Consider the following 227,849-nt stretch of genomic DNA (forward strand, 5'->3'; position numbering starts at 1 on the left):
AGCGATTCCCCTCCAGGAATCCGTTCGTGTTTCTTGCTGCTCACACGTCCTCGGTGTCCGCATCCGCAGCGGTGAGGCCGTCGTAGAACTCGTACATCGCCGCCTGCTCGATGATGGCGCTGCCTCGCTGCCCGTCCTCCAGGCCCGCCTGCTTGCGAGCCTCTCGCCACGGTGCTTCCCGATGAGTGAGTTCACTGAGCCAGCGCGCCGACTTGTCGCCGTAGGCGTCGAGCACGATACGGATGGTCTCATGTTCGCCTTCGGTCAAGGCCGAAGGATCACCACCGAGCGTGTCATCGTCGTTCAGACTGAAGCGACCACGATGAGCGCGATATAACTCGGAGACGACAGGGCCGTTGGCCCAGGCCTCGATCCGTTCATCGAACAGTGGTTCCTCGTCCCACACCAGGTGCCACGCCTGGCTGTAGTAGACGAGTTTCTGCAGCTTCATCGCCGTCATCGGCCCACGTTCCCGCAGGATGTAGGTCGCAACGTCTTTGGCCGTGGCCACGATCCCCTCCTTCGACGGCTACCCCAGGACATGTGTGGATCACCCACCGCACTGACCGGTAGGTTGCCACTTGTGACCGAAGACCATGCCTCGAAATTTCCTCACGGTGAGTTCAAGCTCAGCATCACACAGGCGATGGCTGATCAGCTGGAGGCCGCGTTGAACCGGCTTACCCCCGCTGCCTTGACCACCGAGTACTTGAAGGAACTTGAGGTACGCGGGGGTGTCTATGAGCTGTACTTGCGTGGAGAACGTGTCTATGTGGGGAAGGCGAGCGATGATCTCCCCGGCCGACTGAGCCAGCATCGTCGCAAGGTGTCAGGTCGCGCGGGCATCGAGCTCGCCGACATGGGTTTCAAGTGCCTGTACGTAGACGAGGATCTGGAGGCCGCCGCGCCAGAAAGGTTGCTGATCAAGGAGTACAAGAAGACTGGGTCCGCCCCCTGGAACACGAACGGCTTCGGAAGCAAGGACCCGGGAGTCGAGCGGGACACTACGATGGTCAAGGCCAAGCACTTCGACGCGTTATACCCAGCTGACCTGGACTTGACGATCCAATCCTTGGAGCCGGGCTTATATCCGATCAAGAAGTACTTGCAAGCGGTCAAGGATGAGCTTCCGTTCAACTTGCGCTTCCCCCGAGAGAAAAAGCCATATATACAGGAAGACGGTAGTCAGCCGTCCGTGGAGGTGCCTGAACGAGCCCTTCCCGCCCGAGAGTTGATCCGCATGGCGATAGAAGCGCTACCGGAAGGCTGGCAGGCTACCGCGCTACCCGGATACGTGATCTTGTATCGCGAAGATCGCGACTATAAAAGCGCTCGCGTGTTCTGGCGCAAGCATGGCGGAGAGACAATCGAACTCCTCGGCCAGAACCAACTCGACCTCCAAGGTGAAGTCGAGGAGGACTCCAACGAAGAGTAAATCGGCCGCTCACTCCGCGCGGCCAAGTGACCGCCACGTGATGCGGCGAACTTGTCGGCGTGTCGTACGCGCGTTCGAACCAGGACCGCGGTATAGTCCGCTCGTGTTCACGAAAGCCGCCATTCAGACGACCTTGCCCGTGTCGAGCCAGCCCGAGCTCGGGACCAGTATCGAGCTGTTCACCGGTGGTGGTGGCTTAGCTTTGGCGATGCATGACGCGGGGTTTCGTCATCTGATCGCGGTGGAATCGGATCGCCGCGCGTGCGCCACGCTGCGCGCCAACGTCGCTGAGCCGTTCGACCCCGGCTCGCGACAGGCGCAGGCACTGAACTCCTACTGGCCCTTGATCGAGGGCGATATCCATGAGGTGGACTTCACGCGTTGGCGTGGCGAAGTCGACGTAGTGGCAGGCGGTGTTCCCTGTCAGCCGTGGTCGCTCGGTGGCGCCCACAAGGGCTATGACGACAAGCGCAACCTTTGGCCCGAACTGTTCCGCGTCGTGCGCGAGACCCGACCGCGCGCGGTCGTCGCTGAGAACGTCAAAGGGCTACTACGCCCCTCCTTCAAGCCCTACTACGATTACATCCTCAACGAGCTGCGCGCGCCGTTTGAGAAGCGTATCGAGGGTGAGGACTGGCGCGACCACGACAAACGTCTCCGCGAGGCTCTAGCCAAGGACAACGTCGACCCGACCGAGCGCTACGACGTGGAACCCTTCCTCGTCAACGCCGCCGACTATGGCGTGCCACAGATCCGGTGGCGTGTGTTCGTCGTGGCATTTCGCCGTGACCTGGGACTGAAAGGATGGCAGTTCCCCGCCACCACGCACTCGGAGTCCGCACTGCTGCGAGCGCAAGTCAACGGCGAGTACTGGGACGAGCACAAGGTCTTCAAGAAGAACCGCTATACGCCGGAACTCTCGGCTCAAGTGCTCGAAGAGGCGGAGAACATTCCGAGGTGGCGGACACTACGCGACGCGCTCACGAAACAACCCGAGCTGGGCGAGCCAGTATACGAGAAGATCGAACATGAGGAAAACAGATTCTTGCACCACTACGCCTGGCCGGGCGCGCGCGAGTACCCCGGCCATACCCCCAACTTACTGGACAGACCAGCCAAGACGATCAAAGCGGGTGTGCATGGCGTACCAGGAGGTGAAACCGTGCTACGCAAACCCGACGGTTCTATTCGGTATATGACCGTGCGCGAGGCCGCGCGCGTGATGACTTTCCCGGACAATTGGGAGATCGCGGGACCACGAGGGGAGAAGATGCGCCAGCTCGGTAACGCGGTCCCCGTCGAACTCGGACACGTCGCGGCCAACGCGGTCGCCGAATCGCTGAAGCCACACCTGCGCTCACGTGCCGCCTCATGAATCCACATCCGCTGTGGAGGGAGTCCAAACCGCCCGATGTGGCGTGGAAGGCACCCAAGGGGCTCACTCAGATCGAACGCGCGGCAGAGCAAGACAACGCGGCCGAAGGCCGAGACGCGCGCGAAATCCGTCTGCCCGATGACCGCCGGGTACACGCCTCCATCGCCTTACGCGTGCTACGTCAAGGCCGCCGCATTTACGCCTACTTGCGCTGGTCAGTCAGCGGGAAGACACACGAGCGCTATGTCGGCGAGGTCTTCCAGGACAGTCGACAGGCCAACCTCGCCGAGGCGTGGCACACTGTGCGGCAAGGAAACCTGCTCGACATGGAAGCCTCTTCCAACACCATTGCCCAAGAAACGGTTACTGATTCCTGGGCGTCCAGCCCCGCCTCCCGGGCGATCATGCGAGCGAATAAGAGACGGGACACACGCCCGGAAAAAGCGCTCCGCTCAGCGGTCCACGCCCTAGGTTTGCGCTACCGCGTGGACACTCGTCCCATCAAGGACGTCCGCCGCACCGCCGACCTCGTTTTTCCCAGGCAGAGAGTCGCGGTCTTTCTGGATGGGTGCTTCTGGCATGGATGCGAGCGGCATCACCGCCCGGCGAAGGGGGCCACGGCTGAATTCTGGAACACCAAGATCGCGGACAATCGCCGGCGGGACGCCAACACCGACCAGCGACTTAAAGAGGCGGGGTGGGAGACCGTACGAGTATGGGAACACGAGGACCCGGCGGTCGCGGCGCGACGCATAGAGGAGCGAGTCAAAGCCAACCGCGTTCAATAGCGAAGCGATCGTTTCCGTATTATCCTTGATCTTCTCCGGCATCTTCATCGGCGTCGGGGCGATTCGCCTGTTCCGCTGTGCCGAGATCACTAATGCGTAGTCGCCTGTTCAGGCATTAGTGTAGGAAAGCCTGACCCGACCGATGTGGGGCATGATTGAGCGCCCTACGTACTGCTGTACGGCACCGGGCACGCGCTGTCACAGACCACCGCGGTTCCCACATGGGTTCACACGATAGGGGAACAGGCACGGCGCTTCGGCGCCACGTCACTACCGTGTTGAGTGATGGCGGCGCAGGAGTCGGACACGGCCGGCGAGATGCCGTGGCACATGATTTGCGACCAGGCCGCAGGGCCGGTGGCTGTATTCGACCTGCAAGCGCGCTATTGGTACGTCAACCCGGCGCTGTGCCACATGCTCGGTTACAGCCGGGAGTATCTGCTTCAGTGCAGTGCATCGGACATCACGCACCCGGATGACCACCCTCTTGATGAGGCCACCATCAGCGAGTTGATCGAGGGGCCCGCGGATGATACCGATGTCGAGAAGCGCCTGGTGCGCGCCGACGGCAGCTTGCTCTGGGTGCTTATCAGCGGTGCTGTGATCCGGGACTCCAGCGATACGCCACGCTTCTTCCTCTCGCAGATTCACGACATCACCGGCCGCCGCTGGACCGAGTTGCTCTGGCGCCGGACACTGGCCAACGCCCCGATCGGCATGGCTCTGATCGATCTGGACGGGCGTTGGACGGAAGTCAACGAGAGATTATGCGAGCTGGTCGGTTACAGCCGGGAAGCCATGCTGACGATGCGCTTCGCCGACCTGACCTACCCCGGCGACGACAAGCGCGAGGAAGCAGTGCTGGCCGACCTGCTGGCAGGCCGCGAGAATGCGACGAACCTGGAGATGCGCTACCGGCACAAGGACGGGCATCCGATTTGGATGCTGATCCGCATCAGTGTCCTGCCGGGGGCGAACGACCAGCCCATCGCCCTGATCAGTCAGTACGAGGCGATCGGCGACGAGCGGATGGGAAATGCTCACCTGGCGCACATGGCACTGCATGATCCGCTGACCGGCCTGGCCAATCGTGCTCTGCTTTTCGATCGGCTCAAGCAGGAACTCGCGGAAATCCCCGGCATGGGAGGGGTTCTGGCGGTGCTGCTGGCCGATATGGATGGACTGAAACGGGTCAACGACACCTACGGGCACAGTGTGGGCGATCAGTTCCTGACCATCGCAGCCGACGAGTTGCTGAACACGGTGCGCTCGGGCAGCACCGTGGCACGTCTCGGCGGGGACGAATTCGTCGTGCTCAGTCGGGTGGACGACCGGCAGGGAGCCGAAAGACTTCGCGACAGAGTGGTCGAGCACCTGCAGACCGAAATCATCGTCTCCGGTCACCACGTCAGCGTGCGTGCCAGTGTCGGGCTCGCCATGACCCAGAACCCGAACTCCTCGGCGGAGGCCTTGCTGCACAGCGCCGACCGGGACATGTACAAGCGCAAGCGAGGCATCCGGATCTGACCGGGGGCGGCTGAGCGCCGCACTGACACACGGCCGAGAGGTCCTGTGGGGCACTGGCGGCGAGAGGCCGGTTTCCGGCCTGTGCGTATGACGGTGGACCTCTACGGTAAGAGGGTGCGTATGTACGGAGGAAAGTGGTGCATGTGGACGGTAGGAGGGTCGATATGCAGGAAAAAACGGATGTCGTCGACGAAATCCCGATGCGCTGGCTCGAGCGGGGCGAAGGCACCCCGGTGGTGTTCGTCCACGGCATCCCCACCTCGGCGGAGCTGTGGCGCCATGTCCTGCCCCGGGTGAGAAATGGGCGTTGCCTCGCCTGGGAGATGCCCGGCTACGGTGCGAGTATCCCGGCGGGCAACGACCGCGACATTTCCGTTGCTCGCCAGGCCGACTACCTGAGCGCCTGGCTGGATCACCTCGACATCGAGCGCGCCGTGCTGGTGGGGCACGATCTCGGCGGGGGCGTGGTGCAGATTTTCGCGGCGCAGCACCCCGATCGGGCTGCAGGGATGGTGCTGACCAATGCCATCGGCTACGACTCCTGGCCGATTCCCAGTGTCCAGGCCATACAGCGAACCGCACCCGCGCTGCGCTGGTTCCCCGATGTGGTGATGTACCCGCAGTTCGTGGCGATGCTGCGGCGCGGCCATGACAACGCCCGAATCGCGGGGGAGTCGATCGGGCTGCACTGGCGCCACTATGCGACTCACGGTGCGGCGCGATCGATGGCCCGTCAGGCAAGCGCGCTGGCCGTGCAGGACACGCTTGCCGTGGTGGATCGATTGCCGCAGTTGGACCTGCCCAGCCGGGTGATCTGGGGTGCCTCCGATGTGTTCCAGAAGGTCGAGTACGGCGAGCGGTTCGCCCGTGACCTGGGCACCACCCTGCAGCGTATCGAGGGCGGGAGACACTTCACCCCCGAAGACCATCCCGAGCCCATCGCCACTGCGGTCGACGAACTCACCGGGTAGTCCGGACCGGAGGTACTGTTCGCCTCCTCGCCGAGTGGGCCGCCCGACCGGTCCGTATGCTCCCAGCGGTGGCAGCATGGCCGTGGCTCGTCATGTCGGGGTCGGCCCCTGGACCGGACCGCGCATCGCTGCGCGAGCCACTGCTGCGCGAGCCGTTCGAGATCGCTCATGTGGGAGGTGCGCCGTGACGGCGTTGACGAACTGGGCGGAGCAGTTGGAAGCGTGGGCGATTCCGCAGCGGGTGCTGGAGCAGGCCACGGACTCGCCGTGGGTGTTGCCGCGGCAGGTGTTCGCCCACCGCGCCGACCGGCGGATCGCCGAACCGGACGGCGCCTCGCATCGGGAGGCGGCCTCGGTGCTGGAGCGCCCGGGCACCGTGCTCGACATCGGTGCCGGAGCGGGTGCGTCGAGCCTGCCGCTGTCCGGTCGCTGCCCGGTCACCGAGGTCACGGCCGTCGAGGAGGACGCCCGGCTGCTGGAGGGGTTCCGTGAGCGAGCCGACCGGCTCGACCTGCCGGTGCGGACGGTGCGCGGGTGGTGGCCCGAGGTTGCCGAGGAGGTGGGGGCAGCGGATCTCGTGGTGGCCGGGAACGTGCTGTACAACATCGCGGACCTTGCGCCGTTCGTGTCCGCGCTGACCGACCACGCCCGTCGACGTGTCGTGACCGACATGACGAGTCACCACCCGCTGACCGCGCTCAACCCGTTGTGGCAACGATTCCACGGCATCACTCGTCCGTCCGGCCCCACCGCGCACGACTGCATCGCAGCTCTCACCGAAATGGGCATCCGCCCCGAGGTCACCCACTGGAGCCGTCCGGTCGAGGGCGACCATGCCACCTTTGCCGACCTCGTCGAGGTCACTCGTCGTCGGCTGTGCCTGCCCGCTTCGGCCACGGCCGAGCTGGAATCCGCCTTGCGGGAACTCGATGTCGATCCCGCTGCCCCACCCGATCTCGGCACCGCGGGGCGCGACATGGTGACGCTGAGCTGGCAGGGCACTGCGGATTCCCGGCACTGAGGTGGTCGGTCGGGCAAGTTTGCGCAGGTGGTTGCCGAACCGGATCGGCTGCACCTACCCGGCTCGGCCGAATCTACCCGGCCGACCGGCCGTCGACCCAGGTCTGAGGCACGATCACGTGCAGCGCGTTGCGTGCGACAGAAAGGTCCTGCGGGGTGTTGGCGACGAGTTCCCCGTCGATGTTGACCGGCAGCCTCGGTTCGGTTTCCACCTGAATCCGCCGGGTGCGGAAGAGACTCGCCTGATCGGTGTGCAACAGCGTGCCGTTGCGGAAGCCTCGCGCCACGGTGGCGAGTTCGCGGAGATTGCCGTGCCGGAGCACCGAGACGTCCAGGGTGCTGTCGTCGATGCCGGAGTCGTGCGCCGCGATCTGCCCGCCGCCGTAGTAGCGACCGTTGGCCACCGAGATCTGCAGCAGACTCCGGTATTCCTGTGGCGCGTGATCCCCATCGGGGAAGGTCAGACGTGCGGCGAAGGGCTTGTGATCGAACCAGGCCCTGGCGGTGGCCACCGGGTAGGCCAGGGAGCCGATGCGTTTTTTCAACGTGGGCGACATCGCCTTCGCCACGCTCGCGCCGAGCCCGATCGAGGCGCGGTTGGCGTAGTAGTTGTGCCCGGACAGGCCGAGGTCGATGTCGACGATCTTGCCGTGGGCGATGGTCCGGCAGGCTTGCTCCAGGTCGGTGGGCACGTGCAGGGTGCGCGCGAAGTCGTTGGCCGTGCCCAGCGGCAGCAGGCCCAACGGCACTTCCCGGTGGGCGAGCATGTCCACGACCGAACTGATGGTGCCGTCTCCGCCGCCGACGATGACGAGGTCGTTGCCCTCGTCCACGGCCGCACCGACCGTCTCCGGCAGGCGTGCCGGATCCTGCAGCGGATAGGCCGAGCCGATCGGCAGCCCGAGCCCGCGCAACATGTCCAGAGCCCGGGTGTAGGCCTTGCTGCCGGTGCGTGAGCGGGTGTTGATCACCAGGGCCGCCCGGGTGATGGGACCGTCGTCAGCGATCGGTGCCTCCTTCAACGGTGCGACACGGACACCGTCGAGTCTAGCCACGGTGCCGACCGTTCCCTTCAGCGTTTGCGTTTGTGCTGGGACTTGGCGCCTGGTCGACCGTTGCGTGCGACCCCGGCGAGCGGGTGTACGGAAGCACTCCGCGCGTGCTGCTGCATCGGTTCGGCGGCCAGTGCCCGCAGCTCGGTGAGTCCGAGGATAGCCGGGTGCCCGGAATCCACGGCAGCGGAGAGCATGCCGGCTGCATCGGTGGGCGTGGCCTCCGCAAGCAGCGTCTCCCGAAGGGAGTCGGGGCCCGCCACCTCGAGCGTGTGGGTCAATTGCTCCGTCAGGCCCAGTAGCTGTTCCCGCTCGGTCAGATCCTCCTGCTCGAGCTGCCCGTCCGTCATCAGGGCGGAGGTCGCCAGGGGGCCGATCGACTCGTCGGAGCGTAGCCGGTGCAGCAGCGCTGTACCGTCCGGTCGGGCATCGACCAGCACGTCGAGCATGGCCGCGGCCCGGCTCCGGAACGGGCAGTCGCGTACCGCATCGATCAGTTGCTCCGGCCCGGTGTCCCCGCGCAGTGACAGCCAGTGCTCGATCTCCTGCCTGCCGGTCTCCGGCCCGTACTGCTCGGCGACGGTGGCGAGCAACTGTGCGGGGGTGGCTCCGGCCAACTCGCCGACCCGGGGTGCGCAGCGTCCTTGGGCGAGCATCCACGTTCGGACCCGCTGGGCACCCAGCGGAGTGAGCCGGGCGAGGTCGATGGGACCGTTCTCGGGTGCCAGGGAGGTGCGCAGTCGCTCCCGCGCCTCCTCGGGAAAGGTCTCCGCATCGCCTGCCACGACGGCGACCTTCGCAGCGGCATTCTCGTCGAGATCGGTGAGAAACAACGGATCGGCGACCCCGGTGGTCAGTTCGACAGCTCCGATGTCGGCCAGCACCTGCAGGATTCGCCATACGTCCCGCTCGGTACTTTGGCGCAGGAACTCCTGTTCCGAATGCTCGACCTCGCTGTCTTCGAGAGCCTGCCGGAAACCGCTCCAGAGACTTTCGTGCAAGCGGATCACGGGCATGCGTTCGGGCATGCCATACAGCGTGCGCAGGAAATCCGGCACGATCTCACGGAAGAACGTGTGCAGTATGCTCTCGTGGCCGCGCCAGGGTGGCGGAAGGATCTCGTCGTGCAGATCGACGGCGACATCCACGGCCCTGTTCCACAACGCCAGGCCGTCCCGCAGGAGCGGTTCGGCTTTGGCGATGGGCACCAGTCGATTCTTGACCACGCGTACGAGCCGAGCCTTCTTCGCCCACGTGACGATCAGGTTCAGCCCGGTCAGCTCCGCGCTGCTCTTGGTGCGAAACGTCCTCCCGGCGATGACGGGATCGAGCACATCGCCGGTTTCCAGCTCCGTGACCAGTTCGCGCGCGTCGGCGAGCTTGAGCTGCCCGGTCCGGGTCAGCGAACGGCCGTCGCCGAGCCATTCGACCAGCGCGCGTAGCTGCCGTATGAGAACGGTGTTCTCCGCTGCATCGGCGAGTTCGCTCTCCGGTGGGAGAGTCACGGGCGGCGTCAGGGGTGCCCGCTCCCACGTCGCGTCGTCACCCTGGAGATGCCGGGTGACTACCTGGTCGAGGACGTCGCTGTCGTAGTCGACCGCGCCTTGCCGCGTGCCCTCGATGAACTCCTGCATCGCGGCATCGTCCTCGACGTCGACACCGGCGTCGATCGCCGTCATCATCCAGAACTTCGCGAGGCCGAAGTTCCGCTTGTCCGACATGGTCTGCCGGAACTCGGTGCCGATGGCGTCGATCGCCGCTTCGGTAGCGACCAGGAAGTCGCCGGTCGGATCGGCCAGTTCGGTGTGGTGCAGGTAACGAAGCAGTGTGCGCAGGGTTTCCGGCGCGTCGGCCACGTCCTCGGCCGTGGCGGTTACCTTTCTCGGCATCCAGGTCAGCAGGAACTCGCGGACGAGCTCGGCGGTCCAGAATCCGAGTCGGCCGTCGACGTGGTCGTGTCGGTAATCCAGCGCGGTGGCCAGGGAGAACGGGTCGGCGATCAGCTGCTGCTGCTCGGCCCACGCCTGGCAGCGACGAACCAGCAGCTCCTTGGCCGCCTCGAACTCATCGGTTTCGTGGGGTTCGAAATGGGTGCGCATGGGATTGGACCCCGATCCGGAAACGGTAGTGCCGAGGCTCAATCTAGTAGACGCATGGTCGACAGCCGATGTCTACCCGTACCGGGTCGTCCGACTACCCGGTGTCACCGAGACGTGGAGCTCTCGCGCGGATGGGCGAAGCGATCCTTCTGGGTGAGCATGGCGTGGTCGGCGACCTCGAGTGCGCGGGTCACGTCGTGCATGTCGGTCAACTCGGCCCACCCGATGCTGATCGACACCGGAGTGCCGGTGACCAGCGCCTCCCATTCCTCATCGGCAACCGCGGTGGCGAGTCGGCCGCCGACATCGTGCGCGGTGGCCAGATCGGTGTGCGGCAGCGCGATGATGAATTCGTCCCCGCCGTAGCGGGCCACGAAGTCTCCGCTGCGGACGGTCCGGGCGAGTACCGCCGCCGCGCGCTGCAGCACCAGGTCACCCCCCAGATGCCCGTGCACCGTGTTGACCGCCTTGAAATCGTCGAGATCGATGATGCCGACGGCGGTGCGGATGTTCCGCTCGGCGAAGTGGGCGACCCACCGGTCGAAGTGCCGCCGATTGGGCAGGCCCGTCAGGGGGTCGGTGAGTGCTTCCGAGGCATACTGCTCGACCGTACGGCGCAGGCTTTCGTGGTCCAGTTGCATCCGCGTGCCGTCGATCAGCCGCTCGCGGAGAAGATCGGTGGTCTCGGTCGCCGATCGCATCGCCTGCCGATCCGCCGCCAGGGCCGCGCGATGGTCACCCACTGCCGTCTGGGCCATCGCGCGCAGCCGGAAGATCTCCGCGGCGCCCAGTGTGTAGGGGTGGGGGTTGCGGTCGGCGAGTCGGCGCAGGGCTTCCCGGGGGCGCCCTTCGGCGATCGCGAGGCAGGCTCCACCGAGCATCCGCAGGTCGTCGATCTCCCAGCCTGCTATATCGGTGTCGAGGAGTTCCGGCAGCGGCGTGACGTCCTCGCCGAGTGCGGCCAGCCGGGCAGCCGCGTACCCGTAGTAGTACTGCTCGGCGCAGCGAAGTTCGGACGGGGTGGTACGCCGTGACCAGGTGTCCAGGACCTCTCGCAGCAGGCGAGTGCAGCCTTCGGTGTCCCCGCAGTGGTCCAGGGAGACCGCTCGGCGCACGGCGACCTCGGGGAGGGCATGGTCGCCGGTGGACAGGCCGAGGGTCTGCCCGATCAGGTAGCCGCGTTCGGCGACTTCCATCGCCTGCACGTGAAACCCGGCATAGGAGAACGACACCGCGAGGTTGTGCCAGGCTTCGACGGCTTCCACCCCCGGGTACCGGACCCGGTCGAGTTCGCGCCGCCCCTGTACCAGGTGCCGCACGCAGCGTTCTATGGAGCTCTGCGCGGCGACAAAGGCAGCCAGCGCCTGTACACCGCCGAGCAGGGCGTGCTCGTGCGTTCCGTCCAGAACTTCGAAGGCCTGGTCCAGCAGCGCGGGGCACTCGTCGAGTCGGCCGAGGTTGAGCGAGCCGCCGAGCCGGAGCATCAAGGCGATGCCCACGATCCGTGGCTCCTGTGCCCGGGCCGTTACGGCGGTGGCGAGATCGATGACTCCCTCGTCGTCGCCGTCACGGCTTCGTCGCCGGATCTCGTCAAAGGCGGCTTCGTAGCCGTCCGCCTGGGTCCCCGCGTCGTCCATCACTCCTCCGCGACGATCCGCTGCACTGGGCAACGATACTGTCACCATCCGAACGTGCACGTGCGAGCACGTACAGCATGAGCCGTCTTCCAGAGTCGCCGACACGGGAACGTGTGGCAAGAAGAAGTTTCACTTCCATGATGTCCGCCGGAAAGGACCAGGACAGTCGGCTGTGACGCCGACCGGTGACGCCGGAGCAGGGCACCCGGAATGGAAAACTCCCCGGGCACCGGAACCGGCCACACGGCCGGCTCCGGTGCCCGGGGAGTCGAGGACAGCCCGGTGGAGCCGGTTACGACTTCATCGGCGCGTCGGTGGGGGTCTTCTCGATGTAGGCGACCGCGCGCTGGGCGGGCAGTCGCACCGCCATCGCGTAGTAGTAGACCAGCACGCTCCAGATGGCGATGACGATGGCGCCGAGGCCGATGCCGATCGGACCGTCACCGCCATTGAGGACGAGTCCCGGATCGGCCGCGCTGCTCGGGTCCATCTCGCCGAGGTAGCTGATGATCAGCATGCCCGCGAGCCAGATCGGGAACCAGGAACCCGACTTGAAGTCGATCGGCGGCGTGCTGTGCTTGGTCGTCATGTGGTACACGACGTAGACGATGTAGCCGACCAGCAGCCCGATGAGCATCTTCTCGTTGATCGACCAGGTCGACCAGAACACCAGCAGGTTCGAGAAGAAGAACGCCAGGATCGGAATCGTGTCGCCGCCGGGCAGCTTGAACGGCCGCTCCTGGTCGGGAATCTGGCGGCGCAGCGCGCCGACGACCAGGGCGCCTGGTGCGAAGGACACGGCGAAGGCCGAGGTGATGAAGCCGATGAACTGTGCCCAGCCCGGGAAGGGCAGGAAGAAGAAGCAGCCCACGACGAACATCAGCAGGATGGAGATGTACGGAATACCGCGGTTGTTGAGCCTGGTCAGCGACTGCGGGGCATTGTCGTTGCGGGCGTTGGCATACGACAGCCGCGTGGTCACACCGGCGTAGATCAGGCCGGTGTCGGCGGGGGAGATGATCGCGTCGATCCGCAGCAGCCAGGCCATCCAGACCACACCGAGCGCCAGAGACAGACCAGCGAGCGGGCCCGCGGTCTCGGCGAACTCCAGGCTCGACCAGCCGTCGCCGAGCACCGTGGCAGGCAACCCGGTGATGAAGGCGATCTGCAGCAGGACGTAGATGACCGCCGTGAGCAGTACCGACCCGATCAGCGCGAATGGCACGTTGCGCTGCGGGTTGTCGGTCTCACCCGCGAACTCGACACCGTTGCGGAAGCCGAGGTAGGAGAAGGCGATGCCTGCGGCGGGAATGGCAGTGAAGATCGCGCCATAGCCGCCGGGGGCGAAGCCGCCGAAGTCGGTGATGTTGCCGGGATTGAACGACACGGCGAAGAACACGACGATCACCAGCGCGATGACCGCGAGCTTCCACCACACCAGCGCGTTGTTCAGCTTGGCGAACAGGTGCACGCCGAGCACGTTGATGGCGCTGTAGAGCGCCATCAGTCCGATGGCGGGTATCCAGCCGAAGCCGCTGACGACCCACTCACCTTCGACCTGCTCCATCAGCCACGGGATGTACGGGTCGGTGTACTGCAGCGTGGCCAGCACCTCGATCGGGGTGACGGCCGCGGCGGCCAGCCAGCTGATCCAGCCCGAGCTGAAGCTGGCGAAAGAGCCGAAGGAGTAGTGTGGGAAGCGGATGATGCCGCCGACCACAGGAAACATCACGGCGAGCTCGGCATAGACGAAGCCGATGACCATGATCATGACTGCGCCGACGATCCAGGAAAGGATCGCGGCGGGTCCGGCGATCTGCGAGGCGTAGAGAGCACCGAACAGCCAGCCGGAACCGATGATCGCTCCGACACCGGTAAACAGCAGACTGATCTTGTTGACGTCTCTGCGTACTCCCGTATCAAGCTGCACATGAGCTCGCGTCGGAGGCGCAGTTGGTGTCGCCATCTGTTCGCCCTTTCCTGTCCATTGTGATTCGTGTTACTGCGGTGTCAGGACTCTCGTCGATGCGGAGGGTGACGTCAACACGAATCGGCGAACTGCTCGAGTCTTTGCGATAACATTCGTGCACATGGGCACTCATGGTGACGAAACACGGACTCCGCGTGACTCGAGAGTCACGTTCGGGTCACGGTGACATGGCGGATGATCATTGCGGCAAGCGGGCTGACGTGCACCGAAGCCGCTCGCCGAAATCCCGACAAGGTCTCCGGTGAGCATTATCACCATTCCCGGGGTTCCCGTCCACTATTCGTCGTCGGTGCTTTTCGGGTTTTGCGGGAAAACCGGCATTCCCGTGTGTCACCGGGACATTCGATGCCGTGCACGGCGACGCGGAAGCTCCGTTATGCCGCAGGGTTACGTGGCAGGCCGTCGGAGACCGTCGAAGGCGATTTTGGTGACGGCGTCGGCGATCTCGTTCTTGCTCAGCCCGTGGCGCGGCCGATACCACTCGATCAGCGAGTTGACCATGCCGAACAGCAGCCTGCTGGTCAGTGCCGGGTCCACGTCCAAGCGCAGACTGCCCTCGCGCTCGGCCTCGGCGACGAGTTCGCCGACGTGATGGTCGAACTCGCGTCGTCGCGCCAGCGCCTGGCGCTCGACCTTGCTGTTGCCACGCACCCGCAGCAGCAGGGTGACGAACGGCAGCTCGTCGACGAGCACTTCCACACTCCGCCACACGACATGGTGCAACCGGTCGATGGCCGGACCCGTCACCGACTCCGGCTCGTCCATGACCGCGAACAAGGCGTCCAGGGCACGGTCGACGCTGAGCCGCAGCAGCTCCTGCTTGCTCGGCACGTGATAGTAGATCGCCGACTTGGTGATGCCGAGCCGCTTGGCCAGGTCCTCCATGCTCGTGCCGTCATAGCCACGCTCGTGGAAGACCTTGACCGCGGTGTGCAGCAGCGAGTCGAGGTCGTATCCCGGCCTGCCCCGCTGGGTGTTCCCGCGCTGAGAATTTCCGCGCTGAGAATTTCCCCGCTGGGCGCTCTTGGCCGCGCTGTCCGTCATGGTTTCCAGTTTCGCAGTGCCAGGCGAGGAGATTCCCGCAGGTCAGCCGTCGCGGTTGTCGATGACCCGCTGTAGCTTGCCGACCGAGCGTTCCAGCGTGCCGGGGTCGACGATGGTGACCTCCGCCGTGACACCGACCGCTTCCTTGATCGCCCTGACCAGCATGTGAGGTGCCGACTCCCGTTGCTCGGGGGTGGTGACTTCGTCCGCCTCGATCCGCACGGTCAGATGGTCCATCCGATCGTGGCGTGAGACCACGAGCTGGAAGTGCGGCGAGAGCCCCTCGGCACGCAACACCAGCTCCTCGATCTGGGTGGGAAAGACGTTGACGCCCCGCAGGATGAGCATGTCGTCGCTGCGACCGGTCACCTTCTGCATCCGACGCATCCCCGGGCGGGCCGTGCCGGGGAGGAGTTGTGTCAGGTCGCGGGTGCGGTACCGGATGATCGGCAGTGCTTCCTTGGTCAGCGAGGTGAACACCAACTCGCCCGATTCGCCGTCCGGCAGGGCCTCGCCGGTGACAGGGTCGATGACCTCCGGGTAGAAGTGATCCTCCCAGATGTGCGGGCCGTCCTTGGTCTCGACGCACTCGCTGGCGATACCGGGTCCCATCACCTCGGACAGGCCGTAGATGTCCACCGCATCGATGCCGACGGCCTGCTCGATCTCGGTGCGCATTTCGGCGGTCCACGGTTCGGCGCCGAAGATCCCGATGCGCAGTGAGGTCGAACGAGGGTCGATGCCCTGCCTGTGGAACTCGTCGATCAGCGTGAGCATGTAGGACGGGGTGATCATGATGATCTCGGGCTCGAAGTCCCGGATGATCTGCACTTGGCGTGCGGTCATGCCGCCCGATGCGGGGATGACGGTGCAGCCCAGCCGTTCGGCACCGTAGTGCGCGCCCAGCCCACCGGTGAACAAGCCGTAGCCATAGGACACGTGGACCTTGTGGCCGGGACGGCCACCGGCGGCACGGATGGAGCGGGCCACCACATCGGCCCACACGTCGAGGTCGCCCTCGGTGTAGCCCACGACGGTGGGCAGGCCGGTCGTACCGCTGGAGGCGTGGATGCGCCGAACTTGTTCCTGCGGGACGGCGAACATGCCGAACGGGTAGTTATCCCGCAGGTCGTGCTTGGTGGTCAACGGGAACTTCCGCAGGTCCGACAGGCTGTGGCAGTCCCCGGGGTGCACCCCCGCCGCGTCGAACTTCTCCCGATAGAACGGGACGTTGTCATAGGCGTGCCGGAGTGTCCCCTGCAGACGCTCCAGTTGCAGGTCGGCGAGCGCGTCCTTGCCGAGCCGTTCCGTGCTGTCCCACTCGGTGGTTTCCGGCACGCCCGGGTGTGTGGGTGAACTGTGCGGCGCCGTCGTTGTCTCAGCCATGGCTCGCTTTCCCTCCACTGTTGATGCTGCGGCTGTGTCCGCGGAACTCGGCGAGGACGGGACCCTGCGGGTCGTCGCGGTGAACGGTGATGTCGTAGATGCCGCTGCGTCCGAAGCGGGTCCGTTCCCGGGCGCGGGCATACAGGAGGTCGCCCTCGTAGCCCGGCGCGACGAACGTGATCTCGGCGCCGGAGGCGACCGTGACGGGACCGTGGCTGTTGCACGCGCAGGCGAAGGTGGTGTCGGCCAGCAGGAACACGTAGCCCCCGTGGGCGATGGAGTGGCCGTTGACCATCTGCTCGGTGATGCGCATGCAGGCGAGTGCATTGCCGTCGGAGGCTTCGAGTAGTTCGATACCCAGGGCCTTCGAGGCATGATCGTCATCGAGCATCGCCGAGGTCGAACTCGCGATGGTCGAGGAACCGGAGTTCACGGGCGTTGTCACCTCCTGGATTCGACGGTGGAACCCGGCCGGTGGAACCCGGTGGCTCCTCCCGACCGCATCTCGATCGGTCCACCACCGACCGGAACAGGTCGAGCTGACGGAGGTCGAGCCGATGAAAGTCGAGCTGTTACTGACCGACCAGTCGGTGATTGAGGAAGTGTCGAACGCCACAGAGGCGATGTCAACCCGTCATTCGCGTGCGCACTTCCGTAGTGGTGACGGTGCGATTCGGTGATTGTGCCCGAGTCCTTCTTGCGGCACAATCGAACACCAACCGATCGGTCAGTAATTCATGCGGATGGCGGTCCGGCCGCTGCCGAGGAGGGAAGAGTCGATGAGCGTGCTGCGCAATTACGTCAGCGGGCAGTGGCAGGAGCCCACCGAGGACGGCACACCCCTGCACGATGCGGTGACCGCCGAGGAGATCACCCGGGTCTCCTCGGCCGGTGTGGACTGGGCCGCCGTACTGGACCACGGGCGGCGCGTGGGTGGTCCGGCGCTGCGGGAGCTGACCTTTCACCAGCGCGCGGCGCTGCTGAAATCGCTGGCCTCGTATCTGCGTGAGCATCGCGGTGAGCTCTACGAACTCTCGGCTCGGACGGGAGCGACGAAGGGCGACGCGAAGTTCGACGTCGATGGCGGTATCGGAGTGCTGTTCACCTACTCCAGCAAGGGACGCCGGGAGTTGCCGAACGACACCGTCCACGTCGATGGCGGCCCGGAGCCCCTCGGTAAGGGCGGCACGTTCCTCGGGCAACATATCGCCACTCCGCTGCGGGGGGTGGCGGTGCAGATCAATGCGTTCAACTTCCCCGTCTGGGGGCCGCTGGAAAAGCTCGCGCCTGCCTTTCTGGCCGGAGTGCCGAGCCTGATCAAATCGGCCAGCCAGACCGCCTACCTGACCCATCGGCTCGTCGAGCTCATCGTCGAGTCCGGAATCCTGCCCGAGGGCTCGGTGCAGCTCGTGTGCGGCAGCGCGGGTGATCTGCTGGACCACCTCACCGAGCAGGACCAGTTGTCGTTCACCGGTTCGGCCTCCACCGCGCAGCGCCTGCGGACGCATCCGAACGTGGTGGCCCGGTCGGTGCGGTTCAACGCCGAGGCCGACTCGCTGAACTGCTCGATTCTGGGGCCGGACGCCACGCCGGGCACCGCGGAGTTCGACCTGTTCGTGGGGCAACTGGTCACCGAGATGACCGTCAAGGCCGGGCAGAAGTGCACCGCGATCCGGCGGGCGTTCGTGCCTGCCCCTCTCATGGACGACGTGATCGATGCGGCCACCGAGCGACTGTCGAAGATCAAGGTCGGCAACCCCTCGAACCCGAACGTCGGGATGGGGGCGCTGGCCAGCCTCGAACAACGGGAAGAGGTGCGCCGCTGTCTGAAGGCGTTGCTGGAGGCGGGGCGGCTCGTACACGGAGACACCCGCGAACGGTTGTCGGTGGTCGATGCCGATGCGGTCAACGGTGCCTTCGTGCCGCCGTTCCTGCTGCGTTGTGATGACCCGGAGCAGCCGCAGCCGCACGAGGTGGAGGCGTTCGGCCCGGTGAGCACGATCATGCCCTACGGGGACGGCCGTTCCGCGCAGGCGCAGCACGCCGCCGAGCTGGCCCAGCGTGGGCAGGGCAGCCTCGTCGGCTCGGTGGTCACCGCCGATGCCGACTTCGCCCGTGAAGTCGTCCTCGGCAGTGCTTCGCGGCACGGCCGGATGCTCGTGCTCAACCGGCACAACGCAGGCGAATCCACCGGTCACGGTTCACCACTGCCGCAGCTCGTACACGGTGGTCCGGGACGTGCCGGCGGTGGTGAGGAGCTGGGCGGCGTGCGCGGCATGCTGCAGCACATGCAGCGCACCGCCGTGCAGGGTGATCCGCAGACGCTGACGGCCATCACGGGCGAGTGGATGCCGGGCAGCAGCCGCACCATCACCGACGTGCACCCGTTCCGCAAGCACCTGGAGGATCTGCGCCTCGGTGACACCGTGGTGGCCGGCCCGCGCACGGTGACCCTCGACGACGTCGAGCACTTCGCGGAGTTCACCGGCGACACCTTCTACGCCCACACCGACGAGCAAGCGGCGGCGGCCAATCCCTTTTTCGAGGGGCGGGTGGCGCACGGTTACCTGGTGGTCTCGCTGGCGGCGGGCCTGTTCGTCTCGCCCGAGCCCGGACCGGTGCTGGCCAACTACGGGCTGGAGAACCTGCGGTTCGTCACGCCCACCTACCCGGGAGACGAGATCACGGTGACGCTGACCGCCAAGCGGATCACCCCGCGCCAGGACGCTGACCACGGCGAGGTCCGCTGGGACGCCGACGTCACCAACCAGGACGGTGACTCCGTCGCCAAGTACGACGTGCTGACTCTCGTCGCCAAGAAGGCGACCTCCGATGCGTGAACCGGTGAACGCGTCGTTCCGGCGGTCGGAGTGCCAAAGCGACGCGTTCACCAAGGGGTTGCGCGGGCGGGCAGGACGAACGACAATGAATACTGACCGAATGGTCGGTATTCGTAAAACGACCATGAGGAGAGGTGACCGGCGTGACTACCAGTGAAGCGACGGCATCCGAAGCAACGGCCCCCGATGCGGGCACGCCCGACGTGGAGCAGTTGCAGCGGCACTTCGATGCCACGATCGAGCGGGACCAGCGCATCGAGCCGCGGGACTGGATGCCCGAGGGCTACCGCAAGACCCTGGTGCGCCAGATCGCCCAGCACGCGCATTCGGAGATCATCGGGATGCAGCCCGAGGGCAACTGGCTCACGCGGGCACCGAGCCTGCGCCGCAAGGCGATCCTGCTGGCCAAGGTGCAGGACGAAGCCGGGCACGGCCTGTACCTGTACTCGGCGACCGAGACCCTCGGTGCCGATCGGGCGGATCTGACCGGCAAGCTCATCAGCAGTCGCCAGAAGTACTCGTCGATTTTCAACTACCCGACATTGAACTTCGCCGACATCGGAGTGATCGGCTGGTTGGTCGACGGGGCGGCGATCGTCAATCAGGTGCCGCTGTGCCGGAGCTCCTACGGCCCGTATGCGCGGGCGATGATCCGCATCTGCAAGGAGGAGTCGTTCCACCAGCGGCAGGGTTACGAGCTGCTGATGACGATGATGCGCGGCACCGATGAGCAGCAGCGGATGGTGCAGGACGCCACCGATCGGTGGTGGTGGCCCTCGCTGATGATGTTCGGTCCGCCCGACGGCGACTCGCCGAACACCCAGCAGTCGATGGCGTGGGGGATCAAGCGCCACACCAACGACGAACTGCGGCAGAAATTCATCGACATGACCGTGCCACAGGCCGACGCACTCGGCGTGAGCCTGCCGGATGCCGGCCTGGCCTGGAACGACGAGCGTGGGCACTACGACTTCTCCGAGCCGGACTGGACGGAGTTCAAGCGGGTTCTGGCCGGAAGTGGCCCCTGCAACGCCCAACGCCTCGAACGGCGCAGGGCCGCACACGAGGACGGGCAGTGGGTGCGCGACGCCGCGGCGGCCCACGCGGCCAAGCAGGCCGAACGGCAGACGGGAGCAGCGGCATGAACGAGCCCATGAACAAGCCTCGGCCCACCGAGGCCACCGGCGGCGAGCAGTCGCCCGGTTCGGAGACCCCGCGCTCGTCGTGGCCGCTGTTCGAGGTGTTCGTGCGCGGCAAGCGCGGCCTCAATCACGTGCACGTCGGTTCACTGCACGCGGCCGACGAGGAGATGGCCCTGCACAACGCGCGCAATCTCTACACCCGTCGTAACGAAGGCGTGAGCATCTGGGTGGTGCGTGCCGAGGACATCACCGCCTCCAGCCCGGATGAGAAGGACCCGTTCTTCGAACCGAGCGCGGACAAGGTGTACCGCCATCCGACCTTTTACGCCATCCCCGACAACGTTCCACACATGTGAGGTGGCCATGTCGTTCGACAATGCTTATGAGGCACTGGTCGCCGAGGACGTCGATGCGGACACCCGCTGGGCGTTCGGTACCGGATTCGACGATCCGCTGGCCGGGGTGGACACGACGGTGCCCGGTGGTGTGAACGGGGACGACCTCGCCGCCTACTGCCTGATGCTCGGCGACGACGCGCTGATCGCCTCGCACCGGCTGACCGAGTGGTGCACCCGCGCGCACGAACTCGAAGACGAGGTCGCCCTGGCCAACATCGCCCTGGACCTGCTCGGGCAGGCACGGTTGCTGCTGGCGCGTGCGGGGCAAGCCGACGGTACCGACCGCGGTGAGGACGCCCTGGCTTACTTCCGGGACGAGAACGAGTTCCACAACGTGCGGCTGGTCGAGCTGCCCGGCGGGGATTTCGGGCAGACCATCGCCGGGCTGCTCGTGTTCTCCGTATGGCGGTTGGCCGAGTTCACCCGCCTGACCCGCTCGCGGGACCCGGTGCTGGCGGCGATCGCGGGCAAGGGCGTCAAGGAACTGACCTACCACCGCGACTACGCCGCGCGGTGGGCCGTGCGGCTCGGCGACGGCACCGAGTACTCGGCCGAACGTATGCGGCAGGGACTCGACGCCGTGTGGCCCTTGGTCGCCGAGCTGTTCACCGGCCACGACGTGCAGCACCGCATGGCGCACGCGGGCGTCGGTGTCGACCCGGCCGAGTTGCGCGACGAGTTCGACGGTGTTCTCGACCAGGTCCTCGAAGCCGCCGAACTGCGGCGTCCGGAAGTCGCGGCGATGGGCAGCGTCGCCGGACGCGCCGGTCGCGATGGGGTGCACACCGAGCACCTCGGATACCTGCTGGCCGAGATGCAGAGCCTGGCCCGTGCGCACCCGGAGGCAACATGGTGACCGCCGTGCATACCGAACCGAGCCATGCCGACCCGGCAGCCGGTGCCAGAGCCGTCGCCGAGACGGTGACCGATCCGGAACTGCCGATGCTCACCCTGGCCGATCTCGGCGTCCTGCGTGCGGTCGAGGCGAGCGGATCGGGTGGGGTGATCGTGACCATCACGCCCACCTACTCGGGCTGTCCCGCACTGGCCGAGATGCGCTCCGACCTGCATCGCCGTCTCGTCGGCGCCGGATACACCGAGGTCGAGGTGCGCATCGTGCTGGATCCGCCGTGGACCACCGACTGGATCAGCGAAGCCGGTCGGCGCAAACTCGCCGAGCACGGCATCGCACCACCCGGCACGGCACCGGTTTCCGGCCGCGGACCGGTTCCGCTGACGTTGGGGCCGCCGCGCAGGCACGCGCGTTGCCCGCGTTGTGACTCGTCCGACACCGAGGAGCTCTCCGAGTTCAGCGCGACCGCGTGCAAGGCGCTGCGCCGTTGTCGCACGTGCTTCGAGCCCTTCGAGCACATGAAGGAGATCTGACGTGACTACGTCTACAGTGGACACGCCTGTGAAGTCGGCCGGACGAGCGGGTTTCCATACACTGCGTGTCGCCGACGTTCAGCGGCTGTGCGACGACGCCGTTGCCGTCACACTCGACGTGCCCGAGGCTCTGGCAGGCGAGTTCGACTTCCGGCCCGGGCAGTCGCTGACGCTGCGCCGCACCGAGGCCCATGGGGAGGAACGGCGTTCCTACTCGATCTGTGCGACACGCGGGGACAAACCGCGCATCGGTGTGCGGTTGGTACCGCAGGGGCTCTTCTCCACATGGTTGACCGAGGGTGTCCGGCCCGGCGACGAGTTGGAAGCCATGCCTCCGGCGGGGCGCTTCACCCCCGACCTCACGCGCTCCGACCGGCACGTGCTGATCGCAGCGGGCTCCGGCATCACTCCCGTGCTGTCCATCGCGGCGTCCCTGTTGCAGGACACCGAGTCGCAGGTCACGGTGATCTACGGCAACCGGCGCAGCGACACCGTGATGTTCGCCGACGAGCTGGCCGACCTGAAGGACCGCTACCCGCAGCGGCTGGAGCTGGTGCACGTGCTCTCCCGCGAGCCCCGCGAGTCCGAGCTGGTATCGGGACGCCTCGACGCCGACAAGCTCCGTGATCTGCTGGGCACGCTCGTCCCGTTCGACGGCGACGAACAGTGGTGGCTGTGCGGGCCGTACGGGATGGTCACCGGCGCGCAGGAGGTCCTCGACGAGCTCGGGGCCGCCGAGACGAACGTCCACCGTGAACTGTTCTACGTGGATGACTTGCCGCCCGATCCGGTGCGGCACGAGGAGCCCGGCTTCGACGGTCCCGCCAGCCAGGTCACCGTGACCCTCGACGGCCGCTCGACGCCGCTGTCGCTACCGCGCGACACTCCGGTCCTCGATGCCGCGCAGAAGACTCGTTCGGATCTGCCGTTTGCCTGCAAGGGCGGGGTGTGCGGCACCTGCCGTGCCAGGGTGACCGAGGGCGAGGTGCGTATGCGGCGCAACTTCGCGCTGGAGCAGTCCGAGCTCGACGACGGATTCGTACTCACCTGTCAGTCGTTGCCGGTTTCCGATCACGTCACCGTCGACTACGACGCCTGAGGACAGGCGAACCCGAATCCCCACGGGGTTATGTGCAGTTTCGCGCGAAATCACGAAAATGTGGTTTCGCGCGAAACTGCATCACAAACACGCGCAGTCATCCACAGGGGAGCAGAGTGCTCCACAAGGTCGTGGCTGTGGGATTTTCCTCGTCAGCACCGGCTCATGGTTACTCTTCTTCCATCTCCGCGGCGAGCTCTTCCTCGTCCGCCTCGCCCTCTTCGCCTTCGAGCATCTCGCCGAGGACCATGCCGCCCACGGCTCCTGCGGCCAGTCCACCGGCACCGGCGGCGAGCATGCCGCCCATACCGGGACCGGAATGTTCCTCATGCCCGTGCATCCCGTGGTGTCCGTGGACCGTGCGGCCTCCGCCGTGTTCGACCACGGCCTCCAGCCACCGGGTGATCTCGGCGCCCCAGTCGGTGGTCAACGCCTCCTCGTGACTGCGGTGGATCCGGCCGATCGCGTCACCACCCGGGGTGAACAGGCCACCGCGCTTGTCGGCCTCCAGCACCACGTCGAGCCCCTCCGGCCACGCCACGAAGGTCAGCTCGATCTCGCCGACCCGATCCGCGAACTGCGGCGGCGGAGAGAACGCGATCTCCTGGTAGAACGGAAACTCCTGGTGCACACCGCGGATGTGACCGTGCTCGATGTCGGCGTTTTTGATGTGGGATCCCATGGCCAGCAGCGCATCGATCACCGGCTGCTGCGAGGCCAGCGGCTCGATTCGGATCGGATCCATGTCACTGGTGTCCACGGCCTTGGCCACCGCGACCTGCGTGCTCACCCCGAGCCGCATTCCCCGCAGCGGCTGGCCGTGCACTGTCGTGATCGGTGTCTCCCACGGCAGTGGGATGGTGAACGGAATGGTCCGGTGCTCCTCGGCCTCCAGCCGGAAGTCCTCGGCCACCACGAGCTGCTGGAACTCCATCCCCCGCTTCTCCTCGTCACCGGTCTCGACCTCCGCGGCCAGACTCAGCACGATCTTCTGGATGTCCGCCGCACCGCTCGCGCCGCCCACGCGCACCTCGCCCGTGAGATGCCCGCCCGGACCGGACGCTTCATCGCTGACGATCGTGTCCACGGAGGGGCCACCGATCCCCACGGCCTGCAACATTCTCTTGAACACCAGGAGTTCCTCCCTACGGCAAGCGCTGGCACCGCGGGTTTTCGGATACGAAGCCCGCGCCGCGTCAACGGACACCGCAAGCACGTCGGTTCCTCGGTGAGACCCGCCGCCGGTGATCGTTATCTCTTCGCAAGGCGGGCTTACGCAGCCGCACGGGCCACACCTCGAATGTGACAATCAGCCCTGTGGACAGCGTCGCGTGGAACCTTGCCCTGGTACTGCTTTTCGTGCTGATCGGTGGTTACTTCGCTTCCTCGGAGATCGCGCTGGTCTCGCTGCGCGAGGGGCAGGTGCGCAAGCTCGCCGAGCGGGGCCGCCGAGGCGCCCGGGTGGCCCACCTGCGCGAGGACTCCAACCGGTTCCTGTCCGCCGTGCAGATCGGTGTCACTTTCGCCGGTTTCTTCGCCTCCAGCTACGGCGGTGCCACTCTGGCCGTGCGCCTCGAACCGTTGCTGGCGGGCTGGGGGGTTCCTGCCGGAGTGGCCGCCACGCTGGCCCTGGTGCTGGTCACACTGTTCGTCTCGTACCTGTCACTGGTGCTGGGTGAACTGGCGCCGAAACGGTTGGCACTGCAGAAGCCGGAGAGCGTGGCGCTGTTCGCCGCCGGAGTGCTCGACAGGATCGCCATCGTGTTCCGACCGCTCATCTGGCTGCTGTCGAAGTCCACGAACGCGGTGGTCCGCCTGCTGGGCCTCAGCCCGACAACCGGTCAGGGCTCGGTCAGCGAGGAGGAGCTCCGCGATCTCGTCCGCACGAACGAGCAGCTCACCGTCGAGGAACGCCAGTTGGTCACCGATGCTTTCGAGGCAGGCGATCGGGTACTCAGCGAGGTCATGATTCCCCGCACCGAGGTGCACTTCCTGAACTCCACGATGTCCTTGTCCGATGCGGCCACCGAGGTCGCGGACAAACCGCACTCGCGATACCCTGTGGCCCGGGATTCCGCCGATGACGTGGTCGGCTTCGTGCACGTGCGGGACCTGTTCGCCGCCACCCACGGCGACCGTGGGGACTCGCGCGCGGTCGGCGACCTCGCCCGGCCCGTCACCGCGCTGCCGGGCAGCAAGCCCATGCTCGCCGCGCTGGGCCGGATGCGCCGAGGCGGAGGCCACTTGGCCCTGGTCATCGACGAATACGGCGGTACCGACGGCATCGTCACCGTCGAGGATCTCGTGGAGGAAGTCGTCGGGGAGATCCGTGACGAGTACGATCCCAGCGCCACACCCCCGAAAACCTTCGGTGACGGTGTCGTCGAAGCCGACGGGCTCCTGCACCTCAGCGACGTCGAGGAGCAGACCGGTATCACGTTGCCCGAAGGTCCCTACGACACTCTCGCGGGCTTCGTGCTCAGCCGGTTCGGACGCACCCCCGCTGAAAGGGACTCGGTCGAAGCTCTCGGGCATCGCTTCACGGTGCTGGAGATGGACGGGCGCCGTATCGCCCGGCTGCGCATCGAACGACTCGACAACACAGCGGAAAATCGGGAGGAGTAGTGCTGCAGTTTCAGGGAAACTGCAGCACACGTGTCAGGCGGCGAGGTTGGCCACCGACTGCGCCCACAGGAAGTACTTGTTCGTACCGAGGTCCCGGATGGTGCGAACGCCGAACGCCTCCTCGAGGTGCTTGGCATCGCTTTCGCTGACACCCTGCAGCGCCTCGACCGGGGCATCGGCGAGTTCGGTCAGGCTCTTGCCTTCATAGGACTTGTCGACCTTGTCCGCGATGTCGCTCATGGGTCTCCTCTCGGTGAAGTGGGCCGAGTTCTTCGGCCGGACAATACGTAACACTGTCCGGATTCGACCGACTACGCCAATGTTGATCTTGTCACGGTTGCGGTCGCGTGCGACCAGACGCAAGCACGCTTCTCGTGCCGCCAGGGCCTGTTTCGTGTCATGCCCGATCGGCGGGCACTTCGGTGTAGACGGACTCGCCGAGACTGATCGTGGCGACGCCGCCGGTGGCTTCGGCCAGCCATGTCGCGAACTCGGCCACGTCCGAGTCGGGAATGTGCAGATCGAAACGGACCTGTTCGGCATACTGCACGTCGGTGAGCGCATAGCCCGAGGACCGGAGGTCGTTTTCCAGCTTGCCCGCGAGCGCGTGGTTCACCGTGGTCGAAACAAGGCGTACCGACAGCCGCTCGGCGAGCCCGACCCGATCGAGCGTCTCGGACACCGCGCCACCGTAGGCTCGGATCAGTCCGCCCGCACCGAGCAGTACCCCACCGAAGTAGCGCGAGACCACCGCCACGGTGTTCGTGATGTTGTTGCGCCGCAGCACTTCCAGCATCGGAATCCCGGCCGTGCCCGCGGGCTCGCCGTCGTCGCTGGACTTCTGGGTCTGTCCGTCGTCGCCGAGAACATAGGCCGAACAGTGATGCCGCGCTTCGTGATGCAGCCTGCGCTGCTGTCGCACGAACTCCTTGGCTTCTTCCTCGGTCGTGGCGTGAGTCAGGGCGCACAGGAACCGGGACTTCTTCACGTCGAGCTCGTGGGAGCCGGAGCGGCTGATCGTACGCATGCGCGTTCCTTCCGTCGCCGAGCCGCCACCGACTCTACGACCACAGTGTGTAATAGCCGGGAGTGCGGTGACTCCGGTCACTCGTGCTTGCGTGGGGCCGCTCGCCTGTACCGACCTGGAAGGGATCTTATTATTGCTGGTCACAGGGTCGATGCGAACTTCACTCGGACGCGGTTTTCCGTCGCGTGGAGGCGACACGTACCGTCCACCCTTATGGAGCAGTCATCGAGTCCGTTGGAACCCGGCACGCGCGTGCGCGCATCGTTCGGTCGGTTTCGCGATCAGACCGGCACGGTGGTCGAAACCGCCAATGGTCTACCGGACGTGTTCGACGGCCCCGTACTGTGGGTCCGCTTCGACGGTGACGAGGAGCCCGGCCTGGTGGCAGGCCGGTTCCTCGAACTCGCCGCTTAGAGAACCTGTTCGATCTTGTGTAGGTGGTCACCGAACCGCCGTCCGGAAGTGATCATTCCCAGACTTCCCGAGCGGTTTCGGTGACCAGACGCAGCTTGGCGACCTGTTGTTCCACGGTGAGCGCGTTGCCCTCCTGAGTGGAGGCGAAGCCGCACTGTGGCGACAGGCAGAGCTGGTCGATATCGATGTAGCGCGTGGCTTCCTCGATCCGGCGCTTGAGGTCGTCCTTGGCTTCCAGCTCGCCGCTCTTGGTGGTGACCAGCCCCAGAACCACGACCTTGTCCTTGGGGACGAAGCGCAGCGGCTCGAATCCGCCCGATCGTTCGTCGTCGAACTCCAGGAAGAACCCCTGCACGTCGAGCTCGCCGAACAGCGCCTCGGCCACGAAGTCGTAACTGCCTTCGGCGGCCCACGAGGATCGGTAGTTGCCCCGGCACATGTGGGTGGTCACCGACATACCTTCCGGGCGCCCAGCGAGCGCGGCGTTCATGAGTTCGATCGTGCGCAGATGCTGTGTCCGCGGTTCGCCGCCTCGCGCGGCGAACCGCGCCCGCTGCTCGGGATCGTTGAGGTAGGCGAGGCTGGTGTCGTCGAGCTGCAGGTAGCGGCAGCCCAGCTCGCCCAGTGCGCGGATCTCTGCTGCGTAGGCCGCGCCCAGGTCGGCGCGGAAGGTGTCGAGATCCGGGTAGACGTTCTCGTCGATGGCGGCCCGGCCGCTGCGGTACTCCACCATGCCGGGTGAGGGCAGCGTGATCTTCGGAGTGGCGGTGGTGGTTCGTTCGGCCAAGGCGGTGAAATCGTCACCGAAGATGGTCCGCCCCAGCCGGATCGGTCCGGAGACCCGCATCTCGGGCGTCGTGAATTCGAGATCACCCTCGGTGTTGTGGAACCGCACGGTCAGTTCGGACTCGTCATTTCTGGTGATCCCGCCGAGCTGGTAGAGGAAGTCCATATGCCAGGATCCCCGGCGGAACTCGCCGTCGGTGGCACTGGACAGGCCGATCTCCTCCTGCATGGCCACAACATCGGTGATGGCCTGATCCTCGGTCGTCCGCAGTTCCTGTGCCGTGATCTCGCCGGTGGCGAACCGCTTGCGTGCATCGAGGAGTGCGGGTGGACGCAGCAGGCTGCCGACGTGATCGCCACGGAACGGGGGCGTGGTGCGCGGACTCATGCCGCCCGAACATACGAGCTCTGGCCCTGTCTGGCCAGACATCGCCGCGAAGCGGTAGCCGCAGTAACCCGAACGGCCCCGTGGAACTTCCTCGAACTGTGGACGCCGACACCGGGCACTCGTGGAAAACGCACAGGAGCGCAGCCCTTTGCCCGGCGGATGTGAGCAAGGACAATACGGACCGCCCGGCTTGGGCGGATAAAATCGCCGGGTGCGAGAGCGACTCGACAACGCGGGTTGCGGTAAGGCTGCCTCTGAGCTACGGGTACTGAACGGATGAAGACGATGCGGGTTCTGGTCATCGGGGGTGGCATAGGAGGACTCGCCGTTGCCAAGGGGCTGCTCGACCGGGGACACCACGTCCGCGTCTACGAGCACGCCGAAACTCTGCGCGATGGTGGTGCGGGAGTCACGATTTGGAGTAATGGCACCGCCGCGCTGCGCGACCTGGGAGTTTCGCTGGACGGTGTCGGCCGTCAGCTGCACAGTCTGCGCTCGCTGACCGGGAACGGCCGCCTGCTGTGGGAGGCCGATCTCGACGAGGTCACCGAACGTCTCGGTTCGCCGACCGTGGAAATTCCGCGTCGCACTCTGCTCGCTCGGTTGGCCGACACGCTCCCGCCGGAAACGATGCGCTTCGGGCAGCGTTGCAGCGGTGTGCGCGAATACCCGGATCGAGTCGTCGCGGACTTCGCCGACGGCTCCTCGGCCGACGGCGACATCCTCATCGGCGCCGACGGGCAGCGTTCGGTGGTCCGGCGCCAGGTACTCGGCGGAGAACCCGCGAGGCTGACCGGGTGGGCGAGCTGGCAGGGTCTCACCCACAGTGATCTTCCCCTCGCGCACGGATACCGAACGCTCAACATCGCGGGGCGCGACGGCCACTGCGGCCTCATCCCGGCCGGGAACGGGCTCCTGCACTGGTGGTTCGACACACCCTGGCGCCAGGGCCATCCGGACCTTTCCGTGGCCGATCTGCGTCGTGCGTTCGACGGGTGGCCGGAACCCGTGGGCGAGCTGCTGTCCGCGGTCACCGATGACGACCTCGGGTTCTTCCCGCATATCCGCCATCAGGTGCCGAAAGTGTGGGGAGGCCCGCGAACGACGTTGCTCGGGGATGCCGTGCACGCGATGCCGCCCGCTGTGGCGCAGGCCGCGAACCAGACACTGGAGGATGCCTGGCTGCTGTCGTGCCTGCTCACCGACGTTCAGGGGGCTCCGGCGCAGCGGTTGCGGCACTATGAGAAGGAGCGGCGTCCTCGGGTCGCGAAGGTGTCGCGGCAGGCGGCCCTGACCTCCGCGCAGCGCCGCACACCATTGCAACGACTCGGACGGTTCCCGAAGTGGGTGGCCACCCGCAGCCAGGTGGTCTCCCTGCGGTCGGGCAGCAACGTTCTACGAGGGCTGACCCCGGCTCCGGCGCAGGTCGGCATCGCATAGCCGGGTGGACTGCTCGCAGTCCACCCGGCTATGGCGAGACTCACGCTCCGAAGACGTCCGGGTCGGGACCGACCCTGGTTCCGGTGTGCAGGTCCTCGAGCACGGCCATGTCGTCCTGGGCGAGCTCGAAGTCGAAGACATCGAGGTTCTCGCGCACCCGTGACGGCGTCACCGACTTCGGAATCGCCACATTGCCCAACTGCACGTGCCAGCGCAGCACGATCTGGGCCGGGCTCTTGCCGTACTTCTCAGCCAGCGAGGTCAGCGCGGAGTCCTCCAGCAGCCCCTTGCCCTGGCCGATCGGACTCCAGGCCTCGGTGACGATGTCGTGCTCGGCGTGGAACGCACGCAGATCGGTCTGCTGCAGATTCGGGTGCAGCTCGATCTGGTTGACGGCGGGCACCACGCTGGTCTCCTCGAGGAGCCGGCGCAGGTGCGGGATGTGGAAATTCGACACGCCGATGGACTTGATGCGTCCGTCGGCGTGCAGCTTCTCGAACGCCTTCCACGTGTCGATGTAGAGGTCCTGGCCGGGCGCAGGCCAGTGGATCAGGTACAGGTCCACGTAGTCGAGGCCGAGCTTGGTGAGGCTCTCGTCGAACGCGCGCAGGGCCTCGTCGTAGCCCTGCCGGTCATTCCACAGCTTGGTGGTGACGAACAGGTCCGCACGCGCCACACCCGAGTCGGCGATGGCCTTGCCGACACCTTCCTCGTTGCCGTACGCGGCGGCGGTGTCGATGCTGCGGTATCCGGCGTCGAGTGCCGTGCGTACCGGTTCGATCACCTCGTCCGGCGGGACCTGGAAGACGCCGAAGCCGAGTTGCGGAATCCGGGCACCGGTGTTCAGCGTGATGTTCGGGACCTGACTCATGTACGTGTTCCTCCAAGGTGTCCTACAGGGTTTCCCCTCCGGATCAACCACCGCAGTCGATCATGGATTCCAGCCTGTGCAACCCATCACAGCATGCACGCGGCGGTTGTGCGAGTCCGGCCCTCGCCCCTGGGCGCCGGGGTCGAGGGCCGGGTTTCGGCATTTCGATCCCCGAACGCCGGTCTCGGTGCGCCGGGCCTCAGTCGAGGGTGCTCGGTTCCGGCTGCGCCGCGGCCGGGGCGTGCTCCCGCCGATGGGTGGCCACGATCTCCGAGGCATGCGGCGGACGGCGGTCGAGCCATCCCGACAGCAGGGCGAAGCCGAGGCCGGTCAGCGCCAGCAGCGCCCCCACCCAGCTCGGCGCCACGAAACCGAAACCTGCGGCGATGACCACACCACCCAGGTGGGCACCCAGCGCGTTCGCGATGTTGAACGTCGACTGGATGCTCGCCGAGCCCAGGGCAGGGGCTTCCTTGGCCTGATCGATGATCCGCGCCTGAATGCTGGGGATCGCGGCGAACCCGGCCAGTCCGACCAGGAACACGTTGGCGGCAGCCAGCACCTTGCTGTCCGCGGTGACCAGGAACAGCGTCAGCGCCACCGCCAGCGCGGTCAGGAACACGTACAGCGTGCGCATCGGTGCCCGGTCGGCCAGCCGTCCACCGATCACCGTGCCGACGGTCATGCCGACACCGAACAACGCCAGCAGGACGGTGACCGCCGTCGGCGTGTAGCCCGTGATCTGGGTCAGCAGTGGCTTGATGTAGCTGTAGAAGGAGAAGGTCGCGGCGAAGCCGAACACCACAACGGCGAACGCCAGCCACACCTGGGGGCGTTTGAAGGCCCTGAGTTCACCGCGCAGGCTGGCCTCGGTGGGCTTGGGCTGCTGCGGTACCAGCGCGGCCACGGCGGACAGGGCCACCACGCCGATCGCGGCCACCAGTCCGAAGGTCCAGCGCCAGCCCAGTTCCTGCCCGAGCAGTGTGCCTACCGGAACTCCGACGATATTGGCCACGGTGAGCCCCACGAACATCAGCGAGATGGCGCGGGCGCGCTTGTCGTTCGCGACCAGGCTCGCGGCGACGACCGCGCCGATGCCGAAGAAGGTTCCGTGTGGCAGGCCCGCCAGGAACCGGGCCGCAAGCAGGGATTCGTGGGTGGGAGCCAGTGCAGTGAGTGCGTTGCCGAGCGTGAACAGCCCCATCATGCTCAGCAACATGGTCTTGCGGCGTATGCGCATTCCCGCCGCGGTGAGCAGCGGCGCGCCGATGACGACACCGAGTGCGTACATCGAGATGTACCCGCTGGCGGAGGCGAGTGAGGTGTGCAGGGAGGAGGCCACTTCGGGCAGCAGCCCCATCATCACGAATTCGGTGGTTCCGATGCCGAACGCTGCGATGGCCAGGGCCAGCAGGGCAATAGGCAAAGGGTATCTCCTTCAATGTGGGTCGGACACTGAAAGGTGGGCTGCATTGCCCGAACTGCGCGGCGGATGCTGCGGCGCGTGCCCCCGACCGCGACGCATGCTCCCGACCTCTGCAACAGTAGTCCGCATTACCGATGTTCCTGTATCGGTTATGAACAGCACCACTCCCATTCCGGGGAAAGAGACCACGTTTGGTGGACGGCGGGCTGGTGGTGATACCCGTTTTCCGAGTGTGGTGACGAAGCCGAGCGATCACCGCGTCGAGTGCGGTGCGTGAGTGCGGTCGAGTGCGGTCAAGCCGAAGGGCCGCGTTCGTTTCCCGGTTCTTCCCGCCGGGAAGTCGTAGTCGGCGATTGCCCGACCACCACGTGGGCCTCGACCTGCATCCGTTCGGTCATGTGCGGATAGTGCAGCTCGAACGCCGGGCGCTCGGAGCGGATGCGGGGCAGCTCGTGGAAGTTGTGCCGCGGCGGCGGGCAGGAGGTCGCCCACTCCAGCGAGTTGCCGTGTCCCCACGGGTCGTCGACGTTGGCCACGACGCCGTAGCGGTAGCTTTTGAACACGTTCCACACGAACGGCAGCACCGAGGCACCCAGGATGAACGCGCCCACGGAGGAGATCATGTTCAGCGTGGTGAACCCGTCACTGGGCAGGTAGTCGCCGTAGCGCCGGGGCATGCCCTCGTTGCCCAGCCAGTGCTGGACGAGGAACGTGCCGTGGAAGCCGAGGAACGTCAGCCAGAAGTGCAGCTTGCCCAGCCGCTCGTCCATCATCCGCCCGGTCATCTTCGGGAACCAGAAGTAGATCCCGGCGAACACCGCGAACACGATGGTGCCGTAGAGCACGTAGTGGAAGTGCGCGACCACGAAGTACGAGTCGGTGACGTGGAAGTCCAGCGGCGGGGAGGCCAGCAGGATGCCGGTCAGCCCGCCGAGCAGGAAGGTCACCAGGAAGCCGATGGAAAAGATCATCGGCGTCTCGAAGGTGAGCTGGCCGCGCCACATGGTGCCGATCCAGTTGAAGAACTTGATACCGGTCGGAATGGCGATCAGGAACGTGGTGATCGCGAAGAACGGCAGCAGCACAGCCCCGGTGGCGAACATGTGGTGGGCCCACACCACCACCGACAGGAACCCGATGGTCCAGGTCGCGTAGACCAGGCCGGTGTAGCCGAACAGTGGCTTGCGGCTGAACACGGGCAGGATCTCGGTGACGATGCCGAAGAACGGCAGCGCGACGATGTAGACCTCGGGGTGGCCGAAGAACCAGAACAGGTGCTGCCACAGGATCGCACCGCCGTTGGCGGGATCGAACACGTGCGCATCCAGGTGCCGGTCCGCCAGCAGCCCGAACAGGGCGGCCGTGAGGATCGGGAACGCCAGGAGGATCAGCAGACTGGTGACCAGGATGTTCCAGGTGAAGATCGGCATCCGCCACATCGTCATGCCCGGTGCGCGCATGCAGACCACGCTCGTGATCATGTTGACGGCGCCGAGGATCGTGCCCAGTCCGCTGACGAGGAGGCCGGTGATCCACATGTTGCCGCCGATCCCGACGCTGTACTGGGCGCGTGACAACGGCGGGTAGGCGGTCCAGCCGAAGTCGGCCGACCCGCCCGCCAGGAGGAATCCGCTGATCACGATCAGTCCGCCGAGCAGGAACAGCCAGTACGAGAAGGCGTTGAGCCGGGGGAAGGCGACATCGGGCGCGCCGATGTGCAGCGGCAGGATGACATTGGCGAAGCCGAACACGATCGGCGTCGCGAACAGCAGCAGCATGATCGTGCCGTGCATGGTGAACAGCTGGTTGTACTGCTCCAGCGACAGGAACTGCATCCCCGGCACCGCGAGTTCGCCCCGCATCAGCATGGCCATCGCGCCGGCGATCAGAAAGAACGTGAACGCCGTGGTGAGGTAGAGCTCGCCGATCTGCTTGGGATCCGTGGTGCGGAGGAGGGCGACCAGGCGCGATCCCTTGCGGGGACGCGCCGCTTCCGACGCCCGTGTGGGCACCGGTGTCGGACGAGCGCTGCCGATGGCCATCCCTGCCTCCCTCGTTCGAGACCGCTCGGTCAGTCTTGCGCCGTGTTCGGACGTTCGCAAAACGTGTCCGCCACTTGAGTGATCTTTCGATGACGGTGACGATGGAAAAACGACCCACTTCATCGGAGGTGCCCGTGGCACTGACACTCGGCGGCGGACCGCTGGCCGCCCGGCCGCCCGACACGGTCAACTACCACATCGACGGCCCCGCGCACCGGTTGCTCTGGCACGACTTCCCCCGGCGGATCCGTGCACTGTTCGGGGGCGAGGTCGTCGTCGACAGCGACGACGCGAAGCTGCTCCACGAGAGCAATCTGCTGCCGCAGGTGTACGTCCCGTTCGCCGACGTGGCCGAGAAGCTCCTCGAAAGCACGTCGCACCACACGCACTGCCCGTTCAAGGGTGACGCGTCCTACTGTTCCGTCCGGGTCGGTGACCGCGTCGCCGAGAACGCGGTGTGGAGCTATCCGTCACCGACCTCGGACGCCTCCTGGTTGGCAGGCCACCTGGCGGTGTACTGGACCTCGATGGACGCGTGGTTCGACGAGGACGAGGAAGTCTTCGGGCACATCCGCGACCCGTACCACCGGGTGGACGTCCGGCCCACGAGCCGCCTCGTACAGGTCGTCGCCGGGGAAACCACCGTGGCCGAGAGCAGACGCGCGAAGGTGCTCTCCGAGACCGGTTTGCCGAATCGGTACTACGTGCCCGCCGACGAGGTACGCCTGGATCTGCTGGAACCCAGCGCGACCCATACCGTCTGCCCCTACAAGGGCACCGCCTCGTACCGGTCGCTGCACCGGTCACCGGGCGGTGCGGATGGCGTCATCACCGATGCCGCCTGGAGTTATCCGAACCCGCTCGACGATGCGAGAGCGGTCGCCGGGCATTTCTGCTTTGTGGCCGACGGCGTCGAGACCAGGGTGGACGGCGCTGCGGTGCCGTGAGCGCGGTTCGGCTCTTGCCGGAACCTTACGACCGGTGGCCTGCGCCGAGTGCGTCCAGCGCCATCCGGTGCAGGAGCGCGGACATGGCCGCCACGTCCAGGTGGGCGCTGTAGGGGGTCGAGTTGATCAGCCCGATCACGGCGTGCGCGGCGGCCCGCGCGGTGTGCTCGTCCAGGTCCTGCCTGACCGTGCGCAGTACCCGGACCCAGACCTCGACGTAGGACCGCTGTGACTCCCGGACCCGGTGACGGTCCGGCTCGGAAAGACTGTCGAGATCACGCAGGTGCACGGTGATCAAGGCCGGGTTCGTCAGGGCGAACTCGACGTGCCAGCGCACCAGTTCGTCCAGTGCGGCCTCCGGATCTCCGGCCGTGTCGACCCTGCTGCGTCCGCCCAGGAGCAGCTTGTCGCTGATGCCGGTGAGCATCTCCGCGAGCATGGCGTCCTTACTCCGGAAATGCCGATACAGCGCGGGGCCGGAGACGCCGACGGCCGCTCCGATGTCGTCGATACCGACACCGTGGAAGCCGTACCGGGCGAACAATTCGGACGCGGCCTGCAGGATCTGGTCACGGCGCGACAGTGATCGCTCGGCATCGGCAGCGCCCGCGGCGGTGACTTTCTCGGTCATCGACGGCGATACTAGACGACGAAGTTAGGAAGCGTTAACATCGCTGTAGTTAACGATGACTAACATGCTCTGACGAGCGAAAGGTGTGGTGGAAGCAGATGGATGCGCCGGTCCTGTCCACAGCCGTCGACCCGGCATCGGAGACCTTCGCGCGCTACGCCGAGCACCACGCCCAGCTCGTCGACGATCTCAACGCCGAGCTCACCCGCGCCCGTCTCGGCGGTTCGGAGAAATCCCGGCAGCGCCATGTCGAGCGGGGCAAGCTGCTGCCGCGTGACCGCGTCGATGCGCTGCTCGACCGGGGGTCACCGTTCCTCGAACTGTCCACGCTGGCGGCCCACGGGCTCTACGACGACGAAGCACCGTCGGCGGGCATCATCGCCGGTGTCGGCAGAGTCCAGGGGCGCGAGTGCGTCATCGTCGCCAATGACGCGACGGTCAAGGGCGGTACCTACTACCCGATGACGGTGAAAAAGCACCTCCGGGCGCAGGAAGTCGCCCTGCACAACAATCTGCCGTGTATTTACCTGGTCGATTCCGGCGGGGCTTTCCTGCCGCGCCAGGACGAGGTGTTTCCGGACCGCGAGCATTTCGGACGGATCTTCTACAACCAGGCCACCATGTCCGCGCGCGGCATCCCGCAGATCGCCGCCGTGCTCGGTTCCTGCACCGCAGGTGGCGCCTACGTGCCCGCGATGAGCGATGAGGCCGTGATCGTGCGCAACCAGGGCACCATCTTCCTCGGTGGTCCGCCGCTGGTGAAAGCCGCAACGGGGGCCGAGGTCAGTGCCGAGGAACTCGGGGGCGGTGAGCTGCATGCACGGACCTCCGGGGTCACCGACCACCTCGCCACCGATGATGCCGATGCGCTGCGCATCGTGCGTTCCATCGTCAGTACCTTCGGGCCGCGCGAGGAGCGACCGTGGGAGGTCGCACCGGTCGAGGAGCCTGCCGCGGACCCCGAACAGCTCTACGGTGTGGTGCCGATCGACAGCCGCACTCCCTACGACGTGCGCGAGGTGATCGCCCGCGTCGTCGACGGCAGCAGGTTCGCGGAGTTCAAGCAGGACTACGGCCAGACGCTGGTCACCGGATTCGCCCGGATTCACGGTCATCCGGTGGGGATCGTGGCCAACAACGGCATCCTGTTCGGTGAGTCGGCACTCAAGGGCGCGCACTTCATCGAACTCTGTGACCGGCGCAGCATCCCGCTGGTGTTCTTGCAGAACATCTCCGGGTTCATGGTCGGCAAGGACTACGAAGCCGGTGGCATCGCCAAGCACGGCGCGAAGATGGTCACCGCGGTGGCCTGCGCCCGGGTGCCGAAGTTCACCGTCGTCATCGGTGGCTCGTTCGGCGCCGGGAACTACTCCATGTGCGGGCGGGCGTACTCGCCGCGATTCCTGTGGATGTGGCCGAACGCCCGCATCTCGGTGATGGGGGGTGAGCAGGCCGCCTCGGTGCTGTCGACCGTGCGCCGCGACCAGCACGAGGCCCGCGGGGAGGCCTGGTCGGCCGAGGACGAGGAAGCGTTCAAGCAACCCGTGCGCGAGCAGTACGAACAGCAGGGCCACCCGTATTACTCGACCGCTCGGTTGTGGGACGACGGGGTGATCGACCCGAAGCAGACCCGCAGCGTCCTCGGGCTGGCGCTGGCTGCCTCGGCGAACGCGCCCCTGGAACCGATCAACAACGGCGTCTTCCGAATGTGACGTGGATTTTTGCAGTTTCGCGCGAAACTGCAAAAACCTCACTCGAACAGGTGAGGAGGGAGCGAGAGTGCGGGAGGACTCGGACATGCGGCACTTGGACACGGTGCTGGTGGCCAACCGGGGTGAGATCGCGGTACGCGTGATCCGCACCCTGCGGCGGCTCGGTATCCGCTCGGTTGCTGTCCACAGCGATGCCGACACGCACGCGCCGCACGTCACCGAAGCCGACACTGCCATCCGGATCGGCCCGCGCAGTGCCACCGACAGTTACCTGTCCATCGAGCGGATCCTCGATGCCGCGAAGCAGTCGGGCGCCCAGGCGATCCATCCCGGCTACGGCTTCCTGTCGGAAAACGCCGCGTTCGCCCGTGCCTGCACCGAGGCCGGTATCGCGTTCATCGGACCACCACCGGCGGCCATCGACGCGATGGGCGACAAGATCCGCGCGAAGCAGACCGTGCAGGCTGCGGGAGTTCCGCTGGTGCCCGGACGCAGTGACCCCGGCATGTCCGATGCGGATGTGCACGCGGCTGTCCTCGAGGTCGGCTTCCCCGTGCTGCTCAAGCCCTCCGCCGGTGGTGGTGGCAAGGGCATGCGCGCCGTTACCGATGAATCCCGGTTGGACGAGCAGATCACCTCGGCTCGCCGGGAAGCGCGTGCCGCCTTCGGGGACGACACGTTGCTCGTCGAGCGCTACGTCACGCGGCCGCGACACATCGAGGTGCAGGTCCTGGCCGACACCCACGGCACCGTGGTGCATCTCGGCGAACGTGAGTGCAGCCTTCAGCGCAGGCACCAGAAAATCATCGAAGAGGCTCCCTCGGCACTGCTCGACGACGACACCCGGCGCCGGATCGGCACCGCCGCGGTGGAGGCCGCGCGCTCGGTCGAATACGTCGGTGCGGGCACTGTCGAGTTCATCGTCTCCGCCGAGAAGCCCGACGAGTTCTTCTTCATGGAGATGAACACCCGGCTGCAGGTGGAACACCCGGTCACCGAGCTCGTCACCGTGATCGGTGGGCAGTCGTCCGCGGCGCAACGCGGGATCGACCTGGTCGAGTGGCAGGTGCGGGTCGCCGCCGGAGAGGCCCTGCCGTTCACCCAGGAAGCTCTCGCGATCGACGGGCACGCGGTGGAGGCCCGCGTCTACGCCGAAGACCCCGCGCGTAACTTCCTGCCCACCGGCGGGACCGTGCTGGCCGCCTACGAACCGAGCGGTCCGGGAGTGCGGGTGGACTCCGGGGTGACCGCCGGAGCCGAGGTGGGTTCGGACTACGACCCGATGCTGGCCAAGATCATCGGCTGGGCGCCGACCCGTTCGGACGCGCTGCGCAAGCTCGATTTCGCACTGGCCGAGACAGCGATCCTGGGCGTCGGCAGCAATGTCGCCTTCCTGCGTGCCTTGCTCGAACACCCCGACGTGCGCGAAGGCACTCTCGACACCGGACTGGTCGAACGGGATCTGGAATCGCTCGTCGCCACCACCGATACCGCCCCGGACGAGATCTGCATCGCCGCCACGCTGGAACGCCTGCTTGCCGCGGAACCCGACGGCCCCATCGTGGACCCGTGGGACGTGCCCGGCGGGTGGCGACTCGGTGAACCGGCCTGGAACGTATGGCGGTTCGCGATCTCCGGCGAGGAGGTGGAAGTACGGGTGCGCGGGCGCGCGGTGGATGCCGAAGTATCCGTGCGATCGCGTACCGGCGAGGCGGGGAACGCCGAACCGCACCGCGAGCACGGGCGGACGCAGGGCCGGGCGAGCGCCCACACCGACGGAAACACCCTCACCGTCACCTTCCGCGGGCGCACTCGGCACTACCGCTACGCGCACGCCGACGGCACCACCTGGCTCGCCATCGACGGGCAGGTCCGGGCTCTGTCCGAACATCAACTGCTGGCCGACCGCAGTGCATCGGCAGCGGGCTCCGGTGGCGCCGTGACCAGTCCCATGCCCGGAACCGTGCTCGTCGCCGACATCGAACCGGGGCAGCAGGTGCAGGCAGGACAGGCTCTGTTCGTCGTCGAGGCGATGAAGATGGAGCACACCATCACCGCATCCGTGGACGGCACCGTCACCGAAGTCCACGTCACCAAGGGACAGTCGGTCGACCTCGATCAGGCACTGGCCGTCCTGTCCGCCGACAGCACCCAGGAGGCCTGAGATGGTCGATCACCGGCTCAGCGAGGAACACGAGGAACTGCGCCGGAGCGTGGAAACCTTCGCGCGTAAGGAGGTCGCCCCGGTCATCGGCGACTACTACGAGCGCGAGGAGTTCCCGTATCCGCTGGTGCGGGGCATGGCGAGCATGGGCCTGTTCGGGCTGCCCGTGGCGGAGGAGCACGGCGGCATGGGAGGTGATTACTTCGCACTGTGCCTGGCTCTGGAGGAACTCGCCCGTGTGGACTCCTCCGTGGCCATCACCCTCGAAGCGGGTGTCTCTCTCGGCGTGATGCCGATCAACCGATTCGGCAACCAGCAGCAGCAACGGCAGTGGCTACCGCGCTTGGCCTCCGGTGAGCTCCTCGGTGCGTTCGGATTGACCGAACCCGGTGGTGGCTCCGACGCCGGTGCCACCAGGACCACGGCGGTTCTCGACGGCGACGAGTGGGTGCTCAACGGCTCCAAGTCGTTCATCACCAATTCGGGGACCGACATCACCGGATTCGTCACCGTCACCGCCGTCACCGGTGCGAAGCCCGACGGTGGCAAGGAGATCTCCACGATCATCGTGCCCGCGGGAACCCCCGGTTTCACCGTGGCACCGAAGTACTCCAAGGTCGGCTGGAACGCCTCGGACACCCACGAGCTCTCCTTCGACGACTGCCGTGTACCGGCGGAGAACCTGCTCGGCGAACGTGGGCGCGGCTACGCGCAGTTCCTGTCGATCCTGACCGAAGGCCGAGTGGCGATCGCCGCGCTCGGCGTCGGGCTCGCGCAGGGCTGCGTCGACGAGTGCCTGCGCTATGCCGGTGAACGTGCGGCGTTCGGCAACAAGATCGGCGACTACCAGGCGATCCGGTTCAAGCTTGCCGACATGGAACTACGTGCACACACGGCACGACTGGCCTATTACGATGCCGCATCGCGGATGCTGCGTGGTGAGTCGTACGCCAAGCAGGCGGCTGCCGCCAAACTCGCCTCCTCCAACGCCGCCATGGACAACTCACGGGATGCCACCCAGATATTCGGTGGGTACGGGTTCATGAACGAGACGCCGGTCGGTCGTTTCTACCGGGACGCCAAGATCCTCGAGATCGGCGAGGGCACCAGCGAGGTGCAGCGCATGCTCATCGCCCGGGAACTCGGGCTCGGCGCGGCGTAGCCGGGGCTGCAGGAAAACTGCCGGCGAAGGCAGTCGGGGTTGCCTTCGCCGGCAGGAGTTTCCACAGGAATTTTCGGCTGTGTAGTGCCGCGGTTTTCCCGGAAACCGCGGCACTAGTAATACCGGTGCTGGCCGTGTGGAATGGTGATCTCGGTATCCGTCTCACCCGAGTCGGGCGGGCCTGCGTTCCCCCACGGCGAGGGGGCAGGCGGTGCGGGGTAGAGCTCACCCGAGTACTGCTGGTCGGGGGACGGGTGTTGGGGTTGGTCGCTCTGCGGCCAGGCGGGAGCCTGCACCGAACCATCCTCTTCGGACAGGTGCTGCATGACCCAGTCCTTGGCCAGTGCGTCCGGGGAGGTTCCCTGTCGCGCCGCGAGCTCCTTGAGTCGCTCGTTGGCCATCAGCGGCAGGCGGAGTTGGTAGACCTGTGACGAACCGAAACGGCGGCCGGTCCCGGTGGTCTCGACTTCCTCCTCCGGGGCCAGCGCCGCGAGGTAGGACTCGATCTCGTGATCCGGTTCGCTCGCCTCCTGCTGATCCGCGAACGTCTCCGTCCGCTGACGGCGTCCGATCTTCGTTCGTCCTAGAGCCACGCCGCCACGATAACGGTTGTGTTGAGATTCAACAGGACCTGTGGGACCTATCACGCCGCCGTGTCGGGAAATGGACGGGGCGGAATCGGTGTGTTCGCAGGTTGCCGTGTTCTCAGTTCGCCTCCGACCAGCTTTCCAGGGCATAGCCGGCTTCGCGGACAGCGGCCGAAGCGGCTTCCTCGCTGATTTGCTGTTCGGCTGTCACGATCACCTGACCGGTGTCGGCCGAGGCCTGGACATCGGAGACGCCGGGCAGTTCGCTCAGTTCCTCGGTGACGGACCGGGCGCAATGCTCGCAGGTCATGCCGCCGACGGTCAGAGTCTGAGTGCGCACGGGAATTCCTTTCGTGGTTGCTTTCCCCGCGAGGGATATACCGGGAGAGCAGCGGAGGCAAATCGGGAGGGAAAGTGACTAATATCACAAACCCCTTTGAGGGGGTGTAGCTGCGTGCTCTCCACTTGTGCCCCACAAAGAGGATCAAGGATGGGCTGTGACTACTCAGCGTTTGCTCGAATCACTCTGTGGGGGGCTATGAGTCCCGGGACCCCGTGGATAACCTGCGGCCACACCCGAGCCGGGGAGGCGTTATGTACGGGTCACTCGACGTACGAAATTTCCTGTGGCAGCAGGACGACGGAGCCACGCGGTCCTCGAGCAGTGTGCCCGCTCCACGTGCGGGCGAACCTGCTCGGATCTCGCCGGAACAGGTGGATCGTGCGCGAATGTCGGTCGCGCGCAGCGCGGAGAACGCCGAGGACTGCAAGTTGCTGCTCGACATGCTCGGCCTGACACCGGACGAGAACGGAGAACCGCCGGTCGCGCGTTGAGGTGACTCTTCCTTCGAGGCGCACACCTCGGGTGAGACGTATCGAGGGAAGGCCGAGCCCGTCTCGACGGGGTCATCGAAAAAACGTACCGCCCGATTTCGTTTTCCTGGGCACAGGTCGTCGCGGCGCGGGCCATCGAGCAGCGATGACCGACTCGGTCGGAGCAGTCGGTCGGCTTCCGGTGCAGCAAGGCCGGTAGGTCCGGTCGCTGCCCGAAGCCGCCAATGGCCCGCCGGATAGTGGGCGGCAGAGGCTGCAAGATAACTTCCCGTGACGAAGTTGATCATCTGTTTGCGGATGGTGTCACTCGCGCGGGTGCCGGCGGCGCCGGTAGGGGTGCACTGTCCGTACGTCACCCGCCGGAGCCGAATCATGCCTCAGCAGCGTCGGGCGCAAGCCACCCGTCGTGCCATCGTCGTGGCTGCTGCCGAGGAGTTCGACGGTGCCGGATACGACGGCACGCCACTGAGCGCGATCCTGCGTCGAAGCGGTGTGACCAAAGGTGCCTTCTACTTCCATTTCGCCTCGAAGGAGGCTTTGGCGATCACGCTCGTCCGGTTGCAGGGGCAGCGCTGGCCGCGTCTGCGCCAGCGTTGGCTTCGGCGTGGCATCGACCCGCTGTCCATCGCGGTCGGGATGGTCGACGAGGCCAGTCGGCTCATCGAGAACGATGTGGTGATCCGGGCCGGGACCCGGCTGGCACGGGACCGCATCGGACGCGACCTGGCCGAGCACCGAGCCCTGACGGAGTGGGAACAGGTGCTCACCGATCTTCTGCAGCGCTCCGCCGACCGGGGCCTGCTGCGGTCGGGGGTGAATCCGGACGAGGTTGCCCGCGTGATCCATGCGGCGATGGTGGGAGTGCGGACGGTCGGTGCCGAGCGATCTCACGGGGCCGGGATAGCCGCGCGGGCCGCGGAAGTCTGGCGGGTCACGCTGCAGGGCATCGCCACTGCGGAATGGCTGCGAAGCAACCGGTTCCTGTCCACTCGCTGACACCCTCCGGCGTCCTTGCGCGCTCGTGTCGGTGCGGCGCTCGCCGAAGGATGCTGCGCGGTGTCGAGCGTCACACTCGCCGGTTCGAGGTGGGTTGCGGCCGTGGCCGAGGCCTGCCGAGGGTGTTGCCCGTGAGGCTTCGAGTCGTGGCGTGAACCCGCAACGATTTTAAATTCCCTGCTCAAAGCGGTACCATTGCAGCCAGGAGCGGCCGAGCACTCGGGTGTGCGGGCGCTGCGGAAGCCGTGTGCGGCTTTAAGGGACCCCCCGTTTGGGTGCCGCCGGAGGGATGTCGTAAGCTTTAACTGCTCCCAACGGGGCGCCCCCGAAAAAGGGAAAGCCGGTTGGAGGCAAGGCCGGGTCGGTTGCTGATCGGCCAAGCCCCCATCGTCTAGAGGCCTAGGACGCCGCCCTTTCAAGGCGGTAACGCGGGTTCGAATCCCGTTGGGGGTACGCACAACAAGACATGGCCCAGTGGCGCAGTTGGTTAGCGCGCCGCCCTGTCACGGCGGAGGTCGCGGGTTCGAGTCCCGTCTGGGTCGCCAAAGCGATCGGCCATGAGCCGGGCGCGAACGGCCAGGTAGCTCAGTTGGTACGAGCGTCCGCCTGAAAAGCGGAAGGTCGGCGGTTCGACCCCGCCCCTGGCCACGCACAAGACCAGCGAGAACGGCCCTCTCCGGACACGGCCGTTTCCGGTTGGTCAGTCCCAGTTCCCTGCTTGCTCTCTTCCTGATCGAGATCACGACCCCCGCACTCCGGAGCACCCGGCGTACGGATGAGGGTCAGTTCTCCTTGGGTTGCAGCGAAAGCTGCAGGAAATCGACGTCGGTGAAGCGTCCTTGCTTGCGTCCCACTCGCTGGAGCCGCCCCGCTGGTTGAAAGCCCGCTCTGAGGTGCAGCGCTCGTGACGGACGGCCCTCGTGATCGCCGTCGGCCACGAGGGCTATGACCTCCCGGATACTGCAGCCCCGTGCGTCATCGAGAAGGCGGGCGAGGAGTTGGCGGCCGAGGCCTGCACCGACGGCGTACGGGGCGAGGTAGATCGAGTTCTCGGCGGTGTGGGTGAAGGCGGGCTTGGCCAGCCAGGGCGTGAGCAGCGCGTAGCCCACGACGGCCCGGTCGTCGACGGCGACCAGGGTCGGGTAGCCCGACGCGGCAAGGTGATCCAGGCGCTGCTCCCAGTCCCGCGCGGTCGGAGGGTTGTCGACATCGACTGCGAGCACGGAATGCCGGACGTAGTGTCCGTAGATCGACTCGATGCTCGCTGCATCCGTCACGTGCGCCGGTCTGATGTTCACTCTCGCCTCCGTGGTCCCTTGCGGACCGTGTGCTCACCGGCCAGTGGATCACCCCGTACGGCAACGGCCTCGTGCTGATCGTCTGCACCATCGCGGTCGACCAGCGCCGGGTGTTCGTCCGTCCGGCTCATCGAACTGACACGTTAGCGCTAGCCGGAATTCTGTCTCGCAGTGGTTGGCTCGGCGAGAGGTTCGTCAGGGGGTCGTGCGACCGCGTCGTCGTAGCACGGCGGTCACGGAACCGCAGGCACCACCGGTGGTGACCGTGCCAACGGGAGACCGCCTCGGCGCTCGGCGCCTGCCGGCACGAAGAGCGCGTATCAGCCATCGAAGGCCACGCCGCGCGACTTGACCCGCACGGTGGAGTCCGGCCGATGAGTTTCGGCGCCAACGGGTGTCTGCCTTGGTGGACCCATCCGTAGTAGCGGGAGGATGCGATGACGACGCACGCGGTCGGGACGCGTGAACAGTGGCGAGCCGCCCACCAGCGGCAGCTGGCAAAGGAAAAGGAGCTGACCCGGTGGGCCACCGAGCTTGCCCGGCAGCGGCGGGAACTGCCCTGGGTGCCGGTCGACAAGCAGTACCGGTTCGACACCACGGCCGGCAGGCGCACGCTCGCCGAGCTGTTCGACGGACGCTCACAGCTGATCGTGCGACACTTCATGCACGGGCCGAACACCCCGCAGGGCTGCCCGGGTTGCACCTTCGAAACGGACAACCTGGTCGGCGCAGTGCCGCACCTGGCGCGCCGGGACGTGACGTTCCTGCTCTCCTCGCGCTCGCCGCTGCCGGTGCTCACCGCGTACAAGCAGCGGATGGGCTGGGACGTCGAGTGGGTGTCCTCCGGCGGCAGCGACTTCGACGCCGACTTCTTCGAGTACATGCACGTCCCGACGCCACGCCGGGACTACGGGTCGGGCAGCGGCAGCATGCTCGACGTGATGGAGCTGATGGCGCTGAGCTGCTTCGCGCTGGAGGACGGGGTCGTGTACCACACCTACTCGACCTACGATCGCGGCACCGAGGCGCTGAACGCGACCTGGCAGCTGCTGGACCGGGCGCCCAAAGGCCGCGGTGAGGACTTCTCCGACTGGCCGCGCAAGCGCGACGAATACCCCGCATAGAGGCTCGGAGGCACCCGGGCTGGCGACCCCGGTCAGCACCGAACCCCGGCCGCACGTACGGAAGGGATCGCTGACCGGACACCGACAGCTCGCCAGGAGAGTGCGGCGAACCCACGGACATGCCGAACTGAGTGCGCAGGGTCACTCGTTGGGGCGCCGAGCCTGATTCACCTCGCGTGCAACTGCCCACGCGTCCGCCACCGGCCCCAAGTGCCCGAGCTTGTCGGGACTGCTCACCGAGCGGATCGTCTGGATCCGCCCGCCGAGCACGTCGATCGTCAACGTGCTGACCACCTTGCCGCCCCGATCGCGAAGGATCGCGCCGGGCCGGCCGTTCACCTCGCGTGGCTCCACTCTCGCGTCGATCTTGGCGAGCACCGGGAAGATCGACGCGAGCACGCGTGCCACGTTGTCGGCGCCGATCACGCCCTTGGCGAACGCAGGCGCCTTGCCCCCTCCATCCCCGACCATCCGGACGTCTGCAGCAAGCAGCTCCCTCAGTCCGTCGACGTCGCCATCGCGGAGCGCGTCGAAAAAGCGCGTCGCCAGCTCCTCGCGTTCCCGGCGGTCCGCCTCGAACCGAGGGCGCCCGTCATCCATGTGGCGCCGCGCCCGGGCCGCGAGCTGGCGGCAGGCCGCCTCGGACCTACCGACGGCCGATGCGATCTCGGGAAAGCCGAACCCGAACACGTCCCGCAACACGAATACCGCCCGCTCGAGCGGGCTGAGCCGTTCGAGCAGCAACAGCGCCGCCATCGACAGCGAGTCGGCCAACTCGGCCGACCGCGCCGGATCCTCATAGGGATCGGTGAGTAGCGGTTCGGGGAGCCACGGCCCGACGTAGGCTTCCCGTCGAACGCGTGCCGATCGCAGCACGTCGATCGAAACCCGCGTGACCACGGCCGAGAGAAACGCTTTGGTCGACGTGGGTTGTGCCGGGGAGGACTCGTAGCGCAGCCAGGTCTCCTGGACCGCGTCCTCTGCTTCAGCAACGCTGCCGAGGAGGCGGTAGGCGATGGCGAACAGGAGCGGACGCAGCTCCTCGAACTCCTCGTCCCGAGTCATGCGAGTTCTTTCTTGAAGCCCTGTCGCCACGAGGGGTAACTCGGCTCCCAGCCGAGCTCCCGCTTGGCCTTGGCGTTGGAGAAGCCACGCCCCTCGGTCATCATGCCCACCATCATCTCGCCGGCCAGCAGCCGGGCCAGCCACGCCGGGACCCGCCGCGGCGGTTTGGCCCCGGCGCACTCCGCGAGATGGGGAAGCCACTCGCTGACCGGTGCGGGCTCGTCATCGACGATGTTGAACACACCTGTCACCTGCTGCTCCAACGCCAGGACGGTCGCGCTCGCGGCGTCGTCGACGTGCACCCACGAGAAATGGCCGGTACCACCCCCGACGAGCGGAAACATCCGCTTGCGCACGAACTTGACCTGATCGTCGTTGGCGCCAGCACCGTAGAAGCCGCCGTAGCGCAGCACCGCACCGCCGGCCCCGACGACCACGTCCTCGAGGTGGTTGATCGCCTTCGTCCCCTCTGCCACGACTTCCAGCGGGTCCTCCTCGGTCTTGACCCATCCGCCCGCACGGACTCCGTTCATGCTCGCGTGTCCCTGCGCGACGACATGGGAGACGCCGGTCGCCTCGGCAGCGGCCAGCAGATGGTCGGTCCCCTCGCTGCGGAGCCGGTTGGTGATGGCGAAGAAGCGGTCGGGCTTCCTCAGGTCGGGCTTGCCTGCGTGCGCCACGGACAGGCCCGTCATCTGATTCACGATCGCGTCCGGTCGGGCCGCGGCCACTGTCTCACCGACCGCGGCGCCGTCCAGCCCGTCCATCACAACGGCTTCGGCCCCCAGCCGCTCCAGCAGCCCCAACTTGCCCGCGCTCGTCGTCGTCGCGGTCACCTGGTGCCCACGGGCCACCAATTGCGGCACCAGAGACCGCCCGATGACCCCGGTCCCGCCTGCCACGAACACTCGCATACTGTCACGCTCCTCATCCGGTACCGGCCTCTCACCACTGAGACGAAACAGCCCGGCAGTCCGTGACATGCGAAACGGCTCCGCGAACGTTGCCGTGTCGGAACATCCTCGGACTGAACGGGAAACGCACGAATCTGTCGCGAAGTGTCCGTTATCCCAAAGGAGGACATCGATCCGGCTCGTGGGTGACGCGGTCGGGGGCGCCGAGGACGTGGCAGCGCATCCGCGAGCTCGTGTTCAGCGAATCCGTAGGCCCACACGAACGCTGCTCAGGTGTGGTCATGGTGGACGAACTGACGAGACTGCGGCTTCCAGGTGGGCTGCCAGCTGTTCCAAGTCCTGTGGTGATGCCCGCTCGGTAAACGAGCCCGCATGACCGAACCAGTAGTCCCAGACTTCGGTAACCACCTCGGCGGTTATCGTTCGGCTCTGGCTCGCGAGTCGCGCGAGATGCTCGGCTTCGGGCTCGTACTCGTCGTTCGGTGCGCCCAGGGCGAGCAGTCCCTCCGGATCGTGCTCGTTGAGCACCCGGAGCACGGTCTCCGTGGGCCGTCCGTCCTCCTCGTTCCCGTCTCCATTCCTGGCGCTGCCGCTCATCACCGCAGCATAGCGGGCTGTCGGCTCCGAGTGGAGGATCTCGTTGGCGCTCGTCTTCCGGGGAGGTCAGGCTGGTCGCATGATTACTCGTTCGCAGGTTCGGGCAGCTGCCGACCGCATCCATGGCCGCATTCGCAGGACTCCACTGGTCGAGGCCGATCCCGGGGCCTTCGCTCCGGCGGCGAAGGTGTGGCTCAAACTCGAACAACTCCAGCACACCGGCTCGTTCAAGGCTCGTGGTGCGGTCAACCGTCTCCTGTCCGGTGCCGAGGAGGGGCAGCTGACCGAGGCCGGGGTGGTGGCTGCTTCCGGTGGGAACGCCGGTCTCGCCGTTGCCCATGCCGCTGCGCAGCAGGGAGTGACCGCACGGGTGTATCTCCCGGGGAACGCACCTGCGGTGAAGGTGGCCAAGCTGGGCAAGCTCGGCGCGCATGTCGTGCAGGTCGGAGAGAAGTACGCCGACGCCTACGAGGCTGCCACCAAGCAGGCAGCCGAGACGGGTGCCCTGTTCTGCCATGCCTATGACCAACCCGACATCTGTGCGGGCCAGGGCACCCTCGGTGAGGAGTTGCTGGAGCAGACGCATGGTGAGCTCGACACGATCCTGCTCGCCGTCGGCGGTGGTGGACTCATGGCCGGTGTCGCGGCCGCCACCGAGGCCAGGGCGCGCGTCATCGGGGTCGAACCCCGAACGATTCCCACGCTCGGGACGGCCCTCGCCGCCGGTGAACCGGTCGACGTCGAGGTATCCGGCGTCGCCGCCGACTCGCTCGGTGCCACCCGTCTCGGAGACATTGCCTACGCCGTCGCCACTCGCGCCGGTGTGAATTCCGTCCTCGTCGATGACGAGGACATCATTGCGGCTCGCAAGCTGCTCTGGGATCAGCACCGCCTCGTCGTCGAGCACGGCACGGCCACCGCATGGGCCGCTCTGCTCACCGGTGCCTACCAGCCCGGCGAGGGCGAGCGCATCGCCGTCGTGCTGTGTGGCGCCAACACCGATGTCACCGACCTCGCGTAAGCGACTCGCGGACGTCGTCCGGTGGCGGTGTCGGTCGTAGAGTCCGTGTGTCGACCCATGCGTATCGGTTGGTGACCTCGGTGACCGGTTCCGTCCCGCGTCGGATCTCGAAGCGGAGGGTGAGCGAGGTGTTGCCGATCCGCTGGGTGAAGGCCGCCACGATGAGCTCGTCGTCGAAGTGGCACGCGGCGAGATAGCGCACGTTCGACTCGGCGACCACCAGATCGATGCCACGCTCGGTGAGCTTGGCATGCGAACCGAACAGCGCTTTCAGGTATTCGAAGCTGGCCATGTCCGCGTACGCGAGGTAGTGCGCGTTGAACACCACTCCCTGCGGGTCGCACTCGTGGAAGCGCACACGCAGGGGCATCCGCACGATCGGCTCGGGAGCGTCCGTCATGTCGCGAACGTACCGTTACCGGGACCGGGTGAATCCGGCCGGACACCGCGTGCCGAACACCGTGGATCCCGATGTATCCGGCGACGCCGGGAGGATCACCGGAGGAGGCCCCACCGAGCGCACGAGGGCCCGGCGAGGAGCGGTTTCCTCGCCGGGCCCGTCGAGATCGCTGCTCAGACCGTGGCGGGTTCTTCCCGACGTGATCCGCTGAGAGCGCGGTCGAGCGTGAGCGTGCCGCCGCTGAATCCGAGAGCCAGCGAGGCCACGGCGAGTACGAGCACGTATTCGTATCCACCGCCGGAGGCGAACAACCCATTACCGAGGTGGACGAGCAGCAGCGCACCCACCATGGTCGCGGCGAGCAGCACTCCGACGAGCGGAAGAGCCAGTCCTGCCAGCAGGGCGGCACCGCCGACGGTCTCGATCAGCGCGGTGGCCCAGGCCGACACGGTCGGTAGGGGGATTCCCATCCCGGCGAAGGAGGCGGCGGTGCCGTCGATCCCCCACTGGAGGAACTTCTGCAGGCCGTGCGCGATGAACACCACCCCCACGACGACCCGGGCCAGTAAGAGCACAAGGTCGCGGACCCCGCTCGGTAGCTGCGGCATCTGTTGTCTCCTTTCCTTGATATGCCGATCCGTCCGAAAAGATCATCCGAATTGCACGGAACGTTTGGCCAGTCCGTGCCAGAAACCGTCGATGGTGGTCTGCTGATTGTTCAGCTCGTCTTCAGCCGTGCCGAGGGTGACGAACAACGGGGCGAAGTGTTCGGTACTCGGGTGGGCGAGTTGTCCCGCGGGCGCCTTGTGCCGGAAGTCGAGGAGCGCGTCGACGTCGCAGCTCTGCAGGGCGCGGCTGCCCCAGTCATCGAACTCGATCGACCAGTTCGGGGTGGTGGGGGCGCTCAGAGCCCGGAGGTTGTGGGTGAAAAAGCCGCTGCCGACGATGAGCACTCCCTCGTCCCGCAGCGGTGCGAGGGTGCGACCGACGTGCAGGAGCTGCTGCGGCTGCAGGGTGGGCATGGATATCTGCAGTACGGGGATGTCGGCCTCGGGATACATCTCCACCAGCGGCACGTAGGCACCGTGGTCGAGCCCTCGATCGGGAAAGTCCTGCACCGGCATGTCCGGGCCGTGCAGCAAGGCACGCACTCGTGCGGCGAGTTCCGGGGCGCCCGGCGCGGGGTACTGGACCGTGTAGTACCGCTCGGGAAAACCCCAGAAGTCGTGGATCAGCGGAACCGTCGTGGTGGCGCCGACCGCCAGCGGTGCTTGCTCCCAGTGTGCGGAGACCATCAGGATCGCCTTCGGCCTGGGCAGGTTCCGGGACCATTCGGCGAGTTGCCGGGGCCAGACGGGATCGTCGGCCAGGGGCGGGGCGCCGTGGCTGAGGTAGAGGGCGGGCATGCGGTTCGGCGTACTGGTGGTCACGGTCGGTGCTCCGTCGAGCGACTAGTTCGAATTTGAACGATATTGCCCACGGTACAAGATGGTTCAAACTCGAACAACAACGCCTAGGATGGGGGGCATGACGGAACCAAGGTGGCTGGACTCGGAGGAAATGGCGGCCTGGTATGCCTTTCTCGAGGCGAGCCACCTGGTCGTGCGCCGCGTGGAGCAGCAACTTCGGGAGCAGGAGGGGCTGTCCCACCCGCAGTACGAGATCCTGGTCCGCTTGGCGGCCGAGCCGGCCGGGGAAATGCGGATGAGCGAACTGGCCGAGCACGTGGTGACCTCGAAGAGCGGGTTGACTTACCAGATCGGCCGGCTGGAGAAGGCGGGGCTGGTTCGGCGTCGCTCGTGCCCCGGCGATGACCGCGGCGTGTATGCCGTGCTCACCGAGGACGGGCACAACACACTTCGCCGGGCTGCGCCGGGCCACGTCGCCCTGGTCCGCTCGTCGCTGATCGACGTACTCGGCCGGGAGCAACTCGCGACGCTCGCCGCGGGGCTGAACGCAGTCACCCGCGAGCTCCGTGCGAAGGGGGAGGACTGACGGCAGCCGGAGCCGTTACCAGGGGTGTACACCGCCGTAGAAGGTCTCGGCGCTGAGCTCGTGCTCCTTGCGCATCACCCTGTCGGGGTTGTCCCCGGTATTGCCTTCGATCAGCGTGACGGTGTCGCCCTCGATCCGTTCGACCACGCCGATGTGCCTGCTGGAGGAGATGTTTTCCGGCCCGGTACCGAACAGCAGCACGTCGCCCGGCTTGGCGTTGCTCAGCTGGTCACTGCCGTACGCCTCCCCCTGGGCCTGCCCGGTCGTGTAGACGTCGCCGGTGAAGGCGAACTCCTCGTTCTCGACGTCCACGCCCGCCTTCTCCCAGGTCGACATGGCGAACAAGGCGCACCACGCCACGCAGCGATCGGAGTACTTCTGGCAGTTATCGCCCGTCTCCTCGGTACCGAGTCCCTGTCGTGCCGCTTGGACGATCTCCGCTTGAACGGTGCCTGCCTGTGCCGTGATGGCAGGCGCTGCGGCCATATCTCCTTCCAGGGTGCCGGATGAGGAAGGGGGCATGGTGGCGGCGGTGGCCACTGCCGCCACCGACAAGGTCACCGCGACACACAGCCCGGCGATGCCCCTCGGAACCCGGCGCGCAGCCGTGTCGTCGGGATGCTCACCTCGGTGGTGCAGCAGCGAGGACCACGCGGACTTGATGTTCGCGATGCCATGGCCGAACGGCGACCGCCGACGTCCGGTGGGGGAGCGACCTTCGGGGGAGGTCGTGTCGTCAGTGTCGTTCTGCATTTTTCCGGGGGTTTCCGTCTCGAGGATCGTTTCCTGCTCGAAAGGGCGCTCGCTCCGGCGGCCATCGGGGTCGGCCGCGCAGGCTCCTCGAGATATACCGTTCCGGCCACCGAGGGAAAGCGGGATATGTACGCATATGGGTACCTGAAAACGTGGTCCTGGCGTGCATTATCCCGGTGTGCATGGCCGCCCGACGTCCAGGCCGGGCGGCTCGGCGGGTTCATCCGCTCACGTGGTTCTCCGGCTGGACCGAATGCGAGTTCGTGTACTTGTACACCCACAGCCCCCGTCCCTTGCGGTGGTCCCGCTGATACCAGGCCACGTGCTGGGACTCTCCTGTCGCCGATTCCGTGCTGCTGTCCGGCGAGGGGACCGGTAGTGGTGACAGGGGGGAACCCTCGGCTCCGACCGGCAGGGTGATCTCGCGACCGTCCTCCGGGCCCCCGAACAGTTCGATCTGGACGTGCATGTTCACGGGTTGTGCCTCCCCGGCCTTACGGTGCCTCTGTATACATACTGACCAGTCATCCCGGATTTCCGTTCCACATGCCACCCGATCGGGGGAGCATTCCTGCGGCATGGAGCAGGAGTGCATGGCGGGACGAGGTTGTCACCACTGTCCTGTTGTCGCGCATACGCTCTCCCGACATATGGAGCGCCCCCGCGCTCAACCGGCCTGGGGGTCACCGGGAGTGCGGGGGCGCCGAGGTCCACCCCTGGGGGTCAGGTGGACGGCCACCAGGCTACTAGGTGGTACGGCAGATGTCTCTAGATGCAGAGAATTTTTTGATCAACTTTTCGTTCGCGCTACAGCCACCCGCGCCGCCGGAACACCACGTACAGCGCGACCGCGACGATCAGCATGAAACTCAGGGCCATCGGATAGCCCCATAGCTGGTCCAACGCGGGCATGTGGGTGAAGTTCATCCCGTAGACGGTTCCGACCACGGTCGGTGCGAACAGGATCGCGGCCCAGGATGAGATCCGCTTCATGTCCTCGTTCTGGGCCAGGCTCGTCTCGGTGAGGCGAGTCGCCTGCTCGCTCTGGCGTTGCGCGTGCAGGGACGCGTTGACGGAGAGGATCTCGGACAGCAGTTGCCGGTGCGATTCCACACGCTCGACCACGTCCGCCGCATGGTCGCGCACGTCGCGCAGGTTGCGCAGTATCTCCACATCGGCACCGTGCTGTTCGAGGCTCCTCTCCAGCGTGTCCAGGACTCCCAGCAGGGGCCGGCTCGCGCGCTGGAACTCGATGATCTCCCGGGACAGTCGATAGATCCGCTCCGACACGGCGGGTTCACCGCCGAAGACCTCGTTCTCGATCTCGTCGATGTCGTTCTGCAACCCACGTTCCACCGGCAGGAAGTCGTCGACCACGCGGTCCAGCAACGCGTACAACACCGACTCGGGACCGTGGCCGAGGAGTTCGGGCTCCCGCTCCAGCCGCTGCCGCACGGGTACGAGGTCGGGCTTCTCGGCGTGGCGGAGAGTGATGACGAAATCCGGGCCGACGAAGACGTGGATCTCTCCGGTCTCGATGTTCTCCTGCTCGTCGAGATACCGGGCCGGGCGCAGCACCATGAACCGGATGTCGCCGTAGCGGTCCAGCTTCGGCCGCTGGTGTGCGACGACGGCATCCTCCACCGCCAACGAGTGCAGCCCGAACTCCTCGGTGATCGAGGAGATTTCGTCCTCGTCCGGTCGGTACAACCCGATCCAGGCGAACCTGCCCGCACGCGACGGTGCCGCGCGCAGTTGTCGGTAGGTCTGTGCCAACGTGTCGAACTTCTGCTCTCGCAGGCCGTTCGCATAGATCGCGCTGTCGACCATCACCATGGCACTTCGTCCTCCGAGCAGGGATGTGGGAAGCGATCGTGTCCGCGTCCTCGACAGCCCATGGTCACGGTCGGAACCGGACCAGGGCCAGCGCCTGGTCGTCGTGTCGCTTCGGACGTGGCCACCGGCGGCCGTCCGGATCCGATCTCTCGGCGGCACGGACCCGATCGAGCACGGCTTGTGGCCCGCTGTCGCGCGCATGCTCGTACAGGGCCGACCAGTTCGGGTAGCTCCCGTAGTCGTCCACGCCGCAGGCCACTCCGTCGCTGGCCAGCACGGCCGCGTGCACGCTGCCGCGTGGCCAGGTGGCCCGCCTTGCCCGGTACGCGGCGGGTGGCTCGGCCTCGGCCACCCAGAAGCCGCCCTCGACATTGCGCCATCGTCCGGTCCGGTCGACGGCCGCCAGCAGCGCCTCGTCGTGCTCCTGCCCGAATCCACCCCCGGAGCGCAGCCGCCGCCGGTATCCGCCCTGTCCCTCGGAACGCAGGTTCTCCAACCGGTCGTCGGTCACCGGGTGCTCTCCGGAGTCGGTGAATACGACGACCGGGCTGTCGGCCAGGACCAGCGCTTCGACGGTGTCCGTATTCCAGCGCAGCAGGGCCACGGTGCTCGAAGGTGCACGGCCGGGACGAAGGCCGTGTGCTGCGGTGACCTCCGAGATGGACGCGGCCAGCAGGTCGGCGAGGTCCGTGTCTCCGTGCCCGCGCTCGGAGTGCACCGCGAGCCGGGGGCGCAGCGCCGCGGTGAGTCGGTCCGCGTACCAGCCGCCGGTGTGGGAGGTCGGCCGTAGTGACGTCGCTCCGTCGAGGACCGCCACGGCGTTCGGCAACGTGAGCACGACGTCCTCACTGCGTTCGGCGCCCGCCTGCTCTGCGACTTCGACGCTCGGCATGGGGCCGATTATCGGCTCCGCGGCCCGCGTACCGCCACGGCGGGCAGTGCGAGCTGGGTCAGAGGCCCGATGGCGAAGGCGAACAGCACTGTGCCGATCCCGACCGTGCCGCCGAGCAACCAGCCCGCCGCCAGGACGGAAATCTCGATGCCGGTGCGTACCAGGCGGATCGAGGAACCGGTTCGCTCGTGCAATCCGGTCATCAGTCCGTCGCGGGGACCCGGTCCCAGCCTCGCACCGACGTAGAGAGCGGTCGCCAGGGCGTTGAGCGCGACACCGCCGACCATCAACAGGATCCGTGCCCAGAGCGTGTTCGCGGGCGGGAGTACGGCCAGGGCGGTGTCGACCGAGACGGCGATGACGATGACATTGGCCACGGTGCCGATCCCGGGCCGCTGTCGGAGCGGAAACCAGGCCAGCAGCACGAGCCCACCGGTCAGCGCGGTGATCGCGCCGAAACTCCAGCTCGTCCGCGCGGCCAGCCCCTCGTGCAGCACATCCCACGGCGCCAGGCCCAGGTGGGCTCGCACCATCAGAGCCATGCTCGTCCCGAACAGCACCAGTCCGCCGATGAGCTGCACCAACCGGGAGGCGGGGCGCACGGTGATCGAAACAGGAGTTAGGTCCACTTTCGTCGCTGTCGAGCTCATGTGGCTGTTTCTATCGCGTATTGGTTTTTATCTCGATAGCCAATATGGAAGTATTGGACTGATGATGCAGTCCGGATCGCCCGCTCTGAAGGGCCACAAACTCGCGCGGCTTCTCGGGTCCTGGTCCACGGGACAGCGCCCTTCCTCCGGTGCTCTGTACCGTGCGGTGCGCCAGTCGGTCCTGGACGGACGGCTGCCACCGGGAACACGTCTGCCCGCCGAACGCGAGTTCGCGGAGGCCGTCGGCACCAGCCGAACCCTGGTCGCGAGTGCGCTGGAGCGGCTTCGTGCGGAGGGCCTCGTCGCGAGTCGGCGTGGTGCCGGATCGTGGGTGTCCCTGCCGGAGGGGGGAACCGAGGCGGGCTCGGGCGGATGGTTTCCTCCGGAACACGCGGAGACCATCAATTTCGCTCAGGCCACGCCTGCCGCACCTCCGGAGTTGGCCGAGGCGGTCGAGAACGCCCGAACTCGTTTCGCCGAACAGATCGGCGGGCACGGATACCAGCCGCATGGTCTGCACGCACTACGAGAACGGATCGCCGAGCGTTTCACCCGGCGCGGGCTACCGACGGGGCCGCACCAGGTGCTGGTCACCAACGGCGCGCAGCATGCATTCGCATTGACACTGCGGCTGCTGACCGCTCCGGGAGAGCGTGTGCTGGTCGAACATCCCACGTATCCGAACGCCCTGGAAGCGGTCCGGGCGGTCAACGCGGCCGCGCTGCCGGTTCCGATGGTCGACGGAGGTTGGGACCCGGAGTTGGTCGAGGCGACCCTGGCACAGGGGGCGCCCCGGTTGGCCTACCTCATCCCGGATTTCCAGAACCCCACCGGTGCCTTGATGAGCGGTGCGACGCGCGAACGGCTCGCGGCCGCGCTGCGACGCCACCGCACCACCGCAGTCGTGGACGAAACGCTGGTCGACATCGATCTGACGGCAGCCGCGGCCCCACCACCGATGGCCTCCTTCGCGGAAGAGCGCGTGATCACCATCGGGTCGGCCAGCAAGTCGTTCTGGGGTGGCCTCCGACTCGGCTGGGTCCGTGCCCCGGAGGAGTTCGTGCAACGCATGGTGATCGGCAGGGCCGCTGTGGATCTCGGCAGTCCGGTGTTCGAGCAGCTCGTGCTCGCCGAGCTTCTCGGCCGGGCGGATGCCATTCTCCGCTCGCGGCGCGTCGAGACGATCGAGCGCCGTGACGCGCTCGTCGCCGCCGTTCGCGAAAGCTGTCCACAATGGAGCATTCCGGTCCCGGACGGCGGCCTGGCCCTGTGGTGTCACCTGGGGCAGCCGGTCGGCAGCAGGCTTGCCGTGGCTGCCGAGCAGCACGGTGTGCGCCTGGCGTCCGGGTCGATGTTCGCGGTGCAGGGCTCCCTCGAGGACCGTGTGCGGCTGCCGTACACCCTGCCGATCGACCGGTTGCGAGCGGCCGTGTCGAAACTCGCGCTCGCGTGGACCGCCGTACACGGTGTGGGAGCCGATGATCCCTGGCGGAGTCCGATCACCTGATGAGCCACCCGCCGGCACGGCCCCTCGTCGTGCCGGAGGGTGGCTCCTCTCGAGGTGACCCCGGTGCCACAGGGGCATTGCGGCACCGGGGCCGGGGCACCGACATCGTCGGTAGCGGAAGTGGTGCCCCATCCGACCCGGCCGGGCGCAGACGGCGGGGTCGGAGCTGTGATGCCGAAAGAGGGGCTTGTGCGAAAAGTGTCCTACGGATGTGCGGATGGCACGGTGCCACGGCCGATGCTGCGCCAGGAGACTCACTCGGACGTGTGAAGGACGCGAGGCGAAAGCCCGGTTCAGTCGGGTGAGGCCGACGGTCCTTCCGGCACGATTCCGCTCGGCTGGACCGACGCCGGTGCGCTCGGCCCGGCGGGCACGGAATCGGGTGGGCTCAGGCCGTGTACCGCAACTGTCGAGGCTGTCTGCGCCCCGCCGGAACCGGCGTACGGATTCGTCGTGCACGCCGTGGAAGTGAGCGGAAGCGGGGCAGGCACCTGACGAGGCAGCGGGGAAGGTGCGGGCACGTTGTGTCCGGGCCTCTCTTCGCCCCTGTCGGCAGTGGCGCGGGGGCGGGGCTTCGGAGCGATGGCGTCCGGTTGCGCCCCTCGGCCTGCGACCGGCCTGCTGCTTTCGTGCTGCGGCACGTCCTCGGTGGATGCCGAGGTACTCCCGGGAGCGCGTACCGGGCCGGTACAGGCGACGTGATCCGGGGAAGGGGGATCGCACGGGAGCGGATGCGAAGAATCCGGGGTGTCGCCATCGGCGGTGCGGTCCGCGTCCGTTCGGTGCGGAGCGGCCACGGTGTGCAACCGGCCGGCAGCGCGGTGTTCGGCGATGTCCCGTTCCACGCGTTCGGCTGCGTCGGCCCGGCCCGGTTCGGCCCGGCCCGGTTCGGCCCGGCCCGGTTCGGCCCGGCCCGGTTCGGCCCGGCCCGGTTCGGCCCGGCCCGGTTCGGACAGGCCCGGTTCGGACAGGCCCGGTTCGGACAGGCCCGGTTCGGACAGGCCCGGCTCGGAAGTTCGGGAGCCGGATGCGGTGGCGGATTCTTCGTCCGGCGTGGGGTTCACCGGAGGGGCACTGCCTCGTGTTTGCTCGGAGCGCGTGGCGAGTACCTGCCGGACTTCGGCGGCTACCGTGCTCCGTTGATCTGGAACGCCTGCGGTTCTTGGTCGGTCGGGTGCTTGTAGGGCGAAGCGGCGGGACTCGATTCCGGTGGACGGCTCGATCGGCCCGATCGGTTCGAGCCGTGCCTCGAATTCACGCTGGTGTTCGAAGCGGGATGCCGGTTGGGCGGCGGAGGCGACCGCATACCCACCCAGCCAGGCTGCCGCCACGAGGCCCACGAGCAGTGCCATACGCGTGGCGAACAGGATCACGCGAGACCGGTCACCGCGCTGCGCGCAGGTACTGGTCATCGTCACCACCGCGTGCCGGACTCGGGCTTTGCGAGGTCATTTTCCCCCGCATCATGCCGCTCGGCAGCATCAGCGGCTGTTGATCACCCGGATAGGCGGCGATTAATACGGATAGTAATTTCTTCTTGCCGAACGTGTCCCCATGGGACGCTGTCTTCTCGACTGAGGAGGAGCCCGGTGTCGATCCATGGGCGATGCCGCGGACGTGCTGGGGAAATTCCCGGATGTGTCGAAACGGTGTGCTGAGTAGGAGTACCCGATTGTGTCCCCCATTCGGGCGGGTCCTCGGTCCGAAGTGAATCCGGAGAAACCCTTCGTCCCTCTTACTCGTGGAACGCCCGGCCCGGATGGGTCGGTGCAAGGGAGATGGAGGTGTGGGTAGTGCACGAGATCGGTGACGCCGGTGAGATGGCCACCCTGCTGGCCCGGGCGTCAGCGGGTGATGATCGGGCCTGGCGCGAACTGGTCGACCGCCACGGCAGCATGGTGTGGGGCGCGTCGAGGGCGTATTCGGCCAACCGCGCCGACGCGGAAGATGTCTGGCAGGCCACCTGGCTACTGCTGGCCGAGAACCTGAACCGAATCCAGGACCCGGATGCGTTGCCGGGGTGGCTGGCCACCACCGCCCGCCGCGAATCCCTCCGGCTGGCCAAGGCGCGGCGGCGTGAGTCACCGGCGGCGCTGGACAGCATCCTGATGGACGTGCCGGACACGGCCGAGGGCCCGGAGAGCACGGTGCTGCGCACGGTGGCCGCAGGCAGGCTCGGACAGGCGTTCGCGAGGCTCTCCCAGCGCTGCCAACAGTTGCTGCGTGTGGTGGCGGTTGCTCCCGATGCCAGTTATGCGCAGGTCAGCGCTGCGTTGGGCATGGCGCGCGGAACCATCGGCCCGAAGAAGGGCCGATGCCTTGCGGCCCTGCGGGAGGGCATGGTCGCTCTGGGAATGCCGGAGGAGGCGGCCGGATGAGCGGGCACCGGATGAGGGGAAAAATGCCTTCGGAGCTGCTGGCGTTGGGCGAGCTGTTCCGGACCTGTGATCCCGCGCCGGAGCACGCGATGGCCGGTGCGTACGGGGCTTCGGAACTGGCTCGCAACGGCATCGATTCGGATGCCCTCGCCCTGGAACTGGTCAGCGACTCGGCGGAAGCTCCTGCCGCCGAGGCCCTGCGTTCCTGGCCAGGCGGCAGGGAGACGAGGGAACTCACGTTCGTGCTCCCCGGTCGCGTCGTCGAGCTCGACCTCGTCTCGACCGTGCCTGGCATGTTCCGTGCCACCGGAATGGTGATCAGTCGAGCCGGCCAGGCCGTGCCCACCGGTGCGGTGGCGTTGCGCCATCCCGCCGGCCAGTGCGTCGGCGAGTTGGATGCGCACGGCGGTTTCCGTATCGATGACGTGCCCGCCGGACCATTGAGCGTGCTGCTGCGGACCGCGCGGTCCGGCTGTGCCGTCGCCGACTGGCTGGTCTGTTGAGTACCGGCGTGGCGGTGGCCGAGCTCTCCCGGCTGCTGCACCGGCCCCGGCGTGGGGGCAGGCAGCACCGGGTGGCTCAGGTACTTCTCGGTCGGGGCCTGGCACAACTGCACGGCAACAGGTTCGGCGATGCCGATGCCGACCTGAGGGCCGCCGAGCGATTGTTCGCCGTGGACGGCAGGAGCGGGAGTGCGGCCGTGTGCCTGCACAACCGCGGCCTGGTGGCTCTCCGGAGCGGTGATCTCCCGCAGGCGCTGCGGTTGTTCACTCGGGCGGTTGCCGACGGGTTGGACCTCGACGCCAGTCCGGAGGCCCGCGCAGATCGGGCCGAGGCACTGGCTGCCGCAGGGCTGCGCACCGAAGCTCGAACGGAAATGGAGTTCGCAGCGGCACGTCTGACCGATCTCGGTCGCGACTTCCGGGCGGCCGAGACGAGATTGGCACTGGCCGACTGCGCACTCCGCGACGGCGACGCCGAAGGCGCGCTTGCCGCGGCTCGTGCGGCCCGCAGGGTGCTGCATGGCCGGTGCCACCCCGCGTGGTCGGCACTGGCCGTGGCCACCGAGTGGCGCGCGAAACTGGCAGCGGGCCATCGGTCCCGCTACGCGCTGGGGTCCGCGCGAAAAGCGGCCGCGGCGTGCGCAGCACATGGATGGGCTTCGACGGCCACGGAACTGTGGCTGGCCGCAGGCATCGTCGCGAAACGCCATGACATGCCCGTTATGGCGAGGAAACTGCTGGGACAGGCGGCTTCCTGCCGCGAGGCGGAGGTCGCGCCCGCACCCCAGCGGGTCCTCGGGTGGCTGGCGGAGGCTGTCCTCGCCGAGCAGGATGGGCACGGGCACCGAGTTTTCGAGGCCTGTGATCACGGTCTACGGCTCGTCGAGGAGCATGCCGCGGCGATGCCCGCGTTCGACCTCCGGGTCCACGCATTCGGCCTGGCGGGAGAACTGGCCGAGACCGCGATCGGTGCTGCCTTGCGAACCGCCGATCCGGAGCTGGTGCTGCGGTGGAGCGAACGGTATCGGGCGGGCGCCCTCCATCGGCGGGACCTGCCTCCGCCGGAGGAGCCGGGACTGAGTGCGGCTCTGGAGGAACTGCGTGCGGCGGTTGCGGAGATGCGGACCGGGCGCTTGCACGCGCATGCCGCACGAGTGGCGGTGCTGGAGGACCGGGTACGCGACCAGGCGATGCTGGCGGACGGGACTGCGGGAGGAGTCGGACCTTCCTGCGGGCTCGACGACATCCGGAGGGAATCGGCAGGTGCGGTCCTGGTGAGCTACTTCGTCCACGATGGAGTTCTGCGCTCCGTATCGCTGGTGGACGGAGAGCTCAGGACGGCTGCTCACGGCAGCGAAGATGCGGTGGGCGCCGATGTCGACAGGCTCCGATGGTGCTTGGGGCGGCAAGCCGCGCGGACGCACTCTCCCGTCGCCGCGGCCTTTGCCGAAGGCGCCCGACACGCTGCCGAGGGGTTGGAACGGCAGCTACTGGCACCGGTACTGCCGGAGCTGCGGCGCGGCCGGGCGCTGGTGATCGTGCCGACCGGCCGCCTGCATGCGCTGCCTTGGGCGGCCCTGCCCGGTTGTCGAGGCAGGAGTGTGACCGTCGCCCCCTCGCTGCGCTGCTGGCTGCGTGCGGCGGAAGAGGCGCGCAGCGGTGCGCGGAGCAGGCGGCAGGTGTGGGTGGCGGGTCCGGGGCTGGAACACGCGGGCCGTGAGGCGCGCACATTGCGGGCCATGTCGGGCGGGGAACTCCTGACCGGCGGCAATGCCACCGCCGAGCGGGTGCTGGGTGCTATGGACGGAGCGAGGATCGTGCACATCGCCGCACACGGATGGTTCCGTGATGATCGACCACTGCTGTCCTGTTTGGATCTGTTCGACGGCCCGCTCTACGGCTACGACCTGGACCGGCTGCGGCGCGGCCCCACGACCGTGGTGCTCTCGGCCTGTGAGGGCGGGCGGTCCGCGGTCGGTCGTGGCGACGAGCTCCGGGGACTGGCGGCGGCCCTGCTGGGGCGAGGCACGGCAACCGTGATCGCCAGTATCGTGCCGGTGCCGGACGAGCGGACCGCCGAGGTCATGGTCTCGCTGCATTCCGCGTTGCGCGAGAACCTCGCCCCGGCGGAGGCATTGGCGCGTGCCCAGGCTCGGCACGGCGAGTCGGGGTTCATCTGTCTCGGCTACGGAGGGGGCTATGGCGAGGGTGGCGACGGACTCACCGAAGCTGCCGTCAGCGCAGCTTGTGCAACCGGGTGAGGGCTTCGTCCAGGACCTCGTCGCGTTTGCAGAACGCGAAGCGCACGAGATGCCGGACCGGATCGGGATCGTCGCAGAACACCTGCACCGGGATGGCGGCCACACCGGCCCGTTCCGGCAGTGTGCGACAGAACTCCTCGCCATCGTCGAAGCCGAGCGGGCGCACGTCGGTACAGACGAAGTAGGTTCCCTCACCGGCCAGGACATCGAATCCCACCTCGGTGAGGCCGCTCGCGAGGAAGTCCCGCTTGCGCTGCAACTCGTCCCGCAGTCGATGCACCCAGTCGAGCTCGGTGCGCAGCGCGTGGGCCACCGCGGGCTGGAAGGGAGCGCCGCCGACGAAGGTCAGGAACTGCTTGGCGGAACGCACGGCGGCGATCAGCTCCGCGGGGCCGCACACCCAGCCGATCTTCCACCCGGTCACGCTGAAGCTCTTGCCCGCGCTGGAGATGGACAGCGTGCGCTCGGCCATGCCGGGCAACGTGGCCGGCGGTGTGTGCCCGCGTCCGTCGAAGAGCAGGTGCTCGTAGACCTCGTCGGTCACCGCGATCACGTCGTGCTCGCGGCACACCTCGGCGACCACCGCCAGCTCCGCGTCGGTGAGCACGGTCCCCGTCGGGTTGTGTGGCGAGTTCAGCACCAGTGCCCTGGTCCGCGGCCCGACGGCGGCCCGGAGCGCGTCGGTGTCCAACTCGAAACGGTGATCCGGTCCCTGCTTCAGCCCGACCGTGCGGCGCACACCCCCGGCCAGGGACACCGCGACCGGGTACGCGTCGTAGTACGGCTCGATCAGCACGACCTCGTCACCCGGTTCGACCAGGGCGAGCATCGATGCCGTCAAGGCCTCGGTCGCTCCGACGGTGACCAGGACCTCGCTGTCCGGATCGTGCTCGATGCCGTAGTGGGTGCGGCGCTGTTCGGCGATGGCCTCGCGCAACGCGGGTTCCCCGGTCCCGGGCGAGTACTGGTTGACGCCGTCGGCGATGGCGCGTTGCGCCGTCTGCAGCATGCTCGCGGGCCCGTCGGTGTCCGGGAAGCCCTGTCCGAGGTTGACGGCCTCGGTACGCCTGGCGAGTTCGGTGATCTCCGCGAAGATGGTGGAGGTGAACGGGCGCAGCCGGGAGGTCAGAGCAGGAGAACGCACGCCCCGGAGGGTATAGGAATTCTCGGAAGTCCCGACCCGGTGGTTGCCGAGCCCGGTCCCCGGACGGTCGGGTGTCCGGGTGTCTCGCGTGTCACGTGGTCCCCCCGGTCCCTTCGATGGTCGCCTGCGAGGCCCACCCGCCGCACGCTGTCACAATCGAGGAGTGCCGGACACAGCGATAGCCGAGGCCGAGCGCCGACGGGGTCTGCGGCGGATGAAAAGCGTGGCCACCGGTCTGTTGCTGCTCGCCACGGCGATCTATGTGCTCGCGCGGTGGCAGGAGAGCACGGGCGCCCCGGAATGGGTCGGGTACGTGAGTGCGGCCGCCGAGGCGGGCATGATCGGTGCGCTGGCGGACTGGTTCGCCGTGACGGCACTGTTCCGCCACCCGCTGGGACTGCCCATTCCGCACACCGCCATCATCCCGACGCGCAAGAACGTACTCGGTCACAGTCTCGGTGATTTCGTGGGCACGAACTTCCTGTCGGAGGAGGTGGTCCGGGACAAGCTGCACCGCGCCGAGATCACCCGGCGTGCCGGTTCCTGGATCGCCAACCCCGAACACGCCGAGCGAGTGACCTCGGAACTGGCGACCGCCGTGCGCGGAGCCGTGCAGGTCCTGCGCGACGAGGATGTGCAGGAGGTTCTCGAGCAAACCCTGGTGCGCAAAGTGCTCGACCAACCGTGGGGACCACCGCTCGGACGGATTCTCGGGCAGGTCTTCGCCGACGGATCCCACCACAATCTCGTCGATCTCGTCTGCGACCGTGCCTACGACTGGGTCCGCGACAACCACGAGACCGTGCTGCGTGTGGTCAGCCAGCGGGCCCCCTCGTGGTCGCCGCGGTTCTTCGACTCGATGGTCGCCGACAAGATCTACGCCGAGGTGCTGTCCTTCGCCTGGGCGGTCAAGACGGACCCCGACCACCAGATGCGTGCAGCGGTCGACCGCTTCCTGGTCGAGTTCGCCGATGACCTGCAGCACGACCCGAAAACCATGGCCAAGGCCGAGCAGATCAAGCAGCAGGTGCTGGAACACCCGGAGGTGCGCAACCTCGTGTCCTCCGCATGGGAGACGGCGAAGGCGATGCTGTTGGACGCTGCCGAGGACCCGTCCAGTGAACTGCGGATCCGCGTGCGCGACGGGTTGCGCTCGCTGGGGCGTCGTCTGGTCGACGAAGCACCGCTGCGCGCCAAGGTGGACGGCTGGCTGGAGGGAGCGGCGGTGTACGTGGTCTCGCACTACCGCTCGGAGATCACGGCACTGATCACCGACACCGTGGAGCGCTGGGACGCCGAGGAGACGTCCCACAAGATCGAGTCGCACGTCGGGCGGGACCTGCAGTTCATCCGGATCAACGGCACCGTGGTGGGGGCGCTGGCCGGACTCGTCATCCACACCGTGACCCAGGTGCTGGTGTAGCGGCAGAGCAGCCTCGGCAGGCAGCAGTGGTCGGCCACCTCAGGTGGCGGTACGGCGTTCGCGCCAGGAACGGGCCTTTTCCCGGTTACCGCAGACGCGCATCGAGCACCACGTGCGAGAGCGGTTGCGGGACCGGTCGTAGAAGGTCCACAGGCAGTTCTCCGCAGGACAGATCTTGAGCCGGTCCCAGTGTCCGGTGGTGACCAGGCGGGCGGCGGCAGCCAGCACGCTGCCCAGCGCGTCGGTTCCGGTCAGCACCGGCACGCCGCCCTGTATCCGTACCCGCACCGGCCATCCCGGCAAGCCCGGCGTCTCGGTGATGTCCGCAGGCAGCTCGCTTCGCGGGGGGCCGCCACCGCAGGACACCGCGGTACGCAGGGAATCGCGGACCTTGCGTGCTGCTGTGCTTTCGGGTGCCCGGCCCAGTCCTCGTTCGAGACACCATTGCTGCCAGCCGACGGGGTCGTCCAGGAGTTCGGTCCCGGTCTCGGAGTCGCAGGTGTTGAGGAAGGCCAGCACCAGTTCGATGTCGTGTTCCGTGTCGAGTCCCGCGGACTCCCGGGCAGCCGACGGCGCTCTGTGCTCCGCGGCGCCTGCCTTGCCGGGGGCGACTGCGCTGTCCGATCCGGTGGCTTCGGTGCTCACAACACCATCGTAGGTGCGTTGGGGGTTGTGCCTCCGTGGCGAAACCAGCATATTCACTTCACCAGTTAGTGACCAGCAAAAAGAAGACGATGGTAAATCGGGAAAGGGCGAGGTCATGATCGGATCGACCGACTTGTCCGGGGCCCGTTCTACCGCTGTGCCGGGTAGGGAGTGCTGCGCCTCTCCGTCCGGATGTGGGAGCCCGGGTGGTGGGGGGGGTCTCGGCCGACAACGATGGTGGAAACAACACCCGATAGAGTGCAAGCAGAGTGCTTGCAGCAGTTAGCACCTCGGTTTATCGTGGTGATCACAGGGAAGGTGGCTGTCGTGGACCGGGTGGACAAGACCGTGAACAACGCGGTGAACCAGGCGGTCAGTGACATCGGCAGCTACATCCGGACCCAACGTGGCAACGCCCAGATCTCGGTGCGGCAACTGGCCAAGCGAGCCGGAGTGTCCAACCCGTATCTGAGTCAGGTCGAGCGCGGGTTGCGCAAGCCGAGTGCGGAGATCCTGCAGCAGATCGCCAAGGCATTGCGGATCTCCGCCGAGGCGCTGTACGTGCAGGCCGGAATCCTGGAAAGCCGCGAAGGTGGCCCGGTCGTGGATGCCGTCCTCGCCGACGCCGACCTCAATGAGCGGCAGAAACAAGTTTTGCTGGACATCTATGCCTCGTTCCGGCGCGAGCAGGACGACGAGTCCGGGCACCCTGCACCGGGGGAGAGTTCACGGCCGGCCGAGGCGACGACACCGGAGACCGAGGAGTGAACACCATGCCGACGTTGCCCACGGCGCAGGACATGACCAGAGCACGGGAGCAAGCAGGCCAAGTTATCGAGGGTGCGGTTCACCAGGCCCGGACCCCGCTGATGGCCGCGCTGGGCGCCGGGGATATCGCCGCACATGCCGTCGCGGACACGGTGAAGCAGGTGCGGCAACAACTCAACGAGAGTGCCGAATCCGCCCGGATGGGCGTCAATGACCTCCCCGGCGACCTCAATGGATTGCGCAGCAAGCTGACTCCGGCCGAGCTGCGGAAATTGGTGGACACCTACACGAACTCGGCCGTGCGGATCTACGGCTACCTTGCCGACCGGGGGGAGGATGCCTTCGGGCGCCTGCAGGAGCAGCCGCAGGTTCAGCGCGCGGTCAACCAGGTCGGAACCGCCCAGGAACGCTTCGAAGGGGCTGTCGGTGACGCCCGTGATCTCGCCGACGATGTGCTCGGCAGGGTCTCCACCACCACCCGCTCGTTCGGGGAGAGGGCCGCGCGGAGCACCGAAGCGACCGCCACCGACACCGCGGCCACGGTACAGAGCGCCGCTGCCGACACGGCGGCCACGGTACAGAGCGCCGCCGACGACAAGGCCGAAGCGGTGCAGGAAGCCGGCTCCAAGACCGCCACCACGGCCCGCAGCACCACGAGCAAAGCCGCCAACCGTGCCGCCGAGGCCAAGAGCAACGGCAGCACCACGGCGGCCAAGAGCAACGGCAGTGCCAAGCAACCCAAGTCGGCGGCTCGGAAGAACACCGACAACTGAAGAACGCCGGCCGTCCCGTCAAGCCCGGGAGCCACGTGTTCGGTTGAGAGGTCCGGCACTCACCTCCACGGTGGGTGCCGCCACCCCACCTCGGACACGTAGCCTGGGCATGTGCTATTGCAATTCTGGATCGAGCTGATCCTCTGGTGGGCGAGCCTCCCGCTCGGGGTGTATGCGTTCGGTCATGCGGCGATGCAGCGGGCTGACGCGTTCACCGCGGCGGACAAGCTGAGCAAACCGGCCTGGCTGGGCATCACCGGCGGCGGAATGCTCGTGCTCGGACTGTCCCAGGGTCCCGGAGGGGGCATGATCTTCTGGGTCGCGGGTCTGGTTGCCGTGCTGGTCTACCTCGTCGACGTGCGTCCCAAGGTGACCGAGGTGCAAAGGGGAAGTTCCTGGTGACGGCTCTGGACTCGGGAGCCGTTTGGAAGGTCCATGGCAGCGGTTCACCCGTCACGCTCGTCGTGCACGGCCTCGGCGCCACCGAAGGAGAGGCGCGTATCCCCGCCTCGGGCGTGCGCGGCACCCGGGTCGTCGTCACCCTGCCCGGGCATGGGGATGCCGCCGCGGCACCGACCGGATACTGGGACTACGGCCGCGTCGCCGAGGACGTGCTCGCGATCGCCGACGAGGTCGCGGCGACCCGCGCGGTCGGCGTTTCACTCGGTGCCGGTGCACTGATCCGCATCGCGGCGGAAGAACCGGACCGGTTCGAGCGTCTCGCGCTGCTCCTGCCCGCTTCGCTGGATCGTCCGCGTGACGAGGCGGCGACCGCGCCGTTCATGCGGCTCGCCGATGCCGTCGACGCCGCCGCCTCGGACGGCGGTGCGAGCCTGCGCGCGCTCGTCACCCGGAGCCTGCCCGCGGGCATGGAAGTCGGTGACCACGCCGAGCAGCGTGCCGCCGCGCTGAGGCGTCTCGGCAGCGCACTGCGTGCGCTGCCCGGAAAGTGCCCGGTGGATGATGCGGCACCGCTGGCGGCGGTGACCTCGGACGTCCTGGTCGTCGGGGCCACCGACGACGAACTCCATTCGCCCGAGGTCGCCAAGGAAGTGGCTCGTGCTTTTCCGGATGCCCGACTGGAACTACTGCCCTCGGCCGCACCGATGGTCACCCATCGGCACGAGCTCCGCAGCCTGCTGACCGGCCTGCTGAACTCCGACGTCCGCCGGAATCCCACGGAAGATCAGGTCCCCTCCGGAGATCAGGCCCCCTCCGGAGATCAGGGACAGCACGGGTGATTTTTGCAGTTTCGCGCGAAACTGCAAAAATCCTCCCCGTGGGCAGGGGCCAACCGGTCAGGGCCTAGGCTCGCAGCATGGTTGACTGGTCATCGGCTGCCGGAACGCTCGAGGTCTCGCCCGCACTGGAACGGCAGGACTTGCTCGCCGATCGTGTCGTGCCCGCGATTCGAGCTCTCGAGACTCCCGAGACCGTCGGTGTTGCCGAGATCGACCCGGAGTTGGCCGACACGGCCGCGTTCTGCGAGCAGTACGACTCGCCCCCGGAACTCTCGGCGAACTGTGTGGTGGTTTCCGGCAAGCGCTCCGGTGAGCTGCGGTATGCCGCCTGCTTGGTCCTGTCCACCACTCGCGCCGATGTGAACGGCGTCGTCCGGCGCAGGTTGGACGTGCGCAAGGCCTCCTTCACGCCGATGGAGGAGGCTGTCAGCCTGACCGGGATGGAATACGGCGGGATCACTCCGTTCGGTCTCCCCGATGGTTGGCCGGTCCTCGTCGACGCCGCCGTCACCGAATCCCCCGCCGTCGTCGTCGGCAGTGGACTGCGCCGGAGCAAGCTCATCGCCCCCGGAAAGCTGCTCGGTGAGCTTCCGGAGGCCGAGGTGGTCACCGACCTGGGCCGCTGAGCAGCAACCGCCCCGCAAACTGCCGGACCTGCTCGGCCGAAAGACGACACTGCCCGGCTAAAAGACGACGGTGCGCTGGTCGTGCACCAGTACCCGATCCTCCAGGTGGGCGCGCAGGCCGCGGGCGAGGACGATTTTCTCGATGTCCCGGCCTTTGCGGACCATGTCCGACACCGAGTCCGTATGGTCCACCCGCGTCACGTCCTGCTCGATGATCGGCCCCGCATCCAGGTCCGCCGTGACGTAGTGGCAGGTTGCCCCGACCAGTTTCACCCCGCGCTGGTACGCCTGATGATACGGGCGAGCGCCGGCGAACGACGGCAGGAAACTGTGGTGAATGTTGAGGGCACGGTCCTGCCACGCCCGGCACAGTTCCGGCGGCAGTACCCGCATGAACTTGGCGAGCACGATGGCGTCCGGAGCCTGGCCGTCGACCAGTTCCCGGATGCGGCCGAAGGCGGCTTCCTTCGCCTGCGGATCTGTGCCATGCGGGTCTGTGCCCTGGGGAAACGGGACGTGGTGGAACGGGATGCCGTGTGCCTCCGTGATCGGTCCCAGATCCGGATGGTTGCCGATCACCGCGCGCAGGTCCACATCCAGCTCGCCGGAGCCGATGCGGCCGAGCAGGTCGTGCAGGCAGTGGCCCTCCTTCGACACCAGGATCACGACCCGGCGTCGCTGCTCGGTATCGGAGACCCGCCAGTCGGCGCGCTCGTCCAGCTGCGTGGCCACCTTCGCGAACCGTTCTCGCAGTTCCTCGATCCCGAACGGCAGCGAGTCCGCACGAACTTCCTGGCGGGTGAAGAACCAGCCGGTGTCCGGATCGGTGTGGTACCCCGCCTCGACGATCCAGCCGCCCCATTCCGCCAGGAAGGAGGCGATGTGGGCGACGATGCCGGTGCGGTCCGGACAACCGAGGGTGATGACGTATCGCCGTTCGGTCAGTGACATGGTGGCCGATTCTCGCAGTTCGCAAGCGCCGGAGCCGGTTGTGCCCGGATGGCGGGACCGAGTGCTTCAGCGGCCACTGACCAGCCCTGCGAGCGTCTCGTCTCCGCTGACCACGGCGGAGCTCGGTCGCCCCCACACGCGCCGGTAGATCGCATCGGCCGTTCCGGCGACCGTGGCGTCCACCTCGGGGCTGCCGAGCGCGGCATCGTGGGGGGCGCCCGTTTCCGGGGGCTGCTCGGGGCGGAAGGTCACCAGCCACGTCCGGCCCGCATCGGCCGCGTGGAACAGCGCTTGGCCGTCACCGTGCTGATCCGCCCACTTGCGGGTGCCGGACAACAGCACCGAGAGCATCTCGTCGACGCCGTCGGCGGCGAAGTCCGAATCGAACAGCAGCTCCCGGACTTGGGCGGTGTCGCCGTCGGCCAGCGCATGTTCCGCGTCGAGCCGGTGGATCGCGGTCTCGTGCGCCATCCTGCGGCTCCAGGCTGCGGGCGTGCCACCCGGAAAGAACGACCACACGGCGCGGTCGGCGTCACTCGTGGCGAGCTTGTCGAGCAGCTCGGCCAACCGGTCGTCCCACCAGGACAGCGTGTCGGTGAATCCGTCCGGGGGGACGGGAGGCTGCGGTGTGGAGCCGTCCGGCTCCGTGTCCACCGCGAGACTGCCCATCGCATAGACGCGGCCGAGGTGGCGCATCATCTTGTGCACATCCCAACCGGGGCAGGTGAGTACGGAGGCCTGTGGCCCCGCCTGCACTGCCATCGCACGCAGCGCGGCGGCCTGCTCGGTGAGCTCACGGTGGTGACTCTCGCTCATCATGCCCGGAGTTTAGGAGGTGTGTCGAGGCTCGCGAAGACCTCCGAAGACCTCCGAAGACAGCGTCCGGCGCACGTCCGGCTCGGATCGCGAGCAGCGGCGGCGGTCCGGGCGCTTTCAGTGCCCGCGCGGTTGGCGGGACAGCCAGTCGGAGGTGAACCGTGCCTCCTCGGCCAGCAGGGCGCTGATCCGGTCGGCGACCATCTCCTCCACCTTGCCGCCGACGAAAGGCATGTTCACGGTGACGCTGCCGTCGATCACGAACTCACTGACCCGGTTTTCGTCCGCGGATTGCTCGGCCTCGGGCAGGTCACGCAACCACATCGAGCCCGTGATGGAGCCAGGTACGCGGGGAATCGCCGCTGCCACCTCGCCCGAGTAGTACCCCGGCTCGACGGGGCGCCACGATTCGCTGCGATCGATCAGCACGTCCCCGCTCACCACGGTGCGAGCGATCGAGGGCAACCGGTCGGCGGGCACTCCCTGCCGTACTTGGAACCGCACGTCCTGCTCGGTCGCCGAATACTCGACCAGTTCCGTATTGCTGCCGCCGAGTTTGCTCAGTCGTTCCTTGATGTGGTCGGTGTCGATCAGCGCGCCGTGCATCCGGGAGGCCGGCCATGCGGAGGTGCTGCGGTGCTCGATGCGGCGTGTCATGCGAAGAAGGTTACCTTTGGCAGTCGTGAACTCCTCGCTGTCCGGCGCGTCGCAACCGCGCGAGACCGCCCAAGCCGATACTCGTGCCCCGGCCGACCTCCAGCCTGGTCGCCCAGCCAATCTTTCGGGTGACCTTTCGAGTGGCGACGCACTCGCGCGCCACACCACGCTGCGGCTGGGCGGCCCGGCGGCCGAGCTCGTCGTGGCCGGGCACGCCGACGAACTGGCCGAGGCCGTCCGTACGGCGGATTCCGCGGGCACGCGCCTGCTCCTGCTCGGAGGCGGCTCGAACCTCGTGATCGCCGACAGCGGGTTCGACGGCCGGGTGGTGCGCATCGCCACCCGCGGCCACCGGATCGACAGTGCCGGTGACGGTCTCGTGCGGTTGACCGTCGAGGCCGGTGAGGACTGGGACGAGGTGGTCGCCGAAACCGTGCGGCAAGGGCTCGGCGGTCTGGAGTGCCTGTCCGGTATACCCGGGCTCACCGGTGCCACTCCCGTGCAGAATGTCGGCGCCTATGGTGTCGAGGTCTCCGAGATGTTGACCTCGGTGGACCTGTTGGAACGCCGGACCGGCCGTGTCCGGACGGTTCCCGCCGAGGAGCTCGGCCTCACCTACCGCAGCAGCCTGCTCAAGCACACCGAGACGGCAGTCGTATTGCGGGTGCGTTTCCTGCTTCGTGATGATGGTCTCTCCGCGCCCATCCGTTACGGCGAACTCGCCCGCGCTCTCGACGTCGACATCGGCGATCGGGTCTCCGCCGAGCGGGCGCGTGCGGCGGTGCTCGGTCTCCGGCGCGGCAAGGGCATGGTGCTCGATCCGGAGGATCACGACACCTGGAGCGCGGGCTCGTTCTTCGTCAATCCCGTGCTGGAGCAGGGCGAACTTGCCGACGCGCTGCACCGCATCGCGGCCGGGGTCGGTTCCGACCAGCGCATTCCCCGTTATCCGGCAGCGGGGACAAGCACCAAACTCTCCGCGGCGTGGCTCATCGAACGAGCCGGATTCACGAAGGGGTACCGGGGCCCCGGCGGCCGGGTCGGACTGTCCACCAAACACACTCTCGCGCTCACCAACCGGGGATCGGCCACCACCGATGATCTGCTCGGTCTGGCAGCGGAGGTGCGCAGCGGTGTTCGCGAGCACTTCGGAGTGTCGCTGGGCGTCGAGCCGGTACTGGTGGACTGCGCACTGAGGTGAGTGAATGTCGAACGGCCGTATGAGTGACGCTTCGTGACTAATGATTAACTCTGAGTGTTAAATGGTGCCCGGAGGGTGCCATGTGGAACATCAGGGAACGACGCGATCGAGCACTTATTCGCCCGGTCAAACGAGCCGTGGAGGATCAGCTGCTGGATCTACCCGGTGTCGTCGCGGTCGACATCGGGGAGAAGCGCGCGGGCACGCGCCCCACGGGTGAGCAGGTCATCGTCGTCTCGGTTCGCCGCAAGGCGCAGGCGGAGCAGCTCGCCACCGGCGCCCGCGTTCCCACCAGCGTGCTCGGCGTCCCCACCGATGTCATCGAAGAACAACCCGTGGTCCAGCACGAGCATCGCCCGATTCGGCAAGCACCGATCACCGGCAGGCGCGATACACCGAGAACCGTCCACGGTGGCCACGGCATCGCGCCGTGCCGCCCGGTCGTGCCCGGAGATCGTGCCGCCGCCGACGGGGACGAATACCGCCGTGTCGGCACACTGGGCACGCTGGTCGTCGCTTCCGCGTCGAGCCCGGTGATGATGGGACTCACCACTTTCGACGTCGCCTGCATGGATGACGCATGGGCAGTCGGCAACCGGATGTCCGATCCGGACACCGGTCGGGTGTATGCCGAGCTGGCCCGAGCCGCACTGTCCGGGCGGGCCAACGCCGCCGCTGTGGCCATCGACAATGGTGTCGGGCATTCCTGCGCGGTCGCAGGTCTCGGTGCGATCACCGGACAGTGCGGGGCCCATCCCGGCGAGACCGTGCACAAGAGCGGCTACGGCACGGGGGTGACCACCGGCACCGTCACCTCGATCGACACGACGCTGCGCATCGACCACGGTGACACGCTCGGCGTGCGCGTCCTGCGCGAGCAGGTGCGCGTTTCCGCGGCTTGCCGATATCCCGCGTTCGCCGGGCGCGGGGACGCGGGAGCCGTGCTGGTCGATTCCGAGGGGCGGGTGGTCGGCCTGTGCTTCGGCAGCAGCCCGGACGGGGCGACCGGGTTCGCATGCCCCATCACCGATGTGCTCGGCGAACTCGACGTGGAACTGTGCCTGTCCTCCCATCGGCTGGGGGACGCGAGCCGAGGCGGCAACTCTCCGACCACCGTGCCGGATTCACCGTGAGAGCACTCCTGCGGGTGCTCCCTCAGGACTCCCGGTGTGCGCGGGTGGCCGACGCCTGGTCACGGGGCTTGAGCACGATCTGATCGAGGTCCACGTGGGCAGGCCTGGTGACCGCGAAGCTGATCACGTCGGCGACGTCCTCGGCGGTCAGCGGGGTCAGACCACGGTAGACCGCCGCAGCCCGCTCGGTGTCACCGCTGAAGCGCACCTCGGAGAACTCCGTTTCCACCAGGCCCGGGGCGACCTCGGTGAACCGGACGGGTTCGCCGAGATGCTCACCACGCAGTGTCCGGTGCAGCGCGGCCTGGGCGTGCTTGGCCGAGGTGTAGCCGGATCCGTTGTCGTAGGTTTCCAGTGCGGCGACCGACGTCACCGTCACCACGTGCCCGTTGCCGGAGGCGACCAGCTTCGGCAGCAGCGACTTCGTCAGTCGCAGCGTGCCCAGCACGTTCGTCTCCCACATCCACCGCCAGTCGGCCTCGTCGGCCGCGGTGACCGGGGCCACGCCCTTCGCGCCGCCCGCGTTGTTGACCAGGACGTGGCATTCGGGGACGCGCTCGACGAACGCCGCCACCGAAGCCGCGTCGGTCACGTCGAGTTCCACCGCGGTTCCACCGATCTCCTCGGCCAACTGCTCCAGTCGAGCGACTCGCCGCGCCCCCATGACGACGTGGAAACCCGCGGCGGCGAGTGCGCGCGCGGTGGCCGCGCCGATCCCGGAACTCGCGCCGGTGACCACGGCCCAGCGGGCTCCCTCGCGTGCGGCCGAGGTTCCCGTCGATGCAGGGTGCGGGCTTGCCGTCGTAGACTCCGGTGTAGTGCTCACGCGGCGATCCTCCCGCAGAGACCGATCGAAGCTCGGGGGCCATCCGGTTGCTGTGACTCGTGACACTTCGAGCTCGGGCATCCCCGACCGCTTGCCAGGCGTCCACGGGAAGAGATGCGTGCGCATCCGGATCATGACGGAGTGAGGTCAGGGTGTTGAACAGCGAGAGACGGTCACGAGTGCGGCCCTTGTGGGTCGTCCTGAGCGGGATGCTGGCAGCGGTGCTGCTGGTTTCCGGCTGCGGTGCCGGAAGCGGCGGAAGCGGCGGAGGGGCGACGAACCCGAGTTCGCAGGAAGCGGCGCCTACGGCTCAGGTCACACTCGAGCCCGCTGAGGGGGCAACGGAGGTCAACCCCACCGAACCGGTCACCGTCTCGGTGGCACACGGTCGTCTCGAGCAGGTCACGCTGACGAACGAGAGCGGCGAGAAAGTGCAGGGCACCCTCGCCGAGGACGGTACGAGCTGGCAGACGAGCGAGGTTCTCGGCTACGGCAAGACCTACACCTGGTCGGGCAGTGCGGTCGGCGAGAACGGCAAGACGGTTCCGGTCCGGGGAAGCTTCACCACCGTGCAGCCGAAGGAGGTCGTGCGCGCCACGATCACCCCTGTCGATGGTGTGACACGCGGCATCGCGATCCCGATCATGATCGAGTTCGACGCGCCGGTGGAGAACAAGGCCGCGGTCCAGCGCGCCCTGGAAGTGAACGCTTCCGAAGAGGTCAAGGGAGCCTGGGCCTGGTTGAACGACAAGAAGGTCCACTGGCGCCCCAAGGAGTACTGGCCCGCGCACACCGAGGTGAGCGTGGAGGCCAACCTCTACGGGCTCCACTACGGCAGCGGTAAGTACGGCAAGGCCGATCTGACCACGGAGTTCAGCATCGGCCGCGCTCAGGTCGTCAAGGCCGATGTGGACACGCATCGCATCGTGGTCATGCGCAGCGGCGAGCAGGTCGCCAGCTATCCGGCCAGCTACGGCAGGCCGGGCAATCCCGACCTGCACACCCACAACGGGACCTACATGGTGATGGCCAAGCATCCCGTCGAGATCATGGACAACCCCCAGTACGGCTACACCGATGTCAAGAAGAAGTGGGCCGTGCGGATCTCCAACCACGGGGAGTTCATCCACGAGAACGAGGAGAACCGGGCCAACATCGGCGAGCGCAACACTTCCCACGGCTGCATCAATCTCACCAACGCCGACGCGAAGCAGTACTTCGACAGCGCTATGCGCGGCGATCCCGTGGAGGTCACCGGCTCCAGCACGAGCATGCCGCCCCGCTACGCGGTGTACGACTGGATGCTCAGTTGGGAGCAGTGGCAGGCCAAGTCCGCCCTGTGACCAGCGGGTTGTGCTCCGTGGCCAATGGACTGTGCCTGTCGGGCCGCGCGGCTTCCCGGGGCCACCTCCCGGGGAGCACCTGCCCTGCGCACGATGCTGTCAAGGAGTTGTGAGGCAAACAATATCGGAATGTTTCGGGGCTCGGAAGTGTCGGGACTCGATGGGCCCGAAGGTCTCGGCTCGCCATGACAGGCTTCGATGGGCAGTAGATGACTTCCACCACACTCCGAATGCGTCCGCGCCGTGTCGCCGTGTTCTCGTTGCACACCTCACCACTCGAACAACCCGGAACCGGCGATGCGGGCGGCATGAATGTCTACATCGCACAGACCGCCACCCGGATGGCCGAACTCGGCACCGAGGTCGAAATCTTCACGAGAGCCACCTCGTCCGAGATCCCTCCGGTGGCGGAGCTGGCCCCCGGAGTGACGGTGCGCAGTGTCGTCGCGGGTCCCTTCGAGGGGCTCGGCAAGGATGACCTGCCCGCGCAGTTGTGCGCGTTCGCCGCCGCGGCGCTCCGGGTCGAGGCGCGCCACGAACCCGGCTATTACGACATCGCGCATTCGCACTACTGGCTGTCCGGCCAGGTCGGGTGGCTGGCGCGGGAACGGTGGGGCGTTCCCCTGGTACACACCGCGCACACGCTGGCCAAGGTCAAGAACAACGCGCTGGCCGAGGGCGACACGCCGGAGCCACGGGTGCGCGTTGTCGGTGAGGAACAGGTTGCCGCCGATGCCGACCGGCTCGTCGCCAACACCGATGTCGAGGCGCAGGAGCTGATCGACCTCTACGACGCCGACCCGGACAGCGTGGCCACCATCCCGCCCGGGGTGGATCTGCAGCGTTTCACTCCGGGCGATCAGCACCACGCCCGCGCCGCGTTCGGGCTTCCGCAGGACGCCATCGTGCTCGCCTTCGTCGGCAGGATCCAACCGCTGAAAGGCCCCGATGTCCTCCTGCGCTCCACGGCAGAGCTGCTCGACCGGCATCCCGAACTGCGAAGTCGCCTGATCGTGCTCGTCGTCGGCGGGCCGTCCGGCAGCGGGATGGAGCGGCCCGAGTCGCTGCATCAGCTCGCCGCCGAACTCGGCATCACCGACGTCGTGCGGTTTCTCCCGCCACAGGGCGGGCAGGATCTGGCCGAGGTGTACCGGGCCGCCGACGTGGTGGCCGTGCCCAGCTACAGCGAGTCCTTCGGCCTGGTCGCCCTGGAGGCGCAGGCCTGCGGTACCCCGGTCGTGGCGGCCGAGGTCGGTGGTCTGTCCGTGGCGGTCGACGACGACGTGTCCGGTCTGCTGGTGCCCGGACACGAGGCGAAGGAGTGGGCCGACGCGCTGGGTTCGGTGGTGCTCGAGCCCGACCGGCGGGCGAGACTCGCCGCGGCAACCACCGCGCACGCCACCGGCTTCTCCTGGCAGCACACGACCGAGGCGCTGCTGGAAACATATGCGCGCGCGAAGATGGCATTCCATTCCCGGTTCCGGATCCAGGAGGCAACGGCGTGACTTCCACGACTCCCGGCGCGGTCATCCAGGCAACGCTGGACTCCAGTTCGCTGGAGTACAAGCACGAGGCCGAAGGCAGGTTCTTCGTCACGTTGCCCGGCACTCGCAAGCTCCAGACCAACTGCTGGCTCCTCGTCGCCGAGCACGCCCTGGTGATCGAGGCGTTCGTGTGCAGGCAGCCGGACGAGGCCCACGAGGAGGTCTACCGGTACATGCTGCAGCGCAATGCCCGCCTGTACGGCGTGCACTACACGCTCGACAGCGCCGGGGACATCTACCTGGTCGGGCGGATCGGCCTGCACGCCGTGACCGAGGATGAAATCGATCGGCTCCTCGGGCAGATTCTGGAAGCGGCCGACGGCGACTTCAACACGCTGCTGGAGATCGGCTTCGCCACGGCCATCCGCCGCGAGTGGGGCTGGCGCGAGTCGCGCGGGGAGTCGCTGGCGAACCTGCAGGCGTTCCGCCAGCTCGTCGAGCGGGACGGACCCGTGCTCCCCATGTCCGAGCGGTAGCTACTCCGGTTGGCCGTGCGGGGTGGCGCCGGTCAATTTCGCGAGAAATTGGCCAACGCCACCCGGGAGCGGCTCGTTTCCAGCGCCGTTGTCCTCTGTGCATGGTCACGTGTCCCGTAGCCCGACCAGGATCCGTGCCAGCATGGCCTGCTCGTGGGGGCCGGTGAATCGGAGGAAGCGCCAGTGCACCTCGTGCGGCATCGGCCCGCTCGGGGCGGGTGCGGTCGGGTCGAGTGGGCCGAACCATCCGAATCGGTGCGCTGCCTGGGAGTCCTGGTCGGACACAGTGGGCTGGTCGGAGAATTCGATGGCCGTTGTCATGCCGAAGCTGCTTTCTCGGTGGTGGGCGGGGAACGCCCGTGCGGAAAGGATGCTCTTCATCGCCGGGGACTCGGCGCGACCGGAGTCGGGGAGTGGGCCGCGCCGAGTCCCGGGGGCCCGCCCTGGCAACGGGGACGCCGTTGTCGCAGGTGCCAGGGCGGGCGCGGTGCGGTACCGGTCGGGGGACAGGCGGCACCGCACCGAGTCGTGGCCTATGCGGCCTGCGGTAGCGGGATCTCGGTATGCTCGGCTCTGTCGGCCCCCGGCAGGGTGGAACTGCCGGGGTTCGGCGTTCGGTCGAGGAGCAGGACCAGCGCCGATTCCAGGTCGGGGATGCGCTCGGTGGGCTCCGCGTCGGGGTCCTCCTCCGGCCAGGTGATGTCCGGGTCCCGGGTGGGCCAGGTGACGCGGGGTGAGACGCGCGGTACTCGGGACGGTGCCACCCCGGCGAGCTGAGTGCAGGGGGCGCAGACCGTGCGTGCCGCGTCCTGCGGAGGCTCTTCGCCGAGGCGGCGGTGCATCGGCCCGTACAGGCGGTGTCCGCAGGTGGCGATCACGGACCCGCCGCAGGTGGAGCGGGTCACGGCGTGCCAGCCGGACTCGAGGACACTGGCCATCCAGGCGCGCTCCTCCGGATCGGCCACTTCCGGGGCGCTCATGCTTTTCCCACCGGTGGCCGCCGCATCCACTCGGTCTGCTCGGCGGACTGCCGATCGGCTTCCCGACCGGATGTGCACTCGGAGGCATGTTCACGGGCACGCCCACGCGCCCGGTCGAGGTCGGCCTGCGGAGTCCAGGCCAACAGGCCGAGCAGCACCGCCAGCACCGCCAGCACGATCACGGCTTCGGCCATCACCGGACCTCCTCGGAAGAGTCACTGCCGGGGCAACGGCTGCCGTGGAGGTCGTCGGCAGGGGATTCGGCGGTGTTGAGTCCCGTGGTGTGGGACCGGCTGTGGCTGTCGTGCTCGGTCGCGGTCTCGCGCAGGGCGGCGGCGAGTTCGTCCAGCGCACCCGCCAGCACGCGCCGGTCCTCCGGGGTGCAGCGACCGCCGCCCACCGCGAAGGCCGCGTCGTCGAGCATCCACTGGGCTTTGCGCAGTAGTGCCGCCAGCGCCGTCTCCCTGCCCGCCATCACCGCACCACCCGCAGGCAGTCAGGGCAGCGGCGCCGCCGGGTGCTCGGATGACCGGGCTCGGCCCACAGCACTTCCGCACCGCAGGCCGCCCGCACCTTCCAATCCGAGGCCCAGTGCGCATCCCGATCCCGCAGCGTCGTACCGGGCAGCCACCGAGGCCACACCTCCGGCCGCAGCTCAGGGCCTGATGTGAACGGCGCCTGGATGTAGTGAGTCATCGAAGTCTTGCCCTCCGCTTCAGTGAGGCCATCCGCAACTGAGGTCCATATCTACTCAGTCGATCTACTCTAGATAACCTAACTTGTAGAACTACGATCCGCGATGGCCCGATCGGGTGATCAGTCTGGAAGGGTTACGCTCAGGGCATGGCGAGCCCGATCATGCGACGCAAAGCTCTTGGTCGTGAGCTGCGTAAACTTCGTGCCGAATCAGCTCAGAGCCTTGAAGAGATCGCGAAGCTGCTCGGGTGCTCTGTCGCCAAGGTTGGGCACATCGAGACGGGACGGAACTCTCCGAGCAAGCCTGAGCTCATGGTCTTGATGGATCACTTCAACCTCAGCAGCCAGGACCGAGCAGTGTTCGAGGAGATCAGGCAGGAGGCATCGCAGCGCGGTTGGTGGTCCACCTATCGGCTTCCTACGTGGTTTTCCAACTACGTCGGGATGGAGACCGACGCATTACGAGTGCGTAGCTTCGAGCTCGAACTGATGCCCGGCCTGTTACAGACCGAGGGCTACGCTCGTGCGGTGACGACGCTCGCTCGCCACATGACCGAACCGCAGGAGGTCGAGCGCAAGGTCGAGCTACGTATGCAGCGGCAGCAGCGGCTCTTCGAGGAAGAGCCGCTTGAGCTGATCACCGTCATCTCGGAAGCTGCACTGCACAGGTGCGCCAAGGCCAGCAACGTGTCTACCGGTCAACTCACTCACTTGATCGAGATGGGTAAACGTCCGAACGTGACCATCAACATCCTGCCGTACGACCTCGGTCTGCACGAGTCGATGTCCGGTTCGTTCCATTTACTGGACTTCCCGCCCGACACGTGGCCATCCACTGCTTACCAGGAGTATGCCGTCGGTGGTCACCTCGTGGACGACGAAGACATTGTTTCCGAGCTGGATACCCTGTTCGCCGAGCTTCGAGAGCAGGCGTTGAGCGAGCAGGACAGCGTCTGCCGTATCTCGGAATTTCTACATGGATGAAGGGCACGACTATGGATCTCTCTCCTACCGGCTGGCGCAAGTCCACCCGTAGCGGAGGCGGCAACGCTTGCGTCGAGGTCGGCCGTGTCGCCGGCGGTGCGGCTGTACGGGACACCAAGGACCGTGCGGCCGGGTACTTCACGACGACCGGTGCGCAGTGGTCGGCGTTCGTGACCGCGATCAAGGGTGGCGCCTTCGACGCCTGACGGCCTTCCGAGCTGAAGCGGTGAGCGGAACTTTCGCCTACGTAGACGGGACGAAAGTTCCGTTCACTCCGTTCGACCCGATGAGGGACCAGTCTCACTGTCCATGATCGACCACTGTGTACGGGTACCGACAGCACGCGCGTAGCAGTGGATTGTCGCCAGTGTCGGGTTACCTCCGACACGCTCGAAATTTGGCGCCTTCGCCCGTGTGGTTCCCACGCGCTCGGCAATCTGGGACTGAGTGAAGCTCCGTTCGTGGCGCATCCGCACCAGGGTCTCGATCAGGCTCGTATGCTCGGCCGCATCTTCGCGAGCGGATTGCACCTCGGGGTCGGACTCGTCGTAACCGAGCAGGCCGAGCAAGTTCGTGCTCATGTCGCCTCCCCTTGACTCCCGGTACCGTTCGCAAGTATCGACTAAAGACGATACGAGGTGCGATGAGCATGCACGGCAGCCCAGCAGGCGAGATACTCATACTGAGTTTTAGAGGCTCCGGCAGTAGGAACTGTCGGGCTCGCGGCGCCCAGGCGGCGCCTCGCGGCGTTGTCGTGGAGTCGACGTGGCTCCGCCACGCCTCCTTCCTTCGTCTTGCGAGGCATCCACCTGGCCACCGCTCCCTGATCCAACGCCCTACTGCCGGAGCCTCTTAGTTTTGTGCAGTCGGATTGCACAAAACTCAAAGTGAGTATGAGTTACGCTACGTTGTAGAGATGGCGCGCCAGGTCGTTCAGTGCGCTGCGTAACTCGTCCTTCCCGCCGAAGCGCTCGGCGAGGTTGCTCAAGCTGCCCATTCTCGTGAATCCACCTTCAGTGCGCTGGGCTTCAGCTCGGGAGTACTGTGCGCTCGGCGTGCGTGATCAGTGGCATCTCCCCAAGCCACGTGCAGCAACAGGTCGACCGGATCCGCCCGCAGTGGGGATTCCCGGGTGTGCCAGCGAGAGCCCGCGACGAGCTTTCCGTCATTGATCCGGTATTCGGATTTGATCCGCTCCTCGGGCCAGTGCGCCTCGGCGGCATGGGAACCCGCGGCGGGGCGGCTCGGGAGAGAGGGGGAGTCGCGAGCCTGAGCCGCCCCGCACTGGGGTCCGCCATGACGGGCCGATTGGGCGGGGGGGGGGTGCCCGCGGCCCGGCGGGCGCGGTTCGACGGGGGAGACGAACCGCGCTCACGCCCCTGCGAGATCGGGGAGTGCGTGGGAGCCGATCCCGAAAGGGCGCTGTCAACTTCGCAGAGTCCGGCAGTGGCCACAAGACCACAGCTTTACTCCATTCGAGTGATGTTCGTCTCAAAAGGTAACGCTGTGATGCTGCACTGCCCTCGTTTGGCCGAAATCGGTGATCAACATCACGTTTGGCGTAACACTATGGCGGTTATTTCGTAACTGTCCGGCGAACTCCGTGTTCTCGTGCGGCCGTACGCACACTGCGGCAGAGTGGTCGGCGCACGGGCTCGCCGCCGGGGACCGGCATGGCACCCGGACACCGGAAAACCCGGGCAACGACGGCGGCGAATCCGGACAGCGAGTAATCCGGCAGCGACGAAGGAGAACGGAGTAGCGCGATGGCCGAACGCAACGCGACCACCACCTGGAGCGGAGACCTGGGCTCGGGTTCCGGGTCCGTGACATTGGACTCCTCCAACACGGGTCGTTTCCCCGTGTCGTGGTCGAGCCGCACCGAGGACCCCGACGGGCGCACCAGTCCGGAGGAACTCATCGCCGCCGCGCACTCCTCCTGCTTCTCGATGCAACTGTCCGGCCTGCTCACCGAGGCGGGCACCCCGCCGGAGACGATCGACACCAGCGCGGAGGTCTCCTTCGGCAAAAGTGGAGGCGGCTTCGCCATCACCGGGATCGCACTGACCGTGCGGGCGACGGTTCCGGGGACCGATCGGGAGGCGTTCGACCAGGCCGCGCAGAAGGCCAAGGAGATCTGCCCGGTCTCGGCCGCGCTGGCGGGCACGACCATCACCCTCGACGCGACGCTGGTGTGAACCGCGATGATGGCTTGCCTCGGTCGCTCGCAAGCACCGGAGATAGCCTGAAAGCATGACTGCTGTCGGGACCTTGGTGCTGCTTCGGCACGGTGAAAGCACATGGAACGCCGAGAACCTGTTCACCGGTTGGGTGGACGTTCCGTTGTCGGAGAAGGGCGAGGCGGAAGCGCAGCGAGGTGGTGAGCTCCTGCGGGAAGCAGGAGTACTGCCGGAGATACTCCACACCTCGCTGCTCCGTCGCGCCATCGCCACCGCCAACATCTCCCTGGACGCCGCCGACCGGCACTGGATCCCGGTGCGGCGCGACTGGCGCCTCAACGAACGCCACTACGGCGCACTGCAGGGCAAGAACAAGAAACAGACACTCGACACCTACGGTGAAGAGCAGTTCATGCTCTGGCGGCGCTCCTATGACACCCCGCCCCCGGAAATCGAGCCGGGCGACGAGTACAGCCAGGAGGACGACCCCCGCTACGCCGATCTCGGCGGCGACCTCCCGCGTACGGAATGCCTCAAGGACGTCGTGGCCAGGCTCCTCCCGTACTGGGAGTCGGCGATCGTGCCGGACTTGCGAGCCGGTAGGACGGTGTGCGTCGCCGCGCACGGCAACTCGCTGCGTGCGCTGGTCAAGCACCTCGACGGGATCTCGGACGAGGACATTTCGGGGCTGAACATCCCCACCGGTATCCCGCTGCGCTATGACCTGGACGAGCAGCTGAACCCCGTGGTTCGCGGTGGCACCTACCTCGACCCGGATGCCGCCGAAGCAGCGGTGGCCTCGGTGGCCAAGCAGGGACGCTGACGCGGTCGGTGGTTCCGGTTCGCCCGATGCCGGACCGGAACCACGCCCCGAGGCCACTCAAGCGGTGTCTTGCCGGTCTTGCCGACGGGCGGGTGGGACGTCTTCCCGGAAACCGGTGCCTCTCCCGCCGTTGAACCGGTGCCGACCCGAAGGTGAACCGTGAGTGAAATCGCCCACCGCTCGATGTCACAGGTATCACTGAATGGCCTCGCGGGCTGGTCCTGAGAGGGCCGTACCTGCTTACGATGCAAGTGTGACCATATTGGGCTATACCGCCCTGTTGATCGGCGTGCTGGTGCTCGGTTTGGCGGGCGGCTTCTGGCTCGCCCATGTTCGGAACCGGTACGAGCGGAACCGGCCAAAGGGGCCCACCGTCGCCGAACTCCTTCAGCGGCTGGTGCACTCCAGTAACAACGGCATAGTCGTGCTCAACAAGTTCGGTGACGTGGTGGTGCACAACCCACGCGCCGACCAGTTGGGTTTCGTCCGGGACAACCGAGCCGACGCGCGCGCTCGCAAGGCCGCCGAGCAGGTTCTCGAAAGCGGTGAGCCGGTGGCAGTGGATCTCTCGCCGCTCGAGCGGGGGACACTGCAGGGGAGGTCCCCCGCCGCCGTACTCGGTGAGGCGCGGCCGCTGGGGGACGAGTTCGCGGTCGTCGACGCAGGCGACGAGTCCGACGCGGTCCGGCTGGAAGCGACGCGCCGCGACTTCGTCGCCAATGTCAGCCACGAACTCAAGACCCCCGTCGGCGCCCTCGCCCTGCTCGCCGAGGCCGTGCTCGATGCCGCCGACGACCCCGAGGAAGTCCGCCACTTCTCCACCAAGATCCTGCACGAATCGACCCGTCTCGGAACGCTGGTTTCCGAGTTGATCGCGCTCTCGCGCCTGCAGGGCGCGGAATCGCTGCCCGAACTCACCACCGTCGAGGTCGACCGGGTCGTCGAGGAAGCTCTCGAGCGCAGCCGTATCGCCGCGGAATCCGCCGGGATCGAGATCACCGTCGACGAGTCCAGCGACCTGCTTCTGGACGGTGACGGCACCTTGCTGGTGACCGCGCTGAGCAACCTCATCGACAACGCCATCTCCTACTCCCCGGCCAACAGCTCGGTCTCGATCAGTCGCAGGCGCAGCGGCGACTTCGTCGAGATCGCCGTCACCGACCGGGGTATCGGGATCGATCCCGAGGATCAACAGCGAGTCTTCGAGCGCTTCTTCCGCGTGGACCCCGCGCGTTCCAGGGCCACCGGTGGGACCGGCCTCGGGCTGGCCATTGTCAAACATGTCGCTGCCAACCACGGCGGCGAAGTGAAGCTGTGGAGTCGGCCCGGTACCGGCTCCACCTTCACGCTCAGGGTGCCCGGCCACCCCGTCGGTGCGGGCAAGTCCGCCGGTACGGAGGAGACCGCGACCGCGGCCGAGACCGATTCCGCAACCGAGGCCGAATCAGCGGCCGAGGTGGATTCCGCTGCTGCCGCCGGATCCACCGCCGATTCCGGCAGCGACATGGCAGACGTACGTTCCGTGACCGTCGATGCGGACGGGTTCAAAGCCGTCGAAACGGGAGGACTCCGGTGACCAGGGTGCTGATCGTGGAGGATGAGGAATCCTTCGTCGACCCGCTGGCCTTCATGCTGCGAAAGGAGGGGTTCACCCCTGCGGTGACCACCGACGGGCAGGAGGCCCTGGACGAATTCGACCGCAATGGTGCGGACATCGTGCTGCTCGACCTGATGCTGCCCGGAATGAGCGGTACCGAGGTGTGCAAGCAGATTCGGCAGCGCTCGATGGTCCCGGTGATCATGGTGACCGCGCGGGACGCCGAGATCGATCGGGTCGTCGGCCTGGAACTCGGCGCCGATGACTACGTCACCAAGCCCTACTCGGCACGCGAACTCATCGCGCGGGTGCGGGCCGTACTGCGGCGTGGTGGGGAGGCCGAGGAGGTCTCGGCGCAGGCCCTCGAAGCCGGCCCGGTGCGGATGGACGTGGAGCGCCATGTGGTGACCGTGTCCGGGCAGGAGGTCAGCCTGCCGCTCAAGGAGTTCGACCTGCTCGAGTACCTCCTGCGCAACGTCGGTCGGGTGCTCACTCGCGGGCAACTGATCGACCGGGTCTGGGGAGGCGACTACGTTGGTGACACCAAGACCCTCGACGTGCACATCAAGCGGCTGCGCTCGAAACTCGAGCCCGATCCGACCGATCCGCGCCATCTCGTGACCGTGCGGGGGCTCGGCTACAAGTTCGAGATATAAGAGGCTCCGGCAGTAGGAACTGTCGGGCTCGCGACGCCCAGGCGGCGCCTCGCGGCGTTGTCGTGGAGTCGACGTGGCTCCGCCACGCCTCCTTCCTTCGTCTTGCGAGGCATCCACCTGGCCACCGCTCCCTGATCCAACGCCCTACTGCCGGAGCCTCTGAGGCGGTGCCGGTGTCGGCAGCCCCGGTGTTGCCTCGCCGCGGGATCCGGCACATCGAGTAGGTCGGGTGGTTGCCGAGCCCGCTCCGGCGGCGACCGGTAACGTGGACGGTTATGCGCCTAGGCGTGCTTGACGTCGGGTCGAATACCGTCCACCTGCTCGTGGCGGATGCGCACCGCGGTGCGCATCCGATCCCGATGACGTCCGAAAAGACCGCCCTGCGGCTCTCCGAACGAATCGGAGCCGCCGGGCGGTTGTCCGACAGTGACACCGATGAGCTCGTCCGTACCGTCGACGCGGCCCGGGAGTCCGCCGCCCGGCTCGGGTGTGCCGATGTCGTGGCCTTCGCCACCTCGGCGATTCGCGAGGCCGACAACGCCGCCGAGGTACTCGCGAGGGTCCATGCCGAAACCGGCGTCGGCCTCGATGTCCTCTCCGGCGAGGACGAGGCCCGCTTCACCTTCCTGGCCGCGCGCCGCTGGTACGGCTGGTCGGCGGGCAAGCTCCTGCTGCTGGATATCGGCGGTGGCTCGTTGGAGATGGCCATCGGGCTCGACGAGCAGCCCGAACTGGCCGCCTCGCTGCCGCTCGGTGCCGGTCGGCTGGCTCGCAGCAAACTGCCCCAGGACCCTCCCGACCGGAGTGATGTCCGCGCGCTTCGGGAGTGGCTGGACGAGCAGCTGGCCGATACCGCCGCGCACTTCGACAAGGTCGGTCGGCCGGACCGCGCCGTGGCCACGTCCAAAACCTTCCGAACGCTCGCGCGGTTGACCGATGCGGCCCCGCCCTCGTCCGGCTCCCGGGCGCGGCGGACACTCACCGATACCGGGTTGCGGCAGCTACTCTCCTGCATCACCCGGATGTCCTCGGCGGACCTGGCGGAGCTGGACGGGGTCAGCAGCGCTCGAGCGCATCAGCTGGTCAGCGGCGCTCTGGTGGCCGAGGCCACCATGCGAGCCCTGTCACTCGAGGAACTCGACATCTGCCCCTGGGCGTTGCGAGAGGGAGTGATTCTGCGGCGACTGGATCACGCGAATGGTGACGACCATGCTGCGATGCCGCCGGGAATGTCGCACCCTGTCATGACCGGGGGCACTCGCAGTGGCCAGCAGGCGGACGAGCGAACTGGACGGAAGGCCCAGCACGGGGCACGGTGGAATCGATGAGTCGGGACAGCGAGTCCGAGCACCCCAGTCAGCGCACTGTCGCCGAGCTGCTCGCCCAGCACGGCGGCAGCTCGCAACGGAACACGCGCCGGCGTCGCAGGCGGGCCGAGGACCCGACCGAAACGGCTCCGCAGGCGATCATCGACAGGGTGAACTCCGACAGCGGGCGGATGCGTCCCATCCCGCCCGAGGACGACACAGCCCAGCCCGCCGATCAGCAGCCCGCCGACCGGCAACCCATCTCCGGAAACGGTGCCGCACCCGAAGCGGCATCGCCGTCCTCGCAGGCACCCTCTGCCGGTTCGCAGGCACCCCCTGCCGGTTCGCAGGCACCCCCTGCCGGTTCGCAGGCACCTCCCGCTGGTTCTCCGCCCGCCACGTCCCCGCCGCCGGACGCTGCTTCCGGTACGAATCACGAGACCGCCGGAACCTCGCGTCCATTCCGCCGTGCGAACCTGCGGCCCGGGCGCTTCGCCAACGGCACTGTCGGTTCGGACGGCGGCACTGCCGCGGCGGATGTCGAGGTCACGGCACAGCAGCCCGCCGTGTCCGAGCAGTTCGAGCAGCCCGCGCACCTTGAGCAGCCCGAGTCGCAGGATGCCTCCGCCTCCGCCTCCGCCTCCGCCGCTTCGCCGTCGGAGACCTCCGATATGCCCGCCGTGTCGACACCCGGGGCGAGGGGATACTTCCGGCAGCGCGGTGGTGTGGCTTCTTCCGCTCCTCCGCTGCCCGGAACCGACGGCGCGACCGAACAGTTCCCATCGGTGCGCGGCACGGTCCAGCAGGCACCGAGCGAGGTCAACGGCGGGCAGTGGCCTGCTGCGGGCATGGGCGGCACGGCCGTGCCCGCTCACCCCGGCACCGGAACGCTCTTCGAGCCCGACAGCGCGGACCGGGACGAATACGACGCGCTGTACTACGACGCCGAGGAGGATGCCGACGACGCCGTCGATGACGTCATCGGGGGCGAACTCGATTTCGACGACGACTCCGGCGAGGAGCTCGGCGTCGAGGAGGACAAGCAGTCCCGGCATGCGGAACTGCCCGCGGGAATGGATGCCGAGGACTACTTTGCGGACGGCGCCGATGCCGAGGAGCCCGAGCGTTCCCCCGTCCGCGAATGGGTCACCCTGATCACGCAGGTCGGCGCAGGCCTCGTCGGTGGTGGTGCGGTCTGGCTCGGCTTCCGTTGGTTGTGGACCGCCATCCCGGTGGCCGCACTGGTCGCCGCGCTGGTTGTCACCGGTGCCCTCGTGTTCATCGCTCGCAGGTTCCTGCGCACCGACGATCTGCAGACGATTCTGCTGGCCGTGCTGGTGGGGCTGGTCTGTACCGTGTCCCCTGCGGCATTATTGCTGGTCGGATATTGATGAACGTCGGCGTCCCGGGCGCAGTACCGAACATCGGCACGCCGAGACAAGCGCACCCGCAGCACCCGTCCACACCCTCAGTCACACTTGGCAGGACATGACTGCCGAAACATTCCCCGATTCGACGACCGGAGCGCACCGGACACCCATTCCCATCGGGCTCTCGAGCGCCTCGGTCTGGCCGCAACCGGTCGGCGCCGCGTTCGAGATGGCGGCGGATCTCGGCTACGACGGAGTCGAAGTCATGGTATGGGCCGACGCGACGAGCCAGGATGTCTCCGCACTGCGGCGTCTGTCCGAACAGCACGGTATGCCCGTCCTCGCCATCCACGCGCCGTGCCTGCTCATCACCCAGCGCGTGTGGTCCCCCGACCCGGAGGAACGCCTGCGTGATGCCGTCGTCGCCGCCAGCGACCTCGGTGCCTCCACGGTCGTGGTGCACCCTCCCTTTCGCTGGCAACGCCGCTATGCCGATAACTTCGGCGAACTCGTCGCCGGGCTCGAGGAGACCAGCGGTATCAAGATCGCCGTGGAGAACATGTTTCCCATCCGCCCACCGCACACCTGGGACCGGATCCGCGGGAGCAAGGCAGCGGGACTGTCCGCCTTCCGCCCCTCTCCGGACCCCACCGAGGTCGGCTACCGCAACTACACCTTCGACGTCTCCCACGCAGCAGCGGCGCACGTCGACGCCGTCGACATGATGCAACGAATGGGGAGCGGACTGGCCCACGTCCACCTGGCGGACGGCACCGGGGCACCCCATGATGAACACCTCATTCCCGGCCACGGCATCCAGCCGTGCGCCGAGATCTGCGAAGCGCTGGCCGCGAACGGTTTCAGCGGAACGGTGGCGCTCGAGGTCAACACCAGAAAGGCGCGAAATCCGCGGCAGCGGGCCGCGCAGCTCGCCGAAGCCCTGCTCTTCGCACGTCTGCACCTGGAACCGCTGCACGCCTGACAGCGGCGCAGCGATCGCCCTGCCCGGTGATACGTAGAATCAGCGAACATGAATCGCTTACGCGAGTCGGGTGCTCGTGGCCTTTCCCACCGACCCACACGGTGCCCGAGGATGCTCTCGCACTCTGCGAGCCCGGCCCCAGCGGGTCGCACATGACGGACACGGACTTCGGCGGCTTCGCCACCGCGACGGCGATCCACGCCCTCGGCGACGGCACGTACTCCGCCGATCTCGACCCGCAGTGGGCCGTCGGCGACCATCCACACGGGGGCTACCTGCTGGCGCTGCTCACCCGCGCTGCCACGGACGCGGTCGGCGACGCACAGTCGGAGCCGCTGTCGGTGAGCGCCCAGTTCCTGCGCTCACCCAAGATCGGGCCCGTCGTGCTCCGGACCGAACCGCTCAAGCGCGGGCGCACGGTCACCTTCGTGCGGGCCACTCTCGAACAGGGTGAGCGGACCCAGGTCGAGGCCACCGTGACCCTGGGAGCACTGCCCGCGGAAACACCGGCGTGGTCCGATCTGCCGGACATGCCGGTGGAGCCTCCGGCCGAGGCCGTCGACATGGGGCGGTCGAACCACGAGCAGTTCTCCGCTCTCTCCCGGTCCTGCGACCTGCGTCTTGACCCGGAGGGGGCAGGCTTCCTCAAGGGAAGCACGACGGGACCACTACGGCTGCGGCTGTGGGTCCGGCCGCGGGAGGCCCAGCCGGATCTGCTCTTCGGTCTCGTGGCGGGAGACATCACCATGCCGGTCACTCTCAATCTCGGGCGCTTCGGCTGGTCTCCCACCGTGCAGCTCACCGCGTTGTTGCGGGCCCGCCCGGCGTCCGGGTGGCTGCGCCTGGCGGTCGAGTCCAAAGCGGTGCACGGAGCCTGGTTCGACGAGGACACCCTCGTCATCGACTCGACGGGACGGCTCATCTGCCAGGCACGGCAGCTTGCCCTGAGCCCCTCGGCCGAGTAGGCGCTTCAACCCCCTCCTCGGACCTTTCTCGCGCGCGACCTGCGTTGCTCCACTTCTTCGTCGGCTTGGTGTGACAGGCAGAGGTGTGCCGGACACAAGGTGAGTGAGACGAAGGGAGCGGGATGGGTGACGGGCAGGCCTATTTCGGGCGCATCTACCGCCGCTATTACGGCGCCCTCCGACGGTTCGTCGGTCGGCGCGTGATCTACGGGGAAGTCGACGATGTCACGGCGGAGGTCTTCGTCGTGGCATGGCGCCGGTTCGCCGAGCTTCCGGCGGAGGAAAGCGTGCTGCCCTGGTTGTACGGGATCGAGCGGCGCGTGCTTGCCAATGAGTTCCGGCGGTCCCGGCGGGCCGATGCTTTGGCCGACCAGGTCGCTGCCCAACCGGCCCGGTCCGCCGGTACCGACCATGCCGAGGCGGTCGCCGATCAGTTGGCGATCGCGGCGGCGTTCGACCGGCTGCGTGCGGACGATCGGGAAGTCCTGCGGTTGGTGGCCTGGGAGAACCTGACCGGTGCCGAGGTGGCCACCGTGCTCGGCTGCGCCCGAACCACGGCCGCGATGCGCATCAACCGGGCGCGGCGCCGCCTGCTCAAAAGCCTGCACAATTCCGAGCCCGCCAGGCACTCGGAGTCGACCGTCACAGTGACCGCGGCGAATGGAGCGAACCGATGAGGCGCACCGAGCAGCATGTCCGAGAGCTGCTGGGCTCACTGGATCCCATGCGCGATGACGAGCGTGCAGCGGGTGTGCCCCCGGTCCCCGCCCGGATCACCGGCGTGGAGCCATCCGCCGCTCGGAGAAAACGACCCCGGGCGCGCATCCGGCGAGCGATCCTGGCCGGGGCCGCGGCGGCCGTGCTGTTGGCCGGTGGTCTGATGTGGACCTCCGCCGGGCCCAGCACCCCCGAAGGACACGCGGCCACACCCCCGCTGCTGAAGATCACTCCGCCACAGCAGGACCGCCCGGCTGCCCAGCGGCTGCACGCCATCGCCGATCGGGCCGCGGCATCCGGTGTGCCGGACGGTGCGACCGGGCGGACCGAGTACATCAGGATGAAGAACTGGTATCTGCACAGTCAGATCGACCGCAGCGGCACCATCTCGGCGATTCAGCCGCAGATGCGTGAATCCCGGCGGCACCCGGATGGTTCGGGGCGCACCGTGATCCGCAAGCAACCTCCGCGATTTCGGTCCGAGGCGGGCCGCGAGCAATGGGCCGGAGACACCTCCGACAGCAAGCGGGTGCACCGGTGGAGCGCCGGGGAACGCACAACTCCCTGGGACGGGCGTCCGCCAACGGATACCGACGCCCTGCGCTCCTGGCTGCGGCAGCGCCCCTCGGGCCAGTCGGAACCGCTCCGGACCTTCAGCGCCATCACCGACCTGCTGCGGAACAGGGTGCTGCTGCCCGAGGAGCGCGCCGCCGTACTGCGCGTGCTCGCCGAGTTGCCCGGCCTGCGCTACAACGGCACCACCCACGACCGGGCCGACCGCCCCGGACAGGCGTTCTCCCTGGAATCCGATGACAGCGGGCTGCCCACCCGCTACACCCTCATCCTCGATCCGGGCACCGGCCGCTTCCTCGGTTACGAGGAGATGCTGACCACCTCGGCAGGGGCACTCAATGTGCCCGTCCCCTCCGTGATCACCTACGAAACCTACCTGGACAGGAAGTTCCTGACACGGCAATAGTGCAATGTGCGGCCTTTCCTTCGAAGGCCGGTCCGGGTGTCGCCCGGAATCCGAATGCCGTCACGGTGACGCGCCACGAACTCACTGCCGCACCGGACAGGTCGCACCGGACAGGGGCTCGCCGTGGTATCGCAGCGGGTTTGACATCCTGACCGGCATGACGACCATTGCCGTACTCGGGGCCGGAAGGATCGGAGAGTCGCTGCTGTCCGGTCTGCTGAATACCGGGCGCGCCCCGGAAGAGCTTCTGTTCACCGAGCGCTATCCGCAGCGAGCGGCCGAACTGACGGAGCAGTACGGGATCGAGCACGTGGACATCGCCACGGCGGCACGCCGTGCGGACATCCTCATCGTCGCCGTCAAGCCGCAGGATATCGATCCACTGCTCGACGAGGTGGAGCCGCTGGTCACTGCGGACAAGCTGGTTGTCTCGCTGTGCGCAGGCCTGCCGACGAAGGTGTTCGAACGCAGGCTCGCCGAGGGGACACCGGTGGTGCGGGTCATGCCGAACACGCCCATGCTCGTCGGCGAGGCCATGAGCGCCATCTCCGCGGGATCGCACGCCGGGGAGGCTCACCTGGAACTCGTCGAGGAGCTGCTCGGCAGCGTGGGGCGAGTCACACGGGTGCCGGAAAGCCAGCAGGATGCGGTCACCGCCTTGTCCGGCTCGGGGCCCGCGTACTTTTTCTACCTGGTCGAGGCCATGATCGATGCCGGGATCCTGCTGGGCCTCCCGCGCGCGGTGGCAGGTGAGCTGATCGTGCAGTCCGCGGTGGGAGCGGCCACGATGCTCCGCGAGGGGGAGGGGCACCCGGTCATGATGCGGGAAGGGGTGACCTCCCCGGCCGGGACCACCATCGCCGGAATCCGGGAACTCGAGAAGCACGGTGTCCGTGCCGCACTGATCGATGCGATCGAGGCGGCTCGCGATCGTTCGCTGGAGCTCGGCCGGGTACACGACACCGACGAGTAGGCAACGCCGCGCCTGCTTGCGTCGATGGTTGCTCGGGCCGCCTCGGGTGACTCCTCGCAGCGGACACGCCGAACACTCTTTCGTGCGTTTCGGGGAAGACCTGCCGCGTCGCAACCCCGAAACGCCGATGTGTCGGCGGTAGTATCGCGAGCGTACGTCCGTAGTCGGCATGCGCCTCGCTGCTCGACTGTGCGGGCGAGCGAGCGCAGGGAGACACATGGCGCCGAACGTCGTTCTGGTGACCGGCGTCAGCCGGTATGTGGGTGGGCATCTTGCTGCCCGCCTCGCGGCCAACCCGGCTGTCGAACGGATCATCGGAGTGGACACCGTTCCTCCGCACCGGGAGTTGCTCCGACGGATGGGCCGCACCGAGTTCGTCCGGGCGGACATTCGCAACCCGTTGATCACGAAGATCATCGGTAACTCCAAGGTGGACACGGTTGTGCACGTGTCCATGAGCGACCACGGCAGCCCGGGGAACCGAGCCGTGCTGAAGGAGATGAACGTCATCGGGACCATGCAGCTGCTGGCCGCGTGCCAGAAGTCGCCCCTGGTGCGCCGGATGATCGTGAAATCCACCAGTGCGGTGTACGGGGCGAGTCCGCGCGACCCGGCGATGTTCACCGAGGACATGGGCCCCAAGGACCTGCCGTCTTCCGGTTATGCGAAGGATGCGGTGGAAGTGGAGGGCTACGTTCGCGGTTTCGGTCGCAGGCGACCGGATGTGGACATCACGACACTGCGCTTTGCGAACCTCATCGGACCGCGGGTCGATACCGTACTCACCCGGTATTTCGAACTGCCCGTGGTTCCGACGGTGCTGGGATACGACGCCCGGCTGCAGATGCTGCACGCCGAGGATGCCCTGGAGGTGCTGGAGAAGGCCACCGTCGACAACATCCCCGGTGTGTACAACGTCGGCGGCGACGGCGTACTGATGCTGTCCCAGGCGATCCGCCGGGCGGGCAGGGTATCGATGCCCGTGCCGAGTTCGGCGGTTTCTCCGGTCAGCAAATTCTTCCGGAGCGCACGGCTGGTGGATTTTTCGCCGGAGCAGGTGCGGTTTTTGAACTTCGGTCGCGTGGTGGACACGACCAAATTGCGTGAACAGTTCGGTTTTGTTCCGGGGTGGACGACCCGCCAGGCTTTTGACGACTTCGTCCGGGGGCACGGTCTGCATTCGATGATCGATCCCGACCATGTCATGGCCGTGGAACGTGGCATCGATGATGCGATCGCGAAGCTGCGTTGAGGGAGGACCGATGGCGGACGCGAGAGTGATTCCGCTGCATCCGGAGAACGGGAGCGCGGCGCGGCCCGCCGACCGGGGCGACAGCGGGCGTGGCTCGTCGGTGTCGCATTCGCGGAGCTCGCCGGATTCCGGCGACGAGTCGCGCGACGAGTCGGCATCGCAGGACGGTCCGGGATCGTGGGATGAAACCGTTGCGGACGCATTGGCGTTCGCACGCCGCCGGGTGCTCGGTGACTACGAGGTCGACGAATTCGGGTTCGACCCCGAACTGACGGACCATCTTTTCCTGCCTTCCTTGCGGCCGTTCTACGAGAAGTGGTTCCGCGTGGAAGCGATGGGCCTGCACAATATTCCCGCCGAATCGGGTGCCCTGGTGGTCGCCAATCATTCGGGAACACTGCCGTGGGACGCGTTGATGACCACGGTCGCCCTGCGGGACCACCATTCCGCCGCACGGCAGTTGCGGATGCTGGGGGCCGACCTGGTGTTCCGGATGCCGGTCGTCGGTGCGCTGGCCCGCAAAACGGGACAGACACTGGCGTGCAATCCGGACGCCGAACGCCTGTTGCGCGGTGGCGAGCTCGTAGGAGTATGGCCGGAAGGGTTCAAGGGGATCGGGAAACCCTTTCGGGATCGTTACAAGCTGCAGAGGTTCGGCCGTGGCGGATTCGTCTCGGCGGCGATACGGACCGGTGTTCCGATCATTCCGTGCTCGATTGTCGGTGCGGAGGAAATCTATCCGAAGCTCGCCGACATCAAGCCCGTCGCACGGTTGCTGGGACTGCCTTACTTCCCGGTGACACCACTGTTCCCGCACTTCGGGCCGCTGGGCACGGTGCCGCTTCCCTCGAAGTGGTACATCGAATTCGGTGAGCCGATCGAAACCGCGCCGTACCAGGAAGGCTCGGAGAATGATCCGATGCTGGTGTTCAACCTGAGTGATCAGGTCCGGGAAACGATCCAGGAAACCCTGTATCGGTTGTTGGCCCAGCGCCGGAACGTGTTCCTCGGTTGATCGCCCTGGGCTGATCGCACGGAGTTGATCGCATGAGGCTGACCGCGTGGGGCGGCCGCTACATGTAGTCGCGACGACGGTAGGCCAATCCCGCGGCGATCGCCCCGGCGACCGCTCCGGCACCGAGCATCGAGTGCATTCCGATCCGTGCGGCCTTCCGCCCGGTTCGGAAGTCGCGGATTTCCCATCCCCGTGACCGGGCGACATCGCGGAGGCGCTGGTCGGGATTGACGGCGACAGCGGTGCCCACCGCGGACAGCATCGGGACATCATTGGACGAGTCGGAGTAGGCGGTGCAGCGCCGGAGATCCAGGCCCTCACTCGTGGCCAGCGCCCGCACGGCATGAGCCTTGGCCTTGCCGTGCAGCATCTCCCCGACGAGGCGCCCGGTGTAGAGCCCGTGCGAGCTTTCGGCCACGGTGCCCAGAGCGCCGGTGAGTCCGAGGCGACGCGCGATGATCTGCGCCAGCTCGACGGGGGTGGCGGTGACGAGCCAAACCCGTTGACCCGCGTCGAGGTGCATCTGGGCGAGTGCCCGGGTACCCGCCCAGATGCGATCCGCCATGAGTTCGTCGTAAATCTCCTCGCTGAGTTCGACCAGGTCGGCGACATCGCGCCCGGCGACGAAGGAGAGCGCCTGTTCGCGGCTGGCTTGCACGTCCTCCAGATTCTCCTCGCCGCCGATCCTGAACTTGATCTGCTGCCACGCGAACCCCGCGAGATCCCCGGCCTTGAAGAACTTTCGTGCGGCCAGGCCTCGGGCGAAGTGGAAGAGGGAGGCGCCCATCATCATCGTGTTGTCGACATCGAAGAACGCGGCCGCGGTGAGGTCGGGTGGGGCGGTCAGTGAGCCGTCGAGTTCCGGAACCGCGGCGACGGCGGCTTCGGCCGACGCGTGACCCGCCAGTTTGGCGCTGTCGAGGGGGATCCCCTTGCTGGGTGCGGGCGCGCTTTCGCACGGTTGCTGACCGTGGTTCGCGCCATCGGCTGAGCTTTGCCGTGTCGGCACCGCCGCGCCTCCCGGTGTTCCTCCGGTGTTCCTTCGGGTCGGCCCTGGAGTCCAGGTCCGGTGACCAGGCTACTGATCATTGCTCAGCGGCCCGGTCGACAGACTCCTAGCTTAGAACCTGTAGCCGGTTTGATTGTTGACCCAAGCTGAATGTGGAGTGTTGTGTCGGTACGGCGCGCTCCGCGACCCGTGTGCCTGCTCGAGCTCCTCATCCCATGTCGTGGGGGAGTATGTGGGCGAGCCTGCGAATGGCACGGTGCTGGAGGGCTTTGATCGCCCCTTCGTTGCGCTGCATGATCTCGGCGGTCTCGGTGACGGAGAGACCTCGGAGAAATCGGAGTCGGATGCATTCGCGCTGATCCGGGTTGAGTTGTCGGACGCAGTTCAGCAGTTCCTCGTGCGCGGCTTCGGCCAGGACCTGCTGTTCGGGGCCGAGCTCGTGGGAGCGGGCGGTGGGCGAGGTGTCGATGAGCTCGGAAGTGGGGACTTCGAGCCGGTTCCGGCTGGATTTGACGTGGTCGAGGACGAGGTTCTTGGCGATGGTGATGAACCAGGCGGCGACATCGCGACCCTGGTAGCTGACGGAGGTGATTCGCCGGAGGGCACGCAGGAAGGTTTCGCTGGTGATGTCCTCGGCAAGGCAGGGATCACCGACCCGGGGCAGCACGTAGCGATAGATCAGCGGAGCGTACTGGCTGTAGAGCTGTCCGAACGCGCTGCTGTCACCGCCCTGGGCGGCTCGGACGTGCGCCCAGGTGTCCGCGGGGATGTTGGGTTCGTGGTGCTGGGCAGCCGTTCTGGTCACGGCGGGGGTGGTGGCCGGAGGACGGTGTCCGCTGCTTCGAGCGGCGGTGTGCCGGGGACTGAGCCGTACGGGGGGAGGGCCGAGGGTGTCGGGGGCGGTCATTGGCTCGCACCGCCTTCCACCAGGGTGGAGCCTCGAGCCCGCCGGAGTGGTGCGTGTGCGGGCGAGCGTCGTAACGCTGCTTGGCGGTGAACCGTGGCCTGGAGCATGTGCTGGTCCCTGGAGTCTTCGGATGCGGACGTGCGGGCCTGGGCGGCATCGGGTACAGGTCGTCGGGTTCGGCGAGCATACGTGTTGTTACTCCTCGGTAGGTAGTGTCTGAGCGGCATGGATTCGCTCCGTCTCGGGATGAGGGCGCTTCGTGGTCCGGCCGCACTGTGCTGACCGGTGATTTCGGCCACTTCCTCGGGCGGTGTCCGGTGCGTGATTTTTCGGCTCCGCACATGCGCGGGAAATGCCCACCGGCCTCGGTGGACAATGACGGGGACGAGCGATGAGTGAGGATGGCGATGAAGCCCGACCACGAGGTGACGCTGCTGGTCCGCGCGGACTGCCATGCGTGTGATGCGGCGGCCGCGGACATCCGACGGATCTGTGCCGAGCTGGAGGTTCCCTGGCACGCCGAGGATGTCGACTCCGACGCCGAGTTGCGGGCGGAGTACGGGGACCGCGTTCCGGTGATCCTGATCGATGGCGAGGAGCACGGGTACTGGGCGGTGGAGGAACAGCGTTTCCGGGCGGCGCTGCGCCGGTGACCGGGTGCCCGCTTCTTTTTGGCACGTCGAGGGCTTCTCGGGGATGATGCCGGAGGAAGGTTGTGGGGCCGGCAACTCGCCTCCGCTGCTGACTTTGTGCATACGTTCACAAATAGCTACGGTGGGCGGGGTCGGTTGCCGAGCTACGGTGGTAACCCCATCGGGTGAGCAGGGCCGGTGCTGGTCGTGCACGTTGCGGCATCATGGCTGGTGTGGCCGGTGTGGTCGCCTGCCGTTGTTATCGCAAAGCAGGTGATCGGACGTGCGAGGCCGGGCTGCGACGGCAGGCATTCCGGTGGCGGACATTGCGAGGCAGGGATTCCGGCCGAGTACGGGCGAAGTAGTAAGCGGGGCAAGGGAGAGCCAGCGTGACGGCCCATGGAGAGGGCATGGCCGACGACGATGCGGGAGCCACTGCGGACGTCTCGTCGGCGTCGCGGCAGTCGCCCGGGGAGGCCGACGAGCCCGAAGTCAGGGAGCGTGCCCGGGTGATTCCGGAAGCGGCCGTAGCGCGGCTTGCGGTGTACCTGCGGGTGTTGTCCGGTCTGGCCGACCGGGATGTGAGCACGGTCTCCAGCGAGGAACTGGCGGTTGCCGCGGGAGTGAACTCGGCCAAGCTCCGCAAGGACTTGTCCTACATCGGCTCGTACGGCACGCGCGGAGTCGGCTACGAGGTGGCGGTGCTGATCGGGCAGATCGAGCGCACGCTCGGGCTGACCCGCAAGCACAGCGTTGCCGTGGTGGGTATCGGCAACCTCGGTCACGCGCTCGCCAACTATGGGGGCTTCCCGAGCCGGGGCTTTCCCGTGTCGGCCCTGTTCGACCTCGACCAGGACTTGATGGGGGTGCCGGTGGGAGGCATCCCGGTCGATCACATCGACGACATCGTCGAGGTGTGCACCGAGCGCGAGATCACCATCGGAGCGATCGCCACTCCCGCGAAAGGCGCCCAGGAGGTGTGTGATCGTTTGGTGGAAGCCGGCGTGACATGCATCCTGAACTTCGCGCCCGTTGTTCTGCAGGTCCCGGAGGAGGTCGAAGTGCGCAAGGTCGACCTGGCCGTGGAGATGCAGATCCTGTCGTTCCACGTTGCCCGCCGTGGGCAGGGAGGGTCGGGGATGCCCGAGCCGGAGGTGTCCAAGAACGAAGCGGATGGTGACGATGCCGCGACAACGGCAGCGAACCACCGCATGAATACCGGGGTCGACCCGGTGGACGGGATGGTGGTTCGGCCGTGAACCTGCTCACCATCGGACTGTCACACAACAGCGCTCCGGTGCGGGTGCTGGAGCGTGTGTCGGTCGGTGCGGACGACGTCACCAAGCTCCTGGACGAGCTGCTGCACAGCGAGAACATCACCGAGGCGTTCCTGGTCTCGACCTGCAATCGGGTGGAGATCCATGCCGTTGCCGAGACCTTCCACGGCGGCCTGGACGATGCGACCGCCGTGCTCTCCCGGTACTCCGGTTTCGACGTTTCCGAGCTGGCCGACCACCTGTACGTCTACTACGCGGGCGCCGCGGTCGAGCACCTGTTCTCGGTGGCTGCGGGACTGGACTCGATGGTGGTCGGCGAGGCCCAGATCCTGGGACAGCTCCGGCAGGCCTACGGTGTCGCCGACGAGGCGGGCACCGTGGGAAAGACACTGCACGAACTGGCTCAGCAGGCCCTGCGGGTCGGCAAGCGCATCCACGCCGAGACCGGGATCGACTCCGCGGGAGCCTCGGTGGTCTCGGAAGCGCTCTCCGATGCCGAGTCGCTGCTCGGTAGCGTGGCAGGGCGCAGTGCGTTGCTGGTCGGCGCGGGCTCGATGGGGGCGCTGGCCGCGGCACAGCTCAAGCGTTCCGGCATCGGGGAGATGGTGATCGCGAACCGCACCGCCGCGAACGGTGAGCGGCTTGCGAACTCCTTGCGGGAAGAGGGAGTCGAGGCGCGGACCGTCTCACTGTCCGACCTGCCCTCCGTACTGGCCACCGCGGACCTGGTCGTGACCTGCACCGGCGCTGTCGGCGCGGTGGTGACGGCCGATGTGGTTTCCGAGGCACTGCCCGCTCGGGCGGAAGATCCCCCGCTGCTGTTCTGCGACCTCGGGCTTCCCCGGGACACCGCTGCGGATGTGGCCGAACTGCCCGGCGTGACCGTGGTGGACCTGGAAGCTCTTCAGCAGCGGCTGGCCGAGCAGAACGGCATCAGTGAGTCCGACCATGCGACACGGATCGTCACCGAGGAAGTGCGGTCCTACCTGGCCGCTCAGCGGTCCGCCGAAGTGACTCCGACGGTGACGGCGTTGCGGCGGCGTGCCGCCGAAGTGGTCGACGCCGAACTCCTGCGGCTGGACTCCCGGCTGCCCGAGCTGGATGGTGAGGTGCGCGAGGAGTTCACGCGCACCGTTCGCCGCGTGGTGGACAAGCTGCTGCACGCCCCGACGGTCCGGGTCAAACAACTCGCATCGGTACCGGGCGGCTCCGGCTACGCCGACGCTCTTCGTGAGCTATTCGAACTCGATCCGCAGACCGCCGCGGTCATCGGCACTCCGGCTGCCGACGATGCGCAGAAGTCGAGCCAGCCGACGGCGTCCGTTTCGCAGGCTCAGTCGCCCCGGACCTCCGCGGTGCTGCGTGATCGTCCGGAACAGGACGGTGAGGACCGTTGAACAAGACCCTTCGTATCGGCACCAGGGGCAGCGCCTTGGCAATGGCGCAGAGCTCCACGGTGGCCGAGGCATTGGAGCGCGCCGGCTACGCCACCGAGATGGTCCGGGTTTCCACGCCCGGTGACCGTTCTCAGGCACCGATCACCGAGATCGGTGTCGGTGTGTTCACATCCGCACTGCGGGAGGCTCTCGCCAACGGCGAGGTCGATGTCGCGGTGCACTCCTTCAAGGACCTGCCGACCGCGCCGGACCCCCGGCTGTCGCTGGCTGCCGTGCCCGCTCGGGAGGACCCGAGGGACGCACTGGTGGCCCGGGACGGTCTGACGCTCGGCGAATTGCCCCCGGGCTCCGCTGTGGGCACCGGTTCGCCGCGCCGCGCCAGCCAGCTCGAAGCTCTGGGCTTCGGTCTGGAAGTGCGCGGTATCCGTGGCAACGTGGACACCCGGATGCGCAAGGTGACGGACGGTGAATTCGACGCCGTCGTGCTCGCCCGCGCCGGGCTGGCCCGTGTGGGCCGGCTCGAGGTGATCACTGAATCGCTCGATCCACTGCAGATGCTGCCCGCGCCCGCTCAGGGTGCGCTGGCAGTGGAATGTCGCGTCGAGGACGTGGACACCGAGCACCTGCTGCAGTCCGTCATGGACGATTCGGCCAGCCGCGCCGCGGTGGCCGCCGAGCGCGCCATGCTGGCCGCGCTCGAGGCCGGCTGCAGTGCGCCTGTCGGTGCGCTGGCCGGAGTGGTGGAGGACCTCGACGAGGACGGTCGCGTGGCGCAGCGATTGTCCATGCGTGGGGTGGTGGCAACCGACGACAACGAGTTGCTGCGTGCCTCCGCCACTGGTGAGACGACCGCCGCTGAGCAACTGGGCCGTGATGTGGCCGACCAGTTGCTCGATGCCCGGGCCGCTTTGCTCAGCGGCCCCGGGCAGTAGTTGATGGGGAGTGCCTTGATGACCCGAGCACGTAATACCCCCGGACGAGTTGCTTTCGTGGGATCCGGTCCCGGCGATACGGGACTGCTCACCGTTCGGGCCCGGCATCTGCTCACGCACGCTTCGCTCGTGGTGACCGATCCGGATGTTCCCGCCGACGTGGTCGGCCTGGCAGACGAGGGTGCCGAGGTGCGTCCTGCCGTGGGCGATCCGGCGGATGTGGCAGGCAACCTGGCCACCGAGGCGAAGACCGGGCGCCCTGTGGTGCGTCTCGTGGCGGGCGATCCGCTGACCGCCGATGCGGTGGTTCGCGAGGTTCGTGCCGTGTCCGAGACCGATGTGGCGTTCGACGTGGTTCCCGGCGTCGCGGCCGGTACCGCGGTACCCACGTATGCCGGTGTGGCGCTCGGCGCGGTACGCACCGAGGTCGATGTGCGTGGCGAGGTGGACTGGGCGGCAGTGGCCGCCGTTTCGGGGACGGTGGTGCTGCACGCGACGGGGACTCACCTGGCGGAGGCGGCATCATCGCTGGTGGAGCACGGCCTCGCGCCGCAGACACCGGTCGCGGTGACCGCCTCGGGGACGACGGTCTCCCAGCGCACGATCGATACCACGCTGGCTTCGCTGGCCGCCGATGCCGGGGAACTGCAGGGCCCCCTGGTGGTCACGATCGGGGACGCCGCGGGAAGCCGCAAGGGACTGTCCTGGTGGGAGTCCCGCGCGCTGTACGGCTGGAAGGTCCTGGTGCCGCGCACCAAGGAGCAGGCCGGATCGATGAGTGAGCGGCTGTGGTCGCACGGTGCCGTCTCGCACGAGGTCCCGACGATCTCGGTGGAACCGCCGCGCAGTCCGGCGCAGATGGAGCGCGCGGTCAAGGGCCTGGTGGACGGCCGTTACCAGTGGATCGTGTTCACCTCGACCAATGCCGTACGCGCGGTGTGGGAGAAGTTCCACGAGTTCGGTCTGGACGCGCGTGCCTTCTCCGGCGTCAAGATCGCGTGCGTGGGCGAGGCCACGGCCGACAAGGTGCGTTCGTTCGGCATCACGCCGGAACTGCTGCCCTCCGGTGACCAGTCGAGCGAGGGATTGCTGCAGGACTTCCCGCCGCACGACGACGTGCTGGATCCCGTGGCCCGGGTGCTGCTGCCGCGCGCCGACATCGCCACCGAGACCCTGTCCGCAGGCCTCTCCGAGCGTGGCTGGGAGGTCGACGACGTGACCGCGTACCGGACGGTGCGTGCCGCGCCGCCGCCCGCCGAGACCCGAGAGATGATCAAGAGTGGCGGGTTCGACGCGGTGTGCTTCACCTCGTCGTCGACGGTGCGCAATCTGGTCGGTATCGCCGGTAAGCCACACGCCCGCACTCTGGTGGCCTGCATCGGGCCGAACACGGCGGAGACGGCCAAGGAGTTCGGCCTGCGGGTCGATGTCCGGCCGGAGGTGGCCCAGGTTCCGGCGCTGGTGGATGCGCTGGCCGAGCACGCGGCCCGCCTGCGTGCCGAGGGTGCCTTGCCGCCGCCGAAGAAGGCCAAGCGCGCTCGGCGTTCCTGAGGACGCGCCCGGGTGGGGTGGGCGGGAGCACCGCCGCCCCACCCGATGCCGGTGGCCCGGTGGCAGTGATGTGGCCGAGGTCCTGTCACAAGCACCTCTTCGAGGAGTCTTCCCATGTACCCGTCGCATCGTCCGCGCAGGCTGCGCCGCAATGCTGCCGTGCGCCGGCTGGTCGGAGAGACGACCGTCGAACCCCGGCAGCTGGTGCTGCCGATGTTCGTCAAGGAAGGCGCTGCCGAGCCGACCCCGATTCCTTCGATGCCGGGAGTGGTCCAGCACAGCCGGAACTCGCTGCGCAAGGCCGCGGTCGATGCGGTCGATGCCGGTGTCGGTGGCCTGATGCTGTTCGGCGTTCCCGAGCGGCGGGACGCGACCGGTTCCGGTGCCACCGACACCGATGGCATCCTCAACGTCGCGTTGCGGGATGTTGCCGCCGAGGTCGGTGACGCCACGGTGTTGATGGCCGACACCTGCCTGGACGAGTTCACCGATCACGGCCACTGTGGGGTACTCGACGAGCACGGCACCGTCGACAACGACCGCACGCTGCGGTTGTATGGGCAGATGGCGCTGGCGCAGGCCACCTCGGGAGCTCACATGGTGGCGCCCAGCGGCATGATGGACGGGCAGGTCGGTGTGATCCGGGATTCGCTGGACGCGGCCGGCTTCACCGACACCTCGATCCTGGCCTACTCCGCCAAGTACGCCTCGGCCTTTTACGGTCCGTTCCGGGACGCGGTGGATTCCCAGCTCATCGGTGACCGCAAGACCTACCAGCAGGACCCGTCCAACGGCCGGGAGGCACTGCGGGAGACCGACCTGGATCTCGCCGAGGGCGCGGACATGGTGATGGTCAAGCCCGCTCTGTCGTACTTGGACGTCATCCGGGAGGCCTCCGAGGTCGCCGATGTGCCTGTTGCCGCCTACCAGGTTTCCGGCGAGTATTCGATGATCGAGGCGGCGGTGGGCAACGGCTGGCTGGATCGGCAGCGCACCGTCCTGGAGTCACTGACCTCGATCCGCCGTGCGGGGGCGGACATCGTCCTGACGTACTGGGCGGCCGAGGCCGCACGGTGGCTCCGGCAGGAGCAGGGTACGGCGGAACGCGGAACCTGACGTGATCGAGCCGAATCGAAACCGGCCCTCGGGCGCGGACGTGGGAGGCGGGCACGGCCGGTCCGACGCACCGCAGCCGCCGCAGCCGGTGCGGCTGGCATGGTGGCTCTGGCTCGCGAGCGTCGTGGTGGGGTTCGTCCGCACCGTGGTGTTGCTCGCCGATCGCAGAATGCTGATCGAGCAGATGCGGCAGGTCGCACCGGAGCTGTCGCAAAGCGAGGTGGACGCCGCCGCGAACAGTGGAATCATGTTCACCCTGCTGCTGGCGCTGGCCATTGCCGCGGTGTACGTGCTGCTGGCGAACCGGATGGTGCAGGGACGGAACTGGGCGCGGATCGTGGTCGTCGTCCTCGCATCGTTCAGCGTGGTCCGAACATTGCTCATGCTGTTCGGGTTGGTTACGTTGGGGTCGACGGTGACCATGCAGGGCACGAGTGTGCGGATCGGCGCCCCGGACATCGTGTTCAACCTGATCGGACTCGGACTCAACGCGGCCGTGCTGGTGCTGATGCTGCGCCCGGAGGCGATCGGCTTCTTCCGGGAGGCAAGGCGGCGGTTTCTCGCGCAGCGAGCGAGCCGTTCCCGCTGATCCTGTGCCACCGATCCGGTGAGTGGACACAGCAGCCGGTGGTTTCTACTGTTTGGCGCGTGACGTCGCCGCAGGATCCATGGCAGCAGAATCAGCAACCGCCACTCGGCCAATATCCGCCGGGTCAGCAACCACCCGGCCAGTATCTCCAGCAGGGAACGCCGTCCGGAGGCTTTCCGCAGCAGGGCGGATACGCGCAGTATCCCCAGTACTCCCAATACCAGTACTTCCAGTACCAGCAACTCGAATACCAGCACCCGCAATACCCCGGTGATCCCCGGCAGGCTGGGTACCCGCAGAACCACCCCTATGCGGCGCCGCCGGTCTCCCCGCACGACATGGCCGGTGTGCCCCGGCCGAAGACGATCGAGGCCGCGTTCTGGATCGCGGTCGTGGTCCCGGTACTGGCCACGGTGATGTTCGTGGTGAGCACGTTCCTCCAGCGGGAGGCGATGAACGCGGTCCTCAGCTCCACCAGTGATCCGGACATCCAGGAGATGGCCGGTAGCGTGGCCATGGTGGGCATCGGCATCATGGTGTTCTTCTACGTGGTGCTGACCGGTCTCTGGATCCTGTTCGGGTTCAAGATGCGAGCGGGGCGGAACTGGGCCCGGGTCACCTTGACGGTGTTCGCGGGACTGTGGCTGTTCGTTTCCCTGCTCCAGCTGATGGGGGCTACGAGCACCACCATCACCGCCGGAGGCACGTCGACGTCACTGGACTCCTCCGGTACGGCGATGGCCTTGGCTTACACGACGGCAGCGGTGAGCTTCCTCGCGATGGTGGTGTTCATCGTGCTGGCCTATCTCCGGCCGTCGAACTGGTTCTTCCAGGCCGCTCGGCGCCGGTAGCGGCGTACCGGTGGCAGTTCTCATGAATGCCTCCTCGTCCGACAGGGACGACTCCGCTGCCGACAAGCCTCCGCGGGTGCTGCGTACCGCGGTCGGACTGTGGGGTGCGCTGGCCGTGTTCCTGATCGTCCGGGCCGCGGTCGCCTGGGTCGACGTCGATCGGCTGCACCGGCGGCTGATCGAGCAACCGGGGACGACGCCTGCGGAGGCGAGTTCGGCGGTTCGGTCCCTGCTGCTGGGGAACCTGGCGATCGCGGTGGCCCTGGCCGCCGCGTACGCGGGGCTGGCCTGGCTGATCCGGCAGCGGCACTGGTGGGCCCGAATCGCCGTGACGGTCCTCACGGTGGCGCATCTGGTGATGATTCTGGGCACGATGTCGCTGTCCGCGTCGAACGGGATCGTGGCGGTGTTGGCCTTGGTGGCCTGGGCGTGCTGTTGGCGGGCGGAGAGTACGGAATGGTTGAACGGCGAGCGGTAGCCAACAGCGCGGAGGCGGGAACCGTGCTGTACACCGAGGCGGGAGCGAGCTGGTGGCCGGTGCTCTGGGGGCCCGGCTTCGCCGGGCTCGGTGTCACCGTGGAGGGGCTCACGCGTACTCGTGGTCCGGTGCACGGCTCTCAGTGGCTGCTGCTGGCGGGGGCGTTCGCGGTGCTGGCCGCGGTGTGGGTGTACGGGCGTCGCCGCTGGTACTCGGTCCGGCTGACGTCCGCATCGTTGGTCGTGGGCCGTGCGGTCGTCCCGGTGTCCCGGATCGCTGCCGTGCCCGGTGTGGGCACGCCGAGGGGCGCGAAGGTGCTCGGTGGTGACTGGACCGTCCCGAGGGGAACTCGTGAGGTTCCGCTGCGGCTGTACGGCGACTCCTCCTGCGGTGCTTCCCCGCACGGCGAGCGCTCCTGCAATGAGGGTGGGGAGGACGAAGCCGGGGAGAACGGGCGCGTGGTCCTGGCGTGGGCCCGTCACCCGGAGGCACTGACGCAGGCGCTGCGCTCTCTGGTGGACCGGGAAATACCCGCCTGATCGTACCTCTCGCCGTGATTTTTGCAGTTTCGCGCGAAACTGCAAAAATCACCGTGCGACCCTGGTGGCTGTGCGCATTCCTGATTCCTCCGCCGACTCGGGGTCCGCCGGTTCGGAAACCGGCACGGTCGTGGCCGGTTCGCATACTCGGCGACGCCGTCCGTGGCAGGCCGTGCCCGCTGCGGCCGAACTCGTGGTCGCGGTGCTGCTGGTGCTCGCGGCATTGCGAGCGTGGGAGTGGGCCGTCGTTCCGATCGAGCTGCCCGGGTTGCCCGCTCCGAGTGAAGGTGTGACCCGGCTGCTGGGAAGCTGGATCGCGCTGGCCGTCCTCGCGGTGACGGTGGCCGGACTGCTGGTGCTGGACATGCTCCGCCGGTTCGCCTTGGCATCGTGGGGACAGCAACGGCAGCCCGTCCCCGAGCAGGGGCCTCCCGAGCAGGGAGCTCCGGGGGAGGGAGCTCCGAGGCAGGAGATGCCGGGCCAGGACATCCCGGATCGAACCGATCCACCCTCCGAGGCATTGCCCGCTTCGGGTGATGTCGCCGTCTGCGGTGGTCCGGTGCCCACCCACCCGACTTTCGGAACAGTCACCTCCTGCCAAACTGGGAGCGTGACAGCCGAAACCCCCACGAATCCGACATCCGTGAACCAGGCCTCGGAGCCCGGTGCGGACCCCGCGCCGCGGTCACGGCAGTTGTTCGACCGTGCCGAGGCGGTGATCCCCGGCGGTGTGAATTCGCCGGTACGCGCATTCCACTCGGTCGGAGGCAGTCCGCGCTTCATGGTGCGTGGCGAGGGCCCGTACCTGTGGGACGCCGATGACAACCGGTACGTGGACCTGGTGTCCTCCTGGGGGCCGATGGTCAACGGCCATGCGCATCCGGACGTCGTGCGCGCGGTACGCGACGCGGCCACCGATGGCCTGTCCTTCGGTACGCCCGGTGTCGGTGAGATCGACCTCGCGCAGGAGATCATCGACCGGGTCGATCCGGTGGAGCACGTCCGGCTGGTCAACTCCGGTACCGAGGCGACGATGAGTTCGGTCCGGTTGGCCCGTGCCTTCACCGGCCGCAACAAGGTGGTCAAGTTCTCCGGCTGCTACCACGGCCACGTGGACTCACTGCTGGCAGGCGCCGGATCAGGTGTGGCGACGCTGGGCCTGCCCGCCATCCCGGGCGTCACGTCGGCCCAGGCCGCGGACACGATCGTGGTTCCCTACAACGATCTCGAAGCCGTGCGGCAGGCGTTCACCGAGCACGGCGACGACATCGCGTGCGTGATCACCGAGGCGGCCGCGGGCAACATGGGGGCGATCGCGCCGGAGCCGGGATTCAACGCCGCGCTGCGCGAGATCACGCGCTCGGCGGGGGCGCTGCTGATCATGGACGAGGTGATGACCGGCTTCCGCGTGTCGTCGGCGGGCTGGTACGGCCTCGATGGTGTCGCCGGTGATCTGTACACCTTCGGCAAGGTGATGTCCGGAGGGCTGCCCGCGGCCGCATTCGGGGGACGCGCCGACGTGATGGACCTGCTCGCTCCGACGGGCCCGGTGTATCAGGCGGGCACGCTGGCGGGGAACCCGGTCGCGGTCGCGGCCGGCCTGGCGAACCTGCGTGCGGCGGACGCGGACGCCTACGCCGCTCTGGACCGCAATGCCCAGCGGCTCGGCGATCTGCTGGGATCCGCGTTGACCGCGGAGGGCGTGCCACATCAGGTGTCCTTGGCGGGCAACCTGGTCAGCGTGTTCTTCAGCGAGTCCCCGGTGCGCAACTTCGCCGACGCCCAGGCACAGCAGTCCTGGCGGTTCCCACCGTTCTTCCACGCGCTGCTGCAGCGGGGCGTGTATCCGCCGCCGAGTGCCTTCGAGTGCTGGTTCGTCAATGCCGCCATGGACGATGCCGCGTTCGAGGCGATCGAGCAGGCCGTGCCGCACGCCGCCGCGGCAGCAGCCGCGGCCACTGCGCCGGAGGCGGGTGCGTGAGCGGGAACAGAACCGTGGTGCACTTCCTGCGCCACGGGGAGGTGCACAATCCGGAGGGCATCCTCTACGGCAAGCTGCCGCACTTCCGTCTGTCCGAGGAAGGCGAGCGGCAGGCCAAGCTGGTCTCCGAGTTCCTCGCCGATCGCGATATCGCTCGGGTGGTGGCCTCGCCGATGCAGCGGGCGCAGCAGACGGCATCGCCGATCGCCGCGGCACACGGCCTGGAGATCGCCACCGACGAGCGGTTGATCGAGGCCGACAACCGGTTCGAGGGATGCAAGGTCTCGGTGGGTGACGGGGCGCTGCGCTCGCCACGGCACTGGCCGAAGCTGTGGAACCCGTGTCGTCCGTCGTGGGGCGAGCCCTATTGGGAGATCGCGCACCGGATGCTCGGTGCGGCGCATCGGGCCCGCGCCGAGTCCGAGGGGCAGGATGCGGTGTGCGTGTCCCACCAGTTGCCGATCTGGACGCTGCGGCGGTTCCTGGCGAGCAAGCCCCTCTGGCACGACCCCCGCAGGCGACAGTGTTCACTGGCCTCGTTGACGAGCCTGGTGTTTCGTGACGAGCAGCTCGTGCAGGTCGCCTACGTCGAACCCGCCGGTGAGAGCGACCCGGAAGCGAGTGGCGCATGACACGGCTGATGCGAGTCCTGGCGGCCTCCGCTGCGATGGTGCTGACCTTGATCACCGGTTGCGCCACGGAGGACGCCGTGTCCCAGGGGAACGAGTTCACCTTCGTCTCGCCCGGAGGCAAGACGCGGTTGTTCTACCCGCCGGAGGAACGTGGCCGGGTCACGGGACTGCACGGCGAGAGCCTGCTCAAGCAGGGCCAGGAGATCCGCCTGTCGGATTTCCGGGGCGAGGTCGTGGTGCTCAACGTCTGGGGCTCGTGGTGCGGCCCGTGCCGTTCGGAGGCCGATGACCTGCAGGCCGTGCAGGACCGGCTCGGTGACCGGGGGGTGCAGGTGCTGGGCATCAACGTCCGCGACGATCGCAGCTCGGCCGCGGACTTCGTGCGCAATTACGGCATCACCTTTCCCTCGATCTACGACCCGTCGGGACGCTCGATGCTGGCCCTGGACGGCTTCCCCCGCAGCACCGTGCCCGCCACGGTGGTCCTGGACCGCAAGCACCGGGTGGCGGCCATCTACCTGACGGAGATCACCGAGGAGGGGTTGCTCCCGAAGGTCCGCACGGTCGCCGGAGAGCAGTCATCCCGCCAGTGACCGGCTGCGATAACGGTGTGTCACCGGTCACCCGGGGTGGTGCGTCATGACCGAAGAGGCTTGCCTACCCTCGAACCGTGGATCCCACCGAGCTCGCCATCTCCGGTCCGTTGCTGTTCGCGGTCGGAATCGCGGCACTCGCCGGTGCGGTCAGTTTCGCCTCCCCCTGCGTCGTGCCGCTGGTTCCCGGATACCTGGCCTATCTGGCTGGTGTGGTAGGGGCCGAAGCACCGGCTGTGGATGCCTCGGAGGCGGGGCAGGTCCGGCGCGGGCGGTGGCGAGTGGCCGGTGCGGCCGCCTTGTTCGTGGCCGGGTTCACCGTCGTGTTCGCCGCCGCGACGCTGCTGCTGCTCGGGCTGTCCGATTCCCTGCTGGCGAACCAGTCACTGCTCCGCAGAGTCGGCGGTGTGGTGACGGTGGCCATGGGGCTGGTGTTTCTGGGCATGATTCCGGCGCTGCAGCGCGACGTCCGAGTGCACCGTGTTCCGAAGGCCGGGGTGTGGGGGGCACCGCTGTTGGGTGCTGTCTTCGGCATCGGCTGGACACCGTGTCTCGGCCCGACCCTCACCGGCGTCATCTCGGTGGCCGTGACCACCGAGGTCGGAGGCACGGCGGCGCGTGCGGGCCTCCTGGTTCTCGCCTACTGCCTGGGGCTCGGAATCCCGTTCGTGCTGCTCGCGCTGGGAGCGCGGTGGGCGGTGCGCAGTGCGGGCTGGTTGCGGCGGCGTGGCCGCGCCATTCAGCTCGCGGGGGGAACGTTACTCGTCGTGGTGGGCCTGATGCTGGTCACCGGCTTGTGGGGAGAGTGGATCGCGATGCTTCGTGGCCCGATCGCCGGTTTTGAGTTGCCGATCTGATGCGTGTTTCCTCCGTCGCCTCCGCCCTGGCCTTCCTGCGCAACACCTGGCGCGGGTTGACGTCGATGCGCACCGCACTGGTGCTGCTGTTCCTGCTCGCGCTGGCCGCCCTGCCTGGTGCGCTGCTGCCGCAGCGGTCGTTGAACCGTGCCAACGTGGAGGACTTCTTCGACACGTATCCGACGCTGGCGCCGATCCTGGACGCGGTGGGCGCGTTCAACGTGTTCAGTTCGGTGTGGTTCGCCTCGATCTACGTGCTGCTGTTCGTGTCGCTGGTCGGTTGCCTGGTTCCGCGCTGTCTGGAGTACCTGCGCCAGGCTCGTGCCAAACCGGTGCGCACTCCGCGCAATCTGGGGCGGATGCCACACCATGCCCAGGCCACTGTGGACGGATCGGTGGACGAGGTGATGGCCACCACGCGCAGGCGGCTGCGCGGATGGCGCAAGATCGAACACACCGAGGCCGATGGTGCTCGATCCATCAGCGCCGAACGTGGCTATCTGCGGGAGGCGGGCAATCTCGTCTTCCACTTCGCCCTGCTGGGGCTGCTGATCGCTGTGGCGGGTGGCGAGCTGTACAAATACGAGGGCCAGGTCATCGTCATGGCCGACGGGTCGAGTTTCTGCAACTCGGGCACCTACAACTACGACTCGTTCCGCCCCGGGCTCACCGTCGACGGCACCGAGCTGAGCCCGTTCTGCGTGCGGGTGGACGACTTCACCGTGGAGTACCTGCCCACCGGCCAACCCAGCGAGTTCCACGCCGAGATCTCCTACCAGTCCGGCCGGTCCCTGGAAAGCGGTGTCTGGAAGCACCATGACCTGGAGGTCAACAACCCGCTGCGTACGGCCGGAGACCGGGTCTACCTGACCGGCAACGGCTACGCACCACAGTTCACGGTCACGTTCCCGAACGGCCGGAGCCGGACCTCGACCGTCCAGTGGCAGCCGGTGAACACGACGACGATGCTCTCGCAGGGGGCGACGAAGTTCGACCCGCCCGGGATGCCCGACGAGCAGCGGCGGTATCAAAACCAGATCGCGATCACGGGCCTGTTCGCCCCGACCGCGTCCATGGACGGCAAGGTGCTCAGCTCGGGCTTCCCCGCGCTGCGGGACCCGGCCGTGGCCGTGGACGTGCTCAAGGGGAAGTTGGGGGTTTCGACGGGCCGCGGGCAGTCCATTTTCAGTGTGGACCAGTCGATGGTGGAGTCGGGCAAGCTCGACCGGGTCGCCAGGGAGAACCTGCGCGTGGGCGAGGAGATCCGGCTCGATGACGGCACCGTGATCCGTTTCGACGGCGTCAAGCGGTGGGTGAACCTGCAGGTCTCGCACAACCCGTTCCAGCCCTATGTGCTCGGCTGCGCCATGGCGATCATCATCGGACTCGGTGCGTCGCTGAGCATCAAGCGTCGTCGGGTGTGGGTACGTGCCGTACCCGAGAGTTCGCAGGTCTCGGCCCCGGCAGGCGGAGAGGCAGCAGCCCCGCGTACCTTGGTCGAAGTCGGCGGACTCGCCCGTACCGATCAGGCCGGATATGGCGAGGAGTTCACCAAGGTCTCCGGTGACCTGCTCGAATCGGGTGGCGGTTCCGCCGGTTCGGCGGAGGAGCGCAAGGCGGTATCCGCACGCGGAAGGAACAGTTGATGCCGGTCAATCAGGCACTGTCCAACTACAGTGACATGGCCTTCGCGACCTCGGTCGTGATCTACCTCCTCGCGATGCTGCTGTATTTCGGCGAGTTCGTCTACGGCAGGACGCGCGTCGCGGTCGGTGAGCGCAAGTCCGCACCGGCCATGGCCGGTGGAGACGGCACCGGTTCGGCCGACATGCCGGACCGGCCCGTGGTCGGCCGGGTCGAGACCCCGCGCAAGCGCCCGTGGCCCGAGCGCTTCGGGGGCATGGCCGTGTCGATGACCGTGCTGGGTGCGCTGGTGCACGCGGTATCGCTGCTGCTGCGGGGACTCGCCGTCGGGCGCGTGCCGTGGGGCAACATGTACGAGTTCGGTTCCGCGATCTGCCTCGCGGCGGTACTGGCCTGGCTGGTCATGCTGTTCCGCCAGTCCCGCGCGGTGCGCCGGGACGCCACACCCGCCCAGTTGCGCGGGCTCGGCGGTTTCGTGCTGCTTCCGACGGTCCTGTTGCTGTTCCTGTCCGGAACGGTCCTCTACGCCGATGCCGCGCCGCTGCAGCCCGCGTTGCAGTCGTACTGGATCTGGATCCATGTCTCCGCTGCCGTGATCTCCAGCGGGGCTCTGTTGTTCGCCGGGGTGGCGAGCTTGATGTTCGTGCTGCGGGTGCGGCACGAGAACAATCCGCTCAAGCTCACGCGGCTGGGCGGTCGCCTGCCCACCAGCCAGGCGCTGGATCGCCTCGCCTACCGCACCACGGTGTTCGTCATGCCGGTGTGGACCTTCGCGATCGTCGCGGGTGCGATCTGGGCCGAGGCCGCTTGGGGTCGTTTCTGGGGCTGGGACCCGAAGGAGACCACCGCCCTCGTCGCGTGGATCTTCTACGCCGCCTACCTGCACGCGCGGGCAACCCCCGGATGGCGGGGCGTACGCGCCGCGTGGATCAACATCCTCGGCTTCGTGGCGATGCTGTTCAACCTGTTCTTCATCAATATCGTGATTACCGGCCTGCACTCCTACGCCGGTCTCTGAGTTCGCGGCTGCCGGTGGCCGGACGCCGTGCAGTCCGCCCAACTTCGATCCCGGCTTTGATCTCGGATGTCTCCGGGTCTACCGTCGCGAGGGGATCGGAGGATCTCGATTCGCTCTGGAGGGGGCTCGAACGGTGACCGGACGATACGAGGAACCGGAGACGGTGCGCGATGCGAGACCGGTGTCTCCCGGTGCTGTTCCGGAGCCGGAGGCGAATCCGGCCGAGCCCGGGCAGTGGAACGCGGAGACAGCGGCGCCTGCGGCTTCGTCGGGCCGTGCTCCGTGGCAGGAGGAGGCGCCACCGGACTACGGTGACGGTGGTGATGCGCTCGGCCAGTACGTCGAGCCCGGAACCGATCCGGAGCAGCCGCATCCGGGGACCGGTCCGAATTCCGCACAGTCGTCTGTGGACTCCATGCCCTCCTGTGGACAGCACGTGCCTGCTGCGGAGCCGGGGCCACAGCAGTACACGGCTCCACCGGGGCCCTACTCGGCTCAGGCGGGGCCGCCCCAGCCCGGCATGTACCCGCCGCAAGGCGGGCCGTACATGCCGCAGGCTCAGCCCGGTGCCCAGCCGCCGCAGCCGAATCCGGCCCAACCGCAGCCGAATCCGGCCCAGCAGCAGTACCCGTTTCCCGCGCAGCAGCCACCCGGCGCGATGGGGCCGGGAGAACAGCCGTTCCCGCAACAGGACCTGTCCTCGGCACAGCTGCTCCGGCAGACCAAGCGGCCCCCGCAGTCCGGCTGGCGCCGAGCCCTGTACGTGGCCAGCGGCCGCACCATCAATCTCGGCGAGAGTGCCGCGGATCTGCGCCGCAGGGAATTGATCGGACGCATCAATCAGCCGCTGCACGGCTGCTACCGGATCGCGATGCTGAGCCTCAAGGGCGGTGTCGGCAAGACGACGGCGACGGCGACGCTGGGCTCCACGTTCTCCTCGCTGCGGGGCGATCGGGTGATCGCCGTCGACGCCAATCCCGACCGTGGGACGCTGGGTCAGAAGATCCCGCTGGAAACCACTGCCACCGTGCGGCATCTTCTGCGGGATGCCCAGCGGATCCGCAAGTACAGTGATGTCCGGTCGTACACCTCCCAAGGACCGAGCAGGCTGGAGATCCTCGCGAGTGAGCAGGACCCGGCGACCTCGGAGGCATTCAGCGAGGACGACTACCGACGCACCGTGACGTTGCTGGAGCACTTCTACAACGTGGTGCTCACCGACTGTGGCACCGGGCTGATGCACTCGGCCATGAAGGGCGTGCTGGATGTCGCCGACTCGCTGGTGATCGTGTCGTCGAGTTCCATCGATGGTGCGCGCAGTGCCTCGGCAACGCTGGACTGGCTGGACGCGCACGGGTACGGCGACCTGGTGAGCCGGTCCGTCGCGGTCATCAACTCGGTGCGGCCGGGCTCGGGCAAGGTGGATGTGGACAAGCTGACCGCGCACTTCGGCTCGCGCTGTCGCGCGGTCTCGAGGATTCCGTTCGACTCGCATCTGGACGAGGGGGCCGAGGTGGAGCTGGAGCGGCTGGCGGCACCGACCAGGCTGGCGTTGCTGGAACTCGCCGCGACCGTGGCCGATGACTTCCCGCACGCCCTCGGCAGGCAGCGCACAGCCGGGATGTGAGCGGAGTCATCGGCCCGTGTCGAGCGGGCGTCAACTCTCGTCGTCGCGCTGCTTGCGCTGCTGCTCGCCCAGCCGTCGAAGGAAGTCCGGATCGTCGTCGGGAGCCACCGGTTGCGACCGGCCGTGCCCACCGCCGACGGTGTCGCGGCCGGGACCGAATGCTTGCCACATCAGCACGATGACGGTGATCGCACCGATCGCTGCCAGGACATAGATCATAGCGTGGCCACCTCCTTCTCTTCCGAGACTAGCGAATCCCGAAGAGCGCGGAGGTGGCCAGACGCCCCTGACCGATGCGGACTGCCCCGTGTTACCGGCCGGTCTCCGCGTCGCGAGTCAACTCGTCGAGCAGTGTGCGGACCTCGGACTCCCGGAACCGGCGGTGGCCACCGGGGGTCCGAATGGAACCGATTCGGCCTGCGGTGGCCCATCGGGTCACGGTTTTCGGATCGACCCGGAACAGTGCGGCGACCTCTCCCGGGGTGAGCAACTGTTCCGGGCTGTCGTGACGAGTCTGTTGGGTCGTCGCGGTCACGGATGGCCTCCACGGTGTGTATACGCGGGTATTGACGTCCGCATCCTGGCACTCGATCGCCCGGGTACTCGAACGTTTGGGTGCAGGTAAAGGGAAAGTAAGGGACGAACAGGGCGCTTCGGGCATGCGCTTCCGCCGTGGCGCACCGCCTCGAAAACGGCCGGACCGAACCGGGCGGCCGACTGTCCACGCCTCGCTTGCTCTACCCTGGCTGACGTGCAGGAACAGCAGGAGGCCTCCTCCGAGACCACGGGAACTCACACGGTCGAGCCGGGGCGGAGCCTGGCGTTCGACATCGTGCTCTACAGCGCGGCGCGTTTCGGTATGCTCGCCGCGCTGGCTGCGGTGCTGACGGTGTTCGGTGTTCCGTTGCTGGTTGCGCTGGCGGTATCGGTCGTGGTGGCGATGCCGCTGTCGTTGTTCGTGTTCAAAGGTCTGCGCCGCCGCGTGGATGCCGGAATGGCGCAGCGCGCCGAACGACGGCGGGCGCATCGGGAAGAGCTGCGGGCCCAGTTGCGCGGTGACCGCGGTGACGAAGAGCGTGCCGGAGGTGACTCCGGCGAGGAGGATCGGTGACCGGCCCGTCCGTGACCAACCCGTCCGAAACCAACCCAGCCGGGGTCAACCCAGCCGGGGCCAACCCGTCTTCGACACCCCCATCCGTGGCCGATACCGTGGATCGCTCGTGTGCACGGACGAGATCCTGGATCTGTGACGCGGTCCGCGTGATCGAGGCCGATGCCAATCGCAGTGCCGACACCCACCTGCTGCGCTATCCGTTGCCCCCGGAGTGGGGAATCGATCTGTACCTCAAGGACGAGTCGACACATCCGACCGGGTCCCTCAAGCATCGACTGGCGCGCTCCCTGTTCCTGCACGCGATCTGCAACGGGTGGGTGGTGGAGGACACCCCGGTGATCGAAGCCTCGTCCGGATCGACCGCGGTGTCGGAAGCCTACTTCGCCAAACTGCTGGGATTGCCGTTCATCGCGGTGATGCCGCGATCGACCAGCGAGGAGAAGATCGCACTGATCGAATGGCACGGCGGAACGTGTCATTTCGTCGACGAGCCGAGTGCGATCTACGACGAGTCACGTCGTCTGGCTGCGAGCATGGACGGTCACTTCATGGACCAGTTCACCCATGCCGAGGGAGCCACCGACTGGCGGGGAAACAACAATATAGCGGAATCCATCTTCGAGCAGATGGCGCTGGAGCGGTATCCCGAACCGGCCTGGATCGTGGCGGGGGCCGGTACCGGCGGCACCAGCGCGACGCTCGGTCGCTACATCCGGTACCGCAGGTACGGTACCCGACTGGCGGTGGTGGACCCGCAACATTCGGTGTTTTTCGAGGCGTGGCGCGACGGCGCTCCACATCGGACCAGTGACCGGGGGTCGCTGATCGAGGGAATCGGCAGGCCGCGTGTGGAACCCTCGTTCGTCGGGCAGGCCATCGACCGGATGATCAAGGTCGACGACGCTGCCTCGATCGCCACGATCCGGTCGGCGGAGCAGGTACTCGGACGGCGTGTCGGCGGTTCGACCGGGACGAATCTGTGGGGCGTGTTCGGTCTGGTGGCACAGATGCGGCAGCGGGGTGAGCACGGCAGCATCGTCACATTGCTGTGCGACGGTGGTGAGCGCTACGCGCCCACTTACTACAACGACGAGTGGGTCGCTGCCCAGGGGCTGTGCCTGGAGGAGCCACTGCGGGTCCTGGAGAGGTTCCATCGCACCGGGGAGTGGGCCTGAAGATCGAGCACCTCCCGCACGGCACAAGCGCGCGATGCCACCGAAAACGATCCGACGAAGGGACGGGTGATGGGAAGCCGGACCGCGGGAAGCCGGATTGCGTTTCCGATGGCCGCGCTGATGGGGCTCGGGGTGCTCTCCGGCTGCGCGGGTGGTGCCCCGTCAGCGCCGCCGCCCGATGGTGGTCCTGCGCCGTCGACGACACAGGAGACCGGCCCGGTGCCGCCGTCGATCGCTCGTGACGTGCCTGCCGAGAAGCGGACGCGGCTCGGTGCCCTGTCCTCGGAGCAGTTGTGCGGGCTGGTGACGCCCGAGGTACTGGGTCGGCTGGCTTTTCCGGTGCAGGCCGGTCAACCGCGCGAGGTCGATGCCGATCCGCCGGTGCGGGGCTGCTCGTTCGCCGCCGACAGCGGCGACCGTTCGGTGCTGATCAGCGCCCAGCCGGAGGGATTCGTCGAGGTCGGTGTGGACGAGGTCGACCTGGGCGAGCTGCGTGGGTCGCGGACCCTGCACGGCACCGACTGCACGGTGTTCGCCGGGGTATCCGGGGCGACACTGCAGGTGTCGGTCACCGCTGCCGATGCGGGCAGCGAGCAGTGCGACACCGCGGCGGCCGTCGCGGGCTATGTCGCCGAGGGCCTGGTCCGGTAGGCAACACCGCGGCACGAACGGCCACGCTGCCTGGGGTGGGGTGGGGTTGGCCAATTTCGCGAGAAATTGACCAACCCCACCCGCACTCCTGCTATCCGAGGGCGAAGGCGAGGCCGGTCAGGGTGGCCCAGACGAGCATGGCCAATCCGGTGTCGCGCAGCGCGGGGAGCAACTCGAGCCCGGTGGCGCCCCGTGCCACCGAGCGCAGTGACGCGAGCAGCGGAAGCAGCGCGATGAATCCCAACAGTGCCAGGGAGTTGCGCAGGCCGGTCAGCGTGGTGATGAGGAACGGTGCGAGCACCAGTCCGATGTAGAGGGTCCGGGTGTCGCGGTCGCCGAGCAGGACCGCGAGGGTGCGTTTGCCGGTGACCGCGTCCGTGGGGATGTCGCGCAGATTGTTGGCCACCAGCACCGCACTGGAAAACGTCCCTAGCGCGATCGCGGCACCGATGCCGGATCCGGTGATGGTGTCCGCCTGCACGTAGAGCGTGCCGAGCACCGCCACAGGGCCGAAGAACACGAACACGGCGAGTTCCCCGAAGCCTGCGTATCCGTACGGTCGGCTACCGCCGGTGTAGAACCATGCGCCCGCGATGCACACGGCACCGACGGCGATCAACCACCAGTGTCCACTGAGGAACACCACGCCGAGGCCTGCGAGCGCGGCGAGGCCGAAGCAGGTGAACGCCGCTGCCCGCACGGTGCCCGGCCGCACCAGTTCGGAGCCGACGAGCCGCTGCGGGCCCACCCGGTCGGCATCGGTGCCACGGATGCCGTCGGAGTAGTCGTTGGCGAAGTTGACCCCGGTGATCAGCAGTAGCGCGACCGCGAGCGAAAGCGCGGCGATCGGCAGGTCGAACGCGTCGGTGCCCGCCGCGGCACCGGACCCGGCGAGCACGGGTGCGATGGCATTCGGCCAGGTACGGAGTCGGGCACCTTCGACCCATTGAGCGAGTGTGGCCATATGAGTCATCTTCGCGCATGCCCGGTACTCAGCCGCTCAGCGCCTCCCGGATCGCCTGCCGGTCGGGCTTTCCCGGGCCGCGCAGCGGGAGTCGGGGGAGGACGGCGATGCGTTTGGGTGTGGCGGCCGTGCCCGCGTGCTCGCGCACGGCCGCGCGGAGGTAGTCGACCGGCGGTGGTGCGGACGGATCGGTGGGCACCACGGCGGCGACCACGGCCTGGCCCCACTCGGGATCGTCCACGCCGAGCACGCAGGCTTCCCGGACGGTTGTGTGCTCGCTCAGGACTCGTTCGACCGGCCCGGGTGCGACATTCACGCCCCCCGTCACGATGATGTCGTCGGCACGCCCGAGCACCTCCAGCAGGCCGTCACGCCAACGTCCGAGGTCGCCGGTCCGGAACCACCCGCCGGTGAAGGCCGTGGTGTCCGGCAGGCGCCGGTAGCCGCGAGCCAGCATCGGGCCGGACAGGCTGATCACGCCGGATTCGGAGTCACCGGATTGGGAGTCGCTTGATTCGGAGTCGTCGGAGCGGTCGCCGATGTGTACGGCCGCGCCCTCCAGCGGTGTGCCGTCGTAGACGCAGCCCCCGGCGGTTTCGCTCATCCCGTAGGTGGTGACCACGCGCACGCCCGCGTCGCGGGCACGCCGGAGCAGGGCCGGTGGGGTGGCGGCGCCGCCGAGCAGCACGGCGTCGAACGCGCGCAGTGCCCGCAGGCCCGCGCCTGCGCCGCTGTGGTCGCCGCTGTGGTCGCTGCTGTGGTTGCCGTGGGAGTCGCCGTCGTCGAGCAGCCGGGAGAGCTGTGTCGGCACGAGGGCGGTGTAGCGCGGCCCGTCACCGGCGGGCATCCGCTGGAATGCCTCGGCGAAGATGTCCGGGCGGAAACCCGCCGTGGTGTCGATCGCGGTGGGGGACGTACCCGCCAGCAGGGAGCGGACCAGCACCTGGATGCCCGCGATGTGCTGGGCGGGCATGGCCAGCAGCCAGTGGCCTGCTCCCCGCAGAAAGCGGTGGGTGGCGGTAGCGGAGGCACGCAACGCCGAGATGCTCAGCAGGACGCCCTTGGGGGTGCCCGTGGATCCGGAGGTGGCGATGACCAGCGCGGTCGGGTCCTCCGAATCGTCCTCGCCGGGCCCCAGTGGCTCGTCTGCTCCCAGCGCCTCGGCGATGTGCCTGCCTGCGGTGGGCTCGCTCTCGGGCACCGGCAGCAGGGCCGGGCCGCTGCCGTCGAGTGCGCGGCGCAGCGCGGGCAGGATCTCCGTTGCGCGCGCCCCGGCCGGAACGGGCAGGGGATGGAGTTTCCGGGCGTCGGCCATGGCTTTCATTATCGCGCCCGGAGCCCCGGCACGCCGTTGATGGTGCGCCATCGTGCGGGAGGGCTTGGAGTTTCAAGGAAAACTTCGAGCCCTCCCGGAACCACTCGGGCACTCAGTAGTACCAGGGATAGTCGGACCAGTCCGGTTCGCGGCGTTGCAGGAAGGCGTCGCGGCCTTCCACGGCCTCATCGGTCATGTAGGCCAGCCGGGTCGACTCGCCCGCGAAGAGCTGCTGGCCGACGAGCCCGTCGTCCAGGGCGTTGAAGGCGTACTTGAGCATCCGCTGGGCGGTCGGCGACTTGCCGTTGATCTCGGCCGACCACTGCAGCGCGGTACTCTCCAGGTCCTCGTGCGGCACGACCTCGTTGACCATGCCCATCTCGTGGGCCTGCTCGGCGCCGTAGGGCCGCCCGAGGAAGAAGATCTCGCGGGCGAACTTCTGGCCCACCTGCCTGGCGAGGTAGGCCGAGCCGAACCCGCCGTCGAAGCTGCCCACATCGGCGTCGGTCTGCTTGAACCGCGCGTGCTCGGCACTGGCCAGTGTGAGGTCGCACACCACGTGCAGGCTGTGCCCGCCACCTGCGGCCCAGCCACCCACGACGGCGATGACGACCTTCGGCATGAACCGGATGAGCCGCTGCACCTCCAGGATGTGCAGCCGCCCTGCACGGGCCGCGTCGACCGTCTCGGCGGTCTCGCCCTCGGCGTACCGGTAACCGGAGCGCCCGCGGATGCGCTGGTCGCCGCCAGAGCAGAACGCCCAGCCGCCGTCCTTGGGGGAGGGCCCGTTGCCGGTGAGCAGGACACAACCGACGTCGGAGGTCATGCGGGCGTGATCCAACGCCCGGTACAGCTCGTCGACGGTGTGCGGGCGGAACGCGTTGCGCACCTCGGGTCGGTCGAAGGCGATGCGCACGGTGCCGCCGGCTCGCCCCTCGGCCACGCAGCGGTGGTAGGTGATGTCGGTGAAGTCGAACCCCTCGACCGGGCGCCAGACGGCGGGATCGAAGAGCTCCGAGACAGGTGAGTTCTGCACGCCTGGGAGAATAAGAGGCTCCGGTAGGAGGGCGTTGGCTCAGGGAGCGGTGGCCAGGTGGATGCCTCGTGAGACGGGGGAAGGAGGCGTGGCGCGGAGCCACGTTGACTCCACGGCAACGCCGCGAGGCGCCGCCTGGGCGCCGTGAGCCCGACAGTTCCTGCTGCCGGAGCCTCTGAGCCCGAACCGGACAGTCGATGGGAGGTGCGGTGGAGTGAACCCCTCCACGGCACAGGCCGAGGTGCTTGTCGACGAGCTGGTGCGCAACGGCGTCCACGAGGTGGTGCTCTCACCCGGTTCGCGCAACGCACCGTTGTCGCTCGCGCTGCACCACGCGATGCGGGTGGGACGAGTGCGGCTGCACGTGCGAGTGGACGAGCGCAGTGCCGGGTTCCTGGCTCTGGGTCTGGCGGCGCGCAGCGGAAGGCCGGTCGTGGTGGTGTGCACCTCCGGAACGGCTGCCGCGAACCTGCACCCGGCGGTGAGCGAGGCCTGGCACGCCGGTGTGCCGTTGATCGTGCTGACCGCCGACCGTCCCCCGGACCTGCGGGCGGCGGGCGCGAACCAGACGATCGACCAGCACCATCTCTACGGCACGGCGGTGCGATGGTTCGACGAGTTGGCCGTGGCCGAGCACCGCACCGGCCAGAACGCCTACTGGCGCACCCAGATCTGCCGAGCCCGCCACGCGAGCGGAGCGGGACAGCGGCGACGTGGCCCGGTACAGCTGAACGTGCCGCTGCGGGAACCGCTGGTACCGGACGGTGATTCCGACTGGTGCGAGTCCCTGCAGGGGCGGTCGGACGGCGGGCCGTGGACCCATCTCGGCGCGGCCGAGCAGCCGGGCTCGGCCCTGACCTCGGTGCGTTCCCCGCGCGGTGTGATGCTGCTCGCCGATGATCACGACGACGAGGCGGCCCGGTGGGCGCAGCGACTCGGCTGGCCGGTGCTGGCCGAGACCGGCGGTGTGGGGCTCGGCGGGGCGAACGCCGTGGTAGCCGGGATGTGGTTGCTCGCGCTGCCCGGATTTCTCGACGCCCACCGGCCCGAGCAGGTGGTGTGTGTGGGGCGGCCGACGGTGTTTCGCCAGGTACAGCGGTTGCTCGCCGACCGTGGTGTGGAGGTGCTGCTGGTGCACGGCGACTCCGGCTGGCCCGCCCCGGCACATGAGGTGCGGGAAGTGGCGCAGACCCTGGGCAGTGCCGATGTCGCCGCCGACCCCGAGTGGCTGGCCGCGTGGCAGCGGGCCGACCGTGCAGCCCGCGCCGCCCTGGACGCGGCACTGGAGTCGGAGGACTGGGCGAGTGGTCCGGTGGTGGCCTGCGAGGTGCTCGACGCGCTGCCGCCGGAGGCGCTGTTCGTGTCGGGATCGTCGAACCCGACACGCGATGTCGCGCTGGCCGCGCGGCACCGGCCGGATGTGACGGTGCACCGCAACCGTGGCGCGGCGGGCATCGACGGCACGGTCTCGACCGCCGTGGGAGCAGCCCTCGCCCACGGTGGCCCCACGTATGCGCTGCTGGGTGACCTGACCTTCCTGCACGACAGCAACGGCCTGCTGCTGGGACCCGCCGAGTGGCGACCGGACCTGACGATGGTGGTGTTCAACGACGACGGCGGGGGTATCTTCTCCCTGCTGGAGCAGGGCGGCCCGGAGCATCGGGAGTCCTTCGAGCGTGTTTTCGGCACGCCGCACGGCACCGACCTCGCGGCACTGTGCGCGGCGCACGGGATCGAACATGTGGCCGCACACCGGCACTCGGATCTTGCGGAGGCGTTGCGCTTTCGGCCGGGCCTTCGGGTCGTGGAGGTGCGTTCCGATCGTGCGCGGCTGCGCGGTCTGCACGATCGCCTGCACGCCGCCGTGTCGGCGGCCGTCCTCGGCGCAGTCGGTGGCCCGGAACGCAGTGAGTGAACGAGAGCTTTCGTCCCGTCTCCACGGGTGAAAGTTCCGCTCACCGCATCCGCCGCGCGCCGTGGGGAAGCACGGGCTACCGCACGCCTTCGAGGGCTTCGCGGATGGGCAGGAGTTTCGCCTGGGCTTCGGCGACTTCCTCGTCGGGGTCGGAATCGGCGACGATGCCGCAACCGGCGAACAGGCGGACCGTACTGCCTTCCGACGGGCCGGACTGCGGACCACTCCCCGAGTCACCCGCCGGATTGCCCGGTGGGTCGTCCTGCGGCTGGATCTGCGCGCACCGCAGCGCGATGCCGAACTCCCCGTTGCCGTCCCCGTCGATCCACCCCACCGGACCGGCATAGCGCTCCCGGTTCATGGCTTCGAGTTCGCCGATCAGGCGGACGGCATCGGCAGTGGGGGTACCTCCCACGGCGGCGGTCGGATGCACGGCCGCGACGAGCCGCAGCAACGAAGCGTGCCCATTGCGGGCGTAGTACTCGTTCAGGTGCCCCGAGACGTCGGAGGCCAGATGCACCACATTGCGCAGGTGCAGCACATGTGGCTCCTCGGGCACATTCAGCGTGTCGCAGTACGGGCGCAGGGTCTCGGCCAGCGACTCCACGGCGTAGGCGTGCTCGTCCCGGTTCTTCGGCGAGTCGAGCAGTTCCTTGGCCAGTAGGTCGTCGTCGGCACCGTCGCGTGGCCAGCTCGTGCCCGCGAGCACCCGCGAGCGCACGCGGTCGCCATTGCGCTCCAGCAGTAGCTCCGGAGTGGCCCCGACCAGACCGTCCACCGCGAACGTCCAGCAGTTCGGGTACCGCCTGGAGAGGTTGTGCAGCAGGAATCGTGCGTCGAGCGGCTCCGGGGTGGTGGCCAGCAGGTCATGTGCCAGTACGACCTTGCTGATGCGTTCGGGGCCGCGCATCCGCCGAACCGCTTCGGCCACCACCTCCCGATAGCTCGTGGCCGGAAGCCGGCCGTCGCTGTACCGCACCGGGCCGGGGCGGCGGATCGGTGCGACGGGTTTCGACACCGCATCCCGACCGATGGTGGTGATCCACCGCACTCCGTCGCGCTGCCCGATCACGACTTCCGGGACCACGAGTGCCGACCGACCCGGTCGGTCGTCGAAGGCGAGACTGGCGAAGGCCACCGGGCCCGTTCCCGGTAGCCGGACCTCGTCGTCGACCTCCATCCGCGTGCACAGCCGCTGCCACCAGGCGTCGGCGTCGGCGAAGCGGTCCGGTCCGGCGGTGTCGATGCGTGCGAACTCACCCCAGCCGACGAGCCCGTCACCGTGACTCACCCAACTCAGTGACATGTCCTTGGTCGCCCCGTCGGCACGGGAGCCATCGACAGAGCCGTCGACGGAACCGTCGCGGCTCGGCCTGCTGTCGGGAAGCAGTTCCAGCAGGTCCGGAGCGTGCAGTGGATCGCCGGGTCGGATCTCGCGGGTACGGACGGTCAGAACACGCGGGGTAGTGGCCACCGTTCGAGGGTATGTGGCGGATTCCGTCGCATGAGCGTGCCCATGGCGATTGGGGCGGACAGCACACACGCGGATCGGCGTGCGTCCGGCCACCGGGTCGGCGGAAGCGCCTACAATCGCCGACTGTGGTTAGCGATGCGGTCTCGCGGGAGGCGACCGGCGCGGCAACCGGTGTCAATACGCACAGTAGCGATTCGCTGACCTGGTGGCCTCGGAGCCGGGTGCAACGACTGGCGGCACGGCTGGTGCTCATGCTGGGTGGGCTGTGCACGGCTCTGCTGATGGCGATCCTGCTCGCCTGCTTCATCGACGATCGCATCATCGAGAGCTCGCGCGGTACCGCTGTCGCCGAGGTGCTGGAAACCTCGTGGACGCGCACGGTCGTGCGGTTCGACACCGACGACGGTCGGGTGGTCATCCCGGCGGGTGGCGTTTTCTACCCGAGCGGTCTGCACGAGGGGCAACTCGTGCGGGTCGAGTACAACGAGGAGAATCCCGACCTCGTCCGGGTTGCGGACCGCACCATGACGGTGGCACTGCTGCCGGTGTTCAGTGCTCTGGCGGTCGTGTGGGCCGTGTTGCTGCCGGTGTACTGGTTGCTGCGCCGCGCTGCCTCGAGAGCACTTGGACAGCCCACGTAGGTGGTGGCTCAACCACCGCCTCGGACGGTGCCTTGCTGCGTGTTGCGCCGGAGTGCGGAAATCCGTCGCCGAGGTGAGAGGCAACACCGGGTTTTCCCCGCGGGAAAACGGGGGATGCCGCAGGGGAGCGGTGGAACCGGGGGAGTGGCAGCGGAGCACCGACGCATGTGTTTCCACCGAGCTCTCGGGCGAGACACCGCACAGGTGAGGTTGCCATGAGCTCTTCGAATGCCGACGCCCGTGTCGGCTCGGGTACCGTCCCCACCCGCGAGACGGGAGCGCAGGAGCAGCAGTGGGTTCTGGGGCCCGCACCTCGGGACCCCATGCTGACGGTACCGCGGCACGTTCCCGACGGAGTGTCCGCCGCGGACCTCTCCTGCTACTGCCTGATGCTGGCCGATGACGCACTGATTCTGTCCCAGCGGCTGTCCGAGGGGGCCTATCGGGCTCCGGAACTGGAGGAGGACGTCGCTCTGGCCGGGATCGCGCTCGAGCTGCTCGGGCAGGCCAGGATTCTGCTCGCCCGCGCAGGGGAGCTGGAGGACGACGGCCGGGACGAGGACAGGCTGGCGCACTTCCGGACGGCCGACCAGTTCCGCAACGTGCGACTGGTCGAGGTCGACTGCGGTCCCGGTGCGGGCGGGGACTTCGCCGCCGGAATCGCCCGCCTCATGTTGTGCGCCACGTGGCGGCTGGCGCTGTTCCGGCGGCTTGCCGACACCCGCGATCCCGTACTGTCGGCCCTGGCGTCGAACTCCTCGCACCGATTGAGCAGGCATCGTGACCACGCGGCTCAGTGGGTGATCCGGCTGGGCGATGCCTCTGCGGTGTCCCGGCAACGCATGTCGGCCGGCTTGCACCGGGTGTGGCCGATGGCCGGTGAACTGTTCGCACCACACCCGGTCGAAGTGGGGCTGGCCGAGGTGAACTGCGCGGCTGACCCCTCATCGCTGCGTGAGGAGTCGCTGTCCTACCTCGACCAGGTGCTGTCGGTGGCACGGATGGACATGCCCGATGTGAACGAACTCGACTACGCCTCGCGCCCGACGGGCCGCGACGGTGCGCACACCGAGACACTGCAGTTCCTGCTGGCGGAGATGCAGTACATCGCTCGAGCCGAGACCGCACTCGGATGGTGAGGCGGCGAGGACGGCACGATCACCGGGCACGGTGCGAAGCAGGTGCTCATTGAGTACTTCTGCGCAGGCGCACGGGCCTCCACCTGGTGCATGGTGGTGTGATGCTCGGTTTCTGGGTTCAGGTGGTGCTGGTGGCGCTGGTGGTGGGCGCCCTCGGGGCTGTCGCGGTGTTGGCGTGGTGTGGACGGCGGACCGATCTTCGAGGAACCGAGGAGCACGAGCATGTGCTTGTCCACGGCGAGCGGGTGCGTGGCGGGCAGCCGCTGTCCCGGTCGGGCCGGGACACCCCGAGCCGGGGGCCGGAGCGGGATGTCTGGGCGGTGCCGCTGCATCGCTGTGAGCAGGCCGTGTGCCGCGCAGGCCGTGTCGTGGAGTCGGTTTCCTCCGTGCGGACCCGGCACCGGCTGAGCGGTGTGGTGCACAGGATGGATGCCGAGCTGTCGAACGTGCGGGCGCTGGTGGAGCTGGGGCGCAGCCTGGATGCCGACAGCGCCCGGGCAGTCACCACGGGCACCACCGAGCAGACCGGGCAGACCGGGCAGACCGAGCCGGGGGCCGTGGCAGCACGTGTTCACCGGCAACTCGTGGAGACCGCGGAGCGATTCGGCGCGGTGACCGATGCGGTTCTGGAGCTCGTGCTGGAGTTGGTGACCCACTCCGATCCGTCCGGCCTGGATGAGCAGGTGACGCGGTTGCGTGACGAGTTTCCGCTGCTGCGGCCGATGTCGGTGATACTCGGCCCGAATTCGGGGAATCGGGCCACACCATCACTGCTCGACACGCCCGTGTGAGATCTCCTCCTGACGGGCACGTTGCCACCAGTCGAGGGCGCGCTGCGCGGCCCCGGGCACAGCCACGAGGAGGCCGCCGCGGGGCAGCCTGCTGGGCGCTCCGGTGCTGTCCAGCACGGTCGCTCCGGCTTCGAGCGCCAGTGCCAGGGCACCCGCTACGTCCCATTCCTCGTAGGAGTGCAGCACGGCGGCCATGGCATGCCCGAGCGCAACCTGGGTGATCGCCAGCGCCGGTGAGCCGAGCACACGTACGCTGACGTGGTCGGCGGCGGCGTTGGCGATGAACCGGTCCGTTCCCCGCCACGGTCCGGTTTTGGTGAACTCGGTGCACACGATGCCCGCACGCGCCTCCTTGTCGTCGGTCAGACGCACGGGACTGCCGTTGGCACGCATCCCGCGATCGCGCGCGGCCGCGTAAATCCTGGCGCGGTAGGGATCGGCAACCACTCCCACGACGGGTCCGTGCTCGTCGAGCATCGCCAGGCTGTAGGCACACCACGGCATGCCCGCGACGTAGTTGGCGGTCCCGTCCACGGGGTCGACGGCCCAGCGGAATCGGGTGCCTGCCGAGGGTTGTACGGGCACACCGACCTTGCCCGCGGAATCGAATTCCTCGCCGAAGACCGGTATACCGGGAAACTCGTCGGCCAGGACGCGGCGGGTGTGCCGTTCGAGGGTGCGTCCGGTGTCGGTGACCCAGTCGAAGGGTGACTCGTCGCGATCCGGTGGAGTGATGTCCGACTGCGTCCCTCGGCCCGCTGTCGCGGTGATGACGTCGGCGGCTTCGTTGGCAAGTCGCCCCGCGACCTCGAGTGCGCGGGAGACGAGTCCGAGCTCCACGGCTGGGGCGGGCTGGGAGGGAGAGACCGTCATGCTATCCCAGTGTGACCGAGTCGGGTGTCCGTGACACCAAGTGCAGGTGGACGGACGGAGAGCAGCGGGCCACATTCGTGTGTGGCCGTTGTCGAGGGCCGCGAGTCCGCGTGGACCATTGTTCGTGGCCCTGCCCGACGCGCTGTGCCCGGCACGTAGGCTGCGGGTGTGGCACGTGCAGGTTTGGACAGGGAGCCCCGCGAAGTCGCCGCGATGTTCGACGATGTCGCGCGGCGCTACGACCTGACCAACACCGTGCTCTCGTTCGGTCAGGATCGCCGGTGGCGGGAGGTCACCCGCCGTGCGCTGGATCCGCAGCCGGGAGAGCGCATTCTCGACCTCGCCGCCGGTACCGGCGTGTCGACGGCGGAGTTCGCCCGCTCCGGCGCCGAGTGCGTGGCGGCGGACTTCTCGCTGGGGATGCTCTCGGCCGGGCGGCACCGTGGTTTGCCGATGGTCGCCGCCGACGCCCTGAGCCTGCCCTTCGCCGACGAGTCCTTCGATGCCGTGGCGATCCTGTTCGGACTGCGCAACCTGGCCGGGACCGTTGCGGGGCTGCGCGAGATGGCCCGTGTCGTACGGCCGGGCGGACGCCTGGTCGTCTGTGAGTTCTCCACGCCGACGTGGCGCCCGTTCCGCACGATCTACATGAATTACGTGATGCGGGCCCTGCCCCCGATCGCGCGCAGCGTGTCGTCCAACCCGGAGGCCTACGTCTACCTCGCGGAGTCCATCCGTGCCTGGCCCGACCAGCGCGCTCTCGCCGCCAAGATCGCCGAGGCCGGGTGGAGCGGTGTCGCCTGGCGTGACCTCACCGGGGGTGCCGTGGCCGTGCACCACGCCACCAAGCCCACGAGTTGAGGTAGTGCTTCCGCCGTGTCGGTTTCCGGCAAAATCGCGCGTCCCCGTACCGGGGATGAAGGTTGAAGTCTTCCCGGAAACTTCAGCAACGCGGATATCCCACTCGCTGCGGAGTTGATCCACACACATTCTCTTCCGCGTGAGTGCGTCACCGACTCTGTTTTCACTGGTCGGAGGCGGTGCTCAGGCCATGCTGCCACCCGTGTGACCGTCTCCGGAGGGGTCGATTACGGGTCCGATTCGTCCTAGACTCGGTAGTTAGTGAACTCGTTCACAAGCAGTTCACCGTCCGTGCGGCTTTGCGCGCAACCATCCGAGTCGAGGAGTGTCATGACAAGCCCCACCAGCCGACGCCGTGCCGAGGACGACGCCGAGGTGATCGTGGTCGGAGCGGGTCCGGCCGGAGCGACCGCGGCGGCCTACCTGGCGCGTGCCGGTCTGGATGTCCTGGTGTTGGAAAAGAGCACCTTCCCCCGCGAGAAAGTCTGCGGTGACGGCATTACGCCGCGCGGGGTCAAGCAGCTCATCGATCTGGGAGTCGACACCAGGCAGGAAGCCGGATGGCTGCACAACCGAGGACTGCGGGTCGTCGGTGGCGGTGTGACGCTGGAACTGGACTGGCCGAGCCTCGCGGACTTCCCGCCCTACGGCCTGGTGCGCCCGCGGCACGACTTCGACGACCTGCTCGCCCGCCATGCCGAGCACGCGGGTGCGCGCATCGTGCAGCACACCTCGGTGACCGGTGCCCTGCGCGACGATCGCACCGGCCGGATCACCGGTGTGCAGGCGAAGTCCGGCCCGGAACGGGCCCCGGTGACCTACCACGCGCCCCTGGTCGTGGCCTGCGACGGAGTGTCGGCGCGGCTGGCGGTGTCGATGGGCGTCGACAAGCGCGACGACCGCCCGATGGGAGTGGCCGTGCGCCGCTATTACGACAGCCCGCGCACCTCCGACGACTATCTCGAATCGCATCTGGAGCTGTGGGATCGATCCAACCCGGACGAGCCGAAGCTGCTGCCGGGCTACGGCTGGCTTTTCGGGATGGGTGACGGAACCGTGAACGCCGGGCTGGGCATCCTGTCGACATCGGGAGCCTATGGCAAGACCGACTATCGCGCGTTGCTGCGGGCGTGGTTGGACGGCACTCCCCAGGAGTGGGGATTCCGCGAGGAGAACGCGACCGGCAAGGTCGGCGGTGCGGCCCTGCCGATGGGCTTCAACCGGACGCCGCACTACCGCGACGGCCTGTTGCTGGTCGGCGATGCGGGCGGAATGGTCAACCCGTTCAACGGCGAGGGCATCGCCTACGCGATGGAGTCGGCCCGGTTGGCCGCGGAGTGTGTGGTGCACGCACAGGCGCGTCCCGAGGGAGTGTCCCGGGAACAGGCGCTGGCCCGCTACCCGAAGGCGGTGTCCGAGGCGCTCGGTGGCTACTTCCGGCTGGGCAACGTTTTCAGCAAGGTGATCGGTCATCCCACGGTGATGCGCATGGCCACCAAGCACGGACTGCCGAGGGTCACCCTGATGCGTTTCGTGTTGAAGCTGCTGGCGAATCTCCACGACGGCAAAGGGGGTGATGCCGCGGATCGTGTGATTAGTGCCACTACTCGGCTCACGCCTGGCGCATGACGGCGCGTGTCTGATCAGATGCCCTGCACAGTGTGCGTGAGCTCATAAAGTTAGGTTCGCCTCACTACAGACCGGATCGAAGTCACCGCATAAAGTACGGAATGCATGGCCGCGGGCGGGACTCTCGTGGTCAGCCGAGGCGAGGAACAGGAGGGCAGGAGCGATGCTGGATCCCTACATCCCGCTGGTGCTGATGTTCGCGTTGGCACTGGGATTCGCCGTGTTCTCCGTGGCGATTGCGCCGCTTGTCGGCCCGCGCCGCTACAACAAGGCCAAACTCGACGCCTACGAGTGCGGCATCGAACCGTCGCCGCAGCCCGTCGTCGGAGGTGGCCGGATGCCGGTCGCCTACTACCTGACGGCGATGATGTTCATCCTGTTCGACATCGAGATGGTCTTCCTCTTTCCGTACGCGGTCTCCGCCGACTCCCTCGGGATGTGGGGCGTGGCCGCAGTCGTGTTGTTCATCGTCACGTTCGGACTCGCCGATCTCTATCTGTGGCTTCGTGGCGGTCTGGACTGGAACTAGGAGCAGCCGACGGAGTGCGCCGAACACGGTAGAAGGTGGCAAGTCGCAAAACCCCGGTCCGAGGCGGGAGGGACGCCACCCCTGGCGTCGCGGACGGCAAGTGGGAAGGAGTGCCGAGATGGGGCTGGAAGAGAGCCTGCCCAACGGCATCCTGTTGGCCAACGTGGAAAAGCTCGTCAACTGGACCCGAAAGACCTCGATGTGGCCGGCAACTTTCGGATTGGCCTGCTGCGCGATCGAGATGATGACCATAGGCGGTTCGCGCTACGACGTTGCGCGGTTCGGGATGGAGCGTTTCTCCGCCACCCCGCGCCAAGCCGACCTGATGATCGTGGCCGGGCGTGTGACCAACAAGATGGCGCCGGTGCTGCGCCAGATTTACGACCAGATGCCCGAGCCGCGCTGGGTGCTGGCGATGGGGGTGTGTGCCTCCACCGGCGGCATGTTCAACAACTACGCGGTGGTGCAGGGCGTGGACCACGTGGTCCCGGTCGACATGTACTTGCCCGGCTGCCCGCCCCGGCCGGAGATGCTGCTCGACGCGATCCTCAAGCTGCACGCCAAGGTCATGGACGAGCCGATCAATGCCAAACGCGCCGAGCTCCAGGCAGAGCGCGGCGATCGCACCGAGCTCGAGGCGTCCTCGCGGAAATACGCACCGAAGAGCGCTGCCAAACGCAGGATGGCCGAGCGGCAGCAGGACACGCAGCGCCGGGAGATGGGCGCGGAAGGCGAGTTGGGTGCCTCCGGAATCGAGAGCCTTCCTCCGGGGGGCCGGTCGGCGGATGACCGGTCGGCGGAGCAGGAAAACCGGAACGAACTGGGTGCGGGTAGGTGAGTTCGATGGCCGATGACGACTCCACACGCAAGCGGACCGATCCCGCTCCGGGCGAGGAGTGGTCCAGTGCCGAGCGGCCCGGTGACGGGCTCGAACCCGCATCCGAGGGCGAGGGAGCGCAGGCGCAGCAGCGTGGCCCGGTGGTGGCGGGGCGTTCCCGCCGTGGCATGTTCGGTGTCAGCGGCAGTGGCGACACGTCCGGCTACGGTGGGCTTCGATTGCCCGCCTACGTTCCCCCGGCCTCCGAACGGCCCTACGGTGGGTGGTTCGACGAGGTGGCCGACAACCTCTTTCCGGCATTGCAGGAAAGGGGAATCCCACCCGAAGCCGTGCAGCAGGTCACTGTGGACAGAGGTGAGATCACCTTCTACGTCGATCGGCAGCATCTGGTGGAGACCTGCCGGACGCTGCGGGACGATCCGGCGCTGCGGTTCGAACTGTGCAGTTCGGTGTCCGGTGTGGACTACGGACCCGACGTACCGCAACGGCTGCATTCCGTCTACCACCTCACGTCACTGACCTACCGTCGCCGCATCCGGGTCGAAGTGGCGGCGGACTGGCCGAACGAAGCGGGCGAGCCACCCCGCGTGCCATCCGTCGTGGAGGTGTTCCCGACCGCGGACTTCCAGGAGCGGGAAGCGTGGGACATGTTCGGCATCGTCTACGACGGGCATCCGGCACTGACGCGCATCCTGATGCCGGACGACTGGGACGGGCATCCGCAGCGCAAGGACTATCCCCTCGGCGGTATTCCGGTGGAGTACAAGGGCGCCGAGATTCCGCCACCCGACCAGCGCCGGGCATACACGTGAGGAGGTGCCTGTGCCGATGAGTACCGAACCACTGACCGGTTCCACCGCCGATGCGCGGACACAGCAGGGCGACGACCCGTTCGCGGCCTCGTCCAGGGAAACCACCGAGGGGCGGGTCTACACCGTCACCGGCGGTGACTGGGACGAGTTCATCGACGAGACCGAGGGCGAGGAACGCGTCGTCATCAACCTCGGCCCGCAGCATCCCTCGACACACGGGGTGCTGCGGCTGGTCCTGGAACTCGAGGGTGAAACGGTCACCAAGGCCCGCTCGGTGATCGGCTACCTGCACACCGGTATCGAGAAGAACACCGAATACCGCACCTGGACCCAGGGCGTCACGTTCGTGACGCGCATGGACTACCTCGCCCCGCTGTACAACGAGGCCGCCTACTGCCTCGGCGTGGAGAAGCTGCTGCGGGTGGAGGCGCCGGAGCGTGCGCAGACGATCCGGGTGCTGCTGATGGAGCTCAACCGGATCTCCTCGCACCTGGTGTTCCTGGCGACCGGTGCGATGGAGCTCGGCTCCACCACGGGGATGACCTTCGGTTTCCGCGACCGCGAGGAAGTGTTGCACCTGCTGGAGTTCCTCACCGGGCTGCGGATGAACCACGCGTTCATCCGGCCGGGCGGGGTGGCCCAGGACCTGCCGGAGGGGTACCGGGAGAAGATCCTGGAGTTCTGCAAGGTGATGGACCAGCGGTTGCCGGACTACGACAAGTTGTTCTCCGGCCAGCCGATCTGGAAGCAGCGGTTGCAGAACGTCGGCTACCTGCCGCTCGACGCCTGCCTGGCCCTGGGGGCGACCGGGCCGCTGCTGCGCTCGGCAGGCCTGGAGTGGGACCTGCGCAAGGTCGAGCCGTACTGCGGCTACGAGCAGTTCGACTTCGAGGTGCCCACGAGCACCGATGCGGACTGCTTCTCGCGGTTTTTGATCCGGGTGGAGGAGATCCGCCAGTCGCTGCGGATCGTGCGCCAGTGCCTGGACAAGCTGGAGCCGGGGCCGGTGATGGTGGACGACCCGAAGATCGCGTGGCCTGCGAAGCTGACCATCGGACCGGACGGCATGGGCAACTCGCTGGAGCACGTCCGCAAGATCATGGGTCAGTCGATGGAGTCGCTGATCCATCACTTCAAATTGGTCACCGAGGGTTTCGACGTGCCGCCGGGGCAGGTGTACTCGCCGGTCGAGGCCCCGCGCGGCGAACTCGGCTATCACGTGGTCTCCGACGGCGGGACCCGGCCGATGCGCGTGCACGTACGTGATCCCAGTTTCGTGAACCTGCAGGCTTTTCCGGCAATGGCCGAGGGCGGCCTGGTGGCGGACGTGATCGCGGCCGTCGCCTCGCTCGACCCGGTCATGGGTGGGGTGGATCGCTGATGACCGAACAGTTCGACTTCACGACAACATCCGAGTCGGTGACGCACCCCCGCGTGGACACGTCGGTGTTCGGCGAGGACGTGCGTGCCGACGCGAAACGGATCATCGACCGCTATCCGGAGTCCCGGTCGGCGCTGTTGCCGCTGCTGCACCTGGTCCAGTCGGTGCAGGGGCACGTCACCACCGAGGGCATGGAGTTCTGCGCCGAGCAGTTGGCACTGTCCACAGCAGAGGTCAGTGCGGTCGCGACCTTCTACACGATGTACAAGCGCAAGCCCTGCGGGCAGCACCTGGTGAGTGTGTGCACGAACACGCTGTGCGCCGCACTCGGCGGGGACGCGATCTACCGGGAGCTGGGCGAACACCTCGGCGTCGGCCACGAGGGCACCGCCGGAACCCCGGGTGAGCAGGGCTCGATCACGCTGGAGCACGCCGAGTGCCTCGCCGCCTGCGACCTCGCTCCGGTGTTGCAGGTCAACTACGAGTACTACGACAAGCAGACGCCGCAGGCAGCGCTGGAGCTGGTGAAGGCGCTGCAGCGCGGGGAGAAACCCGCACCGAGCCGGGGCGCGCCGCTGACCGACTTCCGCGACGCCGAGCGTCAGCTCGCCGGATTCTTCGACGGTCCCGGTGCCGACGAGTCCGTCGCCGGGTCCTCGGCGGCGCCGGAGACGCTGCAGGGCGCCAAAGTCGCCCACGAGAACGGCTGGACGGCCCCGGCGATGCCGGACGACGCCGAACTTCCACCGCTACCGGAAAAGAAGTGAGGGCAGGCGATGACGGAAGCGAACGCCCGTCCGGGGTCTCCGAACTCGTCGACGACGGAGCCCCCGACAACAGCTCCACTGACGCCGGTGCTGACCCGGCGCTGGTTGTCGCCGGAGTCCTGGACGCTGTCGACCTATGAACAGCTCGAGGGTTACACGGCACTGCGCACGGCATTGCGGGCGGACCCCGATCAGCTCATCGAACTGGTCAAGTCCGCGGGCCTGCGGGGGCGCGGTGGGGCAGGCTTCCCCGCGGGCGTGAAGTGGGGCTTCATGCCGAAGGAGCCGTCCAAGCCGCACTACCTGGTCATCAACGCCGATGAGGGCGAGCCGGGCACGTGCAAGGACGTGCCGCTGATGATGGCCGACCCGCACTCGCTGATCGAAGGTTGCATCATCGCGAGCTACGCGATGCGGGCCAACCACTGCATGATCTACGTGCGCGGCGAGGCACTGCACTGTGTGCGGCGCCTGCAGCACGCGGTGCGCGAGGCCTATGGTGCCGGATACCTGGGCAAGAACGTCCTCGACTCCGGTTTCGACCTCGACATCGTGGTGCACGCCGGGGCCGGTGCCTACATCTGTGGCGAGGAGACCGCGCTGCTGGACTCGCTGGAGGGCAAGCGCGGCCAGCCGCGACTGAAGCCGCCGTTCCCGGCCCAGGCCGGGCTGTACGCCTGCCCGACCACGGTCAACAACGTCGAGACGATCGCGTCGGTGCCCTACATCGTCAACGGTGGCTCGGACTGGTTCCGCACGATGGGCAGGGAGAAGTCGCCGGGACCGAAGATCTACTCGATCTCCGGGCACGTGGAAAACCCCGGTCAGTACGAGGCTCCGCTGGGGACGACGCTGCGCGAGTTGCTGGAACTCGCGGGAGGCATGAAAGACGGCATCCCGCTGAAGTTCTGGACTCCCGGCGGGTCGTCGACGCCGCTGTTCACCGCGGAGCATCTGGATGTACCGCTCGACTTCGAGGGGGCCACCGAGGCCGGGTCGATGCTGGGCACCACGGCACTGATGATCTTCAACGAGACGGTGTCGGTGCCGTGGGCGGTGATGAAGTGGACACAGTTCTACGAGCACGAGTCCTGCGGCAAGTGCACCCCGTGCCGGGAGGGCTGTTTCTGGCTGGCCCAGGTGCTGGAGCGGATGGTCGACGGCCACGGCACCGAAGAGGACATAGACACCCTGCTCGACGTCTGCGACAACGTCCTCGGCCGCTCGTTCTGCGCGCTCGGCGACGGGGCCGTCAGCCCGATCACCAGCGGCATCAAGTACTTCCGCGAGGAATTCCTCGCCCTGTGTGAGCGAAACGAGGGCGCGGAGGCAACACAGGACGAGGACCGGAACAGGTCCCAGGCAGGCGATCCCGCACTGGCAGGAGCGGTCCGATGACGGTGGCATCAGAAGCACACACCCGCCCGGTCCCGGAGGGACACGTGCGGCTGACGATCGACGGCGTGGAGGTCGACGCGCCGCAGGGCGAGCTGCTCATCCGCACCGCCGAACGGATGGGCATCGTGATCCCGCGGTTCTGTGACCACCCACTGCTGGATCCGGCGGGGGCGTGCCGCCAGTGCCTGGTCGAGGTCGAGGTGAACGGCAAGCCGATGCCGAAACCGCAGGCTTCCTGCACGATGACCGTCGGCGACGGCATGGTCGTCAAAACCCAGCAGACCTCGCAGGTGGCGGACAAGGCACAGCAGGGCGTGATGGAGCTGCTGCTGATCAACCATCCGCTGGACTGCCCGGTGTGCGACAAGGGCGGCGAGTGCCCGCTGCAGAACCAGGCGCTCAAGCACGGTCGCAGCGAATCCCGATTCCGCGACCAGAAGCGCACCTTCGCCAAACCGGTTTCGATCTCCTCGCAGATCCTGCTGGACCGCGAGCGGTGCGTGCTGTGCCAGCGCTGCACCCGATTCTCCAAGCAGATCGCCGGTGATCCGTTCATCGAGTTGCTGGAACGCGGTGCACTGCAGCAGATCGGCATTGCCGAGCAGCAGCCGTTCCAATCGTACTTTTCCGGCAACACCATCCAGATCTGTCCGGTCGGGGCACTGACCAGTGCCGACTACCGGTTCCGCTCGCGGCCGTTCGACCTGGTGTCCACGCCCGGTATCTGCGAGCACTGCTCGTCGGGTTGTTCTCAGCGCACGGACTGGCGCCGGGGCAGGGTGATGCGCAGGCTCGCCGGTGAGGACCCCGAGGTCAACGAGGAGTGGAACTGCGACAAGGGACGTTTCGCGTTCCACTACGCGTCGGCCACCGACCGCTTCACCCGCCCGATGATTCGCGACGCCGCGACTGGTCGGCTCCGCGAGACATCGTGGACGGAAGCGTTGCGCACTGCGGCGGATGGGCTGATGGCGGCTCGGGACTCCCGCGGTGTCGGCGTATTGCCGGGTGGTCGGCTGACCGTCGAGGACGCCTACGCCTACGCCAAGTTCGCCCGGATGGCGCTGGGTACCAACGATATCGATCACCGTGCGCGCGCACACTCGGCGGAGGAACTGGACTTCCTGGCCTCGACCGTGGTCGGTACCGGCCCCGGCGAGGGCGGAGTGACCTACGCCGAGCTGGAGGCCGCGCCTGCGGTGCTGTGCGTGGCATTCGAGCCGGAGGAGGAATCCCCGATCGTGTTCCTGCGGCTGCGCAAGGCCGCACGCAAGGGGCACACGAAGGTCTTCCACCTCGGGCAGTGGGACTCGCCCGGGGTGGAAAAAACCGTCGACATCGTCGGATCGGGCAGTCCGATTCACTCCGGTGGTCTGCTGCCGTGCCCGCCGGGTGGTGAGGCCGCGGCACTGCACGATCTTCCGTCCGATGTGGATGAGCAAATGCGCGGTGCGGGCTCGGTCCTCGTACTCGGTGAGCGTGCCGCGCGGATTCCGGGCCTGTACTCGGCGGCCCTGCAGGTGGCCGAGCGCACGGGGGCCCGGATCGCCTGGATTCCGCGCCGCGCCGGGGAGCGCGGTGCCCTGGAAGCGGGCACCCTGCCCACGTTGCTGCCCGGTGGCCGTCCGGTCACCGATGCCGCGGCACGCGCCGAAATCGAACGGGCATGGGGTCTGGATGCGGATGCGCTGCCCGGCACCGCGGGCCGGGACACGGACGGCATCCTCGCGGCCGCGGCTTCCGGAGAACTGTCCGGGCTGCTGATCGGTGGGGTGGATCCGGAGGACGTGCCCGACCCCGAGCTGGCCGGGCAGGCACTGCAACGGGCCGAATGCGTGGTCAGTCTCGAACTACGCCCCAGTGCAGCCACCGAGTACGCCGACGTGGTGCTTCCGATCGCACCGACCGTGGAGAAGTCGGGCACCTTCCTGAACTGGGAGGGCCGCAGCCGCGAGTTCCACATCACCATCGAGGGCACCGGCGCGTTGCCGGACTGCCGCGTACTGGACACGCTCGCGGTGGAGATGGACGTGGACCTGTTCACCCAGACTCCGGCCGCCGTGGCAGGCGAACTCGGGCGCCTCGGACCCCACACGGGCCCTCGGCAGCAGGCACCACGGGTGCCCGCCCAGCAGCCGCCGCAGCCGGGGTCGGGCCAGGCCCTGCTGGCGACCTGGCGCCAGTTGCTCGACAACGGCTCGATGCAGGACGGCGAGCCCAACCTCGCCGGAACCGCACGCCCACCGGTGGCACGGCTGTCCGCGGACACCGCGCGGCGGCTCGGCCTGGCCGAACACCAGCCGGTCACGGTCACCGGACCCGCCGGATCACTCACCATCGCCTCAGAGATCACCGAGATGCCCGACGGAGTGGTGTGGCTGCCCGGCAACTCCGGGCCGTCGAAGGTGCACCGCGGGCTCGGCACCGGGCACGGTGCCCTGGTCGAACTCACCGCCGCGGAGACGCCGGGCGCCAGCGCGGGGCCACCCACCCGGGACAACCCGGCGCGGCCGGACAACCCGGCCGGAGCGGCCACCCGGCTCGGTAGTTCGGCAGGGGCGTCCGGGACACGTATCGAGGAGTCGCACACCGACGGGGGTGGGGCATGACCGAGACAGCCAGGCTGCTCGCCGACGACCCGATCTGGCTCATCCTGATCAAGGTCGTGGGAACCTTCGCCTTTCTGGTCGTGATGACGCTGCTCACGATCTGGGCCGAACGGCGCGTGATCGGCAGGATGCAGCACCGGCCGGGGCCCAACCGTGCGGGCCCGTTCGGGATCCTGCAGTCGCTGGCCGACGGGTTGAAACTGGCCTTCAAGGAGGACATCCGCCCGGTTCTGGCCGACAAGTGGGTCTACATCCTGGCGCCGGTGATCTCGGCGACTCCCGCGCTGGTGTCGTTCTCGGTGATGCCGATCGCCCCGAAGGTCACTCTCTTCGGGGAGGAAACCGCGCTGCAGCTGGTGGAGTTGCCGGTCGGACTGCTCGTCGTGCTCGCCAGCGCCTCCATCGGCGTGTACGGGATCGTGCTGGCCGGGTGGGCGTCGGGTTCGCCGTATCCGCTGCTGGGCTCGCTGCGCTCGGCAGCGCAGGTGATCTCCTACGAGATCGCGATGGGGCTGTCGTTCGTCGCGGTCATCATGTACTCGGGGACCCTGTCCACCGCAGGCATCGTCGAGGCACAGGCGGGTGGCTGGTTCTTCGCGTTGCTGCCGTTCAGCTTCGCGGTCTACGTGATCGCGATGGTCGGTGAGACCAACCGGGCCCCCTTCGACCTGCCCGAGGCCGAATCCGAGCTCGTCGGCGGGTTCCACACCGAGTACTCCTCGCTGAAGTTCGCGCTGTTCTTCCTGGCCGAATACATCAACATGGTCACGGTTTCCGCACTGGCCACCACGCTGTTCCTCGGTGGCTGGCACGCACCGTGGCCGCTGTCGCTGATCGGTGACGGAGTGCTCAACACCGGCTGGTGGCCCGCGCTGTGGTTCCTGCTCAAGACCCTCGGGTTCCTGTTCCTGTTCATCTGGCTGCGTGCCACGCTGCCGCGTCTGCGTTACGACCAGTTCATGAACCTGGGCTGGAAGGTGCTGGTGCCGGTCAGCCTGGTGTGGATCTGCGCGGTCACCGCGATCAGGGGACTGCGCAATACCGAGGTGGTCAGCTCCCAGCAGTTCCTGCTCATCGGGGGAGGAGCCATCGCCGTACTGCTCGTGGCGACGTTCCTCATTCCCGACCGGCCTCCAGAGGAACCCGAGTCCGAGCCGGAGGCACCGCTGTCCGGCGGTGGCTATCCCGTCCCGCCGCTGGACCTCCGGGTGCCGCAGACCCCACGACGGCGCACGCCGGTGTCGTCCGGTGTGTCGGCCGCCGAACACCCGCGAACGCAGTCGTCGGAAGACGGCGAGGGTGGCAACAGCTCAACGAAGGAGGCGCCCGATGGGAGTGTTTGATCCCCTGAAGGGCTTCGGTGTCACGTTCTCGACCATGTTCAAAAAGGTCGTCACCGAGGAATACCCCGAGGTCAAGAAGATCCCGGCACCTCGGTTCCACGGCAAGCACCAGCTCAACCGGCACCCGGACGGTCTGGAGAAATGCGTCGGCTGCGAGCTGTGTGCCTGGGCGTGCCCGGCCGATGCGATCTTCGTCGAGGGCGGGACGAACACCGAGGACGAGCGGTACTCCCCCGGTGAACGGTTCGGTCTCGATTACCAGATCAACTATTTGCGCTGCATCGGCTGCGGGCTGTGCATCGAGGCATGCCCGACTCGCTCGCTGACGATGACCAACGAGTACGAGACGGCCGATGACAACCGGCAGAACCTGATCTACACCAAGGAAGACCTGATGGCGCCGCTGCTGCCCGGCATGGAACAGCCGCCGCATCCCATGCGCCTGGGTGAGGACGAGCAGGACTACTACGTGCACGGCCCCGATCTCGCTCGGGACAAGGGCGTGCCGGAGAACGAGACGGTCGAAACCGGGCACGAGGAGGCCGGACGGTGATGACGTTCGCGGCGACGGCCACCGCCGTCCTCGCCCAGACGCCGTCGCAGGACGTCGTCGGGACCGGGGAGACCGTGGTCTTCTGGCTCCTCGGGCCGCTGGCCCTGGTGGGTGCGCTCGGCATGATCTTCGCCCGCAGCGCGGTGCACTCCGCGCTGTGGCTGGTGCTGACGATGCTGAGCCTGGGTGTGCTGTACATGGCCCAGAGCGCCCAGTTCCTCGGGTTCACGCAGATCATCGTCTACACCGGTGCGATCATGATGCTGTTCCTGTTCGTGCTGATGATGGTCGGCAGGGACGCGTCCGACTCGGTGGTCGAGGTGCTGCGTGGTCAGCGACTCGCCGCCGCCGTGCTGGGGATCGGGTTCGCGGTGCTGCTGGCGGCCGGACTCGCGCGTTCGCTGACCGGTGTGCAGCCCGCCGCTCCGCTGGACCCGTGGTCGGCCGAGGGCGGTGGTGCGGGCGGCCTCGGCCGGCTCATCTTCACCGACTACCTGTTCCCGTTCGAGCTGACCTCGGCACTGCTGATCACCGCCGCACTCGGCGCGATGGTCCTGGCCTACGGCGGCAAGGGGCGCAAGCCTCGCCGGACCCAGCGGGAGACGGTCGAGGCACGGTTCCGCGGTGAACATGCACGGCCCTCGCCGCTGCCGGGACCCGGTGTCTACGCGACGACGAACTCGGTGGCGACCCCCGCCCTGCTTCCGGACGGGTCGGTGGCTCCGGAGTCGTTGTCGGAGATCCTCGACAACACCCCGGTGGAGCGCCTGTCCCAGGAGCGTGCGGAGGTCTCGGGACGGGCCAGGCAGCCGGACCCCCATGCCCTGACCGGGCGGGAACCGAGGAAGCGGGAGTCGACCGGCCGAGCGCCGGATGGGCACGGTGAGCAGGGCACCGGCACGGATCCCCGAGGAACGACGGACCCCGTCGGCACGGACACCGGCGGCACGGCCCCAGGCGGTACGAGCCCCGGAAACACCGTGGCAGGTGAAGGAGACGTACCGGAGACCCCCTCCGGGGCGTCGTATGCCGAGGGCGGCAACGACAACGGATTCAACGGCCACGGCGGCGCCAACGGACACGACGGCGGCGGTGACGGCGGCGATCGCGATGTGGACACCGACTCCACCTCACCCGAGGAGGTCCGGCAGTGACCCCCACCTACTACCTGTTGTTGTCGGCATTGCTGTTCACCATCGGCGCGGTCGGTGTGCTGGTGCGGCGCAACGCGATCGTCGTGTTCATGTGCATCGAGCTCATGCTCAACGCCGTCAATCTGTCGCTGGTCACGTTCGCGCGTGTCGAAGGCTCGGTGGACGGACAGGTCATGGCCTTCTTCGTGATGGTCGTGGCCGCCGCCGAGGTCGTGGTCGGACTGGCCATCATCATGTCGATCTTCCGGACGCGCCGGTCGGCCTCTGTCGACGACGCCAACCTGCTGAAGTACTAGCCCAGAGGGAATGGACGGAGAGCCAGCGTGACGACTTCGTTTCCGGCCAGCCCGGAGCCGGTGCAGGCTGCTCAGGGTGTGATCCAGACCAACGCGTGGTTGATGATCGCGTTGCCACTGCTGGGGGCGGCCGTGCTGCTGCTCGCAGGCAGGCGGGCGAACGGCTGGGGCCACCTGCTCGGATGTGCCACGGTGATCACCTCGTTCGTGTACGGGCTGGTGCTGTTCGCCACCGCCGGCGGGGGACAGGCACAGCAGGTGCACCTGTTTTCCTGGATCCCGGTCCGGGCACTGCAAGTCGATTTCGGATTGCGGATCGACCCGCTGTCGCTGGTGTTCATCCTGCTGATCACCGGGGTCGGAGCATTGATCCACATCTACTCGGTCGGCTACATGGCCCACGACCAGCAGGGCCGCAGCGGTGCGCAGAACACGGAACGGCGCCGGTTCTTCGCCTATCTGAACCTGTTCGTCGCCGCGATGCTGATCCTGGTGCTGGGCAACAGCTTCGTGACGCTCTACCTCGGCTGGGAGGGTGTCGGTCTCGCCTCCTACCTGCTGATCGGGTTCTGGCAGCAACGCCCGTCCGCGGCAGGCGCGGCGACGAAGGCGTTCGTCATGAACCGCGTCGGCGATGTCGGCCTGGCGCTGGCGATCTTCCTGCTGTTCGCGCAGCTGGGGACCACCCAGTACAGCGAGGTCTTCGCCCGGGCCGGTGAGCTCTCCTCCGGTACGCTGCTGGCGATCACGCTGCTGCTGTTGCTGGGTGCCTGTGGAAAGTCCGGTCAGGTTCCGCTGCAGGCGTGGCTGCCGGATGCCATGGAGGGCCCCACCCCGGTGTCGGCGTTGATCCACGCGGCGACGATGGTCACCGCGGGCGTTTACCTGATCGCCCGGGCGAACCCGCTGTACACGCTGTCGCCAGGGGGACAACTCGCCGTCGCCGTCGTCGGTGCCGTGACCCTGCTGGTCGGCTGCGTGATCGGCTGCGCCTACGACGACATCAAGAAGGTGCTGGCCTACTCCACGGTCAGTCAGATCGGGTACATGATGCTCGCCGTCGGCCTCGGCCCCGCCGGATACGCGCTGGGCATCATGCATCTGCTCACGCACGGCTTCTTCAAGGCGGGACTGTTCCTGGGGGCGGGCTCGGTCATGCACGGCATGAACGACGAGGTCGACATGCGCAAGTTCGGTGGTCTTCGCCGGTACATGCCGATCACCTTCGCCACCTTCGGGCTCGGCTACTTGGCGCTGATCGGGTTTCCGTTCCTGTCCGGCTACTACTCCAAGGACGCCATCATCGCGGCGGCCTTCGGTACGGGCGGCTGGCAGGGCTGGGTCTTCGGTGGGGTGGCGGTGCTCGGTGCCGCTCTCACGGCGTTCTACATGACCCGCCTGGTGTTGATGACGTTCTTCGGTGAACGCCGATGGGAGAACCTCACCGACTCCAACGGCGAGAAGTTCCATCCGCACGAGTCGCCCGCCGTGATGACGGCGCCGATGATCGTGCTCGCCCTCGGCTCGGTCGGAGCCGGACTGTTCTTCACCACCGGTGAACGACTGGTGAGTTTTCTCACGCCTGCCCTGGGAGAGCTGCAGGAGGGCCACGGTGCGCTGCCGCACTCGGTGATTCAGCTGCTCACCGTCGGTTTTGCCGCGCTCGGTGTGGTGGTCGCGTGGCTGTTCGTCGGGCGCAAACCGGTGGCGGTGGCCCGGCCGCAGCGGGTCTCGCCGCCGGTGCGGGCCGCGCGTGCCGACCTGTACGGCAATGCGTTCAACCGCGTGGTGGTCGTGCGCCCGATCTCGTGGCTGACGCGGGGACTGGTGCAGGTCGACAACCGGGGCGTCGACGGGGCGGTCAACGGCGTGGCCGCGTTCCTCGGCGGTGCTTCCCGCGGTCTCCGGCGCTGGCAGACCGGGTTCGTCCGGTCCTACGCCCTGTCCATGCTCGCCGGCGGTGTCCTGCTGGTCGCCGCCATGCTCACCGTGGGGACCCCATGACATCGCGTTGTGCAGTTTCGCGCGAAATCACAGAAATGCAGTTTCGCGCGAAACTGCAGAAACCCACCCGACCGAGTGACCCCCAAGAGGAGATTCGATGACCCTGCTCCTCACCTTGATCCTGCTGCCGCTGGTCGGTGCCGTGGTGGTGGCGCTGCTTCGCGGTAACGAGCAGGCCGCCAAGCTCACCGCACTGGCGTTCTCGCTGGCGGAACTCGTGATCGCGGCAGCCGCGTGGTTCGCCTACGACCCGGCGGGGCCGCGACTGCAGCTGACGAGTTCGGTCGAGTGGATTCCGGCCTTCGGTATCCGGCTGTCCTTCGGTGTGGACGGGATCGCACTGGCGATGGTGGCCATCATCGCGCTGCTGACGCCCCTGGTGCTGGGCTTCAGTTGGCGGGAGCGGATTCCCGACGGCCGCACCCACGGCGGGTTCTTCTCGCTGTTGCTGGTGCAGCAGGCGTTGACGGTCGCGGTGTTCGCCACGACCGACGTGTTCGTGTTCTACGTGCTGTTCGAGCTCATGCTCATCCCGATGTACTTCCTCATCGGCGGCTACGGCGGGCAGCAGCGGCAGTACGCCGCAGTGAAGTTCTTCCTGTACTCGTTCCTCGGTGGCCTGATCATGTTGGCCTCGGCCATCGGTGCTTATGCCTACGCGGCACAGGCCACGGGACGAGGCACCTTCGACTGGGCGACGCTGACGCGGGTGCTCGGTGACGCGCCGATCAACGTGCAGATCTGGATCTTCCTGGGCTTTTTCCTCGCCTTCGCGATCAAGGCACCGCTGGTGCCGCTGCACACGTGGTTGCCGGACGCGGCGGAGCAGGCACCCATCGGCGTGGCGGTGATCGTGGTGGGCGTGCTGGATAAGGTCGGCACCTTCGGATTCCTGCGCTACAGCCTCCCGCTGACCCCCGACGCCTCCCGGGTGCTCGCGCCGCTCGTGTTGACCCTCGCCGTCATCGGTGTGCTCTACGGCTCGCTACAGGCATTCGGACAGACCGACCTCAAGCGGCTCATCGCCTACGTCTCGATCGCGCACTTCGGGTTCATCGCACTGGGTATCTTCGCCTTCACCACGCAGGCGCAGGTCGGGGCGGCTTCGTACATGGTCAACCACAGCATCGCCACCGGGATGCTGGTGCTGGTGATCGGCATGATCATCGTGCGCGGTGGCTCCACCCGGATCACCGATTACGGCGGTATGGCGCAGGTGACGCCGCTGTTGGCCGGAATGCTCCTGCTCGCGGGGCTGAGCACGTTGTCGCTGCCGGGGACGAACTCGTTCATCAGCGAGTTCCTGGTCCTGATCGGATCGTTCGTGACCCGGCCCGTGTATACGGTGCTGGCCACCCTCGGCATGGTTCTGGCCGCTGTCTACGTGTTCCGGCTGTACCAGCGCGTGATGCAGGGGCCGGTGTCCGGGAATGCCCTGGTCGGCGCCGCGGGCGGGCCGGGTGCGGCGACCGATCCCGGCATGCTCGCCCGAGGATCGGCGAAGGCATCCGGAGGCGCGTCCCGGGCGGGGATCGGTGATCTCGATGCACGGGAGATCGCGGTACTGGCTCCGCTGGCGGTGCTGGTGATCGCGCTGGGGTTCTACCCGGAACCGATGCTCGACGTCATCACCCCGTCGGTCGAAGCAACCATGAGCGAGATCGGTGTCACCGATCCTGTGACCTCTCAGGGAGGTAACTGACAGTGGGCGTCATGACGCAAACCGGTGCGGTGATTCTCGCGCAGCAGCCCGTCGAACCGCCGCCGATCAACTACTCGGCCATCGCGCCCGTGTTGATCGTGCTCGGCGCGGCGTGCCTGGCGGTGCTGGTCGAGGCCTTCCTACCGCACCACCGGAGATGGTTCACACAGGTGGGGTTGAGCCTGCTCGCACTGGTTGCCGCCGGTGTCTGGCTGATCGTCTACGCGCGGGGCGGCCCGATGGGACTGACCACGCTGGCGGACACGATCGCAATCGACGCACCGACGCTGTTCCTGTGGGGAACGCTGCTCACGCTGGGGCTGGCGTCGATCCTGCTCATCGCCGATCGCACCGTGGAACCGGGTGGCGCCTTCGTGGCCGAGTCGAACGCCGCGCCACCGCAGGAAACGACCACCGACTTTCCGAGTGGCGGCACGAGCGGTCCCCCGAGTGGCGGTACGGCTACGAGTACCGCCGCCCCCGCAGCGGTGGCGAGCCGAGCCACGGCGGATGCGGTCGGGATGCGTACCGAGGTTTTCCCGCTGGGCCTGTTCTCGCTCGGCGGGATGATGGTGTTCTGCGCGGCCAATGATCTACTGACGATGTTCATCGCACTGGAGGTGCTGAGTCTCCCGCTGTACCTGATGTGCGGCCTGGCCAAGCGTCGTCGTCTGCTGTCCCAGGAGGCAGCGGTCAAGTACTTCCTGCTGGGTGCGTTCGCTTCCGCGTTCTTCCTCTACGGCCTGGCGTTGCTGTACGGCTATGCCGGGTCGGTGCAACTGTCCGCGATCGCCGATGCCACGGCAGGCAGTGCCCGGTCGGACACGCTGCTGTTCGCAGGCTTGGGCCTGCTGGTGGTGGGGCTGTTGTTCAAGGGTTCGGTCGGTCCTTTCCACACCTGGACCCCGGACGTCTACCATGGCGCGCCGACCGCGGTGACGGGTTTCATGGCCGCTTGTACGAAGGTGGCTGCTTTCGGCGCGATCCTGCGCGTACTGCACGTGGCCTTCGAGGCATCCAGTTGGGAGTGGCACTGGGTGCTGTGGACCGTGGCGGTCGTCTCGATGGTCATCGGCGTGGTGCTCGGCCTCACCCAGACCGACATCAAGCGCATGGTCGCCTACTCGTCGATCGCCCACGCCGGGTTTCTCATGGTCGGCTCGATCACCCTGACCGAGGCGGGGCTGTCCGGGACCCTGTTCTACCTGCTGGCTTACGGATTCACCACGATCTCGATCTTCGGAATCATCAGCTTGGTGCGTACTTCCGAGGGTGAGGCTACTCACCTTTCGGACTGGGCCGGTCTCGCCAAGCGATCACCGTTGGTTGCCTGGGTGTTCACGTTCCTGTTGCTCGCACTGGCCGGTATCCCCATGACGAGCGGTTTTATGGGCAAATTCGTGGTTTTCTCGGCGGCGCTGGCCGACGGGATGGCGCCGCTGGTGGTCATAGCCCTGGTGGCCAGTGCGGTTGCGGCCTTCTTCTATCTTCGTGTCATCGTGCTGATGCACTTCAACGAACCGGCCCCGGACGGTCCGACGGTCAGCGTGCCCGGTGCGTTCACAACGGCGGCGATCACACTCGGTGTGGTCGTGACGCTGCTGTTGGGCGTGCTACCCACGGTGGCGCTGGACTGGGCGAGCGTGGGCGGCTTCGTGTCGTAGAGTGCCTGCCGGAGTGGCCATCGATGGCAAAGTAAGGCGACGGTGACGTGAGCAGCCCAGTTGGTGATCCGACCAGCGGTGTACCGGGGGAACCGCATGACCTCCCCGGTGGCCTTGACATCGCCGACCCGGCACTTGCTGAGTCGGTCCGTGGCGGTATGGCTCGAGTGGAGGGGTTGCTGCACGATTGGGTGCGCAGTGACTTCGACTTCGCCACTCGGGCTTCGCTGCACCTGGTCGATGCCGGGGGCAAACGATTCCGGCCGTTGTTCACGTTGCTGGCGGCTCACTTCGGCGATCCGGATGCCGAGGAAGTGATCAAATCCGCAGCGATCGTCGAACTGGTGCACCTGGCCACGCTCTATCACGATGACGTGATGGATGAGGCCACCATGCGCCGTGGGGCGAGCAGCGCGAACGCCCGGTGGGACAACTCGGTGGCCATTCTCGCCGGTGATTTCCTGTTCGCTCAGGCATCCCGCTTGGTGGCCGATCTGGGCTCCGAAGCTGTACGGACCATGGCCCGGACCTTCGAATCCCTGGTCACCGGGCAGATGCGGGAAACCGTCGGTGCCGAGGAGGGCGAGGACGTCATCGAGCACTACCTGGCGGTGATCTCCGAGAAGACCGGTTCGCTGATCGCCACCTCGGGCCAGTTCGGTGCGTCGTTCGCCGGTGTCGAGGAAAGCCGGGTACAGGCGCTGGACCGGATCGGACAGTTCCTCGGCACTGCCTTCCAGATTTCCGACGACATCATCGATATCGCCTCACCGTCGGCCGAGTCGGGGAAGCTTCCCGGCGCCGACCTGCGCGAGGGCGTGCCGACATTGCCGATGTTGTACGCACTGGCCGGGGAGAATGTCGATCCGCGACTGCGGGAACTGCTGTCGGGACCGCTGAGCGGTACCGACGAGGTCGAGGAGGCGTTGCGACGGCTGCGGGAGTCCGATGGCCTGTTGCGTGCCCGCAAGAAACTCGACGAGTATGCCGATGGTGCTCGCTCGCAGCTGGAATTCCTGCCGGACTGCCCGGCACGCAATGCCGTATCCGCACTGGTGGACTATGTCGTTGCGCGCACGCATTGAGCCCCCACGGGGGCATGTCACGGCCCGCTGACATCCAGGGAGGATCTCGCCGGTGACATGGCTGTTTACGCAGGTGTGGTTGTGGAGCCTGGCCGCATTCGCCCTGGGATCGCTGCTGACCTGGCTGCTCTTCGTCCTGCCACTGCAACGGAAGCTCGGCACCGCACGTGCCCGAATCGCCGACATGGAATCCGGGACCGTAGCACCGTACCGCGACTACGGCGAGGACGACGAATCGCCGATGAGAGCGGGCGAACAGGAATACACGGCCTGGGACCTGTTGCATGCGGAACACGGCAGCAAGGAGCACCCGGAGCAGTCCCGGGATGCGGACTGGTTGCTCCGGGAGGACGCTGCCGAGACCACCACGGAGATCGCCGCGGTCGGCGTGGCCGTCGACGACGGCGAATCGCGGCGAGAGCACGGACACGGCGCGCAGCCGAGAGCGCGGCAACGAGGTGGGCACACGTACCCGGAGGAACGGCAGGGGCACTTCGCCGGTGACCCCGTGCTGCATTGGGACGAGTGGGTCGAGGCCGTCCGGCAGACGCAGACACCGAATGCACCTGCCGAGGAGCAGGAGTCGCCGGATACCGAGTTCATCCAGCCATCGTCGAGTCCCGACACGCGGGCACCCACGACCGACGTCGTGGCCCCGGGGGACTGGCCCGGTGCGCAGGACGATCCCGATTCCCCGGGGACTGTCGAAGTCCCCGCGATTGCCGAGCACGGACGCACGGGCGGGGCCGGAGCCGATCGGAATTCGGATTCCGAGGCCGATGACCCCGAACTTTCCGGGCAGTTGCGCTCGTTGTTCGACCCTCTGGTGTCACCCGGTATCGAGCAGGGCAGGCGGGACACCCCGTATGTTCCTCCGGTGGGAGCGGAGAAACCGCAGACTTCCGGCGATGCGGCGACCGGCGCGCCGGAGTCTCGGGAGTCGTTGCCGCGCCGGATTCCGGGTACGACTTCCAAGCCGGGAACCCCGCCCCGGAATGGAGTGGCCGCGCCCAAGTTCCGACCGGAGCGGTCCGCACAGCCCCCCGCTGCGCCACGGGAAACCGGGACGGAAGCAGCGCCGGGCGCAGAAGTCGAATCCGACTCGGACAACAGCGAGTCCGAATCGTCGTCGTGAACGCCCACGGCATCCTCTTTCGGACAGGACGGCCGGGATGACGACGGTCAGGATAGCGACGACCGGGATGACGACGGTCAGGATAGCGACGACCGGGATGACGACGGTCGGAATAACACAGCGCGCATTGCGCACGGCTTACTGTTACCGAGCTCGCCCGGTCAAGCCTGCGGCGGCCGGTCCAGCAGGCGGGAGAGCACCACGGTCGACACCGTGCGGTTGATGAACTCCACACCGCGCAGCCGTTCCAGCGCGGTTTCCAGGTGATGGATGTCGGCGGCACGCAGGTGCACGATCGCGTCCGCCGGCCCCGAGACGGTGTAGGCACCCACAACTTCCGGCAGGGGTTCCAGTCCGCTCCGGATTCGCTGTGTGGGGACATTGCCGTGGCAGTGCACCTCGACGAAGGCTTCCGTTCCCCAGCCCAGTGCCTCGGGATCGACCACGGCAGTGAATCCTCGCAGGATGCCCAGGTCCAGTAACTTGTCGACGCGTCGCTTCACGGCCGGCGCGGACAGTCCGACCACATTGCCGATCTCGGCGTAACTGGCGCGCGCATCGGTCACAAGTTGCGAAACGATTCGCTGATCCAAGGAGTCCATGCGCAATATTCTGCCGCATCAAGCGCAACACAGGGTTATTGAGTCGCCATCAGCACAGTGATTAGATTTCGAATCATGCCGGTTCCTGCTGCTCTTGCTGTCGAACTCCGTGCGCGTAACGAGGCGCCTTCGCGAACGCCGATGCACCGCCATTACCTGATGTGTCCTCCGCAGCACTTCACGGTCGAATACTCGATCAATCCGTGGATGGATCCGAACACGCCGGTGGACACCGAGCTCGCGATGGCCCAGTGGCAGGAGTTGAAACGCACCTACGAACGACTCGGGCACACGGTCGAGGTGATCGATCCACAGCCCGGACTTCCGGACATGGTGTTCTCGGCGAACTCCGGCACCGTCATCGACGGCCGGGTACTGGGGGCTCGCTTCCGGGCTCCCGAACGCGCTGCCGAGGCCGAACACTTTCGCCGCTGGTTCAGCATGCGGGGCTACCGCGAGTTGGTCATGCCGTCGCGGACGAACGAGGCCGAGGGAGATTTCGCCTGGACCGGCGAGCTCCTCCTGGCAGGTTGTGGTTTCCGCACCGACCCGGAGGCACACGCCGAGGCGCAGGAGGCCCTGGGAGTGCCGGTGGTCTCGCTACGGTTGACCGATCCCCGCTTCTACCATCTGGATACGGCACTGTTCGTATTGCAGCACGGACCGCACCCGCAGGTCGCTTATTATCCGGAGGCGTTCTCGCCGGGATCGCTCAAGGTGCTGCAGCGACTGTTTCCCAGCGCCGTGATCGGCAGCGCCGCAGATGCCGAGTGCCTCGGACTCAACGCGGTTTCCGATGGCAAGAACGTGGTCCTGCCGATGGAGGCGACCGACCTGGCCGAACAGCTCAGCGAGCGTGGTTACGCGCCGCTGCTGTTGGACATCTCGGAACTGCGCAAGTCCGGCGGCGGGCCCAAGTGCTGCACCATGGAACTCCGCGATTGAGCGGCTGCCGCCGGTTCGCGGGGAACCGGCGGCAGCCGCGTCGTGGTCACTCGTCCAGGACGGCTTGTACGTCGAGTTGGAGTTGTATGGTGGAACCGACGACGGCGATCCCCTTGTTCAGGATCTGTTGCCAGTTCACGGCGTAGTCCTCCCGCCGGAGTTCGGTCTCGCACAGGCACGCGGCTCGCGTGCCGTTCCAGGAACGCTGTCCGAGGTAGCTCGTGTTGAGCTGCACGGGGCTGGTCGTGCCCCGGATCGTCAATGATCCGTTCACCATCCACCGGTCACCCCGCAGCGGTGAGAGCCGGTCGCTGGTGAAGTACAACTTCGGATGGTTTTCCACGTCGAGGAAATCGGCCGAACGCAGATGGTCGTCACGCATCTTCACACCGGTGTCGATGCTGGCCGCGTCGATGGCCACCTCGATGTGCGACTGCTCGAAGGGTGATTCCACCCGGATGTGGCCCTCCAGAGCGCGGAACGCTCCGTGGATCTTCGACATGCCGATGTGCTGGGCGATGAACCGGGCTTCGGTGTGGTCCGGATCGAACCGCCAGATACCCGGTTCCGGCAGTGTCATCGCTGCGTCACGTTCGAGCTGCACGTGTCCGATGGAGGTGTGCCGGTTGGTGCGTACGTCGGCCTTCGTGCCTGCGCGGAGGTAACCGCCTGCGGTGATGGAAACCTTGTGCACGCCCGGTGGCACAGTGGCGAGGTAGAAACCGTACGAATCGGTTTTTCCCTGTCCGACCCGTTGGTTGAGCCGGTCGACCACGGTTACGGTAGCTTCCGGGAGCGGGCTGCCGCGTTCGTCGTGCACCTGGCAGCTCACGACGCCGCCGTCGAGGGGAGTCGGTGGGAGATCCGCCCCCGCACTCTGCCGTCGCGGTTTACGGGCAGCGCCCTCGCTGGACGAACCACGTCGACGCAGCTTGGACAGGACCATGTGACTCCTTTCTGTTCACCCGCCCCCATGCGAGCAAAATCGCAGAGACGTAGTTACGTGCAGGGAGTTTAGTCGTGCCCCGGTGGACCGGTGATCACGGCGCGGACCGAGTGACTGGCCTCCCATTGACACGGGGGCGGGGAACTCGGGGTCGTGCTCACACGTTCTCCGGGGCGAGTAGTCCACGACATGAACAGGTGGAAAGCTTCTCAGCGGAGGCGTAAGCACGGTGCACAGTCACGTCAACGGTGTGAAAACGGCGCTCCTGCTGGGGGGAATGAGCGCACTGGTGCTGCTGATCGGGTCGTTGTTCGGCCGGGTCGGCCTGGTCGTCGCACTGATCGCCGCGCTGGTGATGAACGGCTATGCCTACTTCAACTCCGCCGATCTGGCACTACGGTCGATGCGGGCCAGGCCGGTCACCGAGCCCGAGCAGCCTGTGATGTATCGCATCGTCCGCGAGCTGGCGACCTCGGCCAGGCAGCCGATGCCCACGTTGTACGTGAGTCCCACGAACGCGCCGAACGCGTTCGCCACCGGCCGCAACCCGCGCAACGCCGCAGTGTGCTGCACGAGTGGCATTCTCGGGCTGCTCGACGAGCGTGAGTTGCGCGCTGTCCTCGGCCACGAGCTGTCCCATGTCTACAACCGCGACATCCTGATCTCCAGCGTGGCCGGAGCACTGGCCAGCGCCGTGACCTTCCTGGCCAACTTCGGGTTGCTGTTCGGGATGGTCGGGGGCGAGGGCGAGGACCGGCCCAACCCGTTGGCACTACTGCTGGTGGCATTGCTGGGTCCGGTGGCCGCCGGGGTCGTGCAGATGGCCGTGAGCCGGTCCCGCGAGTACCAGGCCGATGCGTCCGGGGCCGGGCTCACCGGGGACCCGCTCGCCTTGGCTTCGGCACTGCGCAAGCTGGAGCGTGGCACCCGGCAGGTGCCCCTGGCGCCGGAGCCGAGACTGGTCTCGGAATCGCATCTGATGATCGCCAACCCGTTCCGACCGGGAGAACGCATGGCGCGTCTGTTCTCCACGCATCCACCGATCTCCGAGCGCGTCGAGCGGTTGGAGGGGATGGCAGGACACCGGCTTCCCCCCGCCTGATGCCCGCACCCGGCCGGATTTTTGCAGTTTCGCGCGAAACTGCAATTTTATATCCACGCGAAGTCGCGCTCACCCGTCCGCGCCGGCTGCCCGGGCGACGGACATGACGTAGTCACCGTAGCCGGACTTGGCGAGCTCGGCTCCCAGGGCATAGCAATCCTCGGCCGAGATGTAGCCCATGCGTAGGGCAATCTCTTCCAGGCAGGCGATTCGGACACCCTGGCGGTGTTCGAGGACCTGCACGAACTGGGCCGCTTCGAGCAGGGAGTCGTGGGTCCCGGTGTCCAGCCAGGCGAAGCCACGGCCGAGCTCGGTCAGGTGAGCCCGCCCGCTCCGCAGGTACTCCAGGTTGACATCGGTGATCTCGAGTTCGCCCCGGGAGGACGGCCGCAGGTTTCTGGCGATATCGACCACGTCGTTGTCGTAGAAGTACAGGCCGGTGATGGCTTTGTCGGACCGGGGGTGTGTGGGCTTTTCCTCGATGGAGATCAACTTCCCGTCGGTGCCGGTCTCGCCGACGCCGTAGCGCTGCGGGTCACGCACCGAGTAACCGAACAGCATGCAGCCCTCGAGGCCGACCGTGTTCTCCTGCACGAGCCGGGACAGACCCTGCCCGTAGAAGATGTTGTCGCCGAGGACCAGAGCCACCGGGTCGTCACCGATGAAATCCGCACCGATCACGAAAGCCTGGGCGAGTCCGTCCGGCTGCGGTTGCTCGGCATACTCGATGCGCAGCCCGAACTGTGCGCCGTCACCGAGCAGTCTGCGAAACAGGGGTAGATCGTCCGGGGTGGAGATCAGCAGGATGTCGCGGATTCCCGCCAGCATCAGCACCGACAGCGGGTAGTACACCAGCGGTTTGTCGTAGACGGGCAGCAGTTGCTTGGAAACGACCTGTGTGAGGGGATGCAGCCTGGTGCCGCTGCCCCCGGCCAGTACGATCCCCTTCACTCGGATTCTCCTCGAATCGACACTCAGCGGTAGTTCTCGAACTGCAGCGCGACGTCGAAGTCCCCGTGCTTGAGCATCTCGATGACCGCCTGCAGGTCGTCCTTCTTCTTGGCGGACACGCGAAGCTGATCGCCCTGGACTTGTGCCTGGACACCCTTGGGGCCGTCGTCACGGATCTTCTTGGAGATCTTCTTCGCGGTGTCCTGGGCGATACCCTGCTTGAGGGTGCCGGTGACCTTGTACGCCTGACCGGAACTGGTCGGCTCGCCGATGTCGAGAGCCTTCAGCGAGACACCACGCTTGATCAGCTTTTCCTTGAAGACGTCGATGGCTGCTTTGCAGCGCTCCTCGGTTTCGGACTCCAGCGTCACGGACTCCTCGCCCGCCCAGCTGATCCTGGTTCCGGTGCCGCGGAAGTCGAACCGGTTCGCCAGTTCCTTGGCCGCCTGGTTGAGTGCGTTGTCGACCTCCTGGCGGTCGACCTTGCTCACCACGTCGAAAGAAGGGTCTGCCATCTGCTCCACCTCCTGGGCACATTCATGCAGTCCTGCCGACACGCTACCGGGTCACCCCCTTGTCGATGGCGTGGACGCCGGTATGTATGATTTTCCCTGTCAGCCAGCGGTGCTGGCATGCTTCGCCGGGTTGCCCGAGCGGCCAAAGGGAGCTGACTGTAAATCAGCCGCGCAAGCTTCAGAGGTTCGAATCCTCTACCCGGCACACGAGGGAATACGGCCCCCTGACCTGCACCGACAGGGCAGGGGGCCGGTTTCGTGCGGTCCGGCTTTACTCGGTGTAGCCCGGAATCACCCGGCGACTCGCATCGGTTCGACTCCGGCGTTCAGCCACCTGGAGACACATGCGTGCCGGAGGGCATAGGGCGTTTGGCTAGTGGAGAGTCGGTCACCTCGGGCACGAACGCGATGAGGTGACCGACCTTGTCGGTATGTACACCGACCCTCGGCGTGTCATGGCGTGTAGCGACCGTACGGTGCGAATTTCTCGCACCATCTCGGTGCGGGAGCGCAGGCTCGGGCCACGTCAGCTGGTCGTCATGACTCCGGGTGTACGGATGGGCTCCCTGCCGTGTGCTTCCTGCTGGGATCGAGAGATCCGGCCTGGTGGGGGCTAGACGGTGAGGACGATCTTGCCGACGTGTTGATGCTCGCGGAAGGCCTGCTGGGCACGGTGTATGTCGGTCAATGAGTACTGTGCGGCTACGCGTGGCCTGACGGTGCCGCTCGCGGCGATGTGGGCGAGCCGGCGGAAGTGTGCCCGGGTGTGCATCGAGGAGCCGATCAGCCGCAGGTTGTGCAGGTACAGGCGGCGAAGATCGAAGTTGACGACCGGGCCGGCGACTGCACCCGCGATGACCCAGCGCCCGTTGTCGCGCAGCAGTGGTACGAGCTTCTCCACCAATGGGCCGCCGGCGACATCGGCGACCGCGTCGAGGTGTCCGCCGGCCGCTGCAGTCACCTCGTCGGTGAGGTCATCGGCGTCGCGTGAGAGGGCCGAGGTGGCTCCGGCCGTTCGTACCGCTTCCTGCTTGCTCCCGCTGGTGAGGGCCACCACGGTGGCGCCGCGGGCACTCGCGAGCTGAACCAGCGCCAATCCCACCCCACCGGAGGCACCGGTCACGAGCACGGTCTCCCCGGACTCGATCCCGGCACGTTCGAGCATGCCCATCGCCGTGCCGTAGGCAATCGGCAGGCAGGCCAGCTCCTGGTCCGACAGCGGGGAGTCGGTCATGTCGTGAACCCGGTCGGAATCCACCGCGATGTATCCGGCGAAGCCACCGTCGGCCTCGCTGCCGAGCAGTCCGGCTGGGGGCGCGTCGTCTCCATCGTGTGCGTAGAGAGCAGGATCGACGAGTACGCGACGGTTCACCAGCTCCGCAGGCACTCCGGTTCCGACTTCGGCGACCACACCCGCGATGTCACCGCCCTGCGTCCGGGGAAACGAGATGCTCCCACGCCAACCCGCCAGTGCGTCGGGGTCGCCGGGCAGTCCGTATGCGCCTTCCCGAGTCCAGATGTCGGTGTTGTTCATCGCCGCGGCGGTAACCCGTACCAGTACCTCGCCGGCACCAGCGACCGGTACCGGCCAGTCGGTGCGCACGTCGAGCATGTCGGGCCCACCGTGGCCCCTCAGGACAGCCGCGGTCATCGTCGTCATTCCTGCATTCTTTCGGTCCGGGTTGCCGTGGGTTGCTGGACGCTGTGGTTCTGCGCCAAGTGGGGGTAGGCATGTGGCGGCTGTGGCGCGCGGTTGGCGAGCAGGATTGCGGCGCCGATAAGCGGCACGAGTGCGGCTGCGGCGGCGCTGAGCCAAGAGGTCGCCATGGTAAGGGGATACTGGAGAGTCAGGAAACCGACTGCCACCGCCGGACCTCCGGCACCGAGGTAGAACGCGACATACAGCGCGGAGCTGATCGCCGCGCGTTTGTCCGCCGGTGCGGCCGCATCGATGGCAGCAGTAGCCCCGCCGTAGGCCAGTCCGTGCCCGGTCCCGGCTGTCACGGCCGCGATCACGGTGACAGGCACCGAGCCGCCACCGGTGAGCGCCAGGGCGCCGAGGCTGAGCAGGAGGGCACCGAGACCGGCGAGCTGCGCAAAGCACGCGCCGCAGCGGGCCACCAGCGGTTGGGACAGTACGGAACAGGCCAGTACGGCGCCGACGATGCCGCCGGTGATCGCCAGGTTGTTGATCTGGGCTGCTCGGCTGAGCACTGATGGGATGAACGCCAGAAACAGGCCGGCTGCGGTCCAGGCGAGAAACCCGGTCGCCGCGGCGGTGGCAAACAGCAGTCGCATGCCGACCGGTATGTGCGGTCGCGTGGGCCGCCAGCGGCGCACGCGCGAGGCGGGGGCGGGCAGGGCGGACACGCGGTGCCACCCGACCGCCAGCAAGACCAGATGCACCAAGTACGGCAGCACCTGCGGTGCCGGCGCGTACTGCGCCAGCACGCCCGCAGCGATCGGACCTGCGGCGGTGCCGGCCACGAATGCCATGCTGGCCAGCACCGACGCCCGACCTCGGTCCTTTGCGGAAGCATGCTTCGTGATCAACGCGGTCGCTGCTCCGGTGGCCGCACCCAGCGCCAGCCCCTGCGCGGCGCGGCCGGCCAGCAACCATGCCGGACCGGCCGCGAGCGCGAAGCAGCCCGAGGCGAGCGCGGCCACCACCACACTGGTCCGCAGCACCGTTCTGGGGCCGAACGCATCCGAGGCCGGTCCGAACAGCAGCAGTGCGGGCGCGCTGACCAACGCGAATGTCGCATAGATCAGTGTCATCGTCAGGTCGCTGAACCCGAAAGCGTGCTGATAGCCCGGGTACAGCGGACTGGGCAGGTACGCCCCGACCGTGAGCACCACCAGCAGATATACCGCCGTGCGCACCTCGCGTGTGTAACCACTCCTCCGGCGCACGTTCCGGTTGTGGGATACACCGGCACAACCATCGTCAAAGCTCCCCTTCAGCAACACGCTTCCAGCGTGTCGCCCACGACCGCTGAAGAGAAGCAAACGTTCATACACGAAACCGTGCAAAATGATTACATGATCGATCCGAAGCTGCGCGTGCTGCAGATGGTGGCCCACCACGGCACGGTGACCGCCGCCGCAGCGGCACTGCACTACACGCCCTCCGCGGTCTCGCACCAGTTGCGCCAACTGGCCGCCGAACTCGGCGTCGAGCTGGTGACCCAGTCCGGCCGCGGCATCCGGCTGACCGCTGCAGCGGCCACCGTGCTCCGCCATGCCGACATGCTGCAGGCCCAAGCCGAACGCGCACACGCCGAACTGGCCGCCGCCGCGGACGAACCCGGTGGCTCCTTCACGCTGTGCGGCTTCTCCACCGCCGCCACGCACCTACTACCCCCGGCTGCGGCAACTCTGCGGGACCGCTATCCCCAGCTGACCGTGCGAGTCATCGAAGCCGAACCCGCCCGCTGCTTCGACCTGCTGCTGGCCGGCGACGCCGATCTCGCACTACTGATCGCCACCGCCGACACCCCACCCACCTCGGACACCCGCTTCGACCAGCATCCCCTGCTGGACGATCCCCTCGACCTCGTTGTCCCCAGCGACCACCCGCTGACCACCCGCTCCACGGTCACCCTCGCCGACGCCGCCGACGAGCCATGGATCCTGGGCCGTCCCGGCAGCACTTACCACGAGCTGGTACTCATCGCCTGCATGGCTGCCGGATTCACCCCCAACATCGCCCACTACGCCGACGAGTGGGACACCGGCACCGCCCTGGTCGCCCACAACTTCGGCATCATCCTCGTGCCCCGACTCGCCCGGCTACACGAAGACTGGCCCGTGGCACGCATCCCCCTGCACGGCGACCCCGCGCCCGTCCGCCGCATCCTCGCCGCCACCCGCCTCGGCAGCCACGGCCACCCCGTGGTCACGACCGCCCTGACCACCATCACCAGCACCGCCACAGCCCTGCATCCACCACCCCGGCAGCTCGAAGAGCAGGAAGAGTAACCGGGAAACGCGACTTCCGGACTGATCAGCCTGTGCGCATGCGCTCCTGAAAAGTCCATCGACCAGGTATGGCCACAGACGGCGGTCATCGCGATTACCCGTTGCCGTTCCGGGGAAGGCAACCGGGGAGATGCACACGACGGCGCAGGGGGAGGTTGCGATGGCGGCCAATCCGACGATCACCGAGCGGCATGTCCCCATCCGGCCTGCGGGGCAGGGTAAGGGTGCTTGGCTGGCGAGCCTGGAAACAGGGGCGGAGCTACTGCAGACAGCCGCCCCGCTGAAAGACTTCGATGTCTACGTGGTCGGGTTTCACTGTGTGAAAGGTGAGCCCGACAACCAGATGGAGGCCCATCATTACTGTCGCGTGGTCAACGACGACCTGCTGCAGTGCGTCCTGTTCGACGGCAACACCCGCGAAGCGAACCTGATCGGAATCGAATACATCATCTCGGAGTCCCTGTTCGATTCCTTGCCCGGTGACGAAAGGGGCTACTGGCATCCGCACAACTACGAGATCCTGTCCGGCCAGCTTGTCGCCCCGGGTTTGCCCGACGTCGCAGAAAAGGCGTTTTTCAAGCAGCTGATGAACAGCTACGGCAAGACCTGGCACACCTGGCACACCGGCCGCCACGACGGCGGTCCCGGTGCCGCCCTGCCGTTGGGCGATCCGAAGCTCATGTGGTCGTTCAACCGCGACGGTGAGTGCCACGAGTCGCTCAAGACCGATCGTGATCAAGCAATGGGGCTCGACGTCGCCCGGAAGCACGCGGAACGGCAGTCCTTCGTCGAGCTGGCACATCCCCAGCACGGAGTCGACGCGATGGCGGACGACTTCGAAAGAACCACACCACTCCCCGGTGTGGTCGACATCCACCGCGCAGGCACGGCCACCGAGGGGAAACCCGCAGCAGGCAGGTGACCGGACTTTCCCGCGCAGGCGGCCCAGGATCCGGTTATGTGTGGTCTGCGCAACGCCACTGTCGGACCGCGGAAGAAAAACCGACTGCCTGCGTGTTGGCCGAGGCGATGATGCGACACGTACCTCTCCAGCGGCTGACGTACTGCACGTGCCTGCTCGCGCACGCGCTCCATCACGTCGACGACGGCTTCTGACGCGACCCTGCCCGCAACAGGAATGCTCAGGAACGCTTCGGAATCCGTTCGACGTGGAGGTTTTGTCGTGTCCGTGCTCGAGAACGCCCGGCACTCGGGTGCCGGGGAACCCGGGAAGACCGGGGCTTCCGGGGCTTCCGCCGCCCCTGAACGCCCTCCGCAGGCACGACGCGTGCCGCTGGCCGTAGGTGCCGTCCTCGCTGTCGCGCTGGGTGGGTCCACCGCTGTCGTCGGGGGCTGGCGGATGGCCGTGCTGTACGCGATCGGGTTGGCATTCGGCATCGTGCTCTTTCACGCCCGGTTCGGGTTCACCTCGGCGTGGCGGCAGCTCGTGGCCGTGGGGCAGGGACGCGCCTTGCGTGCGCACATGCTCATGCTCGCGGTCGCTTGTGCTCTGTTCGCTCCGCTGCTGGCTGCCGGTGTCGGTGTGGGAGTCGACCCCGAGGGCTATGTTTCACCGCTGGGCGTGAGTGTGGTGGTCGGTGCCTTCCTGTTCGGCCTGGGTATGCAGATCGGTGGCTCGTGCGCTTCCGGCACGCTGTACAACGTCGGTGGTGGGCAGACCGCGATCGTGTTCACCCTCGTCGGGTTCATCGTGGGTTCCGTGCTGGGGGCGTGGAACTTCGCCTTCTGGACTTCCACGATGCCGAGCGGACCGGCGATCTCGCTCGCGCGGACACCGCTGGGATACGGCGGTGCGCTTGCCGTCTCGCTGGCGGTGCTGGGGCTGATCGCGGCCGTCACTCGCATCGTCGCCCGACGTAGGCAACCTCCGGAAGTCGGCCGTCCACCGGCCGTGCAGGGCTTCGCCCGGATCGTGCGCGGCTCCTGGCCGCTGTGGGTGGGTGCCATCGCGCTCGCCGGGTTGAACGCACTCACCCTGGTCTTCAAGGGCAGTCCGTGGGGAATCACCTCGGCATTCGCACTGTGGGGGTCCAAGGCCGCCCAGGGACTCGGCGTGGATGTGTCGAGCTGGCCGTACTGGTCCACCCCGGGCAATGCCGAGACGCTGGCGAATCCCGTCCTCGCCCATGCGACCTCGGTGATGGATCTCGGCATCATCCTCGGCGCTCTCGTAGCGGCTGCCGCGGGCGGCTCCTTCGTCCTGCACCGCAGGGTGCCGCCGAAGATCATGCTCGGTGCGATCGTCGGCGGGATCCTGATGGGCTACGGCGCGCGCATCGCATACGGCTGCAACATCGGCGCGTATTTCGGTGGCATCGCCTCGTTCAGCCTGCATGGCTGGCTGTGGGCGATCGTGGCGATCGCCGGGACGTACGCGGGTCTCAAGGCCCGGCCGCTGTTCGGCCTTGCCGTGCCGAAGCCCGGTGACTCCTCCTGCTGATCGCCGTTCGCACAGGCTCGACCGGTTGCGCTGCTGCGGCCTCTCCGCCTGTGCTGTGCGTGTCCCGATATGACCATGCCCGCTTCCCGGGCCGCTCGGCTCGGGAAGCGGGCATGGTGGTGCCGTGTGTGGTTCCGCGGCCGGGGTCAGCCCGTACGTGCTCCGATGCCGGTGAGCGAGCGGACCTCCATCTCCGCCTGCCGCTCCTCGTCCACGGGCTCCCGCTCGAAGAACGTGCCGATGAAGCCGCACAGGAACGACAGCGGGATGGAAACGATGCCGGGGTTGCTCAGCGGGAACAGTGCGAAATCCACCCAGGGCAGCATCGAATCCGATTCACCGGAGACCACGGGCGAGAACAGAACCAGGACCAGGCAGGAACCCAGGCCGCTGTACATGCCCCACAGCGTGCCCGTGGTGTTGAACCTCCGCCAGAACATCGTATACACCAATGTGGACAGATTCGCCGAGGCCGCGAACGCGAAGGCCAGGCCCACGAGGAAGGCGATGTTCTGCCCGCTGGCGAGGATGCCACCGAGGATCGAGACGCCACCGAGCACCAGTGCCGTCTGACGGGCCACGCGGACCTCGGCCCCCGGATCGGTGTTGTCCTGCTTGAGCACGTTCGCGTAGAGATCGTGGGCGAATGAGGCGGAGGCAGTCAGCGTGAGACCCGCCACAACGGCGAGGATCGTGGCGAATGCCACAGCCGCCACGACGCCGAGCAGGAACGTGCCGCCGATCTCGTAGGCAAGCAACGGTGCGGCCGAGTTCTCCCCGCCGGGCGCGTTGAGGATCGCCTCACTGCCGACCAGGGCGGCCGCGCCGTAACCGATGACCAGTGTGCACAAGTAGAACAGGCTCATCAGCCAGGTCGCCCACACCACCGAGCGGCGAGCCTCACGGGAACTGGGCACCGTGTAGAAGCGCATCAGCACGTGCGGGAGTCCGGCGACACCGAGGACCAGTGCCAGCGACAGGGATACGAAGTCGAGTTTGGTCAGCGCGTTCTCGCCGTACTGGGCGCCCGGTGCGAACATCGCCGACCCGAGCGGATTGTTGGCCGCGGCCTGTTCCAGTAGCGAACTGAAGCTGAATCCGAACTTGCCGATCAGGAACAGGGTGATCAGGCCGACGGACACGAACAGCATGGCGGCCTTGACGATCTGCACCCACGTGGTGCCCTTCATGCCACCGACCAGCACGTACAGGACCATGACGATGCCCACGGCGGCGATCACCAGCGCTTGGCCCCAGGCACTGTGGACGTCGAGCAACAGCGCGACCAGCGCACCCGCGCCCGCCATCTGCGCGATCATGTAGAAGACCGTGATCATGATGGTGGACACGGCGGCAGCCGCACGGACCGGGCGCTGACGCATCCGGAAGCTCAGCACGTCGCCCATCGTGAAACGCCCGGTGTTACGGAGTCGTTCGGCGACCAGCAGCAGATTCACCAGCCAGGCCACCAGGAATCCGATGGAGTACAGGAAGCCGTCGTAGCCGTGCACGGCGATCGCGCCCGCGATGCCGAGAAACGATGCCGCGGACAGGAAGTCGCCGGACAGTGCGATGCCGTTCTGTGCGCCGCTGAAGGCGCTGCCCGCGGCGAAGTAGTCACTCGAGGTGGCTCGGCTGCTGGCGAAGTAGACGATGAGCAGGGTCACGACGATCAGGCCGACGAAGATGGCCGTATTGATCAGTGGGCTGCTGCCTGCCAGAGTCGTGCTCTGATCCGTCTGCGCGAGGTTCATTGCTGTGCGTCCTCCACGTTCTGCCGGATCTCGTCCACCGTCGGGTCGATCCGGCGGCCGGCGAACCGGACGTAAAGCGTGGTGATGATCACGGTGGTCACGAACTGGAGGACACCCAGCAGTAGTCCGACGTTGACCTTGCCGAACACGGGTTCGGCCATGAAGTCGTGCGCGTAGGCGGCGAGGAAAACGTAACCGAGGTACCAAGCCAGAAACAGCGCGGTCATCGGGAACACGAACCATTTGACCCGGCGGCGGAGCCGGACGAATTCCTCGGACTGCCGGATGGCGACGAAATCGGGACCGGTGGTTCCCCGGCGGGCTGCGCTCTTGTCGATTCCACCGAAGGACGCCGGTGCGTTTCCGGTCCGCTCCGCGGATCGCGCGCGCAAGGGGGGCGGCGTTGCGTTGGTCATGCATCCTTCCAGGAAGTTCAGGACAGGAGTCCGCGAACTATGCGGGTGAACTCGATTCACTTCGAGAGTGAACGGATCGCAACGGTTGTATGCCGAACCGGTGCCGAGATGATCCGCAAACTGCGAGACAGCCGCATCGGCGAAAACCATACTAGGAGACAATCGGACCCGTGGTACGGGGATCCGGCAGTCGGTTCGGATCGGTTGTGTTTCATGGTGCGGGCCCCGGCGGTGTCGGCGTTCTCGCCGGATATGTCCGTCAGAGTGCTCCCGCAGGTCAGAGGCCATTACCGTTCGGTACCACAAGTCATTTCGAACTCGACATGCAGCCCGGTTTTCAGGGCTGTCCGAATCGACTAGAGTCCGCCGGTTCGGCGTTTTCCATTTTGCTCGAAGGGCTCGTCACGACCGTGTGCGGGGGATCGTCACTTTCCGTGCCGATCTCTTTGGCGCGCGGTGATCGACGCTCGACCGTTTCTTTCTGCGGCACGGCCCCGCGATCGATTACCGGGCGCAAGCACCTATACTCAGGTTCGGCCCACGGGGATCGCGACACGCGTGGGAAATGACCGGTGAAGCGAGCCCGCTGGTGCGCGGCACCGGCAACACAGAGTATTGCGAGATCCGGGCCGCGCCGAAAATAATGAACGCCCGGCGGCGGAATCATCTCCCGGCAAACCGGACCTGTCGGACCGGTAATCCGGACTGGTCATCGCCGTGACAGAGTGCCCAAGCGCTGTTCTCCTACGATTTGTTCGCTCGGAAGGGACTGCACCGTGACAGAGCACGACGCACGACAGCTCGGGTTTCGGGAGACCTCGTGACAGGGACGGAACGAGCCACGGCTTCGGAATCGGGGCGCCGCACGTCCCGGCGAGGTGCGATCGCGCAGTGGCGCAACTGGAGGATCCCGGTCAAGCTGGCCGCGGTGGTGCTGGTGCCCGTGGTCTTCGCGCTGACACTCGGTGTTTTCCAGATCCGGGATCAGGTGCAGCGCGCGGAAAGCTACGAGGAAATCGGCAGCATGCTCAGTGCACGCGACCGCATTCAGCCACTGCTCACCGGCCTGCAGGAGGAACGCACACTCGCGGCGGCGTTTCTGTCCGGCTCCGGTGATCTCAAGGCTCTGCGGGCCAAGGCCGCTGCCGTCACCAAGGCCGTCTCGCACGCACCCGAAGTGCTCGAGACGGTCGGCGAGTTCAGTCCCACGGCTGCGAGCCAGTTCGGGGAGTTGCAAAAGCAACTCGGTCAGCTGAAGAAGCTGCGCAAGCAGGTGTTCACCCGCTCGATCGGTCCGGTCGCCGCAGTGCAGGCCTACAGCGACATGGTCGGGGCACTGCTGGGGCTGGAACGCTCGGTGATCAGTGATCTCGGCGATCCGGAAGTGTACGGCCCGGTCAATGCGCTGCACGAACTCTCCACCGCCGAGGATGAGATCCGGATCCAGCAGGCCTTGATCGGCACCGCGCTGGCGCAGGACAATTTCAGTCCGGCCCTGCTGGATGCGGTCAACGACTCACGTGCTCGACTGACTTCCCGGCTCGCCGAATTCCGGGCGGCCGCCGACCCTCAGCAGCAGCGGAATTACCAGCGTACGGTGGAGGTTCCTGCGGCCGCCCCCCGTGAGCAGTCCCTGGACAACATCCTGCAACTCGCCTCGTCCGGCGATACCGAGGACATCACGCTGACGGTGTCGGAGTGGAACGCGCAGTCCCGAGCGCTCACTTCGCGGACGACCCAGGTCCGTACGGGCCTGTCCCAGCATCTGCAGCAGGTCGCCTCCGGACTCTACGAGGACGCCAGTGACCGGGCGGGCTTCATCACGGTGCTCCTGTCCGCGGCTCTGATGCTCGCGGTGGTGATCATCTACGCCATTTCCAGAAACCTGCTCGGTTCGCTGGCCACGCTGCGCCGCAGTGCGCTCGACGCGGCCCAGTACCAACTCCCCGAGGCGGTGTCCCGGGTCCGGCAGGGCGAGCAGACCGAGAACTCGGTTACCGAGGTTCCGGTGTCGACGACGGAGGAGATCGGACAGGTCGCGCGAGCCTTCGACGAGGTGAACCGGCAGGCGCTGTACCTCGCGGCCGAGCAGGCGAGCCTGCGGCGCGGCTACAGCGACTCGTTCATCAACGTCTCCCGGCGGAGCCAGAGCCTGCTCGAACGGCAGTTGCGGCTGTTCGAGCAGCTGGAGCAGGACGAGGACGATCCCGACCAGCTCGCCACGTTGTTCCGGCTGGACCACCTGGCCACCCGAATGCGGCGCAACAACGAGAACCTGATGGTGCTGTCGGGCAACGACCTCGCTCGCCGCTTCAACCAGCCCGCGCCGGTGGCCGACGTGCTGCGCGCCGCGGTCTCGGAGATCGAGCACTACCCGCGGGTGGTCGTGCAGTCTCCGCCGCCGGCTCGGCTGGTCGGCTACGCGGGCAGTGATCTCGTGCGGTTGATGGCCGAGCTGTTCGACAATGCCGCGAACTTCTCGGCTCCGAGCACATCGGTGACCGTGTCCAGTTACCAGGCAGGTGACGGCTCGATCACCATCGACGTGCTGGACCACGGTATCGGCATGGACGATCGGGAACTGGCCGAGGCCAACGCGCTGCTGGCTTCCTCGGAGGAGCCGGACATGTCGACCTCCCGCCGCCTGGGGATGCTGGTGGTCAACAAGTTGGCATCCCGACACGGGATCACGGTCCGGATGCACGGCGGTGAGGACTTCGACGGTGTCCGTGCCAGCGTGCTGGTCCCGGCGGAGTTGGTGATCTCCTCGGGGACCAATACCAAGCTACCGACGTCGGATCCCTCGCCGTCTCAGTCGGGACTCCAGCCCCCGGGATCTCAACCGTCCGCCCCACAGCCGCCCCCTCGGGGGTCGGCTCCGCATATCTCCGATCCTCCACCGGCGGATTCTCCGTCAGCGGTATCCGGGCAGTCGCTGTTCGAGCAGAATTCCGGCCAACCGCTCCCGGACCGGTCACCGCGCGAGCCACGTCGCAACGGTGCGGTACAGCACGACACGACGAGCTCGCGCAACAACGGATCGGCCCGTAGGCAGGTCCTCGAAGGGGGACTGCCCCAGCGCAAGCCCGGTGGGGAGTTCGCCGGTGAGGCTCAGCCCCCGTTCGGTCCCGATGCGGTGTCGTCGCATTCCTGGCCGTCCGAACCCGCACCCGCGGAGCATGCGCCTGCGGAGCAGACGTTTGCGGAATCGATGTTCACGGACTCCGCGCCGGTGGAACCTGTACCGGTGGAACCTGTGCAGGAGGAACCCGTGCGCGGTCTGTTCGAGCCGCCGCCGAAGCAGGGTGATGCCGAGGAATGGTCCGCTCCTGCGGTCGAGCAGCCCATCGGGCAGTTCGACTCGACCGAGTTGCCGCAGCCGCGGCACTCGTACGAGCAGGACCTCGGTCCGGAAACGCAGGAGATGCCTCCGAGCTTCGCCGAAATGGCGACACAGTGGTTCCAGCCGTCTCGGGAGGATGCCTACTACCAGGCCGAGGCGCAGCGGCAGCAAGTCGAGGATCACCACTGGCCCTCCAGCGAGGACTCCGTGCAGTCGGAGCCTGCGACCCCGGAACCAGCGCCGCGCGATACGGGACGGCGGCAGCGGTCGGGAATCGGCAGTGGTGCCGCGGCCTGGAACTTCGAAACCGACCAGGCTCAGCAACAGGCCGATGCCATTGCCCATCCCGAACCCGCGAGTTACACCTCTTCCGGCCTGCCGCGCAGGACACCGCGAAACCAGCTCGCGTCCGGGGCCACCACGGTAGGAAAAACCGAGGCGAACACTCGCTCCGAGACCCGGACAGGGGGCAACGGCATTGCCGAGGAAGCGGGTCGTACCCGGCAGGACCCGGAGGAACTGCGTGGTCGGCTGTCCAGCTTCCAGCGCGGTGCACGCCAGGGCGAACCGGGGATGCAGCCACCAGCGGAGCACCGCGCCGAGCCCGGTTCCGCCCTGCAACGAGGAGCAGCGTCCGGTACCGGGACGCCCGGGAACGAGATCGCTTCCGGCAGCGGACTCCCCCGGAGGCAGGTTTCCCGGGCGGGGACCCCCGACGGCGACGAGTCCGCGTGGAACTTCGCGACGGATCGCGCCCAGAGCGCGGCCGAGGCCGCCGCGAACCATGAACCATCGGAGTTCACTTCCGCAGGTCTGCCGCGCAGGACACCGCGTGCACAGCTCGCCCCCGGAAGTGCTCCGTCGGCTTCGAGCGATCAAGGTGGCTCCGACGTTCGTGGCCAATCCGCGCCGGATGAGCTGCGTGGTCGGCTGTCCAGTTTCCAGCAGGGTGTTCGCCGGGGCAGGCACAGCGCGGACGAGTAGGAGCCGTCTCTTGCGGATTTTGACTGTGGTTGCTGAAGTGGATCACTTGTTGGGGCCGATTGCCCCGGCGACCGGCCGTGTCTCGGTGACCGCACTATGCGTTGGCAACGCGCCTTGCCCATTCCGAGCCGGACCTCTTGGTCGTGTGAGATCAGCAAAGGAGGCTGCATGACGTCGCAGCAGGCAAAGTCCGACCAGTTCGCATGGTTGGTCACCGACTTCACCGAGCGAGTCGCCGGGGTGGCCCACGCCATTGTCGTCTCGGCCGACGGGTTGTTGCTCGTTTCCTCGGACAAGTTGCCGAAGGACCGGGCCGATCAGCTCGCCGCCGTCGCTTCGGGCTTGCTGAGCCTGACTCAGGGGGCAGCCCGGTGCTTCGAAGCGGGCGGGATCAAGGAGACCATCGTCGAGATGGACCGGGGCCTGATGCTGCAGATGGCCATCAGCGACGGTTCGTGCTTGACCGTGCTCGCCTCACCGCAGTGCGACATGGGGCTGATCGCCTACGAGATGGCCATGCTCGTGCAGCGCGTGGGACGCATCCTCACCCCTGAACTGCGTTCACAGCTGCAGGGCTCGAGTCGTTCTGCGACAGAGCAACTGGTGTGAGGCCGTGATGAGTGAAGGGCCTGGCTATTACGAGCGCCAGCCGAGAGGTGAGCAACCGCCGTACGGGCGCGGGCGGGAGAACGAGGGCGGCGACGCGACGTTCGCCGACGTGTTCAACGGATTCACCTTCGGAAGCAAGCGCGGCCGCAGCGACCACGGTGAGCGGAGATCCGCCGGCCCGGCACGACCGGATCATTCCGGTGAACAGGGTGGTGCCGATGCACCCTGGAGCGGCTATCCTTCCGAGTCGGAAGAGGACAACACTCCGGCAGCCAGTATCCGGCCGTATGCCTGGACCGGCGGTCGCACGAAGTCGAATGTGGAGCTGGAGTTGGAAACTCTGGTCTCCACCAGTGAGCACTACCAACCGGGAATGCCGCTGCGGCACGAGCATCAGTCCGTCGCGGAATTGTGTCAGCACCCCCGCTCTGCTGCGGAGGTCGGCGCATTGCTCGGCGTTCCGTTCGGCGTGGTCAAGGTTCTGTTGGCCGATATGGCCGGGCAAGGACTGATCCACGTCCATCAGACCGTGACCGACAGTGGCAGTGCACCACATCTGATGTTGATGGAAAGGGTATTGAGTGGACTCCGCCGGCTATAGGGCGCCGCAGGAAAGCGGGCAGCCGAGCACCAGTTCGGCCAAAATCGTGGTCGCGGGCGGGTTCGGAGTGGGGAAAACGACCTATGTCGGCTCCGTTTCCGAAATCGTGCCGTTGACCACGGAAGCGGTGATGACGGAGGCCAGCGAGGGCGTTGACGACCTCGCCGCGACTCCCGGCAAGACCTCGACGACGGTCGCCATGGACTTCGGGAGGTTATCGCTGGACTCGGACCTGATTCTGTACCTGTTCGGGACACCGGGCCAGCAGCGTTTCTGGTTCATGTGGGACGACCTGGTGCGTGGTGCGATCGGCGCGGTCGTTCTCGTGGACACTCGTCGGCTCGCGGACTGCTTTTCCGCCGTGGATTTCTTCGAGGATCGTGGCGTGCCGTATGTGATCGGGGTGAACTGCTTCGACGGATCACTGCGGCATCAGGTCGAGGAGGTACGCGAGGCCGTCGCGGTCGGTCCGAACGTGCCGATCGTGCCGTGTGACGCCCGCGACCCGGAGTCCACGAAACAGTCGCTGATCGCCCTGGTCGAATACGCCATGAGTTGGTGGGTCGCCACCCATCCCGCTCCTCAGCGGTAGTGCCATCGCCGGTTGCCCATCCCTGCCGGATGGGCAAACACCGTCGCTGAAAGAAATCCCTACTCGGGGCGGGGGCCGTCGCCGTAGACGAGTTCGTCGGCTTGCGCCAGGCCTGCGTCGAGCACCTCGCGATTCCGGGGGGCGAGGGTCTCGCGGAAGTCCGTCCCCGCGGCTCGGACCAGCACCATCAGCTTCTTGGCCATGCCCCGTGCCTGGGTGAGCCGCACGTCCTCGTTCGCGAGGAGCGTGCGGGAGTCGTGGATGAGTTTGCGGTACCGGTGATTGAGCTCGGCATGCCGATCCACCACCGTCAGCGCCTCCGCGAGCCGCGACAACTCGGCTGTCGGCATGCGCGCATGATACGGATCTTTCATCACGCCTGAGCACTCTAATGGCCGGTCAGGTACCGGTCAGGCATCAGGAAGCCGCCCAGCCGGTCCAGCGGTGCACCCGGATGACGATCAGCGTCTGCGCGGGCCGCTGTTGCTGGTACTGCCCGTACTTGGTGGCCAGGGCATCCACCAGGTCCGGATGATCCGTGGCATCGGCGAGGCTCGCAGCGCCGTCCGCGCGCACCCACCACAGTCGTGACCAGTCTTCCTCGTAATGGTCGACGAGGAGCGTGACCCGTGCGTTTTCGGTGATGTTGCGCAGCCTTTTCAGTTCCGTGGTTCGCTTGGGCTTGTGATCCACGGCCGTGGTGATCAGATCACCGGTCACCACGAAGGTGACCGGAACCAGATGGGGCTGTGCTTGCTCGCTCACGGTCGCCAGCCGAGCGACGGAGGCTCGTGCGAATTCCCGGCGCGCCTGTTCCTGCTCCATGCGCATGCTTGTTCACCGTCGTGGATCTTTCCGGTCGGATTCGGGTGTTCCGCTCAAGGTGCGGGCTTGGTCGGCCCGGGAAGAGCGGGAACACCTACTGTGCTCGGTCACCCCATATCGTGATGGATGCGTTCGGTTGTTGCGTTCTTTCTCACACTTCAATCGCTTCGCCCGTACGAGTGGTCTCTGCCCGTGCCGAGAGCCGAGGAGTGTGCCTGCTCCCGCAGCGCAAAGATGATCTTGCAGGGTCCGCGGACAGGAAAAATCGATTACTCTCGGTGCTCACCTTCCGCGGTTGTTCCACGAATAGGCCAAGCGGACCCTGGTCAATGGTCAGTGTCGTGCGTCAGGATCGACGCAGCGAGGGTGTCGCATGGTGGGAGGCAGTGGATGATCGAGCGTCACCGCTCCCTCGATTCGTGGACAAGGCCGAATTCACCTCGACCACCCGTGCGGGCCGAAGTGGATCCGACCCGGATGCGTGTTTTCACCCGATTTTCGCTCCTCGTGCTCCTCGCGGGCATCGCCACCAGCGTGGTGACCTCGACATGGCTCCCGGCGCATTACGGCCCCGAGCTGCTGCTCGTCGGCTCGCTGCTGACGATGGGTTTTCTCCTGGCCGAGCAGCTCACCATCGACGTCGACGTCAAGGGGGTCGGCTGGACGATCTCGTTCTCCGAGATCCCCCTGGTCCTGGGGCTGCTCACCGTTCCCTTCGAGGTGGTTCTGGCAGCCAATCTCCTGGCGGGCCTGGGCGCCCAGGTCGGCAGGCGTGCCGCCGCCCATGTCGCCTACAACGCGGGTGTCCTGTGCCTGGAGATCGCGGTGCCGTTCGCGGTCGCCGCCGGAGTGAACGCAGGCCTGGCCGGGATGGCTCCGATGTGGTTCGGCGCGGCCGCGGGCACACTGACCTCCTCGCTGATCAGCTGCGGGTTCGCCCTGGCTGCCCTGCACGTCCTCGGTGGTGGGATGCGGCTCGGGGCAGGTGCCCGGCTGGGGGTGCGGACGCTGGCGGTCGGCCTGCTCAACACCTCACTCGGTCTCACCGGATACGAGGTCGCGGTGAGCACCGAGTGGGGCTGGGTGCTCATGGCGTTGCTCTGCACCGGTGTGCTCGCGGTCTACCGGGCGTACTCGGGGCTGTTACGGGACCAGCGTGACCTGGAGACGCTCGGCGACGTCAGTCTCAGCGTGGCCCGCTCCGGGCAGGCCGCTATTCGCCGCCCCTCGGAAGCCGATTCCAGCGGTCCGGAGAGCTCGGTTGCCGAGTGGGCACCGGTCGCCGAGCGGATCCGCGAGCAGCTCAACGCGACACGGGTGGTACTGCGGCTGTGTCTGGACCCCCGGGGCGAGGTCAGCACCCTCGTGGCGGGGGAGCCCTTGCCCGAGACGGCACCGCGAGAGGGTGCCTCCATCCTGCGGGAATGCCCGATGCTGCAGCTTCCGGGCAGCCATGTCCGATCGTTTCGCACCCTGGACGCGTCGGAGGACATTCGCCTCGCTCTGCGCCGACGCGGCGCCTACGAGTCCCTGGTGGTGCCGCTGCGCGGGACGAACCAGATGCTCGGTGCGGTTGAGGCGCACGATCGGGTGAGCCGGTGGCGTGGCTTCGGGCGAGCCGATGTGCGGCTGCTGCACACGTTGGCCAGTCACCTCGCCACGGCGATGGACAACCGGCGCCTGCTGGCGCGACTGCGTCATGATGCTTATCACGATCCGCTGACCGGTCTGCTCAACCGCACCGGTTTCCGAGAGATGACCCATGAGGGCCTGCGGGCGGGTACTGCTGTCGTTCTGCGGATCGATCTGGAGTTGTTGACCACCGTCAGCGAGGCGCTCGGATACGCCTGGGGCGATCGGCTGGTGGTCGCCGCCGGACGGCGTATGCGGGAGGAGATCGGCCCGGACGTGCCGCTGGCCAGGCTGGAAGCGCACTCGTTCGCGATACTGCTGCGGGAGTACAGCAGACAGCAAGCCCATGAACTCGCCGAACATCTCAGGGCGGTGATCGCCGAGCCGTATCCGGTGGATCGCCTCGTGGTGGAGGCGAGTGGCGTGGCGGGCTATGTTTCCGCCGAACCGGCTGATTCCGAACCCGCGGAGCACGATGACGCCGAGATCGATGTGGACGTTCTCCTGCAGCGTGCCGATGTGGCCGTCCGCGCCGCTCGCAACGATGCGGACGGGGTGCGTGGTTACGTGCCGAGCATGGGCCAGATCTTTCTGCGTCGGTTCCAGTTGGTCACCCAGTTCCGACAGGCGCTGGACTCCGGTCAGATCGAGGTGCATTACCAGCCGAAAGTGGCCCTGCCCGATCGCCGGGTGATCGGTGCCGAGGCACTGGTGCGCTGGTCTCACCCGGAGTACGGGCGGCTGGATCCCGACGAGTTCATTCCCGTTGTCGAGGCAACGGGGTTGGTCGACGCGCTCACATCGTTCGTGATGGAGCGTGCGCTGGTGCGGGTGCGCGACTGGCTGGACCGTGATCTGCGCATGTCGGCGGCGGTGAACCTCTCGGTGCGCAACTTGGCCGACGAGTCGTTCCCGGATCGGGTGTCCGAGGCGCTCGTGCGGCATGCTGTGCCTCCGGAACTGCTGACCTTCGAACTCACCGAGTCCAGCGTGATGGCGGATCCGGAACGGTCGCTGCCGGTGCTGCGACGGCTCCGGGAACTGGGCGTCATCCTGGCGGTGGATGACTTCGGTACCGGCTACTCGTCACTGGCGTATCTGCGTCGGTTGCCCGTGGACGAGGTGAAGATCGACAAGAGCTTCGTGCTGGGGATGGGTACCGACCTCAGCGATATGGCGGTGGTGCGCTCGATCGTCGAGCTCGGGCACTCGCTGCGGTTGCAGGTGGTTGCCGAGGGGGTCGAGGACGACGCGGCGCGGGACAAGCTCGTGCAGATGGGGTGTGACACGGCTCAGGGGTACCTGATCTCGCGACCGCTGTCCGAGGAGCGGTTCGAAGCATGGTTGCAGGCGCGCACGGTCCGGGAAGCAGGCAGCGGGAAGTGGTACGGCGAGGGCCAGAACGTCTGTACGACGTGTACGACCCTGACCCTGCGGAACCAAAGTCATGTCTGAACTGGGCTTTCACGAGGAAGAGCCCCCCGGTTGAGGAAGCCGCTGGAGCGGTGTGTAGAGTTTCAATCGCTCCGCAAGGGCACGCCCCAATAGCTCAGTCGGCAGAGCGTCGCCATGGTAAGGCGAAGGTCTACGGTTCGAGTCCGTATTGGGGCTCTGACGGCAGCCGCGGTGCTCGGTAAAATGAGTACCGTGGCTGCCTTGTGTGGGATAACCTGTGGTTCCTGCACGAGGATTCCCGGGACGCGTCCGACGGGAGTATCCTGCAAGGCGGTGTAGCTCAGTGGTAGAGCAAACGGCTCATAATCGTTGTGTCGTCGGTTCGAATCCGGCCACCGCTACTACGGCTGCTGACCGCGCCTGAGGCGGTCCCCGCCCGAAGGGGATCGGACAGTCACGCTGCCCGTTTTCCGAGCACGAGAGAGAGGTCCGCCGTGGCTAAGGCTGCCACCGATGTTCGCCCCAAGATCACTCTGGCGTGTGAAGTGTGCAAGGAGCGCAACTACATCACGAACAAGAACCGGCGGAACAATCCCGACCGGATGTCGATGAGGAAGCACTGCCCTCGCTGCAATGCGCACCGCACGCACAAGGAGACGCGCTGATTTCCAGCGGCTCGGCCGCTGGTCCGCAGTACTCCACGAAGGCCCGCCCGGCTCCGGCCGTGGCGGGCCTTCGTGTGTCTGCTTTGCGGTACTCTGCTGTGCGTGCCGCTCGACCAGTCATTCATCGGACGTGAGTATCCGCCCACCCGGCCCTACGAGGTCGGCCGGGAGAAGATTCGCGAATTCGCCGAGGCCATCCGGGACGACTCCGCGCTGTATCGGGACGTGGAGGCGGCGAAAGCCGCCGGGTATCCCGACGTGATCGCGCCTCCGACCTTCGCGGTACTGCTGTCGATGTCGGCCCAGGACGCGATCGTCGAAGACACCCAACTCGGCCTGGACTACAGCCGCGTGGTGCACGGCCAGCAGGACTTCACCCACCATCGCCCCATCCGTGCCGGCGACGAACTCGTCGTCGTGGTGCACGTGGATGACATTCGGGCTCGCGCGGGCAATGACTTCCTGACGGTGCGTGCCGAGATCGGTACGACCGATGGTGCGGCCGTGTGCACCGCGACGTCCATGCTGGTGGCCCGCGGGACGGCGGCGGAGGAGCAGTCGTGATGCCGAGCGTGTCCGAAGTCGCCGAGGGCGACCGGCTACCGGAGCTGTCCATCCCGGTGACCCGTGCCGATCTGGTGCGCTACGCGGGTGCTTCCGGCGACTTCAATCCGATTCACTGGAACGAACGGTTCGCTTCCGAAGTGGGGCTTCCGGATGTGATCGCGCACGGAATGCTCACGATGGCCCTGGCCGGGCGCCTGGTCACCGAGTGGACGGGAGACCCGGGAGCGGTTCTGCACTACGGCGCGCGTTTCACGCGGCCGGTGGTGGTGCCCGACGACGGCGTGGGAGCGCTCATCGAGGTTTCCGGCAAGGTGGCCGCCACGAACGAGGACGGCACGGTCAAGGTCTCCATCACCACCCGAAGTGCGGGCCAGGGAGTCCTCGGCGGGGCGAGCGCCACGGTGCGGCTCCCGCAGTGACTCCTCCGCCGGTGGGGTGAGTCGATGCCCCGGGACATCGACCACCCCACCGTGCAGCCGCTCAGCGTGCCTCGCTCAGCAGCTCGCCCATCCGGCGAACGCCTTCGGCCAGGTCCTCGTCGCCGAGGGCGTAGGACATCCGGAAGTACCCCGGAGTGCCGAACGCCTCACCGGGGACGACGGCGACTTCCGCCTGCTCCAGCACGAGCTCGGCGAGTTCGGCACTCGTCTGGGGACGAACGCCGCGGATCTCCGAGCCCAGCAGCTCCTTCACCGAGGGATACGCGTAGAAAGCCCCGTGCGGCTCGGGGCAGCTCACCCCGGGAATCGCCGCGAGCATGTCCACAATGGTGCGCCGCCGCCGGTCGAACGCCTCCCGCATCTCCGCGACCGCGTCGAGCGGTCCGCTGACGGCCTCCAGCGCGGCATGCTGGGAAACGTTGGCGACGTTGGACGTCAGGTGGGATTGCAGGTTCGTCGCGGCCTTGATGACGTCGGTCGGCCCGATCATCCAGCCGACCCGCCAGCCGGTCATGGCATAGGTCTTGGCGACCCCGTTGAGGATCACGCAGGTGTCGGCCAGTTCGGGAACGACGGCGGGCATCGACACATGGCGGGCACCGCCGTAGATGAGGTGCTCGTAGATTTCATCGGTGATCACCCAGATGCCGTGCTCGACGGCCCAGCGCCCGATCTCCGCGATTCGCTCCGGCGGATAAACGGCGCCGGTCGGGTTCGACGGCGAGTTGAACAGCAGAACCTTGGTACGCGGTGTCCGTGCCGCCTCCAGTTGTTCGATACCGGCGAGGTACCCGGTGGACTCGTCGGTGCCGACCACGACCGGGACTCCACCCGCGAGTGAGATGGCCTCCGGATAGGTCGTCCAATACGGCGCGGGGAGCAGGACCTCATCGCCGGGATCGAGTAGTGTGGCGAAGGTCTGGTACACGGCTTGCTTGCCGCCGTTGGTCACCAACACCTGGTTCGGCTGAATCGTGTGGTTCGAGTCGCGGGCGGTCTTGGTGACAATGGCCTCGCGCAGCTCCGGCAGACCCGAGGCGGGGCTGTAGCGGTGATTGCGGGGATCCGCACAGGCCGCGGAGGCGGCTTGCACGATCGGAGCGGGGGTGGGGAAGTCGGGTTCGCCCGCACCGAAACCGATCACCGGGCGCCCCTCGGCCTTGAGGGCCTTGGCCTTGGAATCGACGGCGAGGGTGGCGGATTCGCTGATCCCGCCGATGCGTGCGGACACGCGTGGCTTGCCGGTGTGGGTAACGGACTGTGTCTCAGGTGCGGCCATGGTGGCATCATCGCAGATGAGCGACGCTTGTCCGCATTTTCCCCATCGGCGGGCGCGCCGGAATGGGGATGCGGTTGGAACCGTTCGGCTGCCGTGCCGTACACTTTTGGACTTGGGATGCCTGGATGCCCATTCCAGCCGCGGACAGCCAACGGGCTGACTCCGGTAGCTGGTCGGGAGCCGGGTGTCTCGCCACGTGACCGGGTGAGCGGTCACAAAGGGGTGTAGCTCAAGTGGCAGAGCAGCGGTCTCCAAAACCGCAGGTTGCGGGTTCAAGTCCTGTCACCCCTGCGTCGATGAAGACGGTGAGCGTGCGGATGGGGTCGGGCGAGCCGAGGAGTTCGCCAACCGCCACGGCAATCGCGTTCATGCGTCCGACGAGCGCCGGCGAGGAGGGTGCGTGAGCGAGGACCGCGAGCAGGAGCCGGATGGGGAACAGCCCCGTCCGTCCGGTGCCGCGCGGCGTGAGCGTCGTGCCTCCGCCCGTTCGGGAACCGGGAAAGAGCGGGAAAGCCGCAGCGGCACGTCGAGTACAACCGAATCGACGGGCACAACACAGCCCAAAGGTCGGCCGACCCCGTCCCGGGACGGCCGGCAGCGTCGGGTGTCACCGTTCCGGAAGATCGGTCGCTTCCTGCGGGAAGTGATCGCGGAACTGCGCAAGGTCATCTGGCCGACACGCCGGATGCTGCTGACCTACACCGCGGTGGTGCTGGTGTTCGTCAGTGTGATGGTGGCGTTCATCGCCGGTCTGGACCTGCTCTTCGGCCAGGGTGTGCTCTGGCTGTTCGGTGAGTGAGCGTCGCCAGGCCGCGCGCACGTCCGGTGGCGAATGCCATCGACCCGGCACGCAACGCATAAGAGGAAGCGAGACCGACTGTGACCTCCCACGAGGGCGAGGAGCTGACCGGCCTGTCCGACGAGCAGGCGGACGTCGGGACGGAACAACCTACCGAGGAGCAGGCCGCCGAAGCGTCGTCGATGAGCCCGGATGAAGCCGCCGACTCCGGGCAGGCTGTCGGCCCCGGCGAGGACACCGGTTCGACCGAGAACGACGCGGGCTCCACCGCAGCCGCGAACGGGACCGGTGAGACGGCCGGCTCCGATGCCGAGGAGGGCGACGAGGAAGAGCCCGATCCGGTCGAGGAGCTTCGCGCGGCTCTGAAGCGGGCTCCGGGCGAGTGGTACGTCGTGCACTCTTACGCAGGCTACGAGAACAAGGTCAAGACCAACCTGGAGCACCGCGCTCAGACGCTGGACGTCGAGGATTACATCTTCCAGATCGAGGTACCCACCGAAGAGGTTGCCGAGATCAAGAACAACCAGCGCAAGATGGTGCAGCGCAAGGTCCTGCCCAGCTATGTGCTGGTGCGCATGGAGCTCAACGACGCCTCGTGGGCCGCGGTGCGCAACACGCCGGGTGTGACCGGCTTCGTCGGTGCCACGTCGAAACCTTCACCGCTGAGCATCAACGATGTGCTGAAGTTCCTGGCTCCGCAGGTGGAGAAGGAAGCCAAGCCGGAGGCTGGGAAGAAGGCGGCCAAGCAGGAGGCTGCTCAGTCTCAGGTGGAGGTCGAGTTCGAGGTCGGCGAATCCGTTACCGTCATGGACGGGCCGTTCGCAACTTTGCCCGCGACGATCAACGAGGTCAACGCGGAGGCCCAGAAGCTCAAGGTGCTGGTTTCGATCTTCGGCCGTGAGACTCCGGTCGAGTTGTCGTTCAACCAGGTTTCCAAGATCTGACCGGCTCCCCTCGGGAGCACGGCGGCCACGGCGGGCCGGCAGGGGCCTGTCGTGGAACGAGCGGTCGAGCCCTGTTACGGGCCCGTACTGTTCGATTCGGTCGATGACCGGCGCATTCGGTCGAGCACACGGAGTGGTCGACCACGGCAGTGACCGAATACCAGGTACCGAAGACACAGGAAGCACGAGATGCCGCCCAAGAAGAAGCGACTCGCAGCGATCGTCAAGCTGCAGATTCAGGCTGGCCAGGCCAACCCGGCACCGCCCGTCGGTCCGGCGCTCGGTCAGCACGGCGTCAACATCATGGAGTTCTGCAAGGCCTACAACGCCGCCACCGAGAATCAGCGTGGCGACGTGGTGCCGGTTGAGATCTCCGTGTTCGAGGACCGGTCCTTCGACTTCAAGTTGAAGACTCCGCCGGCCGCGAAGCTGCTGCTCAAGGCCGCCGGTGTGCAGAAGGGCAGTGGCGAGCCGCACAAGACCAAGGTGGGCAAGGTCAGCATGGACCAGATCCGTGAGATCGCCCAGACCAAGTGGGTCGACCTCAACTCGCCGACCATGGACGAGGCCGAGAAGATCATCGCGGGTACCGCGCGGTCGATGGGGCTCCGGGTCGAGGACTGACTCACCACCAACCACATGTGGGAGGGCTTGCGCAGCCCAGCCACCACAGCTGATCCATTGCGATAGGGACAGACATGGCAACGCGCAGCAAGACGTACAAGCAGGCCGCCGAACTGGTCGACCGCACGCGGACGTACACGCCGCAGGAGGCCGTCGAGCTGGCCAAGAAGACGGCCAAGACCAACATGGACGCCACCGTCGAGGTGGCGCTGCGGCTCGGCGTCGATCCCCGCAAGGCAGACCAGATGGTCCGCGGCACCGTGAACCTGCCGCACGGTACTGGTAAGACTGCCCGCGTCATCGTGTTCGCTTCCGGTGACAAGGCCGCCGAGGCCGAGGCCGCCGGTGCGGACGCGGCAGGCTCCGATGAGCTGATCGAGCGTATCCAGGGCGGCTGGCTCGATTTCGATGCGGCGGTGGCCACCCCGGACCAGATGGCCAAGGTCGGCAAGATCGCACGCGTGCTCGGGCCGCGTGGTCTGATGCCGAACCCGAAGACGGGCACCGTGACCCCGGAGGTCACCAAGGCGATCTCCGACATCAAGGGCGGTAAGATCAACTTCCGGGTGGACAAGCAGGCCAACCTGCACTTCGTCATCGGCAAGGTTTCGTTCTCCACCGAGCAACTGCTGGAGAACTACGCTGCGGCTCTCGATGAGGTCCTGCGTTCCAAGCCGACGACCTCCAAGGGTCGTTACCTGAAGAAGGTCTCCTTCACCACGACCATGGGCCCGGGCATCATGGTGGATCAGAACCGGACCCGCATCATGCTCGACGCGAACCTCTGAGCCGGTTCGCATCGCACGGATCAGGGTCGGCCCCGGGTACGGGGTCGGCCCTGATTCTTTGCCGTGGTCTGACCCCGGGCTCTGCCTACCGGGTTTTGCTCTCATGGACCTACTGCAGCCGGCTGTTGGCTGAACCAGTAGCCGTAGGACGTGTAGTCGGGGTAGGGGCCGAGGAAGGTCCGCACCGGTCCGAATTCGATCCTGAGTGTGGAATCCGTGACGAACCTGCCCGGGATGGTGAATGTCGATTCGTGCCACCCGTCGCCGTCCGCTCCGAAGTGCCAGCGGCCCACGGTCCGCCCGTCGACGGAGACCCGTACTTGGCGGGAACCGGTGTGGGTGCCCGGCAGCGGTCTTGCCGCGTCGATCCGTGAAGTAATGGTCACGGGCCTGCCGGAAGTGAGGTTGCGGGCCGTCAGGACTTCGCCGCCGATGACGTGCCGCCCGCTGTCCACCACGTCGTGACCGGAGTAGGTGACGGTTTCGACGCTGGTGGTCGGTTGGAAACCCCGGTGTACCGGCTTGACCCGGTAGGCGTGTGCCTGCTCGCTGCGCAGGTCCGCGACATTGAGGTAATCCCGGATTCGACCCGGTGGGTCGACTTCGGCGGGGAGGTCGCCGGTGCCGACGTCGCTCCAGTCGGCCTTGTGGATGACGACCTCGTTGCACAGTCGGGAGGCCTGGCAGGCCGAACCCGAACCCGGTGTGGGGCGCGAGAACCGCGGCGACTTCAGTTGGAATTCGATCAGCGGCTCTTCGCCGAACAGGCCTCCCTCCTGCAACCCGTACACCGGCCAGTTGTCGAACACCGCGAAGTAATCCGGTCGCTGCTGCTCGGGCATCCTGCGCAGCGCCTCGTACAGGCTGCCGGGGCCGTGCCGGTTGGGCTCGGCGAGGCCGTTGGTCGTGAGCCCGATGAGGTCCACGATGTCGTGCTCGCTGAAGTAGGCCGTGGCCCCGGCGTCGTTGATCGCGATCACCGATTCCGGTGGCAAGTGCCCCTTCATCCAGTTGCTGATGGATACCTGCTGGTCCCGGATTCCCGCTGACTGTTGACCGAGGCGAAAGCTCCACGCGGGCATCTCGGACAGTGAGAAGACCAGGGCCATGGTGAACACGCTGTTGGTCACCAGTATCCGTGCACGCCTGGTCGCGAAGAGACCGCCCACTGCGGAGAGGCCGATCGTGGCAAGCAGCAGCAGGATCGGCATGAACGGTTGCACATAACGCAGGTGGTGAACATGCGCGGTCCGCAATGTCGAGATCGCGAGCAGGACGAGGAGGAAACCGAAGGCCATCGCCAGCACGAGGGGGCGCCGGGTGGGCTGTTCCCGCAGCAGGTGAACCGTGCCCACGATTCCCACGAGCAGGGCGCCGGGGAAGACGAAGGCGTAGTCGTTCAGGCCGCTGAAGACGAGGAGAAAGCCGTGGAACCTCGTCAGTGCCGCGTCCAGGAACTCGGTGGGATAGAAGATCGGTGTGTAGAGCAGGGATTTCGCCTGGGCACCGGTTGCGGTCGTCGTCCCGGTAACGGCCCGGTAGAAGAGCCGTTGGCCGATGCCTGCCAGCAGCGGCAGCGAAATCGGGGCGAGCAGTCCGAGCGTGCCCGGCCACGACATGCTGTGTGACGGGCTGTGGGATGTGCTGCGGGCGCGGTCGCGGCGGAGGACCGTCCAGGTCATCGCGACGCACAGGACGACGGTGAAGATGAACGCTTCGGGTCTCGACAAAGCCGCCAGCGCCGCCACGACGGGGGTCAGAACGAAGTGCTTGCGCGGTGCTTCGACGGTGAAGGCGAGGAGAGCGGCGGTGAGCAGCAGTGCGACGAAACCGATCTCCATGCCGCTGACGGAGCCCCACAGCAGCGCGCCGTTGACCGCGACGAGTCCGCCTGCCCAGGCACCGACTCGTCTGTTCATGACCCGACGACCGATCAGGAAGACGCACACCGCCGTCAGGGCGAAGCACAGGCTGCCGAATCCCATGGCGAACGGCAGGAAGGCCTGTCCCTGGATCCCGATCGCGTAGAACGCACCCAGCACGAGGACGTACAGCAGGCTGCTGGCACCGGTACTGATCGGTTCACCGGTGTTGTACTGCAGGAAGTGACCTTGGCCGAGCTGGCTGGCGTACTGCAGGTGAATGTAGGCATCGTCCAGCGGGGGGATGAAGTTCCCCGCGTTGTAGGCGAGGTTGACCGCCATGAACGCGATGCTCGACAGGAATGCCGTGGTCCCCACGGCCCAGGCGAGTGGATCGCGCCGCGCCAGGAATCCGCGGGCTTGCTTCGCCGCGGGTGCGCGGACGCTCTCCGGATCCTCGTGGCGGAGGCTGTCGTGCGGCCCCGTGCTCGGATGGCCGTTCTTGGGGACAGTGACCTCCTCGGAGTTCGAGGGCTGGTCCCTGCTCGGCAGGCTGGACGACACGCGGTGCACCTCGCAGTCACTGTGGGGAGTGAACGGAACTCTCGTCACGTCTACGTGAGTGAAAGTTCCGTTCACCCGCCGGTACAGGAAGGCTGTCGCTCGTAGCCGTCGATGATCCAGCCTCCGTTGGATTTGCGCTTCAGCCCGAACGTGCCCAGCCGTGGGCCTCCTCGAACATCGAGCAGGCAGGAGGATACGGACGCGTCCGCGCCTCCGACCTTCACCGCCCCCTCGCCGAAATCCGGGTTCTTGTACTCATGGGGGCTGGTGACCCGGTTGCTGAGCTGCTGGGCGGCGGTGGGGCAGTTCGGGGCACCGTGGGCGGCTGCGAACCGGCTGCTGGCTGGCGGGGTGAACAGGGAGCATACGGTGTCGGGCTTGGTGGCGACGAAGTCGTAGACCGTGATGACGGCGGCTTTCGGACTGGTTTGCAGGATCGGCCTGGCGCCCTGCTCCGCCGCTCCGGGGGTCCCACCGCTGCCGCTGCCGCTGTCGTTGCCGAAGTAGTGGTCGAGCGCGACAGGCAGGAGCAGGAACGCCAGAAGCAGATACAGCAGTCGCCGGACCGGTTTGAACCGCAGCAGCCGCAGGGCTTTCTTCCACAGCGGTCGCTTCGGGGACGCCGCGGTGTTGTTCGGCGGGCCAGGTGGGGGTGTGGTTCCCGCACCGCTGCCGTGCAGGCGTTGCCACTCCTGGAACCGCTGAAATTCGAGGAACTGCTGGTACTGCCGGAACGCTTCGTCGTTCTGCGGGTGCGGTGGGAGCGTGTCCTGGTGTTCCGAGGTGGTCGTCCGCTGCGGCTCGTCGACCGGTTCGGCCTCGACGATCTCCGGTAGTGCCGGCTCCGGCGGGGAGTTCGGCGAAGGTGCGTGCTGCGCGTGCTCGTCCGGCGAGTCGTTCGGGTCGGCCACGGTGAACATCATGCCGTGTCCGGCAAGTCACCGGGGCCCGCCGGTGGGGGGCCACATCGGTGGGCACGGCACCTGACGTATGCTGGTGGAGGTTCCACCAAAGACCGCTGGTCTTCCCTGCGTTGCTCGCTTGGGGTTGCTCACTCGGGCTCTCCTGCTCTGCCGGGCTACGCCGGGAACGAAGGTCCCGTGAGATGCGGGCGACCCGCGCAGGAGAACGAGGCAGTATCAGCGCGAGCATCGCGCCCCTGATCTTCACGCCCCGTGCCTGCTGCGCCGGGGCGTTTCTCGTCTCCAGGACTCGGCGACCGGCACCGCCGCGAGCACTAGAGAGGAGGCGACATGGCGAAGCCCGAGAAAGTGGACGCGGTCAACGAGCTTACGGAGCACTTCAACAAGGCGACCGCGACGGTTGTGACCGAGTATCGCGGGCTGTCCATGGGGCAGCTCAAGGAGCTGCGCCGTTCCCTCGGCGAGGGCGCGACCTATCGTGTCGCGAAGAACACGCTGGTCAAGATCGCCACCAAGGAATCGGGCGTCGAGGGCCTCGACGACCTGTTCGTCGGCCCGACCGCGCTGACCTTCATCGAAGGTGAGCCGGTGGAGGCGGCGAAGGTTCTGCGTGACTTCTCCAGGGACAACAAGGCCCTGGTGATCAAGGGCGGTTACATGGACGGCCGCCCGATCTCGGTGTCCGAGGTCGAGCGCATTGCCGATCTGGACTCCCGCGAGGCCACCCTCGGCAAGTTGGCAGGCGCGATGAAGGCCAAGCTGACCGAGACCGCGGGCCTGCTTTCCGCTCCGGCATCTCAGGTCGCGCGCATGACCGAGGCGCTGAAGGACAAGAAGGACACCGGCTCCGCGGAGAGCTGACCCACCCCCATCGACGAAAGCGTCCCTGGGTTGCGCCCGATGCGGGCGCTGATGTGATCTGAAAGGAACGCCATCATGGCCAAGATGAGCAACGAGGAACTGCTGGACGTCTTCAAGGAGATGACCCTCCTGGAGCTTTCGGAGTTCGTGAAGCAGTTCGAGGAGACCTTCGACGTCACCGCTGCGGCCCCGGTCGCGGCTGCGGCCCCGGCTGCCGCCGCTGGTCCGGCTGCCGAGGAGGAAGAGCAGGACGAGTTCGACGTCGTGCTCGAGGACGCAGGCGAGAAGAAGATCAACGTCATCAAGGTCGTCCGCGAGGTCATCTCCGGCCTCGGCCTGAAGGAGGCCAAGGAGCTGGTCGAGGGCGCTCCGAAGCCGCTGCTGGAGAAGGTCGACAAGGAGAAGGCCGACGACGCCAAGGCCAAGCTGGAGGAGTCCGGCGCCAAGATCACCCTCAAGTGATCATGCGCTGATACCTCACGAAGAAGGGGCGGTCACCCGCATCGGGTGACCGCCCCTTCTTCGTGCATCACCGATCGTGCTCGCCTCCGCCGTCGTTCGCGCGTGGTTGCCGTTCGTGGCGACAATGCGTCATGGCCTCCGACACCGCTGGTACGCATCCGACACTGCGAGTGCGGCCGGACCGTGAGCTGTGGTCGTTCGTGGCGCCGCGGCACCGGCGGGAGCAGGTCCTGGTGCGCTACGACGGCACAGCCTCGCTCGGGCACGTCGTCCAGTCGCTGGGGATTCCGCTGACCGAGGTCGGCGCCTTGCTGGTCGACGGAGTTCCCACCGAGCACTCGCAGCGGCCCGGGCCTGCGGCGACCGTCGAGATCCGGCCTGTCGAGCGTCCGCAGGCGATCCGTGCGCATTTCGTACTCGACGTGCACCTCGGGACTCTCGCGCGGCGGATGCGGCTGCTGGGTATCGATACCGCGTACCGCAACGATGCCGAGGACGGTGCGTTGATCGAGCAGTCGGCGCGGGAGGAACGCGTGCTGCTCAGCAAGGATCGCGGGCTGTTGCGGCGCCGGGCACTGTGGTCCGGGGCTTTCGTACGAGGTACGCGGCCCGCAGAGCAACTCGCGGACGTGCTGGGCAGGTTCGCGCCCGGGCTGAATCCGTGGACGCGGTGTCTTGCCTGCAACGGTGAGCTGGCGGCGGTGGCCAAGAGCGAGGTGGTCGACGAGCTGGAGCCGGGTACTCGGCGCTGCTATGACGTCTATGCGCGGTGCCGCTCGTGCGGGCGCGTGTACTGGCGTGGTGCGCATGCGGACAAACTCGACGCGATCGTGGCGGAAGCCCGCTCGATGCATCCTGATCGCGGAGAAGATGGGCGAGGCTGACCGGATTCCGGTTACCCCACGGTGCTGTGGCATCGATCCCGACTCTCTCGAACGCGGACAAGGGACAAACCGGGCATCGCCGATGTGCAGGCGAGAAAAAGAGGAGCTCGTGAGTAACCTGCGGTCCGCGCACTCGTTGCCCGAGTGTGATGCGCTCAACTCCCGTTGAGCGCATCACAGAGGACAGGCTGCCCGGCCGAGTCGTTCGTCCCGGAACTCGTGTGCGGGCGAGATTCCGGTTAGCGGGGACGCCGGACGGGATACGGCCAACGAAGGACGCGGAGGTACGGATGGGCGTCGAGGTGGCCGTCGAGGGACTGTCGAAGTCTTTCGGTGCGCAGACCATCTGGTCCGATGTCACGCTGACCCTGCCGAGAGGTGAGATCAGCGTGTTGCTCGGGCCTTCGGGAACCGGGAAATCGGTTTTTCTGAAGTCGCTGGTCGGGTTGCTCAAGCCCGAGCAGGGTCACGTGGTCATCAACGGTGTGGATGTCTGCAGCTGCTCGGAACACGAGCTCTACGAGATCCGCAAGCTCTTCGGCGTGCTGTTCCAGGACGGCGCGTTGTTCGGGTCGATGAACCTGTTCGACAACATCGCGTTCCCGCTGCGGGAGCACACCCGCAAGGGAGAGACCGAGGTCCGGAACGTGGTGCTCGAAAAGATGGAGATGGTCGGGCTCATCGGCTCGGAGACGAAACTCCCCGGCGAGATCTCCGGCGGTATGAAAAAGCGCGCGGGCCTGGCCAGAGCACTGGTGCTCGACCCCGAGATCATTCTGTTCGACGAGCCCGATTCCGGCCTCGACCCCGTCCGCACCGCCTATCTGAACCAGCTCATCGTCGACCTCAACGCGCAGACCGACGCGACGTTTCTGATCGTCACCCACGACATCAACACGGCACGTACGGTGCCGGACAACATCGGGATGCTGTTCCGGCGCAACCTGGCCATGTTCGGCCCCCGGGAGGTACTGCTGACCTCGACCGAGCCCGCGGTCGAGCAGTTCCTCAACGGACGCAGGCAGGGCCCGATCGGCATGAGCGAGGAAAAGGACTCCGGTCAGGCGGCGGCCGAACTCGCCGAGCTCGGCGGCGACAACGGCGTACCGCAGCTCATTCCACAGCTGGAGATATCACCCGGTGTGCCCAAGCGGGCAGCCGTCCAGCGCCGCCAGGACCGGGTGATGGCCAATTTGCAGTCGCTGAATCCCAGCGCACAGCGGGAAATTCTCAACAGTCTCAGCTCGCGGGAGCGTCACCGCTATGGCGTGGCAGACGGTGCGCCTGCTGTCGACAACGGTGTGCCTGCCGCAGAGGTGCCTGCCGCCGAAGCCGAACAGCCGACGGAGCCCGTCGGACCGAAGCCCACGCCCACTCCGCGTCCTCGGACGCGGTCGATTCCCGAACAACAGCCCCCGTGGAGCCAGGACTCGGTGGACGAGCAGGCACCAGCCGGTGCACCTCGACGGCGGTGGTTCGGTCGTAAGAGCAACCGGGGTGATAACCAGTGACCGCACCTTCATCGGCGCGGTTCCCCGGTGCGGGCGGGCTGCGCGAGACCGGCAAGCTGTTCGCGCTCGCACTCGACGTACTCCGGGCGCTGCCCAAACGCCCGTTCCAGATCCGCGAATTCATCCAGCAGTGCTGGTTCCTGGCCGGTGTCACCATCCTGCCGACCGCACTGGTGGCGATCCCGTTCGGCGCGGTGATCGCCCTGCAGCTCGGCTCGCTGACCCGCCAGCTCGGTGCGCAGTCGTTCACCGGTGCGGCCAGTGTCCTGGCGATCATCCAGCAGGCCAGCCCCATCGTGACCGCGCTGCTCATCGCGGGCGCAGGCGGTTCGGCGATCTGTGCGGACCTGGGCTCCCGCAAGATCCGCGAGGAGATCGACGCGATGGAAGTACTCGGCGTCTCGCCGATCCATCGTCTCGTGGTGCCGCGGGTGCTCTCGGCGATGCTCGTCGCCGTACTGCTCAACGGCATGGTCAGCGTGGTCGGCGTGATGGGGGGTTACTTCTTCAACGTCATCATGCAGGGCGGTACTCCGGGCGCCTATATGGCGAGTTTCGGCGCACTGGCGCAGCTGTCGGATGTGTGGATCGGTGAGATCAAGGCATTGTGCTTCGGGTTCATCGCCGGTGTGGTGGCTGCCTACCGAGGGTTGAACCCCCCGCCGGGACCGAAAGGCGTCGGTGATGCCGTGAATCAGTCGGTGGTGATCACGTTCCTGCTGCTGTTCGCGGTGAACTTCATCCTCACCACGGTGTATCTGCAGATCGTTCCACCGCAAGGGATGTGACGGGCATGACGACGATTCCTCAGCGCGCCCGCCGAATCCTGCGGCGCCCGCTGGAGGTACTCGACGATCTGGGTGACCAGATGTCGTTCTACCTGCGGGCACTGGCGTGGATACCGAAGGCGATCACCCGCTACACCCGGGAGGTGCTGCGCCTGCTGGCCGAGGTCAGCTTCGGCAGCGGTGCGCTCGCGGTGATCGGCGGCACGGTCGGCGTGATGATCGGTCTCACCCTGTTCACCGGCACCGTGGTAGGTCTGCAGGGCTACGCCGCCCTGAACCAGCTCGGCACGTCGGCCTTCGCCGGGTTCATCTCCGCCTACTTCAACACCCGTGAGATCGCTCCCCTGGTGGCGGGACTGGCCCTGTCGGCCACGGTCGGATCCGGATTCACCGCGCAACTCGGCGCGATGCGGATCTCCGACGAGATCGACGCGATGGAAGTAATGGGCATCCCGAGCCTGCCGTACCTGGTCACCACTCGGGTGATCGCGGGTTTCATCGCGGTGATCCCGCTGTACGTGCTGGGGCTGCTCACCTCGTACCTGGCGGCACGCACGGTGACGGTGCAGCTGTATTCCCAGTCCGCGGGCACGTATGACCACTACTTCAATCTGTTCTTACCTCCGGGGGACGTGTTGTGGTCCTTCGGCAAGGTGCTCATCTTCAGCGTGCTGGTGATCATGACGCACTGCTACTACGGCTATCGCGCCAGCGGTGGCCCGGCGGGTGTCGGTATCGCGGTGGGCCGTGCGGTGCGGACCGCGATCGTGGCCACCGCTTTGCTCGACTTCTTCCTCAGTCTCGCGATCTGGGGAACCACGACGACAGTTCGGATTGCCGGATGAGTGCCCCGAGAAACCAGGGTCGGCGAGTGCTGACCACCGTCAGGCGCCGGTTGATGGGACTGGCCCTGCTGATGTGCATGGTGCTGTTCGTCAGCCTGACCGTGGCGATCTACCAGAAGGCGTTCAAGCCGGTCGTCGACGTGATGCTGCATGCGGAATCCACGGGTAACCAGCTCCGGCCGCGTTCGGAGGTGAAGATACGCGGAGTCCTCGTGGGCAAGGTCCGGGAGATCACCACCACCGACGGCGGTGCCAAGCTGCATCTGGCGCTGGAGCCGGAGAAGGTCGATGTGATCCCGGCGAACGTGTCCGCTCGGCTACTGCCCAAGACACTGTTCGGTGAGCGTTACGTATCCCTGCAGATGCCGGAGAACCCGGCCCCGCGGAGCCTGTCCGAAGGGGACGTGATCACTCAGGACCGCACGCGCGGAGCCATCGAACTGCAGACGGTGCTCGCCGACACGCTCGACACGCTGGAAGCGATACAGCCTGCCGATCTGGCGGCCACGTTGAACGCGCTGAGCACGGCCCTCGACGGGCGTGGTGAGCAGCTCGGCAAGACCCTTTCGCAGCTCAACACCTACCTGGAGGGGTTGAATCCGTCGGTGCCGGACCTGAAGCGCAACCTGCAGGAACTCGTCGGTGTGGCCAGAACCTACGAAGAGGCCGCGCCGGATGTGCTGCGAGCGCTGCGGAATCTGACCACGACCTCGCGCACGCTGGTCGAGCAACGCGAACATCTCGATGCACTGACCAAGCAGGTGACCAGGACCTCGCACGACATCAGGAAGTTCCTCGAAACCAACGAGGAGAACCTGATCCGCCTGAACGAGTCGGCACGGCCGACGCTGGACGTCCTCGCCAAGTACGCACCGGAATACCCCTGCCTGCTCCGGAGTCTCACCGGGCTCGTACCGCGCCTGAACAGTGCCTTCGGTGCGGGAACCAAGGAGCCCGGACTGCACATCACGCTGGAGATCACCTCGCATCGCGGTAAGTACGAACCGAATCAGGACGAGCCGCAGTACAACGACGAGCGCGGGCCACGCTGTTACGACTTCGCCAACGCGCCGAAGCCGTTCCCGCAGTACCCGCCGGACGGTCCGGTCAAGGACGGATCGTCCGCCCCACCCGCTGCTCGGACCTCCAACGGCGGCCTCAACCCGCCTGCCAACGGGGCCACGGATCCGGATCCTGCGAGTACGTCACCGCAATCGGCGAGCACGGGACACGCCGCTGGCCGTGCTCTGGGCATCGTGAACTCTCCCGCCGAACGCGACTTCGTGTCCGCACTCATGGCCCCGACGATGGGAGTACCGCCCGAGAAGGTGCCGGGATGGGGGTCGCTGCTGGTCGGACCGCTGCTGCGTGGTGCTGAGGTGAGTTACCGATGAACGGGCGTTCCATTGCCGGGCCGCTGGTGAAGTTCCTGATCTTCGTGCTGGTCACGGTGCTGGCCACCGGGGTCCTGCTGATCACCATCGCGAACGAGAGTTTCCGCTCCTCGGAGTCCTACTCGGCCCTGTTCACCGACGTGACCGGCCTGGCCGAGGGCGACGATGTACGGATTGCCGGGGTGAAGGTCGGTGAAGTGGAGGACATCCGGGTCGTCGACCACGGCACTGCCAAGGTCCGGTTCTCCGTGTCCGAACGCAGGTTGCCCAAGTCGGTGACGGCGGCGGTGAAATGGCGCAATCTGATCGGACAGCGCTACATCGATCTGGGGCGGGGCGCGGGCCCGGTCGACGAGTTCCTGGATGTGGGCGCGACGATTCCGGTCGAGCGCACCAGCCCACCACTGGATCTCAGCGCGCTGCTCGGTGGTTTCAAGCCGTTGTTCGAGGCGCTGTCCCCGAAGGACGTCAACAAGTTGTCCTTCGAGATCATCCAGGTGCTGCAGGGCGAAGCGGGCACGGTGGAAAGCCTGCTGGCACACACGGCTTCCCTGACGCAGACGATCGCCAAGAAGGACAAGGTGATCGGCCAGGTGATCAGCAATCTCAACAGCGTGCTCAAGACCGTCAATTCGCGGAGCACGGAACTGTCCGGGCTCATCGTGCAGTTGCAGAAACTGGTCTCGGGATTGGCGGCCGATCGTGGTTCGGTCGGTAGCGCCATCAGCGCGCTGGATGGACTGACCAACACCACGGCCGGATTGCTCACCGAAGCGCGGCGCCCGCTGCGTCAGGACATCGCGGGGCTGCGGGAAGTGACCGAGAACCTCAACGGGCACCAAGCTCTCATCGAACGGGTTCTGCAGAACATGCCGAACAAACTCGAGACCGTCTCGCGCACCGCGAGCTACGGTTCCTGGTTCAACTTCTACCTGTGCAAGGCCTCCGGAAATGTCGGTATCGGCGAGGCCGACCTGGCGCTGCCGTTGATGCCGGTGACTCAGCCGAGGTGCCGCCCATGACCTCATTCCAGAAACGTGACCCACTCAAAACCGGTGCGGCCGGGTTGTTGGCGCTGGCACTGGCCTTCGTCCTGGCGATGAACTTCCAGAGCCTGCCGTTCGTCGGCGGCAAGACCTACGTTGCGCACTTCAGCGAGGCGGCCGGACTGACCACGGACAACGTGGTACGCGTTGCCGGGGTCGAGGTCGGCTCGGTCACCGACGTGGAACTGGACGGCGATCACGTCAAGGTCACCTTCGAGGTCTCCGACGCGTGGATCGGCAACCGGACCCATGCGGCGATCAAGCTCGGAACCCTGCTCGGCCGGAAATACCTGGCACTGGATCCACGAGGCAGCAAGGAACTACCGAGTTCCGAACCGATCCCGCTGCAACGCACGATGTCGCCCTACGATGTCATCGAGGCGTTCAGCGGACTGTCCAAAACGGTCGGAGACCTCGACACCGAGCAACTCGCCCGCAGCTTCCGCACCCTGTCGGAGACTTTCTCCGATACTCCCGAGCAGGTGCGTGGCGCCCTCAAGGGACTGTCCGCGCTTTCGGAGACGATCGCCAAGCGTGATCAGGAACTCAAGAAACTGCTGGACCGGACCAGCAAACTCGCGGGCACCATTTCGGCCCGCAATGCCGAAATCGAGAAACTGCTCGCCGACGGCAATCGGCTGCTCCGGGAACTGCGGGCCAGGCGGGACGCGATCCGGTCGTTGCTCGACGGCACTCGTGCGCTGTCCGAGCAACTGACCGGTCTGGTCGACGACAACGCGGCACAGATCGGCCCCGCGCTCACGCAACTGGACAAGGTCACCGCGATGTTGCAGCGCAACCAGGACAATCTCAGCCGCAGCATCGAGCTGATGGCCCCGTTCACCCGGTTGTTCTCCAATGTTCTCGGCAACGGCCGCTGGTTCGACGTCTACATTTGCGGCCTGCTGCCACCCGCTGCCGGCCCGATCAACCGGGAGGGGTGCCTGCCATGAGAACCCTCGGAAGGTCATGGACGGTGAGCATGTCCCGCCTCGGTAGCCTGCCGTTCACGCGGACACTGGCACTCGGTTGCGCATTCACGCTCCTCGTGACGGCAGGTGCGTGGTGGTTGTTCTTCGGCGCCGACGAGCGCCGCCTGACGGCATACTTCGACTCGGCCGTGGGCGTCTACGAAGGCAGTGACGTGCGGGTGCTGGGTGTGCACGTCGGTCGGATCGAGGTGGTCCAACCACAGCCGGAGCGGGTGCGGGTGGAGATGACCGTGCAACGCGACGTCAGGATTCCCGCCGATGCCGGAGCCGTGGTCATCTCCCCGAGCGTCGTGAGTGGTCGCTACGTGCAGCTTGCCCCCGTCTACCGGGGAGGTCCGACGATGGCGGACGGCGCGGTGATCCCGAACAAGCGCACCGTCACGCCCGTCGAAATCGATCGGATCTACAACAGCCTCAACAAACTGACGACAGCACTGGGACCACAGGGCGCGAACAAGGACGGAGCGCTCTCGGAGCTGCTCAAGACGGGGGCGGCCAACCTCGAAGGCAACGGCGAGTTGCTGTCCGGGACATTGAAGAATCTCGGTCGGATGAGCACGACATTGTCCGGCAGCAGCGAGGACCTTTTCACCACTGTGGACAAACTGCAGAAGTTCACCTCGATGCTGGCCGACAACGATGGCCGGGTTCGTCGGTTCAACGCCCAGATGCGCGAGGTCAACGAGTTGCTGGCCGACCAGCGCGACGACCTGGGCTCGGCACTGTCCGAGCTCGCCCTCGCATTGGGCAAGGTGGAGTCGTTCGTGCGGGACAACCGGGCGAAACTCGCCGATAACGTGGAGCAGTTGAACTCGGTGGCGCAGGTGCTGGTGAAACAGAAGGCAGCGCTGCGTGAGACCCTCACCAACGCCCCGCTGGCTCTGGGCAATTTGCAGAACTCCTACAACGCCGCATCCGGAACCCTGGACACACGGGCCAACATCAACGAGCTCAACCAGCCGCCGATCGTTCTGGTGTGCAAGCTCGTCAAGCAGACCCTACCGGGCAGCGAGCAGCTGGCCGCTCAGCTTCCGGACGGTCTGGCGGACATGTGCGACCGGTTGGAGGGAGTCCTCGGCGGTGCTGCGTCGCTGCCGACACCGGCGGAGACCATCTCGGCGTTGCAACGGGGTGAACTGCCGCCGATGCCGCTGCAGATCCTGAACAGCGGTGGCACAGCGGCCGATTCCCGGCAATCCACCGAAGGAGGTGGTCGGTGATGGGTTCGTCGCGGGCGTTCACAGTGCTGACCGCGCTGACCATGGTCATGCTGATCAGTGGCTGCGGAATCACCGAGTTCAGAGGCATCCACAGCATGCCGTTGCCCGGTGGAGCCGATCTCGGGAACAACCCGTATCGGGTAACGGTGCACTTCCGGGATGTACAGGATCTCGTTCCCAACGCGGGGGTGCGGGTCAACGACGTTCCCGTCGGGCGGGTCACCTCGGTCGAACTGGCGCCGAAGTCATGGCAGGCCCAGGTGACCCTCTCCGTCAACAACAGTGTCGAGCTGCCCGCCAATGCCACCGCCGCGATCCGCCAGTCGAGTCTGCTCGGTGAGAAGTACGTCGAGCTCGCCGCGCCACCGAAGCCGGTCGGTCACCTCGATGACGGGGCACTGATCGGCATCGAACGCACCGGGCGAAGCCCCGAGGTCGAGGAGGTGCTGGGGGCGCTGTCCTTGCTGCTCAACGGCGGCGGTATCGCACAGATCCAGAACATCGCCGAGGAGCTCAACGCCGCGCTGGACGGCCGGGAGGCCGATGTGCGCAGCCTTCTGGCCAATTTGGACGAGTTGGTATCCGAGTTGGACGCGCAGCGGGACGAGATCACACGAGCTCTCGACAGCGTGAACAGGCTCAGCGCGACGCTGAAAGCGCAACGTGCCGATATCGATGTGGCGCTGCGCGAACTCGGCCCCGGGCTGCGGGTACTCAACGAACAGCGTGATCAGCTCGTGACGATGCTGGAATCGCTGGACGAGCTTTCCGGCGTGGCCACCGACGTGGTCAATCGGACCAAGCAGGACCTCGTGCACAACCTGAAATCGCTGCAGCCGGTGTTGCGCCAACTCGCCGCCGCGGGATCGAATCTGCCCAAGGCGTTCGAGCTGTTGTTCACCTTCCCCTTCACCGACAAGTCCGTGCAGGGCATCAAGGGTGACTACACGAATCTCTACGTCAAAGCGGATCTGAATCTGACCCGTACTCTCAAGAATCTGGGGCGCAGCAGGCAACCGATCGTCCGGATGCCGCAGCCGCCATCCTCGGCGCCGCCGCTGCCGTTGCCACTCGCGTCCGGTGCGGACCGCAGCGGGCAATCCCCCGCTGCTCCGTCCGGGGATTCCCGATCCGCGCCGTCTCCGGGTTCCGGCTCCGCCGGCGGCATCCTGGGCGGCCTGCTGGGAGGTAACTGATGCTCGGTCGCAGAGTTCGGATCCAGATCGCCGCGTTCGTGGCGGTCGCGCTGGTCGGTACGAGCTATGCCGGGGCCCGCTACGCCGGTTTGGATCGTTTGTTCGGGCCGCGTGGCTACGTGGTGACGATGAAACTGGCCGACTCGGGAGGCATCTTCTCCAATGCCGAGGTGACCTACCGGGGTGTGCGGGTGGGCCGGGTGGGCACGTTGCGCCTGACCGACGAGGGTGTGGCCGTGCCGCTGGACATCAACCCCGGAGCACCCCCGATCCCGGAGGACGTCCACGCCGTGGTCGCCAACCGCTCGGCCGTGGGGGAGCAGTACGTGGATCTGCGCCCGCAGAGCAGGGGTGGGCCGTACCTCGGTGCCGATTCCGTGATCCCGAAGAAGGCGACCGAGATCCCGTTGCCGGTGGAGGACCTGCTCAAGAACCTGGACGGCCTGGTCAAGTCGGTGCCCAAGGAAGCGCTGCGGACGGTGGTCGACGAACTCGGCAAGGGATTCGCCGGTACGGGCGAGGACCTGCAGACGATTCTGGACACCAGCAGCGACTTCGTCGCCGAAGCTCAACAGCATCTGCCGCAGACGCGGAAGCTGTTGGAGGATGCCACGACAGTGTTGGCGACCCAGAATGATCAGAGCTCGGCGATCAGATCGTTCAGCGAGAACCTGCGGTTGGTCTCCGAACAGCTCAAGCGCTCCGATGGCGACCTGAGTACGGTGATCGAGCGGTCGCCGAGAACAGCACGTCAGATCAGTGGTCTGCTCCGCGAGACAGGACCTCGGTTGACCGGGTTGCTGAAGAACACGGCCTCGACCGCGGAACTGCTGGCTACCAAAACCGACGGAATCGAGCAGCTCCTGGTGACGTATCCGCTGGTCACCTCCGGCGCCTACACTGTCCTGCCCGGTGACGGAACCACTCACTTCGGGCTGGTGCTGAACACGTTCGATCCGATGCCGTGCGTCTACGAGAGCACGGACAAGCGGGCGGGCAATGAGTTGGCGCCGGTGCCGCTGAACACCGAAGCGCGCTGCAAGCTGCCGCCGGACAGCCCGACCGCCGTGCGCGGAGCACACAACGCACCTGGGAGCTGAAAGCGGCGCACCACTGGCCGCTGTTTACCGGAGGGGAACGATGACCACCGCAAGTACAGGCGAGACCCGCACACGCCGATCCCGCGTGGCGCTGCTCGTGGCCGCGCTCCTGCTCGCCGCCTCGACCGGAACCGCCGGGTTCTTCGGAGTGTCGTGGGCAGTGGCCGCCACTGACGAGTCGATCGATCTCGCGGTCGAGCGTGATCAGGCTCTGCGGGACGGTCGTCAGGCGATCATCAACGTCAACACCTTCGACTACCGCAACGTGGAGAAGTCGCTCAACCGATGGGAACGCAGTTCCACGGGGCCGTTCCACGAAACGGTCGTCAAGATCCGCAAGAACAAGATGGAGCAGCTCAAGAAGGGCAAGGCCCAACGGAGTAGCAGGATTCTCGACGCTGCGCTGACCGAGCTCAATGCCCGCGCCGGGAAGGCCCGCATGATCGCGGTGGTGGAAATGACGACGAAGCGGCCCCGGTCCGGGAGCTCGCAGGCCGGGAACTCGCAGTCCGGGCAGTCCACGGTCTGGCGCAGTCGATACAAGGCCGAACTCACGCGAGTGGGACGGACGTGGAAGCTCAGCACGCTCGGATCGGTGGGAGGCGGTCAACCTCCGATCCGCTGATACCGCACGTCGCGCGCACGGGTTTTCAGCCCACTGGAAGCCCCGGACTCCCCCGAAATCCCCGTCGTTGTAGGAGCCACAGCCAGTGTCCACCCCCCGTCGTAGCGGATCGAGTCGCGGATCGTCGCAGAAGCCCTCCGGTGCCCGGCGCCCCCGCGTGGCCGGACTCCACCGGCGCACCGCGCGGAACTCGTCCGCCGAACCCCCGCAGAGTTCAGCGGAATCGTCCGACCGGGAACAGGAACCATCCGCGCAGGAACCGCAGGAACCGCAGGAACCGCAGGAATCGTCCGTGCAGGAGCAATCCGGATGGGACCGGGACCCCGAGGAATCCACGACCCCCGTGGTTGCGGAGGAGACCGCTCCAGTGGACGACTCCGGTGGAGGAACGTGGGACTCGCCGGCCGAGCCGCCGAGCGAACCCCCGGCCGAGCCGCCGAGCGAACCGCCGGATGAGACCCCGGTGACGGAGTCGCAGGAGGCCGTTGCCGGAGCGGACGCCGGAGAAAACCACAGCGGGGCGGACAGGCGACTACGCCGCCCCGCCGCCCTGGTCTCCCTGATGCTGGTACTGACCGTGGCTTTCGGCGGGCTGGCGGTGTGGTTCCACAACGAGGCCCATGCCCTGCGCCACGAGGGTGCCGCCGCGAACAGGGCTCTCGTGGATCAGGCCGCCACGAGTCGGGTCAAGGGGCGGATCACCACTGCGGTGGAGAAGCTGTTCTCGTACGACCACACCAACACCGCCAAGACGGAGAAGGCCGCCAAGAACCTGCTCACCGGCAAGGCCGTGCAGAAATACGACAAGCTGTTCGCCACGGTCCGCAAACAGGCCCCGAAGCAGAAGCTCGTGGTGACCACGACCGTCCAGACCGCAGGAGTCACCCGGCTCCAGGAGAAACGCGCCGAGGTGCTGCTGTTCGTCAACCAGCGCTCCACGCGCACCGAGAGCGGTCGGAGCACTGTCGGACCGGCTCAACTCAGCGTCGTCGCGGAGAAGCACGGCGATCAGTGGAAGATCAGCCGAATCACCCAACGCTGAAGACCGCTTCTACCACGGCCTGCTGCTGCGGTCCCGCACCTACGGGCCGACGTGGGTGTAGGCGGCCCAGCGCGCAGGCTGCTCGGGGTGTTCCTCGCGCATCCTGCGGGCAGCCGCGTGGAGTGCGTCCCCCGAACGGTCGGTGGCGAAGTGCCCGTCCTCGCAGAGTTGTCCGTAGACGCCCGCGTGGATCTGTGCTGCGCTGTCGTCGTCGACGGCCCACAGTGCGCTGATGACGTGCGCGAAACCGGCGAAACCGAGCGCACTGCCCAGGGAGACCGCAGCCGCGGAGGGAATGTCGGCCGTGGTGCGGCACCGTCCGAGGTAGGCGAACTCCGCCTCCGGCAGGTGGACCTGCCCCAACTCGACCAAGTCGAGTGACCGGCCCCAGGGATCCCGGTCCAGGACGCGTCCCGCGGCGGGGTGCGCCGGTTGCTGGGTGCTCGGCTCGCAGACGTGCACCAGTGGGTAGTCGGGCAGCACGTCGAGCACGTCGTCCGGTGTGCTCCTCTCCTGCGCCAGTACATCGGCGGATGGCCAGTATCGCGCCAGAGTCCGGTTCTGTGGTGGTAGCTCCTGGTGCTGCGCAGCCTGCTCCGATCCCGCCGCCACCAGTGCCCGCGGGTGCTTCTCGGCCAACGGCGCACGCCGCTTCGCCCTGAGGAGAGTGCTCAACCCCGGTGTGTAGGACGACACCACACGGTCGAGCGCGCAGGACCGGTCATCCGCGCTGGCTGCCGCATGCAACGGCAGAAATGCAAGAGCCCCGGTGACCGACCACCACAGTCGCGGCCATCTCTCGTTTCCCCGAGGAGCGTGCGTGTAGCCCATCCGGTCGAGCACGGGACGCGTGATGTTGTGCCACAACCAGTCCATGGCTGTGACCAGTCCCTGCTGCTCCTGCCCACCCGGTGCCGCCCGTGCGTTCCGATGGGGTTGCTGAGCAGCGGACACGGCAGCCTCGGCCTGCTCGGTGGCTGATTCCGGCCCCGCTCCGGGCAGGGGAACGATCAGCACGCGCCCGGCGAAGACGATCAATGCATCCGATCGGTACCGACTCAGGTTGACCAGGACGACCGAGCCCTCGTCGGCGGCCGATGCCAGTTCGGCGAACGGTGTGATCCGCAGGTGGTCCTTCTGGGCGTGTTCGGTGCGCGCCTCCCGCAGCAGGTCGTCCCAGGCCTCGGCGAGCCAGCGGCGCCGCTCGCTCTCGGTGACGATGTCGCCCGCAGCCATCTCGGGCTCCTCGGGAGGCCGATCCAGCAGCCTGCGCAGCCGGACCGCATCGGTGGCCAGCTGCTGCTGCCTGCGATGCAGCTCACCGAGTTCGCCGCTGGCGGGGAGCAATTCCGCCAGCAGCGCCCGCCGACCGTGCTCGAGCAGTTCGACCGCACGCTTCGGCTGTCCGACCTCCAGCGCGCAGGCCGCGGCGTCGGCCGTCACGTAGGCCCACCGCCGCTGTGTCACCGGCGACGCGATGGCCCGTTTGCCTCGCGTGACCAGAGGAAGGAGTTCCACGGCCGTGGTGAACGACTCCAGCGCTTCCGACCACCGATGCGCCTGCGCGGCGAGCCGACCGCACAGGTTCGCCGCTCGGAGACGCTGGTCGGCGGGGCCGGTGGGCAGGGTCGCGGCTTCGGTCAGTGCCCTGCGGGCCCAGCGGTAGAGCTTGCGCCTGCCGGTTCTGTGGTACAGCGTTTGCAGGGTGTGGCCGAGATGGGTGCTCACCGCGACCCGTTCCGGCGCGGTCCCGGGCATGGCGATCAGTGCGCGGTCGAACATCTCGGTCGCCGTCTCCAGCTCGGCCGTCCTGGAGTTCCGGCGGTAGCGATGCATGGCGAGAACGCCGAGCTGTGCCCACGCGGTGTGCTGCGGGACCGTCCCGCCGGGTGCGGATTCGAGAGCTTCGGTGGCCACGGTGGCAGCACGCTCCAGGTCCGCAGGCTCTCCCGAATGCTCGTAGCGCGTGATCAGGGTGCTCACCAGTGAGTTCAGTACGGCGCAGCGTTTGTAGGAGTCACTCGCGGCCGCGACCGCGGCCTCCCCGGCGGCTACCGCCGTGTCGAGTGTGTCGGGATCGGCGCCGTACAGGTAATGCCTGCGAGTGAGCGCACCGTAACCGGCCAGCGCCATCGCGCGGTTGGGGTCGTCGGAGGCGAGGCCGCGGATGGCGGGGCCGATGGCTCGCAGTGCCGGGTACAGATTGCCCGGTTCGCTCGCGCTGTCGACATATTCCGCGGTCGCGGAGGTGAGGCTCCAGAGCACCTTGCCCAGCAGAGCGTGGCTGTTGTCGACATCGTCGGTGATGCCGAGCAACTCGTTGATCGCCGACTGCAGGTCGTGGAGATCACCGCGCTGGCGGTAGCGTAGCCGCAAAGCTTCGGAGAGGTGCACCAGAGCGGTATACCGGTGTTCTCCGCCCGGAAGGATGTCGATGCCGTTGCGCAGGTGGTCGATGCCTTCGTCCAGGTCCTCGGCCGCTGCGGCGCGTTCGTGGCGCCGCAGCAGGGCGGAGCCGAGATTGATGAGCAGTTCCGGCCCGTCCGACCGGTGTGCCTGGGCGTGTTCGCCGCTCAGAGCTCCCCGTGCGGCCTCCCGGAAGAGTTCGACGGACTCCTCGTCCGAGTCGGGGTCCTCGGCGATCCGGGCATACAGCTTCAGCGCGTTGGCCAGCCGGATCAGCGTCGTGACCCGGCGCTGATCGTCGCTGCTCACGTGATTCATCGCCCGGCGAGCGGCCCGGACAGCGTCGGCGGCATGGCCTGCTTCACCCGTCCGTGCCGCGTGGTCGGTCAGGGCGAGTGCGAGGTTGCACGAGTAGAGCACGAGATCGGGATCGTCGTCCTGGCCGGTGGAGGCGGCGGCACGGTAGTAGCCCACCGCGTCTTCCAGGTCGGCGATGTCGCCGCTGGAGATGTAGGCGAGTTGGGCGGCGCTGCCGAGATTGTTGAGCACGCTCGGCCGCGACGGGTCCTGTTCGTGCAGGACACCGGCAGTGGCGCGCAACACCTGGATGACCCAGGACAGATCCCGGAAATCGCGGGTGGTCACCATCTCGTTCAGTGCCGACAGTGCACGGGCATAGCGCTGTTGGGGACTTTCCCGGGAGGTTTGCGGGGACTCGGGAGGTGACTGCCTGCGCCCGCCCTGCCCCTCGCTTCCTGCCCGATCGCCGGCTGTGGGGCCGGTGGGGCCACTGGCTGCGGGGTGGCCGGTCGACTGCTGGTCGGCGGCTGCCGGGCTGCTGTCCGTGCTGTCCGCGAACCAGGTATTGCCCCGATGCTCCTGGGACGGCTCCTCTGCCGAACGTGGCAGCCGTCGAAACGTTCGGTTCCGGCGACTCACGTCGTCATCCATCCTGTTCTCCCGTGTCGCGTCCACGTGAATCGTGGCCTTTGCCGTGGTGGGCGGCATCACAGTATCGACATTCGCCGGTCGGCAGTAGTCCGATCGTATGAGGACGACGATCCGATCGTGTGCACCCGTCGGTGCTCCGTTTGTTCACCTCCCGCAAGAATGCGGAGTCAGGCGGTACGGGTGGCCCCGGTCGGGGGCCCGCCGGGGAGGTAGGGGAGAGGGTCGCCCGCGTGGCGGAGAGCCGGTTCTGGTGCGGCAATGACGCGAAACATATTCGTACACGCTTGCGATACCCTTGTGCCCTGCGGCTTGGCTGCTCCCGGCGCTCTCGTTTCGACCACGGTGAGTGATCGTGTTCTGCGCCACGAGAGTGATCGGCATATGGCCTCTTGACTGTGGGCTCAGGGCGGGTCACGCTGGGGCTCGACACGGGACAGGGCAGCGTGCAGTGGGCCCCTCTCGACAGCTGGCGTCGCATCGGTTAGACTGCTACTTTGCGCTGCCCTCTTTCCGTCTTCCCCGGTTTCGTATGGGCTGTTTCGTATCAGCTGGACGCATGCGGACGGGGTCGTGGGACGTGGGCGCCATTGCACCCTTGACAGTCGTGTTATCGGATGTCACCGGCTGGTTATCGACCGGTCACCCGTGGCGTCCGGAGCGGCTGTAGCCAGTTCAGAGTCCCGGAAGGACGCATCTTGGCAGTCTCCCGCGCGACCAAGGTCTCTGCAGCTTCCAACTCCACGTCGGGGATCCCTGGGGCCCCGAAGCGAGTCTCGTTCGCGAAGATCCGTGAGCCGCTGGAAGTGCCTGATCTGCTCGATCTGCAGGTCCAATCCTTCGAATGGCTCGTCGGCGACGAGACCTGGTTCCAGCGCCGGGTCGACTCCGGCGAGGACAATCCTGTTGGCGGCCTGGCAGAGGTTCTCAGCGAGATCTCCCCGATCGAGGACTTCTCCGGATCGATGTCGCTGTCCTTTTCCGACCCACGCTTCGACGAGGTGAAGGCCTCCGTCGAGGAGTGCAAGGACAAGGACATGACCTACGCGGCACCGTTGTTCGTGACCGCAGAGTTCATCAACCAGAGCACCGGCGAGATCAAGAGCCAGACGGTGTTCATGGGTGACTTCCCCGTGATGAGCGACAAGGGCACGTTCATCATCAACGGCACCGAGCGGGTCGTGGTCTCCCAGTTGGTCCGCTCCCCCGGCGTGTACTTCGACCAGTCGGTCGACAAGAGCACCGACAAGGACGTGTACAGCGTCAAGATCATCCCCAGCCGCGGTGCGTGGCTGGAGTTCGATGTCGACAAGCGTGACACCGTCGGTGTGCGGATCGATCGCAAGCGTCGTCAGCCGGTCACCGTGCTGCTCAAGGCACTGGGTTGGACGGCCGAGGCCATTCGCGAGCGCTTCGGTTTCTCCGAAACGCTGATGGCGACCTTGGAGAAGGATCACACGGCGGGGCAGGACGAGGCCCTGCTCGACATCTACCGCAAGCTGCGGCCCGGTGAGCCGCCGACGAAGGAGAGCGCACAGACCCTCCTGGAGAACCTGTTCTTCAAGGAGAAGCGCTACGACCTCGCCCGTGTCGGCCGCTACAAGATCAACAAGAAACTCGGCCTGCAACTGCCGTTCTCCTCCGGCGTGCTGACCGAGGACGACATCATCACCTCCATCGAGTACCTCGTGCGTCTGCACGCGGGTGAGAACTCCATGCCCGTCCCCGGAAGCGGGGAGTCGGAGGCCGCGGAGGGGGCGACCGTCCCCGTCGAGCTCGACGACATCGACCACTTCGGCAACCGGCGTCTGCGTACGGTCGGGGAACTGATCCAGAATCAGGTTCGGGTCGGCCTGTCCCGCATGGAGCGAGTCGTCCGGGAGCGGATGACCACGCAGGACGTCGAGGCGATCACGCCGCAGACGCTGATCAACATCCGTCCGATCACGGCGGCCATCAGGGAGTTCTTCGGGACCTCGCAGCTGTCGCAGTTCATGGACCAGACCAACTCGCTGGCAGGACTGACGCACAAGCGCCGCCTGTCCGCGCTGGGGCCCGGTGGTCTCTCCCGTGAGCGCGCGCTGGTGGAAGTCCGTGACGTGCACCCCTCGCACTACGGCCGGATGTGCCCGATCGAGACGCCGGAAGGCCCGAACATCGGTCTGATCGGCTCGCTGGCCACGTACGGCCGGGTCAATCCGTTCGGGTTCATCGAGACCCCGTATCGCCGGGTCGTCGACGGCGTGGTCACCGATGAGGTCGACTACCTGACCGCCGACGAGGAAGACCGCCACGTCAAGGCCCAGGCCAACACGCCGATCGACGACGACGGCAACTTCCTCGAGGATCGCGTGCTGGGTCGCCGTAAGGGCGGCGAGGTCGAGCTGCTGGCTCCCACCGAGATCGACTACATGGACGTCGCGCCGCGCCAGATGGTCTCGGCGGCCACTGCGATGCTGCCGTTCCTGGAGCACGACGACGCCAACCGTGCGCTGATGGGGGCGAACATGCAGCGCCAGGCGGTGCCGCTGCTGCGCAGCGAGGCGCCGCTGGTCGGTACCGGCATGGAGTCGCGTGCCGCTGTCGACGCCGGTGACGTGGTCGTGACGGACAAGTCCGGAGTGATCGAGGAACTGAGCGCGGACTACGTCACGGTGATGGGTGACGACGGAAAGCGGCATACCCACCGGCTGCAGAAGTTCGCCCGTTCCAACCACGGCACCTGCATCAACCAGAAGCCGATCATCAACGAGGGCGACCGAGTCGAGGCCGGCCAGGTGCTCGCGGACGGTCCGTCCACCGAGAACGGTGAGATGGCCCTGGGCAAGAACCTGCGTGTGGCCATCATGCCGTGGGAGGGACACAACTACGAGGACGCCATCGTCCTGTCCCAGCGGCTGGTGCAGGACGACGTGCTCACCTCGATCCACATCGAGGAGCACGAGGTCGACGCCCGCGACACCAAGCTGGGTTCCGAGGAGATCACCCGCGACATCCCGAACGTCTCCGAGGACGTTCTGTCCGACCTCGACGAGCGGGGCATCATCCGCATCGGCGCCGAGGTGCAGGGTGGGGACATCCTGGTCGGCAAGGTCACGCCGAAGGGTGAGACCGAGCTGACCCCCGAGGAGCGGTTGCTGCGGGCGATCTTCGGCGAGAAGGCCCGGGAGGTCCGCGACACCTCGCTGAAGGTTCCGCACGGCGAAACCGGCAAGGTCATCGGCATCCGCGTGTTCAACCGCGAGGACGAGGACGAGCTGCCGCCCGGCGTCAACGAGCTGGTCCGCGTCTACGTGGCGCAGAAGGGCAAGATCCAGGACGGTGACAAGCTCGCCGGTCGGCACGGCAACAAGGGCGTCATCGGCAAGATCCTGCCGATCGAGGACATGCCGTTCATGTCCGACGGCACGCCGGTCGACATGATCCTCAATACCCACGGTGTTCCCCGACGGATGAACATCGGTCAGGTACTCGAAAGCCATCTCGGATGGATCGCCTCGCAGGGCTGGTCGATCGACGGCAATCCCGACTGGGCGAAGAAACTGCCCGAGGAGCTCTACGAGGTGGAGCCGGGAACCAATACCGCCAGCCCCGTCTTCGACGGTGCTCGGGAAGAGGAGATCACCGGCCTGCTCGCTTCGACCAAGCCGAACCGCGACGGTGAGCGGATGGTCGGTGGCGACGGCAAGGCGACGCTGATCGACGGCCGTAGCGGCGAGCCGTACCCGTATCCGGTCGCGGTCGGATACATGTACATCCTCAAGCTGCTGCACCTGGTGGATGACAAGATCCACGCTCGGTCGACCGGTCCGTACTCGATGATCACCCAGCAGCCGTTGGGTGGTAAGGCCCAGTTCGGTGGTCAGCGCTTCGGTGAGATGGAGTGCTGGGCCATGCAGGCCTACGGTGCCGCATACACGCTGCAGGAACTGTTGACGATCAAGTCCGACGACGTGCTCGGTCGCGTCAAGGTCTACGAGGCGGTCGTCAAGGGTGAGAACATCCCCGAACCGGGGATTCCGGAGTCGTTCAAGGTGCTGCTCAAGGAGTTGCAGTCGCTGTGCCTGAACGTCGAGGTGCTTTCCAGCGACGGTGCCGCCATCGAAATGCGCGACGGTGATGACGAGGATCTGGAGCGGGCCGCCGCCAACCTCGGCATCAACCTCTCCAAGAACGAGGCACCCTCGGTCGACGACGTCGTCACCTGACCTCGTCGGCGGTTCGCGGGGGCCGCACCCGGCCTCCGCGAACCGACCCCACGCCCATCCGGCAGAACCTCAACAAAGGGAGAAGACCCGACGTGCTTGACGTCAACTTCTTCGACGAACTCCGCATCGGACTGGCCACGGCCGACGATATTCGCCAGTGGTCCTACGGCGAGGTCAAGAAGCCCGAGACCATCAACTACCGGACCCTGAAGCCGGAGAAGGACGGGCTGTTCTGCGAGAAGATCTTCGGCCCGACCCGCGACTGGGAATGCTACTGCGGCAAGTACAAGCGGGTCCGCTTCAAGGGCATCATCTGTGAGCGCTGCGGTGTCGAGGTGACCCGCGCCAAGGTGCGCCGTGAGCGGATGGGGCACATCGAACTCGCTGCTTCGGTGACCCACATCTGGTACTTCAAGGGCGTTCCGAGTCGGCTGGGCTACCTGCTCGACCTGGCTCCCAAGGACCTCGAGAAGATCATCTACTTCGCCGCCTACGTGGTCACCTCGGTGAACACCGAGATGCGGCACAACGACATGCCGACGCTGGAAAGCGAGATCAGCGTCGAGCGCAAGAACATCGCCGACCAGCGGGACTCGGACCTGGAGGCCCGTGCCCAGAAGCTGGAGGCGGACCTCGCCGAGCTCGAGAACGAGGGTGCCAAGAGCGATGTTCGCCGCAAGGTCAAGGAAGGCGGCGAGCGCGAGATGAAGCAGCTGCGCGAGCGTGCGCAGCGCGACATCGACAGGCTCGACGAGATCTGGGAGACCTTCACCAAGCTGGAGCCCCGGCAGCTGATCTCCGACGAGTCGCTCTACCGCGAGCTCTACGACCGCTACGGCGAGTACTTCACCGGCGGTATGGGTGCCGAGTCGATCGAGGCCCTGCTGGCCAACTTCGACATCGACGCCGAGGCGGAGTCGCTGCGCGAGGTCATCCGCTCCGGTAAGGGGCAGAAGAAGCTGCGTGCGCTCAAGCGGCTCAAGGTCGTCGCGGCGTTCCAGACCACCGGCAACAACCCGCAGGGCATGGTGTTGGGTGCGGTCCCGGTCATCCCGCCGGACCTGCGCCCGATGGTGCAGCTCGACGGTGGCCGCTTCGCGACCTCCGACCTCAACGACCTGTACCGCAGGGTCATCAACCGCAACAACCGCCTCAAGCGACTGATCGACCTCGGAGCTCCCGAGATCATCGTCAACAACGAGAAGCGGATGCTGCAGGAGTCGGTGGACGCGCTGTTCGACAACGGTCGCCGCGGCCGGCCGGTCAGTGGCCCGGGCAACCGTCCGTTGAAGTCGCTGTCCGACCTGCTCAAGGGCAAGCAGGGCCGGTTCCGGCAGAACCTGCTGGGGAAGCGTGTCGACTACTCGGGCCGTTCGGTCATCATCGTCGGGCCGCAGCTGCAGCTGCACCAGTGCGGTCTGCCGAAGGAGATGGCGGTCGAGCTGTTCAAGCCGTTCGTCATGAAACGGCTGGTCGACCTCAACCACGCGCAGAACATCAAGTCCGCGAAGCGGATGGTGGAGCGTCAGCGTCCGCAGGTCTGGGACGTGCTCGAAGAGGTCATCGCCGAGCATCCGGTACTACTCAACCGTGCTCCCACGCTGCACCGGCTGGGTATTCAGGCGTTCGAGCCGCAGCTGGTGGAAGGCAAGGCCATCCAGCTGCACCCGCTGGTCTGTGAGGCGTTCAACGCCGACTTCGACGGTGACCAGATGGCGGTGCATCTGCCGCTGTCGGCCGAAGCCCAGGCCGAGGCCCGCGTGCTGATGTTGTCCAGCAACAACATCCTTTCGCCCGCCTCCGGACGGCCCCTGGCGATGCCGCGTCTGGACATGGTCACCGGCCTGTACTACCTGACCCGGCAGGTCGACGGTGCCACCGGTGAGGGCCAGGTCTTCTCCTCCCCGGCCGAGGCGATCATGGCCCGCGACCTGGGTGTGCTGGATCTGCAGGCCAAGGCCAAGATCCGGTTGCACGACGTCGTTCCGCCGACGGGCAGGACCCCGGAGGACTGGCAGCCCGGCGATCCCATCACGTTGGAGACCACGCTGGGTCGCGTGCTGTTCAACGAGCTCCTGCCGACGGACTACCCGTTCGTCGACGAATTGCTGGCGAAGAAGCGCCAGGGTGCGATCGTCAACGATCTCGCCGAGCGCTATCCGATGGTCACGGTGGCGCAGACGCTGGACCGGCTCAAGGACGCCGGCTTCTACTGGGCGACCCGCTCGGGCGTGACCACCGCGATCTCCGACGTCCTGGTGCCGCCGAACAAGACGGAGATCCTGGACTCGTACGAGCAGCGGGCCGACCAGGTCGAGAAGCGGTACCGCCGCGGTGCCCTGTCCCACGCCGAGCGCAACGCCGAGTTGGTCAAGGTGTGGAACTCGGCCAAGGACGAGGTCGCCGACGAGATGGAGAAGAACTTCCCGGAGGACAACTCGATCAGCATGATCGTGAAGTCCGGAGCTGCCGGGAACATGTCCCAGATCGTCCAGCTCGCCGGTATGCGTGGCCTGGTGTCGAACCCGAAGGGTGAGTACATCCCGCGTCCGATCAAGACGAACTTCCGTGAAGGTCTGTCGGTGCTGGAGTACTTCATCTCCAACCACGGTGCCCGGAAGGGTCTGGCCGACACGGCGCTGCGTACCGCCGACTCGGGGTACCTGACCCGTCGCCTGGTGGACGTCTCCCAGGACGTCATCGTGCGCGAGGCCGACTGCGCCACCGACCGCGGTGTCCGGATGCCGGTTGCCGAGCGGTCGGCCGACGGTCGGATGGTCCGCGACCCGAACGTGGAGACCAGCGTCTACGCCCGTACGACCGCCGAGGACGTGGTCGACTCCGACGGCAACATCGTGCTCGCCCGTGGTTCCGACCTGGGTGACCCGGCGATCGAGACACTGCTCAACGCGGGCGTCACGAAGGTCAAGGTACGCAGCGTGCTGACCTGCGAGTCGGGCAACGGTGTGTGCTCCGTCTGCTACGGCCGCTCGATGGCCACCGGCAAGCTCGTCGACGTCGGCGAGGCTGTCGGCATCGTCGCCGCCCAGTCCATCGGTGAGCCCGGTACGCAGCTGACCATGCGGACCTTCCACCAGGGAGGTGTCACCGGAGGTGACGACATCACCGCCGGTCTGCCGCGTGTGCAGGAGCTGTTCGAGGCTCGGGTGCCGAAGGGCAAGGCGCCGATCGCGGATGCGCCGGGCCGGATCCGTCTGGAGGACAACGAGCGGTCCTGGAAGATCACGATCACTCCGGATGACGGCAGCGAGGAGATCGTCTACGACAAGCTGTCGAAGCGGCAGCGACTTGCCGTGATCACGGTGGACGGCACCGAGCGCCAGATCGAGGACGGCGACCACGTCGATGTCGGCCAGCGGCTGATGGAGGGCGCGGTCGACCCGCACGAGATCCTGCGTGTGATGGGTCCGCGCGAGGCGCAGTTGCACCTGGTCCGCGAGGTCCAGGAGGTGTACCGCTCGCAGGGTGTGGGCATTCACGACAAGCACGTCGAGGTCATCGTCCGGCAGATGCTGCGCCGTGTCATCATCATCGACTCGGGTGCGACCGAGTTCCTGCCCGGCTCGCCGGTGGAGCGCTCGCAGTTCGAGGGTGAGAACAGGCGCGTGGTGGCCGAGGGTGGCGACCCGGCCTCGGGCCGCCCGGTGCTGATGGGTATCACCAAGGCCTCGCTGGCCACCGAGTCGTGGCTGTCGGCGGCCTCCTTCCAGGAGACCACGCGGATCCTCACCAACGCCGCGATCGAGGGTGCGAGCGACAAGCTGGTCGGTCTGAAGGAGAACGTGATCATCGGTAAGTTGATCCCGGCGGGCACGGGCATCAACAAGTACCGCAACATCCAGGTGCAGCCGACGGAGGAGGCCCGGGCCGCGGCTTACGCGATCCCGTCCTACGACGACGGCTACTACACGCCGGATGTTTTCGGTGCCGCTACCGGTGCCGCGGTTCCGCTCGACGACTTCGACTTCGGGCGCGATTACCGCTGATTCGGCGGTGCTCGGCCGCGGACGCCGTCATGGTGTGCCGACGGTTGTGAATAGCCAGGGCTCCCTGTCCGTCTCCTCCGGGCAGGGAGCCCTTTTCGTTCCGGGGGAGGGTGTCGATTTCTCGCGAAATCGACACCCTTGCTCGCCGGTTTCAGCTCTCGAGGTCGGCGAGGGTCTTTTTCACTCGTTCCATCTCGGCTTCCAACTCGGCGAGCTTGGCCTCGTGCTGCTGACGCGCATCACTGATTACCGTCTCGATGGCTTCCGAGATGTCCTCGTGCAGTTCGGAGGCGGCCTTGGACACGGCCGATGCGGGGATCGACAGCCCCTGCACGACGCGTTTGCCCGCATGCGTCAGCTCGGCCTGCCACTCGCCTTCGGCGGTTCCGGTGACCGTCAGCGTCAGTTCGACCGAGCGGGTCTTGCGCGCTGTGCTCTGCTTGCGGGTCTTCTTCTTGGAGGCGGCGCTCTCGGCGGCAGCCTGCTCGGAACCCGCTTGTTCGGAACCCGCTTGTTCGGAACCCGCTTGTTCGGAACCGGACTGCTCGGAGTTCACCGGTTCCTGGACGATGGTGTCGGTGTCCTGCTCGCTCATTGTTTCCTCCTTCGGTCTTACGGAAGACAGATCAGGATAGAACAGGAGTTCGCCCGTGATGACACTCGGTGGTCACCCGGTTCACGTCGAGGTGCATCGGTGATGTGCTCGGTGCGCGGAGGACACGGGACCGGTCACCCATTCCCTTCGGGGCGGCCGTGCACGAGGAGTCCGGTTCGGACGGAAAAACTGCACATGCAGGATCATGTGGAACGCCCTTCTGTCACTCGTTCGGCTGGTAGCGTTGTGATCACGCGAGTGGGCGAGGGGAATCGTGTCCGGGGAGGATGCTCGGCGTCGCGAGCTGGAGGCGCGAAACGCCGGTCTTCGCACACAGATCGACAGCATGCTCTCCGATCTGCAGCGGAAGCAGGCCGAGGCCGCGCAGCGAACTCACGAGGTGGCCTCCGAGGACGGGATGGTCACCGCCAGGGTCGACGCGACCGGCACGTTGGAGGAGCTGACGCTGTCGCCCAAGACATTCGAGCGCAGTTCACCCGAGAGTCTGGCCAGGGCCATCACCAGTGTCGTCCGGGAAGCTTCCGGTGGCGCTCAGCAAGCCCGGCAGGAACTGGTCAACTCCGGTCCACTAGGTCGCTCCGCCCGATCCCGCCGAACGCGCGCAGCGAGCCGGTGACGATTCCGGAGATCCCTTCCCGCCGCGCAAGCAATCCGCAGCGAGGCGGGAACGTGGCCGCGACCCCACCGATGAGGACGACTTCGCCGACCCGTCCTCCCCGGCTCGGGGGCACTGGTGAACGCGCCGTTGATGCGCGATGGAGCTCGAAGCGCTGCGGTCGAGCTCTCGGAAAATGGGCAATGCGATCGACGACATCAGCGCCACCCTGATGAGCACCGCCAACGACACCGAATCGAACGATCAGCAGTCCAGTGACGGATTCTCCGGCCTGCGCAGGCAAGTCTGATTCGCCGACGTAATCCGGGGGGAAAAGCGTGTCCATCGAGGTACCCGAGTGGGTGCAGTGGCTGCTGCCGATCTGCGTCGGCGCGCACCGGCCCGAGGGTGACGAGGACGCTCTACGACGTATGGCCGAGGCCTACCGAGTGGCTGCCGTGCGAATCGCGTTCCGCTTCCTGAGCAACATCCTCATCGAGATCGGAACGTCGGTGGCCATCGACGTCGTGGTGCAACTGACCCAGTGCGCCATGGGCACGCGGGAGAACCGGGACGGAAGCAAAACCCTCGATGCGGTGCAGTCCGGTGCGGTCGGCGGGGCATTCGACATTCCGGGGGCGAAGGTGGCGGCAGGCCGGCTCGGTGGCGTCGCAGGCGACGCGGCTTCGGGGGTTGCGGAGTCCGCGCCGTCCAGTCGTGACTCTGTGTCCACTGCGGACACCGGAAGCCGATTGTCCGGGGACGCGGCGGTCCCTTCCACAGTGGGCGATTCCGCAGGAGGGGGTGCAGGCGGCGGGTCTGCGGGCGATGGTTCCGCACCGGGTGGGTCGGCTCGGCCGCCCGGTATTCCGGAATTCCTCGATCCTGGCGGACCCCGGTACTCGGGAATCCAGCGTCGCCGTGACCCGTTCGGAAGACCGATACCAGGGCATGTCCGTGACGGAGGTAAGCGGGTACCGCATGGCTTCTACGATCGATTCGGAGCCTGGATGCCGCATGGGGTGGTGGATCAGTACGGGCGATGGATCCCCGGACATCGCGACGTCCGAGGGCAATTTCTGCCGAATGGGTATTACGACCAGCAGGGACGCTGGCTCCCACATGGGCGGCTTGACGATGCCGGTCGCTGGGTACCGATGCGCTTCGACGGTGTTGCTTTCCACGATACCGGCGTGTACCACCCACGGACCGGGGCGCCCAGTACCACCGCAGGAGTCTCCACGTGGGCAGCCGCCTCTCTCGGCCGCAGGACAGCCTCGGCGAACGGAATCGCAGGAATTCTCCGCAAGCTCTGCAGAGCCAGCGTGGCGACCTGCGACCGAAGCGGCGTTCGAGCAGCCGATTACCGCGGTGGGTGGCTCGGCGGAGGAATCGGGATCAAGTTCTCAGCTGGGAATCTCGGACAAAAATGAACCGTCCAGCCTTGACCACGAGAACCCGGAGCAGCATCTCGACAGCTCGTCAGACGAGGACAAATTCGGCAACCAACAATTATCGAAGATTGCTGACGAGGACCTTGAAAAGTTTCAAGGTGAATTGGTCGACGTCCTTGACGGCAGTTATGAAGAGCCGTCGGAAATCCCCGTGGATTCACTGGGCTCCAGTGGTGGGAGTGACGACGTCCCGGGTGCCGCTTTGGCCGCGGGGGATGAGCCGTACTCTGCTCCGGAGTGCTTCGCCGATCCGAACTTCCGCGCTTCTCGAGCCGATGCCATCAATATGATGCACAATTACCGTGAAGGTGAGTGGGAGAAAGGTGCCAAAGACTTCGAATCGATCGGTGACAGCTCTCCTGAACTTGCTGCGGTCGATTTGGAAGTGGCTATGGGAGCGCGAGCCTATACGTCGTGGCACTCATACGCCGACATTGACAGGGCACTGCGCGATAAACCAAAGGTGCTTACCACGTCGCGGCCGAGCAAGATCGTCGATGTGTTGGTCGGGAATCTGTAGAATTATTTCGGTGTTGTCTTCGTTCGGATTTTGAGTGGGGAGATCGGGTGCTTCCTCCGGAGTATGCGGTAAGGGATCTCGGTGCTCGTGGTGTGCGGGGCGACACTGGCATGGATCTTCGCCCGCGAAGTGTCCAAGAATCTTCCGAGTCTTTTCTTGGGATTCTTGCCGGAGCGGGCCTGGGGGCAGAAGGAGCCGGCGCGACGGGTGAGTATGCTAGTCAAGCTGCTGTGGTGATGCTGTTCACTCTGGAGGGCATGGTCCGGGAACCGGGGAACACCTGTATGACCGCACTCGCCGAATTCGCCCGGACGCACCGCTTCGCGACCTTCGAGTACCGCGTCAACGATTCCAAGGGATGCGGGGGCGTGATGCGCGCGGCACCCGCTGCGGTGTGGTCCCACGCCCCGGCGGAGGCCTTCCACGTGGCGGCAGGGACCGCGGCACTGACCCACAGCCACCCCAGCGGGTACCTGACGATCGGTGTTTACGCGGTCCTGGCGACCGATAATCTGCACGATGCGATGCTGCTGTCGGTGAACCACTCCGGTGACTCCGACTCCACCGGCATCGTCTGTGGAAACATCGCGGGTGCCGTGTACGGGACCCGCGTGGTTCCGCAGGAATGGCTGAATACTCTGGAGCTGCACGATGTGATTCGCCGGCTTTCCGAGGACGCGTTCGCGGAGTTCAGCCCCGATCCCCCGACCGATGCCGCTTGGACACAGCGCTACCCCGCCTGGTGCCCCCGACCCAAGCAGGAGACACGGCGATGACCGACATTCCGCCCCGGCAGCCCGTCCCGAACGGCAACTCGCAATCGATCACCTGGTCCGACCGGTTCCGAGGTGCGATGTTGGGCGGGGCCGTCGGTGATGCGCTCGGCGCAGCAGTCCGTGACGAGACGATCCACAGCGTGTGGCAGTGGTTCGGCCCGCACGGGGTCTCCGACTATCTTCCGGTCTTCGGACGCCGCGGCGCCGCGACGGAACTGACCCAACTCACGGCGTTCACGCTGGAAGCCCTGCTGCGGGCGAAAGCCGAACAGGTCGACCCGGCCGGGCCCTGGCTGCCGACCGAGTTCGTTCGCGCCAATCACCTGCGCTGGCTGTACACCCAGGGGGTGCCGTGGGAATACGCGATGCGTTCCCATCTTCCGGCGCAGCCCGAACCGAACGGTTGGCTACTGGAGCGACCCGAACTGTTCTCCACCCGCAACCCGGCCGGTGCGTCGCTGCGCGGCATCGGCAGGCTTGCCACCCAGCCCGGGCCGAATGCGGGCGAACCGCCGCTGGGCACCGACAGCCTGGTCGACTGCGTCGTGTGGACCGCGCCGACGATGGTGTGGGCGAGCACCGAAGGGATCGTGTTCAAGGCGGGCGCCGACGTCGCGTACCGGCTCACCGCCGACGGCGATACGCAGGCGGCGAGTGGATTGCACGCCGACGTGCTCGCCCGGCTCATCCGTGCGACGCCGCTGTGGGACGCGGTCGCGGCTTCGGAGTCCTATCTCGCGAGGCTGTACCAGGGCGCGTCCGCGTCGATCGCCGTGCGACGCACGATCCACGCCGCAATGTCGGCCGCGCGGGGGCAGCGACCGGACCCGGCCACACTGGACATCGAGTTCGACACCGCAGGCAGGCTCGGCGAACTCGGCATCGCTCTGACGTGCGTCGCGAACTGCGACAGTTTCACCGACGCGGTCCTGATGGCGATCAACCACTCCGCGGACAGCAGCGTCACCGGAGCGCTCGCCGGGCAGCTCGCGGGCGCGATCCACGGCCCGGCCGCGATTCCCGAGCAATGGCTTGCCGAGCTCGAACTCGGCGAGATCCTCGAAACGCTGTGCACCGATGCGGCCGAGGCATTCGCGCCACCACCTCCACCGCCCCCGCTGCCGAGGTGGGCGCAGCGCTACGTCGCCGACAGCAGGAATTCCTTCGCCGGTCCCCTCCAACTGGAACCGTCCGAACCCTCCGTGGCAGCCACGGCCGACACCGAACCGCTCCTGCCCGTCGATGGGCACGTGACCGATGCGCGGGAAAGATCGTGGTGGGAGCAAGCCGCCGAGCACACGGCCGGAATCCGGTCCTCGGAGTCGAAGTGGGAGCCGGAGCCGCAACCGGACACCGGTTCGCCGACGCAGGTGCTTCCCGTGATCGATGCCGCCGTCGTCGACGGGGAAGGAACCGGGGCCGAGTGGGGATCACCGGATCCCCCCGAATCCCCTTCATGGGAAGTCCCGGAACCGTATGAGAGTGCGTGGTCGGTTCCCGCCGATCCGGCGAAGGCCGATCCGGGGCCGGTGGAGCAGTCTTTCCCGGCGTCGACGGAGCCTGCTCCACCGGAGGCGGACATCCCTGCCGAGCAGGTACGGGGATTCGAGCCGGATCCGGCCGGGTTCGCCGCCGGGAATCCGGTGGCCGATGATCCGCTCACACCGTATGCCGACGCCGCGGTTCCGGACACCGGGGTATCGATGCTCGAGGACGTCGCCGCGGAGGTTCCGGAGTGGGAGTTTCCCGTGGAGGCCGTGGAAGGCACGGAGGACCCGGAAACCGCGGAAGGCATGCAGGCCGCAGGAGGTACGGAGGACGCGGAGACGTCGCCACCTGTCGAGCCCGCTGCCGCCGCGGCCGTACCGGAGCCGAGTGGCGTGCCCCAGCGGGAGGGTGGTGATCATGCGGCGGTGGAGGAGGTCGATGCCGTGGCACCCTCCCTGACCGAGCGCGTGCTCGGATGCTTCCTCGGGGGCGCACTCGGGGATGCGCTCGGCGCTGACCTCGCGGTCAGCACGGCGGAAGAGATCACCGAGCGGTTCGGTCCGAACGGCCCGACCGGCCTGCACGAGGCGTACGGTGTGCACGGGGCGATCACCGACGACACCCAGATGACGTTGTTCACTGCCGAAGGACTGATCCGTGCCGGAATCGCACGGCGCACCCTCGGCCGCGAGGACCCGCTCCCCGAGATCCAGCTCGCCTACCAGCGGTGGCTGCACACGCAGGGCGTCGAGTGGGAGGCAGCAGCGGGACCGTTGCACGCCGAGTGCCCCGAGCCCGACGGCTGGCTGGTCCGCGTGCCCGGACTGTTCGTCACTCGCGCCCCGGGCAAGACCGTGTTCCGATCCCTGGAGCGGTTCGGCCGTGGGTACGGGCAGGGGTCGCCGAGTGACCCGGTGAACGATTCCAAGGGATGCGGCGGTGCCATGCGTGCTGCCCCGGCGGCGTTGTGGTCGTCCGATCCGGCCGAGGTGTTCGAACTGGCGGCACACACGGCGGCACTGACGCACGGGCATCCGAGCGGCTATCTCTCCGCCGGTGCTTTCGCGGTCATCGTGCAGCAGGCCGTGTTGGGAAGGGGACTCGACGACGGCGTCTGGCTCGCATTGCAGGTGCTGGAGACCTGGGAGGGCCACGAGGAGACCAGTAAAGCTCTGGCGATGGCCGTCGATCTGGCCGCCTATGGCGTGCCGACCCCGCAGCAGATCGCGGAGACTCTCGGCGGCGGCTGGGTCGGCGAGCAAGCTCTGGCGATTGCGGTGTGCGCGACGCTGGCCGCGGGCGATGATGTCGAGCTCGCCCTGCGCACCGCGGTGCACCATTCCGGCGACAGCGACTCCACCGGGGCGATCTGCGGGAACATCATCGGTGCGCTGATCGGTATCGCAGGCCTGCCGGTCGCCTGGCTGGCCGAGCTCGAACTGCGGGACGTGGTCGAGCAGGTGGCCATGGACTGCGTCGCCGAGTTCGATCGGATCGCCGAGATCGATGAACAGGATCCGGAGCATGCCCACACGGTCCCGCCCGTCGACGAGGATTGGCACGAGCGTTATCCGGTCGGCCCCGAAGTGTCGGATGCGCTCGGTGCCGTCGACGACCCGCCGACACGGTTACTCGCCGCCGTCGAGGAGGATGGGGGCCTTCTCCGGCAGCCCGTGGAAGGTGAGTCGGTCGAACCCGAGCACCCGGTCGGCGCGGTCGAGTCCCCCGACCAGGAGGTCCCCGGCGAGATGGTCCGGGACGTGGCGGCAGATCCCGAGCCCGGCAGCACCGGGGAGGCCGGCAGCACCGGGGAGTACGGGATGCCTGCTCAGCTGTTCGATGTGGATTCCCGGCAGCCCAAGCCGGCGCCGCGCCGGATCAACAGCGTGGCGCGGGGCAACCTCGGGGCGTCCTCCGGCACGGAGGCCGGTGCTCCCGAAAGCAGTGTTGCCGAAGGCAACACCTTCGCAAGCGGCGGCCCGGTGTACACGGACCCGGACCTACGCCAGGACAGCAGCGGCCCGCACGGTGCGGACGACAACGAGAACGCCGTGGTCGACCAGGTCGGATTCGGAACTCCGGCACGGCATCAGGTAGAGGACGAACACACGTGATCATCGGTATCGACGTGTTCGACGAGGAGTACAGCGCGCTCTGCTCGGTGGGTGGTCAGCCGTGCAGGTTGCACGGCGTGGACGGACAGGATTCCGTGGTGCTGCGGTGGCTGTCTCGGCAGCCGGCGGGGGCCGAGACGGATACCGCCGCTGCCCTCGGTCTCATCGGCTCGGGCAGTCGGATGGTGAGCAGTCGGACGAGCCGATGGTGGTACCGGTCGAACGGGCCGAAGCGATGGTTCTCGGTACCGATATCGAGTCGCTGACCGGAGGAGACCGGCAGCGGATGTTGCTGGATATCCGGGTGGGGCGATCGCCCCACCCGGCATCAGCCGTCGCTTCTGCAGCTTCGACGACCCGCTGGACGGCGGCTGGAGCATGCTGCTCGGTGCGGACGGTTGGTGGACGGTCTCCTACCGCAGCAGTGCGGGCGACGGCGAGTGGGAGCATTTTGCCGATCTGCTCGCCGCCGGAACTCACCTGCTCGGACGCCTGCTACGCAGCCCGGAGGAGTACCAGCGCGTGCCCGGCGAACCACTGGAGGACTACGAGTGTCCCCGGGGTGTTCTGCTGGACGAGCTGCCGCTGGCCGCGCTCGACGGCAAGTACCTCGATGAACTGCGAGCAGGTGTCGAGATCGACCGCTTCGGTGCTGTCGAGGGTAATCTCGCCCACCTCGCGGGCACGGCGCTGCCGCAACGCGGTGTCCCGCCCACGGCCGAGCCGGGGCAGCATCGGCGGTACCGGGTGACCTCGCCGTTCGCCGTGGTGATCGGAACGGTACGCGGCGAGGACGGCGTGGTCGGTGGTGGAACCGCTTTTGTCCTCCCGCAGTCGCCTGCCGAGCTCGTCGCGGGGGGACTGGCTCGTCGAGGTGTGCCCCGCACGTGTGCGGGACTCGCCGTGAACGATCGGGCGACGGGTGCGAGAGTGCGACACCCTCTTGCCTCGGCAGGTAGAGTACCGACGTGTGGCGGGGACGAACCCGCGCCATCGAGTTCGTACCTGCCGTACCCCCCGTTTTGACCCTCTTCAAACGGGGCAGGTATCTTTATTGCTCGGACCCGAAACCCATCGGGTCGGTCCGTATGCCCATGCGTACCAGTGTCCGCGTAGTTCGATGGTCACGATGACCGCAGCGGGCGATACGGAACTCCTCCTGACGGCCCACTGGGGTTCACTCCCGCTGGGGCGCCATCGACGCCGTAAGGCAGAGGCGAGGGCGACACGCCCGACCTCGTGTCACGGGGTGGCGTGGGGGAGTCCCAAATGCACAGTGCCACCATGGTGCTCGATACCGGGCGAGAAACACGGTGCTCGGCGCCAGGGTACGAACGGTGCTCGCCACGAGCGCTGGTGTGAACGAGTACCACCGAAGACGCGAACGCTCAAGCAGAAAGCCGGTCCATGCCCACCATCCAGCAGTTGGTCCGTAAGGGCCGCCAGGACAAGCCGAAGAAGGTTACGACTGCGGCGCTTCAGGGAAGCCCACAGCGGCGTGGCGTGTGCACCCGCGTGTACACCACCACTCCGAAGAAGCCGAACTCGTCACTGCGCAAGGTCGCCCGTGTCAAGCTCACCACCGGCATGGAGATCACGGCCTACATCCCGGGTGAGGGGCACAACCTGCAGGAGCACTCGATCGTGCTCGTTCGTGGTGGCCGTGTGAAGGACCTTCCCGGCGTGCGATACAAGATCATTCGCGGTGCGCTCGACACCCAGGGTGTGAAGAACCGCAAGCAGTCTCGCAGCCAGTACGGTGCGAAGAAGGAGAAGCGCTGATGCCTCGCAAGGGTCCCGCCCCGAAGCGGTCGCTGGTCGCCGACCCCGTGTACAGCTCGCCGCTGGTCACCCAGCTGGTGAACAAGGTTCTGGTGGACGGAAAGCGTTCGCTGGCCGAGCGGATCGTGTACGCGGCACTGGAAGGCTGCAGGGAGAAGACCGGTACCGATCCGGTGGTGACGTTGAAGCGTGCGCTCGACAACGTCAAACCTTCCCTCGAGGTCCGCAGCCGCCGTGTCGGTGGCGCGACCTACCAGGTTCCGATCGAGGTCCGTGCGGGCCGTTCCACCACCCTGGCCCTGCGCTGGCTGGTGCGTTTCTCGCGGCAGCGCCGCGAGAAGACCATGATCGATCGACTGACCAACGAACTGCTCGATGCGAGCAATGGTCTCGGCGCGAGCGTCAAGAAGCGCGAAGACACGCACAAGATGGCGGAGTCCAACAAGGCCTTCGCGCACTACCGGTGGTGACGTCGGGTCGGCTTCTGCCCGCCTCGGCTCACCGATTCGACAGCTTCCAGCTGCTGTAGGGAACGGGGAGAGAACTCGTGGCACGCGACGTGCTGACTGACCTGACCAAGGTCCGCAATATCGGCATCATGGCCCACATCGACGCGGGCAAGACCACCACGACCGAGCGGATCCTGTACTACACCGGGATCAACTACAAGCTCGGCGAGGTCCACGACGGCGCTGCGACGATGGACTGGATGGCCGAGGAGCAGTCACGGGGTATCACCATTACCTCTGCTGCTACCACGACCTTCTGGGGCGACAACCAGATCAACATCATCGACACCCCGGGGCACGTCGACTTCACCGTCGAGGTGGAGCGGTCGCTGCGCGTCCTGGACGGTGCCGTCGCGGTCTTCGACGGCAAGGAGGGTGTCGAGCCGCAGTCCGAGCAGGTCTGGCGGCAGGCGGACAAGTACGACGTGCCGCGCATCTGCTTCGTCAACAAGATGGACAAGCTCGGCGCGGACTTCTACTTCACGCTCGGCACGATCCGGGACCGGCTCAACGCCCGTCCGCTGGTGCTGCAGCTGCCGATCGGTACGGAGTCCGACTTCGAGGGCGTGGTCGACCTCGTCAGCATGAAGGCGCTGACCTGGCGCGGTGACGTTGCCAAGGGTGCGACCTACGAGATCGAGGAGATCCCGGAGGATCTCGTCGAGACCGCCCAGCGCTACCGCACGGAACTGGTCGAGTCCGTCGCGGAGTCCAGCGAGGACCTGATGGAGACCTACTTCGGTGGTGAGGAACTGACCACCGAGCAGATCAAGCAGGGCATCCGCACGCTCACCATCAACCGCGAGGCCTTCCCGGTCCTGTGCGGCACCGCCTTCAAGAACAAGGGTGTCCAGCCGATGCTGGACGCGGTACGCGACTACCTGCCCTCGCCGCTGGACGTTCCGCCGGTGAAGGGGATGCTGCGCGACGGCGAGACCGAAGCCGAGCGCAAGCCCAGTACCAAGGAGCCGTTCTCGGCCCTGGCGTTCAAGGTCGCCGTACACCCGTTCTTCGGCAAGCTGACCTATGTCCGGGTCTATTCCGGCAGGATCGAGCAAGCCCAGCAGATCATGAACTCCACGCGGGATCGCAAGGAGCGCATCGGAAAGCTGTTCCAGATGCACTCCAACAAGGAGAACCCGGTGGACGAGGCTCAGGCCGGGCACATCTACGCGATGGTCGGGCTCAAGGAGACCACCACCGGCGACACCCTGTGCGACATGCAGGACCAGATCGTGCTGGAGTCGATGAGCTTCCCCGAGCCGGTCATCGAGGTGGCCATCGAGCCGAAGACCAAGGCCGACCAGGAGAAGCTCTCGACGGCGATCCAGAAGCTCGCCGAGGAGGACCCGACCTTCCAGGTCAAGCTCGACGACGAGACCGGTCAGACCATCGTCAAGGGAATGGGCGAGCTGCACCTCGAGGTGCTGGTCAACCGGATGAAGTCGGACTTCAAGGTCGAGGCGAACATCGGTAAGCCGCAGGTGGCCTACCGGGAGACGATTCGCAAGACGATCGACAAGCACGAGTTCACGCACAAGAAGCAGACCGGTGGTTCCGGCCAGTTCGCCCGCGTGATCATCAAGCTCGAACCGATCGAGCAGAGCTCGGAGAGCGCGACCTACGAGTTCAGCAATCAGGTCACGGGTGGCCGCATCCCGCGGGAGTACATTCCCTCGGTCGACGAAGGTGCGCAGGACGCCATGCAGTACGGTGTGCTCGCGGGCTATCCGCTGGTCGGCGTCAAGGTGACCCTGTTGGACGGTCAGTACCACGAGGTGGACTCCTCGGAGATGGCCTTCAAGGTCGCCGGTTCGCAGGCGATGAAGGAAGCGTCCGCGAAGGCCAGCCCGGCGATCCTCGAACCATTGATGGCGGTCGAGACGACGACACCCGAGGAATACATGGGTGACGTCATCGGCGACCTGAACTCCCGCCGTGGTCACGTTCAGGCCATGGAGGAGCGCGGCGGTTCCCGTGTCGTGAAGGCACTGGTCCCGCTGTCCGAGATGTTCGGGTACGTGGGCGATCTGCGTTCGAAGACGCAGGGTCGCGCGAACTACTCGATGCAGTTCGACTCCTACGGCGAGGTTCCGACGAACGTGGCCAAGGAGATCATTGCGAAGGCTACGGGGGAGTAATCCCGTGTAGTTCGGTGGCGGCCCCGCTGCGGACTCTCCGTGGCGGGGCGGGCACCAAACCCGACAGGACTCCGCCTGGCACGACTTCTCCGCGTGACAGCGCGGGGGCAAGGCACATCGCACGGCGGAAAGAACACAAGTCCAGGAGGACAATCCAGTGGCGAAGGCGAAGTTCGAGAGGGACAAGCCGCACGTCAACATCGGGACCATCGGTCACGTTGACCACGGCAAGACCACGCTGACCGCGGCGATCACCAAGGTCCTGCACGACAATCACCCGGAGCTGAACCCGTACACGCCTTTCGAGGACATCGACAAGGCGCCGGAAGAGAAGCAGCGCGGGATCACGATCCAGATCGCTCACGTCGAGTACCAGACCGAGGCGCGTCACTACGCTCACGTCGACGCTCCCGGCCACGCCGACTACGTGAAGAACATGATCACCGGTGCCGCCCAGATGGACGGTGCCATCCTGGTTGTGGCGGCCAGTGACGGTCCGATGCCGCAGACCCGCGAGCACGTGCTGCTGGCCAAGCAGGTCGGCGTGCCCTACATTCTCGTCGCCCTGAACAAGGCCGACATGGTCGAGGACGAGGAGATCCTGGAGCTCGTCGAGATGGAGGTCCGTGAGCTGCTCAGCGAGCAGGACTTCCCCGGCGACGACGCCCCGATCATCCGGGTTTCCGCGCTCAAGGCGCTCGAGGGCGACGCCGAGTGGGGTGCGAAGATCATGGATCTGCTGCACGCCGTCGACGCGAACATCCCGGACCCGGTGCGTGCCACCGACCAGGCATTCCTCATGCCGGTGGAGGACGTCTTCTCCATCACCGGCCGCGGCACCGTGGTGACCGGGCGCGTGGAGCGCGGCGTCATCAAGGTGAACGAGGAAGTCGAGATGGTCGGCATCAAGGACAAGGCCATCAAGACCACGGTCACCGGCGTGGAGATGTTCCGCAAGCTGCTCGACCAGGGTCAGGCCGGTGACAACGTCGGTCTGCTGATCCGCGGTATCAAGCGCGAGGACGTCGAGCGCGGCATGGTTGTCGTGAAGCCCGGCACCACCACCCCGCACACCGAGTTCGATGCACAGGTGTACATCCTGTCCAAGGACGAGGGTGGCCGGCACACGCCGTTCTTCAACAACTACCGGCCGCAGTTCTACTTCCGGACCACGGACGTGACCGGTGTGGTGACCCTTCCCGAGGGCACCGAGATGGTCATGCCGGGTGACAACACCGAGATGTCGGTGCAGCTCATCCAGCCGATCGCAATGGACGAGGGCCTGCGCTTCGCGATTCGCGAGGGTGGCCGCACGGTCGGTGCGGGCCGCGTCACCAAGATCAACAAGTGATGTGGTGGGGTTGTTGTCCGCACAGTGCGGGGAACAACCCCACCCCGATTCGGGCTGGCACACGAGGTGTGTCATGCTGTATGGGTTGCTCGTCGGAACGGTCGAGCCTTACTCGGGTGCGAGTGCCCGGGTATGATCGTCCGGACGTGACCGAATCCGTTCGGTCTTGTTCGGGAACATCGCTTTTCCGGTGTTCGGCCGTTCCGCCACGAGAGCCCCGCGCCCTTGATTCGGGCCAGGACCGGTGTTTTCCGGGCCTGCGAGTATGCGACCGGAGTGCGCTCCGGTCGCCGACCGAGCAGGGTGCCATACGAGGTGTACGGATTCCGAGTGTGAATCCATCCCGCCGGCGACGTTCGGCGGGACCGGTTTGCGTCGTGCGAGCGACACGCCCGACCGCGGGTACCGGGCACCCAGACACCTGAACAGGGGCGGACCGCGGGCTGTGTCCTGCGCCCGGCTTCCATGCGATTCCCACCCGTGAGGTGTGGGTACGCAGCGGTGTGCCGGGGCGCGTTTCGGGCACCCGCACCGCGCTAGGTACTAGCGGCACGAGACTAGAGGAACGGCAAGCCACTATGGCGGGACAAAAGATCCGCATCCGGCTCAAGGCCTACGACCACGAGGCGATCGACGCGTCCGCACGCAAGATCGTCGAGACCGTGACGCGCACCGGCGCTTCGGTCGTCGGGCCGGTGCCGCTGCCCACCGAGAAGAACGTCTACTGCGTCATCCGCTCTCCGCACAAGTACAAGGATTCGCGGGAGCACTTCGAGATGCGGACGCACAAGCGGCTCATCGACATCGTCGAACCGACGCCCAAGACGGTGGACGCACTCATGCGCATCGACCTGCCGGCAAGCGTCGACGTGAACATCCAGTGAGCGTGCGGCACTTCGGTTCATTGACAGGCGGCGGAGAGAACGAGACTCATGTCTGACAAGCAGATCAAGGGGATTCTGGGCACCAAGCTCGGCATGACCCAGGTCTTCGACGATCAGAACCGGGTGGTCCCGGTGACGGTCGTGCAGGCCGGGCCGAACGTGGTCACCCAGGTCCGCACTCAGGACAACGACGGCTATTCGGCCGTGCAGCTGGCGTTCGGCGCCATCGACCCGCGCAAGGTGAACAAGCCGCGCAGTGGTCAGTTCGCGAAGGCCGGTGTCACGCCGCGCCGCCACATCGTCGAGCTGCGCACCTCGGATGCCGACTCCTACGAGCTCGGCCAGGAACTCACCGCCGAGCTCTTCGAGTCGGGTGCGCTGGTCGACGTGGTCGGTACGAGCAAGGGCAAGGGTTTCGCGGGCACCATCAAGCGCCACGGTTTCTCCCGGCAGGGCATGAGCCACGGTACGCAAGCAGTGCACCGCAAGCCCGGCTCGATCGGTGGGTGCGCCACACCGGGCCATGTGTTCAAGGGCATGAAGATGCCCGGTCGGATGGGCAACAACCGCGTGACCACCCAGAACCTCAAGGTGCACCAGGTCGAGAACGACTCCGGCCTGTTGCTGATCAAGGGCGCCGTTCCGGGCCCCAAGGGCGGTCTGGTGCTGGTCAAGAGCGCTGTGAAGGGTGGTGCGTGATGGCAGCCACGCTCGATGTCCGTACCCCGGACGGCAGTACGGACGGCCATGTCGAACTGCCTGCCGAGCTTTTCGACGCGAAGGCGAACATTCCGCTGATGCACCAGGTCGTGGTGGCCCAGTTGGCCGCCGCGCGTCAGGGCACGCACGCAACCAAGACTCGCGGTGCTGTCGCAGGCGGAAGCAAGAAGCCGTACCGGCAGAAGGGCACCGGTAACGCCCGGCAGGGCTCGACCCGCGCCCCGCAGTTCGTCGGCGGTGGCACGGTGCACGGTCCGGCTCCGCGGGACTACTCGCAGCGGACCCCGAAGAAGATGAAGGCGGCGGCGCTGCGCGGAGCCCTGTCGGACCGTGCCCGGGCCGAGCAGCTCCACGTGGTGACCGAGGTGGTGACCGGCGAGCAGCCGTCCACCAAGGCGGCCAAGGCCACACTGCGTGCGCTGACCGATGCCAAGCGCGTCCTGGTGGTGCTCAACCGCACCGAGGAGCGTGCCTGGCTGAGCCTGCGCAACCTGCCGAACGTGCACATCATCGACCCCGGCCAGTTGAACACCTACGACGTGCTCGTCAACGACGACATCGTGTTCAGCAAGGAGGCGTTCGAGCGCTTCATCGCCGGCCCGTCGAAGGGTCGTTCGGCCAAGGCCGTCGCGACCTCCGGTGAGGCTGAGGAGGCAGACCAGTGATCCCCGACCCGCGAGACATCATCATCGCGCCGGTGATTTCCGAGAAGAGCTACGGGCTGCTTTCGGAGAACCAGTACACGTTCCTGGTCCGTCCCGGCACGAACAAGACCGAGATCAAGATCGCGATCGAGAAGATCTTCGGCGTACAGGTCACCAACGTCAACACGATCAATCGTCAGGGCAAGCGCAAGCGCACCCGCACCGGGTACGGCAAGCGCAAGGACACCAAGCGGGCGATCGTCACGCTGTCCGCCGAGAGCAAGCCGATCGAGATCTTCGGTGGTATGGCGGCCTGAGCCGGGCGCAGGCGAAAAGCCGATGGAAGACTAGGACTGCGTAGAGATGGGCATTCGCAAGCACAAGCCGACGACGGCGGGCCGTCGCGGTTCCAGCGGGTCGGACTTCTCCGAGGTCACCCGCTCACATCCGGAGAAGTCGCTGGTTCGGCCGCTGCACGGCCACGGCGGCCGGAACGCGCACGGCAGGATCACCACGCGGCACCAGGGTGGCGGCCACAAGCGGGCCTACCGCGTGATCGACTTCCGCCGTAACGACAAGGACGGTGTGCCCGCCAAGGTCGCGCACATCGAGTACGACCCGAACCGCAGTGCACGGATCGCACTGCTGCACTACCTCGACGGGGAGAAGCGCTACATCATCGCACCGGACAAGGTCCGGCAGGGTGATCGCGTGGAGAGCGGCGTCCGTGCCGACATCAAGCCGGGCAACAACCTCCCGATGCGCAACATCCCCACCGGCACGGTGGTGCACGCGATCGAGTTGCGTCCGGGCGGCGGCGCGAAGATCGCGCGCTCGGCCGGTGCCCGGGTCCAGCTGGTGGCCAAGGACGGTCCGAACGCCCAGTTGCGGATGCCTTCGGGTGAGATCCGCAATGTGGACGTGCGCTGCCGGGCCACGGTTGGTGAGGTCGGAAACTCCGAGCACTCCAACATCAGCTGGGGCAAGGCGGGCCGGATGCGCTGGAAGGGCAAGCGCCCGACCGTGCGCGGTGTCGTGATGAACCCGATCGACCACCCCCACGGTGGTGGTGAGGGCAGGACCTCCGGTGGGCGTCATCCGGTCAACCCGAAGGGTAAGCCCGAGGGCCGGAGCCGCCGTAGCAAGCCCAGTGACAAGCTCATCGTTCGTCGCCGGCGCACCGGTAAGAAGAAGCGCTGAGCAGGGAGGTAAGAGCACATGCCACGCAGCCTGAAGAAGGGTCCGTTCGTGGACGACCACCTGCTCAAGAAGGTGGACGCGCTGAACGAGGCGAACAAGAAGTCGGTGATCAAGACCTGGTCGCGCCGGTCGACGGTCATCCCGGACATGCTCAACCACACCATCGCCGTGCACGACGGCCGCAAGCACGTGCCGGTGTTCATCAGCGAGAACATGGTCGGGCACAAGCTCGGCGAGTTTGCCCCGACCCGCACCTTCAAGGGTCACGTGAAGGACGACCGGAAGTCGCGCCGCCGGTGAGCGGGTCTGTGACACGAACGAGCCGGGCCATGCGGGAAGAGATTCCCGCAGCCCGGGGCAAAGGGGTAGCAGGATGACAGCCCGTACCGACGACAGTGCCGCGGAGGAATCGCCGCGTGCAGTGGCGCGGGCCCGCTACGTCCGCGTGGCGCCGATGAAGGCGCGTCGCGTGGTCGAGCTCATCAAGGGCCGTAGCGCCAGCGAAGCCCTGGACGTGCTCAAGTTCGCGCCGCAGACCGCGAGCGGTCCGGTGTCGAAGGTGCTCGCCAGTGCGATGGCCAATGCGGAGAACAACCGCTCGCTCGACCCGGAGACCCTGTGGGTGCACCGGGCCTACGTGGACGAGGGTCCGACGCTGAAGCGCTTCCGGCCGCGCGCGCAGGGTCGCGCGTACCGGATTCGCAAGCGGACCAGTCACATCACGGTCGAGGTCGAGTCGCGCCAGCCCAAATCGGCAGGCAAGTCTCGCAAGAGCAGTAGCCAGAAGGGGAGTGCCCGGTAGTGGGTCAGAAGATCAACCCGCACGGCTTCCGGCTCGGCATCACCACGGACTGGAAGTCGCGCTGGTACGCCGACAAGCAGTATTCGGAGTACGTCGCGGAAGACGTCAAGATCCGCAAGCGGCTCTCTCGCGGGATGGAGCGCGCAGGCATCTCCAAGGTGGAGATCGAGCGCACCCGCGAGCGAGTCCGGGTGGATATTCACACCGCCCGGCCGGGCATCGTGATCGGTCGGCGTGGTGCCGAGGCGGATCGCCTGCGCGGTTCACTGGAGAAGCTGACCGGCAAGCAGGTCCAGCTCAACATTCTCGAGGTCAAGAACTCGGAGACGGACGCCCAGCTCGTGGCCCAGGGCATCGCGGAGCAGCTTTCCAACCGCGTGTCCTTCCGGCGTGCGATGCGCAAGGGCATGCAGTCGGCCATGCGGTCGCAGCAGGTCAAGGGTATCCGTGTCCAGTGCGGTGGCCGTCTCGGCGGTGCCGAGATGTCCCGCTCGGAGTTCTACCGCGAGGGCCAGGTGCCGCTGCACACGCTGCGTGCGGACATGGACTACGGCTTCTTCGAGGCCCGGACCACCTTCGGCCGGATCGGTGTGAAGGTCTGGATCTACAAGGGTGAGCTGGTCGGCGGCCTGAAGCAGAAGCAGCAGGAGTCCGAGGTTCGCGCGCCGCGCGGCGAAGGTGGCGGCGGTGGTCAGCGCGAGGGTGGCCGAGGTGGTCGCTCGGAGCGCGGTGGCCGGCGCCGTTCGGGTGCCTCCGGTACCACGGCGACGGGGACCGAGGCCGGTCGTGCCGCAGGCAAGTCCGGCAAGGGTGCCAAGTCCGCGGAGAGCGCCGGTGGCTCGGCCGAGAGCTCGCAGCAGGAGCAGACCGCCGGTGATGCGGCCGTCGGCAATGCTCCGGCTGTCAGCGAGCCCCACGCTGATGAGAAGACGGAGGGCTGAGACGTGCTCGTCCCACGCAAGGTCAGGTGGCGCAAGGCCCACGCACCGAAGCGCAAGGGCTTCGCCAAGGGCGGCACCCAGATCAACTTCGGTGAATACGGCATTCAGGCCCTCGAGCAGGGCTATGTGACGAACCGGCAGATCGAGTCGGCTCGTATCGCGATCACCCGGCATGTGAAACGTGGCGGCAAGGTGTGGATCAACATCTTCCCGGATCGTCCGCTGACGAAGAAGCCCGCCGAAACCCGCATGGGTTCCGGTAAGGGTTCGCCGGAGTACTGGGTCGCCAACGTCAAGCCGGGCCGGGTCATGTTCGAGTTGAACTACCCGAACCAGAAGATCGCGCTCGAGGCGTTGACGCGTGCGGTCCACAAGCTCCCGATGAAGTGCAAGATCGTGTCCCGCGAGGGTGGTGACTTCTGATGAGCGCGGGTGTCACCGCTTCCGAGCTCCGGGAGTTGAACAACGAGGAGCTCGTGTCACGTCTGAAGGAGTCGAAGGAGGAGTTGTTCAACCTCCGATTCCAGATGGCGACCGGACAGCTGGAGAACAACCGCCGGTTGCGCGTCGTGCGCAAGGACATCGCCCGGCTTTACACCATCATGCGCGAGCGTGAGCTGGGCCTGACGGTGTCCCCTGACGGCGCCGAGGAGGGCGCGGCATGAGCGAAACAGTTGCTGAGGGCTCTGTCACAGAAGGACAGGGCGAGAAC

218 protein-coding genes, 7 tRNA genes and 1 pseudogene (1 of these 226 only partly in view) are annotated in these 227,849 nt (G+C 67.0%); 158 read left to right on the forward strand and 68 right to left on the reverse strand.

The window, feature by feature from the left end; all coding sequences use genetic code 11:
- Positions 1–40: 40 nt before the first annotated feature.
- On the reverse strand, positions 41–511 hold the full coding sequence (locus JOF55_RS12150; protein ID WP_310273633.1) for a Panacea domain-containing protein: 471 nt from the start codon (positions 509–511) through the stop codon (positions 41–43).
- A gap of 72 nt (positions 512–583) precedes the next feature.
- On the opposite strand from JOF55_RS12150, the gene JOF55_RS12155 reads away from it, so the two are divergent.
- From JOF55_RS12155 to JOF55_RS12180, 6 genes are all read left to right on the forward strand, one after another.
- Positions 584–1,435, forward strand: coding sequence for an Eco29kI family restriction endonuclease (locus JOF55_RS12155; protein ID WP_310273635.1), 852 nt, complete (start codon positions 584–586; stop codon positions 1,433–1,435).
- A 208-nt stretch (positions 1,436–1,643) separates the two neighbouring features.
- Complete coding sequence (locus JOF55_RS12160) at positions 1,644–2,810, forward strand: DNA cytosine methyltransferase (protein ID WP_374727470.1); 1,167 nt, start codon at positions 1,644–1,646, stop codon at positions 2,808–2,810.
- Positions 2,807–3,598 (forward strand): very short patch repair endonuclease, encoded by a 792-nt coding sequence (locus tag JOF55_RS12165; RefSeq protein WP_310273638.1) that lies wholly within the window; start codon positions 2,807–2,809, stop codon positions 3,596–3,598. The genes JOF55_RS12160 and JOF55_RS12165 overlap by 4 nt, the downstream gene beginning before the upstream one ends.
- 285 nt (positions 3,599–3,883) lie before the next feature.
- On the forward strand, positions 3,884–5,125 hold the full coding sequence (locus JOF55_RS12170; protein ID WP_310273640.1) for a sensor domain-containing protein: 1,242 nt from the start codon (positions 3,884–3,886) through the stop codon (positions 5,123–5,125).
- A 164-nt stretch (positions 5,126–5,289) separates the two neighbouring features.
- Positions 5,290–6,096: an alpha/beta fold hydrolase gene (locus tag JOF55_RS12175; protein WP_310273642.1), complete on the forward strand. Its 807-nt coding sequence runs from the start codon at positions 5,290–5,292 to the stop codon at positions 6,094–6,096.
- Positions 6,097–6,280: 184 nt separating this feature from the next.
- The gene (locus JOF55_RS12180) at positions 6,281–7,117 is read left to right on the forward strand and encodes a class I SAM-dependent methyltransferase (RefSeq protein WP_310273644.1); all 837 of its coding nucleotides are present in this window, start codon (positions 6,281–6,283) and stop codon (positions 7,115–7,117) included.
- A 73-nt stretch (positions 7,118–7,190) separates the two neighbouring features.
- On the opposite strand, the gene JOF55_RS12185 is transcribed toward JOF55_RS12180, so the two are convergent.
- The 7 genes from JOF55_RS12185 to paaI form a co-directional block, all read right to left on the reverse strand.
- Positions 7,191–8,171, reverse strand: coding sequence for a lipid kinase (locus JOF55_RS12185; RefSeq protein WP_310273646.1), 981 nt, complete (start codon positions 8,169–8,171; stop codon positions 7,191–7,193).
- A gap of 17 nt (positions 8,172–8,188) precedes the next feature.
- Entirely contained in the window at positions 8,189–10,267 is a 2,079-nt protein-coding gene (locus JOF55_RS12190; protein ID WP_310273648.1) for a hypothetical protein, read from the reverse strand.
- Between the two features lie 104 nt (positions 10,268–10,371).
- Positions 10,372–11,904, reverse strand: a complete 1,533-nt coding sequence (locus JOF55_RS12195; RefSeq protein ID WP_310273650.1) for a GGDEF domain-containing protein — start codon at positions 11,902–11,904, stop codon at positions 10,372–10,374.
- A gap of 292 nt (positions 11,905–12,196) precedes the next feature.
- A complete protein-coding gene (locus JOF55_RS12200; RefSeq protein WP_310273652.1) occupies positions 12,197–13,870 on the reverse strand; it encodes an APC family permease in 1,674 nt (557 codons plus the stop codon).
- 411 nt (positions 13,871–14,281) lie between these two features.
- Positions 14,282–14,938: a TetR/AcrR family transcriptional regulator gene (locus tag JOF55_RS12205; RefSeq protein WP_310273654.1), complete on the reverse strand. Its 657-nt coding sequence runs from the start codon at positions 14,936–14,938 to the stop codon at positions 14,282–14,284.
- Between the two features lie 42 nt (positions 14,939–14,980).
- Complete coding sequence (gene paaK / locus JOF55_RS12210) at positions 14,981–16,324, reverse strand: phenylacetate--CoA ligase PaaK (RefSeq protein WP_310273656.1); 1,344 nt, start codon at positions 16,322–16,324, stop codon at positions 14,981–14,983.
- The gene (gene paaI, locus JOF55_RS12215) at positions 16,317–16,715 is read right to left on the reverse strand and encodes a hydroxyphenylacetyl-CoA thioesterase PaaI (RefSeq protein WP_374727471.1); all 399 of its coding nucleotides are present in this window, start codon (positions 16,713–16,715) and stop codon (positions 16,317–16,319) included. Before paaI ends, paaK begins: the two co-directional genes overlap by 8 nt.
- Before the next feature lie 388 nt (positions 16,716–17,103).
- Between paaI and paaZ the strand changes: the two genes are divergently transcribed.
- The 6 genes from paaZ (at position 17,104) to paaE (ending at position 23,189) form a co-directional block, all read left to right on the forward strand.
- Positions 17,104–19,164 carry a phenylacetic acid degradation bifunctional protein PaaZ gene (gene paaZ, locus JOF55_RS12220; RefSeq protein WP_310273660.1) on the forward strand — a complete coding sequence of 687 codons (2,061 nt, stop codon included), beginning with the start codon at positions 17,104–17,106 and terminating at the stop codon, positions 19,162–19,164.
- Positions 19,165–19,367: 203 nt separating this feature from the next.
- The gene (gene paaA, locus JOF55_RS12225; RefSeq protein WP_374727472.1) at positions 19,368–20,309 is read left to right on the forward strand and encodes a 1,2-phenylacetyl-CoA epoxidase subunit PaaA; all 942 of its coding nucleotides are present in this window, start codon (positions 19,368–19,370) and stop codon (positions 20,307–20,309) included.
- An 8-nt stretch (positions 20,310–20,317) separates the two neighbouring features.
- Positions 20,318–20,662 (forward strand): 1,2-phenylacetyl-CoA epoxidase subunit PaaB, encoded by a 345-nt coding sequence (paaB, locus tag JOF55_RS12230; RefSeq protein WP_374727473.1) that lies wholly within the window; start codon positions 20,318–20,320, stop codon positions 20,660–20,662.
- Positions 20,663–20,669: 7 nt separating this feature from the next.
- Positions 20,670–21,560 carry a 1,2-phenylacetyl-CoA epoxidase subunit PaaC gene (gene paaC, locus JOF55_RS12235; protein ID WP_310273666.1) on the forward strand — a complete coding sequence of 297 codons (891 nt, stop codon included), beginning with the start codon at positions 20,670–20,672 and terminating at the stop codon, positions 21,558–21,560.
- The gene (gene paaD, locus JOF55_RS12240) at positions 21,554–22,090 is read left to right on the forward strand and encodes a 1,2-phenylacetyl-CoA epoxidase subunit PaaD (RefSeq protein ID WP_310273668.1); all 537 of its coding nucleotides are present in this window, start codon (positions 21,554–21,556) and stop codon (positions 22,088–22,090) included. The genes paaC (JOF55_RS12235) and paaD overlap by 7 nt, the downstream gene beginning before the upstream one ends.
- Position 22,091: 1 nt before the next feature.
- On the forward strand, positions 22,092–23,189 hold the full coding sequence (gene paaE / locus JOF55_RS12245; RefSeq protein ID WP_310273670.1) for a 1,2-phenylacetyl-CoA epoxidase subunit PaaE: 1,098 nt from the start codon (positions 22,092–22,094) through the stop codon (positions 23,187–23,189).
- Between the two features lie 169 nt (positions 23,190–23,358).
- On the opposite strand, the gene JOF55_RS12250 is transcribed toward paaE, so the two are convergent.
- Positions 23,359–24,321, reverse strand: a complete 963-nt coding sequence (locus tag JOF55_RS12250) for a sporulation protein (RefSeq protein WP_310273672.1) — start codon at positions 24,319–24,321, stop codon at positions 23,359–23,361.
- Positions 24,322–24,506: 185 nt separating this feature from the next.
- Here JOF55_RS12250 and JOF55_RS12255 point away from each other — a divergent pair, with 185 nt between their 5' ends.
- Entirely contained in the window at positions 24,507–25,814 is a 1,308-nt protein-coding gene (locus JOF55_RS12255; protein WP_310273674.1) for a hemolysin family protein, read from the forward strand.
- A gap of 33 nt (positions 25,815–25,847) precedes the next feature.
- On the opposite strand, the gene JOF55_RS12260 is transcribed toward JOF55_RS12255, so the two are convergent.
- On the reverse strand, positions 25,848–26,054 hold the full coding sequence (locus JOF55_RS12260; protein ID WP_310273676.1) for a hypothetical protein: 207 nt from the start codon (positions 26,052–26,054) through the stop codon (positions 25,848–25,850).
- Positions 26,055–26,211: 157 nt separating this feature from the next.
- Positions 26,212–26,841, reverse strand: a complete 630-nt coding sequence (locus JOF55_RS12265; protein WP_310273678.1) for a YigZ family protein — start codon at positions 26,839–26,841, stop codon at positions 26,212–26,214.
- A 213-nt stretch (positions 26,842–27,054) separates the two neighbouring features.
- Between JOF55_RS12265 and JOF55_RS12270 the strand changes: the two genes are divergently transcribed.
- Positions 27,055–27,255, forward strand: coding sequence for a hypothetical protein (locus JOF55_RS12270; RefSeq protein WP_310273680.1), 201 nt, complete (start codon positions 27,055–27,057; stop codon positions 27,253–27,255).
- A 52-nt stretch (positions 27,256–27,307) separates the two neighbouring features.
- Here JOF55_RS12270 and JOF55_RS12275 read toward each other — a convergent pair whose 3' ends face one another.
- Complete coding sequence (locus JOF55_RS12275) at positions 27,308–28,429, reverse strand: 5-methyltetrahydropteroyltriglutamate--homocysteine S-methyltransferase (protein ID WP_310273682.1); 1,122 nt, start codon at positions 28,427–28,429, stop codon at positions 27,308–27,310.
- 285 nt (positions 28,430–28,714) lie between these two features.
- On the opposite strand from JOF55_RS12275, the gene JOF55_RS12280 reads away from it, so the two are divergent.
- Positions 28,715–29,869 (forward strand): FAD-dependent monooxygenase, encoded by a 1,155-nt coding sequence (locus tag JOF55_RS12280; RefSeq protein WP_310273684.1) that lies wholly within the window; start codon positions 28,715–28,717, stop codon positions 29,867–29,869.
- Positions 29,870–29,909: 40 nt separating this feature from the next.
- Here the strand turns inward: JOF55_RS12280 and JOF55_RS12285 are convergent, their stop codons facing one another.
- The 3 genes from JOF55_RS12285 to ctaD form a co-directional block, all read right to left on the reverse strand.
- Positions 29,910–30,740: an aldo/keto reductase gene (locus JOF55_RS12285; RefSeq protein ID WP_310273686.1), complete on the reverse strand. Its 831-nt coding sequence runs from the start codon at positions 30,738–30,740 to the stop codon at positions 29,910–29,912.
- 199 nt (positions 30,741–30,939) lie between these two features.
- Complete coding sequence (locus JOF55_RS12290; RefSeq protein WP_310273688.1) at positions 30,940–32,166, reverse strand: MFS transporter; 1,227 nt, start codon at positions 32,164–32,166, stop codon at positions 30,940–30,942.
- 293 nt (positions 32,167–32,459) lie between these two features.
- On the reverse strand, positions 32,460–34,208 hold the full coding sequence (gene ctaD, locus JOF55_RS12295; protein ID WP_310273690.1) for an aa3-type cytochrome oxidase subunit I: 1,749 nt from the start codon (positions 34,206–34,208) through the stop codon (positions 32,460–32,462).
- A gap of 134 nt (positions 34,209–34,342) precedes the next feature.
- Between ctaD and JOF55_RS12300 the strand changes: the two genes are divergently transcribed.
- A complete protein-coding gene (locus JOF55_RS12300) occupies positions 34,343–35,155 on the forward strand; it encodes a DUF427 domain-containing protein (RefSeq protein ID WP_310273691.1) in 813 nt (270 codons plus the stop codon).
- Positions 35,156–35,180: 25 nt separating this feature from the next.
- Here JOF55_RS12300 and JOF55_RS12305 read toward each other — a convergent pair whose 3' ends face one another.
- The gene (locus JOF55_RS12305) at positions 35,181–35,786 is read right to left on the reverse strand and encodes an SACE_7040 family transcriptional regulator (protein ID WP_310273693.1); all 606 of its coding nucleotides are present in this window, start codon (positions 35,784–35,786) and stop codon (positions 35,181–35,183) included.
- A gap of 98 nt (positions 35,787–35,884) precedes the next feature.
- On the opposite strand from JOF55_RS12305, the gene JOF55_RS12310 reads away from it, so the two are divergent.
- The 3 genes from JOF55_RS12310 to JOF55_RS12320 all read left to right on the forward strand — a co-directional run bounded on the left by JOF55_RS12310 (position 35,885) and on the right by JOF55_RS12320 (position 40,824).
- Positions 35,885–37,498 (forward strand): carboxyl transferase domain-containing protein, encoded by a 1,614-nt coding sequence (locus JOF55_RS12310; RefSeq protein ID WP_310273695.1) that lies wholly within the window; start codon positions 35,885–35,887, stop codon positions 37,496–37,498.
- Between the two features lie 85 nt (positions 37,499–37,583).
- A complete protein-coding gene (locus tag JOF55_RS12315) occupies positions 37,584–39,662 on the forward strand; it encodes an ATP-binding protein (protein ID WP_374727474.1) in 2,079 nt (692 codons plus the stop codon).
- A 1-nt stretch (position 39,663) separates the two neighbouring features.
- Positions 39,664–40,824: an acyl-CoA dehydrogenase family protein gene (locus JOF55_RS12320; RefSeq protein ID WP_310273699.1), complete on the forward strand. Its 1,161-nt coding sequence runs from the start codon at positions 39,664–39,666 to the stop codon at positions 40,822–40,824.
- 113 nt (positions 40,825–40,937) lie between these two features.
- Here the strand turns inward: JOF55_RS12320 and JOF55_RS12325 are convergent, their stop codons facing one another.
- Both JOF55_RS12325 and JOF55_RS12330 read right to left on the reverse strand, forming a co-directional pair.
- Positions 40,938–41,417, reverse strand: a complete 480-nt coding sequence (locus JOF55_RS12325; protein ID WP_310273702.1) for a hypothetical protein — start codon at positions 41,415–41,417, stop codon at positions 40,938–40,940.
- Between the two features lie 112 nt (positions 41,418–41,529).
- On the reverse strand, positions 41,530–41,751 hold the full coding sequence (locus JOF55_RS12330) for a heavy-metal-associated domain-containing protein (RefSeq protein ID WP_310273705.1): 222 nt from the start codon (positions 41,749–41,751) through the stop codon (positions 41,530–41,532).
- An 866-nt stretch (positions 41,752–42,617) separates the two neighbouring features.
- Between JOF55_RS12330 and JOF55_RS12335 the strand changes: the two genes are divergently transcribed.
- The 4 genes from JOF55_RS12335 (at position 42,618) to JOF55_RS12350 (ending at position 43,889) form a co-directional block, all read left to right on the forward strand.
- The gene (locus JOF55_RS12335) at positions 42,618–43,241 is read left to right on the forward strand and encodes a ScbR family autoregulator-binding transcription factor (RefSeq protein WP_310273708.1); all 624 of its coding nucleotides are present in this window, start codon (positions 42,618–42,620) and stop codon (positions 43,239–43,241) included.
- Positions 43,242–43,621: 380 nt separating this feature from the next.
- A tRNA-Glu gene (locus JOF55_RS12340) sits at positions 43,622–43,694 on the forward strand.
- Between the two features lie 15 nt (positions 43,695–43,709).
- Positions 43,710–43,786, forward strand: a tRNA-Asp gene (locus tag JOF55_RS12345).
- A gap of 29 nt (positions 43,787–43,815) precedes the next feature.
- Positions 43,816–43,889, forward strand: a tRNA-Phe gene (locus JOF55_RS12350).
- 134 nt (positions 43,890–44,023) lie between these two features.
- Here JOF55_RS12350 and JOF55_RS12355 read toward each other — a convergent pair.
- Positions 44,024–44,539 carry a GNAT family N-acetyltransferase gene (locus JOF55_RS12355; RefSeq protein ID WP_310273710.1) on the reverse strand — a complete coding sequence of 172 codons (516 nt, stop codon included), beginning with the start codon at positions 44,537–44,539 and terminating at the stop codon, positions 44,024–44,026.
- A complete protein-coding gene (locus JOF55_RS12360; RefSeq protein ID WP_310273712.1) occupies positions 44,536–44,670 on the reverse strand; it encodes a hypothetical protein in 135 nt (44 codons plus the stop codon). Before JOF55_RS12360 ends, JOF55_RS12355 begins: the two co-directional genes overlap by 4 nt.
- Before the next feature lie 306 nt (positions 44,671–44,976).
- Here JOF55_RS12360 and JOF55_RS12365 point away from each other — a divergent pair, with 306 nt between their 5' ends.
- The gene (locus tag JOF55_RS12365) at positions 44,977–45,663 is read left to right on the forward strand and encodes a DUF899 domain-containing protein (RefSeq protein WP_310273714.1); all 687 of its coding nucleotides are present in this window, start codon (positions 44,977–44,979) and stop codon (positions 45,661–45,663) included.
- A 141-nt stretch (positions 45,664–45,804) separates the two neighbouring features.
- Here the strand turns inward: JOF55_RS12365 and JOF55_RS12370 are convergent, their stop codons facing one another.
- The 3 genes from JOF55_RS12370 to JOF55_RS12380 form a co-directional block, all read right to left on the reverse strand.
- On the reverse strand, positions 45,805–46,728 hold the full coding sequence (locus tag JOF55_RS12370; RefSeq protein ID WP_310273716.1) for an RNA polymerase sigma-70 factor: 924 nt from the start codon (positions 46,726–46,728) through the stop codon (positions 45,805–45,807).
- Positions 46,725–47,642 (reverse strand): NAD-dependent epimerase/dehydratase family protein, encoded by a 918-nt coding sequence (locus tag JOF55_RS12375; RefSeq protein WP_310273718.1) that lies wholly within the window; start codon positions 47,640–47,642, stop codon positions 46,725–46,727. Before JOF55_RS12375 ends, JOF55_RS12370 begins: the two co-directional genes overlap by 4 nt.
- 279 nt (positions 47,643–47,921) lie before the next feature.
- On the reverse strand, positions 47,922–48,239 hold the full coding sequence (locus tag JOF55_RS12380) for a hypothetical protein (protein WP_310273720.1): 318 nt from the start codon (positions 48,237–48,239) through the stop codon (positions 47,922–47,924).
- A 79-nt stretch (positions 48,240–48,318) separates the two neighbouring features.
- Here JOF55_RS12380 and JOF55_RS12385 point away from each other — a divergent pair, with 79 nt between their 5' ends.
- On the forward strand, positions 48,319–49,260 hold the full coding sequence (locus tag JOF55_RS12385) for a threonine/serine dehydratase (protein WP_310273722.1): 942 nt from the start codon (positions 48,319–48,321) through the stop codon (positions 49,258–49,260).
- Here the strand turns inward: JOF55_RS12385 and JOF55_RS12390 are convergent.
- The 3 genes from JOF55_RS12390 to JOF55_RS12400 form a co-directional block, all read right to left on the reverse strand.
- Positions 49,244–49,660, reverse strand: coding sequence for an acyl-CoA thioesterase (locus JOF55_RS12390; protein ID WP_310273724.1), 417 nt, complete (start codon positions 49,658–49,660; stop codon positions 49,244–49,246). The genes JOF55_RS12385 and JOF55_RS12390 overlap by 17 nt on opposite strands.
- 173 nt (positions 49,661–49,833) lie before the next feature.
- Complete coding sequence (locus JOF55_RS12395; RefSeq protein ID WP_310273726.1) at positions 49,834–50,268, reverse strand: DoxX family protein; 435 nt, start codon at positions 50,266–50,268, stop codon at positions 49,834–49,836.
- Positions 50,269–50,310: 42 nt separating this feature from the next.
- The gene (locus JOF55_RS12400) at positions 50,311–51,066 is read right to left on the reverse strand and encodes a dioxygenase family protein (protein ID WP_374727475.1); all 756 of its coding nucleotides are present in this window, start codon (positions 51,064–51,066) and stop codon (positions 50,311–50,313) included.
- 121 nt (positions 51,067–51,187) lie between these two features.
- Here JOF55_RS12400 and JOF55_RS12405 point away from each other — a divergent pair, with 121 nt between their 5' ends.
- Complete coding sequence (locus JOF55_RS12405; RefSeq protein WP_310273730.1) at positions 51,188–51,655, forward strand: MarR family winged helix-turn-helix transcriptional regulator; 468 nt, start codon at positions 51,188–51,190, stop codon at positions 51,653–51,655.
- 15 nt (positions 51,656–51,670) lie between these two features.
- Here JOF55_RS12405 and JOF55_RS12410 read toward each other — a convergent pair whose 3' ends face one another.
- The 5 genes from JOF55_RS12410 to yczE all read right to left on the reverse strand — a co-directional run bounded on the left by JOF55_RS12410 (position 51,671) and on the right by yczE (position 55,786).
- Positions 51,671–52,408, reverse strand: a complete 738-nt coding sequence (locus JOF55_RS12410) for a CHAP domain-containing protein (RefSeq protein WP_310273732.1) — start codon at positions 52,406–52,408, stop codon at positions 51,671–51,673.
- A 220-nt stretch (positions 52,409–52,628) separates the two neighbouring features.
- Positions 52,629–52,877, reverse strand: a complete 249-nt coding sequence (locus tag JOF55_RS12415) for a DUF8847 domain-containing protein (RefSeq protein WP_310278345.1) — start codon at positions 52,875–52,877, stop codon at positions 52,629–52,631.
- A 338-nt stretch (positions 52,878–53,215) separates the two neighbouring features.
- Entirely contained in the window at positions 53,216–54,244 is a 1,029-nt protein-coding gene (locus JOF55_RS12420; protein ID WP_310273734.1) for a magnesium and cobalt transport protein CorA, read from the reverse strand.
- 64 nt (positions 54,245–54,308) lie between these two features.
- Positions 54,309–55,136: a protein phosphatase 2C domain-containing protein gene (locus JOF55_RS12425; protein WP_310273736.1), complete on the reverse strand. Its 828-nt coding sequence runs from the start codon at positions 55,134–55,136 to the stop codon at positions 54,309–54,311.
- Between the two features lie 8 nt (positions 55,137–55,144).
- Positions 55,145–55,786 carry a membrane protein YczE gene (gene yczE, locus JOF55_RS12430; protein ID WP_310273739.1) on the reverse strand — a complete coding sequence of 214 codons (642 nt, stop codon included), beginning with the start codon at positions 55,784–55,786 and terminating at the stop codon, positions 55,145–55,147.
- A 61-nt stretch (positions 55,787–55,847) separates the two neighbouring features.
- Here yczE and yczR point away from each other — a divergent pair, with 61 nt between their 5' ends.
- Positions 55,848–57,293, forward strand: coding sequence for a MocR-like transcription factor YczR (gene yczR, locus JOF55_RS12435; protein ID WP_310273742.1), 1,446 nt, complete (start codon positions 55,848–55,850; stop codon positions 57,291–57,293).
- 293 nt (positions 57,294–57,586) lie between these two features.
- Here the strand turns inward: yczR and JOF55_RS12440 are convergent, their stop codons facing one another.
- On the reverse strand, positions 57,587–58,705 hold the full coding sequence (locus tag JOF55_RS12440; protein WP_310273744.1) for a hypothetical protein: 1,119 nt from the start codon (positions 58,703–58,705) through the stop codon (positions 57,587–57,589).
- A gap of 381 nt (positions 58,706–59,086) precedes the next feature.
- Between JOF55_RS12440 and JOF55_RS12445 the strand changes: the two genes are divergently transcribed.
- Genes JOF55_RS12445 through JOF55_RS12455 form a run of 3 tightly spaced genes read left to right on the forward strand, consistent with a single transcriptional unit; the run spans position 59,087 to position 62,435 of the window.
- A complete protein-coding gene (locus tag JOF55_RS12445; RefSeq protein ID WP_310273746.1) occupies positions 59,087–59,671 on the forward strand; it encodes an RNA polymerase sigma factor in 585 nt (194 codons plus the stop codon).
- Between the two features lie 23 nt (positions 59,672–59,694).
- Complete coding sequence (locus JOF55_RS12450) at positions 59,695–60,174, forward strand: hypothetical protein (protein WP_310273748.1); 480 nt, start codon at positions 59,695–59,697, stop codon at positions 60,172–60,174.
- Positions 60,171–62,435 (forward strand): CHAT domain-containing protein, encoded by a 2,265-nt coding sequence (locus JOF55_RS12455; protein ID WP_310273750.1) that lies wholly within the window; start codon positions 60,171–60,173, stop codon positions 62,433–62,435. Before JOF55_RS12450 ends, JOF55_RS12455 begins: the two co-directional genes overlap by 4 nt.
- On the opposite strand, the gene JOF55_RS12460 is transcribed toward JOF55_RS12455, so the two are convergent.
- Positions 62,410–63,579, reverse strand: a complete 1,170-nt coding sequence (locus JOF55_RS12460; RefSeq protein WP_310273752.1) for a pyridoxal phosphate-dependent aminotransferase — start codon at positions 63,577–63,579, stop codon at positions 62,410–62,412. The genes JOF55_RS12455 and JOF55_RS12460 overlap by 26 nt on opposite strands.
- A gap of 214 nt (positions 63,580–63,793) precedes the next feature.
- On the opposite strand from JOF55_RS12460, the gene JOF55_RS12465 reads away from it, so the two are divergent.
- Positions 63,794–65,002: a DUF445 domain-containing protein gene (locus JOF55_RS12465; RefSeq protein ID WP_374727476.1), complete on the forward strand. Its 1,209-nt coding sequence runs from the start codon at positions 63,794–63,796 to the stop codon at positions 65,000–65,002.
- A gap of 39 nt (positions 65,003–65,041) precedes the next feature.
- On the opposite strand, the gene JOF55_RS12470 is transcribed toward JOF55_RS12465, so the two are convergent.
- Complete coding sequence (locus JOF55_RS12470; protein ID WP_310273756.1) at positions 65,042–65,647, reverse strand: CGNR zinc finger domain-containing protein; 606 nt, start codon at positions 65,645–65,647, stop codon at positions 65,042–65,044.
- Positions 65,648–65,974: 327 nt separating this feature from the next.
- On the opposite strand from JOF55_RS12470, the gene JOF55_RS12475 reads away from it, so the two are divergent.
- From JOF55_RS12475 to JOF55_RS12495, 5 genes are all read left to right on the forward strand, one after another.
- Positions 65,975–66,415 carry a helix-turn-helix domain-containing protein gene (locus JOF55_RS12475; RefSeq protein ID WP_310273758.1) on the forward strand — a complete coding sequence of 147 codons (441 nt, stop codon included), beginning with the start codon at positions 65,975–65,977 and terminating at the stop codon, positions 66,413–66,415.
- Between the two features lie 5 nt (positions 66,416–66,420).
- Positions 66,421–67,188, forward strand: a complete 768-nt coding sequence (locus JOF55_RS12480) for a hypothetical protein (protein WP_310273761.1) — start codon at positions 66,421–66,423, stop codon at positions 67,186–67,188.
- Positions 67,189–67,299: 111 nt separating this feature from the next.
- Positions 67,300–67,590 carry a DUF2516 family protein gene (locus JOF55_RS12485; protein WP_310273763.1) on the forward strand — a complete coding sequence of 97 codons (291 nt, stop codon included), beginning with the start codon at positions 67,300–67,302 and terminating at the stop codon, positions 67,588–67,590.
- On the forward strand, positions 67,587–68,429 hold the full coding sequence (locus tag JOF55_RS12490; protein WP_310273765.1) for an alpha/beta fold hydrolase: 843 nt from the start codon (positions 67,587–67,589) through the stop codon (positions 68,427–68,429). The genes JOF55_RS12485 and JOF55_RS12490 overlap by 4 nt, the downstream gene beginning before the upstream one ends.
- A gap of 77 nt (positions 68,430–68,506) precedes the next feature.
- On the forward strand, positions 68,507–69,055 hold the full coding sequence (locus JOF55_RS12495; protein ID WP_310273767.1) for a YbaK/EbsC family protein: 549 nt from the start codon (positions 68,507–68,509) through the stop codon (positions 69,053–69,055).
- Positions 69,056–69,112: 57 nt separating this feature from the next.
- On the opposite strand, the gene purU is transcribed toward JOF55_RS12495, so the two are convergent.
- From purU to JOF55_RS12510, 3 genes are all read right to left on the reverse strand, one after another.
- The gene (purU, locus tag JOF55_RS12500; RefSeq protein WP_310273769.1) at positions 69,113–70,006 is read right to left on the reverse strand and encodes a formyltetrahydrofolate deformylase; all 894 of its coding nucleotides are present in this window, start codon (positions 70,004–70,006) and stop codon (positions 69,113–69,115) included.
- Between the two features lie 66 nt (positions 70,007–70,072).
- Positions 70,073–70,825 carry a maleylpyruvate isomerase N-terminal domain-containing protein gene (locus JOF55_RS12505; RefSeq protein ID WP_310273771.1) on the reverse strand — a complete coding sequence of 251 codons (753 nt, stop codon included), beginning with the start codon at positions 70,823–70,825 and terminating at the stop codon, positions 70,073–70,075.
- A gap of 114 nt (positions 70,826–70,939) precedes the next feature.
- Positions 70,940–71,479: a DUF2505 domain-containing protein gene (locus JOF55_RS12510; protein ID WP_310273773.1), complete on the reverse strand. Its 540-nt coding sequence runs from the start codon at positions 71,477–71,479 to the stop codon at positions 70,940–70,942.
- 16 nt (positions 71,480–71,495) lie between these two features.
- On the opposite strand from JOF55_RS12510, the gene JOF55_RS12515 reads away from it, so the two are divergent.
- Together JOF55_RS12515 and JOF55_RS12520 are read left to right on the forward strand one after the other, a co-directional pair.
- The gene (locus JOF55_RS12515; RefSeq protein ID WP_374727272.1) at positions 71,496–72,680 is read left to right on the forward strand and encodes a UDP-N-acetylmuramate dehydrogenase; all 1,185 of its coding nucleotides are present in this window, start codon (positions 71,496–71,498) and stop codon (positions 72,678–72,680) included.
- Between the two features lie 137 nt (positions 72,681–72,817).
- Positions 72,818–73,813 (forward strand): hypothetical protein, encoded by a 996-nt coding sequence (locus JOF55_RS12520; protein ID WP_310273777.1) that lies wholly within the window; start codon positions 72,818–72,820, stop codon positions 73,811–73,813.
- 22 nt (positions 73,814–73,835) lie between these two features.
- Here the strand turns inward: JOF55_RS12520 and JOF55_RS12525 are convergent, their stop codons facing one another.
- A complete protein-coding gene (locus JOF55_RS12525; protein ID WP_374727477.1) occupies positions 73,836–74,552 on the reverse strand; it encodes an SDR family NAD(P)-dependent oxidoreductase in 717 nt (238 codons plus the stop codon).
- Positions 74,553–74,848: 296 nt separating this feature from the next.
- On the opposite strand from JOF55_RS12525, the gene JOF55_RS12530 reads away from it, so the two are divergent.
- The 3 genes from JOF55_RS12530 to JOF55_RS12540 all read left to right on the forward strand — a co-directional run bounded on the left by JOF55_RS12530 (position 74,849) and on the right by JOF55_RS12540 (position 78,002).
- Positions 74,849–75,982, forward strand: a complete 1,134-nt coding sequence (locus JOF55_RS12530) for a L,D-transpeptidase (protein ID WP_374727478.1) — start codon at positions 74,849–74,851, stop codon at positions 75,980–75,982.
- Between the two features lie 209 nt (positions 75,983–76,191).
- Positions 76,192–77,487 carry a D-inositol-3-phosphate glycosyltransferase gene (gene mshA, locus JOF55_RS12535; RefSeq protein ID WP_310273783.1) on the forward strand — a complete coding sequence of 432 codons (1,296 nt, stop codon included), beginning with the start codon at positions 76,192–76,194 and terminating at the stop codon, positions 77,485–77,487.
- Positions 77,484–78,002, forward strand: coding sequence for a type III secretion system chaperone family protein (locus tag JOF55_RS12540; protein ID WP_310273785.1), 519 nt, complete (start codon positions 77,484–77,486; stop codon positions 78,000–78,002). The genes mshA and JOF55_RS12540 overlap by 4 nt, the downstream gene beginning before the upstream one ends.
- Before the next feature lie 105 nt (positions 78,003–78,107).
- Here JOF55_RS12540 and JOF55_RS12545 read toward each other — a convergent pair whose 3' ends face one another.
- From JOF55_RS12545 to JOF55_RS12565, 5 genes are all read right to left on the reverse strand, one after another.
- Entirely contained in the window at positions 78,108–78,323 is a 216-nt protein-coding gene (locus JOF55_RS12545) for a hypothetical protein (protein ID WP_310273786.1), read from the reverse strand.
- 212 nt (positions 78,324–78,535) lie between these two features.
- On the reverse strand, positions 78,536–78,982 hold the full coding sequence (locus JOF55_RS12550; protein WP_310273788.1) for a hypothetical protein: 447 nt from the start codon (positions 78,980–78,982) through the stop codon (positions 78,536–78,538).
- A complete protein-coding gene (locus JOF55_RS12555; protein ID WP_310273790.1) occupies positions 78,979–79,176 on the reverse strand; it encodes a hypothetical protein in 198 nt (65 codons plus the stop codon). Before JOF55_RS12555 ends, JOF55_RS12550 begins: the two co-directional genes overlap by 4 nt.
- The gene (locus JOF55_RS12560) at positions 79,176–79,457 is read right to left on the reverse strand and encodes a hypothetical protein (protein ID WP_310273792.1); all 282 of its coding nucleotides are present in this window, start codon (positions 79,455–79,457) and stop codon (positions 79,176–79,178) included. Before JOF55_RS12560 ends, JOF55_RS12555 begins: the two co-directional genes overlap by 1 nt.
- On the reverse strand, positions 79,457–79,678 hold the full coding sequence (locus JOF55_RS12565) for a hypothetical protein (RefSeq protein WP_310273794.1): 222 nt from the start codon (positions 79,676–79,678) through the stop codon (positions 79,457–79,459). Before JOF55_RS12565 ends, JOF55_RS12560 begins: the two co-directional genes overlap by 1 nt.
- A gap of 147 nt (positions 79,679–79,825) precedes the next feature.
- Here JOF55_RS12565 and JOF55_RS12570 point away from each other — a divergent pair, with 147 nt between their 5' ends.
- Both JOF55_RS12570 and JOF55_RS12575 read left to right on the forward strand, forming a co-directional pair.
- Positions 79,826–80,662 carry a helix-turn-helix domain-containing protein gene (locus tag JOF55_RS12570; protein ID WP_310273796.1) on the forward strand — a complete coding sequence of 279 codons (837 nt, stop codon included), beginning with the start codon at positions 79,826–79,828 and terminating at the stop codon, positions 80,660–80,662.
- Positions 80,663–80,673: 11 nt separating this feature from the next.
- The gene (locus JOF55_RS12575) at positions 80,674–80,868 is read left to right on the forward strand and encodes a DUF397 domain-containing protein (protein WP_310278347.1); all 195 of its coding nucleotides are present in this window, start codon (positions 80,674–80,676) and stop codon (positions 80,866–80,868) included.
- Positions 80,869–80,931: 63 nt separating this feature from the next.
- Here JOF55_RS12575 and JOF55_RS12580 read toward each other — a convergent pair whose 3' ends face one another.
- Complete coding sequence (locus tag JOF55_RS12580; RefSeq protein WP_310273798.1) at positions 80,932–81,243, reverse strand: helix-turn-helix domain-containing protein; 312 nt, start codon at positions 81,241–81,243, stop codon at positions 80,932–80,934.
- A gap of 1,185 nt (positions 81,244–82,428) precedes the next feature.
- Here JOF55_RS12580 and JOF55_RS12585 point away from each other — a divergent pair.
- The 13 genes from JOF55_RS12585 to JOF55_RS12645 all read left to right on the forward strand — a co-directional run bounded on the left by JOF55_RS12585 (position 82,429) and on the right by JOF55_RS12645 (position 95,478).
- Positions 82,429–82,860: an OsmC family peroxiredoxin gene (locus JOF55_RS12585; protein ID WP_310273800.1), complete on the forward strand. Its 432-nt coding sequence runs from the start codon at positions 82,429–82,431 to the stop codon at positions 82,858–82,860.
- A gap of 55 nt (positions 82,861–82,915) precedes the next feature.
- Positions 82,916–83,665 carry a phosphoglyceromutase gene (locus JOF55_RS12590; RefSeq protein WP_310273802.1) on the forward strand — a complete coding sequence of 250 codons (750 nt, stop codon included), beginning with the start codon at positions 82,916–82,918 and terminating at the stop codon, positions 83,663–83,665.
- A 253-nt stretch (positions 83,666–83,918) separates the two neighbouring features.
- Positions 83,919–85,241 carry a sensor histidine kinase gene (locus JOF55_RS12595; RefSeq protein WP_310273803.1) on the forward strand — a complete coding sequence of 441 codons (1,323 nt, stop codon included), beginning with the start codon at positions 83,919–83,921 and terminating at the stop codon, positions 85,239–85,241.
- Entirely contained in the window at positions 85,238–85,918 is a 681-nt protein-coding gene (locus tag JOF55_RS12600) for a response regulator transcription factor (protein WP_310273805.1), read from the forward strand. Before JOF55_RS12595 ends, JOF55_RS12600 begins: the two co-directional genes overlap by 4 nt.
- Before the next feature lie 275 nt (positions 85,919–86,193).
- Positions 86,194–87,246 carry a Ppx/GppA family phosphatase gene (locus tag JOF55_RS12605; RefSeq protein WP_310273807.1) on the forward strand — a complete coding sequence of 351 codons (1,053 nt, stop codon included), beginning with the start codon at positions 86,194–86,196 and terminating at the stop codon, positions 87,244–87,246.
- A complete protein-coding gene (locus tag JOF55_RS12610) occupies positions 87,243–88,616 on the forward strand; it encodes an Rv0497 family membrane protein (protein ID WP_310273809.1) in 1,374 nt (457 codons plus the stop codon). The genes JOF55_RS12605 and JOF55_RS12610 overlap by 4 nt, the downstream gene beginning before the upstream one ends.
- A gap of 97 nt (positions 88,617–88,713) precedes the next feature.
- Positions 88,714–89,577 carry a sugar phosphate isomerase/epimerase family protein gene (locus JOF55_RS12615; protein WP_310273811.1) on the forward strand — a complete coding sequence of 288 codons (864 nt, stop codon included), beginning with the start codon at positions 88,714–88,716 and terminating at the stop codon, positions 89,575–89,577.
- 152 nt (positions 89,578–89,729) lie between these two features.
- On the forward strand, positions 89,730–90,542 hold the full coding sequence (locus tag JOF55_RS12620) for a thioesterase family protein (RefSeq protein ID WP_310273813.1): 813 nt from the start codon (positions 89,730–89,732) through the stop codon (positions 90,540–90,542).
- Positions 90,543–90,664: 122 nt separating this feature from the next.
- Positions 90,665–91,219, forward strand: a complete 555-nt coding sequence (locus tag JOF55_RS12625; protein WP_310273815.1) for an RNA polymerase sigma factor — start codon at positions 90,665–90,667, stop codon at positions 91,217–91,219.
- Positions 91,216–92,238 (forward strand): CU044_5270 family protein, encoded by a 1,023-nt coding sequence (locus tag JOF55_RS12630; RefSeq protein WP_310273817.1) that lies wholly within the window; start codon positions 91,216–91,218, stop codon positions 92,236–92,238. Before JOF55_RS12625 ends, JOF55_RS12630 begins: the two co-directional genes overlap by 4 nt.
- A gap of 157 nt (positions 92,239–92,395) precedes the next feature.
- Entirely contained in the window at positions 92,396–93,211 is an 816-nt protein-coding gene (gene proC, locus JOF55_RS12635) for a pyrroline-5-carboxylate reductase (protein ID WP_310273819.1), read from the forward strand.
- A 217-nt stretch (positions 93,212–93,428) separates the two neighbouring features.
- A complete protein-coding gene (locus JOF55_RS12640; RefSeq protein WP_310273821.1) occupies positions 93,429–94,463 on the forward strand; it encodes an NAD-dependent epimerase/dehydratase family protein in 1,035 nt (344 codons plus the stop codon).
- 10 nt (positions 94,464–94,473) lie between these two features.
- Positions 94,474–95,478 (forward strand): lysophospholipid acyltransferase family protein, encoded by a 1,005-nt coding sequence (locus JOF55_RS12645; protein ID WP_310273823.1) that lies wholly within the window; start codon positions 94,474–94,476, stop codon positions 95,476–95,478.
- Between the two features lie 58 nt (positions 95,479–95,536).
- Here JOF55_RS12645 and JOF55_RS12650 read toward each other — a convergent pair whose 3' ends face one another.
- Positions 95,537–96,406: an HAD family hydrolase gene (locus JOF55_RS12650; protein ID WP_374727479.1), complete on the reverse strand. Its 870-nt coding sequence runs from the start codon at positions 96,404–96,406 to the stop codon at positions 95,537–95,539.
- A gap of 289 nt (positions 96,407–96,695) precedes the next feature.
- The gene (locus JOF55_RS12655) at positions 96,696–97,394 is read right to left on the reverse strand and encodes a sigma-70 family RNA polymerase sigma factor (RefSeq protein WP_310273827.1); all 699 of its coding nucleotides are present in this window, start codon (positions 97,392–97,394) and stop codon (positions 96,696–96,698) included.
- 407 nt (positions 97,395–97,801) lie between these two features.
- Here JOF55_RS12655 and JOF55_RS12660 point away from each other — a divergent pair, with 407 nt between their 5' ends.
- The 17 genes from JOF55_RS12660 (at position 97,802) to JOF55_RS12740 (ending at position 115,108) form a co-directional block, all read left to right on the forward strand.
- Entirely contained in the window at positions 97,802–98,047 is a 246-nt protein-coding gene (locus tag JOF55_RS12660; protein ID WP_374727480.1) for a glutaredoxin family protein, read from the forward strand.
- Positions 98,048–98,415: 368 nt separating this feature from the next.
- On the forward strand, positions 98,416–99,285 hold the full coding sequence (locus JOF55_RS12665) for a redox-sensing transcriptional repressor Rex (protein WP_310273831.1): 870 nt from the start codon (positions 98,416–98,418) through the stop codon (positions 99,283–99,285).
- Positions 99,282–100,700 (forward strand): glutamyl-tRNA reductase, encoded by a 1,419-nt coding sequence (locus JOF55_RS12670; protein ID WP_310273833.1) that lies wholly within the window; start codon positions 99,282–99,284, stop codon positions 100,698–100,700. The genes JOF55_RS12665 and JOF55_RS12670 overlap by 4 nt, the downstream gene beginning before the upstream one ends.
- The gene (gene hemC / locus JOF55_RS12675) at positions 100,697–101,632 is read left to right on the forward strand and encodes a hydroxymethylbilane synthase (RefSeq protein WP_310273835.1); all 936 of its coding nucleotides are present in this window, start codon (positions 100,697–100,699) and stop codon (positions 101,630–101,632) included. The genes JOF55_RS12670 and hemC overlap by 4 nt, the downstream gene beginning before the upstream one ends.
- An 18-nt stretch (positions 101,633–101,650) precedes the next feature.
- Positions 101,651–103,183: a bifunctional uroporphyrinogen-III C-methyltransferase/uroporphyrinogen-III synthase gene (locus JOF55_RS12680; RefSeq protein WP_310273837.1), complete on the forward strand. Its 1,533-nt coding sequence runs from the start codon at positions 101,651–101,653 to the stop codon at positions 103,181–103,183.
- Positions 103,184–103,297: 114 nt separating this feature from the next.
- A complete protein-coding gene (gene hemB, locus JOF55_RS12685; RefSeq protein ID WP_310273839.1) occupies positions 103,298–104,299 on the forward strand; it encodes a porphobilinogen synthase in 1,002 nt (333 codons plus the stop codon).
- Between the two features lies 1 nt (position 104,300).
- A complete protein-coding gene (locus JOF55_RS12690) occupies positions 104,301–104,888 on the forward strand; it encodes a hypothetical protein (RefSeq protein ID WP_310273841.1) in 588 nt (195 codons plus the stop codon).
- 59 nt (positions 104,889–104,947) lie between these two features.
- Positions 104,948–105,739 carry a hypothetical protein gene (locus JOF55_RS12695; protein ID WP_310273843.1) on the forward strand — a complete coding sequence of 264 codons (792 nt, stop codon included), beginning with the start codon at positions 104,948–104,950 and terminating at the stop codon, positions 105,737–105,739.
- Between the two features lie 22 nt (positions 105,740–105,761).
- On the forward strand, positions 105,762–106,217 hold the full coding sequence (locus JOF55_RS12700) for a hypothetical protein (RefSeq protein ID WP_310273845.1): 456 nt from the start codon (positions 105,762–105,764) through the stop codon (positions 106,215–106,217).
- Entirely contained in the window at positions 106,196–106,756 is a 561-nt protein-coding gene (locus JOF55_RS12705; RefSeq protein WP_310273847.1) for a hypothetical protein, read from the forward strand. Before JOF55_RS12700 ends, JOF55_RS12705 begins: the two co-directional genes overlap by 22 nt.
- Positions 106,757–107,399: 643 nt before the next feature.
- Complete coding sequence (hemL, locus tag JOF55_RS12710) at positions 107,400–108,737, forward strand: glutamate-1-semialdehyde 2,1-aminomutase (protein WP_374727481.1); 1,338 nt, start codon at positions 107,400–107,402, stop codon at positions 108,735–108,737.
- A complete protein-coding gene (locus JOF55_RS12715; RefSeq protein ID WP_310273851.1) occupies positions 108,734–109,369 on the forward strand; it encodes a histidine phosphatase family protein in 636 nt (211 codons plus the stop codon). The genes hemL and JOF55_RS12715 overlap by 4 nt, the downstream gene beginning before the upstream one ends.
- Positions 109,366–109,962 carry a TlpA disulfide reductase family protein gene (locus JOF55_RS12720; protein WP_310273853.1) on the forward strand — a complete coding sequence of 199 codons (597 nt, stop codon included), beginning with the start codon at positions 109,366–109,368 and terminating at the stop codon, positions 109,960–109,962. The genes JOF55_RS12715 and JOF55_RS12720 overlap by 4 nt, the downstream gene beginning before the upstream one ends.
- Positions 109,963–110,039: 77 nt before the next feature.
- Positions 110,040–110,819, forward strand: a complete 780-nt coding sequence (locus JOF55_RS12725; protein WP_310273854.1) for a cytochrome c biogenesis CcdA family protein — start codon at positions 110,040–110,042, stop codon at positions 110,817–110,819.
- Positions 110,819–112,465: a cytochrome c biogenesis protein ResB gene (gene resB, locus JOF55_RS12730; protein ID WP_310273856.1), complete on the forward strand. Its 1,647-nt coding sequence runs from the start codon at positions 110,819–110,821 to the stop codon at positions 112,463–112,465. The genes JOF55_RS12725 and resB overlap by 1 nt, the downstream gene beginning before the upstream one ends.
- Complete coding sequence (gene ccsB / locus JOF55_RS12735) at positions 112,465–113,481, forward strand: c-type cytochrome biogenesis protein CcsB (RefSeq protein WP_310273857.1); 1,017 nt, start codon at positions 112,465–112,467, stop codon at positions 113,479–113,481. Before resB ends, ccsB begins: the two co-directional genes overlap by 1 nt.
- A 133-nt stretch (positions 113,482–113,614) precedes the next feature.
- Positions 113,615–115,108, forward strand: coding sequence for a MinD/ParA family ATP-binding protein (locus tag JOF55_RS12740; RefSeq protein ID WP_310273859.1), 1,494 nt, complete (start codon positions 113,615–113,617; stop codon positions 115,106–115,108).
- A gap of 30 nt (positions 115,109–115,138) precedes the next feature.
- Here JOF55_RS12740 and JOF55_RS12745 read toward each other — a convergent pair whose 3' ends face one another.
- Both JOF55_RS12745 and JOF55_RS12750 read right to left on the reverse strand, forming a co-directional pair.
- Positions 115,139–115,327 (reverse strand): hypothetical protein, encoded by a 189-nt coding sequence (locus tag JOF55_RS12745; protein ID WP_310273861.1) that lies wholly within the window; start codon positions 115,325–115,327, stop codon positions 115,139–115,141.
- 91 nt (positions 115,328–115,418) lie between these two features.
- The gene (locus JOF55_RS12750; RefSeq protein ID WP_310273863.1) at positions 115,419–115,643 is read right to left on the reverse strand and encodes a BldC family transcriptional regulator; all 225 of its coding nucleotides are present in this window, start codon (positions 115,641–115,643) and stop codon (positions 115,419–115,421) included.
- Positions 115,644–115,859: 216 nt separating this feature from the next.
- On the opposite strand from JOF55_RS12750, the gene JOF55_RS12755 reads away from it, so the two are divergent.
- The 3 genes from JOF55_RS12755 (at position 115,860) to JOF55_RS12765 (ending at position 118,048) form a co-directional block, all read left to right on the forward strand.
- Entirely contained in the window at positions 115,860–116,219 is a 360-nt protein-coding gene (locus JOF55_RS12755) for a DUF4229 domain-containing protein (RefSeq protein ID WP_310273865.1), read from the forward strand.
- 98 nt (positions 116,220–116,317) lie between these two features.
- Positions 116,318–117,397 (forward strand): L-cysteine desulfhydrase Cds1, encoded by a 1,080-nt coding sequence (gene cds1 / locus JOF55_RS12760; protein WP_374727482.1) that lies wholly within the window; start codon positions 116,318–116,320, stop codon positions 117,395–117,397.
- 69 nt (positions 117,398–117,466) lie between these two features.
- Entirely contained in the window at positions 117,467–118,048 is a 582-nt protein-coding gene (locus tag JOF55_RS12765) for a DUF3558 domain-containing protein (protein ID WP_310273869.1), read from the forward strand.
- A gap of 91 nt (positions 118,049–118,139) precedes the next feature.
- Here JOF55_RS12765 and JOF55_RS12770 read toward each other — a convergent pair whose 3' ends face one another.
- The 3 genes from JOF55_RS12770 to JOF55_RS12780 all read right to left on the reverse strand — a co-directional run bounded on the left by JOF55_RS12770 (position 118,140) and on the right by JOF55_RS12780 (position 121,363).
- Positions 118,140–119,012, reverse strand: coding sequence for a 1,4-dihydroxy-2-naphthoate polyprenyltransferase (locus tag JOF55_RS12770; RefSeq protein ID WP_310273871.1), 873 nt, complete (start codon positions 119,010–119,012; stop codon positions 118,140–118,142).
- A 28-nt stretch (positions 119,013–119,040) separates the two neighbouring features.
- A complete protein-coding gene (gene menE / locus JOF55_RS12775; RefSeq protein WP_310273873.1) occupies positions 119,041–120,327 on the reverse strand; it encodes an o-succinylbenzoate--CoA ligase in 1,287 nt (428 codons plus the stop codon).
- A 112-nt stretch (positions 120,328–120,439) separates the two neighbouring features.
- A complete protein-coding gene (locus JOF55_RS12780; RefSeq protein WP_310273875.1) occupies positions 120,440–121,363 on the reverse strand; it encodes a 1,4-dihydroxy-2-naphthoyl-CoA synthase in 924 nt (307 codons plus the stop codon).
- A 214-nt stretch (positions 121,364–121,577) separates the two neighbouring features.
- Between JOF55_RS12780 and menD the strand changes: the two genes are divergently transcribed.
- Positions 121,578–123,278, forward strand: a complete 1,701-nt coding sequence (menD, locus tag JOF55_RS12785) for a 2-succinyl-5-enolpyruvyl-6-hydroxy-3-cyclohexene-1-carboxylic-acid synthase (RefSeq protein ID WP_310273877.1) — start codon at positions 121,578–121,580, stop codon at positions 123,276–123,278.
- Positions 123,279–123,354: 76 nt separating this feature from the next.
- Here menD and JOF55_RS12790 read toward each other — a convergent pair whose 3' ends face one another.
- Positions 123,355–124,752 carry an isochorismate synthase gene (locus tag JOF55_RS12790; RefSeq protein ID WP_310273879.1) on the reverse strand — a complete coding sequence of 466 codons (1,398 nt, stop codon included), beginning with the start codon at positions 124,750–124,752 and terminating at the stop codon, positions 123,355–123,357.
- 125 nt (positions 124,753–124,877) lie between these two features.
- Here JOF55_RS12790 and JOF55_RS12795 point away from each other — a divergent pair, with 125 nt between their 5' ends.
- From JOF55_RS12795 to JOF55_RS12805, 3 genes are all read left to right on the forward strand, one after another.
- A complete protein-coding gene (locus tag JOF55_RS12795; protein ID WP_310273881.1) occupies positions 124,878–125,393 on the forward strand; it encodes a DUF3592 domain-containing protein in 516 nt (171 codons plus the stop codon).
- Between the two features lie 215 nt (positions 125,394–125,608).
- Positions 125,609–126,532, forward strand: a complete 924-nt coding sequence (gene paaC / locus JOF55_RS12800) for a 1,2-phenylacetyl-CoA epoxidase subunit PaaC (protein WP_310273883.1) — start codon at positions 125,609–125,611, stop codon at positions 126,530–126,532.
- 101 nt (positions 126,533–126,633) lie between these two features.
- Entirely contained in the window at positions 126,634–127,323 is a 690-nt protein-coding gene (locus JOF55_RS12805) for a hypothetical protein (RefSeq protein ID WP_310273886.1), read from the forward strand.
- Here the strand turns inward: JOF55_RS12805 and JOF55_RS12810 are convergent.
- Positions 127,300–128,196: an inositol monophosphatase family protein gene (locus tag JOF55_RS12810; RefSeq protein ID WP_310273888.1), complete on the reverse strand. Its 897-nt coding sequence runs from the start codon at positions 128,194–128,196 to the stop codon at positions 127,300–127,302. The two genes, JOF55_RS12805 and JOF55_RS12810, sit on opposite strands and share 24 nt — an antisense overlap.
- Positions 128,197–128,364: 168 nt before the next feature.
- Here JOF55_RS12810 and JOF55_RS12815 point away from each other — a divergent pair, with 168 nt between their 5' ends.
- The 18 genes and pseudogenes from JOF55_RS12815 to JOF55_RS12900 all read left to right on the forward strand — a co-directional run bounded on the left by JOF55_RS12815 (position 128,365) and on the right by JOF55_RS12900 (position 149,956).
- Positions 128,365–129,057 carry a demethylmenaquinone methyltransferase gene (locus JOF55_RS12815; protein WP_310273890.1) on the forward strand — a complete coding sequence of 231 codons (693 nt, stop codon included), beginning with the start codon at positions 128,365–128,367 and terminating at the stop codon, positions 129,055–129,057.
- Between the two features lie 330 nt (positions 129,058–129,387).
- Positions 129,388–130,686 carry a geranylgeranyl reductase family protein gene (locus tag JOF55_RS12820; protein ID WP_310273891.1) on the forward strand — a complete coding sequence of 433 codons (1,299 nt, stop codon included), beginning with the start codon at positions 129,388–129,390 and terminating at the stop codon, positions 130,684–130,686.
- Positions 130,687–130,849: 163 nt separating this feature from the next.
- Positions 130,850–131,215 (forward strand): NADH-quinone oxidoreductase subunit A, encoded by a 366-nt coding sequence (locus JOF55_RS12825; protein WP_374727273.1) that lies wholly within the window; start codon positions 130,850–130,852, stop codon positions 131,213–131,215.
- A 118-nt stretch (positions 131,216–131,333) separates the two neighbouring features.
- Positions 131,334–132,053 (forward strand): NuoB/complex I 20 kDa subunit family protein, encoded by a 720-nt coding sequence (locus JOF55_RS12830; protein WP_374727274.1) that lies wholly within the window; start codon positions 131,334–131,336, stop codon positions 132,051–132,053.
- A gap of 5 nt (positions 132,054–132,058) precedes the next feature.
- A complete protein-coding gene (locus tag JOF55_RS12835) occupies positions 132,059–132,865 on the forward strand; it encodes an NADH-quinone oxidoreductase subunit C (RefSeq protein ID WP_310273892.1) in 807 nt (268 codons plus the stop codon).
- Positions 132,866–132,881: 16 nt separating this feature from the next.
- The gene (locus tag JOF55_RS12840) at positions 132,882–134,246 is read left to right on the forward strand and encodes an NADH-quinone oxidoreductase subunit D (protein WP_310273894.1); all 1,365 of its coding nucleotides are present in this window, start codon (positions 132,882–132,884) and stop codon (positions 134,244–134,246) included.
- Positions 134,246–135,013: an NADH-quinone oxidoreductase subunit NuoE gene (gene nuoE, locus JOF55_RS12845; RefSeq protein ID WP_310273896.1), complete on the forward strand. Its 768-nt coding sequence runs from the start codon at positions 134,246–134,248 to the stop codon at positions 135,011–135,013. Before JOF55_RS12840 ends, nuoE begins: the two co-directional genes overlap by 1 nt.
- A 9-nt stretch (positions 135,014–135,022) precedes the next feature.
- Positions 135,023–136,411 (forward strand): NADH-quinone oxidoreductase subunit NuoF, encoded by a 1,389-nt coding sequence (gene nuoF, locus JOF55_RS12850; protein ID WP_310273899.1) that lies wholly within the window; start codon positions 135,023–135,025, stop codon positions 136,409–136,411.
- Entirely contained in the window at positions 136,408–139,020 is a 2,613-nt protein-coding gene (locus JOF55_RS12855) for an NADH-quinone oxidoreductase subunit G (RefSeq protein WP_310273901.1), read from the forward strand. Before nuoF ends, JOF55_RS12855 begins: the two co-directional genes overlap by 4 nt.
- Positions 139,017–140,363, forward strand: coding sequence for an NADH-quinone oxidoreductase subunit NuoH (gene nuoH, locus JOF55_RS12860; protein WP_310273902.1), 1,347 nt, complete (start codon positions 139,017–139,019; stop codon positions 140,361–140,363). Before JOF55_RS12855 ends, nuoH begins: the two co-directional genes overlap by 4 nt.
- Entirely contained in the window at positions 140,350–140,916 is a 567-nt protein-coding gene (nuoI, locus tag JOF55_RS12865; protein WP_310273904.1) for an NADH-quinone oxidoreductase subunit NuoI, read from the forward strand. Before nuoH ends, nuoI begins: the two co-directional genes overlap by 14 nt.
- Positions 140,916–141,768: pseudogene (locus JOF55_RS12870) on the forward strand (NADH-quinone oxidoreductase subunit J); the annotation flags it as partial. The gene nuoI and the pseudogene JOF55_RS12870, both read left to right, overlap by 1 nt.
- A 298-nt stretch (positions 141,769–142,066) precedes the next feature.
- Entirely contained in the window at positions 142,067–142,366 is a 300-nt protein-coding gene (gene nuoK / locus JOF55_RS12875) for an NADH-quinone oxidoreductase subunit NuoK (RefSeq protein WP_310273907.1), read from the forward strand.
- 27 nt (positions 142,367–142,393) lie between these two features.
- Positions 142,394–144,370 (forward strand): NADH-quinone oxidoreductase subunit L, encoded by a 1,977-nt coding sequence (nuoL, locus tag JOF55_RS12880; protein ID WP_310273909.1) that lies wholly within the window; start codon positions 142,394–142,396, stop codon positions 144,368–144,370.
- Between the two features lie 97 nt (positions 144,371–144,467).
- A complete protein-coding gene (locus JOF55_RS12885) occupies positions 144,468–146,072 on the forward strand; it encodes a complex I subunit 4 family protein (protein ID WP_310273911.1) in 1,605 nt (534 codons plus the stop codon).
- 11 nt (positions 146,073–146,083) lie between these two features.
- Complete coding sequence (nuoN, locus tag JOF55_RS12890) at positions 146,084–147,736, forward strand: NADH-quinone oxidoreductase subunit NuoN (protein WP_310273913.1); 1,653 nt, start codon at positions 146,084–146,086, stop codon at positions 147,734–147,736.
- 47 nt (positions 147,737–147,783) lie between these two features.
- On the forward strand, positions 147,784–148,821 hold the full coding sequence (locus tag JOF55_RS12895) for a polyprenyl synthetase family protein (protein ID WP_310273915.1): 1,038 nt from the start codon (positions 147,784–147,786) through the stop codon (positions 148,819–148,821).
- Positions 148,822–148,873: 52 nt separating this feature from the next.
- The gene (locus JOF55_RS12900) at positions 148,874–149,956 is read left to right on the forward strand and encodes a hypothetical protein (RefSeq protein ID WP_310273917.1); all 1,083 of its coding nucleotides are present in this window, start codon (positions 148,874–148,876) and stop codon (positions 149,954–149,956) included.
- 161 nt (positions 149,957–150,117) lie between these two features.
- Here the strand turns inward: JOF55_RS12900 and JOF55_RS12905 are convergent, their stop codons facing one another.
- Positions 150,118–150,558 carry an Lrp/AsnC family transcriptional regulator gene (locus tag JOF55_RS12905; RefSeq protein ID WP_310273919.1) on the reverse strand — a complete coding sequence of 147 codons (441 nt, stop codon included), beginning with the start codon at positions 150,556–150,558 and terminating at the stop codon, positions 150,118–150,120.
- Between the two features lie 75 nt (positions 150,559–150,633).
- Between JOF55_RS12905 and ddaH the strand changes: the two genes are divergently transcribed.
- The gene (ddaH, locus tag JOF55_RS12910; protein WP_310273921.1) at positions 150,634–151,503 is read left to right on the forward strand and encodes a dimethylargininase; all 870 of its coding nucleotides are present in this window, start codon (positions 150,634–150,636) and stop codon (positions 151,501–151,503) included.
- A gap of 46 nt (positions 151,504–151,549) precedes the next feature.
- Here the strand turns inward: ddaH and JOF55_RS12915 are convergent, their stop codons facing one another.
- Positions 151,550–152,449, reverse strand: a complete 900-nt coding sequence (locus JOF55_RS12915; RefSeq protein WP_310273922.1) for a YceI family protein — start codon at positions 152,447–152,449, stop codon at positions 151,550–151,552.
- 229 nt (positions 152,450–152,678) lie between these two features.
- On the opposite strand from JOF55_RS12915, the gene htpX reads away from it, so the two are divergent.
- Entirely contained in the window at positions 152,679–153,551 is an 873-nt protein-coding gene (htpX, locus tag JOF55_RS12920; protein WP_310273924.1) for a zinc metalloprotease HtpX, read from the forward strand.
- A 69-nt stretch (positions 153,552–153,620) separates the two neighbouring features.
- On the opposite strand, the gene rfbA is transcribed toward htpX, so the two are convergent.
- Entirely contained in the window at positions 153,621–154,502 is an 882-nt protein-coding gene (gene rfbA, locus JOF55_RS12925; protein WP_310273926.1) for a glucose-1-phosphate thymidylyltransferase RfbA, read from the reverse strand.
- Positions 154,503–154,525: 23 nt separating this feature from the next.
- Positions 154,526–155,017, reverse strand: coding sequence for a YajQ family cyclic di-GMP-binding protein (locus tag JOF55_RS12930; protein ID WP_310273927.1), 492 nt, complete (start codon positions 155,015–155,017; stop codon positions 154,526–154,528).
- Between the two features lie 124 nt (positions 155,018–155,141).
- Here JOF55_RS12930 and JOF55_RS12935 point away from each other — a divergent pair.
- Positions 155,142–155,222, forward strand: a tRNA-Tyr gene (locus JOF55_RS12935).
- A gap of 408 nt (positions 155,223–155,630) precedes the next feature.
- Here the strand turns inward: JOF55_RS12935 and JOF55_RS12940 are convergent.
- The gene (locus tag JOF55_RS12940) at positions 155,631–156,668 is read right to left on the reverse strand and encodes a zinc-binding dehydrogenase (RefSeq protein WP_310273929.1); all 1,038 of its coding nucleotides are present in this window, start codon (positions 156,666–156,668) and stop codon (positions 155,631–155,633) included.
- Between the two features lie 5 nt (positions 156,669–156,673).
- Positions 156,674–157,900 (reverse strand): MFS transporter, encoded by a 1,227-nt coding sequence (locus tag JOF55_RS12945; RefSeq protein ID WP_310273931.1) that lies wholly within the window; start codon positions 157,898–157,900, stop codon positions 156,674–156,676.
- 159 nt (positions 157,901–158,059) lie between these two features.
- Between JOF55_RS12945 and JOF55_RS12950 the strand changes: the two genes are divergently transcribed.
- The 3 genes from JOF55_RS12950 (at position 158,060) to JOF55_RS12960 (ending at position 161,459) form a co-directional block, all read left to right on the forward strand.
- Positions 158,060–158,998: a LysR family transcriptional regulator gene (locus JOF55_RS12950; RefSeq protein ID WP_310273933.1), complete on the forward strand. Its 939-nt coding sequence runs from the start codon at positions 158,060–158,062 to the stop codon at positions 158,996–158,998.
- A 160-nt stretch (positions 158,999–159,158) separates the two neighbouring features.
- Positions 159,159–159,920, forward strand: coding sequence for an OBAP family protein (locus JOF55_RS12955; RefSeq protein ID WP_310273936.1), 762 nt, complete (start codon positions 159,159–159,161; stop codon positions 159,918–159,920).
- Positions 159,921–160,181: 261 nt separating this feature from the next.
- Positions 160,182–161,459, forward strand: coding sequence for a YeeE/YedE family protein (locus tag JOF55_RS12960; RefSeq protein ID WP_310273938.1), 1,278 nt, complete (start codon positions 160,182–160,184; stop codon positions 161,457–161,459).
- 146 nt (positions 161,460–161,605) lie between these two features.
- Here JOF55_RS12960 and JOF55_RS12965 read toward each other — a convergent pair whose 3' ends face one another.
- Together JOF55_RS12965 and JOF55_RS12970 are read right to left on the reverse strand one after the other, a co-directional pair.
- Positions 161,606–163,213, reverse strand: coding sequence for a monocarboxylic acid transporter (locus tag JOF55_RS12965; RefSeq protein ID WP_310273940.1), 1,608 nt, complete (start codon positions 163,211–163,213; stop codon positions 161,606–161,608).
- The gene (locus JOF55_RS12970; RefSeq protein ID WP_310273942.1) at positions 163,210–163,629 is read right to left on the reverse strand and encodes a DUF485 domain-containing protein; all 420 of its coding nucleotides are present in this window, start codon (positions 163,627–163,629) and stop codon (positions 163,210–163,212) included. Before JOF55_RS12970 ends, JOF55_RS12965 begins: the two co-directional genes overlap by 4 nt.
- 820 nt (positions 163,630–164,449) lie before the next feature.
- On the opposite strand from JOF55_RS12970, the gene JOF55_RS12975 reads away from it, so the two are divergent.
- The 4 genes from JOF55_RS12975 (at position 164,450) to JOF55_RS12990 (ending at position 169,758) form a co-directional block, all read left to right on the forward strand.
- Positions 164,450–167,956: a sensor histidine kinase gene (locus JOF55_RS12975; protein ID WP_310273944.1), complete on the forward strand. Its 3,507-nt coding sequence runs from the start codon at positions 164,450–164,452 to the stop codon at positions 167,954–167,956.
- Positions 167,957–168,124: 168 nt separating this feature from the next.
- The gene (locus tag JOF55_RS12980; RefSeq protein WP_310273946.1) at positions 168,125–168,565 is read left to right on the forward strand and encodes a roadblock/LC7 domain-containing protein; all 441 of its coding nucleotides are present in this window, start codon (positions 168,125–168,127) and stop codon (positions 168,563–168,565) included.
- Positions 168,566–168,572: 7 nt separating this feature from the next.
- Positions 168,573–169,166 (forward strand): DUF742 domain-containing protein, encoded by a 594-nt coding sequence (locus tag JOF55_RS12985; protein ID WP_310273948.1) that lies wholly within the window; start codon positions 168,573–168,575, stop codon positions 169,164–169,166.
- Complete coding sequence (locus tag JOF55_RS12990) at positions 169,147–169,758, forward strand: GTP-binding protein (RefSeq protein WP_310273950.1); 612 nt, start codon at positions 169,147–169,149, stop codon at positions 169,756–169,758. Before JOF55_RS12985 ends, JOF55_RS12990 begins: the two co-directional genes overlap by 20 nt.
- A gap of 59 nt (positions 169,759–169,817) precedes the next feature.
- Here JOF55_RS12990 and JOF55_RS12995 read toward each other — a convergent pair whose 3' ends face one another.
- Both JOF55_RS12995 and JOF55_RS13000 read right to left on the reverse strand, forming a co-directional pair.
- The gene (locus tag JOF55_RS12995) at positions 169,818–170,108 is read right to left on the reverse strand and encodes a hypothetical protein (RefSeq protein WP_310273951.1); all 291 of its coding nucleotides are present in this window, start codon (positions 170,106–170,108) and stop codon (positions 169,818–169,820) included.
- A 67-nt stretch (positions 170,109–170,175) separates the two neighbouring features.
- Positions 170,176–170,589 (reverse strand): TIGR03668 family PPOX class F420-dependent oxidoreductase, encoded by a 414-nt coding sequence (locus JOF55_RS13000; RefSeq protein ID WP_310273952.1) that lies wholly within the window; start codon positions 170,587–170,589, stop codon positions 170,176–170,178.
- A 384-nt stretch (positions 170,590–170,973) separates the two neighbouring features.
- On the opposite strand from JOF55_RS13000, the gene JOF55_RS13005 reads away from it, so the two are divergent.
- The 6 genes from JOF55_RS13005 (at position 170,974) to JOF55_RS13030 (ending at position 175,261) form a co-directional block, all read left to right on the forward strand.
- A complete protein-coding gene (locus JOF55_RS13005) occupies positions 170,974–173,670 on the forward strand; it encodes a putative bifunctional diguanylate cyclase/phosphodiesterase (protein ID WP_374727275.1) in 2,697 nt (898 codons plus the stop codon).
- Positions 173,671–173,753: 83 nt separating this feature from the next.
- Positions 173,754–173,826, forward strand: a tRNA-Thr gene (locus tag JOF55_RS13010).
- A gap of 113 nt (positions 173,827–173,939) precedes the next feature.
- Positions 173,940–174,011 (forward strand) — tRNA-Met (locus JOF55_RS13015).
- A gap of 93 nt (positions 174,012–174,104) precedes the next feature.
- Positions 174,105–174,275 carry a 50S ribosomal protein L33 gene (gene rpmG, locus JOF55_RS13020; protein ID WP_114451073.1) on the forward strand — a complete coding sequence of 57 codons (171 nt, stop codon included), beginning with the start codon at positions 174,105–174,107 and terminating at the stop codon, positions 174,273–174,275.
- Positions 174,276–174,377: 102 nt separating this feature from the next.
- A complete protein-coding gene (locus JOF55_RS13025; protein ID WP_310273958.1) occupies positions 174,378–174,839 on the forward strand; it encodes a MaoC family dehydratase N-terminal domain-containing protein in 462 nt (153 codons plus the stop codon).
- Positions 174,839–175,261, forward strand: coding sequence for a MaoC family dehydratase (locus JOF55_RS13030; protein WP_310273960.1), 423 nt, complete (start codon positions 174,839–174,841; stop codon positions 175,259–175,261). Before JOF55_RS13025 ends, JOF55_RS13030 begins: the two co-directional genes overlap by 1 nt.
- Positions 175,262–175,322: 61 nt before the next feature.
- On the opposite strand, the gene JOF55_RS13035 is transcribed toward JOF55_RS13030, so the two are convergent.
- On the reverse strand, positions 175,323–176,561 hold the full coding sequence (locus JOF55_RS13035) for a pyridoxal phosphate-dependent aminotransferase (RefSeq protein ID WP_310273962.1): 1,239 nt from the start codon (positions 176,559–176,561) through the stop codon (positions 175,323–175,325).
- Between the two features lie 218 nt (positions 176,562–176,779).
- Here JOF55_RS13035 and JOF55_RS13040 point away from each other — a divergent pair.
- The 5 genes from JOF55_RS13040 to rplA all read left to right on the forward strand — a co-directional run bounded on the left by JOF55_RS13040 (position 176,780) and on the right by rplA (position 179,716).
- Positions 176,780–176,852: transfer RNA gene (locus JOF55_RS13040), tRNA-Trp, on the forward strand.
- 109 nt (positions 176,853–176,961) lie between these two features.
- On the forward strand, positions 176,962–177,360 hold the full coding sequence (gene secE, locus JOF55_RS13045) for a preprotein translocase subunit SecE (RefSeq protein ID WP_310273964.1): 399 nt from the start codon (positions 176,962–176,964) through the stop codon (positions 177,358–177,360).
- An 80-nt stretch (positions 177,361–177,440) separates the two neighbouring features.
- Complete coding sequence (nusG, locus tag JOF55_RS13050; protein ID WP_310273966.1) at positions 177,441–178,304, forward strand: transcription termination/antitermination protein NusG; 864 nt, start codon at positions 177,441–177,443, stop codon at positions 178,302–178,304.
- A 189-nt stretch (positions 178,305–178,493) separates the two neighbouring features.
- Positions 178,494–178,928 carry a 50S ribosomal protein L11 gene (gene rplK, locus JOF55_RS13055; RefSeq protein WP_310273967.1) on the forward strand — a complete coding sequence of 145 codons (435 nt, stop codon included), beginning with the start codon at positions 178,494–178,496 and terminating at the stop codon, positions 178,926–178,928.
- Positions 178,929–179,002: 74 nt separating this feature from the next.
- Positions 179,003–179,716: a 50S ribosomal protein L1 gene (gene rplA, locus JOF55_RS13060; protein ID WP_310273968.1), complete on the forward strand. Its 714-nt coding sequence runs from the start codon at positions 179,003–179,005 to the stop codon at positions 179,714–179,716.
- A gap of 101 nt (positions 179,717–179,817) precedes the next feature.
- Here rplA and JOF55_RS13065 read toward each other — a convergent pair whose 3' ends face one another.
- Both JOF55_RS13065 and JOF55_RS13070 read right to left on the reverse strand, forming a co-directional pair.
- Positions 179,818–182,142, reverse strand: a complete 2,325-nt coding sequence (locus JOF55_RS13065) for a DUF8728 domain-containing protein (protein WP_310273969.1) — start codon at positions 182,140–182,142, stop codon at positions 179,818–179,820.
- Between the two features lie 71 nt (positions 182,143–182,213).
- Positions 182,214–183,053: a hypothetical protein gene (locus tag JOF55_RS13070; protein WP_310273970.1), complete on the reverse strand. Its 840-nt coding sequence runs from the start codon at positions 183,051–183,053 to the stop codon at positions 182,214–182,216.
- Positions 183,054–183,395: 342 nt separating this feature from the next.
- Here JOF55_RS13070 and rplJ point away from each other — a divergent pair, with 342 nt between their 5' ends.
- The 14 genes from rplJ (at position 183,396) to JOF55_RS13140 (ending at position 197,031) form a co-directional block, all read left to right on the forward strand.
- Entirely contained in the window at positions 183,396–183,926 is a 531-nt protein-coding gene (gene rplJ / locus JOF55_RS13075; RefSeq protein WP_310273973.1) for a 50S ribosomal protein L10, read from the forward strand.
- 75 nt (positions 183,927–184,001) lie between these two features.
- Positions 184,002–184,388: a 50S ribosomal protein L7/L12 gene (gene rplL / locus JOF55_RS13080; RefSeq protein ID WP_310273975.1), complete on the forward strand. Its 387-nt coding sequence runs from the start codon at positions 184,002–184,004 to the stop codon at positions 184,386–184,388.
- Between the two features lie 131 nt (positions 184,389–184,519).
- The gene (locus tag JOF55_RS13085; protein WP_310273977.1) at positions 184,520–185,272 is read left to right on the forward strand and encodes a Mut7-C RNAse domain-containing protein; all 753 of its coding nucleotides are present in this window, start codon (positions 184,520–184,522) and stop codon (positions 185,270–185,272) included.
- A 290-nt stretch (positions 185,273–185,562) separates the two neighbouring features.
- Positions 185,563–186,783 carry an ABC transporter ATP-binding protein gene (locus JOF55_RS13090; protein ID WP_310273979.1) on the forward strand — a complete coding sequence of 407 codons (1,221 nt, stop codon included), beginning with the start codon at positions 185,563–185,565 and terminating at the stop codon, positions 186,781–186,783.
- A complete protein-coding gene (locus JOF55_RS13095; RefSeq protein WP_310273982.1) occupies positions 186,780–187,571 on the forward strand; it encodes an MlaE family ABC transporter permease in 792 nt (263 codons plus the stop codon). Before JOF55_RS13090 ends, JOF55_RS13095 begins: the two co-directional genes overlap by 4 nt.
- A gap of 5 nt (positions 187,572–187,576) precedes the next feature.
- Positions 187,577–188,416 carry an MlaE family ABC transporter permease gene (locus JOF55_RS13100; RefSeq protein WP_310273984.1) on the forward strand — a complete coding sequence of 280 codons (840 nt, stop codon included), beginning with the start codon at positions 187,577–187,579 and terminating at the stop codon, positions 188,414–188,416.
- Positions 188,413–189,810 carry an MCE family protein gene (locus tag JOF55_RS13105; protein ID WP_310273986.1) on the forward strand — a complete coding sequence of 466 codons (1,398 nt, stop codon included), beginning with the start codon at positions 188,413–188,415 and terminating at the stop codon, positions 189,808–189,810. The genes JOF55_RS13100 and JOF55_RS13105 overlap by 4 nt, the downstream gene beginning before the upstream one ends.
- Entirely contained in the window at positions 189,807–190,832 is a 1,026-nt protein-coding gene (locus tag JOF55_RS13110; protein ID WP_310273988.1) for an MCE family protein, read from the forward strand. The genes JOF55_RS13105 and JOF55_RS13110 overlap by 4 nt, the downstream gene beginning before the upstream one ends.
- On the forward strand, positions 190,829–191,809 hold the full coding sequence (locus tag JOF55_RS13115) for an MCE family protein (RefSeq protein ID WP_310273990.1): 981 nt from the start codon (positions 190,829–190,831) through the stop codon (positions 191,807–191,809). Before JOF55_RS13110 ends, JOF55_RS13115 begins: the two co-directional genes overlap by 4 nt.
- Before the next feature lie 29 nt (positions 191,810–191,838).
- Positions 191,839–193,068: an MCE family protein gene (locus JOF55_RS13120; RefSeq protein WP_310278351.1), complete on the forward strand. Its 1,230-nt coding sequence runs from the start codon at positions 191,839–191,841 to the stop codon at positions 193,066–193,068.
- Positions 193,068–194,264: an MCE family protein gene (locus JOF55_RS13125; RefSeq protein WP_310278355.1), complete on the forward strand. Its 1,197-nt coding sequence runs from the start codon at positions 193,068–193,070 to the stop codon at positions 194,262–194,264. The genes JOF55_RS13120 and JOF55_RS13125 overlap by 1 nt, the downstream gene beginning before the upstream one ends.
- Complete coding sequence (locus JOF55_RS13130; protein WP_310273992.1) at positions 194,264–195,364, forward strand: MlaD family protein; 1,101 nt, start codon at positions 194,264–194,266, stop codon at positions 195,362–195,364. The genes JOF55_RS13125 and JOF55_RS13130 overlap by 1 nt, the downstream gene beginning before the upstream one ends.
- A 40-nt stretch (positions 195,365–195,404) precedes the next feature.
- Positions 195,405–195,989 carry a hypothetical protein gene (locus JOF55_RS13135; RefSeq protein ID WP_310273994.1) on the forward strand — a complete coding sequence of 195 codons (585 nt, stop codon included), beginning with the start codon at positions 195,405–195,407 and terminating at the stop codon, positions 195,987–195,989.
- A gap of 85 nt (positions 195,990–196,074) precedes the next feature.
- A complete protein-coding gene (locus JOF55_RS13140) occupies positions 196,075–197,031 on the forward strand; it encodes a hypothetical protein (protein WP_310273995.1) in 957 nt (318 codons plus the stop codon).
- 39 nt (positions 197,032–197,070) lie between these two features.
- On the opposite strand, the gene JOF55_RS13145 is transcribed toward JOF55_RS13140, so the two are convergent.
- The gene (locus tag JOF55_RS13145) at positions 197,071–200,388 is read right to left on the reverse strand and encodes a CHAT domain-containing protein (protein ID WP_310273997.1); all 3,318 of its coding nucleotides are present in this window, start codon (positions 200,386–200,388) and stop codon (positions 197,071–197,073) included.
- 695 nt (positions 200,389–201,083) lie between these two features.
- On the opposite strand from JOF55_RS13145, the gene rpoB reads away from it, so the two are divergent.
- Complete coding sequence (rpoB, locus tag JOF55_RS13150) at positions 201,084–204,593, forward strand: DNA-directed RNA polymerase subunit beta (protein ID WP_310273998.1); 3,510 nt, start codon at positions 201,084–201,086, stop codon at positions 204,591–204,593.
- 92 nt (positions 204,594–204,685) lie between these two features.
- On the forward strand, positions 204,686–208,600 hold the full coding sequence (locus JOF55_RS13155) for a DNA-directed RNA polymerase subunit beta' (RefSeq protein ID WP_310273999.1): 3,915 nt from the start codon (positions 204,686–204,688) through the stop codon (positions 208,598–208,600).
- A gap of 151 nt (positions 208,601–208,751) precedes the next feature.
- Here the strand turns inward: JOF55_RS13155 and JOF55_RS13160 are convergent, their stop codons facing one another.
- The gene (locus JOF55_RS13160; protein WP_310274000.1) at positions 208,752–209,195 is read right to left on the reverse strand and encodes a DUF6319 family protein; all 444 of its coding nucleotides are present in this window, start codon (positions 209,193–209,195) and stop codon (positions 208,752–208,754) included.
- 274 nt (positions 209,196–209,469) lie between these two features.
- Between JOF55_RS13160 and JOF55_RS13165 the strand changes: the two genes are divergently transcribed.
- The 23 genes from JOF55_RS13165 to rpsQ form a co-directional block, all read left to right on the forward strand.
- Positions 209,470–209,832, forward strand: coding sequence for a YbaB/EbfC family nucleoid-associated protein (locus tag JOF55_RS13165; RefSeq protein WP_310274001.1), 363 nt, complete (start codon positions 209,470–209,472; stop codon positions 209,830–209,832).
- A gap of 139 nt (positions 209,833–209,971) precedes the next feature.
- Complete coding sequence (locus JOF55_RS13170) at positions 209,972–210,121, forward strand: hypothetical protein (protein WP_310274002.1); 150 nt, start codon at positions 209,972–209,974, stop codon at positions 210,119–210,121.
- Between the two features lie 28 nt (positions 210,122–210,149).
- Complete coding sequence (locus JOF55_RS13175) at positions 210,150–211,244, forward strand: hypothetical protein (protein WP_310274003.1); 1,095 nt, start codon at positions 210,150–210,152, stop codon at positions 211,242–211,244.
- Positions 211,183–211,785 carry a hypothetical protein gene (locus JOF55_RS13180; protein ID WP_310274004.1) on the forward strand — a complete coding sequence of 201 codons (603 nt, stop codon included), beginning with the start codon at positions 211,183–211,185 and terminating at the stop codon, positions 211,783–211,785. The genes JOF55_RS13175 and JOF55_RS13180 overlap by 62 nt, the downstream gene beginning before the upstream one ends.
- Positions 211,786–212,021: 236 nt before the next feature.
- Positions 212,022–212,561, forward strand: a complete 540-nt coding sequence (locus tag JOF55_RS13185; RefSeq protein WP_310278358.1) for an ADP-ribosylglycohydrolase family protein — start codon at positions 212,022–212,024, stop codon at positions 212,559–212,561.
- A complete protein-coding gene (locus JOF55_RS13190) occupies positions 212,558–216,163 on the forward strand; it encodes an ADP-ribosylglycohydrolase family protein (RefSeq protein WP_310274006.1) in 3,606 nt (1,201 codons plus the stop codon). Before JOF55_RS13185 ends, JOF55_RS13190 begins: the two co-directional genes overlap by 4 nt.
- Complete coding sequence (locus JOF55_RS13195; RefSeq protein WP_310274007.1) at positions 216,160–216,429, forward strand: hypothetical protein; 270 nt, start codon at positions 216,160–216,162, stop codon at positions 216,427–216,429. Before JOF55_RS13190 ends, JOF55_RS13195 begins: the two co-directional genes overlap by 4 nt.
- Before the next feature lie 112 nt (positions 216,430–216,541).
- The gene (locus tag JOF55_RS13200; RefSeq protein WP_310274009.1) at positions 216,542–217,189 is read left to right on the forward strand and encodes a TNT domain-containing protein; all 648 of its coding nucleotides are present in this window, start codon (positions 216,542–216,544) and stop codon (positions 217,187–217,189) included.
- 381 nt (positions 217,190–217,570) lie between these two features.
- Positions 217,571–217,945 carry a 30S ribosomal protein S12 gene (gene rpsL, locus JOF55_RS13205; protein WP_310274010.1) on the forward strand — a complete coding sequence of 125 codons (375 nt, stop codon included), beginning with the start codon at positions 217,571–217,573 and terminating at the stop codon, positions 217,943–217,945.
- Entirely contained in the window at positions 217,945–218,415 is a 471-nt protein-coding gene (gene rpsG, locus JOF55_RS13210) for a 30S ribosomal protein S7 (protein WP_310274012.1), read from the forward strand. Before rpsL ends, rpsG begins: the two co-directional genes overlap by 1 nt.
- A gap of 77 nt (positions 218,416–218,492) precedes the next feature.
- The gene (gene fusA, locus JOF55_RS13215) at positions 218,493–220,595 is read left to right on the forward strand and encodes an elongation factor G (protein ID WP_310274015.1); all 2,103 of its coding nucleotides are present in this window, start codon (positions 218,493–218,495) and stop codon (positions 220,593–220,595) included.
- A 157-nt stretch (positions 220,596–220,752) separates the two neighbouring features.
- Positions 220,753–221,946: an elongation factor Tu gene (tuf, locus tag JOF55_RS13220; protein WP_310274017.1), complete on the forward strand. Its 1,194-nt coding sequence runs from the start codon at positions 220,753–220,755 to the stop codon at positions 221,944–221,946.
- A 578-nt stretch (positions 221,947–222,524) separates the two neighbouring features.
- Positions 222,525–222,830, forward strand: coding sequence for a 30S ribosomal protein S10 (gene rpsJ, locus JOF55_RS13225; RefSeq protein WP_017976809.1), 306 nt, complete (start codon positions 222,525–222,527; stop codon positions 222,828–222,830).
- 48 nt (positions 222,831–222,878) lie between these two features.
- Positions 222,879–223,529: a 50S ribosomal protein L3 gene (rplC, locus tag JOF55_RS13230; RefSeq protein ID WP_374727276.1), complete on the forward strand. Its 651-nt coding sequence runs from the start codon at positions 222,879–222,881 to the stop codon at positions 223,527–223,529.
- Positions 223,529–224,215: a 50S ribosomal protein L4 gene (gene rplD / locus JOF55_RS13235; RefSeq protein WP_310274026.1), complete on the forward strand. Its 687-nt coding sequence runs from the start codon at positions 223,529–223,531 to the stop codon at positions 224,213–224,215. The genes rplC and rplD overlap by 1 nt, the downstream gene beginning before the upstream one ends.
- On the forward strand, positions 224,212–224,511 hold the full coding sequence (gene rplW, locus JOF55_RS13240) for a 50S ribosomal protein L23 (RefSeq protein ID WP_374727277.1): 300 nt from the start codon (positions 224,212–224,214) through the stop codon (positions 224,509–224,511). The genes rplD and rplW overlap by 4 nt, the downstream gene beginning before the upstream one ends.
- A gap of 46 nt (positions 224,512–224,557) precedes the next feature.
- The gene (rplB, locus tag JOF55_RS13245) at positions 224,558–225,394 is read left to right on the forward strand and encodes a 50S ribosomal protein L2 (protein ID WP_310274028.1); all 837 of its coding nucleotides are present in this window, start codon (positions 224,558–224,560) and stop codon (positions 225,392–225,394) included.
- A gap of 18 nt (positions 225,395–225,412) precedes the next feature.
- The gene (gene rpsS, locus JOF55_RS13250; protein WP_310274030.1) at positions 225,413–225,694 is read left to right on the forward strand and encodes a 30S ribosomal protein S19; all 282 of its coding nucleotides are present in this window, start codon (positions 225,413–225,415) and stop codon (positions 225,692–225,694) included.
- Positions 225,695–225,767: 73 nt separating this feature from the next.
- Positions 225,768–226,196 (forward strand): 50S ribosomal protein L22, encoded by a 429-nt coding sequence (rplV, locus tag JOF55_RS13255; RefSeq protein WP_310274032.1) that lies wholly within the window; start codon positions 225,768–225,770, stop codon positions 226,194–226,196.
- Positions 226,196–227,137, forward strand: coding sequence for a 30S ribosomal protein S3 (gene rpsC / locus JOF55_RS13260; protein WP_310274034.1), 942 nt, complete (start codon positions 226,196–226,198; stop codon positions 227,135–227,137). The genes rplV and rpsC overlap by 1 nt, the downstream gene beginning before the upstream one ends.
- A gap of 3 nt (positions 227,138–227,140) precedes the next feature.
- Positions 227,141–227,560, forward strand: a complete 420-nt coding sequence (rplP, locus tag JOF55_RS13265) for a 50S ribosomal protein L16 (protein WP_310274036.1) — start codon at positions 227,141–227,143, stop codon at positions 227,558–227,560.
- Positions 227,560–227,802 (forward strand): 50S ribosomal protein L29, encoded by a 243-nt coding sequence (rpmC, locus tag JOF55_RS13270; protein ID WP_310274038.1) that lies wholly within the window; start codon positions 227,560–227,562, stop codon positions 227,800–227,802. The genes rplP and rpmC overlap by 1 nt, the downstream gene beginning before the upstream one ends.
- Positions 227,799–227,849: the 5' end (the start) of a 30S ribosomal protein S17 gene (gene rpsQ / locus JOF55_RS13275; RefSeq protein WP_310274040.1), read on the forward strand. The gene runs 249 nt beyond the window's last position; only the first 51 of its 300 coding nucleotides appear in the window; its start codon is at positions 227,799–227,801; the stop codon falls past the right edge of the window. The genes rpmC and rpsQ overlap by 4 nt, the downstream gene beginning before the upstream one ends.

This window comes from Haloactinomyces albus (assembly GCF_031458135.1).
Taxonomy (GTDB): Bacteria; Actinomycetota; Actinomycetes; order Mycobacteriales; family Pseudonocardiaceae; genus Haloactinomyces; species Haloactinomyces albus.

Bases quoted from the DNA above. Each gene is read 5' to 3' on its own strand.
- JOF55_RS12830 (WP_374727274.1), top strand. From the start codon at position 131,334: ATGGGGCTGGAAGAGAGCCTGCCCAACGGCATCCTGTTGGCCAACGTG.
- rplL (WP_310273975.1), top strand. From the start codon at position 184,002: ATGGCCAAGATGAGCAACGAGGAACTGCTGGACGTCTTCAAGGAGATG.
- JOF55_RS12425 (WP_310273736.1), bottom strand. From the start codon at position 55,136: ATGCCGAGCGTCGAAGTCGCAGAGCAGGCGGGCGCCGAACGCAGTGAG.
- mshA (WP_310273783.1), top strand. From the start codon at position 76,192: ATGACTTCCACCACACTCCGAATGCGTCCGCGCCGTGTCGCCGTGTTC.
- JOF55_RS12170 (WP_310273640.1), top strand. From the start codon at position 3,884: ATGGCGGCGCAGGAGTCGGACACGGCCGGCGAGATGCCGTGGCACATG.
- ctaD (WP_310273690.1), bottom strand. From the start codon at position 34,208: ATGGCCATCGGCAGCGCTCGTCCGACACCGGTGCCCACACGGGCGTCG.
- JOF55_RS13185 (WP_310278358.1), top strand. From the start codon at position 212,022: ATGCTGTTCACTCTGGAGGGCATGGTCCGGGAACCGGGGAACACCTGT.
- JOF55_RS12280 (WP_310273684.1), top strand. From the start codon at position 28,715: ATGCGGGTTCTGGTCATCGGGGGTGGCATAGGAGGACTCGCCGTTGCC.
- JOF55_RS12640 (WP_310273821.1), top strand. From the start codon at position 93,429: ATGGCGCCGAACGTCGTTCTGGTGACCGGCGTCAGCCGGTATGTGGGT.
- JOF55_RS13145 (WP_310273997.1), bottom strand. From the start codon at position 200,388: ATGGATGACGACGTGAGTCGCCGGAACCGAACGTTTCGACGGCTGCCA.
- ddaH (WP_310273921.1), top strand. From the start codon at position 150,634: ATGCCGGTTCCTGCTGCTCTTGCTGTCGAACTCCGTGCGCGTAACGAG.
- JOF55_RS12160 (WP_374727470.1), top strand. From the start codon at position 1,644: ATGCATGACGCGGGGTTTCGTCATCTGATCGCGGTGGAATCGGATCGC.
- hemB (WP_310273839.1), top strand. From the start codon at position 103,298: ATGTACCCGTCGCATCGTCCGCGCAGGCTGCGCCGCAATGCTGCCGTG.
- JOF55_RS13120 (WP_310278351.1), top strand. From the start codon at position 191,839: ATGTCCCGCCTCGGTAGCCTGCCGTTCACGCGGACACTGGCACTCGGT.
- JOF55_RS13035 (WP_310273962.1), bottom strand. From the start codon at position 176,561: ATGGCCGCACCTGAGACACAGTCCGTTACCCACACCGGCAAGCCACGC.
- JOF55_RS12285 (WP_310273686.1), bottom strand. From the start codon at position 30,740: ATGAGTCAGGTCCCGAACATCACGCTGAACACCGGTGCCCGGATTCCG.
- JOF55_RS12550 (WP_310273788.1), bottom strand. From the start codon at position 78,982: ATGAGCGCCCCGGAAGTGGCCGATCCGGAGGAGCGCGCCTGGATGGCC.
- yczE (WP_310273739.1), bottom strand. From the start codon at position 55,786: ATGAGCTCGACAGCGACGAAAGTGGACCTAACTCCTGTTTCGATCACC.
- JOF55_RS12420 (WP_310273734.1), bottom strand. From the start codon at position 54,244: ATGGTGATGGTCGACAGCGCGATCTATGCGAACGGCCTGCGAGAGCAG.
- JOF55_RS12545 (WP_310273786.1), bottom strand. From the start codon at position 78,323: ATGACAACGGCCATCGAATTCTCCGACCAGCCCACTGTGTCCGACCAG.
- JOF55_RS12590 (WP_310273802.1), top strand. From the start codon at position 82,916: ATGACTGCTGTCGGGACCTTGGTGCTGCTTCGGCACGGTGAAAGCACA.
- JOF55_RS13000 (WP_310273952.1), bottom strand. From the start codon at position 170,589: ATGCGCATGGAGCAGGAACAGGCGCGCCGGGAATTCGCACGAGCCTCC.
- JOF55_RS12335 (WP_310273708.1), top strand. From the start codon at position 42,618: ATGCCTCAGCAGCGTCGGGCGCAAGCCACCCGTCGTGCCATCGTCGTG.
- JOF55_RS12950 (WP_310273933.1), top strand. From the start codon at position 158,060: ATGATCGATCCGAAGCTGCGCGTGCTGCAGATGGTGGCCCACCACGGC.
- JOF55_RS12810 (WP_310273888.1), bottom strand. From the start codon at position 128,196: ATGACGGTCTCTCCCTCCCAGCCCGCCCCAGCCGTGGAGCTCGGACTC.
- JOF55_RS12885 (WP_310273911.1), top strand. From the start codon at position 144,468: ATGACCCTGCTCCTCACCTTGATCCTGCTGCCGCTGGTCGGTGCCGTG.
- JOF55_RS13085 (WP_310273977.1), top strand. From the start codon at position 184,520: ATGGCCTCCGACACCGCTGGTACGCATCCGACACTGCGAGTGCGGCCG.
- JOF55_RS12320 (WP_310273699.1), top strand. From the start codon at position 39,664: ATGGTCGATCACCGGCTCAGCGAGGAACACGAGGAACTGCGCCGGAGC.
- JOF55_RS12995 (WP_310273951.1), bottom strand. From the start codon at position 170,108: ATGCCGACAGCCGAGTTGTCGCGGCTCGCGGAGGCGCTGACGGTGGTG.
- JOF55_RS12700 (WP_310273845.1), top strand. From the start codon at position 105,762: ATGAATGCCTCCTCGTCCGACAGGGACGACTCCGCTGCCGACAAGCCT.
- JOF55_RS12395 (WP_310273726.1), bottom strand. From the start codon at position 50,268: ATGCCGCAGCTACCGAGCGGGGTCCGCGACCTTGTGCTCTTACTGGCC.
- purU (WP_310273769.1), bottom strand. From the start codon at position 70,006: ATGTCACTGACCGAACGGCGATACGTCATCACCCTCGGTTGTCCGGAC.
- JOF55_RS12365 (WP_310273714.1), top strand. From the start codon at position 44,977: ATGACGACGCACGCGGTCGGGACGCGTGAACAGTGGCGAGCCGCCCAC.
- JOF55_RS12315 (WP_374727474.1), top strand. From the start codon at position 37,584: ATGCGGCACTTGGACACGGTGCTGGTGGCCAACCGGGGTGAGATCGCG.
- JOF55_RS12615 (WP_310273811.1), top strand. From the start codon at position 88,714: ATGACTGCCGAAACATTCCCCGATTCGACGACCGGAGCGCACCGGACA.
- JOF55_RS12565 (WP_310273794.1), bottom strand. From the start codon at position 79,678: ATGACTCACTACATCCAGGCGCCGTTCACATCAGGCCCTGAGCTGCGG.
- JOF55_RS12580 (WP_310273798.1), bottom strand. From the start codon at position 81,243: ATGAGCACGAACTTGCTCGGCCTGCTCGGTTACGACGAGTCCGACCCC.
- JOF55_RS12705 (WP_310273847.1), top strand. From the start codon at position 106,196: ATGGTTGAACGGCGAGCGGTAGCCAACAGCGCGGAGGCGGGAACCGTG.
- JOF55_RS12190 (WP_310273648.1), bottom strand. From the start codon at position 10,267: ATGCGCACCCATTTCGAACCCCACGAAACCGATGAGTTCGAGGCGGCC.
- JOF55_RS12165 (WP_310273638.1), top strand. From the start codon at position 2,807: ATGAATCCACATCCGCTGTGGAGGGAGTCCAAACCGCCCGATGTGGCG.
- JOF55_RS12260 (WP_310273676.1), bottom strand. From the start codon at position 26,054: ATGAGCGACATCGCGGACAAGGTCGACAAGTCCTATGAAGGCAAGAGC.
- JOF55_RS12405 (WP_310273730.1), top strand. From the start codon at position 51,188: ATGACGGAACCAAGGTGGCTGGACTCGGAGGAAATGGCGGCCTGGTAT.
- rpmC (WP_310274038.1), top strand. From the start codon at position 227,560: ATGAGCGCGGGTGTCACCGCTTCCGAGCTCCGGGAGTTGAACAACGAG.
- paaC (WP_310273666.1), top strand. From the start codon at position 20,670: ATGTCGTTCGACAATGCTTATGAGGCACTGGTCGCCGAGGACGTCGAT.
- JOF55_RS12200 (WP_310273652.1), bottom strand. From the start codon at position 13,870: ATGGCGACACCAACTGCGCCTCCGACGCGAGCTCATGTGCAGCTTGAT.
- JOF55_RS13005 (WP_374727275.1), top strand. From the start codon at position 170,974: ATGATCGAGCGTCACCGCTCCCTCGATTCGTGGACAAGGCCGAATTCA.
- JOF55_RS13170 (WP_310274002.1), top strand. From the start codon at position 209,972: ATGGAGCTCGAAGCGCTGCGGTCGAGCTCTCGGAAAATGGGCAATGCG.
- rpsG (WP_310274012.1), top strand. From the start codon at position 217,945: ATGCCTCGCAAGGGTCCCGCCCCGAAGCGGTCGCTGGTCGCCGACCCC.
- JOF55_RS12645 (WP_310273823.1), top strand. From the start codon at position 94,474: ATGGCGGACGCGAGAGTGATTCCGCTGCATCCGGAGAACGGGAGCGCG.
- JOF55_RS12840 (WP_310273894.1), top strand. From the start codon at position 132,882: ATGAGTACCGAACCACTGACCGGTTCCACCGCCGATGCGCGGACACAG.
- JOF55_RS13030 (WP_310273960.1), top strand. From the start codon at position 174,839: ATGCCGAGCGTGTCCGAAGTCGCCGAGGGCGACCGGCTACCGGAGCTG.
- JOF55_RS12585 (WP_310273800.1), top strand. From the start codon at position 82,429: ATGGCCGAACGCAACGCGACCACCACCTGGAGCGGAGACCTGGGCTCG.
- JOF55_RS12985 (WP_310273948.1), top strand. From the start codon at position 168,573: ATGAGTGAAGGGCCTGGCTATTACGAGCGCCAGCCGAGAGGTGAGCAA.
- ccsB (WP_310273857.1), top strand. From the start codon at position 112,465: ATGCCGGTCAATCAGGCACTGTCCAACTACAGTGACATGGCCTTCGCG.
- rplA (WP_310273968.1), top strand. From the start codon at position 179,003: ATGGCAACGCGCAGCAAGACGTACAAGCAGGCCGCCGAACTGGTCGAC.
- JOF55_RS12465 (WP_374727476.1), top strand. From the start codon at position 63,794: ATGAAAAGCGTGGCCACCGGTCTGTTGCTGCTCGCCACGGCGATCTAT.
- nuoE (WP_310273896.1), top strand. From the start codon at position 134,246: ATGACCGAACAGTTCGACTTCACGACAACATCCGAGTCGGTGACGCAC.
- rplC (WP_374727276.1), top strand. From the start codon at position 222,879: ATGTCTGACAAGCAGATCAAGGGGATTCTGGGCACCAAGCTCGGCATG.
- JOF55_RS12630 (WP_310273817.1), top strand. From the start codon at position 91,216: ATGAGGCGCACCGAGCAGCATGTCCGAGAGCTGCTGGGCTCACTGGAT.
- JOF55_RS12370 (WP_310273716.1), bottom strand. From the start codon at position 46,728: ATGACTCGGGACGAGGAGTTCGAGGAGCTGCGTCCGCTCCTGTTCGCC.
- yczR (WP_310273742.1), top strand. From the start codon at position 55,848: ATGATGCAGTCCGGATCGCCCGCTCTGAAGGGCCACAAACTCGCGCGG.
- rplV (WP_310274032.1), top strand. From the start codon at position 225,768: ATGACAGCCCGTACCGACGACAGTGCCGCGGAGGAATCGCCGCGTGCA.
- nuoN (WP_310273913.1), top strand. From the start codon at position 146,084: ATGACGCAAACCGGTGCGGTGATTCTCGCGCAGCAGCCCGTCGAACCG.
- JOF55_RS13115 (WP_310273990.1), top strand. From the start codon at position 190,829: ATGACCTCATTCCAGAAACGTGACCCACTCAAAACCGGTGCGGCCGGG.
- JOF55_RS12265 (WP_310273678.1), bottom strand. From the start codon at position 26,841: ATGCGTACGATCAGCCGCTCCGGCTCCCACGAGCTCGACGTGAAGAAG.
- JOF55_RS12375 (WP_310273718.1), bottom strand. From the start codon at position 47,642: ATGCGAGTGTTCGTGGCAGGCGGGACCGGGGTCATCGGGCGGTCTCTG.
- JOF55_RS12770 (WP_310273871.1), bottom strand. From the start codon at position 119,012: ATGGCCACACTCGCTCAATGGGTCGAAGGTGCCCGACTCCGTACCTGG.
- JOF55_RS12275 (WP_310273682.1), bottom strand. From the start codon at position 28,429: ATGAGTCCGCGCACCACGCCCCCGTTCCGTGGCGATCACGTCGGCAGC.
- JOF55_RS12610 (WP_310273809.1), top strand. From the start codon at position 87,243: ATGAGTCGGGACAGCGAGTCCGAGCACCCCAGTCAGCGCACTGTCGCC.
- JOF55_RS12385 (WP_310273722.1), top strand. From the start codon at position 48,319: ATGATTACTCGTTCGCAGGTTCGGGCAGCTGCCGACCGCATCCATGGC.
- paaZ (WP_310273660.1), top strand. From the start codon at position 17,104: ATGAGCGTGCTGCGCAATTACGTCAGCGGGCAGTGGCAGGAGCCCACC.
- proC (WP_310273819.1), top strand. From the start codon at position 92,396: ATGACGACCATTGCCGTACTCGGGGCCGGAAGGATCGGAGAGTCGCTG.
- JOF55_RS12625 (WP_310273815.1), top strand. From the start codon at position 90,665: ATGGGTGACGGGCAGGCCTATTTCGGGCGCATCTACCGCCGCTATTAC.
- JOF55_RS12955 (WP_310273936.1), top strand. From the start codon at position 159,159: ATGGCGGCCAATCCGACGATCACCGAGCGGCATGTCCCCATCCGGCCT.
- JOF55_RS12480 (WP_310273761.1), top strand. From the start codon at position 66,421: ATGCCGACGTTGCCCACGGCGCAGGACATGACCAGAGCACGGGAGCAA.
- JOF55_RS12980 (WP_310273946.1), top strand. From the start codon at position 168,125: ATGACGTCGCAGCAGGCAAAGTCCGACCAGTTCGCATGGTTGGTCACC.
- JOF55_RS12510 (WP_310273773.1), bottom strand. From the start codon at position 71,479: ATGACACGCCGCATCGAGCACCGCAGCACCTCCGCATGGCCGGCCTCC.
- JOF55_RS12415 (WP_310278345.1), bottom strand. From the start codon at position 52,877: ATGCACGTCCAGATCGAACTGTTCGGGGGCCCGGAGGACGGTCGCGAG.
- JOF55_RS13125 (WP_310278355.1), top strand. From the start codon at position 193,068: ATGGGTTCGTCGCGGGCGTTCACAGTGCTGACCGCGCTGACCATGGTC.
- JOF55_RS12655 (WP_310273827.1), bottom strand. From the start codon at position 97,394: ATGACCGCCCCCGACACCCTCGGCCCTCCCCCCGTACGGCTCAGTCCC.
- JOF55_RS12745 (WP_310273861.1), bottom strand. From the start codon at position 115,327: ATGATCTATGTCCTGGCAGCGATCGGTGCGATCACCGTCATCGTGCTG.
- JOF55_RS12270 (WP_310273680.1), top strand. From the start codon at position 27,055: ATGGAGCAGTCATCGAGTCCGTTGGAACCCGGCACGCGCGTGCGCGCA.
- JOF55_RS13200 (WP_310274009.1), top strand. From the start codon at position 216,542: ATGCTGCTCGGTGCGGACGGTTGGTGGACGGTCTCCTACCGCAGCAGT.
- JOF55_RS12450 (WP_310273748.1), top strand. From the start codon at position 59,695: ATGCCTTCGGAGCTGCTGGCGTTGGGCGAGCTGTTCCGGACCTGTGAT.
- JOF55_RS12305 (WP_310273693.1), bottom strand. From the start codon at position 35,786: ATGACCGAGAAAGTCACCGCCGCGGGCGCTGCCGATGCCGAGCGATCA.
- JOF55_RS12205 (WP_310273654.1), bottom strand. From the start codon at position 14,938: ATGACGGACAGCGCGGCCAAGAGCGCCCAGCGGGGAAATTCTCAGCGC.
- paaC (WP_310273883.1), top strand. From the start codon at position 125,609: ATGAGCTCTTCGAATGCCGACGCCCGTGTCGGCTCGGGTACCGTCCCC.
- JOF55_RS12765 (WP_310273869.1), top strand. From the start codon at position 117,467: ATGGGAAGCCGGACCGCGGGAAGCCGGATTGCGTTTCCGATGGCCGCG.
- JOF55_RS13135 (WP_310273994.1), top strand. From the start codon at position 195,405: ATGACCACCGCAAGTACAGGCGAGACCCGCACACGCCGATCCCGCGTG.
- JOF55_RS13100 (WP_310273984.1), top strand. From the start codon at position 187,577: ATGACGACGATTCCTCAGCGCGCCCGCCGAATCCTGCGGCGCCCGCTG.
- JOF55_RS12855 (WP_310273901.1), top strand. From the start codon at position 136,408: ATGACGGTGGCATCAGAAGCACACACCCGCCCGGTCCCGGAGGGACAC.
- JOF55_RS13160 (WP_310274000.1), bottom strand. From the start codon at position 209,195: ATGAGCGAGCAGGACACCGACACCATCGTCCAGGAACCGGTGAACTCC.
- rplB (WP_310274028.1), top strand. From the start codon at position 224,558: ATGGGCATTCGCAAGCACAAGCCGACGACGGCGGGCCGTCGCGGTTCC.
- JOF55_RS12495 (WP_310273767.1), top strand. From the start codon at position 68,507: ATGGTTGACTGGTCATCGGCTGCCGGAACGCTCGAGGTCTCGCCCGCA.
- JOF55_RS12930 (WP_310273927.1), bottom strand. From the start codon at position 155,017: ATGGCAGACCCTTCTTTCGACGTGGTGAGCAAGGTCGACCGCCAGGAG.
- JOF55_RS13190 (WP_310274006.1), top strand. From the start codon at position 212,558: ATGACCGACATTCCGCCCCGGCAGCCCGTCCCGAACGGCAACTCGCAA.
- JOF55_RS12310 (WP_310273695.1), top strand. From the start codon at position 35,885: ATGGATGCGCCGGTCCTGTCCACAGCCGTCGACCCGGCATCGGAGACC.
- paaI (WP_374727471.1), bottom strand. From the start codon at position 16,715: ATGCTCGATGACGATCATGCCTCGAAGGCCCTGGGTATCGAACTACTC.
- JOF55_RS12530 (WP_374727478.1), top strand. From the start codon at position 74,849: ATGCTGGCAGCGGTGCTGCTGGTTTCCGGCTGCGGTGCCGGAAGCGGC.
- JOF55_RS12720 (WP_310273853.1), top strand. From the start codon at position 109,366: ATGACACGGCTGATGCGAGTCCTGGCGGCCTCCGCTGCGATGGTGCTG.
- rpsJ (WP_017976809.1), top strand. From the start codon at position 222,525: ATGGCGGGACAAAAGATCCGCATCCGGCTCAAGGCCTACGACCACGAG.
- JOF55_RS12575 (WP_310278347.1), top strand. From the start codon at position 80,674: ATGGATCTCTCTCCTACCGGCTGGCGCAAGTCCACCCGTAGCGGAGGC.
- JOF55_RS12915 (WP_310273922.1), bottom strand. From the start codon at position 152,449: ATGGTCCTGTCCAAGCTGCGTCGACGTGGTTCGTCCAGCGAGGGCGCT.
- JOF55_RS12195 (WP_310273650.1), bottom strand. From the start codon at position 11,904: ATGGACGACGCGGGGACCCAGGCGGACGGCTACGAAGCCGCCTTTGAC.
- rpsS (WP_310274030.1), top strand. From the start codon at position 225,413: ATGCCACGCAGCCTGAAGAAGGGTCCGTTCGTGGACGACCACCTGCTC.
- JOF55_RS12380 (WP_310273720.1), bottom strand. From the start codon at position 48,239: ATGAGCGGCAGCGCCAGGAATGGAGACGGGAACGAGGAGGACGGACGG.
- rpsL (WP_310274010.1), top strand. From the start codon at position 217,571: ATGCCCACCATCCAGCAGTTGGTCCGTAAGGGCCGCCAGGACAAGCCG.
- JOF55_RS12440 (WP_310273744.1), bottom strand. From the start codon at position 58,705: ATGACCAGTACCTGCGCGCAGCGCGGTGACCGGTCTCGCGTGATCCTG.
- JOF55_RS12505 (WP_310273771.1), bottom strand. From the start codon at position 70,825: ATGATGAGCGAGAGTCACCACCGTGAGCTCACCGAGCAGGCCGCCGCG.
- JOF55_RS13105 (WP_310273986.1), top strand. From the start codon at position 188,413: ATGAGTGCCCCGAGAAACCAGGGTCGGCGAGTGCTGACCACCGTCAGG.
- JOF55_RS12560 (WP_310273792.1), bottom strand. From the start codon at position 79,457: ATGGCGGGCAGGGAGACGGCGCTGGCGGCACTACTGCGCAAAGCCCAG.
- rplJ (WP_310273973.1), top strand. From the start codon at position 183,396: ATGGCGAAGCCCGAGAAAGTGGACGCGGTCAACGAGCTTACGGAGCAC.
- JOF55_RS12965 (WP_310273940.1), bottom strand. From the start codon at position 163,213: ATGAACCTCGCGCAGACGGATCAGAGCACGACTCTGGCAGGCAGCAGC.
- JOF55_RS12605 (WP_310273807.1), top strand. From the start codon at position 86,194: ATGCGCCTAGGCGTGCTTGACGTCGGGTCGAATACCGTCCACCTGCTC.
- JOF55_RS12360 (WP_310273712.1), bottom strand. From the start codon at position 44,670: ATGAGCCGGACGGACGAACACCCGGCGCTGGTCGACCGCGATGGTGCA.
- rplD (WP_310274026.1), top strand. From the start codon at position 223,529: ATGGCAGCCACGCTCGATGTCCGTACCCCGGACGGCAGTACGGACGGC.
- JOF55_RS12175 (WP_310273642.1), top strand. From the start codon at position 5,290: ATGCAGGAAAAAACGGATGTCGTCGACGAAATCCCGATGCGCTGGCTC.
- JOF55_RS12680 (WP_310273837.1), top strand. From the start codon at position 101,651: ATGACCCGAGCACGTAATACCCCCGGACGAGTTGCTTTCGTGGGATCC.
- paaK (WP_310273656.1), bottom strand. From the start codon at position 16,324: ATGGCTGAGACAACGACGGCGCCGCACAGTTCACCCACACACCCGGGC.
- nuoF (WP_310273899.1), top strand. From the start codon at position 135,023: ATGACGGAAGCGAACGCCCGTCCGGGGTCTCCGAACTCGTCGACGACG.
- JOF55_RS12555 (WP_310273790.1), bottom strand. From the start codon at position 79,176: ATGGCCGAAGCCGTGATCGTGCTGGCGGTGCTGGCGGTGCTGCTCGGC.
- JOF55_RS12660 (WP_374727480.1), top strand. From the start codon at position 97,802: ATGAAGCCCGACCACGAGGTGACGCTGCTGGTCCGCGCGGACTGCCAT.
- rplK (WP_310273967.1), top strand. From the start codon at position 178,494: ATGCCGCCCAAGAAGAAGCGACTCGCAGCGATCGTCAAGCTGCAGATT.
- JOF55_RS12620 (WP_310273813.1), top strand. From the start codon at position 89,730: ATGACGGACACGGACTTCGGCGGCTTCGCCACCGCGACGGCGATCCAC.
- JOF55_RS12970 (WP_310273942.1), bottom strand. From the start codon at position 163,629: ATGACCAACGCAACGCCGCCCCCCTTGCGCGCGCGATCCGCGGAGCGG.
- JOF55_RS12400 (WP_374727475.1), bottom strand. From the start codon at position 51,066: ATGCCCGCCCTCTACCTCAGCCACGGCGCCCCGCCCCTGGCCGACGAT.
- resB (WP_310273856.1), top strand. From the start codon at position 110,819: ATGCGTGTTTCCTCCGTCGCCTCCGCCCTGGCCTTCCTGCGCAACACC.
- JOF55_RS13130 (WP_310273992.1), top strand. From the start codon at position 194,264: ATGCTCGGTCGCAGAGTTCGGATCCAGATCGCCGCGTTCGTGGCGGTC.
- JOF55_RS12410 (WP_310273732.1), bottom strand. From the start codon at position 52,408: ATGCAGAACGACACTGACGACACGACCTCCCCCGAAGGTCGCTCCCCC.
- JOF55_RS12805 (WP_310273886.1), top strand. From the start codon at position 126,634: ATGCTCGGTTTCTGGGTTCAGGTGGTGCTGGTGGCGCTGGTGGTGGGC.
- JOF55_RS12825 (WP_374727273.1), top strand. From the start codon at position 130,850: ATGCTGGATCCCTACATCCCGCTGGTGCTGATGTTCGCGTTGGCACTG.
- menE (WP_310273873.1), bottom strand. From the start codon at position 120,327: ATGGCCGACGCCCGGAAACTCCATCCCCTGCCCGTTCCGGCCGGGGCG.
- JOF55_RS13110 (WP_310273988.1), top strand. From the start codon at position 189,807: ATGAACGGGCGTTCCATTGCCGGGCCGCTGGTGAAGTTCCTGATCTTC.
- JOF55_RS12570 (WP_310273796.1), top strand. From the start codon at position 79,826: ATGGCGAGCCCGATCATGCGACGCAAAGCTCTTGGTCGTGAGCTGCGT.
- JOF55_RS13090 (WP_310273979.1), top strand. From the start codon at position 185,563: ATGGGCGTCGAGGTGGCCGTCGAGGGACTGTCGAAGTCTTTCGGTGCG.
- paaD (WP_310273668.1), top strand. From the start codon at position 21,554: ATGGTGACCGCCGTGCATACCGAACCGAGCCATGCCGACCCGGCAGCC.
- JOF55_RS12905 (WP_310273919.1), bottom strand. From the start codon at position 150,558: ATGGACTCCTTGGATCAGCGAATCGTTTCGCAACTTGTGACCGATGCG.
- JOF55_RS12820 (WP_310273891.1), top strand. From the start codon at position 129,388: ATGACAAGCCCCACCAGCCGACGCCGTGCCGAGGACGACGCCGAGGTG.
- nuoI (WP_310273904.1), top strand. From the start codon at position 140,350: ATGGGAGTGTTTGATCCCCTGAAGGGCTTCGGTGTCACGTTCTCGACC.
- paaB (WP_374727473.1), top strand. From the start codon at position 20,318: ATGAACAAGCCTCGGCCCACCGAGGCCACCGGCGGCGAGCAGTCGCCC.
- JOF55_RS12940 (WP_310273929.1), bottom strand. From the start codon at position 156,668: ATGACCGCGGCTGTCCTGAGGGGCCACGGTGGGCCCGACATGCTCGAC.
- nuoH (WP_310273902.1), top strand. From the start codon at position 139,017: ATGACCGAGACAGCCAGGCTGCTCGCCGACGACCCGATCTGGCTCATC.
- JOF55_RS12835 (WP_310273892.1), top strand. From the start codon at position 132,059: ATGGCCGATGACGACTCCACACGCAAGCGGACCGATCCCGCTCCGGGC.
- JOF55_RS12390 (WP_310273724.1), bottom strand. From the start codon at position 49,660: ATGACGGACGCTCCCGAGCCGATCGTGCGGATGCCCCTGCGTGTGCGC.